At 67.2% G+C, this 188,988-nt stretch carries 170 protein-coding genes, 2 tRNA genes and 2 pseudogenes; 89 read left to right on the top strand and 85 right to left on the bottom strand.

Annotated features, from left to right (window positions below):
- Nucleotides 1–480 precede the first annotated feature (480 nt).
- Together rhtA and ACFZCE_RS19100 are read left to right on the top strand one after the other, a co-directional pair.
- Nucleotides 481–1,368: a threonine/homoserine exporter RhtA gene (gene rhtA / locus ACFZCE_RS19105; protein WP_390941849.1), complete on the top strand. Its 888-nt coding sequence runs from the start codon at nucleotides 481–483 to the stop codon at nucleotides 1,366–1,368.
- 139 nt (nucleotides 1,369–1,507) lie between these two features.
- Nucleotides 1,508–1,789, top strand: coding sequence for a hypothetical protein (locus ACFZCE_RS19100; RefSeq protein WP_390941847.1), 282 nt, complete (start codon nucleotides 1,508–1,510; stop codon nucleotides 1,787–1,789).
- Between the two features lie 32 nt (nucleotides 1,790–1,821).
- Here the strand turns inward: ACFZCE_RS19100 and ACFZCE_RS19095 are convergent, their stop codons facing one another.
- A complete protein-coding gene (locus tag ACFZCE_RS19095) occupies nucleotides 1,822–3,615 on the bottom strand; it encodes a M24 family metallopeptidase (RefSeq protein WP_390941845.1) in 1,794 nt (597 codons plus the stop codon).
- A 90-nt stretch (nucleotides 3,616–3,705) separates the two neighbouring features.
- Nucleotides 3,706–3,954 (bottom strand): hypothetical protein, encoded by a 249-nt coding sequence (locus tag ACFZCE_RS19090; protein WP_390941843.1) that lies wholly within the window; start codon nucleotides 3,952–3,954, stop codon nucleotides 3,706–3,708.
- A gap of 265 nt (nucleotides 3,955–4,219) precedes the next feature.
- On the opposite strand from ACFZCE_RS19090, the gene ACFZCE_RS19085 reads away from it, so the two are divergent.
- From ACFZCE_RS19085 to ACFZCE_RS19060, 6 genes are read left to right on the top strand one after another with little or no spacing between them, the layout of a single operon-like run.
- Nucleotides 4,220–7,132 (top strand): monovalent cation/H+ antiporter subunit A, encoded by a 2,913-nt coding sequence (locus tag ACFZCE_RS19085; protein WP_390941841.1) that lies wholly within the window; start codon nucleotides 4,220–4,222, stop codon nucleotides 7,130–7,132.
- Complete coding sequence (locus ACFZCE_RS19080; protein ID WP_390941839.1) at nucleotides 7,132–7,476, top strand: Na+/H+ antiporter subunit C; 345 nt, start codon at nucleotides 7,132–7,134, stop codon at nucleotides 7,474–7,476. Before ACFZCE_RS19085 ends, ACFZCE_RS19080 begins: the two co-directional genes overlap by 1 nt.
- The gene (locus ACFZCE_RS19075) at nucleotides 7,473–9,113 is read left to right on the top strand and encodes a monovalent cation/H+ antiporter subunit D (protein ID WP_390941837.1); all 1,641 of its coding nucleotides are present in this window, start codon (nucleotides 7,473–7,475) and stop codon (nucleotides 9,111–9,113) included. Before ACFZCE_RS19080 ends, ACFZCE_RS19075 begins: the two co-directional genes overlap by 4 nt.
- Nucleotides 9,113–9,595 (top strand): Na+/H+ antiporter subunit E, encoded by a 483-nt coding sequence (locus ACFZCE_RS19070; RefSeq protein WP_390941865.1) that lies wholly within the window; start codon nucleotides 9,113–9,115, stop codon nucleotides 9,593–9,595. Before ACFZCE_RS19075 ends, ACFZCE_RS19070 begins: the two co-directional genes overlap by 1 nt.
- Nucleotides 9,592–9,870 carry a K+/H+ antiporter subunit F gene (locus ACFZCE_RS19065; protein WP_390941835.1) on the top strand — a complete coding sequence of 93 codons (279 nt, stop codon included), beginning with the start codon at nucleotides 9,592–9,594 and terminating at the stop codon, nucleotides 9,868–9,870. Before ACFZCE_RS19070 ends, ACFZCE_RS19065 begins: the two co-directional genes overlap by 4 nt.
- Nucleotides 9,867–10,190 (top strand): Na+/H+ antiporter subunit G, encoded by a 324-nt coding sequence (locus ACFZCE_RS19060; protein ID WP_390941833.1) that lies wholly within the window; start codon nucleotides 9,867–9,869, stop codon nucleotides 10,188–10,190. Before ACFZCE_RS19065 ends, ACFZCE_RS19060 begins: the two co-directional genes overlap by 4 nt.
- Here the strand turns inward: ACFZCE_RS19060 and ACFZCE_RS19055 are convergent.
- Together ACFZCE_RS19055 and ACFZCE_RS19050 are read right to left on the bottom strand one after the other, a co-directional pair.
- Nucleotides 10,174–11,178: a glycine betaine ABC transporter substrate-binding protein gene (locus ACFZCE_RS19055; protein ID WP_390941831.1), complete on the bottom strand. Its 1,005-nt coding sequence runs from the start codon at nucleotides 11,176–11,178 to the stop codon at nucleotides 10,174–10,176. The two genes, ACFZCE_RS19060 and ACFZCE_RS19055, sit on opposite strands and share 17 nt — an antisense overlap.
- Nucleotides 11,179–11,264: 86 nt before the next feature.
- Nucleotides 11,265–11,732, bottom strand: coding sequence for a hypothetical protein (locus ACFZCE_RS19050; protein WP_390941863.1), 468 nt, complete (start codon nucleotides 11,730–11,732; stop codon nucleotides 11,265–11,267).
- 250 nt (nucleotides 11,733–11,982) lie between these two features.
- On the opposite strand from ACFZCE_RS19050, the gene ACFZCE_RS19045 reads away from it, so the two are divergent.
- Nucleotides 11,983–12,243, top strand: a complete 261-nt coding sequence (locus tag ACFZCE_RS19045) for a DUF2789 family protein (protein ID WP_390941829.1) — start codon at nucleotides 11,983–11,985, stop codon at nucleotides 12,241–12,243.
- On the opposite strand, the gene ACFZCE_RS19040 is transcribed toward ACFZCE_RS19045, so the two are convergent.
- The 5 genes from ACFZCE_RS19040 to iolC all read right to left on the bottom strand — a co-directional run bounded on the left by ACFZCE_RS19040 (nucleotide 12,229) and on the right by iolC (nucleotide 17,917).
- Nucleotides 12,229–12,426 (bottom strand): hypothetical protein, encoded by a 198-nt coding sequence (locus ACFZCE_RS19040; protein ID WP_390941827.1) that lies wholly within the window; start codon nucleotides 12,424–12,426, stop codon nucleotides 12,229–12,231. The two genes, ACFZCE_RS19045 and ACFZCE_RS19040, sit on opposite strands and share 15 nt — an antisense overlap.
- Before the next feature lie 174 nt (nucleotides 12,427–12,600).
- Nucleotides 12,601–13,005 carry a TraR/DksA C4-type zinc finger protein gene (locus tag ACFZCE_RS19035; RefSeq protein ID WP_390941825.1) on the bottom strand — a complete coding sequence of 135 codons (405 nt, stop codon included), beginning with the start codon at nucleotides 13,003–13,005 and terminating at the stop codon, nucleotides 12,601–12,603.
- Nucleotides 13,006–13,172: 167 nt separating this feature from the next.
- Nucleotides 13,173–15,110 (bottom strand): 3D-(3,5/4)-trihydroxycyclohexane-1,2-dione acylhydrolase (decyclizing), encoded by a 1,938-nt coding sequence (gene iolD / locus ACFZCE_RS19030; protein WP_390941823.1) that lies wholly within the window; start codon nucleotides 15,108–15,110, stop codon nucleotides 13,173–13,175.
- Nucleotides 15,111–15,126: 16 nt separating this feature from the next.
- Entirely contained in the window at nucleotides 15,127–15,957 is an 831-nt protein-coding gene (gene iolB, locus ACFZCE_RS19025; RefSeq protein WP_390941821.1) for a 5-deoxy-glucuronate isomerase, read from the bottom strand.
- Between the two features lie 16 nt (nucleotides 15,958–15,973).
- Entirely contained in the window at nucleotides 15,974–17,917 is a 1,944-nt protein-coding gene (iolC, locus tag ACFZCE_RS19020; protein WP_390941819.1) for a 5-dehydro-2-deoxygluconokinase, read from the bottom strand.
- Between the two features lie 213 nt (nucleotides 17,918–18,130).
- Here iolC and ACFZCE_RS19015 point away from each other — a divergent pair, with 213 nt between their 5' ends.
- The 8 genes from ACFZCE_RS19015 to ACFZCE_RS18980 all read left to right on the top strand — a co-directional run bounded on the left by ACFZCE_RS19015 (nucleotide 18,131) and on the right by ACFZCE_RS18980 (nucleotide 26,954).
- Complete coding sequence (locus ACFZCE_RS19015) at nucleotides 18,131–19,003, top strand: SIS domain-containing protein (protein ID WP_390941817.1); 873 nt, start codon at nucleotides 18,131–18,133, stop codon at nucleotides 19,001–19,003.
- Between the two features lie 99 nt (nucleotides 19,004–19,102).
- Nucleotides 19,103–19,945 carry an iron uptake transporter permease EfeU gene (gene efeU, locus ACFZCE_RS19010; protein ID WP_390941815.1) on the top strand — a complete coding sequence of 281 codons (843 nt, stop codon included), beginning with the start codon at nucleotides 19,103–19,105 and terminating at the stop codon, nucleotides 19,943–19,945.
- 8 nt (nucleotides 19,946–19,953) lie between these two features.
- Entirely contained in the window at nucleotides 19,954–21,144 is a 1,191-nt protein-coding gene (gene efeO / locus ACFZCE_RS19005) for an iron uptake system protein EfeO (RefSeq protein ID WP_390941812.1), read from the top strand.
- Between the two features lie 18 nt (nucleotides 21,145–21,162).
- A complete protein-coding gene (efeB, locus tag ACFZCE_RS19000) occupies nucleotides 21,163–22,479 on the top strand; it encodes an iron uptake transporter deferrochelatase/peroxidase subunit (protein WP_390941810.1) in 1,317 nt (438 codons plus the stop codon).
- A 29-nt stretch (nucleotides 22,480–22,508) separates the two neighbouring features.
- The gene (gene efeO, locus ACFZCE_RS18995; RefSeq protein WP_390941808.1) at nucleotides 22,509–23,333 is read left to right on the top strand and encodes an iron uptake system protein EfeO; all 825 of its coding nucleotides are present in this window, start codon (nucleotides 22,509–22,511) and stop codon (nucleotides 23,331–23,333) included.
- 110 nt (nucleotides 23,334–23,443) lie between these two features.
- Nucleotides 23,444–24,211 carry an SDR family oxidoreductase gene (locus tag ACFZCE_RS18990; protein WP_390941806.1) on the top strand — a complete coding sequence of 256 codons (768 nt, stop codon included), beginning with the start codon at nucleotides 23,444–23,446 and terminating at the stop codon, nucleotides 24,209–24,211.
- 198 nt (nucleotides 24,212–24,409) lie between these two features.
- On the top strand, nucleotides 24,410–25,771 hold the full coding sequence (locus ACFZCE_RS18985) for a D-galactonate transporter (RefSeq protein ID WP_390941805.1): 1,362 nt from the start codon (nucleotides 24,410–24,412) through the stop codon (nucleotides 25,769–25,771).
- 22 nt (nucleotides 25,772–25,793) lie between these two features.
- Nucleotides 25,794–26,954, top strand: coding sequence for an enolase C-terminal domain-like protein (locus ACFZCE_RS18980; protein WP_390941803.1), 1,161 nt, complete (start codon nucleotides 25,794–25,796; stop codon nucleotides 26,952–26,954).
- A gap of 48 nt (nucleotides 26,955–27,002) precedes the next feature.
- On the opposite strand, the gene ACFZCE_RS18975 is transcribed toward ACFZCE_RS18980, so the two are convergent.
- Nucleotides 27,003–27,557 (bottom strand): SPOR domain-containing protein, encoded by a 555-nt coding sequence (locus tag ACFZCE_RS18975; RefSeq protein WP_390941801.1) that lies wholly within the window; start codon nucleotides 27,555–27,557, stop codon nucleotides 27,003–27,005.
- A gap of 107 nt (nucleotides 27,558–27,664) precedes the next feature.
- Between ACFZCE_RS18975 and ACFZCE_RS18970 the strand changes: the two genes are divergently transcribed.
- Nucleotides 27,665–27,961, top strand: a complete 297-nt coding sequence (locus tag ACFZCE_RS18970; RefSeq protein WP_390941861.1) for a DUF6388 family protein — start codon at nucleotides 27,665–27,667, stop codon at nucleotides 27,959–27,961.
- Here the strand turns inward: ACFZCE_RS18970 and ACFZCE_RS18965 are convergent, their stop codons facing one another.
- Together ACFZCE_RS18965 and ACFZCE_RS18960 are read right to left on the bottom strand one after the other, a co-directional pair.
- Nucleotides 27,962–30,205 carry an EAL domain-containing protein gene (locus tag ACFZCE_RS18965; protein WP_390941799.1) on the bottom strand — a complete coding sequence of 748 codons (2,244 nt, stop codon included), beginning with the start codon at nucleotides 30,203–30,205 and terminating at the stop codon, nucleotides 27,962–27,964.
- Nucleotides 30,159–33,077 carry a chemotaxis protein CheB gene (locus ACFZCE_RS18960; RefSeq protein WP_390941797.1) on the bottom strand — a complete coding sequence of 973 codons (2,919 nt, stop codon included), beginning with the start codon at nucleotides 33,075–33,077 and terminating at the stop codon, nucleotides 30,159–30,161. The genes ACFZCE_RS18965 and ACFZCE_RS18960 overlap by 47 nt, the downstream gene beginning before the upstream one ends.
- 154 nt (nucleotides 33,078–33,231) lie before the next feature.
- On the opposite strand from ACFZCE_RS18960, the gene ACFZCE_RS18955 reads away from it, so the two are divergent.
- Nucleotides 33,232–33,549, top strand: coding sequence for a hypothetical protein (locus tag ACFZCE_RS18955; RefSeq protein ID WP_390941795.1), 318 nt, complete (start codon nucleotides 33,232–33,234; stop codon nucleotides 33,547–33,549).
- A 61-nt stretch (nucleotides 33,550–33,610) separates the two neighbouring features.
- Here the strand turns inward: ACFZCE_RS18955 and ACFZCE_RS18950 are convergent.
- Nucleotides 33,611–33,687 (bottom strand) — tRNA-Val (locus tag ACFZCE_RS18950).
- Between the two features lie 173 nt (nucleotides 33,688–33,860).
- On the opposite strand from ACFZCE_RS18950, the gene ACFZCE_RS18945 reads away from it, so the two are divergent.
- The gene (locus ACFZCE_RS18945; protein WP_390941793.1) at nucleotides 33,861–35,144 is read left to right on the top strand and encodes an FAD-dependent oxidoreductase; all 1,284 of its coding nucleotides are present in this window, start codon (nucleotides 33,861–33,863) and stop codon (nucleotides 35,142–35,144) included.
- Here the strand turns inward: ACFZCE_RS18945 and ACFZCE_RS18940 are convergent, their stop codons facing one another.
- Complete coding sequence (locus ACFZCE_RS18940; protein WP_390941791.1) at nucleotides 35,145–35,807, bottom strand: peptidase C39 family protein; 663 nt, start codon at nucleotides 35,805–35,807, stop codon at nucleotides 35,145–35,147.
- Nucleotides 35,808–36,013: 206 nt separating this feature from the next.
- Between ACFZCE_RS18940 and ACFZCE_RS18935 the strand changes: the two genes are divergently transcribed.
- The 3 genes from ACFZCE_RS18935 to ACFZCE_RS18925 all read left to right on the top strand — a co-directional run bounded on the left by ACFZCE_RS18935 (nucleotide 36,014) and on the right by ACFZCE_RS18925 (nucleotide 39,663).
- On the top strand, nucleotides 36,014–36,202 hold the full coding sequence (locus ACFZCE_RS18935; RefSeq protein WP_390941789.1) for a hypothetical protein: 189 nt from the start codon (nucleotides 36,014–36,016) through the stop codon (nucleotides 36,200–36,202).
- A gap of 147 nt (nucleotides 36,203–36,349) precedes the next feature.
- Entirely contained in the window at nucleotides 36,350–37,546 is a 1,197-nt protein-coding gene (locus ACFZCE_RS18930) for an SLC13 family permease (RefSeq protein ID WP_390941859.1), read from the top strand.
- A 71-nt stretch (nucleotides 37,547–37,617) separates the two neighbouring features.
- Nucleotides 37,618–39,663: a prolyl oligopeptidase family serine peptidase gene (locus tag ACFZCE_RS18925; protein WP_390941787.1), complete on the top strand. Its 2,046-nt coding sequence runs from the start codon at nucleotides 37,618–37,620 to the stop codon at nucleotides 39,661–39,663.
- Here ACFZCE_RS18925 and ACFZCE_RS18920 read toward each other — a convergent pair.
- Nucleotides 39,660–40,793, bottom strand: coding sequence for an MFS transporter (locus tag ACFZCE_RS18920; RefSeq protein WP_390941785.1), 1,134 nt, complete (start codon nucleotides 40,791–40,793; stop codon nucleotides 39,660–39,662). The two genes, ACFZCE_RS18925 and ACFZCE_RS18920, sit on opposite strands and share 4 nt — an antisense overlap.
- Before the next feature lie 93 nt (nucleotides 40,794–40,886).
- On the opposite strand from ACFZCE_RS18920, the gene ACFZCE_RS18915 reads away from it, so the two are divergent.
- The 3 genes from ACFZCE_RS18915 (at nucleotide 40,887) to ACFZCE_RS18905 (ending at nucleotide 43,918) form a co-directional block, all read left to right on the top strand.
- Nucleotides 40,887–41,630, top strand: a complete 744-nt coding sequence (locus ACFZCE_RS18915; protein WP_390941783.1) for an IclR family transcriptional regulator C-terminal domain-containing protein — start codon at nucleotides 40,887–40,889, stop codon at nucleotides 41,628–41,630.
- Between the two features lie 86 nt (nucleotides 41,631–41,716).
- Nucleotides 41,717–43,309, top strand: coding sequence for an ABC transporter substrate-binding protein (locus ACFZCE_RS18910; protein ID WP_390941781.1), 1,593 nt, complete (start codon nucleotides 41,717–41,719; stop codon nucleotides 43,307–43,309).
- A gap of 33 nt (nucleotides 43,310–43,342) precedes the next feature.
- Entirely contained in the window at nucleotides 43,343–43,918 is a 576-nt protein-coding gene (locus ACFZCE_RS18905) for a plasmid pRiA4b ORF-3 family protein (RefSeq protein ID WP_390941779.1), read from the top strand.
- 338 nt (nucleotides 43,919–44,256) lie between these two features.
- Here ACFZCE_RS18905 and ACFZCE_RS18900 read toward each other — a convergent pair whose 3' ends face one another.
- The 8 genes from ACFZCE_RS18900 to ACFZCE_RS18865 all read right to left on the bottom strand — a co-directional run bounded on the left by ACFZCE_RS18900 (nucleotide 44,257) and on the right by ACFZCE_RS18865 (nucleotide 50,669).
- A complete protein-coding gene (locus ACFZCE_RS18900) occupies nucleotides 44,257–44,964 on the bottom strand; it encodes a GNAT family N-acetyltransferase (RefSeq protein ID WP_390941777.1) in 708 nt (235 codons plus the stop codon).
- Nucleotides 44,965–45,061: 97 nt separating this feature from the next.
- Nucleotides 45,062–45,664: a cupin domain-containing protein gene (locus tag ACFZCE_RS18895; protein ID WP_390941775.1), complete on the bottom strand. Its 603-nt coding sequence runs from the start codon at nucleotides 45,662–45,664 to the stop codon at nucleotides 45,062–45,064.
- Nucleotides 45,665–45,740: 76 nt separating this feature from the next.
- Nucleotides 45,741–46,448 carry a DUF1989 domain-containing protein gene (locus ACFZCE_RS18890; RefSeq protein WP_390941773.1) on the bottom strand — a complete coding sequence of 236 codons (708 nt, stop codon included), beginning with the start codon at nucleotides 46,446–46,448 and terminating at the stop codon, nucleotides 45,741–45,743.
- A gap of 17 nt (nucleotides 46,449–46,465) precedes the next feature.
- Nucleotides 46,466–47,698 (bottom strand): hydantoinase/carbamoylase family amidase, encoded by a 1,233-nt coding sequence (locus ACFZCE_RS18885; RefSeq protein ID WP_390941771.1) that lies wholly within the window; start codon nucleotides 47,696–47,698, stop codon nucleotides 46,466–46,468.
- Nucleotides 47,695–48,501: an ATP-binding cassette domain-containing protein gene (locus ACFZCE_RS18880; protein ID WP_390941769.1), complete on the bottom strand. Its 807-nt coding sequence runs from the start codon at nucleotides 48,499–48,501 to the stop codon at nucleotides 47,695–47,697. Before ACFZCE_RS18880 ends, ACFZCE_RS18885 begins: the two co-directional genes overlap by 4 nt.
- 4 nt (nucleotides 48,502–48,505) lie before the next feature.
- On the bottom strand, nucleotides 48,506–49,153 hold the full coding sequence (locus tag ACFZCE_RS18875; protein WP_390941767.1) for an ABC transporter permease subunit: 648 nt from the start codon (nucleotides 49,151–49,153) through the stop codon (nucleotides 48,506–48,508).
- Nucleotides 49,153–49,809, bottom strand: a complete 657-nt coding sequence (locus ACFZCE_RS18870) for an ABC transporter permease subunit (RefSeq protein ID WP_390941764.1) — start codon at nucleotides 49,807–49,809, stop codon at nucleotides 49,153–49,155. Before ACFZCE_RS18870 ends, ACFZCE_RS18875 begins: the two co-directional genes overlap by 1 nt.
- A gap of 11 nt (nucleotides 49,810–49,820) precedes the next feature.
- A complete protein-coding gene (locus ACFZCE_RS18865) occupies nucleotides 49,821–50,669 on the bottom strand; it encodes a transporter substrate-binding domain-containing protein (RefSeq protein WP_390941762.1) in 849 nt (282 codons plus the stop codon).
- 664 nt (nucleotides 50,670–51,333) lie between these two features.
- Between ACFZCE_RS18865 and yghU the strand changes: the two genes are divergently transcribed.
- Nucleotides 51,334–52,170, top strand: a complete 837-nt coding sequence (gene yghU / locus ACFZCE_RS18860) for a glutathione-dependent disulfide-bond oxidoreductase (RefSeq protein ID WP_390941760.1) — start codon at nucleotides 51,334–51,336, stop codon at nucleotides 52,168–52,170.
- A gap of 238 nt (nucleotides 52,171–52,408) precedes the next feature.
- On the opposite strand, the gene ACFZCE_RS18855 is transcribed toward yghU, so the two are convergent.
- The 5 genes from ACFZCE_RS18855 to ACFZCE_RS18835 form a co-directional block, all read right to left on the bottom strand.
- On the bottom strand, nucleotides 52,409–55,483 hold the full coding sequence (locus tag ACFZCE_RS18855; protein WP_390941758.1) for an error-prone DNA polymerase: 3,075 nt from the start codon (nucleotides 55,481–55,483) through the stop codon (nucleotides 52,409–52,411).
- Entirely contained in the window at nucleotides 55,480–56,883 is a 1,404-nt protein-coding gene (locus ACFZCE_RS18850; protein ID WP_390941756.1) for a Y-family DNA polymerase, read from the bottom strand. The genes ACFZCE_RS18855 and ACFZCE_RS18850 overlap by 4 nt, the downstream gene beginning before the upstream one ends.
- Before the next feature lie 7 nt (nucleotides 56,884–56,890).
- Complete coding sequence (imuA, locus tag ACFZCE_RS18845; protein ID WP_390941754.1) at nucleotides 56,891–57,514, bottom strand: translesion DNA synthesis-associated protein ImuA; 624 nt, start codon at nucleotides 57,512–57,514, stop codon at nucleotides 56,891–56,893.
- A gap of 205 nt (nucleotides 57,515–57,719) precedes the next feature.
- The gene (locus ACFZCE_RS18840) at nucleotides 57,720–58,964 is read right to left on the bottom strand and encodes a saccharopine dehydrogenase NADP-binding domain-containing protein (RefSeq protein WP_390941752.1); all 1,245 of its coding nucleotides are present in this window, start codon (nucleotides 58,962–58,964) and stop codon (nucleotides 57,720–57,722) included.
- Between the two features lie 28 nt (nucleotides 58,965–58,992).
- Nucleotides 58,993–60,090, bottom strand: coding sequence for a carboxynorspermidine decarboxylase (locus ACFZCE_RS18835; RefSeq protein ID WP_390941750.1), 1,098 nt, complete (start codon nucleotides 60,088–60,090; stop codon nucleotides 58,993–58,995).
- 144 nt (nucleotides 60,091–60,234) lie between these two features.
- Here ACFZCE_RS18835 and ACFZCE_RS18830 point away from each other — a divergent pair, with 144 nt between their 5' ends.
- Nucleotides 60,235–61,272: a substrate-binding domain-containing protein gene (locus ACFZCE_RS18830; RefSeq protein ID WP_390941748.1), complete on the top strand. Its 1,038-nt coding sequence runs from the start codon at nucleotides 60,235–60,237 to the stop codon at nucleotides 61,270–61,272.
- A gap of 358 nt (nucleotides 61,273–61,630) precedes the next feature.
- Complete coding sequence (locus ACFZCE_RS18825; protein WP_390941746.1) at nucleotides 61,631–62,614, top strand: helix-turn-helix domain-containing protein; 984 nt, start codon at nucleotides 61,631–61,633, stop codon at nucleotides 62,612–62,614.
- Here ACFZCE_RS18825 and ACFZCE_RS18820 read toward each other — a convergent pair whose 3' ends face one another.
- On the bottom strand, nucleotides 62,615–63,823 hold the full coding sequence (locus tag ACFZCE_RS18820; protein ID WP_390941744.1) for a sugar transporter: 1,209 nt from the start codon (nucleotides 63,821–63,823) through the stop codon (nucleotides 62,615–62,617).
- Nucleotides 63,824–64,051: 228 nt separating this feature from the next.
- On the opposite strand from ACFZCE_RS18820, the gene ACFZCE_RS18815 reads away from it, so the two are divergent.
- Nucleotides 64,052–64,972 (top strand): LysR substrate-binding domain-containing protein, encoded by a 921-nt coding sequence (locus ACFZCE_RS18815; protein WP_390941743.1) that lies wholly within the window; start codon nucleotides 64,052–64,054, stop codon nucleotides 64,970–64,972.
- 40 nt (nucleotides 64,973–65,012) lie between these two features.
- Here ACFZCE_RS18815 and ACFZCE_RS18810 read toward each other — a convergent pair.
- The 8 genes and pseudogenes from ACFZCE_RS18810 to ACFZCE_RS18775 all read right to left on the bottom strand — a co-directional run.
- Nucleotides 65,013–66,335: pseudogene (locus tag ACFZCE_RS18810) on the bottom strand (efflux transporter outer membrane subunit); the annotation flags it as partial.
- Nucleotides 66,332–67,387: an efflux RND transporter periplasmic adaptor subunit gene (locus tag ACFZCE_RS18805; protein ID WP_390941741.1), complete on the bottom strand. Its 1,056-nt coding sequence runs from the start codon at nucleotides 67,385–67,387 to the stop codon at nucleotides 66,332–66,334. The gene ACFZCE_RS18805 and the pseudogene ACFZCE_RS18810, both read right to left, overlap by 4 nt.
- A gap of 14 nt (nucleotides 67,388–67,401) precedes the next feature.
- Nucleotides 67,402–68,877 (bottom strand): MFS transporter, encoded by a 1,476-nt coding sequence (locus ACFZCE_RS18800; protein ID WP_390941739.1) that lies wholly within the window; start codon nucleotides 68,875–68,877, stop codon nucleotides 67,402–67,404.
- A gap of 176 nt (nucleotides 68,878–69,053) precedes the next feature.
- Entirely contained in the window at nucleotides 69,054–70,751 is a 1,698-nt protein-coding gene (locus ACFZCE_RS18795; protein ID WP_390941737.1) for a nitrilase-related carbon-nitrogen hydrolase, read from the bottom strand.
- Nucleotides 70,752–70,754: 3 nt separating this feature from the next.
- Entirely contained in the window at nucleotides 70,755–72,236 is a 1,482-nt protein-coding gene (locus tag ACFZCE_RS18790) for a cytosine permease (RefSeq protein WP_390941735.1), read from the bottom strand.
- Nucleotides 72,237–72,337: 101 nt separating this feature from the next.
- Complete coding sequence (locus ACFZCE_RS18785) at nucleotides 72,338–72,940, bottom strand: ANTAR domain-containing protein (RefSeq protein WP_390941733.1); 603 nt, start codon at nucleotides 72,938–72,940, stop codon at nucleotides 72,338–72,340.
- On the bottom strand, nucleotides 72,937–74,073 hold the full coding sequence (locus tag ACFZCE_RS18780; protein WP_390941731.1) for a transporter substrate-binding protein: 1,137 nt from the start codon (nucleotides 74,071–74,073) through the stop codon (nucleotides 72,937–72,939). The genes ACFZCE_RS18785 and ACFZCE_RS18780 overlap by 4 nt, the downstream gene beginning before the upstream one ends.
- 287 nt (nucleotides 74,074–74,360) lie before the next feature.
- Nucleotides 74,361–75,047: a dihydrofolate reductase family protein gene (locus ACFZCE_RS18775; RefSeq protein WP_390941729.1), complete on the bottom strand. Its 687-nt coding sequence runs from the start codon at nucleotides 75,045–75,047 to the stop codon at nucleotides 74,361–74,363.
- Between the two features lie 185 nt (nucleotides 75,048–75,232).
- Between ACFZCE_RS18775 and ACFZCE_RS18770 the strand changes: the two genes are divergently transcribed.
- The 4 genes from ACFZCE_RS18770 (at nucleotide 75,233) to ACFZCE_RS18755 (ending at nucleotide 77,470) form a co-directional block, all read left to right on the top strand.
- Nucleotides 75,233–76,018, top strand: coding sequence for a TSUP family transporter (locus tag ACFZCE_RS18770; RefSeq protein ID WP_390941727.1), 786 nt, complete (start codon nucleotides 75,233–75,235; stop codon nucleotides 76,016–76,018).
- Between the two features lie 66 nt (nucleotides 76,019–76,084).
- A complete protein-coding gene (locus tag ACFZCE_RS18765; RefSeq protein ID WP_390941725.1) occupies nucleotides 76,085–76,858 on the top strand; it encodes a methyltransferase domain-containing protein in 774 nt (257 codons plus the stop codon).
- A 95-nt stretch (nucleotides 76,859–76,953) separates the two neighbouring features.
- Nucleotides 76,954–77,205 (top strand): ribbon-helix-helix protein, CopG family, encoded by a 252-nt coding sequence (locus ACFZCE_RS18760; RefSeq protein WP_390941723.1) that lies wholly within the window; start codon nucleotides 76,954–76,956, stop codon nucleotides 77,203–77,205.
- Nucleotides 77,180–77,470 carry a type II toxin-antitoxin system RelE/ParE family toxin gene (locus ACFZCE_RS18755; protein ID WP_390941721.1) on the top strand — a complete coding sequence of 97 codons (291 nt, stop codon included), beginning with the start codon at nucleotides 77,180–77,182 and terminating at the stop codon, nucleotides 77,468–77,470. Before ACFZCE_RS18760 ends, ACFZCE_RS18755 begins: the two co-directional genes overlap by 26 nt.
- Nucleotides 77,471–77,477: 7 nt before the next feature.
- Here the strand turns inward: ACFZCE_RS18755 and ACFZCE_RS18750 are convergent, their stop codons facing one another.
- Nucleotides 77,478–78,629: an HlyD family efflux transporter periplasmic adaptor subunit gene (locus tag ACFZCE_RS18750; RefSeq protein WP_390941719.1), complete on the bottom strand. Its 1,152-nt coding sequence runs from the start codon at nucleotides 78,627–78,629 to the stop codon at nucleotides 77,478–77,480.
- A complete protein-coding gene (locus ACFZCE_RS18745) occupies nucleotides 78,626–80,272 on the bottom strand; it encodes an MFS transporter (protein WP_390941717.1) in 1,647 nt (548 codons plus the stop codon). Before ACFZCE_RS18745 ends, ACFZCE_RS18750 begins: the two co-directional genes overlap by 4 nt.
- A 165-nt stretch (nucleotides 80,273–80,437) precedes the next feature.
- On the opposite strand from ACFZCE_RS18745, the gene ACFZCE_RS18740 reads away from it, so the two are divergent.
- Nucleotides 80,438–81,676, top strand: a complete 1,239-nt coding sequence (locus ACFZCE_RS18740; RefSeq protein WP_390941715.1) for an N-acetylmuramoyl-L-alanine amidase — start codon at nucleotides 80,438–80,440, stop codon at nucleotides 81,674–81,676.
- 21 nt (nucleotides 81,677–81,697) lie between these two features.
- Here ACFZCE_RS18740 and ACFZCE_RS18735 read toward each other — a convergent pair whose 3' ends face one another.
- Nucleotides 81,698–82,621: a LysR substrate-binding domain-containing protein gene (locus ACFZCE_RS18735; RefSeq protein WP_390941713.1), complete on the bottom strand. Its 924-nt coding sequence runs from the start codon at nucleotides 82,619–82,621 to the stop codon at nucleotides 81,698–81,700.
- 112 nt (nucleotides 82,622–82,733) lie between these two features.
- Here ACFZCE_RS18735 and ACFZCE_RS18730 point away from each other — a divergent pair, with 112 nt between their 5' ends.
- From ACFZCE_RS18730 to ACFZCE_RS18715, 4 genes are all read left to right on the top strand, one after another.
- Nucleotides 82,734–84,686 (top strand): FUSC family protein, encoded by a 1,953-nt coding sequence (locus ACFZCE_RS18730; RefSeq protein WP_390941711.1) that lies wholly within the window; start codon nucleotides 82,734–82,736, stop codon nucleotides 84,684–84,686.
- A gap of 215 nt (nucleotides 84,687–84,901) precedes the next feature.
- The gene (locus ACFZCE_RS18725; protein ID WP_390941708.1) at nucleotides 84,902–85,480 is read left to right on the top strand and encodes a 2OG-Fe(II) oxygenase; all 579 of its coding nucleotides are present in this window, start codon (nucleotides 84,902–84,904) and stop codon (nucleotides 85,478–85,480) included.
- Between the two features lie 19 nt (nucleotides 85,481–85,499).
- A complete protein-coding gene (locus ACFZCE_RS18720; RefSeq protein WP_390941706.1) occupies nucleotides 85,500–86,057 on the top strand; it encodes a hypothetical protein in 558 nt (185 codons plus the stop codon).
- A 70-nt stretch (nucleotides 86,058–86,127) separates the two neighbouring features.
- On the top strand, nucleotides 86,128–87,183 hold the full coding sequence (locus ACFZCE_RS18715; protein WP_390941704.1) for a hypothetical protein: 1,056 nt from the start codon (nucleotides 86,128–86,130) through the stop codon (nucleotides 87,181–87,183).
- 1,044 nt (nucleotides 87,184–88,227) lie between these two features.
- On the opposite strand, the gene hisN is transcribed toward ACFZCE_RS18715, so the two are convergent.
- From hisN to ACFZCE_RS18690, 5 genes are all read right to left on the bottom strand, one after another.
- Complete coding sequence (hisN, locus tag ACFZCE_RS18710) at nucleotides 88,228–89,019, bottom strand: histidinol-phosphatase (RefSeq protein ID WP_390941702.1); 792 nt, start codon at nucleotides 89,017–89,019, stop codon at nucleotides 88,228–88,230.
- A gap of 66 nt (nucleotides 89,020–89,085) precedes the next feature.
- Nucleotides 89,086–89,955 (bottom strand): metal ABC transporter solute-binding protein, Zn/Mn family, encoded by an 870-nt coding sequence (locus ACFZCE_RS18705; RefSeq protein ID WP_390941700.1) that lies wholly within the window; start codon nucleotides 89,953–89,955, stop codon nucleotides 89,086–89,088.
- A 21-nt stretch (nucleotides 89,956–89,976) separates the two neighbouring features.
- Complete coding sequence (locus ACFZCE_RS18700; protein WP_390941698.1) at nucleotides 89,977–90,837, bottom strand: metal ABC transporter permease; 861 nt, start codon at nucleotides 90,835–90,837, stop codon at nucleotides 89,977–89,979.
- Entirely contained in the window at nucleotides 90,837–91,460 is a 624-nt protein-coding gene (locus tag ACFZCE_RS18695) for an ATP-binding cassette domain-containing protein (RefSeq protein WP_390941696.1), read from the bottom strand. Before ACFZCE_RS18695 ends, ACFZCE_RS18700 begins: the two co-directional genes overlap by 1 nt.
- An 87-nt stretch (nucleotides 91,461–91,547) precedes the next feature.
- On the bottom strand, nucleotides 91,548–92,438 hold the full coding sequence (locus tag ACFZCE_RS18690) for a LysR substrate-binding domain-containing protein (RefSeq protein WP_390941694.1): 891 nt from the start codon (nucleotides 92,436–92,438) through the stop codon (nucleotides 91,548–91,550).
- A 109-nt stretch (nucleotides 92,439–92,547) separates the two neighbouring features.
- On the opposite strand from ACFZCE_RS18690, the gene ACFZCE_RS18685 reads away from it, so the two are divergent.
- The 9 genes from ACFZCE_RS18685 to ACFZCE_RS18645 all read left to right on the top strand — a co-directional run bounded on the left by ACFZCE_RS18685 (nucleotide 92,548) and on the right by ACFZCE_RS18645 (nucleotide 100,734).
- The gene (locus ACFZCE_RS18685; RefSeq protein ID WP_390941692.1) at nucleotides 92,548–94,065 is read left to right on the top strand and encodes an MFS transporter; all 1,518 of its coding nucleotides are present in this window, start codon (nucleotides 92,548–92,550) and stop codon (nucleotides 94,063–94,065) included.
- A 322-nt stretch (nucleotides 94,066–94,387) separates the two neighbouring features.
- Nucleotides 94,388–95,149 carry an AfsA-related hotdog domain-containing protein gene (locus ACFZCE_RS18680; RefSeq protein ID WP_390941690.1) on the top strand — a complete coding sequence of 254 codons (762 nt, stop codon included), beginning with the start codon at nucleotides 94,388–94,390 and terminating at the stop codon, nucleotides 95,147–95,149.
- A gap of 16 nt (nucleotides 95,150–95,165) precedes the next feature.
- Complete coding sequence (locus ACFZCE_RS18675; protein ID WP_390941688.1) at nucleotides 95,166–95,468, top strand: hypothetical protein; 303 nt, start codon at nucleotides 95,166–95,168, stop codon at nucleotides 95,466–95,468.
- On the top strand, nucleotides 95,461–96,159 hold the full coding sequence (locus ACFZCE_RS18670; RefSeq protein WP_390941686.1) for an SDR family NAD(P)-dependent oxidoreductase: 699 nt from the start codon (nucleotides 95,461–95,463) through the stop codon (nucleotides 96,157–96,159). The genes ACFZCE_RS18675 and ACFZCE_RS18670 overlap by 8 nt, the downstream gene beginning before the upstream one ends.
- A 56-nt stretch (nucleotides 96,160–96,215) precedes the next feature.
- Nucleotides 96,216–96,455, top strand: coding sequence for a phosphopantetheine-binding protein (locus ACFZCE_RS18665; RefSeq protein ID WP_390941683.1), 240 nt, complete (start codon nucleotides 96,216–96,218; stop codon nucleotides 96,453–96,455).
- Between the two features lie 10 nt (nucleotides 96,456–96,465).
- Nucleotides 96,466–97,479 carry a 3-oxoacyl-[acyl-carrier-protein] synthase III C-terminal domain-containing protein gene (locus tag ACFZCE_RS18660; protein ID WP_390941681.1) on the top strand — a complete coding sequence of 338 codons (1,014 nt, stop codon included), beginning with the start codon at nucleotides 96,466–96,468 and terminating at the stop codon, nucleotides 97,477–97,479.
- 11 nt (nucleotides 97,480–97,490) lie between these two features.
- Nucleotides 97,491–98,156 carry an HAD-IA family hydrolase gene (locus ACFZCE_RS18655; RefSeq protein WP_390941679.1) on the top strand — a complete coding sequence of 222 codons (666 nt, stop codon included), beginning with the start codon at nucleotides 97,491–97,493 and terminating at the stop codon, nucleotides 98,154–98,156.
- A gap of 1 nt (nucleotide 98,157) precedes the next feature.
- On the top strand, nucleotides 98,158–99,351 hold the full coding sequence (locus tag ACFZCE_RS18650; RefSeq protein WP_390941677.1) for a cytochrome P450: 1,194 nt from the start codon (nucleotides 98,158–98,160) through the stop codon (nucleotides 99,349–99,351).
- A 27-nt stretch (nucleotides 99,352–99,378) separates the two neighbouring features.
- The gene (locus ACFZCE_RS18645; RefSeq protein ID WP_390941675.1) at nucleotides 99,379–100,734 is read left to right on the top strand and encodes an AMP-binding protein; all 1,356 of its coding nucleotides are present in this window, start codon (nucleotides 99,379–99,381) and stop codon (nucleotides 100,732–100,734) included.
- On the opposite strand, the gene ACFZCE_RS18640 is transcribed toward ACFZCE_RS18645, so the two are convergent.
- Nucleotides 100,729–101,631 carry a LysR substrate-binding domain-containing protein gene (locus ACFZCE_RS18640; protein ID WP_390941673.1) on the bottom strand — a complete coding sequence of 301 codons (903 nt, stop codon included), beginning with the start codon at nucleotides 101,629–101,631 and terminating at the stop codon, nucleotides 100,729–100,731. The two genes, ACFZCE_RS18645 and ACFZCE_RS18640, sit on opposite strands and share 6 nt — an antisense overlap.
- A gap of 212 nt (nucleotides 101,632–101,843) precedes the next feature.
- On the opposite strand from ACFZCE_RS18640, the gene ACFZCE_RS18635 reads away from it, so the two are divergent.
- The 4 genes from ACFZCE_RS18635 (at nucleotide 101,844) to ACFZCE_RS18620 (ending at nucleotide 105,823) form a co-directional block, all read left to right on the top strand.
- Nucleotides 101,844–103,469: an aldehyde dehydrogenase family protein gene (locus tag ACFZCE_RS18635; protein WP_390941671.1), complete on the top strand. Its 1,626-nt coding sequence runs from the start codon at nucleotides 101,844–101,846 to the stop codon at nucleotides 103,467–103,469.
- Nucleotides 103,470–103,579: 110 nt separating this feature from the next.
- Nucleotides 103,580–104,368, top strand: a complete 789-nt coding sequence (locus ACFZCE_RS18630) for an alpha/beta hydrolase (RefSeq protein WP_390941669.1) — start codon at nucleotides 103,580–103,582, stop codon at nucleotides 104,366–104,368.
- A gap of 53 nt (nucleotides 104,369–104,421) precedes the next feature.
- Complete coding sequence (locus tag ACFZCE_RS18625; RefSeq protein WP_390941667.1) at nucleotides 104,422–105,474, top strand: tetratricopeptide repeat protein; 1,053 nt, start codon at nucleotides 104,422–104,424, stop codon at nucleotides 105,472–105,474.
- Between the two features lie 58 nt (nucleotides 105,475–105,532).
- Entirely contained in the window at nucleotides 105,533–105,823 is a 291-nt protein-coding gene (locus ACFZCE_RS18620; RefSeq protein ID WP_390941665.1) for a nucleotidyltransferase domain-containing protein, read from the top strand.
- A gap of 79 nt (nucleotides 105,824–105,902) precedes the next feature.
- Here ACFZCE_RS18620 and ACFZCE_RS18615 read toward each other — a convergent pair whose 3' ends face one another.
- The 3 genes from ACFZCE_RS18615 to ACFZCE_RS18605 form a co-directional block, all read right to left on the bottom strand.
- Nucleotides 105,903–106,337 (bottom strand): hypothetical protein, encoded by a 435-nt coding sequence (locus ACFZCE_RS18615; RefSeq protein ID WP_390941664.1) that lies wholly within the window; start codon nucleotides 106,335–106,337, stop codon nucleotides 105,903–105,905.
- Between the two features lie 36 nt (nucleotides 106,338–106,373).
- Nucleotides 106,374–107,555, bottom strand: a complete 1,182-nt coding sequence (locus tag ACFZCE_RS18610; RefSeq protein ID WP_390941662.1) for an acetyl-CoA C-acetyltransferase — start codon at nucleotides 107,553–107,555, stop codon at nucleotides 106,374–106,376.
- 97 nt (nucleotides 107,556–107,652) lie between these two features.
- Complete coding sequence (locus ACFZCE_RS18605) at nucleotides 107,653–108,711, bottom strand: NAD-dependent epimerase/dehydratase family protein (protein WP_390941660.1); 1,059 nt, start codon at nucleotides 108,709–108,711, stop codon at nucleotides 107,653–107,655.
- A 91-nt stretch (nucleotides 108,712–108,802) separates the two neighbouring features.
- Between ACFZCE_RS18605 and ACFZCE_RS18600 the strand changes: the two genes are divergently transcribed.
- The 4 genes from ACFZCE_RS18600 (at nucleotide 108,803) to ACFZCE_RS18585 (ending at nucleotide 113,341) form a co-directional block, all read left to right on the top strand.
- On the top strand, nucleotides 108,803–109,732 hold the full coding sequence (locus ACFZCE_RS18600; RefSeq protein WP_390941658.1) for a LysR substrate-binding domain-containing protein: 930 nt from the start codon (nucleotides 108,803–108,805) through the stop codon (nucleotides 109,730–109,732).
- Nucleotides 109,733–109,823: 91 nt separating this feature from the next.
- On the top strand, nucleotides 109,824–111,140 hold the full coding sequence (locus ACFZCE_RS18595; protein ID WP_390941656.1) for an AAA family ATPase: 1,317 nt from the start codon (nucleotides 109,824–109,826) through the stop codon (nucleotides 111,138–111,140).
- 52 nt (nucleotides 111,141–111,192) lie between these two features.
- Nucleotides 111,193–111,597: a hypothetical protein gene (locus ACFZCE_RS18590; protein ID WP_390941654.1), complete on the top strand. Its 405-nt coding sequence runs from the start codon at nucleotides 111,193–111,195 to the stop codon at nucleotides 111,595–111,597.
- Between the two features lie 97 nt (nucleotides 111,598–111,694).
- A complete protein-coding gene (locus ACFZCE_RS18585) occupies nucleotides 111,695–113,341 on the top strand; it encodes an acetolactate synthase large subunit (protein ID WP_390941652.1) in 1,647 nt (548 codons plus the stop codon).
- Nucleotides 113,342–113,470: 129 nt separating this feature from the next.
- On the opposite strand, the gene rbsK is transcribed toward ACFZCE_RS18585, so the two are convergent.
- From rbsK to ACFZCE_RS18535, 10 genes are all read right to left on the bottom strand, one after another.
- Nucleotides 113,471–114,364: a ribokinase gene (gene rbsK, locus ACFZCE_RS18580; RefSeq protein ID WP_390941650.1), complete on the bottom strand. Its 894-nt coding sequence runs from the start codon at nucleotides 114,362–114,364 to the stop codon at nucleotides 113,471–113,473.
- A gap of 9 nt (nucleotides 114,365–114,373) precedes the next feature.
- On the bottom strand, nucleotides 114,374–115,321 hold the full coding sequence (locus ACFZCE_RS18575) for an ABC transporter permease (RefSeq protein ID WP_390941648.1): 948 nt from the start codon (nucleotides 115,319–115,321) through the stop codon (nucleotides 114,374–114,376).
- Entirely contained in the window at nucleotides 115,318–116,841 is a 1,524-nt protein-coding gene (locus ACFZCE_RS18570; RefSeq protein WP_390941646.1) for an ATP-binding cassette domain-containing protein, read from the bottom strand. The genes ACFZCE_RS18575 and ACFZCE_RS18570 overlap by 4 nt, the downstream gene beginning before the upstream one ends.
- A gap of 1 nt (nucleotide 116,842) precedes the next feature.
- Nucleotides 116,843–117,799 (bottom strand): substrate-binding domain-containing protein, encoded by a 957-nt coding sequence (locus ACFZCE_RS18565; RefSeq protein ID WP_390941644.1) that lies wholly within the window; start codon nucleotides 117,797–117,799, stop codon nucleotides 116,843–116,845.
- Nucleotides 117,800–117,925: 126 nt separating this feature from the next.
- Nucleotides 117,926–122,677 carry a dermonecrotic toxin domain-containing protein gene (locus tag ACFZCE_RS18560; protein ID WP_390941642.1) on the bottom strand — a complete coding sequence of 1,584 codons (4,752 nt, stop codon included), beginning with the start codon at nucleotides 122,675–122,677 and terminating at the stop codon, nucleotides 117,926–117,928.
- 82 nt (nucleotides 122,678–122,759) lie between these two features.
- Nucleotides 122,760–122,939, bottom strand: coding sequence for a hypothetical protein (locus ACFZCE_RS18555; RefSeq protein WP_390941640.1), 180 nt, complete (start codon nucleotides 122,937–122,939; stop codon nucleotides 122,760–122,762).
- Between the two features lie 101 nt (nucleotides 122,940–123,040).
- The gene (locus tag ACFZCE_RS18550; RefSeq protein ID WP_390941638.1) at nucleotides 123,041–124,219 is read right to left on the bottom strand and encodes a beta-propeller fold lactonase family protein; all 1,179 of its coding nucleotides are present in this window, start codon (nucleotides 124,217–124,219) and stop codon (nucleotides 123,041–123,043) included.
- A 74-nt stretch (nucleotides 124,220–124,293) separates the two neighbouring features.
- Nucleotides 124,294–124,569 carry a DUF5629 family protein gene (locus ACFZCE_RS18545; RefSeq protein WP_390941636.1) on the bottom strand — a complete coding sequence of 92 codons (276 nt, stop codon included), beginning with the start codon at nucleotides 124,567–124,569 and terminating at the stop codon, nucleotides 124,294–124,296.
- A gap of 13 nt (nucleotides 124,570–124,582) precedes the next feature.
- Nucleotides 124,583–125,557, bottom strand: a complete 975-nt coding sequence (cysB, locus tag ACFZCE_RS18540) for an HTH-type transcriptional regulator CysB (RefSeq protein ID WP_390941634.1) — start codon at nucleotides 125,555–125,557, stop codon at nucleotides 124,583–124,585.
- A 127-nt stretch (nucleotides 125,558–125,684) separates the two neighbouring features.
- Nucleotides 125,685–126,179, bottom strand: coding sequence for a universal stress protein (locus ACFZCE_RS18535; RefSeq protein WP_390941632.1), 495 nt, complete (start codon nucleotides 126,177–126,179; stop codon nucleotides 125,685–125,687).
- Between the two features lie 259 nt (nucleotides 126,180–126,438).
- Here ACFZCE_RS18535 and ACFZCE_RS18530 point away from each other — a divergent pair, with 259 nt between their 5' ends.
- Nucleotides 126,439–127,515, top strand: a complete 1,077-nt coding sequence (locus tag ACFZCE_RS18530) for a 3-deoxy-7-phosphoheptulonate synthase (RefSeq protein ID WP_390941630.1) — start codon at nucleotides 126,439–126,441, stop codon at nucleotides 127,513–127,515.
- Nucleotides 127,516–127,576: 61 nt separating this feature from the next.
- Here ACFZCE_RS18530 and ACFZCE_RS18525 read toward each other — a convergent pair whose 3' ends face one another.
- Complete coding sequence (locus ACFZCE_RS18525; RefSeq protein WP_390941628.1) at nucleotides 127,577–127,867, bottom strand: GNAT family N-acetyltransferase; 291 nt, start codon at nucleotides 127,865–127,867, stop codon at nucleotides 127,577–127,579.
- Nucleotides 127,868–128,305: 438 nt separating this feature from the next.
- Here ACFZCE_RS18525 and ACFZCE_RS18520 point away from each other — a divergent pair, with 438 nt between their 5' ends.
- Nucleotides 128,306–128,557 carry an Lpp/OprI family alanine-zipper lipoprotein gene (locus tag ACFZCE_RS18520; protein WP_390941626.1) on the top strand — a complete coding sequence of 84 codons (252 nt, stop codon included), beginning with the start codon at nucleotides 128,306–128,308 and terminating at the stop codon, nucleotides 128,555–128,557.
- 127 nt (nucleotides 128,558–128,684) lie between these two features.
- On the opposite strand, the gene ACFZCE_RS18515 is transcribed toward ACFZCE_RS18520, so the two are convergent.
- The 3 genes from ACFZCE_RS18515 to ACFZCE_RS18505 form a co-directional block, all read right to left on the bottom strand.
- A complete protein-coding gene (locus ACFZCE_RS18515) occupies nucleotides 128,685–129,641 on the bottom strand; it encodes a L,D-transpeptidase family protein (RefSeq protein ID WP_390941624.1) in 957 nt (318 codons plus the stop codon).
- An 87-nt stretch (nucleotides 129,642–129,728) separates the two neighbouring features.
- Nucleotides 129,729–130,019 (bottom strand): hypothetical protein, encoded by a 291-nt coding sequence (locus ACFZCE_RS18510; protein ID WP_390941622.1) that lies wholly within the window; start codon nucleotides 130,017–130,019, stop codon nucleotides 129,729–129,731.
- A gap of 56 nt (nucleotides 130,020–130,075) precedes the next feature.
- On the bottom strand, nucleotides 130,076–130,681 hold the full coding sequence (locus ACFZCE_RS18505; protein ID WP_390941620.1) for a GDSL-type esterase/lipase family protein: 606 nt from the start codon (nucleotides 130,679–130,681) through the stop codon (nucleotides 130,076–130,078).
- Between the two features lie 10 nt (nucleotides 130,682–130,691).
- Here ACFZCE_RS18505 and ACFZCE_RS18500 point away from each other — a divergent pair, with 10 nt between their 5' ends.
- Nucleotides 130,692–131,375: an ATP-binding cassette domain-containing protein gene (locus tag ACFZCE_RS18500; RefSeq protein WP_390941618.1), complete on the top strand. Its 684-nt coding sequence runs from the start codon at nucleotides 130,692–130,694 to the stop codon at nucleotides 131,373–131,375.
- A complete protein-coding gene (locus ACFZCE_RS18495) occupies nucleotides 131,375–133,879 on the top strand; it encodes an FtsX-like permease family protein (RefSeq protein ID WP_390941616.1) in 2,505 nt (834 codons plus the stop codon). Before ACFZCE_RS18500 ends, ACFZCE_RS18495 begins: the two co-directional genes overlap by 1 nt.
- A gap of 226 nt (nucleotides 133,880–134,105) precedes the next feature.
- On the opposite strand, the gene ACFZCE_RS18490 is transcribed toward ACFZCE_RS18495, so the two are convergent.
- Entirely contained in the window at nucleotides 134,106–134,885 is a 780-nt protein-coding gene (locus ACFZCE_RS18490) for a substrate-binding periplasmic protein (RefSeq protein ID WP_390941857.1), read from the bottom strand.
- Between the two features lie 182 nt (nucleotides 134,886–135,067).
- Here ACFZCE_RS18490 and ACFZCE_RS18485 point away from each other — a divergent pair, with 182 nt between their 5' ends.
- From ACFZCE_RS18485 to ACFZCE_RS18475, 3 genes are all read left to right on the top strand, one after another.
- Nucleotides 135,068–135,628 carry an exonuclease domain-containing protein gene (locus tag ACFZCE_RS18485; protein ID WP_390941614.1) on the top strand — a complete coding sequence of 187 codons (561 nt, stop codon included), beginning with the start codon at nucleotides 135,068–135,070 and terminating at the stop codon, nucleotides 135,626–135,628.
- A 63-nt stretch (nucleotides 135,629–135,691) separates the two neighbouring features.
- The gene (locus tag ACFZCE_RS18480) at nucleotides 135,692–135,973 is read left to right on the top strand and encodes a pyrimidine/purine nucleoside phosphorylase (RefSeq protein ID WP_390941612.1); all 282 of its coding nucleotides are present in this window, start codon (nucleotides 135,692–135,694) and stop codon (nucleotides 135,971–135,973) included.
- 134 nt (nucleotides 135,974–136,107) lie between these two features.
- The gene (locus tag ACFZCE_RS18475; RefSeq protein WP_390941610.1) at nucleotides 136,108–136,293 is read left to right on the top strand and encodes a PA1571 family protein; all 186 of its coding nucleotides are present in this window, start codon (nucleotides 136,108–136,110) and stop codon (nucleotides 136,291–136,293) included.
- 48 nt (nucleotides 136,294–136,341) lie between these two features.
- On the opposite strand, the gene ACFZCE_RS18470 is transcribed toward ACFZCE_RS18475, so the two are convergent.
- The 5 genes and pseudogenes from ACFZCE_RS18470 to ACFZCE_RS18450 form a co-directional block, all read right to left on the bottom strand.
- On the bottom strand, nucleotides 136,342–137,046 hold the full coding sequence (locus ACFZCE_RS18470; RefSeq protein WP_390941855.1) for a methyl-accepting chemotaxis protein: 705 nt from the start codon (nucleotides 137,044–137,046) through the stop codon (nucleotides 136,342–136,344).
- Between the two features lie 150 nt (nucleotides 137,047–137,196).
- Nucleotides 137,197–137,973: pseudogene (locus ACFZCE_RS18465) on the bottom strand (MCP four helix bundle domain-containing protein); the annotation flags it as partial.
- A gap of 170 nt (nucleotides 137,974–138,143) precedes the next feature.
- Complete coding sequence (locus tag ACFZCE_RS18460) at nucleotides 138,144–138,335, bottom strand: hypothetical protein (protein WP_390941608.1); 192 nt, start codon at nucleotides 138,333–138,335, stop codon at nucleotides 138,144–138,146.
- Nucleotides 138,336–138,428: 93 nt separating this feature from the next.
- Nucleotides 138,429–139,766: an ATP-binding protein gene (locus tag ACFZCE_RS18455; protein WP_390941853.1), complete on the bottom strand. Its 1,338-nt coding sequence runs from the start codon at nucleotides 139,764–139,766 to the stop codon at nucleotides 138,429–138,431.
- Nucleotides 139,767–139,768: 2 nt separating this feature from the next.
- On the bottom strand, nucleotides 139,769–140,440 hold the full coding sequence (locus ACFZCE_RS18450) for a response regulator (RefSeq protein ID WP_390941606.1): 672 nt from the start codon (nucleotides 140,438–140,440) through the stop codon (nucleotides 139,769–139,771).
- A gap of 164 nt (nucleotides 140,441–140,604) precedes the next feature.
- On the opposite strand from ACFZCE_RS18450, the gene ACFZCE_RS18445 reads away from it, so the two are divergent.
- The gene (locus ACFZCE_RS18445) at nucleotides 140,605–141,411 is read left to right on the top strand and encodes a redoxin family protein (protein ID WP_390941604.1); all 807 of its coding nucleotides are present in this window, start codon (nucleotides 140,605–140,607) and stop codon (nucleotides 141,409–141,411) included.
- On the opposite strand, the gene ACFZCE_RS18440 is transcribed toward ACFZCE_RS18445, so the two are convergent.
- The 4 genes from ACFZCE_RS18440 to ACFZCE_RS18425 are packed head-to-tail and all read right to left on the bottom strand — an operon-like array spanning nucleotide 141,400 to nucleotide 146,143.
- On the bottom strand, nucleotides 141,400–142,935 hold the full coding sequence (locus tag ACFZCE_RS18440; RefSeq protein ID WP_390941602.1) for a DHA2 family efflux MFS transporter permease subunit: 1,536 nt from the start codon (nucleotides 142,933–142,935) through the stop codon (nucleotides 141,400–141,402). The two genes, ACFZCE_RS18445 and ACFZCE_RS18440, sit on opposite strands and share 12 nt — an antisense overlap.
- A 48-nt stretch (nucleotides 142,936–142,983) precedes the next feature.
- The gene (locus ACFZCE_RS18435; RefSeq protein ID WP_390941600.1) at nucleotides 142,984–144,195 is read right to left on the bottom strand and encodes an HlyD family efflux transporter periplasmic adaptor subunit; all 1,212 of its coding nucleotides are present in this window, start codon (nucleotides 144,193–144,195) and stop codon (nucleotides 142,984–142,986) included.
- 11 nt (nucleotides 144,196–144,206) lie between these two features.
- Complete coding sequence (locus ACFZCE_RS18430) at nucleotides 144,207–145,667, bottom strand: efflux transporter outer membrane subunit (RefSeq protein WP_390941598.1); 1,461 nt, start codon at nucleotides 145,665–145,667, stop codon at nucleotides 144,207–144,209.
- The gene (locus tag ACFZCE_RS18425; protein ID WP_390941596.1) at nucleotides 145,664–146,143 is read right to left on the bottom strand and encodes a MarR family transcriptional regulator; all 480 of its coding nucleotides are present in this window, start codon (nucleotides 146,141–146,143) and stop codon (nucleotides 145,664–145,666) included. The genes ACFZCE_RS18430 and ACFZCE_RS18425 overlap by 4 nt, the downstream gene beginning before the upstream one ends.
- 252 nt (nucleotides 146,144–146,395) lie before the next feature.
- Between ACFZCE_RS18425 and vapB the strand changes: the two genes are divergently transcribed.
- Nucleotides 146,396–146,626: a type II toxin-antitoxin system VapB family antitoxin gene (vapB, locus tag ACFZCE_RS18420; RefSeq protein WP_390941594.1), complete on the top strand. Its 231-nt coding sequence runs from the start codon at nucleotides 146,396–146,398 to the stop codon at nucleotides 146,624–146,626.
- Nucleotides 146,626–147,024 (top strand): tRNA(fMet)-specific endonuclease VapC, encoded by a 399-nt coding sequence (gene vapC / locus ACFZCE_RS18415; RefSeq protein ID WP_390941592.1) that lies wholly within the window; start codon nucleotides 146,626–146,628, stop codon nucleotides 147,022–147,024. The genes vapB and vapC overlap by 1 nt, the downstream gene beginning before the upstream one ends.
- A gap of 65 nt (nucleotides 147,025–147,089) precedes the next feature.
- Here the strand turns inward: vapC and ACFZCE_RS18410 are convergent, their stop codons facing one another.
- Nucleotides 147,090–147,689, bottom strand: a complete 600-nt coding sequence (locus ACFZCE_RS18410) for a tRNA isopentenyl-2-thiomethyl-A-37 hydroxylase MiaE (RefSeq protein ID WP_390941590.1) — start codon at nucleotides 147,687–147,689, stop codon at nucleotides 147,090–147,092.
- Nucleotides 147,690–147,770: 81 nt separating this feature from the next.
- Between ACFZCE_RS18410 and ACFZCE_RS18405 the strand changes: the two genes are divergently transcribed.
- Complete coding sequence (locus ACFZCE_RS18405) at nucleotides 147,771–148,625, top strand: universal stress protein (protein ID WP_390941588.1); 855 nt, start codon at nucleotides 147,771–147,773, stop codon at nucleotides 148,623–148,625.
- 2 nt (nucleotides 148,626–148,627) lie between these two features.
- Here ACFZCE_RS18405 and ACFZCE_RS18400 read toward each other — a convergent pair whose 3' ends face one another.
- Nucleotides 148,628–149,533, bottom strand: coding sequence for an RHS repeat-associated core domain-containing protein (locus ACFZCE_RS18400; RefSeq protein ID WP_390941586.1), 906 nt, complete (start codon nucleotides 149,531–149,533; stop codon nucleotides 148,628–148,630).
- 242 nt (nucleotides 149,534–149,775) lie between these two features.
- On the opposite strand from ACFZCE_RS18400, the gene ACFZCE_RS18395 reads away from it, so the two are divergent.
- The 11 genes from ACFZCE_RS18395 (at nucleotide 149,776) to ACFZCE_RS18345 (ending at nucleotide 164,365) form a co-directional block, all read left to right on the top strand.
- On the top strand, nucleotides 149,776–150,735 hold the full coding sequence (locus ACFZCE_RS18395) for an AAA family ATPase (protein WP_390941584.1): 960 nt from the start codon (nucleotides 149,776–149,778) through the stop codon (nucleotides 150,733–150,735).
- 6 nt (nucleotides 150,736–150,741) lie between these two features.
- A complete protein-coding gene (locus tag ACFZCE_RS18390) occupies nucleotides 150,742–151,686 on the top strand; it encodes a DUF58 domain-containing protein (RefSeq protein WP_390941582.1) in 945 nt (314 codons plus the stop codon).
- On the top strand, nucleotides 151,683–152,186 hold the full coding sequence (locus ACFZCE_RS18385) for a DUF4381 family protein (protein WP_390941580.1): 504 nt from the start codon (nucleotides 151,683–151,685) through the stop codon (nucleotides 152,184–152,186). Before ACFZCE_RS18390 ends, ACFZCE_RS18385 begins: the two co-directional genes overlap by 4 nt.
- Entirely contained in the window at nucleotides 152,179–153,228 is a 1,050-nt protein-coding gene (locus tag ACFZCE_RS18380) for a VWA domain-containing protein (RefSeq protein WP_390941578.1), read from the top strand. The genes ACFZCE_RS18385 and ACFZCE_RS18380 overlap by 8 nt, the downstream gene beginning before the upstream one ends.
- Nucleotides 153,225–155,018, top strand: coding sequence for a VWA domain-containing protein (locus tag ACFZCE_RS18375; RefSeq protein WP_390941576.1), 1,794 nt, complete (start codon nucleotides 153,225–153,227; stop codon nucleotides 155,016–155,018). The genes ACFZCE_RS18380 and ACFZCE_RS18375 overlap by 4 nt, the downstream gene beginning before the upstream one ends.
- Entirely contained in the window at nucleotides 155,015–156,631 is a 1,617-nt protein-coding gene (locus ACFZCE_RS18370; protein ID WP_390941574.1) for a BatD family protein, read from the top strand. The genes ACFZCE_RS18375 and ACFZCE_RS18370 overlap by 4 nt, the downstream gene beginning before the upstream one ends.
- A 15-nt stretch (nucleotides 156,632–156,646) precedes the next feature.
- Nucleotides 156,647–157,888, top strand: coding sequence for an exonuclease SbcCD subunit D C-terminal domain-containing protein (locus ACFZCE_RS18365; protein ID WP_390941572.1), 1,242 nt, complete (start codon nucleotides 156,647–156,649; stop codon nucleotides 157,886–157,888).
- A complete protein-coding gene (locus ACFZCE_RS18360; protein WP_390941570.1) occupies nucleotides 157,885–161,550 on the top strand; it encodes an AAA family ATPase in 3,666 nt (1,221 codons plus the stop codon). Before ACFZCE_RS18365 ends, ACFZCE_RS18360 begins: the two co-directional genes overlap by 4 nt.
- Nucleotides 161,551–161,800: 250 nt before the next feature.
- Nucleotides 161,801–162,034 (top strand): DUF1654 domain-containing protein, encoded by a 234-nt coding sequence (locus ACFZCE_RS18355; RefSeq protein WP_390941568.1) that lies wholly within the window; start codon nucleotides 161,801–161,803, stop codon nucleotides 162,032–162,034.
- Complete coding sequence (locus ACFZCE_RS18350; protein ID WP_390941567.1) at nucleotides 162,027–162,731, top strand: endonuclease; 705 nt, start codon at nucleotides 162,027–162,029, stop codon at nucleotides 162,729–162,731. The genes ACFZCE_RS18355 and ACFZCE_RS18350 overlap by 8 nt, the downstream gene beginning before the upstream one ends.
- An 86-nt stretch (nucleotides 162,732–162,817) precedes the next feature.
- Nucleotides 162,818–164,365, top strand: a complete 1,548-nt coding sequence (locus ACFZCE_RS18345; RefSeq protein WP_390941565.1) for a diguanylate cyclase — start codon at nucleotides 162,818–162,820, stop codon at nucleotides 164,363–164,365.
- On the opposite strand, the gene ACFZCE_RS18340 is transcribed toward ACFZCE_RS18345, so the two are convergent.
- Entirely contained in the window at nucleotides 164,352–164,684 is a 333-nt protein-coding gene (locus ACFZCE_RS18340) for a YnfA family protein (protein WP_390941563.1), read from the bottom strand. The genes ACFZCE_RS18345 and ACFZCE_RS18340 overlap by 14 nt on opposite strands.
- A gap of 164 nt (nucleotides 164,685–164,848) precedes the next feature.
- Between ACFZCE_RS18340 and ACFZCE_RS18335 the strand changes: the two genes are divergently transcribed.
- Entirely contained in the window at nucleotides 164,849–165,001 is a 153-nt protein-coding gene (locus ACFZCE_RS18335; RefSeq protein WP_390941561.1) for a DUF3309 family protein, read from the top strand.
- Between the two features lie 64 nt (nucleotides 165,002–165,065).
- Here ACFZCE_RS18335 and ACFZCE_RS18330 read toward each other — a convergent pair whose 3' ends face one another.
- The 3 genes from ACFZCE_RS18330 to ACFZCE_RS18320 all read right to left on the bottom strand — a co-directional run bounded on the left by ACFZCE_RS18330 (nucleotide 165,066) and on the right by ACFZCE_RS18320 (nucleotide 168,146).
- Nucleotides 165,066–166,724, bottom strand: coding sequence for a cation/acetate symporter ActP (locus ACFZCE_RS18330; RefSeq protein WP_390941559.1), 1,659 nt, complete (start codon nucleotides 166,722–166,724; stop codon nucleotides 165,066–165,068).
- Nucleotides 166,721–167,032 (bottom strand): DUF485 domain-containing protein, encoded by a 312-nt coding sequence (locus ACFZCE_RS18325; protein WP_390941557.1) that lies wholly within the window; start codon nucleotides 167,030–167,032, stop codon nucleotides 166,721–166,723. Before ACFZCE_RS18325 ends, ACFZCE_RS18330 begins: the two co-directional genes overlap by 4 nt.
- A gap of 187 nt (nucleotides 167,033–167,219) precedes the next feature.
- On the bottom strand, nucleotides 167,220–168,146 hold the full coding sequence (locus tag ACFZCE_RS18320; protein ID WP_390941555.1) for a chemotaxis protein CheW: 927 nt from the start codon (nucleotides 168,144–168,146) through the stop codon (nucleotides 167,220–167,222).
- Between the two features lie 208 nt (nucleotides 168,147–168,354).
- On the opposite strand from ACFZCE_RS18320, the gene ACFZCE_RS18315 reads away from it, so the two are divergent.
- The 3 genes from ACFZCE_RS18315 (at nucleotide 168,355) to ACFZCE_RS18305 (ending at nucleotide 170,460) form a co-directional block, all read left to right on the top strand.
- A complete protein-coding gene (locus tag ACFZCE_RS18315; RefSeq protein WP_390941553.1) occupies nucleotides 168,355–168,822 on the top strand; it encodes a hypothetical protein in 468 nt (155 codons plus the stop codon).
- Between the two features lie 148 nt (nucleotides 168,823–168,970).
- The gene (locus tag ACFZCE_RS18310) at nucleotides 168,971–169,819 is read left to right on the top strand and encodes a histidine kinase (RefSeq protein WP_390941551.1); all 849 of its coding nucleotides are present in this window, start codon (nucleotides 168,971–168,973) and stop codon (nucleotides 169,817–169,819) included.
- Nucleotides 169,816–170,460, top strand: coding sequence for a response regulator (locus ACFZCE_RS18305; protein WP_390941549.1), 645 nt, complete (start codon nucleotides 169,816–169,818; stop codon nucleotides 170,458–170,460). Before ACFZCE_RS18310 ends, ACFZCE_RS18305 begins: the two co-directional genes overlap by 4 nt.
- Here the strand turns inward: ACFZCE_RS18305 and yegS are convergent.
- Nucleotides 170,444–171,343 carry a lipid kinase YegS gene (gene yegS, locus ACFZCE_RS18300; RefSeq protein ID WP_390941547.1) on the bottom strand — a complete coding sequence of 300 codons (900 nt, stop codon included), beginning with the start codon at nucleotides 171,341–171,343 and terminating at the stop codon, nucleotides 170,444–170,446. The two genes, ACFZCE_RS18305 and yegS, sit on opposite strands and share 17 nt — an antisense overlap.
- 309 nt (nucleotides 171,344–171,652) lie before the next feature.
- On the opposite strand from yegS, the gene ACFZCE_RS18295 reads away from it, so the two are divergent.
- A complete protein-coding gene (locus tag ACFZCE_RS18295; protein WP_390941545.1) occupies nucleotides 171,653–173,101 on the top strand; it encodes a mannose-1-phosphate guanylyltransferase/mannose-6-phosphate isomerase in 1,449 nt (482 codons plus the stop codon).
- 218 nt (nucleotides 173,102–173,319) lie between these two features.
- Here the strand turns inward: ACFZCE_RS18295 and glp are convergent, their stop codons facing one another.
- Nucleotides 173,320–174,507, bottom strand: coding sequence for a gephyrin-like molybdotransferase Glp (gene glp, locus ACFZCE_RS18290; protein ID WP_390941851.1), 1,188 nt, complete (start codon nucleotides 174,505–174,507; stop codon nucleotides 173,320–173,322).
- Between the two features lie 13 nt (nucleotides 174,508–174,520).
- On the bottom strand, nucleotides 174,521–175,060 hold the full coding sequence (gene moaB, locus ACFZCE_RS18285) for a molybdenum cofactor biosynthesis protein B (RefSeq protein WP_390941542.1): 540 nt from the start codon (nucleotides 175,058–175,060) through the stop codon (nucleotides 174,521–174,523).
- Nucleotides 175,061–175,136: 76 nt separating this feature from the next.
- Here moaB and mobA point away from each other — a divergent pair, with 76 nt between their 5' ends.
- The 5 genes from mobA (at nucleotide 175,137) to ACFZCE_RS18260 (ending at nucleotide 182,573) form a co-directional block, all read left to right on the top strand.
- Nucleotides 175,137–175,718 carry a molybdenum cofactor guanylyltransferase MobA gene (mobA, locus tag ACFZCE_RS18280; RefSeq protein WP_390941540.1) on the top strand — a complete coding sequence of 194 codons (582 nt, stop codon included), beginning with the start codon at nucleotides 175,137–175,139 and terminating at the stop codon, nucleotides 175,716–175,718.
- 68 nt (nucleotides 175,719–175,786) lie between these two features.
- Nucleotides 175,787–176,008, top strand: coding sequence for a YgdI/YgdR family lipoprotein (locus ACFZCE_RS18275; RefSeq protein WP_390941538.1), 222 nt, complete (start codon nucleotides 175,787–175,789; stop codon nucleotides 176,006–176,008).
- Between the two features lie 84 nt (nucleotides 176,009–176,092).
- Nucleotides 176,093–176,169 (top strand) — tRNA-Pro (locus ACFZCE_RS18270).
- 385 nt (nucleotides 176,170–176,554) lie between these two features.
- Nucleotides 176,555–179,602: a beta strand repeat-containing protein gene (locus ACFZCE_RS18265; RefSeq protein WP_390941536.1), complete on the top strand. Its 3,048-nt coding sequence runs from the start codon at nucleotides 176,555–176,557 to the stop codon at nucleotides 179,600–179,602.
- Nucleotides 179,603–179,831: 229 nt separating this feature from the next.
- On the top strand, nucleotides 179,832–182,573 hold the full coding sequence (locus tag ACFZCE_RS18260) for a methyltransferase domain-containing protein (protein ID WP_390941534.1): 2,742 nt from the start codon (nucleotides 179,832–179,834) through the stop codon (nucleotides 182,571–182,573).
- A gap of 275 nt (nucleotides 182,574–182,848) precedes the next feature.
- Here ACFZCE_RS18260 and ACFZCE_RS18255 read toward each other — a convergent pair whose 3' ends face one another.
- The 3 genes from ACFZCE_RS18255 to ACFZCE_RS18245 all read right to left on the bottom strand — a co-directional run bounded on the left by ACFZCE_RS18255 (nucleotide 182,849) and on the right by ACFZCE_RS18245 (nucleotide 187,564).
- Nucleotides 182,849–183,718, bottom strand: a complete 870-nt coding sequence (locus ACFZCE_RS18255; protein WP_390941532.1) for a phosphate/phosphite/phosphonate ABC transporter substrate-binding protein — start codon at nucleotides 183,716–183,718, stop codon at nucleotides 182,849–182,851.
- Nucleotides 183,706–186,033, bottom strand: coding sequence for an EAL domain-containing protein (locus tag ACFZCE_RS18250; RefSeq protein WP_390941530.1), 2,328 nt, complete (start codon nucleotides 186,031–186,033; stop codon nucleotides 183,706–183,708). Before ACFZCE_RS18250 ends, ACFZCE_RS18255 begins: the two co-directional genes overlap by 13 nt.
- Before the next feature lie 94 nt (nucleotides 186,034–186,127).
- Nucleotides 186,128–187,564, bottom strand: coding sequence for a cytosine permease (locus ACFZCE_RS18245; protein WP_390941528.1), 1,437 nt, complete (start codon nucleotides 187,562–187,564; stop codon nucleotides 186,128–186,130).
- Between the two features lie 299 nt (nucleotides 187,565–187,863).
- Between ACFZCE_RS18245 and ACFZCE_RS18240 the strand changes: the two genes are divergently transcribed.
- Nucleotides 187,864–188,772 carry a LysR substrate-binding domain-containing protein gene (locus tag ACFZCE_RS18240; protein ID WP_390941526.1) on the top strand — a complete coding sequence of 303 codons (909 nt, stop codon included), beginning with the start codon at nucleotides 187,864–187,866 and terminating at the stop codon, nucleotides 188,770–188,772.
- Nucleotides 188,773–188,988: the final 216 nt, after the last annotated feature.

Raw genomic sequence — 188,988 nt, 5'->3', positions numbered from 1 at the left:
GTCCAACTCACAAGCACCCACACGAATTGCTTGATTCAGTTGTTAAAGAGCGGTTGGTTGATTCTTTCGTCTCAACCGAGGCGCGCATTCTACGCCCTCCTCATTTCGTGTCAAGCGTTTATTTTCAGAAGTTTTTCGAAGAATCCGTTTAACTTCAAACACTTGACGCCCCAGCCTCTTATTAAGAGCGAACCTCTTGAAGCGGGAGGCGAATTCTACAGCGTTACAACCTGCTGTCAACCACCTTTTTCACCGTTTCAATCCGACTATCGGCGAACCGATACTGAAGCCACTTTCAGCGCTTTAAAACACTAACCCATTGTTTACCAAGGAGTTTCGCATTCCGTTGTCGCTGAAAGAGGTGCGCATTATAGGGAGATAAAAACCGCCGTCAACCCCTAATTGCAAAAACCGCCCTCGTTTACGGCCGTGCTGGATTTAGCCCATCATGGGCGCCTTTTTTCCTGCCTAAGCTGCCCCATGCCAAGCCCAATTCACTCTCCCCGCGCCCTCCTAGTACCCATCGCCTTGCTGATTTTCGCCATGGTCAGTATCCAATCCGGCGCGTCGTTGGCCAAAACCCTGTTCCCCGCCGTGGGCGCTCAAGGCGCGACCACACTGCGCCTGCTGCTGGCGGCCGTGATGATGCTGCTGGTGCTGCGGCCCTGGACCCTGCGCCTCAGCCGTACCGGCCTCAAACATGCGGTGCTGTATGGCGTGGCCTTGGGCGGCATGAACTTCCTCTTCTATATGGCTGTGCGCAGCGTGCCACTCGGCGTGGCCGTGGCGCTGGAGTTCACCGGGCCACTGGCGGTGGCGATCCTGGCGTCGCGCAAACGGCTGGATTTCGTCTGGATCGCGCTGGCGGTGCTCGGCCTGTGGCTGTTGATCCCACTCGGTGGCGCCGGCCACGGCGTGGACCCTACCGGCGCGGCTTATGCGCTGGGGGCCGGCGTGTGTTGGGCGTTGTACATTCTTTACGGGCAAAAAGCCGGCCAGGGCCACGGCGTGCAAATGGCCAGCCTCGGCGTGCTGTTCGCCGCCCTGGCGATTACCCCGTTTGGCGTGGCCCATGCGGGTAGCGCGCTGTTCTCCTGGGCACTGCTGCCCACGGCATTGGGCGTTGCGGTATTGTCCACCGCCCTCCCCTATAGCCTGGAGATGGTCGCCCTCACCCGCTTGCCGGCGCGCACGTTCGGCACCCTGATGAGCCTGGAGCCGGCCGTCGCGGCGTTGTCGGGGCTGGTGTTCCTGAACGAGCGGCTGGCAGCCGGGCAATGGCTGGCGATCGCCGCGATCATCATCGCATCGGTTGGCGCGACGTTGACCCAAGCCAACGATAGCCCCGCGGTCGTGGCCGCCGACTGACATTAGGCACAATCCCTGCACAACCGGCTGGCAATTCATTGATTTTTCAGCGATGGTACTGGGCACAACGGTGTTAGCTAGCCACTGGCCAGTAGCCGAACCCAGCCGGGCGCAGATCCGGCACGATGCAAGGACTTACATGAAAGCGCTTTGGTTTTTCGTTGCGACCACCTTACTCGCCGGCTGTGCGGCCCACACCCGCACCGAAATCAAACACGGCCGCAAAGGCTTGCACATCAGTTGCTCAGGGCTCAGCTCCTCGTGGGAGCAGTGTTACAGCAGCGCCGACGAAGCCTGCCCTGGCGGTTACAAAATTCTCGCGCGCTCCAGCCAGGATAGCGAAGGCGCCAACAGCGAATTCCTGTTCGGCATCAACCCAGCCGGCTTCACCAGCCGCAGCATGATCGTGATGTGCCGTTGACACCGGGCGCCTGCCACAGGCGCCCGCGTTCACTACAGCGCAGCCGTGCGTGCCTCCAGCCATTGCAGCGCCGCGCCCGCCAATAACGGGGCCAGCCGTGCGTGCACGGTGCGGTGGTAGTCGTTGAGCCAGCCGCGCTCCTCGGCGGTGAGCGCTTCTGGCAGCAGGCAGCGGGTGTCGATCGGGCACAAGGTGAGCGTCTCGAACTTCAGGAAGTCGCCAAACGGCGAACTGCCTGCCGCTTGCGCCAGTACCAGGTTTTCGATCCGCACGCCCCATTGGCCGGGGCGATAGGTGCCCGGCTCGATGGAGGTGATCATGCCCTCCCGCATCGCCGTGTGCGGTGCCGGGTTGGCCTGGTAGGTAATCACCTGCGGCCCCTCGTGGACGTTCATGAAATAGCCCACGCCATGCCCCGTGCCGTGACCGTAATTGACCGCGTCGGCCCAGATCGGCGCCCGAGCGATGGCGTCCAGCATCGGCGAGGCAATACCGTTGGGGAACTGCGCCCGAGACAAGGCGATCATGCCCTTGAGTACCCGCGTGCAATCCTCGCGTTGTTCGAGGCTGGGGGTACCGATCGGCACCATGCGGGTGATGTCGGTGGTGCCCCCCAGGTACTGCCCGCCCGAGTCGATCAACAGCAGCCCATCGCCTTCGATTCGCGCGCAGGCCCCCTCGAGGGCGCGGTAATGAGGCATCGCGCCGTTGGCATTGAAAGCGGCGATGGTGCCGAAACTCAAAGACACATAACCCTCGCGGCGAGCACGGGCCGCGGTCAGGTGTTCGTCCACGCTGATTTCGGTCAGCGCTTCACGGCCCTGGGCCTGTTCGAACCACGCAAAAAATTCGCACAGGGCCGCGCCGTCTTCTTCCATGGCGCGGCGGATATTGACCGCGTCCGCGGCGCTTTTGCGCGCCTTGAACAGTGTTGACGGGTTGACCGCCTCGATCTGCTTCACCCCTGGCGCCACGTGTTCGAGCAAGCCCAGGGTGACCTTGGCCGGGTCGATCAATACGCTGCTGGCGTCAGGCAGTGCGGCCAGCGCGGCGCCGATCGCCGCATAGGGCACCACCTCCACGCCTTCATCAGCCAAGGTGCTGGCCAGTGCCTGGGGCACTTTGCCTGGCGCGACGAACAGCCGTGCGCGTTGCGCCTCGATCAGCGCAAAAGCGAGAAACACCGGGTTGTACGGCACGTCGCTGCCGCGCAGGTTGAACAGCCAGCCGATGTCGTCGAGGGTGGCAATGAAGTGCGCGCTGGCGCCCTTCTCCCCCATGGCGGCGCGCACTCGCTCCAGCTTGGCCGAGGCGGATTCACTGGCGTAAGGCGCGGCATGGGCGTACACCGGCGCCGAGGGCAGGTCGGCCCGGCCATCCCACACGCGGGCCAGTACATCCTCCGAAGTGCGCAGGGCGATGCCGCGGCCGGCCAGTTGCTCACGCAACGCGCGCGCGGGCGCCAACCCCAGCACAGCGCCGTCGACGGCCACGGTGCCCTGTTCGCGCACCTGGCCACCCAGCCACTCGAATGGCCCGGGCTGCCCGGGTTGCAGTTTCATCAATTGCACGCCGGTACCGGCCAGCTCGGTTTCAGCCTGTTCCCAATAACGGCTGTCGGCCCACAGGCCAGCGAACTCGGCGGTGACCACCAGCGTCGCCATCGAGCCGGTAAACCCCGACAACCATTGGCGGCCTTGCCAGTGGGCAGGCAGGTATTCAGACAAATGCGGGTCGGCCGACGGTACCAGCAGGGCGTCGACACCCGCAGTGGCCAAGGCTTCGCGCACCCGCGCCAGGCGCTGGGGAATGGGGGTAGCAGTCATGAAGGCTCCAAACGGGACTGGCTGATCACCCCCCGATCATGGAGCAGCCACCGCCCCCGAGCAAGGACCGCGGCCATTGGGCACCGGCGCTTAGCTGTCGCGGCCTACCGTAATGCCTGCCGGGGCCTGGGCAACCTGGCCGGCGTTGCTGTCGTGGGCGCGCACCAGCACCGCGCGCTGGCGTACGTATTCATCGAAGGGCAGGCCTTGGCGGGCCAAGGCCTCCAATGACAGCTGGTAGTTTTCCTCGTTGCTGAATGGGCGCGTTTCAGGGTGCCCGGCGCAACCACCCAGGGTAGCGGCCAGCAACAATACGGTGATGAGCGTAGAACGTTTCATGGGTACCTCCTGTGCCCCTGGGGCCTGTTGATCGGGAATGAACACAGGCTACGGGGCGCGCGGCCCGGCGAGAAATCGACACCCTCGATAATGAACATTGGCCAAACCGGCAGTCGCGCGTGAGGGGTGATAGGCTTGGAAGCACGCCCCCCCTGGCAATGGACTGCTTTATGACAAAATTTGTTATAAAAAACCGCCGCTTTAAGCCGCCAGTACTCCCTGGCGCACCGTATGATCGTTCTCTTTTCGACTGTTCAGAACGCCCATGTCATTGATCGCCCTGCTATTGCTGCCCTTCATCGGCAGTTGCCTGGCCGCGGTGCTGCCGCACAACGCGCGCAACGCCGAGTCGCTGCTGGCCGGCGCCATTGCCTTGGCCGGCGTGGTGCAGGTGGCCTGGTGGTTCCCCCAGGTCGCCCGTGGCGAAGTGCTGGTCGAAACCTGGCAGTGGATGCCCTCGCTGGGCCTGGCCCTTACCCTGCGCATCGACGGTTTCGCCTGGCTGTTCGCCATGCTGGTGCTGGGGATGGGCGCGCTGGTATCGCTGTACGCGCGCTACTACATGTCGCCGCAGGACCCAGTGCCGCGGTTTTTCTCGTTTTTTCTGGCCTTCATGGGCGCCATGCTGGGCGTGGTGATGGCCGGCAACCTGCTGCAACTGGTGTTCTTCTGGGAGCTCACCAGCCTGTTCTCGTTTTTGTTGATCGGCTATTGGCACCACCGCAGCGACGCCCGCCGTGGCGCCTACACGGCACTGGTGGTCACCGGCAGCGGTGGTTTGTGCCTGCTGGCGGGGGTGTTGCTGCTGGGGCACATTACCGGCAGCTATGAGCTGGAGCACGTGCTGGCCAGCGGCGAACGCATTCGCCAGCACGCGTTGTATGCACCCATGCTGGTGCTGGTACTGCTCGGCGCGCTGAGCAAAAGCGCGCAATTTCCCTTCCACTTCTGGCTGCCACGGGCCATGGCGGCGCCGACGCCGGTGTCGGCGTACCTGCACTCGGCGACCATGGTCAAGGCCGGGGTGTTCCTGCTGGCGCGGTTGTGGCCGGCACTGGCCGGCAGCGACCTGTGGTTCTGGATCGTCGCCGGGGCCGGCGCCTGCACCCTGTTACTGGGCGCCTGGTGCGCGATCTTCCAGCACGACCTCAAGGGCCTGCTGGCCTATTCGACCATCAGCCACCTGGGCCTGATCACCCTGCTGCTAGGCCTGAACAGCGACCTGGCGGCAGTGGCGGCGGTGTTTCATATCCTCAACCACGCCACCTTCAAGGCATCGCTGTTCATGGCCGCGGGCATCATCGACCACGAGAGTGGCACCCGCGACATCCGCCGCCTCAGTGGCCTGGCGCGGATGCTGCCGTTCACCGCGACGCTGGCCATGGTCGCCAGCGCCGCCATGGCCGGTGTGCCGTTGATGAACGGTTTTCTCTCCAAAGAGATGTTCTTCGCCGAAACCGTATTCATCGATGCCACCCCTTGGGTCGAAACCGCGCTGCCGATCATCGCTACCCTCGCCGGCACCTTCAGCGTGGCCTATGCCTTGCGCTTCACCGTCGACGTCTTTTTCGGCCCGCCAGCCCACGACCTGCCCCACAGCCCCCACGAGCCGCCGCGCTGGATGCGCGTGCCGGTCGAGTTGCTGGTGCTGGCGTGCCTGGTGGTGGGGGTGTTCCCGGCCTGGTCGGTCGGGCCGATCCTCGCCGCCAGCGCCGCGCCGGTGGTGGGCGGGCAGTTGCCCGAGTACAGCCTGGCGATCTGGCATGGTTTCAATGCGCCGCTGGTGATGAGCCTGATCGCCATGGCCGCTGGCATTGCCCTCTACCTGGCGCTGCGCGGGCCGATGCGCCGCGGCCAGCTGCAGCGCCCGCCGCTGGCCGGGCGCTTCGATGGCCTGAGGGTATTCGAACAGGTGTTGCTGCGCTGCAACCGTGGCGCCCTGCACGCCTACCGGCGGCTGGCGCCGCGGGCATTGCAGGGCCAGTTGTTCATGCTGGTGGCCGCCGCGCTGGTGGCCGCGGCCTGGCCGCTGCTGCAGCACGGGCTGAGCTGGGGCAGCCGGCCGAAAATTGCCGGCTCCGGGATGTTCGTGGTGCTGTGGGTGATCGCCATCGCCTGCGCGCTGGGCGCGGCCTGGCAGGCCAAGTACCACCGGCTGGCGGCGCTGACCATGGTCGGGGTGTGCGGGCTGATGACCTGCATCACCTTTGTCTGGTTTTCCGCGCCTGACCTGGCCTTGACCCAACTGGTGGTGGAAGTGGTCACTACCATTCTGATCCTGCTCGGCCTGCGCTGGCTGCCGCGGCGCCTGGAACTGGGCGACGGCGAGCGGCCCCTGCGTGCCCGCGCCCGGCGCCTGCGCGACGCGGCCCTGGCCACCGCGGTGGGTGGCGGCATGGCGGCGCTGGCCTACGCCATGCTCACCCGCCCCACACCGAATGTGATTTCCGAGTTCTACCTCAGCCGCGCCCTGCCCGAGGGTGGTGGCAGTAATGTGGTCAACGTGATGCTGGTGGACTTTCGCGGGTTCGACACCCTGGGGGAAATCACCGTGCTGGCGGTGGTGTCGTTGACCGTGTTCGCCCTGCTGCGGCGCTTTCGCCCGGCGCGCGAGTCCATGCAATTGCCGCCACAGCAGCAGCGCGGCGAGGCCGACCTGGCGCTGGACCTGAGCCACGCCCGCACCGCAGCCGATACCGCACAGGGCGCCATGCTGGTGCCGGCGGTGCTGGTGCGGCTGGTGCTGCCGATCGCCCTGGTGGTGGCGGCGTCACTGTTCATGCGCGGCCATAACGAGCCCGGCGGGGGCTTTGTCGCCGGGCTGGTGGTGGCGGTGGCGTTCATTCTTCAGTACATGGTCGCCGGCACCCATTGGGTCGAGGCGCGCATGCCCCTGCGGCCATTGCGCTGGCTTGCTACCGGGCTGCTCTGCGCCACCGCCACCGGCCTGGGCGCGGTGGGCGTGGGCTACCCGTTCCTTACCACCCACACGGCGCACCTGCACTTGCCGCTGCTGGGTGACCTGCACATTGCCAGCGCGCTGTTCTTCGACATCGGCGTGTTCACCGTGGTGGTCGGCTCGACCCTGTTGATCCTCACCGCCTTGGCGCACCAGGCGGTGCGTGCGCACCGCCCTTCTACCCTGCCACGCGCCGTCGCCCCGGAGGGAGCCGCCTGATGGAAGAAATCATCGCCACCGCCATCGGCGCCCTGGCCGCCTCCGGTGTCTGGCTGATCCTGCGACCACGGACCTTCCAGGTGATCATGGGCCTGTGCCTGCTGTCGTACGCGGTCAACCTGTTCATTTTCAGCATGGGCAGCCTGTTCATCGGCAAAGAGCCGATCATCCGCGAAGGTACCCCGCAAACCCTGCTGCACTACACCGACCCGCTGCCGCAGGCACTGGTGCTCACGGCGATCGTGATCAGCTTCGCGATGACCGCGCTGTTCCTGGTGGTGCTGCTGGCCAGCCGCGGGCTGACCGGCACCGACCATGTCGATGGGCAGGAGAAGCAACCGTGAGTGAACACGCCCTGGTGCTGATCATCCTGCTGCCCCTGGTGACCGCCGGGCTGCTGCTGATACCCGCCGAGCGCTACCGCGCCGCCAAGGGCTGGCTGAACCTGGCGAGCTGCGTGGCCGGGTTGCTGCTCGCCGGCGCGTTGATGCTGCAAGCGGCCCAGGGGCACACCCAGGTATACCTGGCCGGCAACTGGGCGGCGCCGTTCGGCATCGTGCTGGTGCTCGACCGCCTCAGCGCGTTGATGGTCATGCTGGTGGCGGTGCTGGCCTGCGCCGCCCTGCTGTTCGCCATGGCGCGTTGGGACCGCGCCGGCGCGCACTTCCATGTGCTGTTCCAACTGCAACTGATGGGGTTGTACGGCGCGTTCCTGACCGGCGACCTGTTCAACCTGTTCGTGTTCTTCGAGGTGATGCTGGCGGCTTCCTACGGCCTGCTGCTGCACGGCTCGGGGCGCACCCGGGTGCTCTCGGGCCTGCATTACCTGGCGATCAACCTGGTGGCCTCGTCGCTGTTTCTGGTGGGCGCGGCGATGATCTACGGCGTCACCGGCACCCTGAACCTGGCCGATATCGCCCTGAAGGTCCCGGATGTCGCCGCCAGTGACCGGGGCCTGCTGCACGCAGGCGCGGCCATCCTGGCGATCGCCTTTTTGGCCAAGGCCGGCATGTGGCCGCTCAATGCCTGGCTGGTGCCCGCCTATTCCGCCGCCAGCGCGCCGGTGGCGGCGCTGTTCGCGGTGCTGACCAAGGTCGGCTTCTATACCGTACTGCGCCTATGGCTGCTGGTGTTCCCCGGAGACGCCGGCGTTTCGGCGCACTTTGGCCAGCAATGGCTGCTGGTGGGCGGCCTGGCCACGCTGGCCTGCGCTACCCTCGGGCTGTTCGCCGCGCGGCGCCTCGAGCGCATCGCCAGCCTGAACATTCTGGTGTCGGCCGGCACTCTGCTGGCCAGCCTGGGCCTGGGCAGCGAGGCGCTGGTGGCGGCGGCGCTGTTCTACCTGGTCAGCTCCACCCTGGCCCTGGGCGCGCTGTTCCTGCTCGCCGAGCTGGTCGAGCGTTCGCGCTCGGCCAACGAACTGCCCATGGAAGACGACGTCGACACCCTGCCCGGCACCCTGCAGGCCCTGCACCCGCCGCCGGGGGTCAACCTCGACGATGAGCAACAGGCGCTGGTGGGCCGGGTGATCCCCTGGACAATGGCCTTTCTCGGCATGGGGCTGATCTTCTCCGCGTTGTGGGTGATCGGCATGCCGCCGCTGTCGGGCTTTCTGGCCAAGCTCAACCTGATCAGCGCCGCGCTGGGCGCCCAGGGCAGCGTGCCAGCGCTGGCCAGTTGGGTGTATATCGGCCTGCTGGTGGTGGCCGGCATCGCCTCACTGGCCGGCTTGGCGCGGGTGGCGATTCTGCGCCTGTGGGCGCCGGTGGAACGCGCCTCGCCGGCCATTCGCCCGCTGGAGTGCGGCGCCCTGCTGGTGCTGTTCGGCCTGTGCCTGGCGCTGACCCTACGCGGCGAGGCCCTGCTGCGCTACACCAGCGCCACCGCCAGCGCCCTCGCCACGCCGGCGCAATACATCGGCGCGGTGATGGCGCGCCAGCCACTGCCCAACCCGCAGGCCAATGCCCAGGAGGCGCCATGATCACCCGCTGGTTCCCCGCCCCCTGGCTGTCACTGGCGCTGTGGGCGTTGTGGCTGCTGCTCAATGCCTCGCTGAGCCTGGGCCACCTGCTGCTTGGCGCCCTGCTGGCGTGGGCCGCGCCACGGCTGATGGCCCCGCTGCGCCCGGCCCACGCTCGGCTGGCGCGGCCGGGCAAGGCCCTTGGCCTGCTGCTGCGGTTGCCGTTCGAGGTGCTGCGCTCGAACCTGCAGGTGCTTGCTTCGGTGGCCCGCCGCCGCCCGCCGCGCAGTGCGTTTGTGCGCATCCCGCTGGCCCTGCGCGACCCCAACGCCCTCGCCGCTCTGGCCACTCTCTGCTCGCTGGTACCCGGCACCGTGTGGGCGCAACTGTCGGCCGACCGCAGCGAACTGCTGATGCACGTGCTTGAGCTGAACGACGAAGCGGCCTTCATCGCCAGCTTCAAGGCTACCTACGAACAGCCGCTGCTGGAGATGTTCCCATGAGCGACTTTCTCGCCACCGCCCTGCTGATCAGCCTGGGGCTGCTCGCCCTGGCCATGCTGCTGACCCTGGCCCGCCTGTTCAAGGGCCCCAGTGCCCAAGATCGGGTATTGGCCCTGGATTACCTCTACCTGCTGGGCATGCTGACCATGTTGCTGCTGGGCATCCGCTACCGCAGCAGCACCTATTTCGAGGCCGCGTTGCTGATCGCCCTGTTCGGCTTCGTGGCCTCGTTCGCGCTGGCGCGCTTCCTGTTGCGCGGGGAGGTGATCGAATGATCGCCGCCTGGGTGCAATGGCTGGTTGCCGCGCTGGTGCTGCTCAGCGGCTTTTTTGCCCTGGCCGGGGCCGTCGGTTTGCTGCGCTTCAAGGATTTTTTTCAGCGCATGCACGCGCCGGCCCTGGGCAGCACCCTGGGGACCTGGTGCGCGGCCGCGGCCAGCGTGGTGTTCTTCAGCGCCGAGGCGGGGGTGCCGCAATTGCAGGGCGGCTTGGTGCCGGTGCTGCTGGCGATCACCGCGCCGGTGACCACCCTGCTGCTGGCCCGCACCGCGTTGTTTCGCCAGCGCGGGCCAGCGCCGGTCAAAGCGCCGCGCTGACCTTCTGCGCCACCGGCGCCGGCAACCAGGCCTGCAGCCATTGCGGGTTGGCCTTCAGCAGCCGCTGCGCCACCGCGCGTGGGGCCTCATGGTTGTCACTCATCTGCGCCAGTGCCTCGTTCAGCGGCTGCAGCGGGATGTCGACCTTGGCGAAGAACGCGGCGATCTCCGGGTACTGCTGCTGGAACGGCGCAGACACGCCAATCGACAGCTTCGACGGCAGCGAACGGGTTGGCTGGGGGTTGGCCTCATTGGCATTGGTGAGGGTTTTCCAGGCCTCGGCGTTGAACGGCGGCTCCTGCAACTGCACCAGCTTGTATTTGCCGATCAGCGGCGTGGGCGACCAGTAATAGAACAGCACCGGCTGGCCGCGGCGGATCGCCGAGCTGATTTCGGCATCGAGGGCCGCGCCGGAGCCGGTGCGAAAGTTCGTGTAGGTATCGGCCAGCCCATAAGCCTTGAGCTTCTGCCCATTTACCACTTCGCTGGTCCAGCCGGCGGGGCTGTTGAGAAAGCGCCCTTTGCTGGGGTCTTCCGGGTCGCGGAACACCTGGGCGTACTGCTTGAGGTCTTCGACGCTGCGCAGGTTCGGAGCCTTGGCCGCCAGATTGCGCGCCGGGTCGCCCTTGATCACGTACTCCGGCACCCACCAGCCTTCGGTTGCGCCCTTGACCGTGTCGCCCAAGGCGGCGACCTTGCCCTGGGCTTGGGCGTCGTTCCACACCGGGCTGCGCCCGGCCCATTCCTCGGCAATTACCTGGATATCGTTGCGCGCCAGCGCGGCTTCGAGGGTCACAGTGGTGCCCGGTAGGGTCTCGGTGCTCTGGCCGTAGCCCTTTTCGACCACCAGGCGCAGCATTTCAGTGATCAGGCTGCCGCTTTCCCAATTCAGGTCGGCGAAACGAACCGGCGCGGCGTTGGCCGGCGCGGCGCCTATCAGCAGGCCAAGGGCGGCAAGCCCGGCCAGTAGGGCAGGTAATCCTTTCATGCAAAGCCTCGCGAGCAACCAAGGGGGGGGTGAATTGAACCTAGCTTGTGGCCACGCCGGCCGCCAGCGGTTCCCCCCCCGGGTTGTTATTCGCTGGGCTTGAACGCCAGTTCGCCCTTGCGCCATTTGGCCGCCTTGCCCACCGCGGCCTTCAGCGGCTTGGCCAGCCCACCTTGCAGGGCCTCATGGGCGGCGAACACCATCAGGATGCCCTGGCCGTCTTTGAACACCACGCCATTGCCCAGGTCGGTGGCGACATAGGCGTACTCGCCCAAGCCATGAATGGTGGCCTTGATATCACGGAAACGAACTTCGAACTTGCCACCTTCACGGCTGGGCAATACCGCGGCACGAAAATGGTCGCCAACTTTCAATTCAAGGCGGGGCTTGTCATCGACCACCAATGCCGTGGTGGTATCGAGTTCGGCCATATAAATGCCTTCGGCAGTTTGTTCGACCACATACACGTAACGGGATTGAAATAACTTGACTAACTTGGCGCGGACATCGCCCAGCACGAACAGCGCGTGCATCTCAAGATTGCTGACTGCCAATGACAGACCCTCGACGAATGAAAACCACCGGCCGCTGAACCCGGCCCGGCAACAAGCCCCCACTGGATGGCGCGCGGCGCCGGCAAGGGATAAACGGTATGGAGATGCCGCGGCCCACTCTTCAGGCAAGGCACGGCGCCTGCCCGGCGCACCCGGCAGGTGGAAGAAACTCTTGGGCACCGCTGGCTTCAAAGCTCAATGCCGGTTGGGACGACAACCGGGTACCCAGACCTGATACCAAGGAGCCACCATGGAAACTGAAACCCACGACTTGAGTACTTTATTCCAGCAATTGGGGCTGGACAATAGCGCTAAAAGTATCGATACGTTTATCGATGAGCACCAGTTGCCAGACGCGGTGAAGGTCTCGGAGGCCAGTTTCTGGAAAGACGCGCAGAAACAATTGCTCAAGGAGGCGATCGCCGCCGATGGGCCAGACGCCCTGTGGGTCGATGAACTCAACGTGCGCCTGCATGCCAATGCCAGCGCGGCGCACTCAGCCCAGCGTTAACCCCTGCCCCAGGCGAACCTGCCAGCCCCGCTGGCAGGCCTCGGCATCGGCGCGGTTGGTGAAGGTGCCTTGCGCGGCCTCGCCATCGACCAGCACACGCCAGCACATCAGTACGCCTTCGCGGCGCAAGTGAGCAGGGACAGCACTGCCGACCAACGCGGCAATATCCACTCGAGAACCCATGGACGACTCCAGACAATTGACACAACGGGGTCAAAAAACGGTGGCGTCCATGTATGCAGTTACAGCTGCCGAGCCAATGCCACTACAAGGCCAGTATTTCACGATTATTTCAGCGCTATCAAATTTTTTTGCAGGCGCCCACGCCGCGCCCGCCAGGCGGTCACCCGCCGCCGCTTACACCTGGCGCTGGTGGCGGTCGAGTTGCTCGTGGCGTTCCTGGGCTTCGATGCAGTATTTGGTGATCGGGCTGATCAGCAGGCGCTTCAGGCCGATGGCCTCGCCGCTGTCGTCGCACCAGCCAAACGACTCTTCATGGATGCGGCCCAGGGCCTGCTCGAGTTGCGGCAGCAGGCGCTGGTCGCGTTCGATGGCGTTGACCAGCCAGTGGCGCTCTTCTTCCACCGAGGCGACGTCGGCCGGGTCGGCCGGCGAGTCCAGGCTTTCGATTGCCGCACGGCTCTGCTCGATGCGCTCCTGGGTCTCGACCTTCATGGCCTGGATCAACGCCTGGAAATAGGCCAGTTGATCGGCATTCATGTAGTTGTCGGCCGGCATGGCCAGCAGCTGTTCCTTCGTCATGGGTATCTCGATTAAAACCTGCGTTCAGACCTGGCCGCCTGCCAACGGCAGCCGCCACGTCGCTCATGAGGGGCGGCAGTCTAAGGGCGCGTGAAGCACCCGGCAATAGATAAACGCAGGGATTTGACCATTGGCCCCCCGCCAGCGGCGGGCGGGGGGGCGCCACCTCAATAGGGGCGCGCGTTGCGCAGCGCCGCCTCGACCCGTTGCAGCGCCTGCTCGCCCTGCTCGCTGCCCGGTACCTGGGCCACGCCCACGCGCCAGAAGCTGCCGTAGCCGTGCACCATGGTCTTGGGCAATACCTTGATGTCGATCAAGGTCGGCAGGGTTTGCCGGGCGGCGTCGGCCAGCGCGGCTTCCAGCGCCGGCAGTGTGGTCACCCGGTAGGTCTTGCAGCCGTAGGCCGCCGCGCTCATGGCGAAGTCCACCGGCACCAGCGGCCCATCGAGGCGCCCGCTGGCCGCGTCGCGGTAGCGGAACTCGGTCCCGAAACTGCCCATGCCATGGCCCATCTGCAGGTTATTGATGCAGCCGAACGCCATGTTGTCGAACAGCACCACGTTGATCTTGCGCCGCTCCTGCACCGCGGTGGCCAGTTCGGAGTGGAGCATCATGTACGAGCCATCGCCCACCAGCGCGTACACCTCGCGCTGCGGCTCGGCAAGCTTGACCCCGAGCGCGGCGTTGATCTCGTAGCCCATGCAGGAGTAGCCGTACTCCAGGTGATAGCCGCCTTCCGCGCGGGTTTGCCACACCCGTTGCAGGTCGCCCGGCAGGCTGCCGGCGGCGGCGACGATCACCGCGTGCTCCGGCAGCTGCCGGTTGAGCACCCCCAGTACCGCGCTCTGGGTCAGGCACGAGCCGGTCAACTCGATGAACTCGCCGAGCACCTCCGGGCCGAGGGCGTCTTGCACCTCGGGGGCAAAGTCCGCGGCCTGGTACTGCACGGCGTAGACCCGCGCCACCTCGGCGGCGAGGTCGGCGCGCGCCTGGTTCACCTGCTCGCCCCATTGCCCGCGGTAGCCTTGGGCGGCCAGGCCGTCGGCCAACTGCGCCAGGCCCAGGCGGGCGTCGGCGAGCAACTGGGTGGCGTCGAGCTTGAGCGCGTCGCCAGGGTTCACGTTGAGGTTGACGAACTCCACCCCCTCGCCCTGGAACAGCCATTTCGAGCCGGTGGTGAAATCGCTGTAGCGGGTGCCCACGCCAATCACCAGGTCGGCCTGCTTGGCCAGGCGGTTGGCCGCCAGGCTGCCGGTTTCGCCAATGCCACCGAGGTTGAGCGGGTGGCTGGAGAGCAAGGTGCCCTTGCCGGCCTGGGTTTCCGCGAAGGGGATGCCGAAGCGTTCGGCCAGCGCCTGCAACTGCGCGCCAGCACCGCTGTACTTGGCGCCGCCGCCGCAGATGATCAACGGCTGGCGCTTGCCGGCGAAACGCGCCAGCGCCTCGGCCAGCGCCGCCTCGCTGGGCGGGCGCCGTTCCAGCCGGTGTACGCGGCGGGCGAGGAAGCTCTCGGGGTAATCATAGGCCTCGGCTTGTACATCCTGCGGCAGCGCCAGGCACACCGCGCCCGTTTCGGCCGGGTCGACCAGCACGCGCATGGCCTGCAGCGCGGCGCTCATCAACTGCTCCGGGCGCAGGATGCGGTCCCAGTACTTGCACAACGGGCGGAAGGCGTCGTTGGTCGACAGGCTCAGGTCATGGAACTGCTCGATCTGTTGCAACACTGGGTCAGGCTGGCGGCAGGCATACACATCTCCAGGCAACAGCAGCAGTGGGATACGGTTGGCGGTGGCGGTGGCCGCAGCGGTGAGCATGTTCGCCGCCCCCGGCCCCACCGAGGAGGTGCAGGCGTACACCGCGCGGCGCAGGCGCTGCTTGGCGAAGCCGATGGCGGCGTGGGCCATGCCCTGCTCGCTGCGGCCCTGGTGCACCAGTAGTTCGCCAGGGTTTTGCTCCAGCGCCTGGCCCAGCCCAAGCACGTTGCCGTGGCCGAAAATGGTGAACACACCTTCGACGAACTTGCTCTGCACGCCGTCAACGTCGATGTACTGGTTATCGAGAAAGCGCACCAGGGCCTGGGCCATGGTCAATCGGATGGTTTTCATCAGCCTCGTTCCCTGCTCATTTGGCCACGGTGGCGCTGGGCGCGTTGAGCATCCAGGCATGGGCCGGGTCGTTGTGGAACTGCCACACCCGCTTGGGCCCGGCCATCACGTTGAGGTAATACGACTGGTAGCCGTGGGGCACGCAGACCGGGTGATAGCCGCGCGGCACCACCACCAGGTCGTTGTTCTCCACCGCCATCGCTTGATCGATGTCGCGCTCGTCGGTGTACACCCGCTGGAACACGAAGCCCTGTGGCGGGTCGACCTGGTGGTAGTAGGTTTCCTCGAGAAAGCTCTCGTCCGGCAGGCGGTCGCGGTCGTGCTTGTGCGGCGGGTAGCTCGAGCTGTGCCCGGCCGGCGTGCGCACCTCGACCACCAGCAGCGAATGGGCCGGCGCGGTGTCCGGGAGGATGTCGCACACATAGCGGGTGTTGCTGCCCTGGCCGCGCACGCTGCGTTTCATGGCCCCGGGGCTGATCAGCCGCGGGCCCAGTTCGCCGCCGGCGGCCCCCGGCGCCCGGCACACCGCCAGGTGCAGCGCGCTGGTGGCGCTGACCCGTGCCTGGCTGCCGGCCGGCAGGTACACCGCGAAGGGCGAGGTGTCTTCGAACACCGACTGCCGCTCTCCCAGCCCTGGCCAGGCGAAGCCGCCGCTGCCCGGCGCCTCGCCGGCCACATCGGCATGGCCGCTGAGCAGCACCAGGCACAGTTCATGATCGCCAGCGGCCACCGGCAGCACCTGCCCAGCCTCCAGCCGATGGGCGCTGAAGCCCACGTAGTCGAGCGCGCCTTCAGCCAGCGCGACGGTTTGCCCAGGCGCGGCCTGGCCTTTGACCAATAGGTTCATGTTGAGTCTCCGTTGCTCAGCGCTCGCCACGGGCGCCGCGCCATGCCGTGATCAGGGCCTCGAAGCGCGCAGCTACCGCGCCGATCAGGCCTTCGTCGTCGATTTCACCAAACAGCCAGGCGCGGCTGGGCTCGCCAAAAATCGTGCGGCCCACCGCGAAGCCGCGGCAGGTTTTGCTGCCCGCCGCCTGGCGAAAGCCGTCGGCGAGCGCCTCAAAGGGCGCGTTCAGGCCCAACAGCACCACGCCCCGGCACCACGGGTCGCGGGCCTGGATGAGCTCATCGAGCGCCTGCCAGGCGCTGGCCTCCTGGGCCTCGATCTTCCACCAGTCGGGGTAGATGCCCAGGTTGTAGATGCGCTGAATCGCCCGGTACAGCGCGGCGCCGTGGGGCGAGGGGTGGTCCTTGGGCGGGATCACTTCAAGCAGCAGTTCATGGCCGCTGGCCCGCGCGGCATCGTACAGGGTGCGGATCTGCGCCTCCTGTTCCAGGCGCAGCAGGGGCTCGTCGTCGGGGTGAAACTGCACCAGGCACTTGATGATCTGCTCGCTCGGCCAGGTGATCAGGTTGCTCGCCACCGACGGCCCATGCTCGAACGCCAGCGGCCGCGAGTTCTGGGTTTCCACCGGCCGCGCCAGCCACCAGCCGCGGCCGCTGGCGCGGTTCAGGGCGTCCTGGCCGAAGCGCTGGTCGGCCAGCAGGCCAACATCCCCTTGCACCCCTTCGCCCGCGAGGTTCTGCTCTACCCGCTCCACGGCGGTAACGAACAGTTGCTTGAGGTGGTACAGGCTGCTTTCATCGCGCCCGGCCTGGCGGGCCACGTCGAGCAGTTGCCAGCGGTGGTCGAAGGCGAAGATGAACAGCGGCTTCCACGCCTTGCGCGGCACGCTGACCCGGTGCAGGCGCTGCAAGGTCTCGTCGAGGTCGGGGCGGGTGATCGGTTCGGCGGCGCCGAGCAGGTACTCCAGCTCGGCCGGGGTGGGCATCGCCGGCGCGCAGGCATGCCGCGACACCACCAACGCCCCGCAGGCATTGGCCAGCGCGCAGCAGCGAGCATCGCCTTCGCCGCGCAGCCAACCGCTGAGAAACCCCGACATGAACGCATCGCCCGCCCCCAGCACGTTGAGCACCTCGACCTGGGTGCCGCAATACAACGGCGCGCCGTCGAGGCTGCCCGGGATGGCCCCGTGCAGCACGGTGCAACCGCGCGCGCCGAGCTTGACCACCAGGGTGGCGGCGGTCAGCTCACGCACCCGGCGCAGGGCGCTGATGAGGTTTTCATCGCCGCCGGCGATCTGAAACTCTTCCTCGGTGCCAACGATCAGCTCGAAGCGCGGCAGGATGCGCTGCACATGGGCGCTGACCCGCTGGCTGGCGATAAAGCGGGTTTCACCGTCGGCCTTGCCGGTCAACCCCCACAGCACCGGCCGGTAGTCGATGTCGAGCACCCGTTGCACGCCATGGCGCTCGGCGTAGTCCAGGGCGCGGTTGCTGGCGGCGAACACACCGTCGGTGGAAAAATGCGTGCCGGTGATCAACAGCGCCTTGCTCTGGGCGATCAGCGCTTCGCTCACGTCGTCGGGGTGCAATGCCATGTCGGCGCAGTTTTCCCGGTAGAACACCAGGGGGAAGGTGTCGCGGTCCTTGATGCCCAGCAGCACCAAGGCGGTGAGGCGCTCGGGGTCGACCGCCACGCCGGAGGTGTCGCAGCCTTCACGCTGCAGTTGCTCGACCAGGAAGCGGCCCATGTGGTCATCGCCAACGCGGGTCAGCATGGCGGACTTCAACCCCAGCCGGGCGGTGCCGAAGGCGATGTTGGCGGAGGAACCACCGAGGTACTTGGCGAAACTGCTGACGTCTTCCAGGCGCGCGCCGACCTGCTGGGCATAGAGGTCGACCCCCATGCGCCCGAGGCAGATCAGATCCAGGCGGCGCCCACTGGCGAAACGAGACTGGCCCATGCTGGCTCCTATTATTGTTATCAAGCCTTGCGGCGTTTCAGGTGACTGCCTGAAGACTAGAACGCCAGATTCGCCAAATCAAATTTTATTCCATATTTTTTCTACACAGAATTTTATTTCTATTTTTGCCGCGATATACTCGCGCCACGTGGCCAAGCCCAGGGCCCTGAGGCCCCGCGCGCAGTGCCAAACCCGAGAACAAGGATTCGCTCCATGCTCAACCCTACCCCGGCCAGCGCCGACGAACTGCTGCAGCGCATCCAGGCCGACTACGACGCCCTGCCGCGCCAGCTCAAGCGCATCGCCACCTACCTGACCCAACAAAGCGAACGGATCATGGTCGAGCGCATCAGCGACATCGCCCGCGAGTGCGAGGTGCACCCCTCGGCCATCGTGCGCTTCTGCCAGCGCCTGGGCTTCAGCGGCTTCAGCCAGATGCAGGCGCTGTTCCGCGAGGCCTACACGCACAAGGCCACGCCGGTGCAAAACTACCAGCAGCGCATCCGTAACCTGATCGCCGAGCAGCACGGCGGCGCCAGCCCGGCGGTGCTCGCCCGCGACTGCATCGAGGCCACCCGCTCGGGCATCGAGCGGCTCGGCCTGGAGCTGGATGACGCCGCCTTCACCCAGGCCGTTGACCTGCTGGTCGAGGCCGAGAACATCTATGTGGTCGGCGTACGCCGCTCGTTCGCGGTCGCCGACTACCTGGTCTACAACCTGCAGCACACCACCAAGCGCATCCACCTGATCCACGGCCTGGGCGGGGGTTACCGCGAGCAGATGCGCAGCGTGCGCGCCAATGACCTGGTGATTGCGATCAGCTTCAGCCCCTATGGCAAGGAAACCCAGCAGTGCCTGCGCATCGCCCAGCACCAGCAGGCCCACAGCCTGGTGATCACCGACAGCCCGCTGTCGCCGGTGGCCAAGCGCGCCAGCGCGGTGCTGCTGGTCAATGAGGGCGCCTCGTTCGCCTTCCGTTCGCTGGCGGCCACGCTGTGCCTGTGCCAGGCGCTGTTCATCGCGGTGGCGTACCGGCTGGAACTGAAGGTCGACGAGATGCAGGAGCAGATGGGTTTCGACGACTGACCCAAGGCAAAAGATAATGAATTTCGACTGAGAACTATTCAGCAATGGTTCTCATTATGTTACAACTAGGCACTTTCATTATCGGATGGCCTGCGGTAAATGCTCGTTCCTTTACTCATCATGCTGCGCGAAGGGATTGAAGCCGCGCTTATCGTTGGCATCATCGCCAGCTACCTCAAGCAAACCGGCCGCGGCCAGTGGATGCCCGCGGTGTGGATCGGCGTGTTCCTCGCCGCCGCCGTGGCCTTGCTGGTCGGTGGCGGGCTGGAGCTGGTCGCCGCGGAGTTTCCGCAAAAGCAGCAAGAACTGTTCGAGGGCGTGATCGGCCTGGCCGCCGTGGTGATCCTCAGCTCGATGGTGATCTGGATGCGCAAGGTCGCCCGCTCGCTGAAAACCGAACTGCACGGCTCGCTCGAAAGCGCCCTGGGCGGCTCGCGCAACCAAACCCTCGCGCTGATTGCCATGGTGTTCTTCGCCGTGGCCCGCGAAGGGCTGGAAACCGTGTTCTTCCTGCTGGCGATCTTCCAGCAGAGCGAAGGCTACGGCGCCCCGCTCGGCGCACTGATCGGCCTGGTGATCGCGGTGGCCGTGGGCCTGGCGCTGTACAAAGGCAGCCTGAAGCTGAACCTGGCGCAGTTCTTCCGCTGGACCGGGCTGTTCATCCTCGTGGTGGCCGCCGGCATCCTCGGCAACTCGGTGCGCTCGCTGCACGAAGCCGGCATCTGGAATTCGCTGCAGGGCGTGGTGTTCGACGCCAGTGAAACCCTGCCGATGGACGGCCCGCTGGGCTCGGTACTGGCCGGCATGTTCGGCTACCAGGACGCCCCAACCGTCAGCGTGCTCGGCGCCTGGGCGATCTACATCACTACCGCGCTGGTGTTGTTCTTCATCCCAGGCCGGGCCAAGCCCGCGCCGTCTACCTCTACCGTTACCCAGCACTAAGGGACCGCATGCCCAACTCGACTCAACAGCCGCCACGCCTGCTGCGCGTGGCGGTGGCCGGCTCGGTGATCCTCATGGTCGCCGCCGGTGGCCTGTTCTACTACGCCTCGAAGGTCGCCGGCGACAAACGCAAGGCCAACGCCGGCAACGAGATCACCGTGACCATCCACCCGCGCAGCTGTGAGCCCAACGCGCTCACCGTGCCGGCCGGGCGCACCGCGTTCCGCATCGTCAACGCCTCCGACCGCGCCGTGGAATGGGAAATCCTCGACGGCGTGCTGGTGGTCGAAGAGCGCGAGAACATCACCCCCGGCCTGAGCCAGGTGATCAACGCCAACCTTGAGCCGGGCGACTACGCCATCACCTGCGGGCTGTTGTCCAACCCGCGCGGCACGCTGAAGGTGACCGCCACGGCGGAATCCGACGCCCGCGCCAAGGCCAAACCGTCGATGACCGCGTTCGTTGGGCCGTTGTCGGAGTACCGGGTGTACCTGAGCCTGCAAGGCAGCGCAGTGATCAAGAACGTCGACGCCCTGGCCGCAGCCATCGCCGCCGGCGATCTGGCCCAGGCCCGCGCCGCCTATGCCCCGGCCCGCGCCGCCTACCAGCGCATCGCCCCGGCCGCGCAGCGTTTCGCCGAGCTGAACAACGCCATCGAAGCCCGCGCCGACTACTACGAAAACCGCGAGCAAGACCCAGCCTTCGGCGGCTTCCACCGCCTGGAATACGGCCTGTTCGAGCAGAACAGCACCGAGGGCCTGGCGCCGGTCGCCGAGCGCCTGCAAGCCGATGTGGCCAGCCTGAAAACCCAGCTGCTGGCGCAGCCGATCCCGCCGGAGCAACTGGTGACGATCGTCTCGCGCAACCTCAACACCCTGGCCAGCACCCGCGCCGCCGGTGAAGAAGAGCGCTACAGCCACCTCGACCTGAACGGCTTTGCGGCCAACCTCGAGGGCGCGCGCAAGGTCATCGACCTGCTGCGCCCGCTGCTGGAAAAATCCGCCGCCGGCCTGCTGCCGAAGATCGACGGCGCGCAAAAAGCCTTTGCCGAACGCCTCGACGCCCTGCGCGAAGGCGATGGCTTCAAGCCTTATGACCAGGTTGGCGAAGACCAACGCAAAGGCATCGCCCAGGCCGCCAAGGCCCTGGCCGACCAACTCGACGGCATTGACCCGGCCCTTGGCCTGTCTGCCCTGTAATACCGTGGATGTAGACTGATGAGCGATAAAGACCAAGCCCACTCCCCCGACCGCCGCCGCCTGCTGATGGGCCTCGGCGCCGCCGGCGCGGCCCTGGCCGGCAGTGGCATGACCTGCCCCTTCATGGCCCAGGCCGCCACCCAGAGCGAAGAGCACAAGGTCACCGAGGCGCCGAAAAGCGACAAGACCGCCGACCAGCACGCCTACGAAGGCCTGCACCAGGCCGGCGTGGTCACCGCGCGCCCGGCCGCCGGGATGATGGTGGCCTTCGACGTGCTGGCCAACGACCACGAAGACCTCGAGCGGCTGTTCCGCACCCTCGACGAACGCATTCGCTTCCTGATGAAGGGCGGCCTGGTGCAAGACGTCGACCCCAAGCTGCCGCCGCTGGATTCTGGCATCCTCGGGCCGAACGTCACCCCAGACAACCTCACCGTGACCGTGTCAGTCGGCGCCTCGCTGTTCGACGAGCGCTACGGCCTGGCCGGGCAGAAGCCCAAGCACCTGATCCGCATGGTCGGCTTCCCCAACGACGCGCTGGAAGAAGACCGCTGCCACGGCGACCTGACCCTGCAGTTCTGCTCCAACACCCCCGACACCAACATTCACGCCCTGCGCGACATCGTCAAGAACCTGCCCGACCTGCTCTACGTGCGCTGGAAGCAGGAAGGCACGGTGCCGCCCCAGGCCCCGGCCAAGCCCGGCGAGCCGGAGCAGAGCGCGCGCAACTTCCTCGGGTTTCGCGACGGCTCGGCCAACCCCGACTCCAACGACGCCAAGGCCATGGACAGCATCGTCTGGGTGCAGCCGGGCAGCCAGGAACCGGCCTGGGCCGCCCACGGCAGCTACCAGGCGGTGCGGCTGATCCGCAACTTCGTCGAGCGCTGGGACCGCACCCCGCTGCAGGAGCAGGAAACGATCTTCGGCCGCATGAAGGCCACCGGCGCGCCGATGGACGGCAAGCACGAGTTCGATGTGCCCGACTACAGCAAAGACCCGGAAGGCAAAGTCACCGCGCTGGATTCGCACATCCGCCTGGCCAACCCGCGCACCCCGGACAGCCAGGCCAACCTGATCCTGCGGCGGCCGTTCAACTATTCCAACGGCGTGATGAAGAACGGCCAGCTCGACATGGGCCTGCTGTTCATCTGCTACCAGGCCGACCTGCTCAAGGGGTTCGTGACCGTACAAACCCGCCTCAACGGTGAACCGCTGGAGGAATACCTCAAGCCCACCGGGGGTGGCTACTTCTTCACCCTGCCTGGTGTCACCGGCAAGGACGATTTCATTGGCCGCTCGCTGCTGGCGGCGGCCGAGAAAACCAAGACTGCATAACATTCAAGGACTCAACTGGGGAACCACGCATGAAAAAGACGCCTTTGGCTCTGCTGTTCACCCTCGGCGCGCTGAGCGTACCGAGCTTTGCCGCCGACACCTCGTCGCTGGACCTGGTACAGCCGATCTCGGACTACAAGATCTATGTCACCGAAGAAGTCGACAAACTGGTCACCGAGACCAAGGCGTTCACCGACGCAGTGAAAAAAGGCGACTTGGCCACCGCCAAGAAGCTCTACCCCACCACCCGCGTGCACTATGAAGCCATCGAGCCGATCGCCGAGCTGTTCAGCGACCTCGACGCCTCGATCGACTCCCGCGAAGACGACCACGAGAAAGGCGTGAAGGCCGATGACTTCACCGGCTTCCACCGCATCGAATACGGCCTGTGGGCCGACAGCAAGAACATCAAGGCCTATGGCACCTTCGCCGATGGCTTGCAGGCCGACGTCGAGCGCCTGCAGAAGCAGATCGCCGAACTGACCTTCCCGCCGGAGAAAGTCGTCGGTGGCGCTGCCGCGCTGATGGAAGAAGTGGCCGCGACCAAAGTCTCGGGCGAAGAAGACCGCTACAGCCACACCGACCTGTATGACTTCCAGGGCAACGTTGACGGCGCGAAGAAAATCGTCGACCTGTTCAAGCCGCAGATCGAGAAGAAAGACAAAGCCTTCCAGGCCAAAGTTGACAAGAACTTCAAAACCGTGGACGACATCCTGGCCAAGTACAAGACCAAGGACGGCGGTTTCGAAACCTACGACAAAGTCTCTGAAGCCGACCGCAAGCGCCTGACCGGCCCGGTCAACACCCTGGCTGAAGACTTGTCCACCCTGCGTGGCAAACTGGGCCTGAACTGATCGGCCCCGATCCGGCTCATACCCATACCGGGTACCGCCGGATCGCGTGACCGCGGCGCCGCTCCCAGGCGCCGCGTTCCTCTGTGGTGCCCCTTTCCAGGAGCCCACCGATGCACACCCCCTCCCCGTTCGACCTCAGTGGCAAAGTTGCCTTCGTGTCCGGCGCCAGCCGCGGCATCGGCCAGGCCATCGCCCACCTGCTCGCCCAACAGGGTGCCCACGTGATCGTCTCGAGCCGCAAGCGCGAGGGCTGCCAGGCGGTGGCCGACGACATCGTCGCCGCGGGCTGGCAGGCCAGCGCCATCCCCTGCCACATCGGCGACCTGGCGCAGATCGAGGCCACCTTCGCCCAGGTCCGCGAGCAGTTCGGCACCCTCGACGTGCTGGTCAACAACGCCGCCACCAACCCGCAGTTCGGCCATGTGCTCGACGCCACCGCCGAGGCCTTCGAGAAAACCGTCGAGGTGAACATCCGCGGCTACTTCTTCATGTCGGTGGCCGCCGGCCGGCTGATGCGCGAGCACGGCGGCGGCAGCATCATCAACGTGGCGTCGATCAATGGCCGCTCCCCTGGGGCGTTCCAGGCGGTGTACTCGATCACCAAGGCCGCGGTGATCAACATGACCCAGGCCTTCGCCAAGGAATGCGCGCCCCTGGGCATCCGCTGCAACGCCCTGCTGCCAGGGCTGACCGACACCCGCTTCGCCAGCGCACTGACCCAGAACGAACAGGTGCTGGCGCAGATCCTGCCGCGCATCCCGATGAACCGCGTGGCCCAGCCAGATGAGATGGCCGGGGCGGTGCTGTACCTGGCCAGTGACGCGGCCAGCTATACCACCGGGGTGGCGTTGAATGTGGATGGGGGGTACCTGGCTTAGGTTCGAGGGCCCTTCGCCCGGCACAGCCGGAGTGCCGGGCGAAGGGCCACAAAGCCATTATCAACAGTTGAATGATTGCGCAATCAATGCAATAGTATCTCCACAGGCAGCCACCCAACGGTGCGCTGCCTAATTAAAAAGGCGAAATGATTGCGCAGTCATTTCATAACAAAAAGCCGCCCACAAGGAACCCCCACCATGGCCCAACCCGGCGCCGCAGCCGCCCCCACTCGAGTGCGCTACCTGATCCTGGCGATGATCTTCGCCGTCACCGTGTTCAACTATGTCGACCGCGCCACCCTGGCCATCGCCGCCCCGGCCATGCGCCATGACCTGGGCTTCGACGCCGTGCTGATGGGCATCGCCTTCTCCGCCTTTGGTTGGGCCTACACCAGCATGCAGATCCCTGGCGGGATCGTGCTCGACCGTTTCGGCTCGCGCCTGGTGCTGGGCGCCAGCCTGGTGCTGTGGTCCACGCTGACCTTCCTGCAGGGTTTCGTCGACCTGTTCAGCTCGGCGTTCCTGGTGTTGTTCGTACTGCGCTTTTTGATGGGCGTGGCCGAGGCCCCGGCGTTCCCGGCCAACAACCGCCTCACGGTGATGTGGTTCCCGCGCCAGGAACGCGGCCTGGCCACCGCGGTGTTCCAGGCGGCGCAGTACTTTGCCCTGGCGGTGTTCACCCCGCTGATGGTCTGGCTGCTCGGCGCCTTCGGCTGGCAGCACGTGTTCTTCTGGACCGGCGCCGCCGGCGTGGTGTTGGGCCTGGTGTGGTTCCGCCTGGTGCGCGAGCCGCGCAAGGACCACCGGGTCAACCAGGCCGAGATCGACCACATCGAAGCCGGCGGCGGCCTGCCGAACCTGGGCGATGCGCCCATTCCGTTCAGTTGGGGCCGGGTCAAGGCAATCGGCGCCAACCGGATGATGCTCGGGGTGTACCTGGGGCAGTTCTGCCTGACCTCCATCACCTGGTTCTTCCTCACCTGGTTCCCCACCTACCTGATCGAAGCCAAGGGCATGAGCATGCTCAAGGTCGGCCTGGTGGCGGCGATCCCGCCGGTGGCGGGCTGCCTTGGCGGGGTGATCGGCGGGCTGTGGTCAGACTGGCTGCTGCGCCGCGGCCACAGCCTGACCCTGGCGCGCAAGCTGCCGATCATCACCGGCCTGCTGCTGTCGAGCAGCATCGTGGTAGCCAACTACACCCAGTCGATCGTGGTGGTCACCGCGGTGATGTCGCTGGCGTTCTTCGCCAAGGGCGTGGGCAACCTGGGCTGGTGCATCGTCGGTGACGTGTCGCCCAAGCGCGCCATGGGCGTGAGCGGGGCGATGTTCAATTTCTGCGGCAACCTGGCGAGCATCGTCACCCCCATCGCCATCGGCGTGATGATCAACCAGCTTGGCTCGTTCGACGCGGCGCTGATGTACGTGGCCGCCATGGGCCTGCTCGGCGCCTTTGCCTACCTGTTCATCGTCGGCCCGCTCAAGCGCCTGGAGCTGGACGACGCCCCCTCCGCCACGCCGCGCGAGCAGCCCGCTGCTGCCGGCCACGAAGTTTCCCATTGATACCCGCTCAAGGAGCCTGACCATGAACGCCCCTCTCACCCCCGCCACCTCCGGCGACGAAGACCGCATCAGCTGGGTGCGCCTGGCCTCGGTGTACCTGCCTCTGGCCAACCCGATCAGCGACGCCAAGGTGCTCACCGGCCGGCAAAAGCCGATGACCGAGATCGCCATTCTGTTCGCCGAGATCGAAACCCGCGACGGCCACCGTGGCCTGGGCCTGAGCTACTCCAAGCGCGCCGGCGGCCCCGGGCAGTTCGCCCACGCCTGTGAAATCGCCCCGGCGCTGCTCGGCGAGAACCCCAGCGACATCGCCAAGCTGTGGACCAAACTGTGCTGGGCCGGCGCCTCGGTGGGCCGCAGCGGCCTGGCCACCCAGGCCATCGGCGCCTTCGACGTGGCCCTGTGGGACCTCAAAGCCAAGCGCGCCAACCTGTCACTGGCACGCCTGCTCGGCGCCCAGCGCGATTCGGTGCGCTGCTACAACACCTCCGGCGGCTTTTTGCACACACCGCTGGAGCAACTGCTGAAGAACACCGACCTGTCCCGGGAAAAAGGCATCGGCGGGATCAAGCTGAAGGTCGGCCAGCCGGACTGCGCGGTTGACCTGGAGCGCGTCAGCACCGTGCGCCGCCACCTGGGCGAGGCCTTCCCGCTGATGGTCGACGCCAACCAGCAATGGGACCGCCCCACCGCCCAGCGCATGTGCCGGCGCTTCGAAGAGCACAACCTGGTGTGGATCGAGGAACCGCTGGACTGCTACGACGCCGAAGGCCACGCGGCGCTGGCGGCGCAGTTCGACACGCCGATCGCCACCGGCGAGATGCTCACCAGCGTGGCCGAGCACCAGGAGTTCATCCGCCTGCGCGGGGCCGACTACCTGATGCCCGACGGCCCGCGGGTGGGCGGCATCACGCCGTTCCTGAAGGTGGCGGCGCTGGCCGAACAGGCCGGGATGATGCTCGCCCCGCACTTTGCCATGGAGCTGCACGTGCACCTGGCGGCGGCCTACCCCAGCGAGCCGTGGGTGGAGCACTTCGAATGGCTCGAGCCGCTGTTCAACGAACGCCTGGAAACCCGCGACGGGCGCATGCTGGTGCCGACCCGCCCAGGCCTGGGCTTGAGCCTGAGCGAGCGGGTGCCGGGCTGGACCGCCGCCGAGCAGACGTTCGGCCAGCGCGCCTGAGACCCCCTCGCCCGGCACCCTCGCTACGCCGGGCGAAGGGCCGCCGGATCAGCCCCCCGCAGGGTGCGGCACAACATCCGCCTCGATCCCCTGCGAGGCCATCAGCTCGGCCTTTTTCTGCTCGGCTTCGGCCTGGGTGGGGAATGGCCCCAGGTACACCTCGGTCTTGCCGTCGCGGCTGGCCACGTTGGCCATGAAGCCATGCTCGACCAGCCGCGCGGTCATGTCGGTGAGCGCGCCCATGGCGTTGGGGGCAATGCGCACCTCCCAGCCGTTGCCGTTGTCCACCGCCACGCTTTGCGCCTCGGGCGCGCCGCAGATAGTGCGCACCGCCGGGTTGTTGCCGTCGGTGTCGATGATCGCGTGGTAACCGTCTTCGGCCTTGATCGCGGCAAAGCTGCGGTAAGGGCCGTACTGGCCGTTGCCGCCTTTCTCGCGCACCTGCCCGCACACATTGCCGTGGGCCAGGGTGCGGGGGGTGGTGAAGCGGGCCGCGGCCGGGTTCTGCAGTTGCGCCGCCACCGCTTTGTGGGCTTCTTCAACATCGCTGCCACAGCCGGCCAATGCCAGGGCGGCGGCGGCGATCACCATCAACTTGCGCACGGGAACTCCTTGGGGGTATTCGCTTGAGCCGGCGATTCTAGCACCCTGCCCGCGCCGGTGGATGTGGCATCATGGCGCCCTGTTTGTTCGCCACCGAGCCCACCGCCATGATCGCCAAAGAACACCGCCACCAGGCCGCCCTGAACGCCTACCTCGCGCAACAGCCGCAACTGGCCGAGGAAATCGCCGCCCTCAGCGCCCACGAACAGCGCCAGCAAATTGAATGGGCCTTCGAAGACACCGCCAGCGAGCGCGGCCTGCAACCCTGGGAATACGCCCTCGAGCTGATCGCCGAAACCCCTGAGCAACTGCACGCCATGCGCCTGGAAACCCACCGCGAAGTGGCCGAAGCGCTGGGCATGGAGTGGGAAGAATACTGCCAGTTCAACGGCATCACCGAGTAGTTACAACACCCGAAACAGCAGCGGCGCCACCTGCTGCCAGCCCGGTACCGGCCGCCAGTTCGCGGCCCATTCCGGCACCGCCTCGGCCGGCATCGGCCGGGCGATGCAGAAGCCCTGGCCGAGCTCGCAGCCCAGCTCCAGCAGGCGCGCGCCAAGGCCGATGGAATCGACCCCCTCGGCGATCAGCTCACGCTTGAAGGCCTTGGCCAAGCCGCAGATGGCGATCAGGATCGACACGTCGTCGGGGTTTTCGAGCATGCCCTGCACGAAGGTCTGGTCGATCTTCAACTGGGTCACCGGCAGGCGCTTGAGGTAGGTCAGCGAGCTGTAGCCGGTGCCGAAGTCATCCAGCGCGAAACTCACCCCCAAGGCCTGGCAGGCGCTGATGGTCTCAGACACATAATCGAGGTCTTTCAGGGCGCTGGTTTCGAGGATCTCGATCATCAGCGTGCCCGGCGCGACCTGCGGCCAGGCTTCGAGGTGCAGGCGCAGGCGTTCGACGAAGTCCGGCTGTTGCAGCTGCCAGGCGCCGACGTTCACGCTCACCGGTAGGCAGAACCCGCGCGCCGCCCAGGCGCTGGCCTGGCTCAAGGCCTGGCGGATCACCCAGTCACCGATCTGCTGCGACAGCCGGCTGTTGTCGATCGACGGCAGGAACGCTTCGGGCTCGATCAAGCCCTCGAAGGGGTGCAGCCAGCGGATCAGCGCCTCCACGCCCAGTACCTCGCCGCTGCGCATGTTCACCTTGGGCTGGTAGTACAGCACGAATTCATTCTCCGCCAGCGCCTGCTGGATGCGCTCCAGGCGGGCGTTGTAGCGGCGCTGGTCGAGCTCGTGCTGGGGGTCGAAAAAGCAATAGCGGTTCTTCCCGGCGAGCTTGGCCTGGTACATCGCTTGGTCGGCCTGGCGCAGCAGTTGGTCGGGGCTGATGTCGTGGCCCTGGGGGTAGAAGGTCACCCCCAGGCTGGCGCTGAGGCTCACCTGCAGGCCATCGACCTGCAAGGGCTCGGCGGCGGCGGCCAGCACCCGGTCGAGCATCGGTGTGGTGTCGTGGCTTTGCTCGAGGTCGGTGATCAGGATCACGAACTCGTCGCCGCCCAGCCGCGACAGCGTGCAGCCGTCGCGCAGGGTGTGCTTCATGCGCTGGGCCACGGCGCTGAGCACGCGGTCGCCGGTGGCGTGGCCGTAGCCGTCGTTGACGTCCTTGAAGCCGTCGAGGTCGAGGTACACCACCGCCAACGTCAGCCCGTTGGCCTGGGCCGCGGCCAGTGCCTGCTGCATGCAATCGGCGAGCAGCACCCGGTTGGGCAGTTGGGTCAGCACGTCGTAGTGGGCGATGGTTTCCAAGCGGGTTTGGTGCTCGCGCAGCTCGGTCACGTCGGTGAACAGCGACACGTACTGCTGCACCCGGCCGTGGCTGTCGAGGATCGCGGTGATGGTCTGCCCGGCGACGAACAACTCGCCGTTGCGCCGGCGGTTCCACAGCTCGCCCTTCCAGAAGCCACCGTCGGTGAGGCTGCGCCACATGTCGCGGTAAAAGCTGCTGCTGGTCAGGCCCGAGGCGAGCATGCGCGGGTTGCGCCCGACGATTTCGCTGCGCGCGTAACCGGTGAGGGTGCAGAACGCCTGGTTGACGTCGAGAATGTCGGCGTGGGCGTCGGTGATCATGATGCCTTCATGGGCATGGGTGAACACGCTCGCCGCCAGGCTCAGCTTGGCCTCGGCGCGGCGCCGGGCGCTGATATCGGTGAGGGTCAGGCGCAGTAGCCGCGGGCCATCGGGCTGGCGCAGGCAATCGAGGTGCGCGGCCAGCGGCTCGCCGTCGCCGCGCAGCAGGCCGAGGTCGGCCTCGTGGGGCAGCAGGTCGCGGCAGGCACGGGTGAACAGGCCGGCCCAGCCGTCACGGTCGGCGGGCTGCACCCAGCGGTCGAAGCGCCGCCCCAGCAGTTGCTCGCGCGGCACCCGCAACAGTTGCTCGGCGCGCAGGTTGACGGCATCGATCATGCCGCTGTCGTTCAGGCTGAGGTAGCCCACCGGGGCGCGCTCGTAGAGGTCCAGGTAAAGGTCGCGGGAGCTTTCGAGCGTGCCTTGCAGGCGGCGCAGTTCGTCGTTTTGCATCTCCAGCTCAAGCTGGTAAACCTGCAATTCCCGCCACGGCCCGGGTTCCAGGTGGGCCGCCGTGGTGGCCAGGGCTTGTTCAGCGCGCTGGCGAAGGGTCGGTTCCGTGTTCGGGGGCTTCTTCATCATGGCCTCTTCGTGAGTGCCGGTTGATCTGCATGGCCAGCAGGATCAGGTGTGGCCGCGAATCGTCACCCTCCACCCGCCGGGCATCGAGGCGAATGTCCAGGCGCCCGGTTTCAGGGAAATTCAGCGTGACGGAAAAATCGGTGAAGCTGGTGTCTTTGCATACGATGGTGGCCAGGCGTGCCTTCAACGGTTCGAGGTTCCATTCACCGCCGCCTAGTTCGAACAGCGGCCGCGCCACGGTACGCCCCAGGGTGGTTCGAAACACATCGCAGTAGGATTGGCTGGCGGACACCACGACCAGGTTATGGTCGAGCACCAGCAACGGCTCACGAACGGTATTCACCACCGCCTCGGCAAGTGCCCGCGAGGCCTGTACGGAACGTTCGGTTTGCACCCGGCTGGTGATGTCGTGGAAGGTCAGCACCACGCCCTCGATGACGTTATCCAGCGTGCGGTAGGGCATGATGCGCGCCATGAACCATTGGCCATTGCCAGTGCTCACCTCACATTCAAAGGGGATCAGGGTATCCAGCACGGCTTGGGCGGGCACCATCAGGTCGGTATCGGCCAGGTGGGAGGTGATGTCACCCAGCGCGCGCCCGATGTCTGTGTTGATCAGCCGGTAGATGCTGACCGCTTCGCGGGTAAAGCGCCGGATACACAAATGCGTATCAAGAAATATAGCCCCGATATTGATGCTGTCGAGGAGGTTCTTCATGTCGTTCTGCATGTTGAACAGTTGCTCGACCTTCGCTTGCAGCTCGGCATTGACGGTGATCAGCTCTTCGTTCACCGATTGCAGCTCTTCGCGGGAGGTTTCCAGCTCTTCGTTGGTCGATTGCAGTTCTTCGTTGGCCGACTGCAACTCTTCGTTGGTCGAGCAGAATTCTTCGTTCGACATCTGCAGCTCGTCGATCGAGGCCTGGAGGTTCTCCCGGGTGTGGGCCAGGGCGCGCTCGAGTGCCGCGACCTGGCCAGCATCCACCGGCGCCGCCCCCGGGCTGGGCTGGGCCGCGTCCGCGGCGAGCAACGGTTCGAAGCACACCAGCATGATCGCCTCATCGTCGCCGCTGCCTGCCAGCGGCCGCACGCTCAGGCTCAGGCCACGAGGCGGCGGCCCGGGCAGTTGCACCTCGCGGCGGATCACCTCGGCGCCACTGCCGCTGGCGGCGGTGTGCAAGGCCGCGCGCAGGTCGGCCTGCAGGCCGTCGCGGGCCATGTCGATCACGTTGAGAGTGGCCTGCCCCGGTGCCGGGCGCAGGTAATCGCCGGTGTCGCCGTGCACGTAGAGGATGTTGCCGCGCAGGTCGGTGGCCACCGAGGTGGGCACGAAGTCCTGCAGCAGCATGCGCCGGGTGAGGTCTTCGAGGCTGGCGGTGCGGGCCATTTTCAACGGTGCCTCCGGGGCCCGATTGAGGCGCTCCGGCGCCCAGCCGCGGGCGCTTTCGGCAGTGGGCGCGGCGGGCCGGGCGGCCTTTACCGCGGCGTAGAGTTTCCAGCGGCGGTCTAGCGGGGTGAACAGCGCGCCGTGATGGCCGACGCTTTCGGACGGCGACAGGAACAACGCGCCCTGGGGCTTGAGCGCGTAGTGGAACACCGGGATCAGGCGCTGCTGCAAGCGTGGGCCGAGGTAGATCAGCAGGTTGCGGCAGCACAGCAGGTCTAGCCGGGTGAAGGGTGGGTCGGCCACCACGTTGTGCACGGCGAACACCACCAGCTTGCGCAATTGGCTGCGCACCCGGTAGCCCTGCTCTTCACGGGTGAACCAGGTTTTCAGCCGCCGCGGCGGGATCTGCGCCTCGGCGCTCAACGGGTACATCCCGGCACGGGCGGTGCGGATCGCCTCGGCGTCGAGGTCGGTGGCGTAGAGTTGGATGTCGAAGGCGCCTTGCAGCTCGCTGCGCAGCTCGAGCAGTACGATCGCCAGCGAATAGGCCTCTTCGCCACTGGCGCAGCCGGTGACCCAGGCACGGAATACATAGCCGCGGGGTTTGTCTTCGAGCAGTGGGCGCAGCACGTGGTTCTTTAGCGCCTCGAAGGCATCGGGGTCGCGGAAGAACCCGGTCACGTTGATCAACAGCTCGTTGAACAGCTCCGGCACCTCGGCCGGGTGGTCGCGCAGGTACTGCACGTATTCACCCTGCTCGACCATACGCTGCATCACCATGCGCCGCTCGATGCGGCGGGCGATGGTGCTTTTTTTGTAATAGTTGAAGTCGTGGCCGGTGGCGTCGTGGAGGATCTGCAGGATCGCGTCGAAGGTGTCGGCGCTGACCGGCGCCGCCTGGGTGGTGGCAGCCACCAGCGCCTCGGGCATCTCGTTCAGCCGGCAAATGGCGGTGGCATGGCCGGCCTCGATCACGCTGTGGGGCATGCTGCTGTACTCGGCTTCTTCCGGCGCCTGGGCCAGGGTAAAACCGCCGGCCTGGGCAATGGCCTGGCAGCCCAGGGTGCCGTCGGCGCCACTGCCCGAGAGCACCACGCCCATCGCGCTGGCCGCGCGTTCACTGGCCAGCGAGGCGAAGAACGCGTCGATCGGCGTGTGGCTGCCGGGCGCCAATTCCAACCGGTTGCCACGCAGCAGCAGGTCGTGCCCGGGCACTGTGACATACACCTGGTTAGGCGCCAGCGTGAGGCCGTGCTCCACCTCCAGCACCGGCATCGGCGTGCAACGGCCGAGGATTTCCGCGAGCAGGCTGGTGTGGCTAGGCGACAAATGCTGCACCACCACAAAGGCCAGGCCAGTGTGCGCCGGCAAAGCGCCGAGCAACTGTTCCAGGGCCTTCAACCCCCCGGCGGAGGCACCGATGCCGACCACCGGCACGGGGCTGGCGGGGGTGTTCGGGCGTGAGGGGGTGCTGGCAGTCACAGGGCAGGCCTTCCGTGTAGGTGAACGGCCCAGTATGCCTGCTCGCCGCCCAGGTAGATACCGCCCGGGCGGCGGCGCCGTTCGTCCAGCCCCGGCAACCTTGGCGGTGCCGGCGGCGCCTAATGTTCAAGCCCACAGCGAGAAGGTGAACAACATGTTCAAACCGATGATGCTGGCCGCGGCGATGTTGCTACCCGCCGTGCTACCCGCCTGGGCGGACACCGCCCCTGCCAGCCCCGAAGCCCCGGCCATGCCTGGGGACCCGGCCACTTCACCGGCGCTGCCCGGCAGCCCGCAGGCGCCCAGCGACCCGGCCAAAGGCCAGAGCGCACCGGGCGATGCCAGCGGCGCGCTTGACCTGCGCCCCTTGCAGGAGCAACAGCAACAGCAACAGCAACAACAGCAAGGCACGGGCAAGCCGGGCAGTGGCACCTCGGTGGAACCGGGCAAGGCGCCGCAGAAGCAGCCTTGAGGCCACTGCACACGCGCGCACAAAAAAGGGCGACCCTCTCGGGTCGCCCTTTTTCAGCGTTTGGTAGGCACAATTGGACTCGAACCAACGACCCCCACCATGTCAAGGTGGTGCTCTAACCAACTGAGCTATGTGCCTGCTGTGGGGGCGCATTTTACCCATGCGCCTTGGTGTGTCAACGTTTATTTTGCCTAACTGCCTGATCCCACGGCGGTTTATCCCGTTATCGGGCCGCTCACCAGCACTGGCGGCGTTTCAAAAATTCCGGTACGCTCTGCTCAATCGTCAATAATTTTAAACAGAGGTCCAGGATGGCGAACATTCCCTACCCACCGTCTTATTATGCGGCGTCCGCCAACCCCGCACCGCTGCGCGGTGAGTTGCAGGACGACATCCAGGCCGATGTGTGCATCGTCGGCGCCGGCTACACCGGGCTTTCCAGCGCGCTGTTCCTGCTCGAGCAAGGCTTCTCGGTGGCCATCGTCGAGGCCGCGCGGGTTGGTTTTGGCGCCTCGGGGCGCAATGGCGGGCAGATCGTCAACAGCTACAGCCGTGACATCGACGTGATCGAGCGCAGCGTCGGCCCGCGCGAGGCGCAATTGTTCGGCGCCATGGCCTTCGAAGGCGGGCGCATCATCCGCGAACGGGTGGCACGCTACAACATTGCCTGCGACTTGAAAGACGGCGGCGTATTCGCCGCCCTGAGCAAAAAACAGATGGGCCACCTCGAGGCGCAAAAGGCGCTGTGGGAACGCTATGGGCATACCCAGCTCGAGCTGCTCGACCAGCGCCGCATCGGCGAGGTGGTGGGCACCGAGCAATACGTCGGCGGCCTGCTCGACATGAGCGGCGGGCACATTCACCCACTCAACCTGGCCCTCGGCGAGGCGGCGGCGGTGGAGTCGCTGGGTGGGCGGATCTTCGAGCAAAGCCCGGCCACGCGCATCGAGCGCGGCGCCAACCCGGTGGTGCACACGCCCAAGGGCAAGGTGCGCGCCAAGTTCGTGATCGTCGCCGGCAACGCCTACCTGGGCAACCTGGTGCCGGAGCTGGCGGCCAAGTCGATGCCCTGCGGCACCCAGGTGATCACCACCGAGCCGCTGGACGCCGACCTGGCGCGCAGCCTGCTGCCGCAGGACTACTGCGTCGAAGACTGCAACTACCTGCTCGACTACTACCGGCTCACCGCCGACAACCGGCTGATCTTTGGCGGCGGCGTGGTGTACGGCGCGCGCGACCCGTCCAACATCGAAGCGATCATCCGCCCCAAGCTGCTCAAAGTGTTCCCGCAGTTGGCCAACGTGAAGATCGACTACGCCTGGACCGGCAATTTCCTGCTTACCTTGTCGCGCCTGCCGCAAGTGGGCCGCCTGGGCGACACGGTGTATTACTCCCAAGGCTGCAGTGGGCATGGGGTGACCTACACCCACCTGGCCGGGAAGATCATCGCCGAGGCCTTGCGCGGCCAGGCCGAACGCTTCGACGCCTTCGCCAGCCTGCCGCACTACCCCTTCCCCGGTGGCCGCGCCCTGGGCGCCCCGCTCACCGCCCTGGGCGCCTGGTACTACAGCCTGCGCGACAAGCTCGGGGTGTGATCAGGGCTGGCCGCCCAGCGCTCGCGTGGCCTGGGCGGCGGCCTGTTCCTGGCCAGCCTGGGCCAGCTTCGCGGCGGCCTCGCGCCAGCGCTGCGCATTTACCTGCGCCGGCAACTGCCGGGGCAACTGCACCAGCACCGCCCAATGGCCCTGGCGTGCCCAGGCGGCCGTGAAGTCGCTGACCTTCATCCGTAGCCGGCGTTGCTCGCCCACCCGCAGGATCATCTCGTTGTGGAAGCGATCGAAGCCCACCAGCAGGGCGAAGCGCGGGTCGCTCCAGACCATCGAGCCCATGTCCAGGTGCAACAGCACCGGGTAGCCGGCGGCCACCTGGAACATCAGCGCTTCAGGGCTAGGGTCCAGCGGGTACACCACCATGCCGTAGCTGCGCGCACCGGCGGCCATGGCGTCGGCCAGGTCCTGGGGGTGCTGGCCGAGCTTGAGGGCTGGTTCCACCAGGCCGGGGGTCACCGTCACGCCTTGCTGGCGCAACGCCGCGGCCAACGCCTCGGGCGCGCTCTGGTCATCGCGGCCGCGGTAGAACGGCACCCCGCCCAGCTCGACCTTGTCTGGCAGGCCGGCGATCGGCTTGGGCGGCACCAGCACCGGCGGCTTGGAACTGCAGCCCGCGCCCGCCAGGGCCAGCATCACACCGGCGGCCAAGCACAACTTCCGGCTTGAAACGTAAAACCTGTGCGCCATCACAACTCTCGCATCCAGCGCCGGGCGGGTGCCCGGCTCGCGGGTCGATGATAGGCAGGCGGCGCGCGCAGGTACAGCCCACCGCCCGCCACATCCATGAAACCTATGGCGGGCTATGCTGATCCTAAGATTAACGCCCGCGTGAATCGAGTATCAGGAGGCCTTGCATGAGCCTGACAATGATCATCACCTTAATGGTTGGGGCCTGGCTGCTGGCCGCGGCCTGCCTGCTGTGGGGCATGCTGCGCATCGCCCGCCGCCACCGCCCCGCCGCCGCGCCCAGCCCTCGCAGCATGGCCCCAGCCCCGGTAAAAAAGCCCCGGCGGCCTGCGCCGGCAGTCGCTAACGCGCACTGAATCACACCTTGCTGGCCATTCGCCCAGCCGTGAGGGAACTGCCGCAAGCCGCAAGCCTCTGACAGGCACAGGCACCTGTGTGCCACTGCCGAGGCCCTTACCTTGCCCACCCCCACCGCGCTGACCCTCGGCATTACCCTGGCGAGCATGCTTGCCCTGTTGCTGCGCCCCTGGCAGTTGCCAGATTTCATCTGGCCAGTGGCCGCCGCGGCGGCGCTGCTGCTGTTTGGCCTGTTGCCGTGGCCGGTGGCCGGGCACGCGGTCGCCGAGGGGCTGGATGTTTACCTGTTCCTGGTGGGCATGATGTTGCTGGCCGAGGTGGCCCGCCACGAGGGCCTGTTCAACTGGCTGGCCAGCCATGCGGTGCGCGGCGCGCGCGGCAGCGGCCAGCGGCTGTTCAACCTGTTGTACCTGGTGGCCGTGGGGGTGACCGTGTTGTTGTCCAACGACGCCACCGCCGTGGTGATGACCCCCGCCGTGTATGCCGCTGCCCGCCAAGCGCGGGTTGAGCCATTGCCCTACCTGTTCATCTGCGCGTTCGTGGCCAATGCCGCCAGCTTTGTGCTGCCGATTTCCAACCCCGCCAACCTGGTGGTCTTCGGCACGCAGATGCCGCCGCTGGGGCAGTGGCTGCAGCGCTTCGGCCTGGCCTCGCTGGCGGCCATCGTGCTCACCTACCTGGCGCTGCGCCTGAGCCAGCGCCGCCACTTGCGCCTGCCGGTGGCCGAGGTGCCCGCCCCGGCGCCGCTGTCGCGGGCCGGCAAGGCGGCGGCGCTGGGCTTGTTGCTGACCGCGCTGGGCTTGATCGGCGTGTCGTTGCTGGGCTGGGCACTGGGCATGCCCACACTGCTGGCCGGCCTCGGCACGTTGGCACTGGTCGCCGCGGCGCAACGGCGCTGGCCACTGGCCGAACTGCGTGGGGTGAGTTGGGGTGTATTGCCGCTGGTGGCGGGGTTGTTCGTGCTGGTCGAGGCCGTGCAACGCACCGGCCTGCTGGCGGCGCTGGCGCGGCAGTTGCACGCGCTGGCGCTCAGCCACCCAGCCTGGGCGCCCTGGCTGGCGGGGTTGGGCGCGGCGCTGGCAAGCAACCTAGCGAACAACCTGCCGGTGGGCCTGGCCGCTGGCACCCTGCCCAGCCTGGCGCCGCTGCCGCCGAGCAGCGTGGCGGCCTTGGCGGTGGGGGTAGACCTCGGCCCGAACCTGTCGATCACCGGCTCCCTCGCCACCCTGCTGTGGCTGGCGGCGCTGCGCCGCGAGGGGCTGCAACTGAGTGCCGGGCGCTTTCTGCTGCTGGGCGCCTGGGTGATGCCACCGGCGCTGCTGGCGGCACTGGCACTGCTGTAACTATCTATCGCCGGCTCAGCCGGCACGGCGCCTACCTTGCCAGCCTCCCCCACTGGCCAAGGAGCCGCCCCATGCCTGCATTACCCCCCGTTGCCCGTGTTGACGAAGGCCCAGACCCCTACGCCTGGCTGCGCACCGACAGCGATGCCGCCCGCGCCCACCTCGAAGCGGAAAACCAGCACTTTGCCGAGCACCTGGCCGGCCTCGAGCCGCTGATCAACCAACTGCAAGCGGAGCTGCAAGGCCGGGAAACCCACGAGGGCCGCCAAACCCTCGCCACCCCCCATGGCCCCTGGCTGTACTACCAACGCCTGGAGGGCGACGACCAGTACCCGCGGGAATACCGCGCGCCCTGGGCCGAAGGCCTGAGCCTGGAGCCAGACCTCGCCCAAGCGCAACTGCTGCTCGACCCCAACCCCCTCAACGACGGCGGCCCGGTGGATGTGCGCAGCACCGCGCCCAGCCCGGACCATCGCTACTTCGCCTACAGCCTCGACACCACCGGCAGCGAGCGCTACCGGCTGTTCATCAAAGACCTCGCCAGCGGCACCACCCATGCCGTCCCCGGCCCGGACGGCTTCGGCGCCATGGCCTGGGCCAATGACAACCAGACGCTGTGGTTCCTCAGCATCGCCGAGGGCACCTGGCGCCCCAGCGGCGTGCACCGCTACCGCTTGGGCGAGGATGCGGCCCACTCGGTGTACGAGGAAGCCGACGAAGGTTACGTTGTGGGCCGGATACAGCGCAGCGCCTCGGAACAGTTCGTGATCTTCACCGTGGCCAGCCCGGCGGCCACCGAATGCTGGGCGCTCGCCGCCAACACCCCGGCGTGCCCGGCGCATTGCCTGCAGCCACGCCAGGCCAACGTGGAGTACGAAGCCGACCACGGCGAGCTAGACGGTGCGCCCGCCTGGCTGATGCGCTCGAACGCCCAGGCGGAAAGCTTCGCGGTTTACCAGCAGCCGGCGCTGCCCGGCTGCTGGCCCAGCGGCGAGTGGGTGATTCGCGTACCGGAGCGCCCCGGGGTGGTGATCACCGAGCTGCACCTGCGGCAGAATGGCTACCTGCTCGGTGTACGCGACCAAGGCCTGGCGCAGTTGGAGGTGTACCAAAGCGCGCTGCCCGTACGGCGCATGCCCGCCAGCGATGCCAGTTACCGCTTGCTCAGCGGCGAGCCGCTGCCGGCCGCCAGCAACCCGCTGCGCTACACCTATGAAAGCTTCGCCGTTGCCCCGCAGACCTGGGAATTCAACCTGCTCAGCGGCGACACCGCACTGTTGCGCGACCGCGCGCCGGCCGGCGGCTTCGACCCGGCCAGCTACCTCACCGAGCGCCTGCAGGCGCAGGCCAGCGACGGCACCGCCATCCCGCTGAGCGTGGTGCGCGGGCGCGACGCCGCGCAACCGGCGCCGTTGCTGATGCTTGGCTATGGCGCGTACAACATCCCGCAAGACCCTGCCTTCAACAGCGCCTACCTGAGCCTGCTCGAGCGCGGCTTCAGCCTGGCCATCGCCCATGTGCGCGGCGGTGGGGCCCTGGGCAAGGCCTGGCATGCCGCCGGCAGCCTGGCGAACAAGGAAAACACCTTCGGCGACTTCATCGCCTGCGCCGAGCACCTGATCGCCCAGGGCTACACCACCCCGGCGCAGTTAGTGATCGAGGGCCGCAGCGCCGGCGGCACGCTGATCGGCACCGTGCTGAACCGGCGCCCGGAGCTGTTCGCCGGGGCCTTGGCCGATGTGCCGTTCGTCGACGTGCTGAACACGATGCTCGACCCTAGCCTGCCATTGACCATCCCGGACTACGGCGAATGGGGCAACCCCGAGGCACCTGAGGTGCACGCGCGCATCGCCGCCTATGCACCGTACGAAAACGTGCGCGCCCAGGCCTACCCGGCGTTGTGGGTGACCGCCGGCTGGAACGACAGCCGCGTGCCGTACTGGGAGCCGGCCAAATGGGTGGCCAAACTCAGGGCGCATAACACCGGCAGCGCCGCGCTGGTGTTCCACACCGACCTGGGCGGCGGCCACACTGAGCACGGCGGTTACTCGGCGCAACAGCGGCGCGAGGCCGAGCGGCTGGCGTTTATCCTGCAGGCCGCCGGCCTGGCCGGCTAACCCTGGGCCCCGGCGCGGCTGGCCCGGCCCAGCACCAGCCAGCACGCCGTGGCCAGCGCCAGCAGCGCGGCCACCCCGAACAGCACATGCCGCGGCAGCGGCAGGCTTTCGAGCAACGACGCGGCGCACTGGCCGCTGAAAATCGCCATCGACAAGTACGCCAGGTTGCGCCCGCGCAACGCGGCCGGGCTGAGCGCTACCACCAGGTGGTTGACCAGCGGCACCGACAGGCCAAAGCCCAACCCCAGCGCCACCGCCGCCAGCCACTGCAGGCCCGGCAGCACACCGAACAGCCCATGGGCCACGGCATACGCACAGAACGCCAGCACCAGCGTGCCCGGCTCGCCGAGCCGGCGCACCACCGCCGGCATGATGAACGCCCCGGCCACCGCCACCAGCGACACGCCAGCCAGAAACACCCCGGTCTGCGCCTCGCTGTAACCCTGCCCGGCAAGCAGGTAGGGCAGCAGGATGACCGCCGAGAAAAACACCAGCAGCGACAGCAGCGCGCTGGCCAGTACCCGCTTGATCTCCGGCGCCATCGGCCCGCCTTCGCCCGGCTCAGCAGGCAGCGCCGCCGGCACCGGCACCCACTTCCAGACCGCCAGCAGCAATACCCAGGCGCTGGCATAGAGCACGAACGGCCAGCGCCAACCCCAGCCGGCCAGCACCCCACCGGCGAACAGAAAGGCCACCCCGCCCAATTCGATCGCCATGCCCTGGCGGGCGATCATCGCCAACCGCGCCTGGCCTTCGTAGAACGCCGAGAGCAGGCCGGTGCCGGCGGCCATCACCAGCGCGGTGGTCGCCCCCAGCAACAGGCGGTCGGTGAACACCAGCCAGCCGCCGTGGGCCAAGGCCCCGCCCATGCCCAGGCCGCCGTAGCCCAATAGCCCCAGGCACAGCGCGCGGTGCAGGCCGAGGCGGCTGATCAGCCAGGCCGCGAGCGGGCCGAACAGCACCACGCCGAGGGCGGGCAGGGTCACCAGCCAGCCGGCCGCCGAGGGCACGCCGAGGGCCGCGGCGATGGGTAACAGCCCCGGCACGATCACGCAGCCGACCATGATGGTCAGGCAGGCAACCGCCAGCAGCACGAACGCGCCGGCGGTGGGCAAAGGGGGTTGGGTCATGGCTATATCCGCAGAGTGGAACACTTATCCCGCTATACGGAACAATCCTCAGCGGTTATGCTCGGGCTGTCAACCCATAGCCCCGAGCCCGCCATGGCCCTCGATGACACCGGAAAACACGTAATCGCCCGCGCCGCCGCGGTGCTCGGCGCGCTGCAGGCCCAGCCCGGCGGCATGAGCCTGGCACAGATCGCCCAGGCCACCGGCCTGCCACGCACCACCGTGCACCGTTTGGTCAGCGCGCTGGAGGCCCAGCAACTGGTGCTCAGCGGCCCTCGCGGGGTCACCTTGGGCCCGGCGCTGGTGCGCTTGGCGGCCTCGGCGCACACCGACGTGGTCGCCCTTGCCCGCCCCCACCTCGAGGCCCTCGGCCGGCGCACCCGGGAAACCGTCGACCTGTGCGTGTACCGCGGCACCCACTCGGTGCTGGTCGACCAGTTCGCCAGCGACCAGGAGCTGCGCGTGGTGTCGCCGGTCGGTACGGCCTTTGCCGTGCACTGCACCGCCCACGGCAAAGCGCTGCTGGCGGCGCTGGCCGACAGCGAGGTGGCCGAGCGCCTGCCCGATGAGCTGGAACGGCGCACCGCCACCACCCTCGGCAGCCTGCCGGCACTGCTGGCGGAGCTGGCCCAGGTGCGCCAGCACGGGGTGGCGGTGGACCGCGAAGAACACGCCGCCGGCGTGTGCGGGCTGGGGGTGCACCTGTACAGCGGGCTGGTCGAGCGCTATGCGATTGCCTTGGCGGTGCCGGCCCTGCGCTTCGAGGCCAACCGCGCGGCGTTGCAGGCGGCGCTGCTGCAATGCAAGGCGGAGATCGAAGCGCGGCTGGGGGTGTAGGCGCCGCGCGCCACCTGCGCCCGGCTGAAAACGCTGGTAGGCTGTGCCGTTTACGCAACAGCGCGCTGCCAAGGAGTGATGCCCCCATGCGTTTCACCGCCCCTGCCCTGCTCGCGGCCCTGCTGTTCAGCGGCGCCCAGGCCCAGGCCGCCAGCACGCTGGTGTACTGCTCCGAAGCCAGCCCGGCCGGCTTTGACCCAGCGCAGTACACCTCCGGCACCGAGTTCGACGCCTCGGCGGAAACCGTCTTCAACCGCCTGGTGCAGTTCCAGCGCGGCGGCACGGCGCTGGAACCGGGCCTGGCCAGCCGTTGGGAGGTGAGCGCCGACGGCAAGGCCTACACCTTCCACCTGCGCGAAGGGGTGAAGTTCCACACCACCCAATGGTTTACCCCCAGCCGCGACTTCAACGCCGACGACGTGCTGTTCACCTTCAACCGCATGCTCGATAAAAACCAGCCGTTCCGTAAGGCTTACCCGGCCGAGTTCCCCTACTTCACCGACATGGGCCTGGACCAGAACATCCGTTCAGTGAGTAAAACCGACGCGCACACCGTGGTGTTCAACCTCGACCACGCCGACGCCGCCTTCGCCGCCGACCTGGCGATGAGCTTCGCCTCGGTGCAGTCGGCCGAGTACGCCGCGCAGTTGCTCGCCGCCGGCAAGCCGCAGCAGCTCAACACGCTGCCGGTGGGCACCGGGCCCTTCGTGTTCAGCCGCTACCAGAAAGACGCGCTGATCCGCTTCGACGGCAACCGCGAGTACTTCAAGCCCGAGCAGGTCAAGCTCGACCACTTGATCTTCGCCATCACCCCGGACCCGGCCACCCGCCTGCAAAAGCTCAAGGCCGGGGAATGCCAGGTCAGCGGCTACGCGCGCCCGGTCGACCTCGCCGCCATGAAACAAGACCCAAACCTCAAAGTGCTTGAGCAACCCGGCTTCAACGTGGGTTTTCTGGCCTACAACACCCAGCACCCGCCGTTGGATGACCCCCGCGTGCGCCAGGCGCTAGACATGGCCATCGATAAAAAAGCCATCGTCGCCACGGTGTTCCAGGGTGCCGGCCAGGTGGCGCAGAACGTGATCCCACCGAACCAGTGGAGCTACGACAGCGCCATCCACGGCGCGCCGTACGACCCGGAAAAAGCCAAGGCGCTGCTGGCCGCGGCCGGGGTCAAGCCGGGCACGCAGGTCGCCCTGTGGGCGATGACCGTTCAACGCGCCTCCAACCCCAATGCCCGCCTCAGCGCGCAGATGATCCAGGCCGACTGGGCCAAGGTGGGCATCCAGGCGAACATCGTCAGTTATGAATGGGGCGAGTACATCAAGCGCGCCAAGGCCGGCGAGCACGACGTACTCACCTACGGCTGGACCGGCGACAACGGCGACCCGGACAACTGGCTGGGGGTGCTCTACAGTTGCGCCAGCATCGGCGGCAGCAACTACGCGCGCTGGTGCAACAAGCCTTATGATGAACTGATCGAAAAAGCCCGCCTCAGCGCCGACAAAGCCGAGCGCACCCGGCTGTACGAGCAGGCCCAGCAGATCATCCGCGAGCAGATGCCGGTGAGCCCCATGGCCCACTCGGTGGTCGCCCAGCCGATGCGCAAGAACGTTCAGGGCTTTGCCATCAACCCGTTCGGCGTGACCGGGTTCTATGGCGTGAGCCTGGCGCCGTAAGCGTCGTTTTTCTCAACCGGTTAAGGACTATTCATGGCTGCGGGCCCTTTGAGCTACACCCTTTTGATCCAGCTCGAACCGCTGGTGATCAACCCACCGATCTGGCGCCGCGTGGTGGTCAGCGGCAGCATCACCCTGCGCAGGTTGCACCACTTCATTCAGGCGGCGATGGGCTGGGAAAGCAGCCACTTGCACGAGTTCAGCAACGGCACCACGCGCTGGCTGCCGCCGGAAGCGGAAATGGACGGCGCCGACGTGGCCGACGACCGCAAGGCCACCCTCAAGGCCGTGGCCGAGGAAGGTGACCGGCTGCGCTACCTGTATGACTTCGGCGACGGCTGGCAGCACGTGATTGCCGTGGAACGGGTAGAACCCACCACGCAGAAGGGCAACTGGGGCGTGCTGCTCGGCGGCGCCCGCGCCTGCCCACCCGAAGACTGCGGCGGTGAAAGCGGCTACCTGCACCTCCTCGAGGTATTAAGCCAACCGCAGCACCCGGAGCACGCCGCGGTGAAGCGCTGGCTGTGCTTCGACTACGACCCCGAAGCCTTCGACCCACGGGCGGCGAACGCGGCGCTGCAGCGGGTGCAGAATAACTTCTGGGGGTGAGTTTGACGGCCCCTCGCCCGGCACAGCCGGAGTGCTGTTCACTTAAGCCATTTCAGGGCTTCATGGAGGGATCAATCTGTGAGCTCTGCGGATTTTGTGCATGAGCTTCAGGGCCTATCGCCCGGCACAGCCGGCCTCCCACGGGGTCTTTGTTGCGCCTAAAATCAATGGCTTACACAGATCTTGTGGGAGGCCGGCTGTGCCGGGCGAAGGGCCAGTCAGGTTATGCGCTCAGTAAAACCATTTGAAGAAATCAGGGCTGTTTAACCCCGATTAAGCGCTCTGATTGCTTAAGTAAACAGCATGACGGCACAGCCGGGCGAAGGGCCGCTCAAGCCCTACCCTTCACGCAACGCCACCAAGCCCTTCACCTGCCGCCCCTCGGCATCGAAGTTTTCCGGCGCCAGCCAGGCCTGGAACCCCGCCTTCAACCCCGGCCATTCTTCGGCGATCACCGAAAACCATGCGGTGTCGCGGCTGCGGCCCTTGTACACCAGCGCCCGGCGGAACACGCCCTCAAAGCTGAAGCCCAGCCGCGCCGCGGCCTTGCGTGACGGCGCGTTGTGGCTGTCGCACTTCCATTCGTAGCGGCGGTAGCCCAGGGTGTCGAACACATAGGCCATCAGCAGGTACTGCGCCTCGGTCGACAACGCCGATTGCTGCAGCAGCGGGGAGAAGGTCACGTTGCCCACCTCGATCACCCCGTGGGTAGGGTCGATGCGCATCAGCGACATCGTGCCCACCGGCTTGCCGCTGGCCAGGTCGATGATCGCGAAGTGCCGCGGGTCGGTGCTCTGCTCGGCGGTTTCAGCGTACTGGCGGTACTGCTCAAGGCTCTCGAAGGGGCCCACGAACAGGTAGGTCCAGTCGCGCCCGTCGGCCGCGGCGCTGTAGGCGGCGTAAAGGTCGGCCGCGTGGGCGGCGGCGTTCAGCGGTTCGAGGCGGCACGTGCGGCCGCTGAGGGTTACCCCACTCGGGGCTGGGCGTGGCGCCCAGCCTGGCAGGGGTTCACCGATGGGTTGGCCGAAAGCGTTGGTGCGGGGCATGGGCGATTCCTTGGGTCAGGGTGCCCCTACTCTACCGAAACGCTGGCCCCAGCCAAGGGCCATCCCGGGCCAGTTCCAGGGTGCCAATGGGGCCAGTTCAGAACGTGGCCGGGGTATTCACCCAAAGGATGCGCGCCACCTCGGTGCCGACGTTGCGGTAACCGTGGGGCACGTTGCTGGGAAAATGAAACGAATCGCCGGCGTTCAGCCGGTAGGTCGCGCCGCCGAGGGTGAGCTCCAGGGTGCCTTCGATCAGGTAGCCCATCTCTTCGCCCACGTGCTCGATCACCTCGCTGACCATCCCCGGGGCCACCAGGTGGATGTCGGCCTGCAGCAGGCCACCCTTCTGCGGGTGGGTGATGCGTTCCAGGTCGATGTAGCCAGCCTTGCCGCCCTTGGCGAAGCGGCTCACCTGGCGGGCGCCAGCGCGCAGTACCGGCTCGGCCGACACCCAGTCTTCGCTGGTGAGTTCCGAGACGTTGCTGCCCAGCGCCATGGCCAGGCGGTGCAGCATCGCCAGCGACGGCGAGGCGGCGTCGTTTTCCAGTTTGGAAATCAGGCTTTCGGAGCAGCCAGCGGTGTGCGCCACCTGCTTGAGGGTGAGCCCGGCCACCTTGCGCGCATGGCGCAGGCGCACGCCCAGGCTGGGCAAGCCGTCGGTGTGCTGGGCCTTGGCGGCCGGCTTGGGAGGGTTGGGCATAGGGGCCTCGAGGCAAAGGGCGAACACGGCAGGCATCCTAGGGCGCGGGATGCCGGCCGTCTACAGGTTCATGGGCTCAGCCATGCACCGAGAACTGCACCTCGACCGGGTTCAGGTCGTTGATCGGCACGATGTCTTGCGGGCAGGCCGACATCACCACCACCACGTCCATCTCGGCGCGGATCTCTACGTAGTCACCGGCCTTCGACACCGGCGGCAGCCACTCGATGCTGTAGTCGGGCTTGACCGGGATGTTCATCCACAGGTTGAACGGCTGCGGCACTTCGCGCGAACGCAGGCCGATCGCCGCCAGCGCCAGGCGCAGGTTGTCGGCGCAGCTGTCGTGGTAGCCGGCCACGCCAAGGTTGGTATAGCGGTGCAGGTCGCAGGCGGCGATCAGGGTGTCGTGCACGCCCGGCGAGGTATCGCTGAGCAGCGTGCCGATGGCCCGGCGGCGATTGCTGAACAGCGCATCGCCGGGCTTCGGGATGATCCGGTCGCAGTGGGCGCGGGCGTGTTCCATGGAGAGGAACTCGCTGAGGTCGGCGGCGTTGAACAGCCAGGTGTCACACACCTGGGTGCCGTGGGTGTTGGTGATGCGGATCATCTGCCCGGCCTTCACCCGCACGGCGCGGCCGCAGCGGGCTGGCACGGTGTAGCTGTGGCCCAGCTCGGGGGTGCCGTCGGCGCTGATCGGTTCGGCCAGGGTGGCGTTGTGGCCCAGGCTGTTGCCGTTGTCGGGCTGGCAGCAGGCGGGGTAATCGTGGGCGTGGGTGCTGTGCATGGGGTGGGTTCCTTGGTTCAGGGTTGGTCGGCCAGCGCGACCAGGGCATAGGCCAAGGCGCGGGCGCCGGCCTCCAGGTGCGCGGGCTCGGTGAATTCGGCCGGGTTGTGGCTGATGCCGCCGCGGCTGGGCACGAACAGCATCGCCGTGGGGCAATGCCCGGCCAGGTACATGGCGTCGTGAAAGGCACCGGAGCGCAGCGGCAGGTGGGCCAGGCCAGTGGCCTGGCAGGCCTGCTCGAGCACCTCGAGCAACGCCGGGGCAAAGGCGGTGGGCGCATGGCTGAACAACGGCTCGAGGCTTACGTTATCGGCCAGGCATGCCGGTAGCTGGGCGTCGAAGGCGGCCAGCACGGCCGGGTCGGCATGGCGAAAATCCACGCTGAAACTCACCTGCCCGGCAATCGTGTTGATCGCGTTGGGGTGCACGTTCCAGCGCCCGAAAGTCAGCCGCAGCTCGGCGCCGGCCAGGCCTTCGGCCAGGGCTTCGATGCGCTGCGCGCTGGCCATGGCCAGGCGCATGGCATCGCGGCGCATCGGCATCGGCGTGGTGCCGGCGTGGGCCGCGGCGCCGTGGCAGGTGAGCTGGTACCAGCGCACGCCCTGGATGCCACTGACCACCCCCAGCGGCACGCCGGCCTGCTCCAGCACCGGGCCCTGCTCGATGTGCAGCTCGACAAAGGCATGGGCGGGAATCGCCGCGCGCTGCGCCAGCGCGGCGAACCGCGCGGCGTGGGCGTCCAGTGCCTGGCCTACGCTGATGCCGGAACGGTCAAGGTGCTCGCGGTAGGTGGCCAGGCGCTCGGGCTGCACATAGGCGCTCGAGCCCATCGCGCCGGGGCTGAAGCGGCTGCCTTCCTCATTGGTCCAGACCACCAGCTCGATTGGCCGGCGGGTCTCGATGCCCGCCTCGTTGAGGGCGTGCAGGCACTCCAGGCCCGCCATCACCCCGTAGCAGCCGTCGAGGGTGCCGCCGCTGGGCTGGGTGTCGATGTGGCTGCCGGTCATCACCGGTGCCAGGGCTTCACGCCCGGGGCGGCGGATGAACAGGTTGGCGCAGGCGTCGGTGTACAGCTCGCAGCCCAGCGCCTGGGCCTGCTCGAGCAACCAGGCGCGGGCCTGGAAGTCTTCCTCGGAAAGCGCCTGGCGGTCCATGCCGCCGCCGGGCAAGGCGCCAAAGCGCGCCAGGCTGGTGAGCAGGCCGTGCAGGCGCTCAGCGTTGATCGCGTGCAGTGCGGTGGTGGCGTTCATTTTACCTCCTCGGTGCGCGGCACCAGGCTGCGGTTGAACCAGGGCGCCAAAAAGCTGCGCAGGCGGTCGGTGGCGGGGGCCTGGAACATCGGCCCGGGCGCGCCGGTCTCGACGATGCGCCCGGCCTCCATGAACACCACCTGGCTGGAAATCTGCGCGGCGAAGCTCATCTCATGGGTGACCATGACCATGGTCATGCCCTCCTCGGCTAACGAGCGCACCACCTGCAGCACCTCCTCCACCAGCTCGGGGTCGAGCGCCGAGGTGGGCTCGTCGAGCAGCATCAGCCGCGGCTTGAGCGCCAGCGCGCGGGCGATGCCCACCCGCTGCTGCTGGCCGCCGGACAGCCGCGCCGGGTAAGCCGCGGCCTTGGCCGCCATGCCCACCCGCGCCAGCGCCGCGTCGGCCTGGGCGGCGGCCTCGGCGCGGGCCAGGCGCTTGCCCAACAGCAGCGGCGCCATCACGTTCTCGCGCACGGTCATGTGTGGCCACAGGTTGAACTGCTGGAACACCATCGCCAGCGGCCGGCGCACCGCGTCGATCTGCGCCGGGCTGTCGCGGTCGGCCGGGGTGCGCCCGGGGCCGCTGTAGCCGAGCAATTGGCCGTCGATCCAGATTTCGCCCTGATCGTAGGTTTCGAGAAAATTCATGCAGCGCAGCGCGGTGGTCTTGCCCGAGCCCGAAGGGCCGATCAGCGAAACGATTTCGCCGGGGCGCACCGCCAGGTTGAAGCCTTCGAGCACCCGGTGGGTGCCGTAGGCCTTGCCCACGTTGCGCAGTTCCAGAAGGGGGAGCGTGCTCATCGCATCAGCCTCTGAGGTAACGGGTCGCGCGGCGCCCCAGTGCCTGGGCAATGGCGCCGACCGCGACGGTCAGCAGCCAGTAGCACAGCACCAGCAGCGCGTAGGGCACGACATAGGAGAAAGTGGTCGAGACGATGCGCCCGGCGGTGAGGGTCAATTCCGGCACGGTGACCAGCGAGGTCACCGCGCTTTCCTTGAGGGTCAGCATCACCTGGTTGCCCAACAACGGCAGGGCGAAGGCCAGCGCTTGCGGCGCCTGGATGTGCCAGAACGCCTGGCGCGCCGACAACCCATGCACCCGCGCGGCTTCGATCTGCCCCGCCGGCACGCTGGCCCAGGCGCTGCGAAACAGTTCGGCGAAGTACGCCGCGCTGTACACGCCCAAGGCGAGGATGCTCGCCGGCACGGCGTCCAACTGCAGGCCCAGCGCCGGCAGGCCGAAGTACACCAGCGCCAGTTGCGCCAGGAACGGCGTGCCGCGGATCACCCACACATACAGGTGGTACACCGCGGCCAGCCGCGGCACGCCCAGGCGCAGCGCGTGCAGGGCAAAGCCGAGCAGCAGGCCGAGCAGCGCCGCGGCCAGGCTCACGTAGAGGGTCACCCACATCGCCTCGGCGAAAGCGGGCAAGCATGCAATCAGGGTGTTCATCATCCGCGCTCCTGCCAACGCCGTTCGAGCAGCCGGCCCAGCACGCTGAGCAGGCTGGTCAGGGCCAGGTAAAACACCGCGCTGACCAGGTAAACCTCCAGCGGCCGGTAGGTTTGCGCCACCAGTTGCTGGCTCACGCGGGTCAGGTCAGTGATGGAAATCACCGACACCACCGCCGACACCTTGATCACGTCGATCAGCTCGCTGACCAACGCTGGCAAGGTCAGGCGCAGTACCTGAGGCAATTGAATGTGCAGCAGGGTGGGCCAGCGGCCGATGGAGAACACCGCCGCCGCCTCGAGCTGCCCCGGCGGGATCGCGGCAAAGCCGCTGCGCAGGATCTGCGACTGGTAGGCGCCGGTGTTCAGCGCCAGGGCCAGGGCGGCCGCCACCAGCGGCGGCACGTCCAGGCCCAGGGCCGAAGGCAGGTAGAACAGCAGCAGCAACTGCGCGAGCATCGGTGTGCCACGGAAGAAACTCACGTACACCCGGGCGAAGGCCACCGCGCCAGGCTGGCGGCTGTTGCCCAGGGCATACAGCAGCACGCCGACGGCAAAGCCCAGCAGCATGCCCGCCGCGCACAGCCACAGGGTGGTCAGGGCGCCGCTGAACAGGGCCGGCAGGTACAGCGCCAGGCGCGTGCTGAAGTCGTTCATCGCAAGGCTACTCAGATGCTCGGCACGGGCATGGCGTCGGTGGGCAAGGCCATGGTGAAGCCGAACCACTTCTGCTGCAGGCGGGCCAGGGTGCCGTCGGCACTGGCGCGGGCGATGCCGTCGCTGAACAGCTTGACCAGGCTGGCGCTGTCTTCGCCTTTACGCCCCACCCAGCCGAAGTAAGTGGTCGGCCCGACCATCTGCGGCAGGGTCGCGAACACCCCCGGGCGCGCCTTGATCAACGGCCCCAGGTTCGACAGCGACTGCGCCACGCCATCGAGGCGGCCGGTGGCGAGGTCGGCGTAGGCCTCATCGAAGCCCACGTATTCCTTGATCTGCTTGAGCCCCGGCTTGCCCTCGGCCTTGAGCTTGGCGTCGAACGCCTGCAGTACCGCCAACTGCCCGGAGCCGGCCTGGGAACCGACCACCTTGCCGCTCAAGTCATCGAGGCTGTTGATGCTGGCGTCGTTGCCGCGCTTGAGCAGCGCCACGGTGGATTCAGCAATCGGCACGGTAAAGGCGAACTGCTCGAAGCGCGCCTTGTTCACCGTGACCGAGGTGACCACGAAGTCGAATTTTTTCGAATCCAGCCCCGGCAGAATGCCCTGGAACGGCAGGTCGAGCTGCTGCAGCTTGACCCCCGGCAGGTCGGCATCGAGCACGTAGTGCATCAGGTCGGCGCCGTAGCCGACGATCTTGCCGTTCTCCACCGACTCGAACGGCGCAAAGCGCGCTTCGGTGGCGACCACGATCTGGTGGTCGGCCTTGATCCGCTGCAGCAGGTCGTCGGCCTGGGCCAGGGACGAGGCCAACAGCGCGGCCAGCGACAGTGAAAGGGCCTTGAGTGCGTGATGCTTCATCGGTGGAGCCTCCCCTTGAATGGCAAGATTTATATTCAAGTAACTTGAATGAGGTGATAAAAGCATGATGCGTGCCAAGGCGGGGAAGCCTTGAATTCAAGTAGCTTGAATAGATTTCAGGCGAGGAAAATGCACCAGAGGGGTGCGCGAGAGGTATTTTGGGGGCTGGAAGGGTGCGTGACGGGGGTGGTAGGGTGAAAAGCCCAGACTTCTCCCGGTGGTTTACCGAGTGCACGACCTGACTGGCCCATCGCCCGGCACAGCCGGCCTCCCACGGGTCATGTATTTACCTTAAAATCATAGGCTTACAAAAATTTGGTGGGAGGCCGTGGTCCGGCACTCCGGCTGTGCCGGGCGATGGGCCAGTCAGGCCACGCGCGCAGTAAATAACCTATAAAAATAAGGGCTTTTTTACCCTCGATTGAGTGCTTTGATTGCCTAAGTGAGCAGCATTACGGCTAGGCCGGGCGAATGGCCCTGTAACCTGTTCTTGGTCGAAAGAAACACACGGCAACCACTCGCCGCCATCCCTTGTTGCCAGCCCCCACCCCAGAGCGCTTTAATCCCTAGCCCAGCGCCGTGCCGCTGTTTGGCCCGGCGCACTGTCACCCCCGTTCGAGGTCACACCAAGACCCCTGCCCTTTTCCGTTTGCCCGAGGCTGCCATGACCGACACCTACACCCCGCCCGCCGTCTGGACCGAACCCTCCAAGGACGCCGGCCAGTTCTCCAGCACCAACCGCCCGGTGGCCGGCGCCACCCATGAGGCGCCGCTGCCGGTGGGTGAGCACCCGTTCCAGCTGTATTCGCTGGCCACCCCGAATGGGATCAAGGTCACGATCATGCTCGAGGAACTGCTCGAGCGCGGCCACCACGGCGCCGAGTACGACGCCTGGCTGATCCGCATCGGCAACGGCGACCAGTTCGGCTCGGGCTTCGTCGCCGCCAACCCGAACTCGAAGATCCCGGCCCTGATCGACCGCCGCGGCGCCGAGCCGGTACGGGTGTTCGAATCCGGGGCGATCCTTTTGTACCTGGCCGAGGCCTTCGGCGAGTTGCTGCCGAGCGACCCGCTGGCGCGCACCGAAGCGCTGAGCTGGCTGTTCTGGCAGATGGGCTCGGCGCCGTTCGTGGGGGGTGGCTTTGGCCACTTCTATGTGTACGCGCCGGAGAAGCTGGAGTACCCGATCAACCGCTACGCCATGGAAACCAAGCGCCAGCTCGACGTGCTCGACCAGCACCTGGCGCAGCGCCCCTACATGGCGGGCGCCGAGTACAGCATCGCCGACATCGCCATCTGGTCGTGGTACGGCAAGCTGGTACGCGGTGACCTGTACAACGCGGCGGCGTTTTTGTCGGTGCATGAGTACACCCACGTGCAACGCTGGGCCGACCTGATCGCCCAGCGCCCGGCAGTGGTGCGTGGCCAGCGGGTGAACCGTACCTGGGGGGATGAAGCGACCCAGGTGCCTGAGCGGCATTCGGCGGCTGACTTCAAGTAAAGCGCTCAGGCCTTCGCCCGGCACAGCCGGCCTCCCACTAGGTCTGTGTTGTCCTTGATTTCCGAGGCAATACAAATCTGGTGGGAGGCCGTGGTCCGGCACTCCGGCTGTGCCGGGCGATAGGCCCTGAAGCTCATGCACAAAATCAACAGGGCTCACAGATTGATCCCCTCCATGAAACCCTGAATGGCTTAAGTGAACAGCATTACGGCACAGCTGGGCGAAGGCCCCTCAACCCCTAGCGGAAATCCCGGCTGCGCACATCCAGCCCATCCAGCAAGCCACTCATGTCCAGCAGGTTGCGGGCGATCACATGGATCACCTCGCCCTTGCGCTCCAGCCGGCCCTGCACCTGCATCAACCTGGCCCCTACCAGCACCCGCCGCTGGCGCTGGGCAAGGTCGAGCCACACCACCACGTTGATCATGCCGAATTCGTCTTCCAGGGTTACGAACGTCACCCCACTGGCGGTGCCGGGGCGTTGCCGGCCGGTGACCAGCCCGCACACGTTCACCGGCTGGCCATGCTCGAGTAGGCCCAGTTCGCGCGAGGCGCGGCAGCGCCACTTGCCCAGCGCCCGGCGCAGTAGCGCCAGCGGGTGCGGGCCGAGGGTAGTGCCGACGCTGGCGTAATCGGCGTGTAGCTCTTCGCCCACCGTTGGCACCGGCAACACCACCGGCGCTTCAACCTGGCTGGGCAGGCCGGCGAACAGCGGCAGTTGCCGCTGCACGCTGGCGACTTCCCAGCGCGCGCGAAAGCGGTGCCCGGCCAGCCCGCGCAAGGCCCCGGCGTCGGCCAGCAGTTCGCGGGCGCGGGCGTCGAGGCCGCTGCGCTCGGCCAGCTCCGCCACATCGGCGAACGGCCCGGCCTGGCGCGCCGCTACGATTGCCTGGGCGGCCGCTTCGTTGAAGCCGCGGATCATCCGCAGGCCCAGGCGAATCGCCGGCTGTTCACCACCGCTGGCCTCGAGCGAGCAGTCCCAGGCGCTGTGGCGCACATCGACCGGGTGGGTTTGAATGCCATGGCGGCGGGCGTCCTGCAGCACCTGATCGGGGCTGTAGAAGCCCATCGGCCAGCTGTTGATCAGCGCGCAGGCGAAGATTGCCGGTTCATGGCATTTGAGCCAGGCGCTGGCGTAACACAGCAAGGCGAAGCTGGCCGCGTGGGACTCCGGGAAGCCATAGCTGCCAAAGCCTTTGATCTGCTCGAAGATGCGCGCGGCGAAGTCCTCGCTGTAACCGTTGCGCAGCATGCCCTCGCGCAGCCGCAGCTGGTGCGGCTCCAGCCCGCCGTGGCGCTTCCAGGCGGCCATGCTGCGGCGCAACTGGTCGGCCTCGCCGGGGCTGTAGTCGGCGGCGACGATCGCCAGTTGCATCACCTGTTCCTGAAACAACGGCACGCCCAGGGTGCGCTTGAACACGGCCTCCAACGCTTTGCTCGGGTAGCTCACCTCCTCCTCGCCATGGCGGCGGCGCAGGTACGGGTGGACCATGTCGCCCTGGATCGGCCCCGGCCGCACGATCGCCACCTGGATCACCAGATCGTAGAACTCCTTGGGCCGCAAGCGCGGCAGCATGGCCATCTGCGCCCGTGATTCGATCTGGAACACCCCCACCGTGTCGGCCTTGCCGAGCATCGCGTAGGTGGCCTGGCAATCGGCCGGGATGTCTACCAGGCCCATGCGCGGGCCGCCGCGCCATTGCTGGCGCAGGGCAAAGCAGCGGCGCAGGCAACTGAGCATACCCAGGGCGAGCACGTCGACCTTGAGCAGGCCGACCTTGTCGAGGTCGTCTTTGTCCCACTGGATCACCGTGCGCTCGGCCATCGCGGCGTTTTCCACCGGCACCAGGCTGTGCAGCGGCTGCTCGCTGATCACGAAGCCGCCCGGGTGCTGCGACAAATGCCGGGGGAAGCCCACCAGCTCGGCGGTGAGCACCAGCACCCGGTGCAACGCCGGGCTGGCCGGGTCGAAACCGGCCTCGCGCAGGCGTTCCGGGCTGGGCAGCTCATCGCCATAGCGGCTGGCACAACCGGCCAGGGCGGTGACCTCATCGGGCCCCAGGCCCAGCGCCTTGGCCACGTCGCGCAGGGCGCCGCGGCCCTGGTAGCTGCTGGCCACAGCAGTCAGCGCGGCGCGCTGGCGGCCGTAGCGCTGGAAGATGTACTGGATCACCTCTTCGCGGCGCTCGTGCTCGAAATCGACGTCGATGTCGGGCGGCTCATTGCGCTCGCGGCTGATGAAGCGCTCGAACAGCAGCGAGCTTTGGCTCGGGTCGATGGCGGTGATGCCCAGGGCGAAGCACACCGCCGAGTTGGCCGCCGAGCCCCGGCCCTGGCAGAGGATGTGGCGCTCGCGGGCAAAGCGGACGATGTCGTACACGGTCAGGAAGTACGGCTCGTAGCCCAGGTCGATGATCACCTCCAACTCGCGTTCGAGCTGCGCGGTGGGCACGTTGCCAGGGCTGCCCCAGATCCGCCGCGCGCCCTCGGCGGTGAGCTGGCGCAGCCAACTGGCCGGGCTGTGGCCCTCGGGCACCAATTCGCGGGGGTACTGGTAGCGCAACTCGGCCAGGCTGAAGCGGCAGCGCGCGGCGATGGCCAGTGCCTCGTCGAGCAGCTCGCGGCCATACAGCGGTAACAGTTGCTCGCGCGGGCGCAGGTGGCGCTCGCCGTTGGCGAACAGGCGCTGGCCAGCCTCGGCCACGGTGGTGTGGTGGCGGATCGCGGTGAGGGTGTCTTGCAGGGCGCGGCGGCCACGGGCATGCATGTGCACATCGCCGCTGGCCACGCAGCGGATGCCCAGCGCCGCGGCGGCCTGGCGCCAGCGCGCCAGCCAGAGGGCATCGTCGGCGCCGCGGTGCAGCTCCACCGCCAACCACAGGTTGGCGCCGAACACGCCCTTGAGCCAATGCCCATGGGCCAGGTTCGGCAGCGGGCCGGGCAGCCACAGCGCCAACAGCCCCTGGGCCTGGCTGAAGTCTTCGCGCAGCAGCCGGTACTGGCCCTTGCCGGCGCGGCGCCGGGCCAGGGTGATCATTTGGCACAGCGCCTGGTAGCCGGCCAGGCTCTCGGCCAGCAGCACGCAGCGCGGGCCCTGCTCGACCGCCATTTCGCTGCCGACGATCAGCGCCACCCCGGCGGCCTGGGCCGCTTCCCAGGCGCGAACGATGCCGGCCAGGGTGCATTCGTCGGTGATCGCCAGGGCCTGGTAGCCCAGCGCCGCGGCGCGACTGAACAGCTCGGCGGCGGTGGAGGCGCCGCGCTGGAAGCTGAACGCCGACAGGCAGTGCAGCTCGGCGTAGCCGGCGCTCACCCGAACCACCCTTGCAGCCACAGCGGCGCCGGCTCGGCAAGGTTACGGTAGGCCCAGGCCAGGCGGCCGTCGGGCAAGCGCACGCGGTAATAATCGCGGCGCACATCGCCACCGTCCCACCAGCCGCTTTCCACCCGCTCCGGGCCGGCCTGCGCCGCCCAGGGCCCGCTGAACGGCTGGGCCTGGGGCAGCAACCAGCCGGGCCGCGCGCCAGCCGGCTGGGCCTGCGCGCCGGGCACCAGGCACCAGGCCTGCTCGGGGCGGTGGTCGGCGGCATAGCCCAGCCCGCTCACCGCGTCATCGCCCAGCCGCGCGCGCAGGCGCTCGCGCAGTTGCTCCCAGGGTTGCTGCTGCTGTGGCCGGGCGGCGAACAATTCATGGTGGCCGGGCACGAACGGCGGCAACTGCTCGGCCAGCAGGCGCAGGCTGCGCACCGGCCGCGGCACCTGCACCGGTTCCAGCCGGCCACGGGCCAGCTCGAACAGCCGCTCGGCATCGCGCTCTGGCGCCAGCAGCCCGACCGGCACCTCGGTAGGCGGGCCCTCGGCGTGCTCCAACTGCAGCACGAAACGCTGCACGCCGCCGTCGCGGGCCAGCACGAAGGCGGCCAAATCCGCCAGCAGGCGGCGCACCGGGAACAACAGCGCCTGGGTGTTCTCGACGTCGTAGTTCAGCTCCAACCGCGCGGCGAAGCGCTCCGGTGGCTGGTAAAAGCCCAGGGCCAGTGGCGCCAGCCCGCGCAGGCGGTCGAGGTGCAGCAACAACTCCGCCGGAAAGCGCCGCGCCACCTGCTGGCGCGGCAGCGCCAACAGTTGCCCCAGCTTACGCAGGCCCATGCGCTGGCAGCTGGCGGCGTGCTCGCGGCTGAGCCCGGCGCGGTCGATCGGCAAGGCCTGCAGCAGCGGTTCGAGGGCGCCCGGCTCGGTCACCTCGATGCCGGCGTGCAGGTTGGCCAGCACCCGCGCTGCCACCGGGTTTGGCGCCAGGGTAATGCGCCGGCCGAAGCCCAGTGCGTTCAACTCTTCGTGCAAGCGCGCGGCAAAGCGCGGCCAGGGGCCGAACAGGCTCAGGCTCGAGCCCACCTCCAGCAGCAGCGCACGCGGGTAATGCAGGCTCACCTGGGCGCTGAAACCATAGCCCCAGGCGGCCAGCAACTGCTCGGCCTGGGCGATGCTGGCCGGGCAGTGCTCGGCGCTGTCGAAGCCCTCGGCCAGGGCCTGGGCGGTGCTCAGCGCCTGCCCCGGGCGCAGGCCCAGCGCCCGCGCCGGGGTGTTGACCGCCTTCAGCACGCGCCGCTGCGGCGGCCCACCGAGCAGCACCAACGGCCGCCCAGGGTCGGCGCAGCCGCGCAGCACGCCATCGAGCGCCAGTTGCGGGAACAGGATGCAGGCCCAGAGCATACGCGCCTCAGGCCGCCGGCCAGGCGATCGGCTGCGCCGGCGCGCGCCCGCCACGGCACTTGAGCACCCGCCATTGCGCCGGCTGGGCGTCTATCGCCAGGCGCAACGCGGCCGGCGAGGGGTTCAGCGCGGCCTGTTGATCGCGCAGGGCGAAGGCCAGGGTGTGGCCGGTTTCCGCCGCCACCTGCAGGCGCCGCAGCGCGCGGTCGTCGGCCTGGCCGGGCCAGCACAGCACCGCCCCGCAACTGCCCGAGCGCAGGCACTGCTCGGTGGCCCACAGCGCTTCCTTGGCGCTGGCGCGCACCCAGCTCAGGTGTTCGAGCACCACCCCTGCGGCCTGCCAAGCCTGGGGGTACGGCACCCACGGCGGCGCCACCAGCACCACCCGCTCGCCCTCGGCGGTCAACCGCGCCAGGCTCGGCCACAGCAGTTGCAGCTCGCCACAACCCGGGGCGGCCAGCAGCAGCTCGGTGAGGGCCGCCGGCGGCCAGCCGCCAGCGGGCAAGCAGGCGTCGAGCGCGGCATGCCCGGTCGGCTGCGCTGCCTCGGCCGAGGGGGCCTGCACCGCGCGCCCGCGCCAGACGCGGCGCTGGTCGAGCAGGCCGTTGAGGTTGACCCGCGCCAGGCTCATGGGCGGGCTCCGTAGAACATAGGCATAGGGATACTGGGCAATAGGGGCTTGGGCGGTATTCTGACCGAATAACTGTATGGATGACCAGTTATTTTGCCAGTCTCTGCCCAATGGTGGCGGCTGCGCGCGCTGTTCGGTACCCGGGTGCCCAACGAAAAACCCCGGCCAATGGGCCGGGGTTCAGGGTGCTACACAGCGGCGCGGCTCAAGCCTGGGCGTCCCAGGCGCGGTCGCCGTGCTCGTCCTTGATGCGGGTGGGCAGGCCCATCACATCCAGCGCCTTGAGGAACGGCTCAGCCGGCAGTTCTTCGACGTTGGCCATGCGTTGCACGTCCCACACGCCACGGGCCACCAACAGGGCCGCGGCCACCGGCGGTACACCGGCGGTGTAGGAAATACCCTGGCTGTCGGTCTCGGCGTAGGCTTCTTCGTGGTCGGCCACGTTGTAGATGAACACCTCGCGCGGCTGGCCAGCCTTGGTGCCCTTGACCAGGTCGCCGATGCAGGTTTTGCCGGTGTAGCCCGGGGCCAGCGAAGCGGGGTCGGGCAGCACGGCCTTGACCACCTTGAGCGGCACCACTTCAAGGCCTTCGGCGGTCTTGACCGGTTTTTCGCTGAGCAGGCCAAGGTTCTTCAGCACGGTGAAGACGTTGATGTAGTGCTCACCGAAACTCATCCAGAAGCGCACGTTGGGCACGTCGAGGTTCTTCGACAGCGAGTGCACTTCGTCGTGGCCGGTGAGGTACAGGTTCTGCGCGCCCACCACCGGCAGGTCGTCGGTGCGCTTGACCTCGAACATGCGGTTGCTCGCCCACTGGTTGTTCTGCCAGCTCCACACTTGCCCGGTAAATTCGCGGAAGTTGATTTCCGGGTCGAAGTTGGTGGCGAAATATTTGCCGTGTGACCCGGCATTGACGTCGAGAATGTCGATCGACTCAATGCGGTCGAAATACTGTTGTTGCGCCAGCGCTGCATACGCGTTGACCACACCCGGGTCAAAGCCTACGCCCAGGATCGCGGTGACGTTCTTCTGTTGGCATTCCTCGAGGTGTTTCCACTCGTAGTTGCCGTACCAGGGCGGCGTTTCGCACACTTTGCCCGGTTCTTCGTGAATGGCGGTGTCCAGGTAGGCCACGCCGGTATCGATGCAGGCACGCAGCACCGACATGTTCAAAAACGCCGAGCCGACGTTGATCACGATCTGCGATTCGGTTTCGCGGATCAGGGCTTTGGTCGCCTCTACATCCAGTGCATTGAGCGCGAAGGCCTGGATGCTGGCGGGCTGCTTGAGGCTGCCCTTGGCCTTGACGCTGTCGATGATGGCCTGGCATTTGGAGATGTTGCGCGACGCGATGGCAATACGACCGAGTTCGTCGTTATGCTGCGCGCACTTGTGGGCCACCACCTTGGCGACACCTCCTGCACCAATGATAAGAACGTTCTTCTTCAATTTCTCTTGCTCTCCTTAATACGCCAGCTTACGACAGGCTGGACAGGTAATCGGCAAAACCGAACTCACGCTTGACCTCGACGCTACCGTCGAGTTGTTTCACTACGATGGCCGGCATCTTCAAGCCGTTGAACCAGTTCTTCTTGACCATGGTGTAACCGGCCGCGTCGACGAACGACAAACGGTCGCCGATCGCCAGTGGGCGGTCGAATTGGTATTCGCCGAAAATATCCCCGGCCAGGCACGACTTGCCGCACACCATGTAGGTGTGTTCACCGTCGTTGGGCGCCATCTTGGCATTGAGGCGGTAGATCAGCAGGTCGAGCATGTGCGCTTCGATCGAGCTGTCGACCACGGCCAGGTGCTTGCCGTTGAACAGGGTGTCGAGCACGGTCACTTCCAGCGAAGCGCTCTGGGTGATGGCCGCCTCGCCCGGCTCCAGGTACACCTGCACGCCGTAGGTCTCGGAGAACGCCTTGAGCCGCGCGCAGAACGCCTCGAGCGCATAGCCTTCGCCGGTGAAGTGAATACCGCCGCCCAGGCTGACCCATTGCACCTGGTGCAGCAGGTGGCCGAAGCGCTGCTCGATGTGCCCGAGCATCTTGTCGAACAGGGCGAAGTCGCCGTTCTCGCAGTTGTTATGGAACATGAAGCCGCTGATCTGCTCGATCACCGCTTCGATCTTGGCAGGGTCCCACTCGCCCAGGCGGCTGAACGGGCGCGCCGGGTCGGCCAGCAGGTAGTCCGAGCTGCTCACCTGCGGGTTGACCCGCAGGCCGCGGGTCTTGCCCTCGCTGGCCTCGGCGTAGCGCTGCAACTGGCCGATGGAGTTGAAGATGATCTTGTCGCAGTTCTCGAGCATCTCGGGGATTTCGTCATCGGCCCAGGCCACGCTGTAGGCGTGGGTTTCGCCGGCGAACTTCTGCCGGCCGAGCTTGAGCTCGTACAACGACGACGACGTGGTGCCGTCCATGTACTGTTCCATCAGGTCGAACACCGACCAGGTGGCAAAGCACTTGAGCGCCAGCAGCGCCTTGGCCCCGGAGTGTTCGCGCACGTAGGCGATCTTCTCCAGGTTGCCCAACAGCTTTTGTTTGTCGATGAGGTAGTACGGGGTTTTGATCATGGCGTGGCCTCCGGCCGGGCAGCCAAAAAAAGATGCGCATTGTGCCTTCACTTGGCCTCGATCGAAAGGGCAAGGGCGGGATTCTCTGATCAGGGGCGGGCTTTTTGATACCCTGCGCGCTCCCCCAGCCTAGCCACGCGTGCCATGCCGAAAAAGCCCCGTTCCCCCACCGCCGCCCACCACCCGGCCGGCGCCCCGACGTTGATCGATGTGGCCAAGGTCGCCGGAGTGTCGCCGATCACCGTGTCGCGCGCGTTACACCGCCCAGAGGTAGTCAGCGACAAGGCCCGCGAGAAGGTGCTGGCGGCGGTGGCGCAGACCGGCTACGTGCCTAACGCCCAGGCCGGCAGCCTGGCCAGCAATCGCAGCCGGCTGGTGGCGATCTTCCTGCCGACCATCGCCAACTCGATCTTCGCCGACACCGTGCAGGCGCTGATGGACCGCCTCACCGTGGCCGGTTACCAAACCTTGCTGGGCCTGACCGGCTACTCCGCCGAGCGCGAGGAAAAACTCCTCGAGGCGGTGCTCGGCCGGCGCCCCGACGGCATCGTGCTGACCGGCACCCTGCACACCGAAGCCAGCCGCCTGCGCCTGGCCCGGGCCGGGGTGCCGGTGGTCGAGGCCTGGGACCTCGCCGAGGCGCCGCTAGACATGCTCGTGGGGTTCTCCCACGAGGCGGTCGGCCAGGCGATTGCCGAGCACCTGCTGGCCAAGGGTTACCAACGCTTTGGCATCATCAGCGTGGCCGACCCGCGCGGCCTGCGCCGCTGCCAGGCGGTACAGGCGGCGTTGCGCGCCGGCGGCGGCGGTGAGGCGCCGCTGGAGGCGATCACCCCGCCGGCCACCCTTGAGGTCGGCCGTGAAGGCTTGCGCCGCCTGCTGGCCCGCGCGCAACCGCCGCGGGTGGTGGTGTGCAGCTCCGACACCATCGCCCAAGGCGTGCTCGCCGAAGCCGCCAGCCGCGGCTTGCGGGTGCCCCAGGACCTCGCCGTGATGGGCTTTGGCGACCTCTCCAGCGCCGCCCAGGTGCACCCGCCGCTGTCGACGGTACGGGTCGATGGCGGGCGTATCGGCGAGGAGGTAGCCAAGGCCTTGCTGGCCCGCTTCGACGGCCGCGACGCCGGCCTGCCGCCGGTGCGGATCGACACCGGCTTCAGCCTGATCGACCGCGCCAGTACCTGAGGGCCCATCGCCCGGCACAGCCGGCCTCCCACCAGATTTTTGTAAGTGCTTGATTTACGAGGCAACACAGAACCCGTGGGAGGCCGGCTGTGCCGGGCGATAGGCCCTGAAGCTCATGCACAAAATCAACAGAGCTCACAGATTGATCCCTTCCATAAAGCCGTGAAATGGCTTAAGTGAACAGCATCACGGCTCAGCCGGGCAACGGCCCCTACACCCCGAACGTCATCGCCATTGCCTTTTGCGCCATCGCCCCCTCGCCGCGCTGGCAGCCACCGCAGGCCACCCCTAGAATGCGCCGCATAACAACATCCGGTGAGCGCACAGATTGGTCGAACGCAGGCAATTCAGTGGTGGCATGAAGGGCAAGAACCTGCGCTACCTGAGCGAGCAGCAAAAAGCCGAGCCGCGCCACGCGCGCGCCGGGTTCATCCTGCTCACGCACTTCTCGCTGCCGGCCTTCACCCAGGCGCTCGACACCCTGGTCACCGCCAACCTGCTCGAAGCCGAGGCGTTTTCCACCACCACCTTCAGCCTCGGCGGCGAAGAAGTCGCCAGCGACCTGGGGCTGGTGATCCGCCCCGACGCCGACCTCGCCAGCCTCGACCTCAGCGCCTTCGACCTGCTGGTGGTGTGCGGCGGCCTGCGCACGCCGCTGCGGCCGCTGGCCGAGCTCAACCGCCTGCTGCAAGACGCCGCGCGCCACGGGCTGGCCCTGGCCGGGCTGTGGAACGGCGCGTGGTTTCTCGGCCAGGCCGGGCTGCTCGGCGGCTACCGCTGCGCGATCCACCCCGAGCACCGCGCCGCCCTCGCCGAAACCGCCAAGGCCAGCCAGGTGACCAGCGAAAGCTACGTGATCGACCGCGACCGGCTCACCGCCGCCAGCCCCAGCGGGGCGTTCTACCTCACCCTGGAATGGATCGGCACCTTGCGCGGCCGCGCGCTGGTGGAGGGCATCGAAGACATCCTCGCCTTCGAAGCCTCGCGCTACCGGCGGGTGAACCCCACGCTGAACGTGAAGATGACCGCGCCGCTGCGCGAGGTGGTCAACCTGATGGACGCCAACCTCGAAGAGCCGCTGGAGCTGGACCAACTCGCCGACTACGTGGGCCGCTCGCGGCGCCAGGTCGAGCGGCTGTTCAAGGAGCAACTGGGCACCACCCCGCAGCGCTATTACCTGGAGCTGCGCATCACCGAGGGCCGGCGCCTGCTGCAGCACTCGGAGCTGACCATCCTCGACGTGGCGATCGCCTGCGGGTTCGTCTCGGCCAGCCACTTCAGCAAACGCTACACCGCCTACTTCGGCTACCCGCCGTCGAAGGAAGCCCGCCTGGGGCTGTGATCAGCCCTCGGTTTTCGGCGCGGCCGGCAGGTACACGCCATGGCCGAAGCGCAAGGTCACGCCCACGCACAGGCCCAGCGCGAGGAACGCCAGCAGCGCGCCGACCACCCCCACCCCGGCCACGCCCATCTGGCTGATGACCACGCTGCCCAGCAGCGCCCCGCCACCGATCCCGATGTTGTAGATGCCCGACATCAGCGACATCGCCACGTCGGTGGCATCGCTCGCCAACGACAGCACCCGTGCCTGCATCACCAGGCCGAAGACCATGATCGAGGCGCCCCAGAACACGTACAACGTGCCCAGCGCCCAGGCCTCCCCAGCCAGCGGCAGCATCAGCGCCAGGCACAGCGCCAGGCTGCTGATGGCGGCGATCATCAGCCCGCGCGGGTAGCGGTCGCTGCAGCGGCTGAAGATCAACGAGCCGAACAGCCCGGCGCCGCCGAACACCAGCAGCAGCAAGGTGGTCATCTGCTCGCTCAAATGGGCCACGTTGGCCACGAACGGCTCGATGTAGCTGTAGGCGGTAAACTGCCCGGTGACCACCAGCGCCACCAGCACGTAGCTGACCACCAACGGAGGGCGGCGCAGCAGCTTGGGCAGGCTTTGCAGCGAGCCGGAGTTCTGGCTCGGCAGCAGCGGCAGCGAGCGGTACAGCCAGAACACCACCGCGCCGGCGAGCACGCCGATGCACAGGAAGGTCACCCGCCAGCCCAGCCACTGGCCGACGATGCGCCCCAGTGGAATGCCCAGCACCATCGCCAGCGACGTGCCGGTGGCCAGCAGCCCCAGCGCCTGCACCGAGCGCCCCGGCGGCGCCACGCGCACCGCCAGCGACGCGGTGATCGACCAGAACACCGCGTGGCTCAAGGCGATCAACAGGCGGCTGAGCAGCAGCACGGGGAAGTTCCAGGCCACGCTGGAGAGCCCATGGCCGGCCACGAACAGCGCGAACACCCCCAGCAGCAGGCGGCGCCGCTCGACGTTGCGGGTCAGCAGCATCAGCGGCAATGAGGTGAGCGTGACGATCCAGGCATACACGGTGATCATCAGCCCGGTTTGCGCCACGCTCATGTCGAAGCTGCCGGCGATGCCGCTGAGCAGGCCCACCGGCACGAATTCGGTGGTGTTGAAAATGAACGCGGCCAGGGCCAGGGCGATCACGCACAGCCAGCTGCCGGCAGGCGCTTGCGCGGGGGTAGTGCTCATCGGTCGTAGATCCTTACAAGGCAGAGTCTGCGCCGGCCACCCACCCAAGCACGGCAACGCCGCGCCGGGCCTTGGCGGGCTGGGCGCAACGTGAACAGGGCGGATTATTATCGGTATGCAAGCAGGGGGTACGGCATGTGCGGGCATTCTACGCCCGCGCACGGCCGCGTCACAATGGCGCCACCCCGGCCCTGGCGACGGGCGGTTTTTACGCTATGCTGCGCGCCCATGAACCTGCCCGACCTTAACCTGCTGGTAGCCCTGCACATTCTCCTTGAAGAAGGCTCGGTGGCGGCCGCCGCGCGGCGCATGCACCTCTCGGCGCCCGCCATGAGCCGTACCCTGGGGCGCATCCGCCAGGTATTCGATGACCCGATCCTGGTGCGCAGCGGCCGTGGCCTGGTGCCCACCCCACGCGCCCTGGCCCTGCGCGAACAGGCCCGCGGGCTGGTCGAGCAGGCCCACGGGCTGTTCACCGAGGGCCGCGAACTGCAACTGGCCACCCTGCGCCGGGGCTTTACCCTGCGCGCCAACGACGTGTTCATCGGCGCTTGGGGCGGCGCCTTGCTGCAGCAGTTCAACGCCCAAGCGCCGCAGGCGGTGCTACGTTTTTTGCCCGAGAGCGACCTGGACCACGCGCCGCTGGGCGATGGCAGCCTGGACCTGGCGATTGGCTCGCCGCGCAGCTTCGGCCCAGACATAAAAGTGCAGCACCTGGTGGACTGCGGCTTCAGCGGCGTGGCCCGGGCCGGCCACCCGTTGTTCGAGCACCCGATCAGCGCCGCCCGGCTGGCCGCCTTCGACCACGTCGCGGTGTCGCGCCGGGGCCTGGCCGAGGGCCCGCTGGATGCCGCCCTGGCCGCCGAGGGCCTGGCGCGCCAGGTGCGCTACGTGGTGCCGACCTTCCATGCCGCGCTGTTCGCGGTGGCCGGCTCCGACCTGGTACTGCCCAACATGCCGCTGGCCTTGCTCGCCACCCTCGCCCCGCTGGGGTTGGCGCTGCGGCCGTTCAACCTGCCGTTCGCGCTGCCGTCGGTGCCGCTGCAGCAGGCCTGGCACCCGCGCCTGCATCACGACCCGGCGCACCGCTGGTTGCGCCAGTTGGTTCGGCAGGTAGCGCAGGCCCCAAGCCTCCCCCCAACGCCCTGAACAGATCGACCCGCGCCAGCGCGCTGGCGGCCTGGCTCGCCACCTGCTCGCCCTGGCGTTGCAGGCGTGCCTGCTGCAGGGTTTGCACATCGAGCAGGTCGGCCTCGCCTTCGCGGTAGCGTGCCTGGGCCAGCGCCAGGGCGCGCTCGCTGGCCGCCACCGCCGCGGCCAGGCGCTGGTCGCGCTGCTGCTGGGCGGCGCAGGCCAGCAGCGCGTCGTCCACCTCGTGCCAGGCCTGCAGCACGGTTTGCCGGTACTGCCAGCCGGCCTCACGCGCCGCCGCCTCGCTCAGGGCCAGTTCACCCCGGCGGCGGCCGCCGTCGAACAACGGCAATTGCAACGCCGGGCCGGCGCTGAACTGCCGCGCCGCCCAACTGCCCAGGTGCTGCAGTTGCAGCGCTTGCAGGCCGGCTTGGCCGCCCAGGGTGATGCGCGGGTAGAAGTCTGCCGTGGCCATGCCGACGCGCGCAGTGGCGCTGTGCAGGCGGGCCTCGGCCTGGAGGATGTCTGGCCGGCGCCGCGCCAGTTCGCTGGGCAGCCCGGCCGGCAGCGCCTGGGCCGCCCGCGGCAGCTCGGCGGCGCCGGCCAAGCGCGCCTGCAACGCCGCCGGTGGCTGCCCCAGGGCCAGCGCCAGGGCGTTGGCCCATTGCCCCTGCTGCAGCTCGAGCAGCGGCAGCTGGGCCTGCAAGCCTTGCAGCAAGGCCTCGGCCTCGGCCACTTCCAGTTCGCTGGCGACGCCCTGGGCATGCCGCGCCCGCGCCAGCGCCTGGGTGCGCTCGGCCAACCCCAGGTTGCCCTGCAACACCCGTAGCGCCTGCTGGCTGGCACGCAGGCGGATGTAATCCCGGGCCACTTCGGCCTGCAGGCTCAGGGCCACGGCGCGGGTGTCCTGCACGCTGGCCTCGACGGCCGCCGCGGCGGCTTCGCGCTGGCGCCGCAGGCGGCCCCACAGGTCAAGCTCCCAGCTCACCTCGAGCCCCGCGTTCCACACGCTGTAGGCGCGCTCGCCTTCATAGCCGGAAATATCCTGCAGCCCGCGCTGCGAGCCGCGGGCGCGGCTGTAGCCGGCGGCCACGCCCCACTGTGGCCAGCCCTGGGCGCTGGCGAGGGTGCTGGCGGCGCGGCTTTGGCGTAAGCGCTCGGTGGCCATGCGCAGGTTCAGGTTACCCGCCAGCGCTTCGGCCATCAGTTGGCTGAGCAGGGCGTCGGCGAACAGCCCCGGCCAGGCCTCGGGCACTCGGCCGGCGGCCGCGGTGGCCGGCCATTGCTCGGGCAAGGCCGCGGCCGGAGGGGTGAAGTCCGGGCCTAGGGTGCACCCGGCCAAAGCGGCCAGGCAGCCAGTGATCACGACCAGGCGCTTCATCGGCTGCCCACCGTTGCGGTGACCGCGCGGGTATCGAGGGTGGCCTGCACGCTCATGCCCACCTTCAGCCGCCCGGCCAGTGGCTGGCCGGGGTCGAGCAGCACTTTCACCGGCAGGCGCTGCACCACCTTGGTGAAGTTGCCGGTGGCGTTGTCGGGCGCCACCGCGGCGAAGGTCACGCCGGTGGCCGGGGCCAGGCTGTGCACATGCCCGTTCAACGTGGTGCCTGGAAAGCTATCGACCTCGATGCGCACCGGTTGGCCGGGCTGCACGGCGGTGAGCTGGTTTTCCTGGAAGTTGGCTACCACATAGGCCTGGCCCAGCGGCACCACCGCCAGCAGCGGTTCACCGGGTTTAACGTACGCGCCCACGCGCAACGCGCGGCGGCCAACGGTGCCGGCGATGGGCGCGCGCAGTTCGGTGTAGGAGAGGTTCAAGCGCGCCTGCTCGAGGTTGGCCTGGGCCTGTTCCAGCCCGGCTTGGGCAGCCCGTTGCTCGGCCTGCAACAGCGCGGTTTGCTGTTCGCTGGCGCGCAGCGCGGCGCGGTGTTCGGCTTCCCGCGCCTGGGCCAGAGGCAATGCCGCGCGGGCTTGCTGCAGGCGCTGCAGGGTGCCGGCGCCGTCTGCGGCGAGATGTTGGTAACGGGCCAGGTCCTGCTCGGCCAGGGCCACCTGGGCTTGGTCAGCCTGGGCAGCGGCGCGGGCCTGGGCCACCAGGCTGGCCTGGCGCAGCAGCGCCGCCTCGGCGGTGGCTTGGCGGGCCTCGGCGGCGCCGAGCTGGGCCTGGGCACTGGCGGCCTGGGCGCGCCAATCGCGCGGGTCGAGGGTGGCCAGCAACTGCCCGGCTTGCACCGGCTGGTTGTCGGCCACCTGTACGCTCTCCACGGTGCCCGCCAGGCGGGCGGCGACCCAGGTGAAGTCGGCCTGTACATAGGCGTCGTCGGTGGTTTGCTCGGGCCCGGCCGGGCCCACCAGGTGCCACAGGCCAACGCCGAGCACAGCGGCCACCAGCAGCGCGGGTATTGCATAACGGTAAGGCGGTTTTAACAACATGGTTTCAGCTCACGTCAGGCCGCCGCGCGCGGGGGGTACACCCGCGTGGGCAGCAATGGGATCAAAACGATCAGCAGCAGGGCCAGCAGCCCCACCGCGCGGTAAAGGTCGGCGTAACTGAGCACCAGCGCCTGCTGGTGCAGCCGCGCCGCCAGGTTCGGCGCCTCGGCCAGCAGCGGCTGGTTACCCAGGCGGTCGACCAGGGCGGTGGAATGCACGTGCAGCCGATGCACGGCGAAGGTGTCCAGGGCGCTGCCCGCGGCCACCGCGGCAAAGCCCTTCACGGTGTTGAACCAGGCCGAGGCGAACGGCCCGTCGGCCGCTTGCAGGCCGTTGGTGGCCAACAGCAGCAGCGGCACCACGGCCATCGGTTGGGCGAAGATCAGCAACCATTGCACCGGGTAGAAGTCCTCGCGGTGCCAGGCAGCGGTGACCTGCGCGCCCTGCCAGCAGGCCAACGCCAGCAGGCCCAGGCCCAGCGCCAACACCCAGCGGCAATCGACCCAGCGGTTATTCATCAACGCCACCACCAGCGGCAGCGCCAGCCATTGCGGCAGTGCCACCCAGAGCAGCACCGGCGCCGTTTGCAGTGGCCGGTAGTGCTGCACCTGGCCCAGAAACCCGGCCGGAATCACGATCACCGCCAGCAGCACGAACAGCACCCCGCCGAGGGTCAGCAGGGCATGGCTGAGGTTGCGCAAGCGCAGCATCTGCAGCTTGAACAACGGCAGCGGGTGAAACCATTCATTGAGCAGGAACAGCCCCAGCAACAGGCTGCCGCCGCCGGCCAGGGCGCGGATCACCTCGCTGTGCCACCAGTGCAAACGCTCGCCCTGCTCCAGCGCCAATACCCACATCGCCAGGGCCGGCAGGCCGAGCAGCACACCGCGCCAGTCGAGCTGGCGCAGCCGCTCCAGGCGCGGCGGGTCTTGCGGCAGGCCCCAGGCAACCAACGCCATGGCCACCAGCGCAAACGGGATCGCCTGCCAGAACGCCCAGGGCCAGTGCCCGTACTCCACGCCCCAGGCCGCCAACGGCAGGCCGAAGCTGGGGCCGAACGTGGCGGTCAAGGCATACGCGCCCAGCCCGTAGAGCTTGATGCCCGGCGGCAAAAAGCGCAGGGCGACCGACATCAGCATCGGCGGCAGCGCGCCGCCGGCAAAGCCTTGCAGTACCCGCAACAGCAGCAGCGTGGGCAGGTTCGGCGCCCATGGGCACAGCGCGCCGAGGGCGATGAACGCCGCCAGCATGCACAGGGTGAAACGGCGAATGGTGAAGGTCGCCGCCAGCCACGGCGCGAAGGCCATGGCGCACACTGAAGCGGCGGCGTAACTGGCCAGCAGCCAGGTGCCATCGTCGTGGCTCAGGCCCAGCCCGCCGAGGATGTCGGGCAAGGCGAAGCGGGTGGCGTTTTCATTGAAACCGGCGACCAGCACGGCAAGCAGCACGCCGCACAGGCCGGTGAGGATACGCCCTGGCAAGCCGTTCATAGGAACGGCCTGCGGGCAGGGGGATACAGTTGCCTGGCCACGGGGCCGACTCCTTGGGCGATGAGCGATGCTCGCAGCCTAGGGGCCGGCGCCGGCCAGGACTATTGCCGATTGCGCAGCTTGCCCGTGCGTGGCGCGCACGGGTGGGGGTTAGCTTTCGCGCCGGGCTTGAGGCACTACCCTCGGGCAGCCAACAACGGCCGGTAATGCTGCGGCAAGCGCATGCGCACCAGGTCTTTGGCGCGCACGGTGCTGGTGGGGTAGTCACTGGCCAGGTTGGCCGTGCTGATCGGCGCCACCACCACGCCCTCGGCGGCGGTCAGCAGCACTTCCTGGCGCGGGAAGGCGAAGGTGTCGGGGCCGAACACCCCGCTGGGCAGGCCGCTGCCGCCGTTGGCCAAGGCCAGGTAAAGGTTGTTCTCGCCCGCCCGTACCCGGCCCAGGTGCCAGTGGTAGAGGTCCGCCCCGGTGGGGATCGCGCCGGGGTGGCGCACCTCGGTGCCTGGGTGGCCGCCGGCGGCGGGGCTGGCCAGCAGCGCCGGGCAGCCGATCAGGTCGCAACCCTGCAAGGCCAGCACGCGGCCGGCCTCAGGCACCAGGCAGTCGTCGCCGATCAGCACGCCGAGGCGGCCGAACGGCAGGTCGAAACACGCCCACTGCTCGCCGGCGCGGGCCCAGGCGCGGTCGGCCGGGCTCAGGTGCTGCTTGCGGTAAACCCCCACCCGGCCCTCGGGGCCGAGCAGCAGCGCGCTGTTGTAGCAGCCGTCGGCGGCCTGCTCGGCCAGCCCCACCAGCAGGTGCAGGCGCAGTTGCGCGGCCAGGCGCATCAGCGCCTGCACCGGCGCGCTTTCGAAGCTCAGCGCCTGGGCCGCGCCGGCGCCGGTCAGGGCCAGCTCCGGGCACACCAGCAGCTCGGCACCCTGCCCGTGCGCCTGGCGCGCCAGCGCTTCGATCGCGGCCAGGTTGGCGCCGCGGTCGGTACTGGCGGCCAGGCGCCCCACGGCGATCCGCGAATCCTTGCCAGCGGGCAGGGTTTGCAGGCCATACAGGCCGAAGAACGCCAGCGGGTTCCAGGCATAGCTGTGCATGGCCAGGGTTTTGTACTGCTCTGGCCGGCGCAGCGCCAGGCGCCGGGCCTGGGTGTCGCGGGCGCGGGCCAGGTCGAGCTCCGCCAGCAGCACGCCGTCGCCGCTGTCGAGCATCGCCTGGATGTTGCCGTCGGGGTCGATCACGCAACTGCCGCCGCTGAACTGCACGCCGCGCTCCAGCCCCCAGCGGTTGCTCTCGATCAGGTAGCAGCCGTTTTCATAGGCGCGGTTGATCCAGTACGGCGCCGGCGTGCGCTCGGCCAGCCAGTTGCTCAGGTGGCAGATCACCTCGGCCCCGGCCACCCCGGCCAGGCGCGCGGTTTCCAGAAAGTGGATGTCCATGCAGATCAGCACCGCGATGCGCCCGATCGGTGTGTCGAACACCGTGTGGGTATCCCCCGCCGCGGCCCAGCGCGGCTCGGAGATATACGGGTGGCTTTTGCGGTGGGTGCCGAGCACCCCGCCCGGGCCGATCAGCACGGCCGAGTTGTAGTACAGGCCATCGGCCGGGTCGACTTCCGGCATGCCGAGCACCACGTAGCAGTCATGCTCGCGGGCCAGCGCGGTAAAGCGCTCGGTGGTGGCGCCGGGCACGGGCTCGACGTAGGGCGCGACTTCTTCACGGCTGGCCCAGCAGTAGCCGGTGGTGGCCATTTCCGGGGTCACGATCAGCCGCGCGCCGGCCTGGGCCGCTTCGCGCACCAGCGCTTCGAGGCGCTGCAGGTTGCCCTGGTGGTCGAACTGGGCCGGTTCGAATTGAATGCTGGCGATCTTCAGGGTGGTCATGGTTCAGGCTCCAGAGGCAGGCAGTTCAGGGCGCGGGCCTTCGTAGCCGGCGGCCGGGCGCCAACTGGTCGGGGTGTCGCTGGGGAACTGTGAGAAGTAGTAGCGGCCACGGCTGGCCAGGCTGAACGCCACGTGCAGCAGCGGGCCCACCAGCATGGCGATGAACGAGGCGTAGTACATCGGGTAGAGGCCGAGGATGCCCGCCGCGCCGATCGCCACGGCGATCAACAGGCTGGCCACGCCGCACGGGTTCCAGCGGCGCAGGTGCTCGCGGCGGAACTCGACGAAGTCGCTCGGCGCCAGCTTGAACACCCGGCGGCAGATGAAGTAATCGGCCAGGATGATGAACACCCAGGTGTTGGTGAGGATGCCGGTGATGGCCAGGAAGGTGCCGGTGTACTGGAGGATGTTGCACAGGTAGAACAGCACGCCCAGCGCCCACACCGCGAGCATCCACCACTGCCGGCCGGGGCGGTAGTCGAAGGTCATGTCCATGGTGTTCGACAACGCGATCGAGCCCGAGTAGAGGTTCATCACGTTGATCCGCACTTGGGTGATCACGGTGAACAGCACGCCGACGGCGGCGATCACAGTAGGGAAAATGAACCCAGGGTCCATCGCCAGGGCGAAGGCATCGCCGCTGCCGATGCGCGGCATCAGGGTGTAGGCCAGCAACGCGCCGCAGAGCATCACCGCGACGATCGGCAGGAGCATGCCGAGCATGATGGTGGCGGTGCCACGGTGGCTGATGTCGGGCTTGGCGAAGCGGCCGTAGTCGGTGCCCAGCAGGCCCTGGAAAACGATCTGCCCGTTGGCCATGTTCATCACCACCCACAGCGCGCTGGCGTTACCCGCCTCACGCGGCAGCCAGCCCGCCGGGCCGACCACGTCGTAGTTCTGGTGCAGTTGGTACAGGCAAAACGCGAACAGCCCGATGAAAATCGGCACGCCCCAGGTTTGCAGGAACTGCATCGACGACATGCCCTTCCAGGCGAACCAGATGGTCACCGCGCCGATGCTGGCAAAAATCGCCACCCCGGCCAGCGACCCCACCTCGACCCCGGCGTAGTGGGCGATGGCGTGGGAAACAATGGTGCCCTCGAACAAGAAGTAAAAGATGAAGTTCACCGCGTAGATCAACGAGGTGAACGCCGAGCCCATGTAGCCAAAGCCCAGCCCGCGGGTCAGCAGGCTCAGCGACAGGCCCTCCTTGGCGGCGATTTTCATCACGCAGGCGCCGATCACGGTGGCCAGCACCACCATGTAGAGGATCGGCCAGAGCATGCCCGGCCAGCCCACCTGGTAGCTCATGTCAGCGCCGAGGCTGAACCAGAACATGGCGGTGGAGTTGCCCAGCAGCACCAGGATGATCGCCGGGATCGGCCAACGGTAGCGGCTGGGTACGCGGCCGACGGCGTAGTCTTCGACGGCCTCGGCTTCGGTGATGTCTTGTGGCCCTTGGAACCACTTTTTCAACAGGCTCATGGATGAGGTCTCCTTTTTCGGGGCATGCAAAGGCCCCTCACGGCGAAACTGCCGCGATACGAACGGTTCAGGTGTTGGGGTGGGGCTAACGGTTTAGCGGGTCAGGGTGGGCTGCGCGGGCTGGCGGCGTGTTCGATGATGGCGCGCGCGACCACCTCCATGGCGCAGCGCTGGGCCATGGCCTGGCGCTGGATGCGCTTGTGCGCCTCGCCCTCGCTGATGCCGTGGCGGGCGATCAGCAGCATCTTCGCCATGGCCACCCGGCCGACCGCCGACTGGCGCACTTCCAGCTTGCGGATCTGCGCCAGCAGCTCGACCCGCCGGCGCCAGGCGGCGCGCGCCATGATCAACTGGGTGAGCAGGCCGAAGGGTTTCAGAGGGCGCTCGATCACCGCCGCCGGCTGGGCGCTGAGCACCAGCTCGAGCATGCTCGGGCTTTCGTAGCCGACGATGGCGATCAGCGGCGGTGCCTGCTCATCGAGGCCCGCCACCAGGCTGGCGATGGCCGCGCGTTGGTCCAGTTCGATCGACAGCAATACCACGTCGGCCGCGCCGGGCAGCAGCGCCGGCACCGGCCAGGCCTGCTCGACCTCGCAGCCGATACGCCGTAACTGGCCGATCACCAGCCGCGCTTCGCTGTCCAGCGGGTGCAGCACCAGCACCCGCAGGCCCTTGAGTTCACCCAGCAGTGGCGCGGCGGTCATTGGCTGCCTCCCAACTGGTAGTCGAGCAGGTACGGGCACGGGCGCTGGGCCTGGGCGGCCTGCTCGACAATCACGAACCGGCCATCGGCATCGAGCCGCGCCACCCGTGGCCACAGCCAGCAGTGGTGGGTTTCGCCGTCCAGTTGGACCAGCCCCTGGGGCGCCTGCAAGCGCACCTGGGCCAGCGCCTCGCGCAGGGCGTTCGGCTCGCTGCCGCCGGCCACGGCCAGCGCCTGGGCGTACAGGTGCACCTGAAAGTACGCCGCCTCGGCCGCCGCAGTGATCGGCGCGGCGGCGCCATGGCGGGCCCGGTAGCGGGCGACAAAAGCTTGGCTGGCGGGGGTTTCTACCGTGTCGAACCAGGGCGCGGCGCACAGGTGCCCGGCGGCATGGGCCGGCGGCATCAGCGCCACCTCGGCCTCGTTGGTCGACAAGCTGATGATCGGCATCCGTTGCGGGCTCAGCCCGGCCTCGTGGTAGGCGCCATAGAGGGTGGGGATGTCGGCACCGACCACGGTGGAATAGATCGCGTCCGGCGCCAGCGCGGCGACCCGGGCCATCACCTGGCGGTACTGCTCGGCCGAGGCGCCGAACGGCAGGTAGATCTCATCGAGCACCTCGCCGCCGGCCTGCTCGAACAGCTCGCGCATCACCCGGTTCGACTCCACCGGGTACACATAGGGCACGCCAATGAACAGCACGCGCTTGCCGTGCTGGGCCATCACGTAGCGGGCCAGCGGCAAGGCGTTCTGGTTCGGCGTGGCGCCGGTGTACCAGCACAGCGGCGAGTATTCGAAGCCTTCGTAGAGGGTGGGATAGAACAGCGGCACGCGGCGGCTTTCGATCACCGGCAACACCGCCTTGCGGGTGCTCGACATGTGCGTGCCGAACAGCGCCTGCACCTTGTGTTCGTCACACAGTTGCAGGGCCGCCTGGCGGTAATGATCGGGGCTGGGGCCGATGTCTGGCAGCAGCGCCTCGAGCGGGCGGCCCAGTACCCCGCCGTGCTGGTTGATCTCGTCAATGGCCAGCAGCGCGGCCTGGGCCTGGGTGGTTTCGACCGCGCCGGTCATGCTGCGGCGCGAGAACAACAGGCCGATGGCGTGACCGGGTGCTTGGGTAACAGTGGGCATGGCTGGGCTCCGGATACCGCAGGGGCGCATGGGCAACCTGTGCAGTATATGGAAGGGCCGCGCCTGTGGGGCGGGGCCTGAGCCGGCAGCATTGGCGGCAAAAAAGGCGGGCGGTGTCGGCGGGGCCGCTTGCAACATTGGAAGCGGGGCCGGCGCGGGGGCGTTACACCTGCTTAGGCTAAAGCAAATGCCGGGCCAGCTTGCCAATGCCCGGCTTTACGGGCGCCGCGGCCCCTCTGGCGCGCCAGCCTGGTGCGCGCGGGCGGCGCCGCGCACCAACAGCGGGCTCAGCGCGGAGTGTAACGAAGCCACACAGCGCCGCCGCTTTGCACCTCGGCGCTGGCCAGCTTGAGGTAGGCCGGCGCTTGCCAGCGGCCCTCCTCCATCTCGAACGACGCCGGGTGCGCGCCGCGGCCATCGATCAACGGCAACAGCAGCACGCTCACCTCATCCACCAACCCGGCCTGCACGAAGCGGCCGCTCACGTGGGGGCCGCCTTCGACCACCAGGCGCTGGATGCCCAGTTCGCGGTGCAGGGTTTCCAGCACCTGAGCCAGGTCCAGCTCACGGGCGCCGGCGAACAGGTAGGAGATACCCAATTGCTGCAGGTGCGCCAGGTAGTCATCACTCACCTGCTCGGTCAGCACCTCGACGATGTGCGCGCCCAGGGCGGTGTTTTGCTTCCAGCCGACCTTGCCCTGGGGGTCGATACTCACCGCGTAGGCCTTGGCTTCGCGTACGGCCCAGTGGTTCTCCCGGGGGATCGGCGCGCGGGCCAGGCCGCTGGGGTAGCCCTCGTCGTGGGCGATTTCCTGCATGGTCACCCGGCCGCAGGCCCAGGCGTCGAAGCCGAACCCTTCGGCGAGGGTTTCGTACAGCTCGCCGGCGGCTTGCTTGAAGGGGCGCTCCCAGCCGTCGGTGAGCGCGTGGCCATCGAGCGACGACATCATGTGGCAGATTACATAGGGTTTCATCACGGGCCTCCAGGGTTATCAATGAGAGACCGGGGCCCCGCGCGAGGGGTTCAGCCGGGTTGTGCGCTTAGAGTGCCCAGGAATAACCTAATGCCGCATGGTTATCATCGGCTATAACAGAAGTTGCTATGCTGCGCGCCGCCGCCGTGCCAACACGGCGTTTCCTGGCAGTACGGAACACATCGATGGACACAGCATTACTGGGGTTTACCCTCGCGGGCCTGATCGTGGGCTTTATCGTGGGGATGACTGGCGTGGGCGGCGGGTCGCTGATGACGCCCATTCTCTTGTGGTTCGGCATCAACCCGGCCACGGCCGTGGGCACTGACCTGCTCTACGCGGCGATCACCAAATCCAGCGGTGTGTGGGTGCACAGCCGCCACCGCAACATCGACTGGGCCATCACCGGCTGGCTGAGCCTGGGCAGCGTGCCAGCGGCAGCGCTCACGCTGTGGGCGCTGCAGCACCTGCCCGGCGACGCCAAGCTGGTCAACAGCCTGATCAAGCAAGCGCTGGCGGTGGTGCTGTTGCTCACCGCGGTGGCGATCCTGCTCAAGCCGCGGCTGCAAGCCTTTGCCCAGCGCCACGCCGGCGACCGCTATTCCCTGGCGCCGGGCACCCTGAACAGCCTGACGGTGCTCACCGGGGTGGTGCTCGGGGTGATGGTCTCGCTCACGTCGATCGGCGCCGGGGTGCTCGGCACCGTGGGCCTGTTCCTGCTGTACCCGTTCCTGCCCACCCGGCGCCTGGTGGGCACCGAGATCGCCCACGCGGTGCCGCTCACCCTGGTCGCCGGGCTGGGCCACGCGAGCATGGGCAACATGGACTGGGCGCTGCTCGGCCACCTGCTGCTGGGCTCGCTGCCGGGCATCTGGGTGGGCAGCCATATGGCCGGGCGCGTGCCCGACGGCTTGCTGCGGCCCCTGCTGGCGCTGATGCTGGCGTTGATCGGCGTGAAGATGGTGTTCTAGCCTGGATGGCACCGGCACGCGGCACAGCGGTCAAACCCTGTAGCCACCTGCCGGAGCACCCCTGCCATGCCCCATGTTCATGACGCCGCCCAACGCGGTTTTTCCACCGAAGCCCGTACCTACAGCAGCGGCCGCCCGGATTACCCGGCGGCCCTCGAAGCCTGGCTGCGCGACAGCCTCGGCGTGGTGCCGGCGCTGCGCGTGCTTGACCTCGGCGCCGGCACCGGCAAGTTCACCCGCCTGCTCGCCGGCCTGGGCGCCGACGTCACCGCCGTGGAACCGGTGGCGGCGATGCGCGACGAACTCAGCCTGGGCCTGCCCAAGGTGCCGGTGATGGACGGCACCGCCCAGGCCATCCCAGTGCCGGGTGAAACCGTCGAGGTGGTCACCTGCGCCCAGGCCTTCCACTGGTTCGCCGAACCTGAAGCGCTGGCGGACATCCACCGCGTGCTGGTGCCCGGCGGGCGCCTGGGGCTGGTGTGGAACGTGCGCGACGAAAGCGTGGACTGGGTGGCCGCGCTCACGGCGATCCTCAGCCCCCACGAAGGCGATGCCCCGCGCTTTCATACCGGCGCCTGGCGCCAGCCGTTCGCGGCGGGCCCGTGGTTCGAAGAACCCACGGTGGCGCGCTTCGAACACGTGCACGAAGGCGCGCCGGAAGACGTGGTGCTGGGGCGCTGCCTGTCGGTGAGCTTCATCGCCGCCCTGCCCGAGGCGCAGAAGCAGGCGGTCACGGCGCAGATCCGCGAGCTGATCGCTACCCACCCGGCGCTGCGCGGGCAGGCGCGGGTGCGGTTTCCGTACACCACCGAGGCGTATTGCTACCGGCGCAGGGGGTGAGCACGGAAGGCTTTGCCGGTTGAACGCAACAGGCCAGCGCTTTATTCTCTTTCCAAATGTATACATCGTATACAGCGCTTTGAAGGAGCACTAGCATGGCGACCTCCGTTTTATCGTTCCGTGTGGAGGAAGATGTGATCAACCAACTCGACCACCTGGCCCGCGCCACCGAGCGCGACCGCCAGTACCACCTCAAGCGCGCCCTGGCCGCCTACCTGAGCACCGAGGCCTGGCACTTGCAGGCCATTGCCGAAGGGGTGGCCGACGCGGATGCCGGCCAGTTGTCTGACCTTGCCAGCGTTCAGGCGCAGTGGGCTGCCCGTGCCAAAGCAGCTCGCCCTGACTGACAAAGCCCTCAGCGATCTGGCCGCGGTTCATGAGTATTACGCGGGGCAAGTGGGCGATGCGCGGGCCTGCCAGGTGGTATTGGGGGTGCTGGAAACACTCGAGCGGTTGCTGAGTTTCCCCGGCATGGGCCGCCAGGCCCAGCACCCGGGGGTTCGCGAGTGGGTGTTCGCTGATGTGCCGTACCTGGCGGCCTACCGGGTGGTGGGGGAACAGGTGCAGGTACTGCGGGTGTTGCATCACCGCCACGCGCGCGGTGGGCACTGAGGGCCCGTTACTCCCTGTCCCCTTCCACCACAAAGCCGGTGTCTACGCTCACCACCACGCTCATCCCCGGGCGCAACCGCTGGGCGTCCGGCTGGTCCGGGTCGAGGTGGATGCGCACGGGAATGCGCTGGGCAATCTTGACGAAGTTGCCGGTGGCGTTATCCGACTGCAACAGTGCGAACTCGGAGCCGGTGGCCGGCGAAATACGCTGCACATGGCCGGTCAGCCGGGCATGGTCGAGGGCGTCGACGGTGAAGCTGGCCGGCTGGCCCACACGCAGGTGGGCCATTTGGGTTTCCTTCATGTTGGCGATCACCCAGAGGGTGTCGGGCACTAACGCCATCAGTTGCGCGCCGGAGTTCACCCAGGCGCCGAGCTTCACCCCAATCTGCCCCAACTGGCCATTGCGCGGCGCGGTGATGCGGGTGTTGGCCAGGTCGATGCGGGCCAATTGCACGGCCGCCTCGGCATTGGCCACCGCGGCCTCGAGCGAGCCACGGTTGACCTGCACCGTGCGCAAATCCTGGCGGGCGATGTCCAGCGCGGCCTTGGCTTCGGCCACCGCCGCCACGGCCTGGGCGTTGGCGGCGCGGGTCACGTCGAGTTCGCTGCGCGAGATCGAACCATCACCGACCAGCGCCTGGTTGCGCCGCAAGTCGGCCGCGGCCTTGTCGGCCTGGGCCTGGCTGTCGCCGATGGCCGCCTGGCGCTGGGCGATGGTGGCCTGGGCGCTGCGTTGCTGTTGCGCGTTATTGGCCAGCGCCGCCTGCTGGGTGGCCAGTTGCGCCACCGCCTGGGCCAATTGCTGCTGGTAGATGCGGTCATCCAGGCGCACCAGCAAGTCACCGGCCTGCACGAACTGGAAATCCTGCACCGGCACTTCGAACACATAGCCCGACAGTTGCGGGCTGATCACCGTGACCTGGCCCTTTACCTGGGCGTTTTCAGTGCTTTCGATTGCCGTGGCGAACGGCGGCAATTGCCAGGCGTAGAGCACGATGGCCACACCCACCAACGCGACGCTGGCAAACAGCAGCGCCGACAGCAGCCGGGTGCGCCGCGAACGCGGTTCGGTCGCCGCGGCCTGCGGCGGCGGTTGTTCGCCCTCGGGGGTGGCGGCGATGGCAGTGGTGGTGGTGCTTTGCGGCTGGTCGCTCATGAGGGTGAACCGGGGGCTGTGGCGGCGCGGGCGGCGCGACGGGTGGTACTGCGCAGCCACAGCACGCGTACTGAAATCCAGGCAATGGTCAGCACGGCGATAATGGCGATCAGCATGAAGGTGTCGTTGTAGGCCATCACGTTGGCCTCGCGGGTGGCGGCGTTGGCCAGGGCGCGCAGGCCCTGGTTGTTGCGCTCGGCAGTGCCGGGCAACGCGCTGGCGTAGCTGGCCGCGCCGCTTTGCACACGGGCGGCCACCAGCGGGTCGTAGAACGGCAGGCGGTCGGTGATCAAACTGGAGTGGTACTTCTCCCGCACGATCTGCCAGGTGCCCAACAGCGCCGCGCCGAGCAGGCTGCCGAGGTTCTGGGCGATCCCGAACAGCACCGAAAAACTCACCAGGTTGCGCGGGTTGGCGATCACGTTGCGGGTGCCCAGCACCATGGTCGGGCCAAGAAAGAACGTTGAGCCGAACGCCAGCAGGAACTGCGACAGGTACATCTGCTCCGGGCGGGTAAGGTTGCTGGAGAAGGTGTCCATCACCGCCCCGGTGCCCATCAACCCCAATGACAACAACAGCGGCATGAACAGGTGCTCGGGGTGGATGGTCAGCGCGCTGGTGGCCAGCCCCGCCACGCTGCCGATCAGCATCACCAGGTAGAGGCTGAACAACTGCTCGCTGCCCAGGTTCAGGTACTGCATGAAGCCCACCGCGCCGGTGGACTGCTCGGAGGTGACCATGCGGATCAACACCACCGCCAGCCCCAGGCGGATGATCGGCCCGCTGCCCAGCCAGCGGGTCATCAGCAACGGGTTGATGCGGTTGTGCTCGATGTACAACCCGGTGGCGATCAGCACGATCGCCCCGGCCAGGGCGTAGCCGATCCACGGCGCCTCCAGCCACCAGTCGATGCGCCCCAGCGACAGCACCGCCACCAGCAACCCCACCCCCGGCGCCAGCAAGGCGAAGGTGAGAAAGTCCAACGGCTCGAAGGTGCGAAAACGGTCGCCCGGCGGCAGCTTGAGCAGCAGCACGCAACCCAGCGCCACCAGGCACAGGCCCAGCTCGAACAAGTACAACCCGCGCCATTCGGCGATCTGCAGCAGGTCTTCGGAGAACAGCCGGGCCAGCGGCAGCGCCAGTTGCGCGGTGCCCAAGCCGAGCACCAGGGCCTTGAGCCGCCATTTCGCCGGGAACGCCTGGATCATGTAGTACAGGCCCAGCGAGCTCAGCGCCGCGCCGACCATGCCGTGGGCGGCGCGCACGGCCACGGCCGAGTTGAGGTCGTTGACGAACAGGTGGGCGAAGGTCACCAGCGCGTACAGCGCCAGGAACACCTCGGTAAAGGCGCGCAGGCCGAACTGCTGGCGAAATTTCACCAGCAGCAGGTTCATCGTCACGTTGGTCATCACGTAGGCGGCCGGCAGCCAGGCCATTTCCGCGCTGGTGGCGCCCAGCGCGCCTTGCAGGTAGATGAGGTTGGCCGACACCAGCGCGTTGCCCAGCCCGCCGGTGATGCCCACCAGCAGCCCGACCAGGAAGAACGCCAGGCGTTTACGCGGCGAATGCAGCGGCGTCGACGGCGAACCGGGAAGCGTCGGCCGTTCGTGGGGCTGCCAGGAATGGGGGGCGTAGCGGTCCATGTTCGCGCCGGCACCTGAAAAATGATGTCAATTTAGTCGCAAAATAAAACCAAAAGTTTTCTTCATTATCAGAGAACTGTAAAGGAAGGGTAAATTCATACCAAAATCAGCCCGTTACTCTATAACGTTGAGAACATTCATGAGCAAACCCCACAGGCCCCGACCATGCACAGACGTCAGATCCTGACCCTGCTCCTGGCAGGCATCACGCTTCCGCTTTCGCTCACCGCCAAGGCTGGGCAAACGGTGCTGGCCGCCCGCACCTGGCGCCAGAACGGCACCTCGCGGGTGGTGCTGGACCTCTCCGGCCCGGTCACCTACCAGGCCTTCGAACTCGACGCCCCACCGCGCTTGATCCTCGACCTGCACGGCACCCGGCTGACCAGCACGCTCAACGAAGCGACGCTGCGCCAGGGCCCGGTCAAGCAGGTGCGCAGCAGCCTGCGGCCAAACGGCGACACGCGCCTGGTGTTCGAATTCGACCAGCCGATCAAAACCAGCGCCTTCGCCCTGCCGCCAGGTTCGGGCAAGGGTAACCGCTTGGTGATCGACCTGCACAGCGGCGCCGCGCCAGCCCTGGCCAGCGCCAAGGCAACGCAACCGCCAGCGGCCCAGGCGCAACTGGCCAAGGCCGACCCCGCGCCCACCCCCGGCAAGGGCCACCGCGACGTGATCGTGGTGATCGACGCCGGCCACGGCGGCAAAGACCCGGGCGCCATCGGCGCCGGCGGCCAGCAGGAAAAACACGTGGCCCTGGCCATCGCCCAGATGCTTGCGCGCAAGGTCAACCAAACCAAGGGCTACAAGGCCCGGTTGGTGCGCAACGACGACTTCTTCGTGCCGCTGCGCAAACGGGTAGACGTGGCCCGCAAGTACAACGCCGACATGTTCGTCTCGGTGCACGCCGACGCCGCGCCCAACCGCACCGCCAAGGGCGCCTCGGTGTTTGCCCTCAGCGAGCACGGCGCCACCTCGACCCTGGCGCGCTGGATGGCCGACCAGGAGAACGCCTCCGACCTGATCGGCGCGCGGCAACTGCTGAACATCAGCGACAAAGACCCGATGCTGGCCAACGTGATCCTCGACATGTCGATGAACGCGACCATCTCCAGCAGCCTCAGCCTGGGCGGCAACGTGCTCGACAGCGTTGGCGGGGTGTCAGGGGTGCATGGGGTGAAGCGCGTGGAACAGGCCGGGTTCGCCGTACTGAAGTCGCCAGACATCCCGTCGATCCTGGTGGAGACCGGGTTCATCTCCAACAGCCGCGACTGCTCGCGGCTGATGGACACCCGCCACCGGCAGAAGGTGGCCCAGGCGATCTTTACCGGCATCAGCGGGTATTTTGCCAATAACCCGCCGATGGGCACGTACCTGGCGGCGGCCAGGTCGGGAGGGTTGGCTTAGGTTTTTCAAGGCCCAGGGCCCCTACCCCAACTCTTCCTCCTCGCGCAGCAGCGCCGGCGGCAACGCCTGGCGCAAATGCTCGAGCCAGGTGCGCGCCTTGGCGTCGACGAACAGCCGCGACGGCATCAGCGCATAGAGGTTCAGGCTTTGTAGCCGGTAGCCGGCCAGCACCTGCACCAGCCGGCCACTGCGCAGGCCGCTGATGGCGGTGTAGCTGGGCAGCACGCCGATGCCCAAGCCGGCGCCGATGGCCACGCCCATCGCCTCGATCGAGTTGACCCGCAGCGCCGGCTCGTCGAAATCCAGCGCATGCTCGCCGCCTGGGCCGGCCAAGTGCCAGCGCGCCTCGGGGTAGGCCAGGCTGTTCATCATCAGGCAGTCGTGGCCGGCCAGTTCATCGGGGTGCGCCGGTGCGCCGCGCCGGGCGAGGTAATTGGGCGCGGCACAGAGCACGCTGTGGATGGTGCCCAGGCGCTGCGCCACATAGGCCGAATCTGGCAGTTGCCGGGCCAGCACGATGGCCATGTCGTAGCCTTCTTCGATGAGGTCGGGGACCCGGTTCGACAGGCGCAGGTCAAAGCGCACCCGCGGGTGGGCCAGGCGGTAACTGGCGATCAGGTCGATCACGTAATGCATGCCGATGCCGACCATGGCGTGCACCTGCAGCTTGCCAGCGGCTTCGTCGACCGCCGCCACCGCTTCGGCCTCTGCCTCGGCCAATTGCCCGAGAATGGCCAGGCTGCGCCGCAGGTAGCGCTCGCCGGCTTCGGTCAGCGCCAGGCGGCGAGTGCTGCGCTGCAGCAGGCGGGTGCGCAGGTGAGCTTCGAGCGCCGCCACCGCGCGGCTGACGTTGGCGGTGGTCATGTCAAGCTGGCGCGCCGCGGCGCTGAAGCCACCGGCCTGGGCCACGGCGGCGAACACCCGCATGTTCTGAAAGAGGTTCATGGCTGCACATATTCAATTTTTAATTGATAGTGCATCAGTTTTCCCTGGCTGTCAGGCCCCCATGGGCGGCCAATACAATGGCGATACTTCAGTTTTTGTGAATGCTTCGCCCATGCTCAACCCTTTCGCCGGCCGCGGCCTGGACTTGATCTACATCGCCAAAGTGTGGCTGGCCGCCGTGCTCACCTATTTTTTCGCGCTGTGGCTGGAAGTGCCGCAACCGCAAACGGCGGTGATCAGTGTGTTCATCCTGATGCAGCCACAAAGCGGCCCGGTACTGGCCAAGAGCGTGTACCGCCTGCTCGGCAGCGCTGGCGGGCTGGGCATGGCGGTGTTGCTGATCGCCCTGTTCGGCCAGCAGGGTGAGTTGTTCATTGGCGCGTTGGCGCTGTGGGTGGGGCTGTGCTGCGCGTTGTCCGCCCACTACCGCGGCTTCACCGCTTACAGCTTCGTGCTCGCCGGCTACACCGCGGCCATCGTGGGCGCGCCGGCCTTGGGCAACCCCGCCGAGGTGTTCACTTCGGCGCTGTGGCGGGCGCTGGAAATCGGCCTGGCGATCCTTTGCTGCGGGGTGGTCAGCGCGGTACTGCTGCCCCAGCACAGCGGCCAGGCCCTGCAGCAGGCGCTGAACCGCCGGCTCGGCGAACTGGCCGGGGTGATCAGCGATGCCCTGGCCGGCGCCCACCCCGGCGGCGCCCAGCGGCAACTGGCCAGCGACGCCGTGCTGTGGGACAACCTGCGGCAACTGGCCGCCTACGAGGCCCCGCACTGGGGCGCCCGGCAAGGCTGGCTGCAACGGCTAAATGGCGAGCTGATGGCCCTGGCCACCACCTTCAATGCCTTCATGCACGCCCTCGCGGCCATGCCCTGCCGCGAGCGCGCGGCGCTCGAGCCCTACCTGCAGGCCCTGCGCACCACCCTTGAGGCACGCCGCGGCCAGCCGCTGGCCATGGCCGCCGCGCCGGCACTCGCCGAGCACTTCGCCGCCCAGCAGCAAGCATTGCCCGCCGGCCGCGGGCGGCCGGCGGCGATCGCCTGGCGTTTGCTCGATGACCTGCTCGGCCAACTGCAACGCTGCGCCCTGGCCCATGCCGCGCTGGAGCAGGCCGCGCCGCTGCCAGCCACAGCGCCCTTCGAAAGCCTGACCAGCCCCTGGTTGAGCCTTGCCGCGGGGGTGCGCGGTAGCGTGCTGGTCGCCGTGCTGGGCGGCTTCTGGTACCTCAGCGCCTGGCCCAGCGGCCCGGCCATGCTGCTCTCGGCGGCGGCCGCGGTCAGCCTCGCCTGCACCACCCCCAACCCACGCGGCACCGGCCAGCAAATGTGCCAAGGCGCGCTGCTCGGCTCGGTGCTGGCATTCATCGACTACGCCTACGTGTACCCGGCGCTCGATGGCTTCCCGCTGCTGGCGCTGGCCATCGCCCCGCCGATCCTCTACGGCGCCTGGCTGACCACCCGCCTGCCAACCCTGGGCATCGGCCTGGGCCTGCTGGTGACCTTCGCCTCGGTGGCAATCCCCGCCAACACCCCGCTGTACAACCTGCCGTGGCTGCTGGAAAACTGCCTGGCCACTCTGGTCAGCTTTGCCGCCGCCGCGGTGGCCGGCGCGGTGCTGCTGCCGAGCAACGCGCCGTGGTCCTGGCGGCGCCTGAACCAGGCCTTGCAGGCGCAACTGGCGTTCGCCGCCAGCGCGCCACTGGCGCACCTGCGCCAGCGCCTCGAAAGCCGCACCCGCGACCTGCTGCACCACGCCACCGCCCTGGCCGCCGGCGCTCCCGAAGTGCAAGGGCAACTGCTCGCCAGCGCCTTGCAGGCGCAGATGGCCGGGCTGGCGATCATCGAGGTACGCCAGGCACTGGCGGGGGATGAGGCGGCGCAGGCCGTGCAGCCGTTGCTGCTGGCCTGGGCGCAAGGCGCGCGGCCGCCGTTGGCGGCGGGGTTGGCGTTGTTGGAAGGGGGTGGGCCGGGTAGGCAGCGGGCGCGGGATTATCTGGGGTGGTTGCAGGTTGCGCAAAACGTGACGGATACACGGCGGCAAACGAATACCACCCCAGGCGCTAACTTATAATAAATAGGCACTCAGGAAACTTACCCCCCTAAGTTTTTATTGACTGAACCTTTACCCCGCAACACCCCTCCCGCCAATGACTCACGAATTTTTACATCTTCTGCGTTGCTGGATTTTCGGAAAAAACCTAGAGTCCCGATCACTGATCGAGAGCCACCCGGGCCTCTAGAAAAACCGGCATCTATTCCCTTTGGAATACGCAGCAGGGCACGCAAATGATTTTTTCTGAACACGACATTCAAGTTATCGACAATGCAATTGCGGTTGGCGAGCAAACCCAAATTCTCAAAAATCTAAAGTCTTCCCTGTGGAGATACGGGTGGCCACGGGACACATCGTTTTTCACCAAACCGTGCTGGCATTCATTTATTGCGGGTAGCGGCCGCGCGAGCCGCGCGTGTTGTGAATTAGAGCTTAGCAATGATCCGGCATGGGGGTTCCTCGCACCGTGGTGGCGGCACATCAAGCACGCCCACATACCACGGGCGACCCTGTTGGGTGTGTACGCTAACGGTCAAACTTTCGGCCAGGACTCCCCGATTCACCGGGATAACTGGCCGGGTGAACAGGGTTCTACGGTGCTTATCTTTTGTAATGAACATTGGGCGAGTGCGTGGGGCGGGGAGTTGGTATTTTATGATCAGGCCCGCCAACATATTATCAGGTCCATCCTGCCCAAGCCTGGCAGGGCGGTGATTTTCAATGGCCACATACCTCACAGTGCACGATCACCGGCGTCGGTGTGTGACGAATTGAGGATGACTATTGCTTTTAAAACGATCATTGCTGATTAGCCGACTGGAGCACCTTACCATGGCGACAGACGAACTTGATTATACCAAACATAAAAAATGGCAGCCAGTCGCTAAAAAATCTGGACTTTACTTCAAAATGGCAGCCTTCATGGCAGCGCTCGGAATGATAACTTATCTGCTCATGGAGTGGGGCCCCAAGGACCCTGTAACCAGGTTCAGCGGTCCAGAATTCCTTGAGGAGGGAGTGATCTCATCCAAGAAATTGTCATTAAAAGGCGCACCATCAATATATTATTACATCGTAAAACTCCCTAGTGACATCCCCGGATACAAGTCAATACGAGATGTCTACTTCCACCAAAACTCATGCCAGTCTGAGACGCTAGAAGTGGGTAGCCGGCTGTGGATAATGCGCCAAAAAATCGATGATAGAAAAGAGGTTAGGACTGCTAGAACAATGGGTGGGTGCGCCCTGCAGAACGACACTGTACTCAGTGAAGTATGGAGAAAAAATCGCCAGGACGCATTCTCAATAATAATTATATCATTAGCACTATCCAGCTATTTTTTAATAGCCGGAATGTTCAACCAAATTCACAGCAAACGCAAACATTAGCGTTTTCTCACACCTCGGGGTTGTCGCCCCAAATACAGCCGCATCTAAAATGTGCACCAAGGAGAAAAAAATGACAGGGAAAGTCGAAATTTTCGCCGCTCATATCGGCAAAGCCGGAGCAGCAACAGCACTTATCGATCAGTTTAATTCCAGCAGTGAAGGATTTACGCTAATCAACCAGTGCGCTCAGACCACCGCGGCGGTTGCGAGTGTTCTATCGATCACTGCAATCACGCCCGGACTGATGCCGTTTGTAAGCACGTCTGCACACATCCTGGCCGGCACCACTACCCTACTAAAAATTGTTGCTGACTCACAGACAACGAAAGGCTTTAAGTGGGGAGACGTAGCGAGCCTCTTCGGAAATGTAGTCGGTGTGGTAGCAAGTGTTACGCTTCTCGCGGGGACTACTGTGGGAGCTGTACCGCTTGCGGGCTTTGCGATCTTGGCCGGAGGCGCAGCCTTGATTAACTCTAACGTCGCTGAAAACCTCTACAACAATGTCCTTAAGCCGTTATGGGATAATAATTTCAAAGATCAACCCAACGCCACCTACGACAATCACTGGATCTCCCCAGACCTGAAAATCGTACCCCTCTCGCAAATCCAGAGCCACTATGAAAACAATATCGCCATGGTGGTTTGGGACCCGGCGACCGATGATATTTCCGTGGGCGCCGTGCCTTGGGACAAACGCGACAACCCAAACGGCCAGTCCTTGAGCGATCAGGAGGCTGTCGAGGTACCGCTGCCGTTCGAGCCTGCCGATTGCCCACCACCACCGCCCCCGCCGCCTCCACCGCCAGCACCCGAGCCAGAGGGTGGAGGGGGCGACGGCGCGGGTGGTAGCGTAGCCCCTGTCGGAGGGGGCGGTTTTGGCGATGGTGGTGTTGGCAGTGCAGGCGCGGGTGCCGGTGGGAGCGGTGGAAGCGGTGGGGGTGCTGGCGTCGGCGCGGGGGGCGGCGGAAGCAGCGGTGGTGGTGCCTCGCAAGGAATCAGCCTCGAATCAATAAACGACGTCCCGCAGCCCAACCCGCCCGAGCACAGAGAACCTTTCGATCCTGAACCTGACGATAATGATGATCGCAAGGATGACTACAACTGCTCTCAGGACAATTACAACTAGAGCGGGGCCGTCATCGGCTCCAGCCGTGCATCCTCAGCGCGAATCGATGCTGCGGCGTACAAAGAACGGGCGCGCCAGGGCGCCCGTTTTCGGTGGCGTAGATCGTCACTACCGCGAGCGGCGCCGGGCCCACACTGGCCAACATCGCAAAGCTCGAGCCAGGGCATGATCAACGACTCACTAAATCTTACATCTTCGCCATTGTCGTTTTTTCAGAAAAAACCTAGAGTCGATGCCTAACGCTCAGTCAATCTACTGAGCAATAGCCAAGCACCCTCATCATTATTCGCCTACCCGTGCACACTAAAAACAGCCCTGAACACCCTGCAGTATCGAATGCCCCGGCTCAAGAATTAACGGCCATTCACTGTTTCATGCTGGCAGCTGTCTTAATGCCACTGGCGGCGCTGGGTTATTGGCCGTTCGGATCAAGCGGCGCGAGCTCCAGCCCGATATTTGAGGGCGTAGCGGTTATTGAAGAGGGCGTAATTGAATTCAATGGCCAGTCCCCGAGAAAAGGGTCGGACTTCCTTCAATACACGGTTAAAGTCCCTAGCCCAAACTACCCGAAGTACATCACCCGTAGAACAATCTATGCGCGCCAGGCTATCTGCAACCAGGAACACTTGACGAAGGGTGTAAGGGTTCGGCTCACAACCTATAAACTTGATAATCTAAAATGGGTCCGGCGTGCTGTGACGGAGAAAGGCTGCGTGATACAGGATGAACAACTACTGCGCGACATGCGACGTGCCGACCGCAACTATAACAGGGCCTTCGGCATATCATGCTGGCTCATTTCCGCGTCTTTTTTAGTGGTGGGCACTATAAAGTGCATCCGGCGGCGGGGGCGCTAGCCGTTGTTGCTGGGTGGTGGTACTTCGCGCATGGCCTGAGCGGCCCTTCGCCCGGCACAGCCGGCCTCCCACGGGTTCTGTGTTGCCTCGTAAATCAGGTGCTTACACAAATTTGGTGGGAGGCCGTGGTCCGGCGCTCCGGCTGTGCCGGGCGAAGGGCCGGTCAGGCCATGCGTTCAGAAGGCGCTTACAGCGCCGGCCGCAGTTGCGTCAGCAGCCAGGCGTGCAGGGCCGGGTCGCCAGCGGCGACCACTGCGCCACCCTTCTGCGCGGTGCCGCCGTCCCAGGCGGTCATGCGCCCGCCGGCGCCTTCGATGATCGGGATCAATGCCTGCACGTCGTAGGGCTTGAGGTTGTCTTCGATGACCACATCGACCAGCCCCATCGCCAGCATGCAGTAGGCATAGCAGTCGCCGCCGTAGCGGGTCATCCGCGCTTGCCCGGCAAGGCGTTCGAACACCGCCTTGCGGCTGGGGATGTCGAACAGTTGCGGCGAGGTGCTCATCAGCACGGCGTCTTCGAAGCGCGCGCAGGCGCGGGTGCGCAGGCGCTGCTCGCCCAGCCAGGCGCCCTCGGGGGTACCGACGAAGCGTTCGCCGGTGAACGGCTGGCTCATCATCCCCAGCACCGGCGCCTGGCCGTCGTTCAGGGCGATCAGCGTGCCCCACAGCGGCAGGCCGGTGATGAACGCGCGGGTGCCGTCGATCGGGTCGAGCACCCAGGTCAGGGGCGAGGTGCCCGGCTCCTGGCCGTACTCTTCGCCAAAAATGCCGTGCTCGGGGTACTGGGCGTGGATCAGCTCGCGCATCGCCTGCTCGGCGCCCTGGTCGGCCAGGGTGACCGGGTCGAAGCCGTGCTCGAGCTTGTTTTCCACCGCGTGGCGGGTGCGAAAGTGCGGCAGCGCCGCGTCGGCGGCGGCCTGCGCCAGGGTTTCGGCGAAGGCGCGCAGTTCAGCGAGGGGCAGCGGGGTGGCAGGCATGGCGAGGTCTCCAACGGTGGTGCGCGCATGCTGCCTGAAACCCCGCTGGGGGGGAACCCTGGGCGGTCAGTTCTTCAGTGCCTTGCCCAGGGTTTCGATGTTGCTGCGGTAAAAGCCCAGGTAGGTGCTGGCCAGGCCTTCAGCGGCCAGGGCGTCGGAATACAACGTCCCGCCCACCCGCGCGCCGGACTCCGCGGCAATCTGCTTGAGCAGCCGCGAATCCGAGATGTTCTCCATGAACACCGCTTTGATGTGCTGCTCGCGGATCTGCCGCACCAGCCCGGCGACGTCGGCCGCGGTGGCTTCACGCTCGGTGGAGATACCCTGCGGGGCGATGAACTGGATGCCATAGGCCTGGCCCAGGTAGCCGAAGGCGTCGTGGGAGGTGACGATGCGCTTGTTGCCGGCCGGCAGGCTGTTGAAGGTGCTGGCGGCGACCTTCAGCAGCGCGTCGATCTTCGCCACGTAGGCGTCGTGGTTACGCTGGTAGTCGGCGGCGTGGGCCGGGTCGACGGCGTCCAGGCCCTTGAGGATGTTATCGGCATACACCCGGGCGTTGGCCAGGCTGTTCCAGGCGTGCGGGTCGGGGATGGTCTGGCCGTCTTCTTCCATGGTCCGCGCCTGTACGCCGTCGCTGGCCTTGATCACCTTGGCGTGGGTTTCGGTGCTGGTCACCAGGCGGTCGAGCCAGGGCTCGAAGTCCAGGCCGTTCTCGACGATCAGCGCCGCCTGCTGCACGTTGCGCCCGTCGCTGGGGGTGGTCTCGTAGGTGTGGGCGTCGGAGTCGGGGCCAACGATATTGGTCAGGGCGATGTGCTCACCGCCGATCTGCCGGGCCATGTCGGCCAGGATGCTGAAACTGGTGAGCACTTTGACGGGCTCGGCCTGGGCGGCCAGGGGCATGGCGAGGGCAAGCAACAACAGGGCACGGCGCATGGGGCGGTTCCTAAGCAAGGGTTACAGGGGAATGGGCTGGCGCGAGCGCTGCAACACGCCATGCACCGGCCCGACGATCACGGACAGCAAATAGAACGCCCCGGCGACCACCACGATGGCCGGCCCGCTGGGCAGCGAGGCGTAGTAAGACAGCAACAGGCCCAGCCACACCGCCAGCGCGCCGAGCACCGAGGCCAGCGCCAGGCGCCACGGCAGGCGGCGGCTCCAGAAGCGCGAGGCGGCGGCGGGCAGGGTCATCAGGCCGACCATCATCAGCGCGCCGATGGCCTGGAAGCCCACCACCAGGTTGAGCACCACCAGGCCGAGAAACAGCCCATAGGCCCACGGCCCAAGGCGGCTGACGCTGCGCAGGAACAGCGGGTCGAGGCAGTCGAGCAGCAGCGGCCGGTAAAGGATGGCCAGCAGCAGCAGGCTCAGCACCGCCACCCAGAGCATCGCCTGCAAGGTGGCGGCATCCACCGCCAGCGCCGAACCGAACAACAGCCCGAGCAGGTCGAGGCGCTTGCCGGCCAGGCCCAGCAGCATCACCCCGCTGGCCAGGGAAATCGGGTACAGCGCGGCCAGCGAGGCGTCCTCGCGCAGGCCGGTATTGCGGGTGATCCACGCCGCCAGCCCGGCCACGCCCAGGCCCGCGCCGAGGCCGCCGAGGGTCAGCGCCGGCAGCGACAACCCCGCCAGCCAGAACGCCACCGCCGCCCCCGGGAGGATGCCGTGGGCGATCGCGTCGCCGATCAGGCTCATGCGCCGCAGCATCAGGAACACCCCCAGCGGGCCCACGCTCAGGGCCAGCGCCATGCCGCCGAACAGCGCGCGGCGCATGAAGGCGAATTCAACGAACGGTTGCCACAACGCCGCTAGCATCAGGCCACCTCGCGCAGTTCAGCGCACTGGCGCGACAACGCCAGTTGGCGGCGCGCCAAGCGCTGCACCGCGGCCAGGTCATGGCAGACCATCAGCAGCGTGCGGCCCTCGCCCTGCCAGCGCTGCAACTGGCCCCACAACAACTGCTGGCCGGCCTCGTCGAGGTTCGCTTCAGGCTCATCGAGCAGCAGCAGTGGCGCGTCGGTCAGGCTCATCCGCGCCAGCAGCGCGCGCTGCAACTGCCCGCCCGACATCGCCTGCAGCGGCAGCTTGGCCAGGCCTTCGAGCTGCCAAGCCGCGAGCGCCGCGTTCAGCCGCTCGGCCTTGGCGAAACGCCCCAGGCGTTGGCCCCAAAAGCCCGCCGCCACCAACTCGCCGAGGCTGATCGGGAACTGCCGGTCGATCGCCTGCTGCTGCACCAGGTAGCCCACCCGCCCCGGCGCCACGCACACGCGCCCGGCCAGCGGCTTCTGCAGGCCGGCAAACACCTTGAGCAGGCTGGTTTTACCCACGCCGTTGGCGCCGGTCACGGCGGTGAAGCTGCCAGTGGGCAGGTGCAGGTCGAGGGGTGGGGTCAGCGGTTGCCGGGCTGGGCCCCATTGCAGGGCGTGGCAATGGATCATGGAAGGGCTATCGGGCAGTGGTTTTACACATTGTTACACTATAACGTGTCATTTGCCACATGAAGATCCGTTCATCCTGGCCCGCCCCTAACCCTTGAACATCCGCTGCGCGACAAAATCCACGAACACCCGGATCTTCGGCGAGAGGTGCCGGCTCGAGGGCCACAGCGCCCAGAACTGCCCGTGGTCGGGGGTGTAGGCGCCGAGCAGGCTTTCCAGCGCGCCGCTGCGCAGCGCCTCGCGCACAAGGAAATCCGGCATGTAGCCGATGCCGTGGCCGTCGAGGGTGGCCATCAGCATCGCCTCCATGTTGTTCACGGTGAGCACGCTGCGCAGCCGCAGCGAGGTGATGCGCGGGTCGGCGGTCATCGTCCAGTCCATGATCTTGCCGGTGGTCACAAAGCGGTAACGCAGGCAGTCGTGGGCTTCGAGGTCTTTGAGCTGCTGCGGGCGGCCCTTGCGCTCGAGGTAGCCGGGGGTGGCGCAGAGCAGGAAGCGAAACGGCCCCAGCTTGCGCGCCATCAGGGTGGAATCGGCCAGGCCACCGCTGCGGATCACCACGTCGAAGCCTTCGTCGATCAGGTTGACCAGGTGATCGTTGAAGTCCATTTCCACCTCGATCTCCGGGTAGGCCTGGCGGAACTCGCGCATCAGCGGCAGCAAAAAGCGGTAGCCAATGGTCGGCAGGCTCACCCGCAGCCGCCCGCGGGGCGCCTGCACGGCGTGGGAGAGCATGGCCTGGGCGTCTTCGAGGTCATCGAAGATGCGCCGGCAGCGCTCATAGAACAGCGCGCCCTCGGCGGTCAGGCTGACCTTGCGCGTGCTGCGCTGAAACAGCCGCACCTTCAACGACGCCTCCAGCCGGGCCACGTTCTTGCCCACCGCCGAGGCGGAAATCCCCATGGCCCGCGCCGCGCTGACGAAGCTCAAGGTTTCGGCGGTTTTCACGAACGCCAGCAGGCCGTTCAGGCTTTCCATTTGATTACGTCCTTTTTGTCCGTTATGAGTGGAACCAGAGCCCATTTATCCTGCATTGCGGCCCCTATAGATTTCGCTGACACAGTGCTCTAGCAGAGGCCTTCGCGCAATGGACCAGCCCACCGCCCACACCCCGCCCCGTTCACGCTACGCGGTACTGGCGGCTATTTGCCTGGCGGCGCTGGTGCTGCCGCTGAGCTTTACCGGCGGCGCGGTCGCCACCCCGGCGATCGGCCAGAGCTTCAACGCCGGCCCCACCGCCCTGGCCTGGGTCACCAACGCCTTCATGCTGAGCTTCGGCAGCCTGCTGATGGCGGCCGGCACCCTGGCCGACCGCTACGGGCGCAAGTGCCTGTTCAGCTGGGGCCTGGGGCTGTTCGTGTTTGCCAGTTTGCTGCTGGCGACCGTGCCGAGCATGCTCTGGCTCGATGGCCTGCGCGCGGTGCAGGGGGTGGCCGCCGCGGCCGCTCTGGCCAGCGGTTCGGCGGCCCTGGCGCAGGAGTTCGAAGGCGCGGCGCGAACCCGCGCGTTCAGCCTGCTGGGCACCACCTTCGGGCTCGGCCTGGCGTTCGGGCCGATGGCCTGCGGCCTGCTGGTGGAACAGTTCGGCTGGCGCTCGGTGTTCGCCTGTACCGCCCTGCTGGCGGCCGTGGCGCTGCTGGTGGCGCTGTGGCAAATGCGTGAAAGCCGCAACCCCGCGCCCGGGCGTTTCGACCTGGCCGGCGTGCTGGCGTTCTCCGCCACCCTGGTGCTGTTCACCACCGCGCTGATCATGGGCCCGCAACTGGGCTGGGGCAGCACACTGATCCTCTGGCTGTTTGGCGCGGCGCTGATGGGCCTGGCGTGCTTCATCGCGGTGGAACTGCGAGCGCCGCAGCCGATGCTGGCGCTGAACCTGCTGCGCTACCCGCGGTTTGTCGGGGTGCAGGTGCTGCCGCTGGGCACCTGTTACTGCTACGTGGTGCTGATCGTGCTGCTGCCGTTACGCTTGATCGGCCTGGAACAGGTCTCGCCGCTGCGCAGTGGGGTGATCCTGCTGGCGCTGTCGGCACCGATGCTGGTGGTGCCGCTGCTGGCGGCCTGGCTGACCCGCTGGGCCAGCGCCGGCACGCTGTGCGCGCTGGGCTTTCTGCTCGCGGCGGCGGGCCTGTATGCCCTGGCCCAAGTGCCGGCCGGTGCCACGCCGCTGTTGGTAGCCGCCCTGCTGGTGATCGGCGCCGGCACCGGGTTGCCGTGGGGCTTGATGGACGGCTTGGCGGTCAGCGTGGTGCCGCGCGAGCAGGCCGGCATGGCCGCCGGTGTGTTCAACACCACCCGGGTCGCTGGCGAAGGGGTGGCGCTGGCGATCACCTTTGCATTGCTCACCGCGCTGGTGGCCACGTACCTGCCCGGCGCCCTCAGCCAGGGCCACCCCAGGTTGGCGCAGCAACTGGTGATGGGCGACCTGAGCCAGGCCCAAGGGCTGGACCCCGCGCTGCTGCGGGCGGCTTACCTGCAAGGGTTCAATGCACTGCTGCTGGTGCTGATGGCCTTCACCCTGGCCAGCGCCGCGGCCGCCTACTTCTTTTTGAAGCACCCGGCACCGCCCGAGCACGAACAACAGCGGCTACCCGCCCATACGTCTTGAAGCACCGAAGATCACAGTGCGCGCACACCCTCAACTGAATGTTCAGGCAGTTTAGCGTAAATGTCCAAAATTCCGGGAAAGTACCTGCCTTATACTTCCCCCTGCACCAACCTCGGCCGTACTGATTCATCGACAGTTCAATAACAGCTAAACAATGATGCTGTTCAAGCGCCGCCTGATTTAAAAACAACGCCGCACTTCCACTGCGCGGCGGCGCTATGAACTCAGAGTTAAGCCGGTTTTTTTAAGTTCAACCCAGCCCGAAAACTTTTATTCACAGCGACCCGGCCTTGCCGTGGCCAACCGACTGAAGAGGTACTTCATGGAAGCGCTCGCCCCGCCATTCCCGGCTACGCCCTGCCCGTTCGCCGCGCCCGGCGCCGAACCACAGCCCACCGTTGTAGTGGTCGGCGACCGGATCAAACAGCAGTGCCCACAGGCGGCCTTTGTCAACCTTGCCGGCGCCCAGGCGCTGGCCGCCGCAGGCCCTGCCACGCTGCACATCGGCCAGGGCATCGATGATGCCGGGCTGGCCGGGCTGTACCAGCTGGCCAGCGAGCAGATCACCCTGGTACCCGCCCAGCCCCGCCAGCGCGCCGGCCGGCAGGCCACCCACCAGCACCATGCGCGGAACATCGTGATTTCCAAGCTGGTGGATAACGGCAACGGCAGTTATGCCAGTTGGCTGATGATCGACGAACGCCACGGGCAACTCAGCGACCACCTGACCGGCATGCACGTGCCCGGCATGCTGATTATCGAAGCCGCGCGGCAGTTGGCGATCGCCGCCGCCGAGCAGTGCTGGCTGGCGCCGGCCGCGCGGGGCAAGGTGAACTTCCTCAGCCATAACATCCAGGTCAACTTCGAGCAACTTCTGCTGCCCCTGGCCACGGAAATAATCTGCGTGCCCCTGGCCCTCAAACGCTCCGGCCCGGTGAACTTTCGCTACAGCACCAGCCTGCACTTTCGCCAACACGGCTCTACCTTGGCACGCGTTGAAATCGACACCTCGGTGGTCGACTCACGTTTCTTTCATTTGAAAGAAGACCAACTCCTGCACCGCTCTATCACCTTGTTGCACTGACTGAAAGGAACTTGCCATGCACGCCCAGCTTGTCGACATCATCTACACCGCGATCGGCTTCGAAAACCAGAGCCTGGCCGAGCCCATCAGCCTCGCCGCCGGTGAAGCCACCCCCTTGTATGGCCGCGACAGCGCGCTGGACTCCATGAGCCTGGTGTCGATCGTGGTCGAGGTCGAAGCCCTGCTCGAGCAGCAGCTCGGCCTGCGCCTGACGCTGGTCAGCGACAGCGCGATGTCCAGCGTGCGCAGCCCGTTCGCCAACGTCGGCAGCTTCGCCCGCTACATCGCCAAACGCAGCGCGGAGGTGGCCCATGGCTGAGCCGATCACGCTGATCACCGGCGCGCGCAAGGGCATCGGCCGTTACCTGAGCGAGCACTACCTGGGCCTGGGCCACCGAGTGATCGGCTGCAGCCGCCAGCCCAGCGACCTCGACCACCCGCGCTACGAGCACTTCACCCTCGATGTGGCCGACGAAGCCGCAGTGCTGGGGATGTTCGGCCAACTGCGCCAGCGCCACCAACGGCTGGACAACCTGATCAACAACGCCGGCATCGCCAGCATGAACCACAGCCTGCTCACGCCCTACGGCACCGCCGAGCAGATCACCCGCACCAATGTGCTGGGCACCTTTTTGCTCAGCCGTGAGGCGGCCAAGCTGATGAAACGCAGTGACCAGGGCCGCATCGTCAACTTCTCGACCGTGGCGCGGCCGCTCAAGCTCGAAGGCGAAGCCCTCTACGCGGCGTCGAAATCGGCGGTAGAAACCCTCACCGCGGTGATGGCCAAGGAGCTGGCCGGCTACGGCATCACCGTCAACGCGGTGGGGCCCACGCCAATCGCCACCGACCTCACCCGCACCCTGCCCACGGCCAAGCTCGACGCCCTGGTGGCGCAGCAGTCGATCAAGCGCCTGGGCCAGTTCGAAGACGTCAGCAACGTGCTGGACTTCTTCCTCGCGGCCAACAGCCAGTTCATCACCGGGCAGGTGCTGTACCTGGGCGGCGTGTAACAGCGCCCTGTAACACCCCTTTACCCCTACTTACTTTTCAAGCTGGAGCACGCGGCATGGACACACTCGCCCTGAAAAAAGAGCTGGCAGCGCTGTTGGAACTGCCTGAAGCGCAACTCGACAACGACCTGGCGCTGTTGGCGCTGGAGAACTGGGATTCCCTCACCAAAGTGTCGCTGCTGGGGGTGCTGAGCGACCAGTTCGGCTTCACCGTCAAACCCGAGGTGCTTGACGAGGCGCACACCCTCGGCGAACTGCTGGCCGCCCTGGCCGCTGAACGCCCGGCGTTGGCGTGAGGGCCTAGCGATGATCACTACCCTCCCAGGGCTTGGCATCCGCGCGATCACCGCGGCGCTGCCACCCGGGCAACTGACCGCTGAAGACTTCGCCCGGCTGTTCGGCGAACGCGAAGCCGCGCGTATCCGTAAAAGCACGGGCATCAATAGCGTGCGCATCGCCGAGCAGCTGAGCACCGTCGACCTGGCCTACGGCGCGGCTGCGCACCTGCTGGGCACCCTCGACCTTGACCCGCACAGCCTCGACGCGCTGGTGCTGGTCACCCAGACCCCCGCCGCGCTGATGCCGGCCAGCAGCGCGCTGCTGGCGGCACGGCTGGGGCTGCGCCACAGCACCGCGGTGTTCGACCTCAACATGGGCTGCTCGGGCTACGTGTACGGGCTGTTCCAGGCCAGCCTGCTGATCGCCGCCGGCTACCGCCGGGTGCTGCTGTGCACGGGCGATGTGATCAGCAAGCTGCTGAACCCAAACGACCACCAGGTGCGCATGCTGTTTGGCGATGCCGCCAGCGCCACCCTGGTCGAAGCCGGCCCGCATCGTTTCAGTTTCACCTTCAACACCGACGGCCAGGGCGCGGCGCACCTGCACACGCCGCTGCGCTACGGCCCGGCCAGCGGCGCCAGCGCCGAAGTGGGCCAACTGTTCATGGACGGCGCGCAGGTGATGAATTTCGCCCTCGACCAGGTGCCGCCGGCCTTGAAGGGGTTTCTCGCCGGCCTCGGGCTGGGCGCCGCGCAGGTGCCGTACTTTCTGCTGCACCAGGCCAACGCCTTCATGCTGCATTACCTGGGCCGCACCCTGGGCCTGGCGCCCAGCCGCATCCCGATGCACCTCGACGGCATCGGCAACAGCGGCCCGTCGAGCATCCCGGTGATGCTCTCGGCGATCCCCGACAACCCGCGCTTGTGCCAGAACGACCTGATCGCCTGCGGCTTCGGCGTCGGGCTGTCGGTGGCGCTGGCACACCTTTCGTTAGAAGGCACGCAACTGCTGCCCCCGGTCATCCTCAACCCCACCGCATAAGGACATTCACCATGGCAACTGAAGCAATCTGGTTCGATTTCGGCGGCGTGCTGTCTCCGTCGATCGCCGAGCTGTACCGCGTATACGAAGGCAAGACCGGCATCAACCGCGCACAGATGGAAGCGGCCATGCACGAAGTGGCGCGGCCACTGGGCGTGCAGTTCCAGGCGCCGATCGAGTTGGCGCTGATGACCCAGGCCAAGTGGGGCCGGGCCATGGCCCAGGCACTGCGCACGCTGTACCCCGGCATCGACCTGAGCCGCTGCGACTTCGATAACCACGGCGAACAGTGGTTTGCCGGCCATGAGGTCAACCCGCACATGTTCGAGTTGTTCCACGAGGTAAAGGCCGCGGGCCTGAAGGCGGCCATCCTCACCAACAACACCGTGGAATGGGAAAGCGCCTGGCGGCGCATGGTCGGCCTGGATCACGTGACCGACTGCATCATCGATTCGTGCAAGGTCAAGGTGCGCAAGCCTGAGCCGGAGATCTTCGCCCTGGCGGCCGAGGCGCTGGGGGTGAGCGCCGAAGGCTGCGTGCTGATCGACGACGTCGAAGAAAACTGCGAGGCCGCGCGCAAGGCCGGCTGGCAGGCGATTCATTTCGTCGACAGCCTGGTGGTGTGCGAGCAGGTGCGCGCGCTGTTGTACCCCGCCCGCAACGCCGGGGTGGCCTGAGATGACCCGCCACTTCCCAAGCGTGCTGAGCATCCCCAACCTCGACGCCGCGCCGTATTACCAAGTGCTCGACAGCGACGGCCCGCATCAGCAGATCCGCCTGCCCAGCGGCCATGTGGCCACCCACCTGACCGGCTACCACGACTGCCGCAGCTTCCTGGCAGACCCAAGCATCAGCCGCACGCTGTGCAATGTGGAGGGCGGGCCAACGTTCTTGCCGGGCAGCACCCAGCCCGAGCTGCTGCTGAACCTCGACAACCCGGCCCACGCCCGGGCCCGCGCCACGGTCACCCGCGCCTTCAGCAAGCGCGGCATCGAGAACCTGCGCCAGCACGTGCAGCACACCACCGAGCGCAACCTGCAACGCATGCGCCGCGGCGAGCTGCCGCCCGACCTGTTCGCCTCGGTGCTGCAAGACCTCACCGCCTCCACCGTGTGCCACATCCTCGGCATCCCGCTGGAAGACCGCGCGCTGTTTCGCCCCTGGAGCCAGATCATCCAGGCGGCGCCCCCGGATGACCTGCCCGGCATCGAGGTGGCGGTCAAGGCCAGCTTCGATTACCTGATGGACTTCGTCCGCGGCGTGCGCCCGGCCGAGGAAGACGGGTTTATCCGCCAGTACGTGGCGCAACGGCCAAGCCTGGACAACCCACTCAACGATGAAGAGTTCGTCGGCGTGCTGCTGGGCATCCTGCTCGGCGGCGACCACAACGCCCTCAGCGTGATGACCAAGGCGATCTACACCCTGCTCTGCGCGCCGGCGCTGTGGGCCCACGCCCAACAACACCCGGAGCAACAGCCGGCGCTGCTCGAAGAGCTGATCCGGCTGATCCCGATCGGCAAGCTCTCGGCCTTCCCGCGGCTGACTACCCAGCCGGTGCTCACCCGCCGTGGGGAGATCCCCGCCGGCACCTGCGTGTACGCCAACGTGTTTCTCGCCAACCGCGACCCGGAGGTGTTCAGCCACCCGCTGACGATCAACCCGCTGCGCGAGGAAAAAGCCGGCCACTTGCAGTTTGGCCACGGCATTCACAGTTGCATGGGCCCGGCCCTGGCGCGGCTGGAAATGACCATCGTGCTGAAGGCGCTGACCGAGCAGTTGCCCGAGCTGCAACTGGACCGCGCGCCGGAGTCACTGGCATGGATCGACGGCACCGTGCTGCGCCGGCCGAACGAGCTGCCCGTGCGTTTTTAACCGCCCCACAGGCCCAGGAGGCCCGCGATGAACCTCAAACCGCTGCTTGCCCGCCTCGCCGGGTTTGCCGATACGCCGTTCCTCAACTCCGCCAGCGCTACCTTCAGCTACGGGCAACTGCACGCCGAGGTGCTGCGCCAGCTTGAGCACCTGCAGGCCCAGGGGCTGCCCGCCCAGGCCACGGTGCTGCTGCTCGGCGATTACTCCCTCAGCGCTATCGCGCTGTTTCTGGCGCTGTACCAGCGCGGCAACGTGATCGCCCTCGACAGCAGCGGCCATGCCCAAGAGGTGCAACACAAGGCCGCCGCCGCCCAGGCCGGGTACCTGATCGACGGCGCCAGCGGCACCGCCACGCGGCTGGCCGAAGCCGCCGCGCCGACCGCGCTGGTGGCCAGCCTGCAGGCCCGCGGCCATGCCGGGCTGGTGCTGTTCAGCAGTGGCAGCACCGGCCAGCCCAAGGCGATGCTGCGCGACCTCGACGCCCTGGTGGCCGGCTACCTGAACAAGCGCCCGCGCCGGCTGAACATCTTTTTGTTCCTGCTGTTCGACCACATAGGCGGCCTCAACACCCTGCTCAACCTGTTGGCGCTGGGCGGCACCGCCACCGTGGCGGCGGTGAAAACCCCCGACAGCGTAGCCGCGCTGATGGCCCGGCATCGGGTGGGCGTGCTGCCCACCTCGCCGACCTTCCTCAACCTGATGCTGATCAACAACGCCTTCAACCGCTACGACCTCAGCGCCTTGCGGATGATCACCTACGGCACCGAACCGATGCCCCACAGCCTGCTGGCGGCGTTGCGCGGGCAACTGCCGAAGGTGAAGTTCCTGCAAACCTTCGGCACCAGCGAAACCGGCATCGCCAGCACCACGTCGGCGGCCGCCGGCAGTTTGTTCATGCGCTTCGAGGCCGGTGATACCGAATACCGGGTGGTCGACGGCGAGTTGTGGCTGCGCAGCGCCACCCAGGTGCTGGGTTACCTCAACCACAGCATGGAGAGCTTCACCGCCGATGGCTGGTTCAAGACCGGCGACCTGGTGGAGGTAAACGCCGCCGGCGAGGTGAAAATTCTCGGCCGCAGCAAGGAGGTGATCAACGTTGGCGGGGAGAAGGTCTACCCCGCCGAGGTCGAGTCGGTGCTGATGCAGCACCCCGGCGTGCGCGACTGCAAGGCCTATGGCGAGCGCAACGGGCTGACCGGCCAGTTCGTCGCCGCGGAAGTGGTGCTGGGCCTTGCCGCCGGCGAGGATGCCCAGGCGCTGCTCAGGGGTATCCGCCAGTTTTGCCGAGGGCGGCTGGACGCCTACAAGGTGCCGGTGCGGCTGAAGGTGGTCGAGGCGATTGGCTATTCGGCGCGCTATAAAAAGCTGTTGATCGCCTCATAAGCCCCTGGCGGGGCCCGCCTCGCTGAGAAAATCAATGAAGGCGCGGGTTTTCGGTGGCATCAGGCGGGTGTGCGACCACACCACCGAGAACTCGCCGGGCAGGCTCAGCCCGGGCATCACCAGGGCCAGCCCCTGGTTGTCGAGGTATTCCTGGATCACGAAATCCGGCAGGTAGGCCACCCCCATGGCGTTGCGGCAGGCGGCCATCACCGCCTCCACGCTGTTCATCACCATGGCGGTGTCGAGCTCCACCGTCACCTGCCCGCCTTCACCGGCCAGCACCCAGGGCTGGAACTTGCCATTGGACGGCAAGCGGTACTGGATCGCCCGGTAGGCGCACAGCGCTTCCAGGCTCTGCGCCTCGCCGTGGCGGGCGATGTACTCCGGCGCCGCGCACAGCACGAAGCGAAAGCCCCACACCCGCCGCGCCGCCAGGCTGGAATCCGGCAAGGCGCCGCTGCGGATCACCGCATCAAAGCCCTCGTCGATCACATCGACCATGCGGTCGCTGAAGTCCAGGTCCAGTTCGATTTCCGGGTAGCGCCGGCAGAACTCGCGCAGGCTCGCGCAAATCAACCGGTAACCCACCGCCGGCAGGCTGACCCGCAACGCGCCACGCGGGCGGCGCTTGGCGTTGGCCAGCTCGGCTTCGGCGTCTTGCAATTGCTGCAACAGGGTGCGGCAGCGCCCGTAGAAGTCCAGCCCCTCGCTGGTCAGGCTGATCTGCCGGGTGCTGCGGTGAAACAAACGCACGCCCAAGCGCGACTCGAGCCGGCTGATGCTCTTGCCCACTGCGGAGGACGAAATACCCAGCACCCGCCCTGCCACCGTGAAACTGCGCGCCTCCGCCGCGCGCACGAACGGGATCAGCCCGCTCAAGCTGTCTTTCGAAACCATTAACTGTGCGTCCCTCATCTGGCGTTGCAACCCGTAGCACAGTAGATGGCTCAGGTATGGCGGCAGTGTGCCAGAGAGTTTCGGTTTGTGCGCACTTGCGCCCCGTGGGGCCGGCCGCGGCGGGCGAAGGCCCCTCAGGCTGAAGCGTTTCATTAGCCCACCCCCGTGGCGCCTGCTAGGCTTGGGCATTGCCATCCAAGGAGGTTGCCCCGATGCCTGAAGCCCACACCCTGCCGCGCCTGTTTCCGACCCCTGCCGAGATCCCCGAGGCGTACCGCCTGGGCGCGCCCCAGGAGCAGCGCGAGTACCTGGTGAACGGGCGTTTCGAGCACTGGGCCGGCCCCTTGGCCGAGGTGCGCAGCCCCATCTACCTGCACACCGAGCAAGGTGACCAGCAGGTGGTCCTGGGCGCCACCCCACGGCTGGATGCCACCGCCGCGCTGGCCGCCCTCGACGCCGCCGTGCATGCCTACGACAAAGGCCGCGGCGCCTGGCCGACGATGCGGGTGGCCGAGCGGATCGGCTACGTCGAAGGTTTTCTGGCGCGCATGCGCGAACAACGCGAAGCCGTGGTCACCCTGCTGATGTGGGAAATCGGCAAGAACCTCAAAGACTCGCAAAAGGAATTCGACCGCACCTGCGACTACATCGTCGACACCATCAACGCCCTCAAGGACCTCGACCGCCGCTCCAGCCGCTTCGAGCTCGAACAAGGCACGCTGGGGCAGATCCGCCGGGTGCCGATGGGCGTGGCGCTGTGCATGGGGCCCTACAACTACCCGCTGAACGAAACCTTCACCACCTTGATCCCGGCGCTGATCATGGGTAACACCGTGGTGTTCAAGCCGGCCAAGTTCGGCGTGCTGTTGATCCGCCCGTTGCTCGAAGCCTTCCGCGACAGCTTCCCGGCCGGGGTGATCAACGTGATCTACGGCAGCGGCCGGGAAACCGTGACCGCGCTGATGCAGAGCGGGCACATCGACATCTTCGCCTTCATTGGCACCCACAAGGGCGCCAGCGACCTGAAAAAACTCCACCCCAAGCCGCACCGGCTGCGCTCGGCGCTGGGCCTGGACGCGAAAAATCCCGGCATCGTGCTGGCCGACGCCGACCTCGGCAACGCGGTCAACGAGGCCATCACCGGCGCGCTGTCGTTCAACGGCCAGCGCTGCACGGCGCTGAAAATCCTCTTTGTTGAGCGCAGTATCGCCGCGGCCTTCACCGAGCGCTTTTGCGCGGAACTGGCCAAGCTCAAGCCGGGCATGCCCTGGGAAGACGGCGTGCAACTGACGCCACTGCCCGAGGCCGGCAAGGCCGAGTTTCTCTCCGGGCTGGTCAGCGATGCCCTGGCCAAGGGCGCGCGCATCGCCAACCCCGGTGGCGGGGAGACCCGCGAGTCGTTCTTCTACCCCGCGGTGCTGTACCCGGTGAACCGCGAGATGCGCGTGTACCACGAGGAGCAGTTCGGCCCGGTGGTGCCGATCGTGCCGTTCGATGACCTCGACGATGTGATCGACTACGTGCTCAGCTCCAACTACGGCCAGCAGCTGTCGCTGTTCGGCAAAGACCCTGAGCTGATGGGCCGGCTGATCGACACCTTCGCCAACCAGGTCGGCCGGATCAACCTCAACGCCCAGTGCCAGCGTGGCCCAGACCAGTACCCCTTCAACGGCCGCAAGGATTCCGCCGAGGGTACGCTGTCGGTGCACGATGCGCTGCGCACCTTCTCGATCCGCACCCTGGTGGCGACCAAGTTCAATGCCGGCAACCAGCAGTTGGTCAGCGACATCATCCACGACCGCCGCTCGAGCTTCCTGACCACGGACTACATCTTCTGAAGCGCGCCCTGCTCGCCCTGCTGCTGGCGCTGCCGGGCGCGGCCGCCAGCGCCGCGGCCCTCGAACAACTCAAGGTCGGCCCCGGCACCCTGGGCTATTACGCCAACGCCGTGGCCGCGCCGGAGCGCGCGGTGGTGGCGCTGCACGGCCACCCGCGCGACGCCCAGCGAACCTTCGCCGCCACCGAGGCCAGCGTGGCCGCCGGCACGCTGGTGCTGGCGCCGCTGTTCCAGGTGGCCGCCGAGCACGCCGGGGGTTGCCACAGCCCGGGCGAGCCGGCGCCGCAGGCCAGCGACCTGCTCTGGCGCTGCGGCAGCTGGCTGGCCGGCGCGCCGGCCGACAACGCCGCCGCGGTGAGCGCCTTTGCTGCGATCGACGCGCTGCTGGCCGAGCTCAAGCAGCGTTGGCCAAGCGTGAAGGTGGTCACCGTGGCCGGGTTCTCCGCCGGCGCCCAGTGGGTGCAGCACTACGCCGCCTTCGCCCAGCCGCCGGCCGGGTTGCGCCTGCGCTTCGTGGTGGCATCGCCCGGCAGTTGGCTCTACGCCGACCCTTGGCGGCCGGCGGCGCAGGCCGATTGCGTTGGGCAAAACCGCTGGAAGTACGGCCTGGAGCAACTGCCGGCCTGGCTGCCCGGTAGCGCCGCCGAAGCCGCCGCGCGCTACCGCCAGGCGAACATCACCTACCTGGTGGGCGCCGACGACCACGGCGATGCCCCCGCCGCCCACGGGCGGATTCTCGACCGTAGCTGCGCGGCGCAGGCCCAGGGCTCATCGCGGCTGGAGCGGGCGCAAGGGTTTACTTCGCACCTCGGCCAGCCGCTGCACGTGGTGCCCGGCTGCGCCCACGATGTGCGCTGCGTATTCCCTTCCGCCGAAGGCCGCGCCGCCCTCGGCGGTTGATGCCTTGGCGGCCCTTGCGTAAGCTGGGTAGCCTTGCCCGCGATGGACGCCCCATGCCCCACAAAGCCCTACGCGCGGTGCTGCTCGGCCTGGCGGTGATCGTCATCGTGGCCACCAGCGCCTGGTGGCTGCGCCCGGCCCCGCCGCCGCCGGCCCAGGCCCTGGGCAAGCACAGTTATTCCCAGGCGCTGGAGCAGGCCCATGCCGGCGCCCCTGGCGCGGCGCGGGTGCTTTACCAGCAACTGCAACGCACCGACCTGCCCGCCGAGCGCCGTGCCCGGCTGTACGCCGAACTGCCCAACTACCCTAGCCCGCGCGCGCTGGCCTTCGCCAAGGCCGACCTCGCCACCGGCAACCTGCTGGTGCGCCACGCCGCCCTCGACGCCCTCGCCGCGCTGGTGCCGCCGGCCCAGCGCGGCGCCCTGCTCGGCCCGCTGCTCGATGACCCGCTGCAGGGCATCCGCTACCACGCCGCGCAACAGCTGATGGACCTCCCCCCCGACGACCTCGGCGTGTACTTCGGCCCGCTGCAAGCGGTGCTCGACGACTACCTCGGCAGCCTCGAACGCGCCCCCGGCGACGCCCAGGCGCAGGCCCAGCTGGCGCGCCTGTACCGCCACGACGGTGACTACCAAAAGGCCCTTGAGGCCATCGAGCGGGTGCTCAGGCTGACTCCCGGAGACCTCGACTCGGTCGTCAGCCTGGCGGAAATCCTCGACGCCCAGGGGCTACCCGACCAAGCCCGCAAAACCCTCGCCGACGCCCTCAAGCAGCAGCCGGATTCGGCCTTCCTGCAACACGAGCTGGGCCTCTGGTTGCTGCACCATGGCCAGGACGAATACGCCCTGCTGGCGCTCACCCGCGCGGTGGAGCTGGCCCCGGAGCAAAGCCAGTATCGCTACGACCTGGCCACCGCCCTGCACAGCCTCGAGCAACTGCAGCCGGCCCAGCAACAGCTCGACGAACTGCTGCGCCGCGACCCGGCCAACCGCCGCGCGCGCTTGCTGCTGATCGACTACTGGAAGCAAAGCGGGCAATTGCAGAACGTGCAGGTGCTGCTGGCCGAGCTGGAGCAGCAGAACCCGGATGATCCGGCGTTGATGTAGGCGTGGCCCGGAAGCGCCTGCTAGGATTGCGGCGTATTCTTCACAGTCTGGACGCGCGATGAGACCCTCAATTGCCCTTGATCACCACCGCCTTGCCATCCGCCAAGTGGTAGAAGCGAACCACGCGCGCAATGCGCGGGTTTTTGGCTCAGTGCTCAGAGGAGAAGACACCGAAGGCAGCGACCTGGACATCCTGATCGACCCGACGGCTGAAACCACCCTCTTCGACATCGGTGCCATCCGCCATGAGCTGGCGCAGCTACTAGGGGTGGAAGTGGACGTGCTGACACCCAATGCTCTCCCGGAAAGTTTCAGGCAGAGCGTTCTGAGCGAAGCGCTGCCCATATGAGCCGAGATCAACAGGCATTAGCCAGTTACCTATAACTATGTGAGCGGGCAACGAGGCCCCTTCTTCCGGCACAACCACCTCAAGGCTGCCCCACCCGCCGCCGATACGCTTCGATCAACGCTTCCGGGTTGGGCAACCCACCCAACTGGTAGACCACTGCCTGCAACCCTGCCCGCAGAGGGATCGGCCGGTTGAGCGGTTCGTTGTAGAGGGTGTCGAGCCCCTGCTGCAATTGCTCCACCCCCACCGGCTTGAGGTAACGCTCTTGCCCGGCGCGGTAGGCACCGATGGTGCTGGTGTTGCAGGTACGGCGGGCGTCGTCGGCGTCTTGCAGGTTGCAGCCGAACACCGCGATGGTGGCGCCCAGCTCGGCGCCGTCGATGGCGCCTTCAAGGTAGCTGTGCCGGGCCGGGGCGTCCCAGCCGCGCCAGGCGTTGCCATCGGCGAGGGGCGCGGCGCTGGCGGCGCCGGCGAGGGTCAGGCAGAGGGCAAGCAGGCTGGCTTTCACAGGCACCGGTCGAGCTCCTTGCAAGGTCAGGGGCCTAAAGGTTTACAGCCTTTCCAGCGCCAGCGCCACCCCTTGGCCGCCACCGATGCACAGCGTGGCCAGGCCTTTGGCGGCGCCACGGCGTGCCATTTCGTGGATCAGGCTGACCAGCACCCGGCAGCCAGACGCACCGATCGGGTGGCCCAGGGCAATCGCGCCGCCGTTCACGTTGACCCGCTCCAGGTCCCAGCCCAGCTCGGCGGCCACCGCCAGGCTCTGCGCGGCGAAGGCTTCGTTGGCCTCGATCAGGTCGAGGTCCTGCAGGGCCCACCCGGCTTTTTCCAGGCAGCGGCGGGTGGCCGGCGCCGGGCCGATGCCCATGTAGGCCGGGTCTACCCCGGCGCTGGCATAGGCCGCTACCCGTGCCAGCACCGGCAGGCCCAGGGCCTGGGCGCGGGCTTCGCTCATCAACAGCACCGCGGCGGCGCCGTCGTTGAGGCTTGAGGCGTTGCCGGCGGTCACGCTGCCGTCTTTCTTGAAGGCCGGCTTGAGCTTGGCCAGGGCCGCGGCATCGGTGCCGGGGCGCGGTTGTTCATCGGTGGCGAACAGCAAGGACTCGCCCTTGCGCTGGGGAATGCTGATCGGGGTGATCTCGGCGCTGAAGCGCCCGGCCTCGATGGCCGCCAGGGCCTTTTGCTGGGAGGCCGCGGCAAAGGCGTCCTGCTGCTCGCGGCTGATGCCGTAGCGCTCGGCGAGGTTCTCCGCGGTGATGCCCATGTGGTAGTCGTTGAAGGCGTCCCAGAGGCCGTCGCGGATCATCGTGTCGACCATCTGCGCATGGCCCATGCGCAGGCCGGTGCGGGCGCCGGGCAGCACGTAGGGGGCCAGGCTCATGTTCTCCTGGCCGCCGGCGATGATCACCTCGGCGTCGCCCAGGGCGATCGCCTGCACGCCCAACTGCACGGCCTTGAGGCCCGAGCCGCAGACCTTGTTCAAGGTCATCGCCGGCACCTCGGCCGGCAGCCCGGCGGTGATCGCCGCCTGCCGCGCCGGGTTTTGCCCAGCGCCGGCGGTGAGCACCTGGCCGAGGATCACTTCGTCCACCTCGGCCGGCGCCACGCCGCTGCTGGCGAGCAACTGGCGGATCACCGCCGCGCCCAGTTCATGGGCCGGCAGTTGCGCCAGGCTGCCCTGGAAACTGCCAATGGCGGTACGGGTGGCGGCTACGATAACGACGGGCTGCATGGGCTTCTCCTGAACATTGTTGTGAAGCGATGATCAGCGCCGGCCACTCATTTGTACAATTTCCTTTTCAAATGCATTGATCAACGCCTCAAAACAATCAGGGGATCAACCGCTCGGCGCGCAGCCGCGCAAAGGCGCGGAAAAACGCCTCGTCCGTGGCCTGGTACGCGGTAAAGCCTAGCCCACGGCTTTTGCTCATGTCGGTGACCACCTCCAGCGGCCGGCCGAGGTCGGCGTCAGTGTGCCACGGCGACACCAACCGCTCGATGGATGCCTCGGCCAAGCCGTGCTCGCCCGCCAGTGCGCGCCAGGCCTCGGCGCTGCCGGCCAGTTGCTGCTCCAGCGGCGCCGGCGTGGCCGGGTAGTCCGCCGCCTGCACGCCAAACCACTCGGCAATGCGGCCCCACATCCAGCGCCAGCGGAACACATCACCGTTGACGATGTTGAACGCCTGGTTGGCCGCCCCCGGGGCAGTGGCGGCCCACAGCAGTTGCTGCGCCAGTTGATGGGCGTCGGTCATGTCGGTGAGGCTGTCCCATTGTACGCGCGAGCCGGGGAATACCATCGGCTTGCCCTGGGCCTTGCACAGGCTGGCGTACACCGCCAGGGTGGTGGCCATGTTCATCGCATTGCCAGGCGCCACGCCGATCACCGTGTGCGGGCGGTGCACGCTCCAACTGAAGCCGTCGCGCGCGGCGGCGGCGAACACTTCGTCTTCTTGGGCGTAATAGAAGTTGGCCACGTCCAGCCGGCCCTGGCTTTCGCGGAACGGCGTTTGCGGCAGGCTGCCCTGGCCGTAGGCCTCGAACGGGCCCAGGTAATGCTTCAGCCCGGTGACCAGGCCAACATGGCGCACGCCGCGGCCACTCAAGGCCTGCAGCACGTTGCGCACCATTGCCGCGTTCACCTCGATGTTCTGCGCCTCGGTGGCCTGGCGCGCCCAGGTGGTGAAGAACACCCAGCCAGGCTTAAGCCCTGCCAACGCCGCCTGCACCGCGGCCGGGTCGGTGAGGTCGGCCTGAACAAAACGCACGCCTTCGCGCTGGTGGCTGCGGCGGGCCAGGCCGATCACCTCATGGCCGGCGGCCAGCAGTTCGTCCACCAATGCCGCGCCGGTGATGCCGCTGGCACCGACCACCAATACCTGTTCAGCCATGGCTGAGCTCCAATTCGTCAAAATGAGCCCAACAGCCTAGACTGTTGCCTGAATTCGAAAAATCAGCCGCTCAGCAAATCACTATTGCCCAATGGACAACTCCCCCTCTCTGATCGCCCTGCGCCTCTTCGCCCGCGTGGCCGCCCTCGGCAGCTTCACCCAGGCCGCGCTGGAAGCCGGCTTGCCAGCGTCGTCGGTGTCTCGGCACATCGCCGCGCTGGAAAAACACCTGGCGCAGCGCTTGCTCTACCGGCACACCCGCGCCGTGCGCCTGACCGACGCCGGCGAGCGTTACTACGCGCACATCCGCGATGCGCTGGAACAGATCGACCTGGCCGGCGAAACCCTGAACGGCCCGGCCAGCGAACCGCGCGGCACCTTGCGGCTGAACGCGCCGGTGGCGCTGGGGCGCTTGCACCTGGTGCCGCTATTGGGGGCGTTCCGCCAGCGCTACCCGCAGATCCAGGTCGACCTCACCCTGAGCGACGCCTACATCGACCCGGTGCAAGCCGACCTCACCCTGCGCGTGAGCCGCCTGGAAGACGCCAGCTACGTGGCCCGGCCAGTCGGCCAGCAGCGCTGGGTGCTGTGCGCCTCCCCCGCCTACCTGGCCCGCCACGGCCGCCCGCAACAGCCCAGCGACCTGCCGCGGCACAGCTGCCTGCTGTACAAGGGGCCCCACGGCATCCGCCGCTGGCACTTCCGCCGCCCCGGCCAAGGCCGCTTCGAACCGGTGGTGGAGCATGGCGCGTTCGTCAGCAACAACGGCGAGGCGCTGGTCGACGCCGCGCGCCTGGGCCAGGGCCTGGTGCTGTTCCCCACTTGGCTGCTGTACCACGCCCTGCGCGCCGGCGAGCTGGTGCCGCTGCTGGAGGATTGGGAAGGCAGCGAAGCCACCGCCAGCGTACCCATCCACCTGATCTACCCCCATGGCCGCTACCTGCCGCCGAAGGTCACGTTGTTTCTGGAGCATGTGCTGGCGTGCTGGGGGCAGCCGCCGTATTGGGATCAGTGGCGGTAGGCGACGTTGAGCTTGAATTGCAATAGCATAGGTGCCCTGAACCTTTTCAACACTAGCGGCCCTAGCCAACGCGGCCGCTAGCGAGGCCTCCATGCTCCAATCGATTGATCTGAAAAACTTCAAGAGCTATGCCAGTGCGCGCCTGCCATTGGCGGCACTGACCTTTCTGATCGGTGCCAACGCTTCCGGAAAAAGCAACGTCCTCGAAGCAATCCGCCTGCTCAACTGGCTGGCCAAGGGTAGCCGGCTGGACGACATTACCCGCTCGATTCAAAGCGGCGATGCAGTGGTCAGGGGCCAAGCCAACGACTTGTTCCGTGCCCCACATAACAGCTTCAGCCTTGGCAGCCACTTTGCCGACGCACAAGACGGCTGGAGTGATTTTGAAATCTCGATTGGCTTGACCGCAGACCAACTGGCGATTACCGGTGAACACATCACTCAGCCAGGCCAAGGCGTCCCGCTGTACCAGATCACAGGGCCTGGCAGCGGCCACTCCGATGAAGTCAGCGTGGCCTACAACAACTTCAAGCGGGGCAAAAACAAACCGCTAATTCCCTGCTCCAACCGCCAGGCGGTTTTCTACCAACTCGAAACCCCAGGGCGCTTCGAGGCCAGCCACACCGAGGCCCAGCGGCTGATTCCGCACATCACCAAGGCGCTGAGGGAGGCCCTGCGCAACGTGGTGTTTCTCGACCCACGCCCGGCGCTGATGCGCGATTATGCCTATGTACGTGATGACCAGATCAAGGAAGACGGCAGCAATCTTTCCGCCGTGCTGTTCACCCTCGCTCAACAGGCCGACGAAAAGGCCAGGCTACTGGCCTTCATCAAATCGCTCCCCGAGCAGGACATCTCTGACATTCAGTTCATCAAGACCGACCGAAACGACGTGATGGTCCGGCTGATCGAAACCTTCGGCGCCCAAAGCCGCAGCGTCGACGCCCCCCTGTTGTCGGACGGAACCCTCAGGGTACTGGCGATCGGCGCCACACTGCTCAGCGCGCCGGCAGGCGCGTTGGTGGTCATCGAGGAAATCGATAACGGTGTTCACCCCAGCCGGGCTGCGACCCTGGTGGACCAGTTGCGGGCCATTGCCTCCGAGCGCGGTTTGCGAGTGCTGTTGACCTCTCACAACCCTGCTCTGCTCGATGCGCTACCGGATGAAGCGCTGGCCGATGTGGTGGCCTGCTACCGCGACCCCACCGAAGGGGACAGCCGCTTGGTACGCCTGGGCGACCTGGAGCGCTACCCGGACCTCGTTGCGCAAGGCCCGCTGGGCCAATTGATGACCAAGCGCATACTCGACCGTTTCCTCAAAAACACCAGCACGGCCGAGCAACGGCAGGCCCAGGCAATGGACTGGCTGAACCAATTGCAGGCCAGTGTGAAGGAAGCCGAGCAGTGACTCCGTTTGCTTACTGGATACTTCGGTTTTCATAGAAATCCTCAACGTACCGATGAAAGCACGCCAACATGGGCAAATTGTCGAAGAATTGAGGCAGCGCCTGGCGCGGCGAGAGTCATTGTTCCTGCCCATGACCACGATTCTCGAGACCGGTAACCACATCGGCCAGAATGGCGATGGGCGAGCTCGGCGCGCCTGCGCCACGCGATTTGTGGATCAGGTGAGCCAGGCCATGAACGGCACTTCTCCGTTCAAACCCATCAGCTTCCTTACACCCGAGGAAATGGCCAAGTGGCTGCATGCATTCCCGGCACCTGCCAACGGAGGTAGCGGCCTCGGAGACCTGTCGATCATTCATGACTGGGAACGCTTATGTGCCCAGAACAAAGGCCGGCGGGTTTATATCTGGTCTCTCGATGTTCACCTGAGTGGCTACGATCAAGCGCCAGCGCTTTAACGGCACTTGGGTATCGCCTTGCGGCACAAAACGCCGAAAAACCGGTCTACCCTGATGGTTTTAACGCCCCCCTCACCGCATAAGAGAGCCCACCCCCATGGCCAAAGCCGCTGACATCGTCGTGCAATGCCTGGAAAACGAAGGCGTGGAATACGTGTTCGGCATTCCGGGCGAGGAAAACCTCGACCTGCTCGAGTCGCTGCGCAAGTCGCGGCAGATCAAGCTGATCCTCACCCGCCATGAGCAATCCGCCGGGTTCATGGCCGCCACCTACGGGCGCCTGACCGGCAAGACCGGGGTGTGCTTGTCGACCCTCGGCCCGGGCGCGACCAACCTGGTCACCGCCGGTGCCTACGCCTACCTGGGCGGCATGCCGATGATGATGATCACCGGGCAGAAGCCGATCAAAAAGTCCAAGCAGGGGCGGTTTCAGATCCTCGATGTGTGCGGGATGATGCAGCCGCTGACCAAGTACACCCATCAGTTGGCTTCGGCTGACAACATCCCCTCGCGCATCCGTGAGGCGGTGCGCCTGGCCGAGGAAGAAAAACCCGGCGCGGTGCACCTGGAGCTGCCTGAAGACGTTGCCGCCGAGCAAACCGACAGCACGCCGATCCCGCCGAGCTTGAGCCGCCGCCCGGTGGCCGAGGAAAAAGCCATTCGCGCCGCGGTGGGCAAGCTTGAACAAGCGCGCAGCCCGATCCTGGTGATCGGCGCCGGCGCCAACCGCAAAATGACCGCCCGGGTGTTGCTGCAGTTGATCGAACACACCGGCATCCCGTTCATCACCACGCAGATGGGCAAGGGTGTGGTCGATGAGCGCCACCCACGGTTTCTCGGCAACGCCGCGTTGTCCGCGGGCGATTTCGTGCACCGCGCGCTGGAGGCGGCCGACCTGATCGTCAACATCGGCCACGACGTGATCGAAAAGCCGCCGTTCTTTATGGCCCGCGGCGGCACCGAGGTAATCCACATCAACTTCCGCTCCGCCGAGGTCGACCCGGTGTATTTCCCCCAGGTGGAGGTGGTGGGCGACATCGCCAACGCCGTGTGGCAGATCGGCGAAGCGCTGAAGCCGCAGCCGCACTGGAATTTCGAGCGCATTCTGAAGATTCGCGAAGCCAACGAACTGCAGACCGGCGAAGGCGCTGACGACGCGCGCTTCCCGATGTACCCGCAGCGGGTGGTGGCCGACATCCGCCGGGTGTTGCCGTCTGATGGCATCGTCGCGCTGGACAACGGCATCTACAAGATCTGGTTCGCGCGCAACTACAAGGCGCACATGCCCAACACCGTGCTGCTCGACAACGCCCTGGCGACCATGGGCGCCGGCCTGCCGTCGGCCATGGCGGCGCGGCTGGTGCACCCGAACACGCCGATCATCGCGGTGTGCGGCGACGGCGGCTTCATGATGAACAGCCAGGAGCTTGAGACCGCCGTGCGGCTGAAGCTGCACATCGTGGTGATCGTGCTGCGCGACGACGGCTACGGGATGATCCGCTGGAAGCAGGCGCAGATGGGCTTCGAGGATTTCGGCCTGGATTACGGCAACCCGGACTTCGTCAAGTACGCCCAGGCCTACGGCGCCCAAGGCCACCGGGTGGCCACCGCCGAAGGCCTGCTACCACTGCTCGAAAGCTGCCTGGCCGAGCCGGGCGTGCATGTGGTCGATTGCCCGGTGGACTATTCGGAGAATGACCACCTGCTGCATGTGGCGATTCGCGAAAGGGCGGCTGCTTTGTAAAGGGCTGCCGGCCCATCGCCCGGCACAGCTGGCCTCCCACCAGGCTTATGTAACTACTTGATTTAGTTGAAAACATTGAACCCGTGGGAGGCCGGCTGTGCCGGGCGAAGGGCCCTCCCTGGCTGCCCCTCAACCCATCTCCGCGCGGTACGGCAGCGACGGCTGCGCGCCGTCGCGGGTAATCGCCAGCGCCGCGGCCTTTTGCCCATAGGCAATGGCCGCCGGCACATCACCGCCGCGCTCCAGCTCGGCGGCAAATGCGCCAATGAACGCATCCCCCGCCGCCGTGGTGTCCCGTGCCTGTACCGCCTGGGCCGGGTAATGCCGCGCGCCGGCGGCATTGACCTGCAGCACGCCCTGGGCGCCCAGGGTCACCAGCACCTGCCGCGGCCCACGGGCGAGCAAGGCGCTGGCGGCGGCTTCGGCCGAGGCGCGGTCGCTGACCGGCACGCCCGCCAGCAGCGCGGCTTCGGTTTCATTGGGGATCAGGTAATCCACCCAGGCATACCAGGCCGCCGGCAGCGCGCTGGCCGGCGCCGGGTTGAGGATCACGGTTTTGCCCAAGGCGTGGGCGCGCTGCAGCGCATGGCCGACCACCGCCTGGGGCACTTCCAGTTGGCACACCAGCACCGTGCAACGGGCCAGCAGCCCCTCGGCGGCGTCGATGTGCGCGGGGGTTAGCGCGCCATTGCCGCCGGCGACGATGACGATGCTGTTCTGGCTGGCGTGGTCCACCTGGATCATCGCGAGGCCACTGGGCAGCCCTTCGGCCACGCCCACGGCCTGGCAATCGATGCCGTCGGCTTGCAGGCCCTGGCGCAGTTGCTCGCCATAGCCGTCGCTGCCCACCCGGCCGACCATCGCCACCTCGGCGCCAGCCCGCGCGGCGGCCACCGCCTGGTTGGCGCCCTTGCCGCCAGGCAGCGTGGCAAAGCCCTCGCCGTGCACGGTTTCACCTGGCCCGGGCAGGCGCGCGGTGCGCACCACCAGGTCCATGTTCAAGCTGCCGATCACCAGAATCATGCCTGCTCCTCACGCGCCGCGCTGGCGCGCACGATAGCTGCGGTAGGTGTCGAGCACCACCGCGATAACGATCACCGCGCCGGTGATGATCCGCTTGGTCGGCTCGTTGGCGCCGATTTGCGCCAACCCCGCGGCCAGCGCGGAGATGATCAACACGCCAAAGAAGGTGCTCACCACCGAGCCACGCCCGCCCATCAGGCTGGTGCCACCGATCACCACCGCGGCGATCACCTGCAGCTCCAGGCCGGTGCCGGCGTTAGGGTCCGCCGCTTCCAGGCGGGAAATCTGGAACAACGCCGCCACCCCGGCCAGCAGGCCCATCAGGGTAAACACCAGCACCTTGCTTGGGCGCGGGTCGATGCCGGCCAGGCGCACGGCTTCTTCATTGGTGCCGATGCCGATCAGGTAACGGCCGAACACGCTGCGGGTCAGCACCAACTGGGCCACCACGATCACCGCCAGGGCAATCAAAAAGGCCGGTGAAATACCCCACAGCAGCGGGTCGGACAACCAGCCGTAGGCATCGCCGATGTACGCGGTGCGCGAGTCGGTGAGTTGGTACGCCGCGCCGCGGGCCATCTCCAGCACGCCCAGTGAAACGATGAACGACGGAATGCGCCAGGCCACGGTGACCGCGCCAGTGACGCTACCGGCCAGCGCCGCGCAGGCCAGCCCGAGCAGCGCCGCCGGCAGCGGGCCCCAGCCCCAGCCGAGTATCGCCAGGCTGATGGCCGAGGCGGCCAGGGCCAGCACCGAGCCCACCGACAGGTCGATGCCGCCGATGATCAGCACGAAGGTCATGCCCACCGCCAGCACCATCAGGTCGGGGATCTGGTTGGCAATGGTGCTGAAGGTGCTGTAGCTCCAGAAGTGGCTGCTCAGCGCCGAGAACAGCGCGATCAACACCAGCAGCGCGCCGGCCAGCCCGAGGTAGGTGCCCAGGCGGCGCGTGCTCATGAGGCGCTCCGGGCGTGGTAGCCCGCCAGGGCCGCTTCGAGCAGGGCGTCCTGGCTCCAGTGGTCGCGGCTGAAGGTGCCGGTCAGCTCGCCGTTGCTCATCACGCCGATGCGGTCGCAGATCAGCATCAGCTCGCGCAAGTCGCTGGACACCACCAGCAGCGCCTTGCCCTGCCCGGCCAGCTTGGCCAGCAAGGCGTAGATGTCGAACTTGGCGCCCACATCGATGCCACGGGTGGGCTCGTCGAACAACAGCACCTGGCAGCCTTGCTCGAGCCAGCGGCCGATCACCACCTTCTGCTGGTTGCCGCCGGATAGCTCCGCCACCACCTGTTGCGGGCCCGCGCTGCGGATGCGCATCGCGGCGATTTGCCGTTGCGCCAGGCCCTGCTCGCGGCGGCGGCTCATCCAGCCGCTACGGGCCAGGCGGGCATAGTTGCCGAGGGCCAGGTTGGCGGCCAGGCTTTGCGTCAGCAGCAGGCCCTCGCCCTTGCGGTCTTCGCTGACCATGGCCAGGCCCTGGCGCACCGCGTCGCGCGGCGAGCGCAGGCGCAAGGGGCGTGGCGGCGTGCCCAGCAACACCTGGCCGGCGCTGGCCCGGTCGGCGCCGAAAATCAGCCGCAACAGCTCGGTACGCCCAGCGCCCACCAGCCCGCTGAGGCCGAAAATTTCACCGGCGCGCACCTCCAGGCTGACCCCACGGACCTTCTGCCCACGGCTCAGCCCACGCACGCTCAGCAGCGGCGGCCCGAGGGTACGCGGGCCCATATCGAGGTGCTCGGCGAGCTCGCGGCCGGCCATCAGGGTGACCAGGCGCGCCTCGCTGGCCTCGGCCATCGGCAGCACACTGACCAGCTTGCCGTCGCGCAGCACCGCCACCCGCTGGGCGAGCTGCGCCAGCTCTTCGAGGCGGTGCGAGATGTACACCAGCGCCACCCCTTCGGCGCGCAGCCGGCGCACCTGCGCGAACAGCCGCGCCACCTCATGGCCGGTGAGCATGGCGGTGGGCTCATCGAGAATCAGCACCCGGCAATCGCCGATCAGGTTGCGGGCGATCTCCACCAACTGCTGGTGGCCGATGCCGAGCTGCGCCACTGGGGTGTCTGGGTCGAGCTGTTCCAGGCCGACCCGGGCCATGGCTTCACGGGCCTGGGCGCGCAGGCGCGGGCGGTCGACCCAGCCCCAACGCTGCGGCAGGCGTTCGATGAAAAGGTTTTCGGCGATGCTCAGGGTGGGCAGCAGGTTCAGCTCTTGCAGCACCATGCGCACCCCGGCGGCCTCGGCGGCGCGGCGGCTGCCCGGCAGCCAGGGCTGGCCATCGAAGCGCAGGCTGCCGCTGGACGGCGCCTCGAGCCCGGCGATGATCCGCGACAGGGTGCTTTTGCCGGCGCCGTTTTCGCCGGTCAGGGCTAACAGCTCGCCGGGGTACAGCGCCAGGTCGACATCCGCCAGCACCGGCTGCGCGTAGGTTTTGCCCACGCCGTGCAGGGTGAGCACGGCGCCAGGGGCAGCGCTGGCCATGTCAGGGTTTGCCGGTCACCAGGTCCACGGGCGTGGTGATCACGCCGTTCTGGGCGCCGGTGTCCTGCCCTTTGATCAGCTTGAGCGCCGCCTCGATACCGTACACCGCCTGGCGGTCGGCGTACTGGTCAGCGGTGGCGAGCACGCGGCCGTCTTTGAGCATCGGCGCAATGGCCTTGATGTTGTCGTAGCCCACTACCTTCACCTGGCCGGCCTTGCCCGCCGCGCGCACCGCCGACACGGCACCGAGGGCCATGTTGTCGTTGCCGGCCAGCAGCGCCTTGAGGTTGGGGTATTCACTGAGCATGGCGGCGGCCACCTGTTGCCCGGGGGCCATCTCCCAGTTGCCGCTTTGCACCGACACCACCTTCGCCTTGGCTTTCTCCATTGCTTCCTTGAAGCCGGCGCTGCGCTGCTGGGCGTTGGTGGTGGTCGGCACCCCTTCGATGATCCCCACCTCATCGCCCGGCTTGAGTTGCTCGCCGAGGTAATCCCCCACCTTGAACGCGCCGGCTTGGTTGTCTGGGCCCACGAACGGCACTTGCAGGCCTTTGCTCTGCAGCACCGCCGGGTCTAGCCGGTTGTCGATGTTGACCACCTTGATGCCGGCGTCGCTGGCTTTTTTCAGCACCGGTACCAGGGCTTTGGAGTCGGCCGGGGCGATCACCAGGGCATCGGCCTTGGTGGCGATCATCTGCTCGACGATGGCAATTTGCGCGGCGGTGTCGGTTTCGTTCTTGATGCCGTTGGACACCAGCTCGAACTCGCTGCTGTGCTGGGCCTGGTAGGTTTTCGCGCCGTTTTCCATGGTCAGGAAAAACTCATTGGCGAGCGACTTCATCACCAGCGCGACCTTGGGTTTGGCGGCGTCCGCCAGGGCGGCACCCGGCAGCCCGAGGGCGCAGGCGGCAGACAACAAACAGGCGGCGAGCAGGCGGCCAGCGGCAGGGTGGTTCATCCAGGGCATCTCCGTGCGTTGTTCTTATCGATCCCAAAACGGGCGCCAAATGGCGCCCGGGTGTGCGATGGAATATGGAAGTGCCCTGGGGGTTTGTCAAATGGCCAGGCCGCCGGCGGCGCCGCGTTAACCGCCGGGCGCGGCCTGGCGGCCGAGGCAGAGGATCAGCCAGGCCAGGGAGTCGGCGTTGCTGAGGATCACCTCGCGGCGTTTGGCCGGGTCGGCATAGAACAGGTCGCGGGCCTCGGCGACGCTTTGCGCGCCGGTAAGCGCCAGCACCCGCGCCGGGGTTTCATCGGGCACGTTGTCGACCGACCATTCGTACCAGTGGCCGTAGTCATAGTGCTTGAACAGGTGTTCGCGCGGGGTGTTGTAGCTCAGCGCGCCGCGCAGGGCCTGCAGGCGCCGGTCGAGCCCGGCCGGGCGTGGGCTGAACAGAAAGTCTTCGAACGGCGAGTTGCTCTCGAGGTACACCACGTCGACCGCGTCGCCGTTCAGGTGCGCCAGTTCATGGGTGAGCACCGCGGCGCGGTGGTGGCGGCCCACGCTGAAGCCGCTGTGCCGGGCGGCAGCGTTCACCTCGCTGATGAAGGGGCTGTCGGCGAAGAACTCCTCGGTGAGGTACAACCGCCGCAGCGGGTCGCCCGGCACCACGAACGAGGTCACCGGCTCTGCTTGCGCCTTGTTCACCCCCGCCACCCAGCGCTCGGAGTCCTCGGCGCCCAGCGACGCGCTGCTGGCATCCTGGTACAGCGCGTCGATGCGGCCGCGCAGGGCGGCGACCAGCTCTGGCCCCTGGGCATCGGGGCCGAAGGTACCCACCAGCGCGGCTTCGGCGTGGGCCGGCAGTGGGCCGGCCGCTGGCAAGCTTTGCAGGGCGCCCTCCATGTACTGCCGCGCCAGGGCCAGGCCCTCGCGGATGGCCTGGCCCTGGCTGGGGTTGGCGGCGTTGATCTGCGCAAAGCCCTGGTAGCGAACATCGAACTGCGCCTCGAACACGCCCAACTCAGCCGGCCGTACCGCCCCCGGCTCGCCCGCCTCTGCGGCCTCCATGCCGCCGCGCAGGCCGCCGAGGTCAAGGTGCCAGCGGCCGTGCTCACCCTGGCGCAGCCAAGGGCCACTGCGCCCGCCGGCATCGACGATGCGCCAGCGGCCTTGCACAGCCTTGACGATGAACACTTTGCCTTCGACGCTGGCATAGTAACGATCATGTTCGCGGTAAAGGCCCAGGGCTTGCTCTTTGCTCAGGCCCGCCAACACCACATCCGCCACTTCGAACGCGCTCAGCCGCCGGGCCATGGCGGGAGGCAGCGCGCCGTACTCCCAGATGCTCGCGGGGTTGGGCTTCAGCGCCGGTGTGGATTCATGGGCCGTGCGCACTGGCATCAACCCGGCCATCGCCGCGGTAAGCTCCGACAGCGCCTGGCCCCAGTGCTGGTCGCGCAGCGCGGCCAGGGCATCGGCGGCCAGGCGCTCGCTCTGCCAGGCGCCGATCACCAGGGCGAACGGCATCGGCAAGAACATTGAGCCCTGCTCCAGGCCCAGCGTGAGCAGGTAGCGCAGGTCACGCCAGCGGGCCTCCTCGGTGGTGGAGCTTTGCGCGGCGGCCATGGCCTTGAGCAGCCTGAGGTTGTCGTCGTAGAGCTGGCCCAGAGTGTTGCCGGTGACCGGCAAAAAGCCAATGCGCACCGGCGTGGTGGTGGCGGCTTCCAAGGCCGGGAACAGCTCCTCCTGGATGCGCCAATGCACGTGGGGATGTTCGAAACCGTCGTTCTCGTAGATTGCCCGCCGCTCCGGCGCCAGCCGCTGCAACACCAGCGCCTGCAGCCCTGGCTCATGGTGAATGGCGGTGGCCAGCGCGGCAAAATCGGCAAACCGGCGAAACGCCAGCTCAGTGGTATAGAGGCAGAACAACAGCACCGGCCCGGGCTGGCGCGGGTGCCCGATCAGGTAGATGCCCGGGGCGTCGTCTGGCGTATCGCCGGCGCGGGGTGTCAGGGCCAGCCGCGCGAACACCACATCACCCAGGCCGGCGTCTTCGCGCGCCACGCTGTCTGGCAGCCGGGCCACCCGCTCGACCCAATCGAAGGCTTGCGGGTCCAGGCTGCCGCCCATTTTCTGGGCCCAGGCGGCCACCAGCATTTGCCGGGCCATCTGCTGGTAGAAGCGCGCGCGGCGCGTGTGCCGCAGGGCGCCGGCCCCGCCCAGTTCCTGTTCGAGCAGATGCTGGTAGCGCGCGCCGCAGTCCAGCTCGCGGGCCAGGTTGCGCACGAACACCGGCGTCAAAGCCTCGGGCAGCGGCGCGCCGTCGCGGTGTTGCAGGCTCAGGGTTTCACCGAAACGGCTGCTGTGTTGCAACGCCCACACGCTCAGGCTGGCCTGCTGGGCCGTCACCGCGGCGGGAATCGCCGAGGGCAGGCTACCCAAGGCGACCGGGGCCGGCACATAGCTGCGGCTGAGCACGATGATGGCGTCGGGGTCGAGGTCGATGCCGCTGAGCAGCAGCGCACTGTGCACCTGCTGGCGGGCGAAGGCTTCCAGCGTGGGCAAGCCTTCGAGGTAGTCCTGAGTGGGCCCGGCCGCCTGGCCGCAATCGGTGAGAAAATCAAGAAACGCCTGGCGATCCGGCACCTCGGCGGCCAGCCACCATTGCGGCAACAGCTCGGCCGCCTGCTCGCTGCGCCAGGCTTCGCTCAGGCGCGAGATGCCTTCACCAAGCGGGTCAAGCGTAGCGACCAAGTCCAGCAAGGCGGCGAGCAGGGCCCCAGCGTAGCGCTCATGGCCGGCGCGTGCCAGTACGGCACCCCATTCATGCTGGCGAAAGGCGTAAAGGCTGTGGTTGAGCGGCTGCAACAGGCCACCCTCAAGCCGCCAGGGCAGCACACTGTACCCCTGGCCTTCAGGGTTTGCGGCAAAATGCTTGAGCTGCTGCTGGTTGATGGCGGACAAGTCGGCAAACCATGGCGCGGAAAAATCCCGGCTGTTCAGGGCGTGCTCCAGGCTTTGGCACAGCGCGGCCAAGTGCTCGAACTGGCGCAAACCGCCCGCGGCCGACCAGAACAATACCGGCCCCAGCGGTTCGGTGCTGGGCGCTTCGGCCGGCGCCGGGCAGAGCACCACTAGCGAGCGCAGGCGCAGCGTGGGATGGTTGGGGTCGCCCTGTATATCCAGCCCGTATGCGTGCACCGAGGCTTCAGCCTGCAAAGCGGTGCCCAGCAGCGCCAGGGTCGGTTCGGGCACAACGCTGTGGCGCCGGGCCAGCGCCAGCTCGATGCGCAGTAGGTTTTCCAGGGTATCGTTCATCATCGCTGGCGTGGCCAGCCAGCGTAGGTTAACAGGCTGCCCGTGCTCGAAGATGTGCTTGAGCGTGGCCTGGTAACGCTCAAAAAACTGCCCGGCCACATCATCGAGCACTCCGTCGAGCACCGCCAGGCTCAGGCCTGGCGCCAGCGCGGCGGCTTCTTCGGCTAAGCGTGCCTGCGCCGGGAACGGGCCCGGGGTCACCCCGCTGGCGCGCTCGAGCAACAGCTCCGTCAGGGGGCGAGGTGGCCCCGCCTGGGCGTCGGGCTGCGCCACGGTAATCGCCTGGGCGTGCACCGCTGTACCGTATAGCCCGAGCCAGGGCCTGAGCAAACGCTCGCCCAGCAGCGCCGCGCCAGGCTGCGCCACGGCCAGGCCGAGGCGCCAGGCACGCAGCAAAATCAGCCGCTCGACCATTTCGAACGGTGTGGCCGGCACCTGGCTGGCGCTGAAGGGCGCAGGCTGCTCATGGGTGAACATCCCGGTCCAGCGGTTGGAAGGGTCGACGGCGGCGAGCAAAGGGTCGACCTGGGCGCGGATGTCCAGGGCGGTATCGAAGCGGGCAATGTCTTGCGCTTGTACCGGCTCGGGCAACGGCGTGAGCGCTGCCCGGGCATTGCCCGCCTGCACCTGGAGAATATGCCCCACCGCCACCGCCTGGCCGTCCTCGGCCACCGGCAACCATGACAACTGCCGCGCCGGGTCGGCCAACCATAGGCGCAAACCGGCTTGGGTGAGGCCCGCGGCCACCTGGTTGTTCTCCACCAGCTCAGCGCGGGCGTCACCCGCGGAGGTAAACCATTGCACTCCACCACCTGGCAAATACAGCCAGCAGCCGGGCCAATCCCCTTCCCACATCAGCCCGCCAGCCACCCCGTAGTTATCGCCTTGCGCGGCATAGGCCAGCGTACACGCTCTGACCGCGCCGCCCGTGAGCATCGCCACCAGCCCAGCGTGGGCCGTCGGTGGCTCCAGTCCGGGGCGATGGCGGGCCTCCAGCAGGGCTTGGTACAAGCCATCGGTGTAGGCCTGGCTGACCCACTGCAAGCGGGAGAACACCCCTTCGAGGGTGGTCCACCAATGGATCAACGCTTGCAGCCGTGCCTCGAGGGTATTGGCCGCGGCCGGGCCGGCCAGGCTCGGCAGCCCGGCAAGCAGCCCGGCGGTGTAGTTCAGCCGCGCGACCCGAGCGCGCTGGTAGGCACGCCCCTGGGCCTCGAACGGCGAGCGGTCGATCAGCGTGGCCTCGATCACCTGCACGCCGGCGCGGGCACGCAGTTCATCGACCGCGGCCGCTCTCGATTCAAAACGCTCAACACCGCGCACAGGGGTAGCGAGGTAAAGCTGGGGCTGCTCCGGATGGCTGATCAACAGCGCCCCGGCCAGGCTTGGCGCAGTCAGGTGGCCGGGGCCATAGGCCAAGGTATCGAGGCGATAGCCGAAGGTGCTGTAGTCAGCCTGGGTCGCCTGCCGTAGCAGCGCCTGCTCTTCAGCGGAGAAGCGCGCGGTGATGCTTTCATCGAAAGCCGCCTGCAACGCGGTGGGATCAAAAAAGGGTAGGTCGGGAGTGCTCGGCATGGGAGGTTCCTTGTGTGAAAGGAACGCACCCTAGCCAGGCCAGCGAGCGCGGCGGTACTACATAACCGCCGCCTGGCGCGGCTCACTGCTGGGCTTTGTGGTCCAGCGCGGCATAGAAGTTGGCGCTTTTTTGCAGGTATTGCTGGGTGTAGCTTTGGGTCGGGGCATTCGCCGAAGTGGCTGCGCTGGCAGCGTGGGCCGGCAGGGCAACGGTGGCGGATACGGCAGAGGCGGCGATGATCGAGAACAGGTTGAAATTCATGATGGCTGGCTCCGTGGGAGTTCAAGTGGCTGTGGAATCAAACTTACGCCCCACGGCCAGCCAGCAGAAATTCATTGCGCCATTAGAAGCTATCGATGCGGTTAATGGTCATTCAGGGTGAGGAACCTGAGCGCCGAGGGCGCGTCTTGTTTGAAGCTTTGCACCGTGCGCCCGAGCAGGCCGGTTTTCGGGTCACGCTGGATCACCACAATGGCGTTGCTTTTCTGATCAGCCACCAGCAAGAAGCGCCCACTGGGGTCGATGATGAACTCCCGTGGGTGATCACCGTCGACCGAGCGCCGTTGCAGCGCCTTGAGCGAGCCGTCTTCGGGGTTTACCGCGTACACCACCATTTGGTTGACCGTGCCGCGGTTGCTCACGTACAGGAACTTGCCGTCGTCGGAGAAGTGCAGCGCCCCCGCCGCCCCGGCCACCGGCCCACTGCCCTCAGCGAGGTTAAGCAGTTGCTTGCGCACCAGGTTGCCGGCACGGTAGTCGAACACCGCCAGCTGGGCGCTCATCTCGAGGGTCAGGTAGGCCTGCTTGCCGCTTTTGTTGAACAGCAAATGGCGCGGGCCACTGCCGGGCGGCAACACCACCGAGCGTGGCGCCGCCGGGTTCAGCGGGTAGTGCTCGTTCGACGGGGTGAACTGGTAGATGAACACCCGGTCGGCGCCTAGGTCGCTGGCGTACACATAGTGGCTGCGGTTCGGCGACGACACCACCGAGTGCACGTGGCTGCTGGCCTGGCGCTCGGCATCGACGTGGCTGGCGCTGTGCTTGAACTGCTGCTCGACCTTGCCCAGGTTGCCGGCGTCATCCACCGCCAGCACCACCAGGCTGGCGTTGCCCTCCGGGTGCACGGCGTAGTTCGAGACGAACACGAAGTCACCGTCGGTACTCAGGCTGACGTGGGTGGGCTCATCGCCGTCGGTGGGCTGCTCGCTGATGAAACTCAGCGTGCCGTCTGCGCCGATGGCGTAGCTGCTGACCTTGCCCACGGTGTCTTTTTGCCCGGGGCCGTTTTCGTTGGCCACGAACAGCCGCGTTTGCCGGTGGTTGACCGCCAGCCACGAGGGGTTCTCGGCCTGCACCACCTGCAGCGGCTTGGCCTCGATCTGCCCGGTAGAGGCGTTGAAACGGTAGCGGTAGATCCCTTCGCTGCTGCCAGCGGTGTAGGTACCGACCAGCAGGTCATAGCCGCTGCCGGCCGCGTAAGAGGGGGCGGCGGCCAACCCTAGGCCCGCCGTCAGCATCGTAGACATGAGCGCTCGCAACATGATGCACATCCTTGATAGAGCCGATGATGCGCGTCGGAAGCAAAACCCCAGGCAGGTAAAAAGGAAGCTGCGGCCTAGGCCAGTTCGTCTTCTTCTTCGGCGCCGCTGACAGCGTCCATGCAGATTAGCCGGTGGGATCCACTCTCGCCATCAAGCAACCATTGCCCGAGATCCGCCTCGTAACGCGCGTGACGAATCGAATCTGGGACAAAGTGCCAGCGTTTGAGTTCACGGCCATCCATGCACTCGATGCTCAGCCCGTGCTGTTCATCGAGGCTGAAGTCGAACGCATGCAGGCCGTCTATCAGCAGCATGTCGGCCCGTTGCAGGGCCTGGTAGAGATCGGTCATCAACGGTGCCTGGTCAGTGGGACGGCAGCTCGACGCCTTCGAACAGCGCCTCGAGCTCTTGCTTGTTGTGGCAGGCGATCGCCTTGGCCATCACTTCGCGGGTCAGGTGCGGGGCGAAGCGCTCGATGAAGTCGCACATGAAGCCGCGCAAGAAAGTACCGCGGCGGAAGCCGATCTTGGTGATGCTGGCTTCGAACAGGTGGTCGGCGTCGATCACCACCAGGTCGCTGTCGAGCTTTGGGTCTACCGCCATGTGCGCGACGATGCCCACGCCCAGGCCCAGGCGCACATAGGTTTTGATCACGTCGGCGTCGGCGGCGGTGAACACCACCTTGGGCGCCAGGCCCTTTTGCTGGAAGGCTTCGTCGAGCTTGGAGCGGCCGGTGAAGCCGAACACGTAGGTGACGATCGGGTGCTCGGCCAGCGCTTCGAGGGTGAGCTTGCCGACCTTGGTCAGCGGGTGGCCCTGGGGCACCACCACGGTTCGGTTCCAGCGGTAGCACGGCATCATGATCAGGTCGCCGAACAGCTCCAGCGCCTCGGTGGCGATGGCGAAGTCGACGGTGCCGTCGGCGGCCATTTCGCCGATCTGCATCGGCGAGCCCTGGTGCATGTGCAGGGCCACTTCCGGGTACTGTTTGATGAACGCGCTGATCACCGGCGGCAGCGCATAGCGCGCCTGGGTGTGGGTGGTGGCGATCGACAGCGTGCCTTTTTTCTCGTTGGAGAATTCCTGGGCGATCTGCTTGATGCTCTCGACCTTGCGCAGGATTTCCCCGGCGGTGTTGATGATCCGCTCGCCAGCCGGGGTCACGCGGGTCAGGTGCTTGCCGCTGCGGGCGAACACCTCAACGCCGAGTTCGTCCTCGAGCAGGCGGATCTGCTTGCTGATGCCGGGCTGCGAGGTGTAGAGGCTCTGCGCGGTGGCTGACACGTTCAGGTCGTGATGGGCGACTTCCCAGATGTAGCGCAGTTGTTGAAGCTTCATGTAGATCCCTCAGGACAGGAAGGCGCCCTGGCCACCCACGGCCTTGGCGAGGCCAGGTGCGGCCCGAAAAGTTTTATAACTATATTTGATAGTCCGAGGAAGAATCTAGAACTGTTTTGCAATTATTTCAATGTGCTAACTCAACCTGCGGGCGCGGCACCAGGTAGACCGGCGCATGGGCCAGTTGCAGCACCCGGCTGGCGGTGCTGCCCAGCGCCGGGGCCTGGTCGCCGCTGGCGCAGCGGCTGCCCATCACCACCAGGTCGACCGCCAGGCGCCGCGCCTGGTCGAGAATCACCTGCGCGGCCTCGCCTTGCAGCACCCGCACGGCGCGGATCAGGGCCAGGTCGTGGCCGCTGTCGGCGAGGTCTTCGCGCAGGTCTTGCACCAGCCGCTGCTCGAGGGTGGCGAGCACGTCGCGCACCTGGCGCTGGCGCAGGTTGTGCAGGGTGCCTTCGTCGAGGCAGTTGCGCAGCAGTGATTCACCGAACGGGCCCATCGGCTCGACCGCGTGCACCACGTGCAATTCGGCCTTGAAGCTACGCGCCAGCGCCAGCGCGTGCTGCAGCACGTATGGCGCGTAAACCCCCAAATCCGTGGCATACAGCATCGACCGGATCATCTGCCCTCCCCAGCCACCCACACCGCGGTGGCAACTCACTGAGCTTAGCAGGTGGTGGGCGCGCCGCCGGGCCTGGGCGGCGCAAGCAGACCGAACGCCCGCGAACAAGTTGCATCGGCCCGACCAAACTGCGTGGCAAATGCCTGCCAGCCGGCTGCCGGGCATTGCCGCTGGAGGGGCTAACGCGATAAGGTTCGGCTCTTGCCCGGCCCGCTGAGGTCGGCACTGCCCGTGACCGCCCGAACCGAAGAGTACCCTGATGGCCGACCTACCGATCAACGACCTCAACGTTGCCTCCAACGAAACCCTGATCACCCCGGAGCAACTGAAGCAGGACATCCCCCTGACCGAAGCGGCCCTGCGCACCGTGACCCGTGGTCGCGAAACGGTTCGCAACATCCTCGACGGCACCGACCCTCGCCTGTTCGTGGTCATCGGCCCCTGCTCGATCCACGACGTGAAGGCCGCCCACGAGTATGCCGAGCGCCTGAAGGTGCTGGCTGAAAAAGTGCAAGACACCCTTTACCTGGTGATGCGCGTGTACTTCGAAAAACCGCGCACCACCGTGGGCTGGAAAGGCCTGATCAACGACCCGTACCTCGACGACTCGTTCAAGATCCAGGACGGCCTGCACATCGGCCGCCAGTTGCTGCTCGACCTCGCGGAAAAAGGCCTGCCCACCGCCACCGAGGCACTGGACCCGATCTCCCCGCAGTACCTGCAAGACCTGATCAGCTGGTCGGCGATCGGCGCGCGCACCACCGAATCGCAAACCCACCGCGAAATGGCCTCGGGGCTGTCGTCGGCGGTAGGCTTCAAGAACGGTACCGACGGCGGCCTGGCGGTGGCGATCAACGCGCTGCAGTCGGTGTCCAGCCCGCACCGTTTCCTCGGCATCAACCAGCAGGGCGGCGTGTCGATCGTCACCACCAAGGGCAACGCCTACGGCCACGTGGTACTGCGCGGCGGCAACGGCAAGCCCAACTATGACTCGGTCAGCGTGGCGCTGTGCGAACAAGACCTGGCCAAGGCCAAGGTGCGCGCCAACATCATGATCGACTGCAGCCACGCCAACTCCAACAAAGACCCTGCCCTGCAGCCGCTGGTGATGGAGAACGTCGCCAACCAGATCCTCGAGGGCAATAACTCGATCATCGGCCTGATGGTCGAGAGCCACCTGAACTGGGGCGCCCAGAGCATCCCGAAAAACCTCTGCGACCTGCAATACGGGGTGTCGATCACCGACGCCTGCATCGACTGGGACACCACCGAGCGCACCCTGCTGGCGATGCATGAGAAGCTCAAGCCGGTACTGCCGGGGCGCAAGCGCTTCTGAAGGCTACCGCCATAAAAAAGCCGGGGCATACCCCGGCTTTTTTGTGCCCGCTGTTTATAGCCTATAGCGGCTTGGCCATCTGCCCGCGCTGCGGGTGGCGCTCCATGTAGCGCTCGACATAAGAGCACGAAGGGATGACCGTGTAGCCCATGCGGTCGGCGTACTCCAGCGCGGTAGCCGCCAGCGCTGCGGCGATGCCACGGCCGCGCAGGGCATTGGGCACGAAGGTGCGGTAGATATCCAGCGTTTGCTTACCCAGGTCCATGTAGGTCAGGTAGGCACGATGGCCGTCCACGAGGGTCTCGAACTGGTGACCGTTCTCGTCGTGATGGATAGCAAACGCCTCGCTCATTGCAACTCCTCGCGGGTCTTGTAGTAAGACCCCTACCATACCGCCGTTTCGACAGGGTGGGAACCGCCGCCCCTCCCCTGGAGCCTTTGACCGTGGTACTCGCCCCTGCGTTCAGGGAGCAGCCGGAACTGCCGGGCAACACGCGAATGTTAAGACGCCACATGACCATTCAAGTCACTTTTAGTTTCAGGAAGTTGCAGCCGAACCCCGCAACTTGCCCCTCACACCCCGTAACGCCGGGCACCTTGGCAGGGTACTGGGAAAAATCTGAACAGTGCCTGAACCGCGGCGTACACCAACCTGCGCCGTGCAAATTTTTACGGCTTCTTGCATTGCGTCAGTTTACTTACTACAAGTAATGGGTACTATGTACGCCGGCCATCGTCTCCCTTCCGAGAGATGGCTACTTAAACTAGAAAGTCCTTGAAGGGGAACACGATGAACAAATTCTTGACCGTTTCTGCTCTGGGTCTGGCCGCCGTTCTGGCTACCGGCTGCAGCAGCGCTTCCAAAGAAACCGAAGCTCGCCTGACTGCCACCGAAGACGCTTCCGCTCGCGCCCAGGCTCGTGCCGACGAAGCCTACCGCAAAGCTGACGAAGCTCTGGCTGCTGCCCAGAAAGCCCAGCAAACCGCTGACGAAGCCAACGAGCGCGCCCTGCGCATGCTCGAAAAAGCTTCGCGCAAGTAAGCCTTCGGCTTACTGGCAAAAAAGCCGGGCCACTTTCGTGGCCCGGCTTTTTTATTGCCCATACCCTTTAAGGCTTACCTGGGCGCAGCAGGGCCGGCACTCCGGCTAGCGCGCGCCCAGGCGCCTACTACTGCCCACCCTGGCTGCTCACCATCGTTCCATCCGGCACGCCAATTTCCACCGGCAAGCCATCCTCGCCGCTGATCACCCCACGCACCGTGTCCCAATTCACCGCCACATGCCCGGACAAATCCTTGCGGTTGATCAACGCGTTGATCACCGCCGCGTGCTTGTCTTCGTTGGACGGGTCGCCCTGCGCGTCGAGCGGGGTGTGCGCCTCGAGGTACAGCTTGCCGCCACTGATGCCGAACTTGTACGGCTGGTCGATGATCCGCACCGGCGTGCCCACCGGCACCACGCCGGAGAGCTCGAGCACGTCGTCGTTGTACATGCGGAAACAGCCGTGGCTGGTACGGGTGCCGATGCCGAACTTCATGTTCGAGCCGTGGATCAGGTAACCCGGCAGGCTCAGCACGAACTTGAACGGGCCAAGTGGGTTGTCGGGCCCGGCCGGGACCACCTTGGGCAGGATTTCGCCGTCCGCGGCGTGCTCGGCGCGCACCGACGCCGGCGGCGTCCAGGTGGGGTTGGGCACCTTGGCGGTGACCTTGCCGTTAGCCACCGGCGAGCCCCAGCCTTCACGGCCGATGCCCAGCGGGTAGGTGCGCACGGTGTTGCCGCCCTTGGGGTAATAGTAGAGGCGGTACTCGGCGAGGTTGATCACGATGCCCTCGCGCGGGCCCGGTGGCAGGATGAACCGTGTCGGCAGCACGATCTCGGTGCCGGCCTTGGGCAGCCAGGCGTCCACGCCCGGGTTGGCGGCGACCATCTCGAGGTAGCCCAGGTCGTACTTCACGCCGAGGTCGGCGAAGGTGTCTTCGTAGCGGGCCTTGATGGTCTGCACCTGGCCGACGATGTCTTCACCAGGCGGTGGCAGGGGCAACTCCAACGCTGAGGCCGAGCCCGCCACGAACAGGGCGACCAAAGGCAGGCAACGGCTAACGGCGGGCAAACGCGGCAACATCCGAACATCCTTCGCGAGGGTAACTGGAAAACGAATAGACGATTGTACACTCGCCCGCGGGCACAAAACGAGTGAAGAACCCGCCGGTTACTGGGTTTCCAGGCCCGGCCAGACGGGCCGCGTGCCCTTGCGCTGGGCCAGCAGGATGGCCCGGCACAGCGGGCACAGGCGGGTATCGCGGAAAATCCCCTTCTCGACCCGGTACCACTGCGGCTGCGCCGGCAGCAGGCCGCCGCACAGCGTGCGGTCGACCGACCCGGCCAGTTCCAGCTGGCGGGCGGCCAGGTGCACGCGCACCTCCTGGCAGGCGAACAGGTCCAACTGCTCATCAGGCTCGATCAATTGGTATTGGTGCAGGGACCAGGCGGGTCGTGGCATCGGGGGCTCCAGGCGGGGGGCGCAACCTTAGCCGAAAGCCCGCCGGGAGAAAAGCCTCAAAGCAGCGGTTGCAGGGCCGGCCAGACGTTCTCGAGCAAACGCCCCTGAGCGCCCTGGTTCGGGTGGATGCCATCGGCCTGCATCAGCTCGGGCACCCCGCCCACGCCCTCGAGCATGAACGGCACCCAGGGCACCTGTTTGCTCTGCGCCAGGTTGGCGTACACCTGGGCGAAAGCCTGGGTATAGCGGGCACCGTAGTTGGGTGGCAGGCGCATGCCCAGCAACAGCACCTTGGCGCCGGCGGCGCGGGAGGCGTCGATCATCTGTGCAAGGTTTTGTTGCAATTGCGCGGGAGGCTGCCCACGCAGGCCATCGTTGCCACCCAGCTCGAGCACCACCAGTGCCGGCTTATGCTGCGCAAGCAGCGCCGGCAGCCGCGCCTGGGCATTGGCGCTGGTGTCGCCGGTGATCGACGCGTTGACCACCGCATCCTTACCGCCCTGCCCGGCCAGGCGCTGTTGCAACAGGGCAACCCAGCCCTTGGAGGTATCCAGCCCGAAACCGGCGCTGATACTATCCCCCAGGATCAGCACCGTTCCGGCCGCCGCCCCTTGCGCCAGCGCCATCAGCCACAGCGCGGCCACCACCTTCCATACACGCATCGGATTCTCCATGAGCGCAAGCATTCTCACCGCGCGGAACCTTAGCAAAGCGGTACCCGGCACGGAAGGCGAACTGACCATTCTTCATCCATTGGACCTCGACCTCGCCCAGGGCGACAGCCTGGCGATCGTCGGTGCCTCGGGTTCCGGCAAGTCGACCCTGCTCGGCCTGCTGGCCGGCCTCGACCTGCCCAGCGCCGGCGAGGTCACCCTGGCCGGGCATGCCCTGGGCAGCTTGGGCGAGGACCAGCGCGCGCGGGTGCGCGCCGAGCACGTGGGCTTCGTGTTCCAGTCGTTCCAGTTGCTCGACAGCCTCAACGCGCTGGAGAACGTGATGCTGCCGATGGAGCTCGAAGGCCGCGCCGACGCCCGCCAGCACGCCCGCGCGCTGCTTGAGCGGGTCGGCCTGGGCCAGCGCCTGGGGCATTGGCCGCGGCAACTCTCCGGGGGCGAGCAGCAACGGGTGGCGATCGCCCGGGCGTTTGCCGCCGAGCCGTCGGTGCTGTTCGCCGACGAGCCCACCGGCAACCTCGACAGCCACACCGGCGAGCGTATCAGCGACCTGTTGTTCGAGCTCAACCGCGAGCGCGGCACCACCCTGGTGCTGGTCACCCACGACGACCGCCTGGCGCGGCGCTGCCGCCGCTACATCCGCCTCGACGCCGGCCGCCTGGTGCCGCCCCAGGAGCCCTGATGAACCGCCTGCCCCTGCGCCGCCTGGGCGCCCTGGCGCTGCGCCAGGTTCTGCGCGACCGCCGTGCCGGCGAACTGCGCGTGCTGTTCTTCGCCCTGTTGATCGCCGTGGCCTGCAGCACCGCGATCGGCTACTTCGGCGCCCGCCTGAACGCCGCGATGGCCTTGCGCGCCAGTGAATTCCTGGCCGCCGACCTGGTGTTGCAAGGCACCGCCGAGCCACAGCCGCAACAGCTCCAGGCTGGCCTGGCGCTGGGCCTGGCCCACGCGCGCACTGCGGAGTTCACCAGCGTGGTGGGCACCGACGCCGGCATTCAGCTCTCCAGCGTCAAGGCGGTAGCCGCGCCTTACCCGCTGCGCGGCGAACTCAAAAGCAGTGCCCAGCCCTACGGCGCCGAACGCGCCGGCGGCCTGCCCGGCGCCGGTGAAGCCTGGGCCGAGCCACGGTTGCTGGTAGCGCTGAACATCCAGGTGGGCGACAGCGTCGAGGTGGGCAGCAAAACCCTGCGGGTCACCCGCGTGCTCACCTACGAGCCCGACCGCGCCGGCAACTTCTATAGCCTGACCCCCCGGCTGATCATCAACGGCGCCGACCTGGCCGCCACCGGCATCCTGCAGCCGGGCAGCCGGGTGAGCTTTCGCGACCTCTGGCGCGGCACACCGGAGGCCTTGGCGCAGTACCGCGCCCAAGTCACCCCGGGGCTGGCACCCAACCAGCGTTTGCTCGACAGCCGTGACGGCAACCGCCAGGTCGGCGGTGCGCTGGGCAAGGCCGAGGGCTACCTGAACCTTGCCAGCCTGGTGGCGGTGATGCTCGCCGGGGTGGCAGTAGCGCTGTCGGCCAACCGCTACGCCGCGCGGCGCTTCGATGCCAGCGCGCTGCTGCGCTGCCTGGGGCTGGCGCGGCGCGAAACGTTAGTGCTGTTCGCCCTGCAACTGGCCCTGCTCGGCGTGCTCGCCAGCCTGGCCGGGGCCGTGCTCGGCTGGGCCGGGCAATGGGCGCTGTTCGCGCTGTTGCACGGGCTGCTGCCGGCGGTGATCCCCCACGGCGGCCTGGCCCCGGCGCTGGCGGGCATCGCCACCGGGCTGGCAGCGCTGGCCGGCTTTGCCCTGCCGCCGTTGATGGCGCTGGGCCGGGTGCCGCCGCTGCGGGTGCTGCGCCGTGACCTGCTGCCGGTACCGGCCAGCAGTTGGGCGGTGTACGGCACCGCGCTGCTGGCGCTGGGGTTGATCATGTGGCGGCTGAGCCTCGACTGGCGCCTGACCGTGGCGCTGCTGGCCGGTGGCGTGCTGGCGGCGCTGGTGCTCGGCGCGGCGCTGGTGGCGTTGCTGCGCAGCCTGCGCCAAGGCCTGGCGCGGGCCCCACTGGCCTGGCGCCTGGGCCTCGGGCAACTGCTGCGCCACCCGGGCGCGGCGGCTGGGCAGGCGCTGGCGTTCGGGCTGATCCTGTTCGCCATGGCGCTGGTGGTGCTGCTGCGCAGCGAGCTGCTCGACACCTGGCAACAACAACTGCCCAAGGATGCCCCCAACTATTTTGCGCTGAACATCCTGCCGGCCGAACGCGACGCCTTCGCGGCTCACCTGCAGGCTGACGGCGCCCGCGCCGCGCCGCTGTACCCGGTGGTGCCCGGGCGCCTCACGGCGATCAACGGCCAGCCCGCCGGCGACCACGTGGCCGCCGAATCGCGCGGCGAGCGCGCGCTGCAACGCGACCTGAGCCTGACCTGGGCGGCCAGCCTGCCCGCCGGCAACCGCGTCGAGGCCGGGCACTGGTGGCAAGCCCGGGCCGAAGGCACCTTGCCTGGGGTGTCGGTCGAGGCCGAACTGGCCCAGAGCCTGGGCCTGAAGCTCGGCGACCGGCTGACCTTCAACGTCGGCGGGGTGGTGCGCGATGCCGAGGTCAGCAGCCTGCGCCACATCGACTGGGACAACTTCCAGCCGAACTTCTTCATGATCTTCGAGCCAGGCACCCTGCAAGACCTGCCTGCCACCTACCTCACCAGCTTCTACCTGGCGCCGGGCAACGATGCGCGCATCGTCGCGCTGTCGCGGGCGTTCCCGGCCACCACGGTGCTGCAGGTCGAGGCGGTGCTGGCGCAACTGCGCAGCATCCTCGCGCAGGTCACCCTGGCGGTGCAGTTCGTGTTGCTGTTCGTGCTCGCCGCCGGGCTGGCAGTGTTGTTTTCCGGGCTGCAAGCGACCCTCGACGAACGCATTCGCCAGGGCGCGCTGCTGCGGGCGCTAGGCGCCTCGCGGCCCCTGTTGCAGCGCGCGCGGCGCATCGAGTTCGCCCTGCTGGGGGCGGCCAGCGGGCTGCTGGCGGCGCTGGCCACCGAAGCCGCGAGCTGGGCGTTGTACCGCTTCGCCTTGCGCCTGGAGTGGGCGCCGCACCTGTGGCTGCTGTGCCTGCCGCTGGTGGGCGCGCTGCTGGTCGGGCTGGCCGGGTTGTTCGGTACGCGGCGGGCGTTGGCGGTCAGCCCGTTGGTGGTGTTGCGCGAGGGGTGAGCCGGTTTCTCCCGATGGTTTTACCGAGCGCATGACCTGACTGGCCCATCGCCCGGCACAGCCGGCCTCCCACAAGGTCTATGTTGTCCTTGATTTCCGGGACAATACACATCTGGTGGGAGGCCGGCTGTGCCGGGCGATAGGCCCTGAAGCTCATGCACAAAATCAGCAGCCCCCACAGATTGATCCCCTCCATGAAGCCCTGAAATGGCTTAAGTGAACAGCATTACGGGTGCTTCAACACCGAAATCCGGTACGGGTTGAAAATCCGCCCCAATTCGCCATTCTCCCCCAGCAACTTGAGGTACCCGGCAAACTGCTCAGCGGTGATCGGCGCGTCGGGCCGCAGCAATGCGTAGTGGTGGTACACCTGGTCAACCCGGTCAGACACCAGGTAATCACCGGCGACCTCCGGGTTGCGCCGCAGGTAGTCGTACAGGTACGAGCGGGTCACCAGGGCGATGTCGGTGCGCCCGCGCAGCACCATCTGCAGGTTGCTGTCGTGGGAATAGGTCAGCGTGGCGTTCCAGTCGCTGGCCAGCACCTCGGGGTCGGCGTTGAAGTTGGCGAAGGCATAGTGGTAGCCGCTGAACAACGCCAGGCGCTTGCCGGCCAGGTTGGCGAAGTAGCTTTGATCACGCCCCGGCTCGCGGTGGGCGACAAACACCTCGGCGTCTTCCAGGCCCATGTCGACATTCACGTGGGGCACGTCTTTCCAACCCCAGTCGGGGTTTTCGAAGATCGCCATGTCGGTGCGCGCCTGCTTCAGGTCCTGGAAGCGCCGCGGGATCGAAGTGGGCACCAACACGAAGTGGTAGCGGCTTTGCACCTTGTTCAGCGCCTCGGCCAGTTCCGGCAGCAAGCCGGTGTCTTCGCCGCGTTCCGGGCGGATGGTATAGGGTGGAAAATGCGCGGCGCCGATGCGCACTTCCTGTTGCGCCTGCGCGCTGGCGGTGGTGGCCGCCAGCAATGTACCCAACAAGAGGGCCCACAGAGGCTTGAATATCACGGATGGAACACTCTTGAACGGAGGGTGGGCTGTGTGAAGGTCACACTAGGGCTTTTTGAATAGCCAGACAATATCACAGTGCAATCAGCGTTCGCCGCTCATCGTTTGCTCCCGGAACCTTTGCCGGTTGGCTAGGCTCTAGGGTCTGTAGTCAACCGTGCGCAAGGACCAAGCCCCCGATGAAGCCACACTGGCTGGTAATCGACCTGGAAGCCACCACCGACGAAGGCGGCTGGCCCGTGGCAGAAATGGAAATCATCGAAATCGGCGCCTGCATGGTCGATGACCAAGGCCGCGAGCTCGACCACTTCCAGCGCTTCGTCAAGCCTGAACGGCGCCCGCTGCTCACGCCGTTCTGCCGCGAGCTCACCCACATTCGCCAGGCCGACATCGACGGCGCCAGCCTGCTTGGCCAGGTCTGGCCGCAGTTCGAACGGTGGCTGGCGCCGTTTCGCCAAGGCCTGCTGGGCTGGGCCAGTTGGGGCGACTACGACCGCCAGCAACTGCTGCTGGCCTGGGACCAATACCAACTGGCCACGGGGCTGGCCGGGGTACCCCACGTCAACCTCAAGCAGCGCTTCGCCAAGGCCCGCCACCTGCAACGCCCCACCGGCCTGAACAGCGCCCTGCAACTGGCCGGGTTGCAGTTCAACGGTACCCAGCACCGCGCCCTGATCGACGCCCGCAACACCGCCCGGCTGCTGCCCTTGGCGCTGCCCCAGGCGTACAAAAGCGGATGACGGCGTTTCGCCGCTTGGGCATACTGGGCGCCTTTTTTGCCTATCCAGCGCGAGGAACGCCCGATGTTTAAAGTGAACGAATACTTCGACGGCACCGTTAAATCGATCGCCTTCACCACCGAAGCGGGCCCTGCGACCATCGGCGTGATGGCCCCGGGCGAATACGAATTCGGCACCGCGCAAAAAGAAATCATGCACGTGATCAGCGGCGAACTCGTGGTCAAGCTGCCAGACAGCACCAGTTGGGAAAGCTTCCCCGCCGGCAGCCAGTTCAATGTGCCAGCCAATAGCAAGTTCCAGCTCAAGGTCGCCGGCGAAACCGCCTACCTCTGCGAATACCGTTGAGCTAGCCGCCTGGCGGCGGCGGCTGAACCTTCTCCTCAGCGCGCGGGTCAATTCAAGCAACCTCTTATTGACCGTCATTGCCCAGTCATACGGCGCTTTTAGCATTGCCGCAACCACTGATGAGGAGACAGGCCATGAGCTTGCACAGCCACACCGAGCAAACGCTGGAAATCAAACGCAACCACGCCCAGGACCCGGTGGGCGGCGCGATCATCGACGCCGATGGCCGCGAAGTACCGATCACCGAACAAATGGTGCGCAAGGCTTGCCAGGAACTGGAAAAAGCCGTGGTGGTCCCCGCGTTCAGCCGTAACCACTGATCGCGCCGTGCCGTGGGCGGCCAGGCCACGGCTCCCCTCCCCTGGCGGTTACATCCGGAACCGCAGCACCACTTCATTCAAGCCCACCGCCAATTGCGACAGCTCACCGCTGGCCGCGGCGGTCTGGTTCGCGCCTGCCGCGGTTTGCGTCGACATATCGCGAATGCTGGTGAGGTTGCGGTCCACCTCGCGGGCCACCTGGGCCTGCTGTTCGGTGGCCGAGGCAATGCTGATGTTACGCTCGTTGATCTGGGCGATGGCCGCGGTGATTTCCTCCAGTGCCACGCCGGCGGCTTGCGCCACCTCCAGGCTTTGCTCGGCGCGCTGGCTGCTGCTGGCCATGGCGTTCACCGCCTTGCCGGCGCCGGCCTGAATCGAGGCGATCATCTGTTCGATTTCACCGGTCGACTGCTGGGTACGGTGGGCCAGCGCGCGCACTTCGTCGGCCACCACCGCAAAGCCGCGGCCGGCCTCGCCAGCACGGGCCGCTTCGATGGCGGCGTTGAGCGCCAGCAGGTTGGTTTGCTCGGCGATGCCGCGGATCACATCAAGCACGCCGCTGATGCCACGCACCTGCACTGCCAGGCCGTCGATCTCTTCGGCGGTAGCGCCCACCGCGCCGTGCAGCTCGTTGATCACCTGCACGGTCTGCTCCACCCGCTGCTTGCCCTGGCTCACCGATTCGCTCGAGGCGCTGGCGGCGCGGGACGCCTGGGCGGCGTTGCTGGCGACTTCGTCGACCGCGGCGGTCATCTGGTTGATTGCCGTGGCGGCCTGGGTGATCTCATCGTTCTGCCGGGCAATACCGCGCAGCGCCTCTTCGGTCACCGCGGTCATCTCCTCGGAGGTGGACGCCAACTGGGTGGACGAATCGCCCAGCGCGCTCAAGGTTTGCCGCAGGTTTTCACGCATCCGCGCCAGCGCCGCCAACAAGCGGCCAGGCTCGTCGTGGCCGTCGGCGGCCACCTGTTGGGTGAAGTCGTTGGCGGCGATCCGTTCGGCCACGCCCAGCGCGCGGTTGATCGGCGCCACCAGGCTGCGGGTGAACAACGCCGCCAAGGCCAGCGTGGCCAGCAGCGCCACGGCGATGGCAATGATGGTGATGTTGCGCGCCCAGGTGTAGGTGCTGGCGGCCAGGGCGTCTTCGTTCTCAGCCTTTTGGTCGATGCGGGTGCTGAGCGTGTCGATCAACTGGCGCACCGCTTCAGCGGCCTGGGTCATCTCACCGCTGGCGGCGGTGAAGGCATTGATGCGGTCTTCCTGGTGCTGCTTGACCGCATCCAGGTATTGGGCGTGCACTTGCAGGTAACGGCTGATGGCATCGCGCAACTGCCGATACAGGGCTTGGCCATCGGGGTTGATCAGCAGTGGCTCAAGCTTGGCGGCGTCGGCCTCGAGGGCCGCGCGGCCCTGGGCGACGCGCTGGTTGGCCATGGCCACGGTGGCGTCGTCTTTGGCACTGCGCAGGCTGGTGTTGTACAGGCGGATGGCGAGCAGGTCGCGGGTGAGGTCATCGATGGTCTGGATGCTCGGGAGCACGTTGGTCCGCAGGCGCGTTTGCGAGGCTTTCATGTCGGTCACCTGGCCCAGGGAAAACAGGCCGAAGGCGGTGATCAACAGGGCGAAAAAACCAAAACACAGTAATGCTCGGGGGGCGATATTCAGGCGGCGCAACAGCATGGCCAAGACCTCATTCCATGGACGATACCTGTAAATATCGGGCTGAAACGAGACAGCTTTACCCTGGGCCGACCAACTGCGATGCGGCAAATTGCCACATAATCAGTGAAGAGGGCTATTACAGAGGCCTCAGGGGAACGCTCACGCTCCCCAAGCCTGAACTACCACTATCAATAACGCTGATAGCGCGAACCAAACTCGCTGCGGTTTTCCGCGACCTGCACGGTTTTGCTGGCCGGGCGGGCACTGTGGGCGACATTAACCGCCTGGGCCTTGACCTCCGCGCCATGGGGCACGGCAAAGGCGCCCTGGGCAGCGAACACGGCGCCGACGAAGGCGATGGCAACGGTGAAGTGTTTCATGGCAGGCACTCCCCTAAAGGGTGGTTGAAGGATGTGGGTGAACTGTACCCATCGCCTGCCTTGGGCAAAAACTGAGCGCGCTTATAGTCGTTATCAGTGGCGTTGATCGGCGCCCAAACCAGCACCCTGCAACGGCAAGCGCAGCACCACCCGCAAGCCATCGGCCTGGCTGTCGAAATGCAACTGCCCGCCGCAGCGCTGCACGATCGCCTGCACGATCGCCAGGCCCAGGCCGCAGCCGGCGCTGCCGCTGGAGCGCCAGAAGCGCTCGGTGAGGTGCTCGAGGTTCTCGGCGGCGATGCCCGGGCCGTGGTCGCGCACCTGGAACAACGCCTGCCCGCCCTGGGTGCGCAGCGCCAGGCTGACCGGGGCCCCGGCCGGGCTGTGGCGCAGGGCGTTGTCGAGCAGGTTGCGCAGTGCCGCCACCGCCAGCACCGACGGCAGCGCCAGCGGCTGGCTGGCCAGTGGCTCGGCCAGTACCAGGGCGATGCGCTCGCGGTCGCCGGCGCAGGCATCGCCGATCGCCATGCGCGCCACCTGTTCGGTGCTCATCTGCACGCCATCATCGAACGACAAGCTGCCCTCGACCCGCGCCAGCAGCAGCAGTTGCTCAAGGGTGCGGTGCAGCCGGTCGGTGGCCTGCTCGGCGTGTTCCAAGGCCTGCTCCTGAGCACCGGCGGTGGTCATCCGCGCCACCTGCAGGTGGGTTTTGATCGCCGTGAGCGGGCTGCGCAACTCGTGGGCGGCATCGCCGGTCAGGCGCCGCTCCCGCTCCAGGGTGCGGCCGATGCGCAGGAACAGTTGGTTCTGGCTGTCGAGCAGCGGCTGCAGCTCACGCGGCAGGCGTTCCACCGCCAACGGTTCGAGGGAGTCCGGGCTGCGCCGCAGCAGCGCGTCACGAATGCGGTTGAGCGACGCCAGCCCGCGGCCCAGGCCCAGCCAGAGCATGCCCAGGCTGCCAAACAGGGCAACGATCACCGGCGCCGAGGCCGCCAGCAGGATCGAACTGTTCAGCGCCTCGCGCTCCTGGCGGCGGTCGGCGGTGGTAATGCGCACATCGCCGCGGTCCAGCGTATAGGTGCGCCAGGCTTCGCCGTCGAGGGTCTGGTCATGGAAGCCGCTGTGGTCGACCAGGTCATCCTCGGCGCCGGTGTGGCTGCGGGCGATCACCTCGCCGCGCAGCGAGCTGATCTTGCAGGCCATGCCCTCGGGGATTGTCAGTTGGCTGGCCGGGTAGCGCGCGGTGCCTTCCTGGGGCGCCGGCAGTTGGTCGAGCAGGCCGGCGACCATCCGCGCCGAGGCCACCAGGCGTTGGTCGAGGGAGAACATCATCTGGTTGCGCAGGTCACGGAACATCCACGCCGAGGCCAGCACCCAGATCAGGATGAAGCCACCGCCCAGCACCAGCGACAGGCGCAACCGCAGGCTCATGCTCATGCGGCTTTACCCGCCGGGCCCAGCCGGTAGCCCAGGCCGCGCACGGTTTCGACGATGCCGTTGCCGAGCTTGCGGCGCAGGTGGTGGATGTGCACGTTCAGCGCGTTGCTTTCGACGTCGTCGTCGAAGCCGTACACGCAATCCTTGAGCTGGTCGGTCGACAACACCCGCCCCGGCGCCTGCAACAGCGCGTGGAGAATGGCCTGCTCGCGCCGCGACAGGTCGACCCCCTCCCCCTCCAGCCAGGCCTGGCGGGTGCTCGGGTCGTAGCACAGCGGGCCATGGTCGATGCGGTTGAGCACCCGCCCGGCGCTGCGGCGGATCAACGTATGCAGGCGCGCGGCCAGTTCGCGCAGGTCGAAGGGTTTGAGCAGGTAGTCGTCGGCGCCCGCCTCCAGCCCCGCCACCCGGTCGGTGACCGAGTCGCGCGCGGTGAGCACCAGCACCGGCAGGGTGTTGCCGGCCTGGCGCTGGCGGCGCAGCAGTTTCAAGCCGTCTTCGTCGGGCAAGCCGAGGTCGAGCACCATCACGTCGAAATGCCCGGCGCGCAACAGCGCCTCGGCGGCCGAGGCGGTGCCCACGCGGTCGACCACCGCGCCCTGCGCGCCCAGGCCGGCGACGATCCCGCTGGCGATCAGGTCGTGGTCTTCACAGAGCAGTACATGCATGGTGGGCGTCTCGCGGGGCTTGGCAGGAGCGCGATGCTCGCGGGTGGTGATTAAGGCTGCATTATGCGCCAGTTGGGCGGCCTGTGAAGCGGCGCGCCGGCCCATTAATGGATGCTTAACCGGCCGCGCCGATGATGGTGCCACCTCTGTAGAAGGAGCCACCCATGCTCAGCCTGGCCCTCGGGCCCTTTACCCTGTCGCTCACCCACCTGGCCCTGCTTGCCAGCCTCGCGCTGGCGCTGGGCGTGGCGCACTGGCTCGACCGCGCGGCGTACAACCCGGTGTGGCGGCTGGCATTGCTGGCGTTGCTCGGCGCGCGGGTGGCGTTCGTGCTGGCCTACTGGCCGCTGTACCGCGGCGCCGGGCTGCAGATGCTCGACATCCGCGACGGCGGCTTTCTGCCTTGGGCCGGGGTGGCGCTGGCACTGGCCGGGGCCGCCTGGCTGGCCTGGCAGCGCCCGCCACGGCGCCGCGGCGTGCTGGCCGGGGTGGCCAGTGGCGTGGCGCTGTGGGTAGCGGCCAGCAGTGGGATCAACGCCTGGGCCGAGGGCAGCCCGTTGCCGAACACGGTTGTACAACGCGCCGACGGCAGCCGGGTGAGCCTCGAGCAGTTCCAGGGCAAGCCCCTGGTGGTCAACCTCTGGGCCACCTGGTGCCCGCCCTGCCGGCGCGAAATGCCCGTGCTGGCCGCCGCCCGCCAGCAATACCCGCACGTACATTTCCTGTTCATCAACCAGGGCGAAAGCGTGGGCGCGGTGGCCAACTTCGTCGCCACCAGCGGCCTGCCGCTCAGCCAGATGCTGTTCGACCCGCCGGGGGCATTCGCCCGCGAGGTGGGCGCCATGGCCCTGCCCACCACGCTGTTCTACAGCGCCAGCGGGCAGTTGCTCGGCACCCACCTGGGCGAGCTGAGCGAGGCGAGCCTCGCCCATGGCATGAAGGTGCTCGCGCAGCCGCCGTCAGTGCCCTGAAGACGGCTGCCCAGCGGCCGCCTTGCCGGTGAACGGCGGCTTGGCGAGAAACACCAGCAGGATCAACGCGGCGAAAATCCAGCCGAGCATGGTGAAGTAATCCACCGTGCTGAACATGAACGCCTGCTGCTCCACCACCTGCTCCAGCCGGGCATAGGCCGAAGGCCCGGCGCCGCCCATTTGCTGCAGCACGTGCTGGGTATTGGGGTCGTACACGCTCACGTTCTCGCTGAGGTAGGCATGGTGCATGATCGCCCGGCGGTCCCAGATCCAAGTGGTCAACGATGCCGCGAAGCTGCCGCCCAGGGTCCGCAGGAAGGTCGCCAGCCCAGAGCCGTCGGCGATCAGCCGCGGTGGCAGGTTAGACAGCAAAATGCTCAACGTGGGCATGAAGAACAACGCGATGCCGATGCCCATGAAGCCCTGCACCAAGGCGATGTGAAGGAAATCCACCTCGTTGGTGAACTGCGCGCGCATGAAGCACGACAACCCGATCGCGGTGAACGACAGCCCGGCCAGAATGCGCAAATCGAAGTTGTGCGCATAACGCCCCACGAACGGCGAGAGGATCACCGGCAGCACGCCAATCGGCGCCACCGCCAGGCCCGCCCAGGTGGCGGTGTAGCCCATCTGGGTTTGCAGCCACTGCGGCAGCAGCAGGTTGATGCCGAAGAACCCGGCGTAGCCGAACACCAGCACCAGCGTGCCCACCGCGAAGTTGCGATTGGCGAACAGCCTCAGGTTGACCACCGGGTGTTCGTCGGTCAGCTCCCAGATCACGAACACCGCCAGGCCGATGGCCGAGATGATCGTACCGATGATGATGAACTGCGACTCGAACCAATCGAGGTCGTTGCCTTTGTCGAGCACCACCTGCAAGGCCCCGACCCCGACCATCAGGCTCAGCAGGCCAACGTAATCCATCGGTTGGCGGCTGGTTTGCACCGGGCGCTTGGCCAGTTGCTGGCGCACGGTGGCGGCGGCGAACAGGCCGATCGGGATGTTGATGAAGAAGATCCACGGCCAGCTGTAGCTGTCGGTGATCCAGCCGCCGAGAATCGGCCCAGCGATCGGCGCCACCACCGTGACCATCGCCAACAGCGCCAGGGCCATGCCGCGCTTGGCCGGCGGGTACACGGCAATCAGCAGGGTTTGCGCCATCGGGTACAGCGGCCCGGCCACCGCGCCCTGCAGCACGCGAAAGCCCACCAGCTCCGGCATCGAGGTGGAAATCCCACACAGGAACGACGCCACCACGAACAGCAGCGTGGCCCAGATGAACAGCTTCACCTCGCCGATGCGCCGGCTCAGCCAGCCGGTCAGCGGCAAGGCGATGGCGTTGGCCACGGCGAACGAGGTGATCACCCAGGTGCCCTGGTCCGAACTCACCCCCAGGTTGCCGGAAATAGTCGGCAGCGCCACGTTGGCGATGGTGGTGTCGAGCACTTGCATGAAGGTCGCCAGCGACAGCCCGATGGTGCTGAGCACCAGGCTGGGCGGGGTGAATTGCCCGTTATTACTCATCACGAAATCCTGGTCGGGCCCCGCGCGTGGGCGGGGCCGGGGCTACGGTCAGCGCTGGGCGGTCTTGGCGCTGGCGCTGTTGTCGTGGATCAGCCGGTTGATCATGTCGTCGGCTTCGCCCAGTTGTTTGTCGTACACGTCGGTGGTGAACGAGGCCTGCTGCGGCGCGGTTTGGGCCAGCATCGCGCCGGTCTGGTCGTGCAGGTCTACGTCGGCCAGGGTCGACAGGCCGATGCGCAGCGGGTGCTGCTTGAGCTGCTCGCCGTCGAGCTTGATGCGCACCGGCACGCGCTGGACGATCTTGATCCAGTTACCGGTGGCGTTCTGCGCCGGCAGCAGGGAGAACGCGCTGCCGGTACCGGCGCCCAGGCTCTCGACGGTGCCGCGGTATTCCACGTCGCTGCCGTAGAGGTCGGCGGTCAGCGTCACCGGCTGGCCGATGCGCATGTGGCGCAGCTGGGTTTCCTTGAAGTTGGCATCCACCCACACCTGGTCGAGGGGGATCACCGCCATGGTGGTGGCGCCCGGCTGCAGGCGCTGGCCCAATTGCACGGTGCGCTTGGCCACGTAACCGGTGACCGGCGCCACGATGGTCGCCCGCGCCTGGGCCAGGTAGGCATCGCGCACCTGGGCGGCGGCGGCCTGAACGTCCGGGTGCGAGGCGATCACGGTGTCGTCGACCAGGGCACGGGAGGTGGCCAGGGTTTGCTCGGCGTTGGCCATGGTGCTTTGCGCGCTGATCAGGTCGTCACGGGCGTGGGCCAGTTCCTCCTGGGAAATCGCCCCGGCGGCGGCGAGGTTCTTGCGCCGGTTGTAGTTGTCCTGGGCCCGTTGCAGGTCGGATTTGCGCGCCAGCACCTGGGCCTTTTGCGCATCGACGTTGCTGAAGTAACCGCGCACCTGGCGCACGGTCTTGGCCAGGTTGGCCTGGGCGTTCTGCAGGGCGATGCGGGCATCGGCCGGGTCGAGGGTGATCAGCGTTTGCCCGGCATGCACCAGGTCACCGTCGTCGGCGCCGATGCTGGTCACGGTGCCGCCGGTCAACGGGGTGATCGCCACCACGTTGCCGTTCACGTAGGCGTCGTCGGTGCTCTCGTACCACTGGCCGTAGAGGTCATGCCACACCCACACGCCGATGCCGGCGAGCACGATGATCACCAGCAACAGCAGCAGGAACAGCCTGCGCTTGCCCTTGTTGGCTTTGGGGGTTTCTTGTGGAGCGTCGGGCTTGCCGCCCGCGGTGGTTTCGGCAGTTGCCATGGTCATCTACCTTAGAGGTTGTCTGGGGCGCTGGCGGCGGCGAGGCGTTCGGCCTGGAAGCCGCCCCCCAGGGCCTGCATCAATTGGATCGAAGTGTCGATACGCTGGGCGTTGAGGGTGGCCAGCTGCTGCTGGGCTTGCAGCAGTTGCTGCTCCACCGTGAGTACGTCTACATAACTGCCGATGCCGCTGGCATAGCGCTGGCTGGCGGTGTCGAACGAGCGCTGCGACACCTCGGCAGCGTGGGCCTGGGCGGCGATCCGCTGGTTCAGGCCGTCGAGCTGGTTGATCGCATCGCTCACATCGCCCAGCGCCTGGTTCAGCGCTTTGTTGTACTGGGCCACGGCCAGGTCGTAGTCGGCGTCGCGGGCATCGAGCCCGGCGCGCAGGCGGCCGCCGTCGAAAATCGGCAGCGACACCGCCGGGCCGACGTTCCAGAACTTGCTGGCGCTGCCGAACAGCGCATCGCCGAGCAGCGACTGGGTACCGGCGGCGGCGCTGAGGTTCAGGTTCGGGTAAAAGCGGGTTTTCGCCGCGGCGATGTCTTTGCTGGCCGCCTCGACCCGCCATTTGGCGGCGATCAGGTCAGGGCGGCGGCCCAGCAGGTCGGCCGGCAGCGCCGACGGCAGTTGCACCGCCGCCGGCTGCAGCACCTTCGGCCGGGCGATCTCGCCGGCGCGGTCCGGGCCTTTACCGAGCAGCACCGCCAGGGCAATGCGCGCGCTGCGCAGTTGCTGCTGGGCGTTCACCGCCTGGGCCTGGGAGGTGGCCTGCAGGGCCTGGGTTTGCTGCAACTGGTACTGGCTGTCGATGCCCGAGGCCAAACGCTGCTGGCCCAGCTTGAGCATCTGCCCGGTACGCTGCAGGTCATCCTGGGCGAGGTCGTCGACCACATAGGCCTCGGCCAGGTTGCTGTAGGCCCGGGCCACGTCGGCGGCCAGGGTCAGGCGCGCCGCCTGGCGGTCGACCTCGGCGGCGCGGGCCTGGCCCAGGGCGGCTTCCCAGGCGGCGCGCTGGCCACCCCAAAGGTCGAAGGTGTAGCTGAAGGTCAGCTCGGCCGAGCGCAACGTGCCATAGGCGTCGCCCTGGCCCAGTGGGTCCTGGTAGCGGGAGATGCGCGAGCGGGTCACCCCGGCGTCGGCGTTCACCTGCGGCATGCGCTCGGCATTCGCCGCGGCGGCGGCCGCGACCGCCTGGTGCGCGCGGGCGCTGGCCACCTGCATATCGGGGTTGTCGCGCAGCGCTTCACGCACCAGGCCATCGAGTTGCGGGTCGCCCAGGGCTACCCACCAGTCTTCCCGAGGCCAGGCCGCCGGGCTGAGGGTCACCCCTTGCAGGGTTTGCCCGGCCTTCAGGCTGGCCGGGTCAGTGCTGTGGCCGCTGGTGTGCAAGCCTTCGAAGCTGGCGCAACCACCCAGCGCGACGGCCATGTACAGCGGGGCAAAACGGAGTAACGCGGCAGGCAAGTTCATTTCTCGTTTACACCTGGGTACCAGCAGACCATTGGGTCGCCGGCATGGGTCAGTATTTTTCGAAGAATGCGTTCCAGTTCATCCAGCTCGGCGCCTTCCAGCACGCCGACCAGCTCGTTCATGGCCTTGGCGCCCACTTCCGGGAAGCGGTCGGCCAACTGCTGCCCGGCCTCGCTCAGCTCGATCTTCACCTGGCGGCGGTCGGCGGCGCTGCGCTGGCGCTCGATCAGGCCCTTTTGCTCCAGGCGGTCGAGCATGCGCGTCATCGACCCGCTGTCGAGGGCGATGTGGCGGCACAACTCGGCCGGTGAATGCACGTCCCAGCGGGCGACGATGATCAGCACCTTGAACTGCGCGGCGGTCACGCCAAACTCTTCGAGGTGCTTGTCGAGCACGCGGTCCTTGAGGATCGCGCTACGGCCGATCAGCATGCCGATCTGGGTGTCGTAAAAGGTTTCGCGGGTAAAGTGAGGCATTGGTTAGCTTGGCAATGGCTGCTTAGGCAGGGAGTGTTACAAGATATTACTGCTTAGGCAGTGAATGTCAAGGCAGAGGTAAGGGGCAAGCGGCAAGTTGCAAGAAATGCGAAAGCCCGAGAGTGGTTACACCCTGGGGCTTGCGGAGGCTTTGAGCTTGCTAGTCAGCACTGGTCGCCAGAACCATATCCCATTGACATATCCCACAATCCACCTAACCTAACGCCATCCCCTTCAAAGAGGCATTGGATCATGGAGCAGGGCTCTGTATTTATGAGCAATCGCAGCCAAGCGGTACGTTTACCCAAGGCTGCCGCACTACCCGATGACGTAAAACGGGTGGATGTGATCACCCTCGGGCGCTCCAGGCTGATCAGCCCGGCTGGCGAAAGTTGGGACAGCTGGTTCGACGGAGAAGGTGTCAGCGAAGACTTCATGGCTGAGCGAGAGCAGCCAGCGGAGCAGGTACGTGAGGCGTTCTGATGATCAGGTACATGCTTGATACAAACATCTGCATTTTCACGATCAAAAACCGGCCTGAACAGGTTCGGCAGGCATTCAAACGCCACTCCGGGCAAATGTGCATCAGCTCGATTACGCTGATGGAGCTTCTTTATGGCGCGGAGAAGTCGGCGGCGCCGGGCAGAAACCTTGCAGAAGTCGAAGGCTTCGCCGCCCGGCTCGAAGTGCTGAATTACTGCCAGGACGGCGCGGCGCATACGGCCCAGCTACGCGCGGAGCTCGTCAGAGCGGGCACACCGATTGGCCCTTTCGACCAGATGATAGCGGGCCATGCACGATCGCGGGGCATGGTCCTGGTCACGAATAACCGCCGGGAATTCGACCGGGTTCCAGGGCTGAGAGTAGAGGACTGGGTTTGAATAGCCACCTGGCACAGGCGCGATAAGGTCGCTCTCAACTTGCCACTTACCGCTTCCCCCTCCCGCTAGGCGGGCACCCCACTGTGAAACCTGAACTCGGTATCCGCCGTTTCGATCAATTCCGCCTCGGCCACCCGCACCTTTTCCACCGTGCGGGCGATGTCGGCGGCGTCGCCGTACTGGTGGGCGAGCTTCAGGTAACCCTGGTAATGCCGGGCCTCGCTCTTGAGCAGGCCGTGGTAGAACGTGCCGAGGTCTTCGTCCAGGTGCGGCACCAGCGCTTCGAAGCGCTCGCAACTGCGCGCCTCGATGAACGCGCCGACCACCAGCGTGTCGACCAGCTTGACCGGCTCGTGGGCGCGCACCAGCTTGCGCAGGCCCGAGGCGTAGCGCCCGGCCGACAACGGCACCAGCTCGACCTTGCGGCGCTTGATCAAGCGCAGCACCTGCTCGTGGTGCACCAATTCCTCGCGGGCCAGGCGCGACATCATGTTGACCAGGTCGAGGTGGCCGTTGTACTTGGCGATCAGGCTCATGGCGGTGGCCGCGGCCTTGAATTCGCAGTTTTTGTGGTCGATCAGCATCGTCGCCTGGTCGGCCAGGGCGGCTTGCACCCAGGCCTGCGGCGTGCGGCAACCGAGAAACGCATGAATCTCTGAGAGCATGGCCATCTCTGGCTGGAAAAAACCGCGGATTATACCGGCGCAGCGGCTACGCTGATAGGGTTTGCAACCGAGGGCACGGCCATGTACGACATCGGGCGTTTGTTGGTGGTACTGGGCGGCGAGCAGGCCCACAGCCTGGCGCTGCACCGGGCGCGGCTGATCGCCAAGGTCACCTGCGCGCACATGCACCTGCTGCTCTGCGACCGCAGCCAGGACCGCACCGCGCTGCTCACCGGGCTCAAGGCCCAATTGGCCGACGAAGGCCACAGCGTCAGCGCCGAGCAAGCCTGGGAAGGCAGCCTGCACCAGACCATCATCGCCGTGCAGCAAGCCGAAGGCTGCGACCTGGTGATCAAGCAGCACCTGCCCGATGGCCCGCTGAAACTGCTCGCCCCCGAAGACTGGAAGCTGCTGCGCTACTGCCCCAGCGCGGTGTTGATGGTCAAGCACGAACGCCGCTGGGCCGAGGGCGTGGTGCTGGCGGCGGTAGACATCGGCAACCCCGACAGCACCCACCGCGAGCTGCAGGAACAGATCATCGACCAAGCCTTCCAGATCGCCGAACTGGCCAAGGGCGCGCTGCACGTGGTCAGCGCCCACCCTGCCCCGGCACTGGCGCCGAACGTGGCGTTTCAAACCCCTGGGGAAGTGCCCGAACTGTACCGCGAGCGCTACGCCAGCCTGCAGGAACACTTCGACATCCACGACGCCGCCCTGCACATCGCTCACGGCCCGGCCGATGCGTTGATCCCCCTGGTCGCCAGCCAGTTGCAGGCGGTGGTCACGGTGATCGGCACCGTCGCCCGCCACGGGATCGCCGGGGCGCTGATCGGCAACACCGCCGAGGCGGTGCTCGATAGCCTTGAAAGCGACGTGCTGGTGCTCAAGACCGAGGCTATCAGTGGGCACCTGGTGGAGTTGTTGCGCGGGGCTTGAGCCTACGCGTTTAGCGACTGCCGCCCTTGTCGCGGGGGGATTCTCTCCCAAAGGTCGCGCCGCCTCAGCCCCGGCCGCAGTGATTCAAGTTGCTCATCGAAGCCCAAGCCTGCTATGCCTGGCGACCGCGCACGCAGGTGCGATACCGCCTGCTGCATCGCTACGTAATTGGCGGGCAAAGGCCCTTGCAGGTTGCGCCTAGAGTGCAGAGTCCTGAGCCCGACTCCGTCAAGGCCAGTGAAAAACTGTGCTGCCGCCACCTCCTCGGGCGCTACGGCCCAAGCGCGTGAAGCGTACATCTGGCCTAAGGGTGAGTACATCTCGCTCTGGCCAACGTCGAAGGGTTCCAAATAGTTGTGCCCGTGGCGCACCGCAAGGTTGGTCCAGGCTTGGTCACGCGCGATGGCCCGGCCGATAACCACACTGCGTTCCCGGGCCAGTCTTGAGCTGAGGCCGCGTGAGGTAGCGCTCAAGTTCATCACAGCGGCGTCATCCAGATGGCCCTTGATCAGAGAGAACACGTCGTCCCCGATGTTCACCAGCGTCGGCTTGGCCTTGGCGGCCTGGCCGAAAATAGCCTGAGCCTTCAAAAAAGCGGCAGATAACTTTACATGGCCGCTGGGGTCGGCATGGTTCACCGGGTCGCCCTGGCAAAACGCATAGGCATTGCCTCCCCCTCGCCCGAACGGGCTGAGGCTATCCGGCCGGTTAAAGCGCCCCAGGCGAGGAAGATAAAGCCGGTAGCCATGCCCCAGCAGGTAACCGCCGCAAGGTTCCAGGTAGCCCCCTTGAAACCCGGGCCGAAGCAGGGTGAAACCGTGGCCCCAGGGTGTGCCGGGGCTGGCCGCAGCCTCGCCACCCGCCAACGCCACATGCGGGGTCTGTAACGCGTCAGTCGCCAGCAGCATGTCTGAGCACTCCTCAGGAGGTTATGGGGTTACCCTCTCAAGCGGGCCGCGGAAAGTCACCCTGGTAAAACTGCTAGCACTTAAATAGCCACTATCCAGCAAAACACGCGCCCCACCCAGGGCAGCCAGGCCAAGCGCGATTGCGCCCCCACGCCCACCACGACACCCACCCCCCTTATGCATTACCATAATGGCCCCCCGCCCCTACCCGGCGGCCCGGCGCCTTTCAGGAACTCAGCCCTATGGAACACCGTGAAGCGCTCAATGCGCTGCGCACCTTCTTGGCCACCCAGATCCACGGCCAGGACAAGCTCATCGATCGCTTGCTGATCGTGCTGCTGGCCGACGGCCATATGCTCGTCGAAGGGGCGCCGGGGCTGGCGAAAACCCGGGCCATCAAAGAACTCGCCGAGGGCATCGAAGCGCAGTTCCACCGCATTCAGTTCACCCCTGACCTACTGCCGGCCGACATCACCGGCACCGAGATCTACCGCCCGGAAACCGGCAGCTTCGTGTTCCAGCAGGGGCCGATCTTCCACAACCTGGTGCTGGCCGACGAAATCAACCGCGCCCCGGCCAAGGTGCAGTCGGCGTTGCTCGAGGCCATGGCCGAGCGCCAGGTCAGCGTGGGCCGCAGCACCTACGACCTGTCGCCGCTGTTCCTGGTGATGGCCACGCAAAACCCGATCGAGCAGGAAGGCACCTACCCGCTGCCCGAGGCGCAGCTCGACCGCTTCCTGATGCACGTGAAGATCGGCTTCCCCGAAGCCCATGTAGAGCGGCGCATCCTCCAGCAGGCCCGCGGCGAAGCCCTGGGCGGCGAGGTCAAACCGACCCGGCGGGTGACCCAGCAGGCAATCTTTGCCGCGCGCAAGGAGATCCTCGGCCTGTACATGGCCGATGCGGTGGAGGAATACCTGGTGCAACTGGTAATGGCCACCCGCACCCCGGCGCGCTACGACGCCGAGTTGGCCGAGTGGCTGGCCTATGGCGCCAGCCCGCGCGGCTCGATCGCCCTGGACCGCTGCGCGCGGGCCCATGCGTGGCTGGCCGGGCGTGATTTCGTCAGCCCCGAAGACATCCAGGCGATGATCTTCGACGTGCTGCGCCACCGGGTGATCCTCTCCTTCGAGGCCGAGGCCGCCGGGGTTGACCAGGACCGGGTGATCCAGCGCATCCTCGACGTCGTCGCGGTTGCCTGAGGCCCTATGCCCACCTCGCTACAGCACCCACCGGGGATCGGCGTCAGCCTCGCCGAACTGATCGAGATGCGCCACCGCGTGCGCGAGGTGCAGCTGTTCTCCAAGCCCGGCCAGCGCAGCCCGCTGGTGGGCCTGCACCACTCGCGGCTGCGCGGGCGCGGGGTGGACTTCGACCAGGTGCGGGTGTACCAGGCCGGCGACGACGTGCGCAACATCGACTGGCGGGTGACCGCGCGCACCCAAGAGCCCCATACCAAGCTGTTCCATGAAGAGCGCGAGCGCCCGGTGTTCCTGCTGGTGGAGCAAAGCCGGCAGTTGTTCTTCGGCAGCGGGCTGTGCTTCAAGGCGGCGCTGGCCGCCCAGGTGGCGGCGCTGGTGGGCTGGGCGACGCTGGAGCACAACGACCGGGTCGGCGGGCTGGTATACGGCGACCGCGAGCATTACGAGATCAAGCCCCGGCGCAGCAAGCAAAGCCTGCTGCAGTTGCTCAACCGGCTGGTCACGGTGAACCAGTCGCTCAGCACCCAGGCCGCCCCCGAGCCCGGCACCCTCGGCGCTGCCCTGCGCCGGGCGCGCGAAGTGCTGCGCCCGGGCAGCCTGGCGGTGGTGCTGTGCGACGAGCGCGCCCTGGAGCGCACCGCCGAGCAGCAACTGAGCCTGCTGGCACGGCATTGCGACCTGCTGCTGCTGCCGATCAGCGACCCCCTCGACCATGCCCTGCCGGCCGCCGGGGTGTTGCGCTTCGGCCAGGGCGCGCGGCAACTGGAAGTCGACACCGGCCGCGCCGAGGTGCGCCAGGCCTATGCCGCCCAGGCGCAACAGCGCCAACAGCGCTGGGCACGGCTGGCCGGGCAATTCGGCATCCTGATGATGCCGCTGTCGACCGCGCGCGACCCGATCGACCAACTGCGCGACTACCTCAACCCACAACGCCCGAGCCCGGCGCCATGAGCAGCATCCTGCAATTGCAGCCGTTGATTCCGCCGGCGCCGGTCAGCGCCTGGCCGCCGGCGCCGGGCTGGTGGCTGCTGGCCGCCAGCGTGCTGGCGGCCGCCGCGCTGCTGTGGCGGCTGCGCCAATGGCGCCCGGCCGCGCCGCTGGCGGTGCTGGAGCCCGAGCCGGAAGCCGGGCAAGACCCAGTGCGCACCGAGGCGCTGATCGAACTGGCAATGCTCGCCCGCCCTTACGGCGGCGCCCCGGCCGGGGCCTGGCTGCAGCAGCTCAACGCGCTGCTCAAGCGCTTGTGCCGCAGCCATTACCCCGGTGCCAACAGCCACACCCTCAATGGCCGCCAGTGGCTGGCGTTTCTCGACAACCGCTGCCCGGCCGCCGGCCTGACCCGCTGGATGGTGCTGGTGGAGGGGGTGTACAAGCCCGAGTGCAAGCTCGACGACAAAGCCATCGACGGCCTCAACCAGGCCGTGGCCGTGTGGATCCGCAAACATGTTTGAGCTCGCCTGGCCCTGGCTGTTCGCGCTGTTGCCGCTGCCCTGGGTGCTGCGCGCGCTGCTGCCGCCGGCCGGCAACGGCGAGCCGGTGCTGCAGGTGCCGTTCCTGGCCGAGCTGGAGCGCTCCAGCTCGCGCCGGGCCCGGCTGAACCTGCCGGCCTGGCGCCAGCAACTGCCGTTCGCGCTGCTCTGGCTGCTGCTGCTCAGCGCCGCCGCGCGCCCGCAGTGGCTGGGCGCGCCGTTGCCGATCCCGGCCAGCGGCCGCGACCTGCTGGTGGCGGTGGACGTATCAGGCTCGATGGACTACCCCGACATGCAGTGGCAGGGCGATAACGTCAGCCGCCTGACCTTGGTCAAGCACCTGCTCGGGGACTTTCTCGAAGCCCGCCAGGGTGACCGCCTGGGCTTGATCCTGTTTGGCTCGCAGGCCTACCTGCAGGCGCCGTTGACCTTCGACCGGCACACCGTGCGCACCTGGCTGGACGACGCGCGGATCGGCGTGGCCGGCAAGAACACCGCCATTGGCGACGCCATCGGCCTGGGCCTGAAGCGCCTGCGCGAGCGCCCGGCGCAAAGCCGGGTGATGATCCTGGTCACCGACGGCGCCAACAACGCCGGCCAGGTGCCGCCCGCCACCGCCGCGCGGCTGGCCGCCCAGGAACAGGTACGCGTCTACACCATCGGCATCGGCGCAGACCCCGGCAGCGACGGCCAACTCGGCCTGAACCCAAGCCTGGACCTCGACGAACCGGCCCTGCGCGACATCGCCCAGGCCACCGGCGGGCAGTACTTCCGCGCGCGCAACGGCGATGAGCTGCAAGCGATCGGCGCCACCCTCGATGAACTGGAACCGGTCAAGCAGCAACCCACCCGTGCGCGCCCGGTGCGCGAGCTGTACGCCTGGCCGCTGGCCTTGGCGTTGTTGCTCAGCACCCTGCTGCCGCTGCGCCAGCCGTTGGCCGACTGGTGGCAGCGCAACCTGCAACGGGCCTTGCCCCATGCCCCGCAGTGGCGTGAGCAACTGCGCCTGCGGAGGCGCCGATGAACGACGGTTGGCCGCATTGGTTCCGCCTGGGTTGGCTGCTGGCCGCGCCCCTGCTGCTGTGGCTGTTCGTGCGCCTGTGGCGCCGCGGCCAGCGCAGCGGGCGCTGGCAAACCCTGCTGCCGGCGGCCTTCCAGCCGGTGCTGCTGGCCGCCGGCAGTGGCCGTGGCCGTGGCCGCGGCGGGCGCCTGCCGTGGGTGCTGCTGGGCCTGGGCTGGGCGCTGGCCTGGCTGGCCCTGCTCGGCCCCGGCTGGCAGCGGGTGGATGAACTCGAACAGCGCCCGGCCGACCCGCTGGTGGTGCTGCTGCAACTCACCCCCGACATGCTCGCCGCCGACGTGCCACCCAACCGCCTCGGCCAGGCCCGGCGCAAGCTGCTCGACCTGCTGCGCGAGCGCGGCGCGGCGCAGACCGCGATCATCGTCTATGCCGGCAGCGCCCACGTGTTGCTGCCGCTGTCCAATGACCTGGCCACCGCCAGCAACCTGATCGACGCGCTCAAGCCCTCGCTGATGCCGGTGCCCGGCCAGCGCGCCGACCTCGCCGTGCAAAAGGCCCTCGACCTGCTCGCCCAGGCCGGCCAGGGCCAAGGCCGGTTGCTGCTGATGGGCAGCACCCTCAGCCGCCAGGAGCAAGACGGCATCGACCACCTGCTGGGCCGGCAAAGCCCGCCATTGCTGGTGCTCGGCCTGGGCAGCGGCGCCGGCGCGGCGGTCACCCTGGAAAACGGCGAGCTGCTCAAGGACGCCCAGGGCGCGATCCTGGTACCACGGCAAGACCCAGCCGCGCTGGAGCGCGCCGCTCAGGCGCACAACGGCCAGTTCCAGAACGCCCGGCTCGACGACCACGACCTGCGCAGCCTCGGCCTGTTCGACAGCCCCCGCGGCGCGCGCAGCACCAGCCAGGGCCAGCGCCTCGATGCCTGGGCCGACCAAGGTTATTGGCTGCTGCTGCCGCTGCTGTTGCTGGCCGCCCTCGGCGCCCGCCGGGGCTGGCTGCTGTGCCTGCTGCCGCTGCTGTTGCTCAGCCCACGGCCAGCGTTGGCGGGCGCCTGGGGCGACCTCTGGCTGCGCCCCGACCAACAAGGCCAGCGCCTGCTCGACAGCGGCCGCCCGGCCGAAGCCGCGCGGCATTTTGCCGACCACCGCTGGGAAGGCGTGGCACTGTTCGAAGCCGGCGACTACGAAGGCGCCGCCCAACGCTTCGCCCGCGGCGACAGCGCCGTGGACCACTACAACCGCGCCACCGCGCTGGCGCGCGCCGGGCAACTGGAAGCAGCGCTGGAGGCCTACGACCAAGCCCTCGACCGCCAGCCCGACCTCGCCCCGGCCCGGCAGAACCGCGCGCTGGTGCAGCAGTTGATTGCCCAGCGCGACGCCGCCGCCCAGGCCAAGGCCGCCGCCGAGGCCACAGCCCAAGCCGCCGCGCCCGCCACCACAAGCGCCAGCGGCGGCCAGCCCGGCGCCAGCGACAGTGCCAGCGCCAACAGCGGCGAAGGCACCCCCGCCCAGGCCGGCCATGACGGCCCCCCTGGCGCCAGCGGCCAGCCCGGCGATGACGGCCCCGGCCCGGCCAGCGGCCAAGGTAACGGCGGCAACGGCGCCAGCGACAGCCTGGCCAGCACGCCCAGCCAGGGCCCAGGCCCCGCCGCCAGCACCGACTCGCCCGGCAGCGCCGCCGAACAACAGCAATCGCTGGAGCAATGGTTGAGACAGATCCCCGACGATCCGTCAGAATTGCTGCGCCGCAAATTCTGGTACGAACAGCAACAGATGCAGGACACCCCGCAATGATCCGCACCCGCGCCCTCATCCTCTGCGCACTGCTCGCCTGGCTGGCCCCGCCCGCCGAGGCCGCGGCGTTGGTGGCGAGTGTCGATCGCACCCACCTGAACGAAGGCGAGTCGCTGCAGCTCACCCTCGAAACCAACGACGCCACCCAGTTCGGCAAGCCCGACCTGGCCCCGCTCGCCAGCGACTTCGAGGTGCGCGACACGCGCCAGCTCAACCACCTGGCGTCGCTGGCCGACGACAGCCGCAGCACCACGCGCTGGATCATCACCCTGCTGCCCCGGGCCCGCGGCACCCTGACCATCCCCGCGCTGACCCTCGGCGAGCTGCACAGCCAGCCGATCGTGCTGCAGGTGGCCAACGCGGGCAGCGAGGCGGCCGGCAGCCTGGCGCCGGTGTTCATCGATGCCAGCCTGGACAACGACACCCTGTACGTACAGGCCCAGGCCATCCTCACCCTGCACGTGTACCACTCGGTGGCCCTGTACGACGACAGCAGCGTGTCGGCCCTGCAGCTCGACGACGCCCGGGTAGAGCAGCTCGGCCCGCCACGCACCTACGAGAAGCTGATCAACGGCGTGCGCCACGGGGTGATCGAAACCCGCTACGCGATCTACCCGCAGCGCAGCGGCGCGATGCTGATCCCGGCGGTGACCTTCAGCGCCACCGCGGTGCAGATGGACGACAGCGGCAAGCCCCACCCTGGCGCGATGACCCAGGTGAGCTCGGCGCAGATCCCCTTCACCGTGCGCCCACGGCCAGCGCTGTACCCGGCCGACCAACCCTGGTTACCGGCGCGCAGCCTGAGCCTGGCCGACAGCTGGGCACCGGACGACGACCAGGCCCAGGTCGGCGACTCGCTCACCCGCACCGTCACGCTCAAGGCCGAAGGCCTCTCCAGCGGCCAACTGCCGCCGCTGCCCACGGCCGAGGTCAAAGGCCTGCGGCGCTACCCCGACCAGCCACAACTGGCCAACCAGGCCAGCGAGCGCGGGCTGATCGGCAGCCGCACCGAGCGCGAGGCGCTGGTGCCCACCCGCAGCGGCGCGGTGGAAGTCCCGGCGGTAGACGTGGTGTGGTGGAACACCTTTGAAGACCACCTCGAACACACCCGCCTGCCGGCGCGCACCCTGCAAGTGGCCGAGGCCCCGGCGCCGGCCCAGGCCCCGGCCGGCACCGGCGAGCAACCCCAGGCGCAGCCACGGCTGTGGCCTTGGCAACTGGCCACGGCGCTGTCGCTGGCGCTGGCGTTGCTCGGCTTTGGCCTGTGGTGGCGCGCCCGCACCCAACCGGCGGTGGCCAAGGCCACGCCGACCGGGCCCGACCCGCGCGCCCTGCTCGAAGACCTCAAGCGCGCCTGCCAGGCCGGCGAGCCCCAGGCCGCGCGCCAGGCCCTCGACGCCTGGGCCCGGCTGCAACCTGAAACCCTCGCCGACATGGCGGCGCGCTACGCGCCGCTGTCCGAGGCCCTGGACAAACTCAACGGTGCCCTCTACAGCGAAGCCGGCCGTTACTGGCAAGGCAATGAACTGTGGCGCGCGATCGGCACCATCCCCGCCAGCGAGCGGGCCCGCCTGCATGGCGGCGACAGCCTGCCGCCGCTCTACCCTCAATAAGTTTCCGGATAGCCCATGCGTTTGCTGCACACCTCCGACTGGCACCTGGGCCAGTCCTTGCACGGCCAGGACCGTGACTACGAACACACCTGCTTCCTCAAGTGGCTGCTGGGCCGCGTGGTCGAACTGCGCCCCGACGCCCTGCTGGTGGCAGGGGACATCTTCGACACGGTCAACCCGCCGCTGAAGGCCCAGGAACGCCTCTACGAATTCATCGTCAGCGCCCATGAGCAATTGCCCACGCTGACCATCGTGATGATCGCCGGCAACCACGACTCCGGCTCGCGCATCGAGCTGCCCGGGCCGCTGATGCGCAGCCTGCGCACCCATGCGCTGGGCCGCGTGCTGTGGCTCGATGACGGCGAGCTCGACACCGAGCGGCTGTTGATCCCGCTCACCGGCAAGCGCGGCAAGGTGCTGGGCTGGTGCCTGGCGCTGCCGTTCCTGCGCCCGGCGGAGGTGACCGGCGGCGCCCTGGGCGACGATTACCTGGGCGGCATTGCCCGCGTGCATGAACACCTGATCGCCGCCGCCAACGCCAAGCGCGGCCGCGGCCAGGCGCTGGTAGCCATCAGCCACGCACACATGGCCGGCGGCAGCGTCTCACTCGACTCCGAGCGCAGCCTGGTGATCGGCAGCGCCGAAGCGCTGCCGGCCAGCCTGTTCGACAACAGCATCGACTACGTTGCGCTGGGCCACCTGCACAAGCCCCAGCGGGTCAACGCAGACTTCCGCCTGCGCTACAGCGGCTCGCCGATCCCGCTGTCGTTCTCCGAGGTGGACTACCCGCATCAAATCCTCCAGGTAGACTTCGACAGCAAAGGCAAGCTGGTCGACGTTCACGCCCTGCGCGTGCCGCGCGCGGTCGACCTCAAGCGGGTTGGCCCGGCCAGCCTCGAACAGGTACTGGCCGCCCTCGAGGCCCTCGAGGCCCCTGGCCTGCTGGCCGAGGAAATCCACCTGCCGTGGCTCGAAGTGCGGGTGCTGCTCGAACAGCCGCAACCCGACCTGCGCCAGCAGATCGAAGCCGCCTTGCTCGGCAAGGCCGCGCGGCTGGTGCGCATCGTCGCCGACTACCAGGGCGGCATCCGCGCCCAGGAAGAAGCCGGCGTGCTGATCGAGCTGGAACAGATGACCCCGCAAGACCTCTTCGCCCGCGCCTGGCAAGACCAGTACGGCAACGAGGCCGACGCACAAACCCTGAATGATTTCGCCCTGCTGCTGCAGGAAGTGCAGCTGGAGGACGAAGACGCATGAAAATCCTGGCCATCCGTTTGAAGAACCTCGCCTCGCTGGCCGGCCCGGTGGAGTTGGACTTCACCGCCGAGCCGCTGGCCAGCGCCGGCCTGTTCGCCATCACCGGGCCTACCGGCGCCGGTAAAAGCACCCTGCTCGACGCCCTGTGCCTGGCCCTGTTCGGCGCTGTGCCACGGCTGGGCGACATCGCCAACAGCGCCAAGGTGCCCGACGGCGACGGCGAAATCGCCACCGCAGACCCGCGTACCCTGCTGCGCCGCGGCACCGGCGCCGGCTACGCCGAGGTCGATTTCGTCGGCATCGACCGGCGCCGCTATCGCGCCCGCTGGGAAGCCAACCGCGCCCGCGACCGCGCCGATGGCAAGCTGCAAAACAGCCGGCAAAGCCTCACCGACCTCGACGCCAACCAACTGTTGGCCAGCCAGAAGGGCGAGTACAAAAGCCTGCTCGAAGCGCGCCTGGGGCTGAACTTCGCCCAGTTCACCCGCGCCGTGCTGCTGGCGCAAAGCGACTTCAGCGCCTTCCTCAAGGCCGACGACAACGAGCGCAGCGAGCTGCTCGAAAAACTCACCGACACCGCGCTGTACACCCGCCTGGGCCGGCGCGCCTTCGACAAAGCCAAGGCCGCGCGCCAGGCCCTCGAAGCCCTGCACACCGAAGCCCGCGGCGTGGCGCCGCTGGACGAACCGGCGCGGCTGGCGCTAAACGCCGAACTGGCCAGCGCCAGCGAGGCGCTGAAGGCGGCCCAGGCCCAGCAGCGCCTGGCCGAACAAGTGCAACAGTGGTACCTCGAGGCCGACCGCCTGGCCGAGCTGGAGCAACAGGCCGGCGAGCAGGCCAGCACCGCCCAGGCCCAGCTGGAGAGCCTGGCCGGCGAACGCCAGGACCTCGCCTGGCTCGAACAACTGGCGCCGCAGCGCCACCTGTTCGCCCGCCAGCAGGCGGCCCAGGCCGAAGCCGCCGCGCTCAGCGGGCAGCACAGCGAACACCAGCACGCCCTGGCCGCGCGCAACGAGGCGCTGGCCGGGCTGCAGCAGGCCCAGGCCAGCGGCCAGGCGCAACTGGCCGCCGCCGAACAGGCGCAGCACGCCGCCGCCCCGGCGTTGCGCCAGGCCTTCGATGAAACCCACGCGCTGGCCACCCTCGACCACGACCGCGCGCCGCTGGCCGAGGCGGTAGCGCAAGCCAGCCAGGCCCTGGCCGGCAGCGCCGAGCAACTGGCCGGCGTGCGCGAGCAACAAGCCCAGGCCGAACGGCAACTGGCGGCGATTGCCGAGCAACTGGCCGGCAGCGCCGCGCTGGCAGCGCTGGCCGGCAGTTGGGAGGTGCAGCGCGACCGCCTGCAGCGCACCCTGCAGCTTGCCTCGCGGCTGGCCCAGGGCGAACAGGAACTGCCCGCCCTGCGCCAGGGCGCCGAGCACAGCGCGGAACAGGCCAGCCTGGCCCGCCAAGCCCTCGACGAGCTGCACCGCGCCGCCGACGGCCGCCCCGAAGAACTCGGCGAACGCCTGCAATTGCTCACCCAACTGCTGGCCGACAACCGCGCGCAGTTGCGCGAAACCGAAGCGCTGGAGCGCGCCTGGCAGAAGGTCGCCGAGACCGACCAGCGCCTGGCCAGCCTCGGCGAGCAGCAACAGCGCCTCGGCGAGCAGCGCGAAGCCCGCACCCGCGAAGGCCTGGCGGTGCGCACACAGCACGAAGCCGCCAACGCCGCGCTGAACCTCACCCTGCAACTGCTCGAACGCCAGCGCCTGGCGCGCGACAACAGCGTCGAAGCGCTGCGCCAGCAACTGCGCGACGGCGAACCCTGCGCGGTGTGCGGCAGCCTCGAACACCCTTGGCACCAGCCCGACGCGCTGGTGGCGGCGATGGCCGGGCAAGACGTGCTCGAAGAGCAACAGGCGCGCCAGGCCGTGGAGGGCTTCTCCAACCGCCTGGCCGAACTGCGCGCCGAGGTGGGCGCGCTGATCGAGCAGATCAAGCAACTGCGCGAACAGGAAGAGCCCCTCCACCAGCAACGCGCCGCCAGCCAGGCGGAGCTTGAGCAGGTGCCGCTGTACGCGCGCCTGGCGCAACTGCCGCCCGCCGAACAAGGCCAACGCCTGGTGCAACGCCGCGAGCGCCTGGCGCAGCAGATCGCCGGCGACGAACAGCAACAACAACAGCTGATGCAGGCCCAGCAACAGGCCGGGCGCTTGCAGCAGCAACTGCAAGCCGCCGAGCAGGCGGCCCAGGGCGCGCAACGCCTGCTCGACGACCAGCACAAGCAACTGGAGCAAGACCGCCTGCGCCTTGACGAAGAACTCGCCAGCTTCGCCCAATCCCTGCCGGAGGCCGAGCAGCAGGCGCTGCGCGCGCAGCCGGCCGAGGCCTTCATGGCCCTTGACCAGCGCGTCAGCGAGCGCCTTGAGCACCTGCGCCGCCAGCACGACGAACAACAGGAGCACAACGAACGCCGCGAACGCCTGCAACTGCTGGCCAGCCAGCACGAAGCCCGCGAGCAGGCCGCCGCCGCCCAGCAGGCGCAACTCAGCGCGCTCGACGGCAAGCGCGAAGCCTGCGCCGCGCGCCTGGCCGAGCAGTTGGCCGGGCACGCCAGCGCCCAAGCCTGGCAACAGGCGCTGGAGCAGGCCGTGGGCGCTGCCCGCCAGGCCCTGGCCGAGGCCGGCGAGCAGTACCAGGCGGCGCACACCGACGTGGTGCGCCTGGGCAGTGAGCTGCACGCCCTGCACGCGCGGCTGCAACAGGCCGAGGCCGAAGCTGGGCAGTTGGCCGAAGGCCTGGCGCAATGGCGCAGCGGCCACCCGGCGCTGGACGATGCCACCCTCGCCCGCCTGCTCGCCTGCGACGATGCCCAACTGCACAGCCTGCGTGAACGCCAGCAAGCCGCCCACACCGCCCTGGCCCAGGCCCAGGTGCTGCTGCAAGAGCGCAGCCAGCGCCGCCAGGCGCACCAGGCCCAGGGCGCAAACGCACCGGCGCGGGAGGCCTTGCAGGCACAACTGGCCGAGTTGCAGACCAGCCTCGAAACCCTCGAGCAGCAATGCGCCGCGCTGCGCGCGCGGCAACTCGACGACCAGCGCCGCCAGGCCGAACACCAGGCGCTGCTGGCGCGCACCGAACAGGCTCAGGAACAGGCCAACCGCTGGGGCCGGCTGGCGGCGCTGATCGGCTCGGCCGAAGGTGACCGCTTCCGCAAGATCGCCCAGGCCTACAACCTCGACCTGCTGGTGCAGCACGCCAACCTGCAACTGCGGCAACTGGTCAAGCGCTACCGCCTCAAACGCGGCGGCAGCCTGCTCGGGCTGCTGGTGGTCGACACCGAGATGGGCGACGAAACCCGCTCGGTGCACTCGCTCTCCGGCGGCGAAACCTTCCTGGTCTCACTGGCGCTGGCCTTGGGCTTGGCGTCGATGGCCTCGAGCACGCTGAAGATCGAGTCGCTGTTCATCGACGAGGGCTTCGGCAGCCTCGACCCGGAGTCGCTGCAACTGGCCATGGACGCCCTCGACAGCCTGCAGGCCCAGGGGCGCAAGGTGGCGGTGATCTCCCACGTGCAGGAAATGCACGAGCGCATCCCGGTGCAGATCCAGGTGCGCCGCCAAGGCAACGGCCTGAGCGTGGTCGAAGCTGTAGGCGCGGTGCCGGTGCCGTTGGCCTGACCGGCCCCTCGCCCGGCACAGCCGGCCTCCCACGGGTTGTGTGTTGCCTCGTCAATCAAGGACTTACACAAATCTGGTGGGAGGCCGGCTGTGCCGGGCGAAGGGCCCTCCGCCTTGAAATAAAAAACCCCACCAACCCGCAGCAAATCAACGATTTAACGGTCTGAGCGAAAGTTTTCCGCCAACCCGTTGCAAAATGGCCTACAGACAAATACTGTATTTCCATACAGCAACATAAGGACACGCCTTCGTGAACGACTCCCCCTCAGACCGCTACGCGCAGCTAGGCCAGCGCGTGCAGAAGATCATCAACTCCACCGCCGCGCAAACCCGCCGCAGCGCCCTGCTGTTCCGCCAGGACGACGAAAGCCCGGAAGACTGGCAGCGCATGCTCGATGAAATCAGCGAAAACGACAACGTTACCCTGGCCTGGCGCGACGACGGCGGCATCCAGTTGTTCTGGACGGTGCAGCGCGATGATTGAGCGTGTGTTGAAGGCCGCCCCGCTGGGCCTGTTGCTGGTTGCCCTGGCCGCCCAGGCCGAGGCGCCACGCACCTTCAGCGAGGCCAAGAAGGTCGCCTGGAAGCTTTACGCGCCGCAGTCCACCGAGTTCTACTGCGGCTGCAAGTACAGTGGCAAGCAGGTTGACCTGGCCAGTTGTGGCTACGTCCCGCGCAAGAACGCCACCCGCGCCAAACGGGTGGAGTGGGAGCACATCGTACCGGCCTGGCAGATCGGCCACCTGCGCCAGTGCTGGCAAAGCGGTGGGCGCAAGAACTGCACTGCCCGTGATCCGATCTACCAACGCGCCGAGGCCGACCTGTTCAACCTGGTGCCGAGCATCGGCGAGGTCAACGGCGACCGGAACAACTTCAGCTACGGCTGGCTGCCGGAAAAACACGGCCAGTACGGCGCCTGCATGACCCAAGTCGACTTCAAGGCCAAGAAGGTGATGCCGCGCCCGTCGATCCGTGGGATGATCGCGCGCACTTACTTTTATATGAGCAAGCGTTACAACTTGCGCCTGTCCAAGCAAGACGCCCAGCTCTACCAAGCCTGGAACAAAACCTACCCGGTCGAAAGCTGGGAGCGGGCACGTAACCAGCAGGTGGCCTGCGTGATGGGCCACGGCAACGAGTTCGTCGGGCCGGTCGACCTCAAGCGCTGCGGGCGAGGTTAAACGCCGTACTCGCCGGGAACGGATAGCCGTGGCGCGGGCTCTTAATGCAGACGGCCGCGCACCCGCCCGGCACCCCAGAGGCCGCCATGGACCACGCCCCCACCCCACGCTTCGCCAGCACGCCCCCAGCGGTGTTCCGCCTGGCGCTGGCGTTCATGCTGCTGGTGCTGCTGACCTTCAGCGCGGTCGAAGGTTGGCGGGCCTGGCGCGATTACCGGCATGCCTTCGAGCAGGCGCGGGATTCGGTCAGCAACCTGGCGCGGGCTACCGCCCAGCACGCCGAGGATGCGATCCGCCAGGTCGACGTGCTCACCGACGGCCTGGCCGAACGGGTAGAAGGCGACGGCCTGGAAAACCTCAACGTGCCGCGCATCCACGCCCTGATGGTGCAACAGGCGCGGATCATGCCGCAGTTGCACGGGTTGTTCATCTACGGGCCCGACGGCCAGTGGGTGGTGACCGACAAAAACAGCGCGCCGGAAAGCGCCAACAATGCCGACCGTGATTACTTCATCTACCACCGCAGCCACACCGACCGTAACGTGCGGGTGGGGCCGGTGGTCACCAGCCGCTCCACTGGCGAGCCGATCATTCCCATCTCACGGCGCCTGAACAACCCCGATGGCAGCTTTGCCGGGGTGCTGCTGGGGACCATCCGGGTGAGCTGGTTCGTTGACTACTACGGCGACTTCAAGATCGACGACCGTGGCGCGCTGGTGCTCGCCCTGCGCGACGGCACGATCCTGGTGCGGCGCCCCTACAGCCCGGCGGTGCTGGGCCAAAGCCTGGCCCAGAGCGAGATCTTCACCCGTTACCTGCCGCGCGCCAGCCAAGGGGTCGCCGAGGTCAAGGCGGTGGTCGACGGCACCTACCGGCTGTACGGCTACCGCGCCCTGGGCAGCTACCCGCTGGTGGTCGAGGCCGGGCTGTCACGCGAGTCGATCATCGCGCCGTGGCGCCATGACCTGCTGAAAACCGGCCTGGTGCTGCTGGTGCTCACCGCCGGGCTGGCCGGCTTCGGCGCCCTCGTGCTCGGCCAGTTGCGCCAGCGCGGGGTGATGGAGGCGCAACTGCGCCAAGCCCACCAACGGGTGCAGGCGATGGCCTTGACCGACAGCCTCACCGGCCTGGGCAACCGCCGCCAACTCGACACCGCCCTGCCCCAGGAAATCGACCGCGCCAAGCGCCAGGGCGGGCCCTTGGCGCTGGTGATCCTCGATGTGGACCACTTCAAGCGCTACAACGACAGCTACGGCCACGCCGCCGGCGACGAATGCCTGCGGCGGGTCGCCCAGGCCATCGCTGAACAGCTCAAGCGCCCGGCGGACCTCGCCGTGCGCTACGGCGGGGAAGAGTTCGTGGTGCTGTTGCCCGGCACCGACGCCCACGGCGCCGGGCAGGTGGCGCAGGCGATCTTGCGGGCCATCCAGGGCCTGGGCATCGAGCACCGCCAGCACAGCGAAGGCGTGGTCACCGCCAGCGCCGGGGTGGCGGTCAGCACCCCGGCCGGCGAGGCCACCAGCCCGGAAGGCATGATCAAGGCCGCCGACGCCTTTTTGTACATGGCCAAGCACCAGGGCCGTAACCGCTGGCAGGCCGCGGTGCCGCCCGTGCGCGCGCTCAATTCGCGCTGAAACGCGGCCCCCAGAGCACCACGCTGGCGCCCAGCACGCACAGCGCCGCGCCAAGCCAGTCGCTGCCGGCCGGGCGCACCTTCTCCACCAGCGCCAGCCACAACAGCGAGGTAACAATGTACAGCCCGCCATAGGCGGCATAGGCGCGGCCGGCGTAAGCGGCCTCTACCCGGGTCAGCAACAGCCCGAAGGCCACCAGGCTGAGCAGCCCCGGCAGCACCCACCAGGCGCTTTTGCCCAGCCGCAGCCACAGGTAAAAACTGTAGCAACCGGCGATTTCAAATACTGCCGCGAGAAAGAACCAAAGGTAGTTCAGCATGGTCTATGCGCCCGTTTTATCCGATAGCGCGCCAGCATACCGGGCACGAAAAAAAACCGCTCGGGGTTAAACCTTTTTCAAACTTTTTCAAAGGTTGGCCAGTCAGTTATTACAAGCACGAGTGAAAGGCGTGCGAACCAATAAGGTCATCCAAGGAACCTATCATGGTCACAATTCTGGTCATCATCCTGATTCTAATTCTGATCGGTGGCTTGCCGGTTTTCCCCCACTCCCGCAGCTGGGGTTACGGGCCATCGGGTATCGTCGGCGTGGTATTGGTGGTGCTGCTCGTGCTGCTGTTGCTGGGCAGGATATAACGCCTTCACCGTGAATAAAAAAACCCGCCAACTCGGCGGGTTTTTTAGTTGAAGCGCAACGCTGTCAGTGGTTCACCGCGCCACTGGCACCCAGCCCGGTTTGCGAACGCACAAACTGTGGGAAGAACAGCGCGCGTTCTTTATCCGCGGCGGTGGATTTATCGGTGACCGAGAAGAACCAGATCCCCACAAAGGCCACGATCATCGAGAACAACGCTGGGTATTCATAGGGGTAGATCGGTTTTTCGTGGCCCATGATCTGCACCCAGATGGTCGGGCCGAGGATCATCAGCACCACCGCGGTGACCAACCCCATCCAACCGCCGATCATCGCCCCGCGGGTGGTCAGGCGCTTCCAGTACATCGAAAGCAGCAGCACCGGGAAGTTACAGCTGGCGGCGATCGAGAACGCCAGGCCGACCATGAAGGCGATGTTCTGCTTCTCGAACAGGATGCCGAGCACGATGGCCACCACGCCCAAGGCGATGGTGGTGATCTTCGACACGCGGATTTCATCCTTCTCGTTGGCCTTGCCTTGCTTGATCACGCTGGCGTAGAGGTCATGGGACACCGCCGAGGCGCCGGCCAGGGTCAGCCCGGCCACCACCGCGAGGATGGTGGCGAACGCCACCGCCGAGATAAAGCCCAGGAACACACTGCCGCCCACTGCGTTGGCCAGGTGCACCGCGGCCATGTTGTTGCCGCCGATCAGCGCGCCGGCGGCGTCCTTGAAGGCCGGGTTGGTGCTCACCAACAGGATCGCGCCAAAGCCGATGATGAAGGTCAGGATGTAGAAATAACCGATGAAACCGGTGGCGTAGAGCACGCTCTTGCGGGCTTCCTTGGCGTCGCTGACGGTGAAGAAGCGCATCAGGATGTGCGGCAGGCCGGCAGTGCCGAACATCAGCGCCAGGCCCAGCGAGAACGCCGAGATTGGGTCTTTCACCAGCCCGCCGGGGCTCATGATCGCCTCGCCTTTGGGGTGCACCTTGATCGCCTCGGAGAACAGCATGTTGAAGTCGAAGTTGACCGACTTCATCACCATCAGCGCCATGAACGACGCGCCCGACAGCAACAGCACCGCCTTGATGATCTGCACCCAGGTGGTCGCCAGCATGCCGCCGAACAGCACGTACAGGCACATCAGGATGCCCACCAGCACCACCGCGATGCCGTAGTCGAGGCCAAACAGCAACTGGATCAGCTTGCCGGCGCCGACCATCTGCGCGATCAGGTAGAAGGCCACCACCACCAGCGAGCCACAGGCCGACAGGGTGCGGATTTCCTTCTGCTTGAGGCGGTACGAAGCCACGTCGGCGAAGGTGTACTTGCCCAGGTTGCGCAGGCGCTCGGCGATCAGGAACAGAATGATCGGCCAGCCCACCAGAAAGCCGATCGAGTAGATCAGCCCGTCGTAGCCAGAGGCGAACACCAGCGCCGAGATGCCCAGAAACGAGGCGGCCGACATGTAGTCGCCGGCGATCGCCAGGCCGTTCTGAAAGCCGGTGATGCGCCCACCGGCGGCGTAGTAGTCGGCGGCCGAGCGGTTACGCTTGGAGGCCCAGTAGGTGATGCCCAGGGTGAGCGCCACGAAGGCGACGAACATGATGATCGCCGGCACGTTGAGGGGTTGCTTCTGTACCGCCCCGGTGAGGGCGTCGGCGGCCAGGGCCAGGGGCGCTACGGCGGCCAGCGCGGCCGCGACTGCAAGGCGGCGGATCATGGCTTCACCTCGTTGAGGATGGCTTGGTTGAGCTGATCGAATTCGCCATTGGCGCGGCGCACGTAGATGGCCGTGAGCACGAAGGCGCTGAGGATCAAGCCGACCCCGATCGGAATGCCCCAGGTGATCGCCGAACCGGGGCTGAGCTTGGCCCCCAGCACGTGCGGGCCATAGGCGATGAGCAGGATGAAAGCCGAGTAGAGGGCGAGCATGATCGCCGACAGGATCCAGGCAAAGCGTTCGCGCTTGGCCACCAGTTCCTTGAAGCGAGGGTTTTCCTGGATGGCCAGGTAGATGCTGTCGTTCATTGTTTTTGTCTCCGCAGCACGGTTGGGGTGGAACATGCTCCACTTTAGGCGTGCGCGGGGGCAAAAAAAGACGACTTTAGTAGTAGGGGGAGCAGGCCCTCCCCGTTTGGGGAGGGAAGGGGGCAAGCGGCAAGTTAGAAGCTGGGAGCGTTCACAGCTTGCTGCTTGCTGCTTGCCACTTGCTGCTCTAGCCCTCCATCTCCAGGCGTTTGCGCACCACTTCCACCAGGCGGTCGGGCTGGAACTTGGAGAGGAAATCGTCGCACCCCACCTTGCGCACCATCGACTCGTTGAAACTGCCCGACAACGAGGTGTGCAGCACCACGTAGAGCTTGGCCAGGCGCGGGTCCTGGCGGATTTCGGTGGTCAGCCGGTAGCCGTCCATTTCCGGCATTTCGGCGTCGGTGAACACCATCAGCAGCTTCTTGTTGAGGTCTTCACCGGCATCGGCCCAGGCCTTGAGCATGCGCAGGCCCTTCAGGCCGTCGCTGGCCACGTGCATCTTCATGCCCAATTGCGACAGCGTGTCGCGCAGTTGCGCCAGGGCCACGGTGGAGTCGTCGACCAGCAGCACTTCGCGGCCACGGGCGCGCTGCAGCACGTTGTCTTCAAGCTTCTCGCGGGAGACCTTGGCGTTGTACGGCACGATCTCGGCCAGCACCTTCTCCACGTCGATCACCTCCACCAGGTTGTCGTCGACCTTGGTGATGGCGGTGAGGTAATGCTGGCGCCCGGCGCTGGAGGGGGGCGGCATGATCGCCTCCCAGTTGAGGTTGATGATGCGGTCTACCCCGCCCACCAGGAACGCCTGCACCGAGCGGTTGTACTCGGTGACGATGATGGTGCTGTTCGGCCCCGGCTGCAGCGGGCGCATGCCGATCGCCTGGGACAGGTCGATCACCGGCAGGGTTTGCCCGCGCAGGTTGACCACCCCACACACGAAGGCATGGCGCTGCGGCATCAGGGTCAGCTTGGGCAGTTGCAGCACCTCTTGCACCTTGAACACGTTGATCGCGAACAGTTGCCGGCCAGAGAGGCGGAACATCAGGATTTCCAGGCGGTTTTCACCGACCAGTTGCGTGCGCTGATCGACCGAATCGAGAATGCCTGCCATGGATGAATGCCTCGGGCGCTGAAAGGTAAAGGTACTGGAGTGGGCTATCGGCCAGGTGGGCTGGAACTTTAGGTCTGGCTACAGGGCCCTCGCCCCACACCCCAGTATCAGGGAAACCCTGAGGAACCCTCAGGGAATGCCGGATAGGTTTGGTGCCCGATTGCCATTATTGTGACGCTATTCTCAGATGCTTGAATGGAGTCAGCCCGTGCACGCCACCCCCGCCAACGCCTGCTTCACCGCGCCGGCCGCTGCTGGCGGCCTCGGGCTGCCCGTGCTGGGCTGGCTCACCCAGTTGCACGATTGCCTCGACCACCTGGCCCTGCTCAACGGCGACGACGAAGCCGCCAGCGCCCTGCGCTATGCCCTGGTACGCCTGCACGCCACCGCCCAGGCCAGCGGCCTGGCCGGGGTGGCGCAGTTCGCCGCGGCGGTGGCCCTGGCCCTGGCGGCGTCGCCCAGCCCCTGGCACCAGGACGGCAACAGCCGCGGTGTGCTGCGCCAGTGCCTCGACCTGATGGCCTGGCAAGTGGAGCTGGCAGACCCTACCACCGGCGAACTGAACCTCGACCAGCAAGAACAACAGCAACTGCTTACCGAACTGCGCGACACCCTGGCTGGCCGGCAGTTGAACCTGCCCCTGCCCGGCTGGGCGTTCGAACGGCGTGCGGTGTGATGCCGCAGGGTGGCATTGCGCCATTACCGAAAAGCGTCACACTTTGCAATAAAACGCCGACCAGTGGCGGCTGAAATCCGTTTTATGTGTACAAAGTGGTACCATGCGCCGCCCCTCCTCCCTCCTAGGGCGGCCTGTATCGCACACCATGCAGCACTCTGACCTTCAACCTGGCGCGTGGCCCCGCCGGCTTTTGCCGGGGCTGGCCGGCACCTGCGCATTGGCCAACCTGGCGGCTTGGTATTTCGCCGTGGGCAATGGCCCGGCGCTGCTGGCGCTGAACCTGCTTTGCGCCGCCGCGCTGGCCTGGCACGCCCTGCGCCCGGCAGCGCCGCAGGCCCTGGCCGCGCAGTTGCTGGCGGTGCGCGAGCATGAGCGCCAGCGCCTGGGCCGCGACCTGCACGACGAACTCGGCCAGTTGCTGGGCTTTTGCCGCCTGCGCCTGGAATGGCTCGGCAAGCGCCTGGGCACCGAGCTGCAGGCCCCCGCCCAGGAAATAAACGCAGCGTTGGCCGAAGCGCTGGAAAAAATGCGCGACATCAGCAGCCTGCTCAACCCTCGCCAACTGGCCAGCCTGGGCCTTGAAGCGAGCCTGCGCAGCCACTTGCTGCGGGCACTGGCCGGCACCTCGCTGCAGTGGAGCCTGCAATGCCGGCAGGGCCTGAACGGGCTCGATGAGGCCATGGCGGTGGCGGTATTTCGCATCGTTCAGGAGGCTGCCAGCAATACCTTGCGCCATGCCCAGGCGCGGCACCTGAGCGTGCAGCTCGAGCGCCAGGCGCAGGGCCTGGCGTTGGCCCTCAGCGACGACGGCCGCGGCTTTGACGGCGCCGCGGCGCTGGCCCAGGGCCGTGGCCTGGCCGGCATCCGGGAGCGCGCCCAGGCCCTGGGCGGCCACTTGCGGGTGGCCAGCGCGCCCGGCCAGGGCTGCCGCCTCAGCGTGCTGCTGCCCTGGCCCAAGCCGCGCGCCGCCCGCGCCGGGCGAGAGGCGCCATGAGCTGCCGGCTGCTGTTGGTCGATGACCACGTGCTGATCCGCGCCGGGCTGCGCGCGCTGTTGGCCGACATCCCCGGCTACAGCGTGGTGGCTGAAGGCGACGACGGCAGCCAACTGCTCGACCTCAGCCGCCGCCACCGCCCGGACATGGTCCTGCTCGACCTCTCGATGAAATCCCTCGGCGGCCTGGAGGCGCTGCGCGCGCTCAAGCGCCAGGCGCCGGCGCCGCGGGTGCTGATCGTGACCATGCACAGCGAACCGCGCCTGGTCATGCAAGCGCTGGAAGCCGGCGCCGACGGCTACCTGCTCAAAGACAGCAGCGCCGCCGAGCTGGAACACGCGCTGCAATCGCTGCGCACCGGCATCCGTTACCTCAGCCCGGCGGTGGCCGGCGCGGTGATCCAGCGCGCGTTGCAGCCCCAGGCCCGCCCCGCGGCCCAGGCGCTGACCGCGCGGCAGCTGGAAATCCTGCGGCTGATCGCCCGCGGCAAGGCCACCCGCGAGATCGCCCAGGGCCTGGGGCTGAGCATCAAGACCGTCGAAACCCACCGCGCCCAGCTGATGAAGCGCCTGCAGGTGTTCGACGTTGCCGGGCTGGCGCTGTACGCGGTGCGCGAAGGCATCATCAACCTGGATGACTGAGCAGCGCGCAGTTCTGCGGCAGGTGCACCTTCAGCGCCTTGGCGCGGGCGGCAAAGCGCAGGTTGGCGCTCTTCACCGGCTCGCCGTCGAGGTTGATGTCCAGCCCTTCGCCGGCGTGCACCTCGACCCACGGTAGCCGCGCCCGCACGAACAGGTTGTCCAGCACCAGGCCGCCGGCCAGCAGCGCCTTGAGCGCGCCGATCACCTCGCCCGGCGCCGGCAGGATGCACACATCGAGCAGGCCGTCGTCGGCCAACGCCTCAGGGCACAGCACGTGGCCGCCGCCGGCCTGGCGGCCGTTGCCGATGCCCAGCGCGAGCAACTCGCCCTCCCACTCGAACCCCGGCCCGGCCAGGCGCCCATGGGCGGCCTTGAGCTCGCTGAAGCGGCTGAGCCCGGTGAACAGGTAGGCCGCGCCGCCGAGCACTTTTTTCAGGTCTTCGGAGGTGTTGGCCGTGACCTGGCTGCCAAAGCCGCCGGTGGCCATGTTCAGGAACAAATGCTCGCCGGCCTCGCCGAGGTCGATGTCCCGCGCCGGGGCGTTGAGCAGCGCCAGCGCCGCGGCTGGCTCCAGCGGCACCCCGGCGGCGCGGGCGAAGTCATTGGCGGTGCCCAGCGGCAACAGCACCAGCGAGGCGTCTTCGGGCGCTTGCGCCAGGGCCTCGGCCACGTCCCTGAGGGTGCCGTCGCCACCCCCGGCGATGATCGTGCGGTAGCCGGCGGCCAGCCCTTCGGCCACCAGCCGCTGGGCATCGCCGGCCTCCCAGGTGACCCGCACCAGCAGCTCCCAGCCCTGCTCGCGCTGGGCCTGTACCGCCTGGCGCACCTCCTCGTTGAGGGCCTGTTTACCGTGCAGAATCAGCCATGCCTTACGTTCGATCATGATGTAGCCCCCATTAGCGATGAGGCATAGACCACAGCGCGGGCAAAAAGCGCCACAGTCATCAAAATGACAAAAAACCGACCTTTCGTCCGCGGGGCTTCCAAAAGGTCAATTTACTGACTAATATCGCTTTCACATCACTTCTTCACCGTTCCAGCCTCGGGTTCCCCCAGCGCCGGGCGGTAGCTTGCTCGCTGTTCTCGCCCTGCCCCCTTATTCGTATCCAGCCCCGTTTGGCTGCGCCTTGCGCGGGCCACGCCTGGCTATTACTTTCGTGCGCGCCCGCGCCTACCTGAGAGGTTTGCTCCCATGAGCGCTCTGATCCCCTGCATTATCGCCGGCGGTGCCGGTACCCGTTTGTGGCCGGTTTCCCGCGAGGGCATGCCCAAGCCGTTCATGCGCCTGCCCGACGGCGAAAGCCTGCTGCAAAAAACCTTCGAGCGCGCCGCTGGCCTGCCCGGGGTAGAGCGCATCCTCACGGTGACCAACCGCGACGTGTTCTTCCGCACCGTCGACGACTACCGCCAGTACAACCACCAGCAACTGGCGCTGGATTTCATCCTTGAGCCGAGCGGCCGCAACACCGCGCCGGCGATCGCCATGGCCGCCCTGCACGTGGCCCGCGAGTACGGCGGCGACGCCCAGTTGCTGGTGCTGCCGGCCGACCATCTGATCCGCGACCTCGACGCCCTCGCCTGGGCGGTGGAAAGCGCCCGCGCGCTGGCCAGCGAAGGCGCCCTGGTGACCTTCGGCCTGCTGCCCAGCCGAGCCGAAACCGGCTTTGGCTATATCGAGAAAGGCACCGCGCTGAGCCACGGCGCCTTTGAAGTGGCGCGCTTCGTCGAGAAACCCGACCTGGCCACCGCCGAGGACTACCTGGCCGGCGGCCAGCACCTGTGGAACGCCGGGATGTTCTGCCTGCGCGCCGATGCCATCCTCGACGAGCTGGCCGCGCATGCCCCGCAAGTGCTGGAAACCGCCCGCCTGTGCCTGGAGAACAGCCACAGCAAACGCGGCAACGGCGAATACCAACTGGAACTGAACGCCGAGCTGTTCGCCCAGGCGCCGGATATTTCCATCGACTACGCGGTGATGGAACACTCGGCCAAGGTGGCGGTGATCCCCTGCGAGCTGGGCTGGAGCGACATTGGCTCGTGGGAAGCGATCCGCGAACTGGCCGAGGCCGACGAGCACGGCAACCAGTGCCTGGGCGAGGCGGTGCTGCACGACACCTCGAACTGCTACATCGACTCACCGCGCCGGCTGGTGGGCTGCGTGGGGGTAAAAGACCTGATCATCGTCGACACCCCCGATGCCCTGCTGATCGCCGACACCCACCGCAGCCAGGAAGTGCGGCTGATCGCCAAGGAGCTCAAGCGCACCGGCCATGAAGCCTACCGCTTGCACCGTACCGTGACCCGCCCGTGGGGCACCTACACCGTGCTCGAGGAAGGCCAGCGCTTCAAGATCAAGCGCATCGTGGTCAAACCGGATCAGTCACTGTCGCTGCAGATGCACCATCACCGCAGCGAACACTGGATCGTGGTCTCGGGGATGGCCAAGGTGACCAATGGCGATGAGGAATTCCTGCTCGACACCAACGAGTCGACCTTCATCAAGCCCGGGCGCGTGCACCGCTTGGTCAACCCGGGGGTGATCGACCTGGTGATGATCGAGGTGCAGAGCGGCGAGTACCTCGGCGAAGACGACATCGTGCGCTTCACCGATGTGTATGGGCGGGTGCCGGCGGTGTCCTGAGCCGGCAGGCCCTCGCCCGGCACAGCCGTAATGCTGTTCACTTAAGCCATTTCACGGCTTTACGGAAGAGATCAATCTGTGAGCTCTGCTGAATTCGTGCATGAGCTTCAGGGCCCATCGCCCGGCACAGCCGGCCTCCCACCAGATTTGTGTTAGTGCTTGATTTACAAGGTAACACAGAGCCCGTGGGAGGCCGGCTGTGCCGGGCGAAGGGCCCTCTAGCCCAACACCTCACTCAACGGAATGAAGTACACGCCATCACCCTCTGCCAGCGTGGTGCCCTCGGGCACCTCGACCAGGCCTTGGGCCCAGGCGGCGCTGCGCAGCACCCCCGAACTCTGGTTCGGGTAGATCACCGCGCGCTCGCCCTCGAGGCGGGCGCGCAGGAATTCCCGGCGGTTGCCGGCCACCGGCCAGGCAAAGCCGGCGCGCACCTTGAAGCGCAGCGGCTGCACCTCGGCGCAGCCCAGGCGGCGCAGCAGGTACGGCCGCGCCAGCAACGCGAAGGTGACCAGGGTCGAGGCCGGGTTACCCGGCAGGCCCAGCACCGGCACCCCGGCGTAGTGGCCGAAGGTGAGCGGTTTGCCCGGTTTGATCGCCAGCTTCCACAGGCCCAGTTCGCCGCCTTCGCGCAGCGCCTGGCCGAGGTAGTCGGCCTCGCCCACCGACACCCCGCCGGTGCTGAGGATCAAGTCCGCCGCCTGGCAGCCTTGCAGGCGCGCGCGGGTCAGCGCCAAATCGTCGGGGAGGATGCCAGCGTCGAGCACCTCGCAGCCCAACCGTTGCAACCAACTGATCAACACCCGCCGGTTGCTGTTGTAGATCTGCCCCGGCGCCAGCGGCTGGCCCGGCTCGGCGAGTTCATCACCGGTGCTCAGCACCGCCACCCGCGGCTTGCGCCGCACGCTCAGCTCGGCATGCCCCAGGCTTGCCGCCAACCCCAGCTCGACCGGCCCCAGCCGCGTACCGGCCACCAGCACGGTGTCTCCGGCGCGGGTTTCCTGGCCTTGCGGGCGCACGTTCTGCCCAGGCTTGAGCGGCGCGGTAAAGCGCACCTGGCCGTCTTCCAACACCTCGGTGTTTTCTTGCATCTCCACGCAGTCGGCGCCTTCGGGCATCGGCGCGCCGGTGAAAATCCGCGCGCAGGTGCCGGCCCGCAGTGGCGCGGGCGCGGTGCCGGCGAAGATCCGCTGGCTCACCGCCAGCGGCTCGCCGTTCCAGCCCTCCAGGCGCAGGGCGTAGCCGTCCATGGCGCTGTTCGGCCAAGGCGGCAGGTCGCAGCCGGCCAGCAGGTCGGCGGCCAGTACGCGGCCATCGGCGTGTTCCAGCGCAACCACTTCGCAGGCACTGATCGGCGCACGCGCCGCCGCCTCGAGCAGGTGCTCGAGGGCCTGCTCCAGCGGCATCAGGCCGCGCGGCTCAGCCACGGCTTTCACACGGCGCGGCCTGTTTCAGGTGCGGCACGAAGTTGCAAGGGCGAAAGCGTGCGTCCAGTTGCTCGGCGAGGATGCCGTCCCAGGCGGTGCGGCAGGCGTTGGTCGAGCCCGGCAGGCAGCACACCAGGGTGCCGTTGGCCAGGCCCGCCAGGGCCCGCGACTGCACCGTGGAGCTGCCGATGTCGGCCACGGAAATCTGCCGGAACAGCTCGCCAAAACCGTCGATGCGTTTGTCGAGCAGGCAGCTTACTGCCTCGGGAGTGCTGTCGCGGCCGGTGAAGCCGGTGCCGCCGGTGATCAACACCACTTGCACTTGGTCTTCGGCGATCCACTGCGCCACCTGGGCGCGGATGCGGTAGAGGTCGTCCTTCAGCAGTACCCGCGCGGCGAGGCCGTGGCCGGCGGCCTTGAGGCGGTCGACGAACAGCTGGCCAGAGGTGTCGTTGTCGAAGGTACGGGTGTCGCTGACGGTCAGCACGGCGATGTTCAGCGGCACGAAAGGCGTGTCGGCCTTGGCTTTCATGGGGCAGGTCCGGTTGTTTGCGCGAAGGCCGGATGTTATACCACAGGCCACTTTCCACTGCCCGCCAGGCCGCCCGATGCCCACACCCGCCGCGCCCGTTTCCGCCCTGCTGCTCGCCGGTGGCCAAGGCCAGCGCATGGGCGGGCAAGACAAAGGCCTGCTGCCCTGGCAGGGCCTGCCGCTGATCGCCCACGTGCAGCGCCAGGTGCGGCCGCTGACCGACGACCTGATCATCTCCTGCAACCGCAACGCGGAGGCCTACCGCGGCTACGCCGACCGCTTGGTGGCGGACGCCGAGGCCGGCTTCCCCGGGCCGATGGCCGGGCTGCTGGCCGGCCTGGCCGCGGCCCGCCACTCCTGGCTGCTGGTGCTGCCGTGCGATGTACCGGGGCTGGACCCAGCCCTGCTCAATGGCTTGTTGGCCACCGCGTTCGCCGCCGATGGGGTGGCGATGGTGCGCCAGGGTGGCCAGTGGGAGCCGCTGCTGTGCGTGATCCCCACGCGCCTGCTCGGCGCCTTCGAACAGGCCTGGCGGGCCGGCGAGCGCAGCCCGCGCAAGGTGTTGCTGGCGGCCGGCGCCAGCGCCTTCGACTGCCCGGCCGAAGACCCCCGCCTGGCCAACCTCAACACCCCGGCCCTGCTGCGCTCGGCCCGCTAGGAACTTGCCGCTGGCACGGGCGTCCAAACCGTTGGTAAACCAAGAATTATTCCACCGGAGACTGCCCCATGTACAAACGGATCGTTCCCGCTTTCCTGCTCGCCGCAGGCTTGGCCACGCTGGCGGGTTGCTCCACGCCGAACGTGATCACCCTCAACGACGGCCGTGAAATCCAGACCACCGACACCCCCAAGTTCGATGACGACACCGGCTTTTACGAGTTCAAGCAGCTCGATGGCAAGGTCACCCGGGTGAATAAAGACCAGGTGCGCACAGTCAAGGAACTCTAAGCCCGCGGCCGGGCACCCGGGGAATTAAGCCCCTGCTATCAAGGGCTTGCATCCCCCCAAAAGCCCGGCTATGCTTTCTGTCATCGGAGTGTAGCGCAGCCAGGTAGCGCGTCTCGTTCGGGACGAGAAGGCCGCAGGTTCGAATCCTGTCTCTCCGACCACCTCCCCAAAAGCCCGCCGTCATGGCGGGCTTTTTCGTTTCCGCGTTTTCGCCCCTCCCCGCGCCGTGCCACGGCCTTGTCATCCTTGATACATAAACCAAAAAAATCCCTGGATCCAGCGCCTGACGCCTGCGCCAATGGCTTGGCGAAGCCCCCCTTCAAACAGCCGTTTCGCTTTGTATTTACAGGCTTTTTAGCCAAACGGCGAAAGGCTCTGAAATGCCCTTTTGGGGCCAGTAACTAAATGTTTCTAAAGGCCTAAAGTAGCGATTTGCCATGCCGATAGCCTCTCCGACCGAGGCATTGTGGTCGTGGACTCATTTGCTGCGGTCGGGAATGAGTAAAGGATGCCGAACACTTAAACTTTTCCTGGGAACGCTACCTTATGGCCTCCATCATCACATCGATGTCCACGGCGCAAATTGCCGTTTTGTCGACCAAGCAGATCGCTTCGCTGAAAACCAGCGACGTCGCCGCCCTGAGCACCGAGCAGGTAGGCGTACTGAGCACTACCCAGATTGGCGCGCTGACCACCACCGACGTGGTATCGCTGAGCACCGCGGCCATCGCTGCGTTCAACGCTTCGCAACTGAGCGCCCTGGACACCAAGGACGTGGCCGTACTGGCCGCTGCCCAGGTGGCGGCACTGAGCACCACCCAGGTGGCTGCGTTCTCCAGCGCGCAGATCGGCGCGCTGACCACCAAGCAGGTCGGTTCGATCGTTTCGAGCATGTCCACCGCCCAGGTCAGCCTGCTCTCGGCGGCCCAAGTCAAGGGCCTGACCACCACCCAACTGAGCACCCTGGGTACCGACACCGTGTCGGCGCTGAACACCAAGGCCATCGCCGCGCTGACCACCGTGCAGATCGGCGCGCTGAGCAGCGACGCCACCGCCGCGCTGGTCACTGCCCAGGTCAACGCCCTGACCACCGCCCAGGTGGGCGCCGTCGCGGTCAAGCTGAGCACTGACCAGATCGGCATTCTGGGCACCGCCCAGGTATCCGGCCTGACCACCAGCGTGCTGGGCGCGCTGAGCACCGACCAACTGCAAGCGATCAGCACCGCCGACATCGCCGTGTTGTCGACCGCCCAAGTGGCCAGCCTGTCGTCCGCCTCGCTGGGTAACCTGACCACCGCGCAGTTGCAGGCGATTTCGACCAAGGGCATCCCGGCCCTGACCAGCACCCAGGTCGCCGGCCTGAGCACTGACCAGGTCAACGCCTTCACCACCACCCAGGCCGCCGCGCTGAGCACCTCGCAGGTCAGCGCCCTGGTCAGCAAACTGACCAACGACCAGATCGGCGCCCTGACCACCGTGCAAGCGGCGGGCATGAGCACCACCGCCATCGCCTCGTTGACCACCGACCAGTTGGCCGCGATCTCTACCAAAGACATCGCCGCCCTGACCACCACCCAGTTGGGCGCCATCGCCACCGCCGACGTGGCCTCGCTGACCACCGCCCAGATCGGTGCGTTGACCACCAAGCAAGTGGGCGTGCTGGCCACCAGCATGTCGACCGACCAGATCGGCGCGCTGAGCACCCTCCAGGCCGGTAGCCTGTCGACCACCACCCTGGCCGCGCTGAGCACCGCGCAGTTGCAAGCGATCTCCACCCGCGACATCGCCGTGCTGACCACCCTGCAGGTCTCGGGCCTGTCGACCGGCCAACTGGGCGCGCTGAGCACCGACCAGCTGCAAGCCCTGTCGACCAAAGACGTGGCCGCGCTGAGCACCACCCAGGTGGGCGCGCTGAGCACCGACCAGGTCAATGCCCTGACCACCGCCCAGGCCGCCGCGCTGACCACCACCCAGGTGAGCACCCTGGCCGCCAAGCTGAGCACCACGCAGATCGGCGCGCTGTCGGCGATCCAAGCCGCGGGCATGAGCACCGATGCGGTCGCCGCGCTGAGCACCGCGCAGCTCACGGCCATCTCGACCAAAGACATCGCCGTGCTGACCACCGCCCAGTTGGGCGCCATCGCCACCGCTGACGTCGCTTCGCTGACCAGCGTGCAGGTTGCGGCGCTGACCACCAAGCAAGTGGGCGTGCTGGCCGCCAACATGTCGACCGACCAGATCGGCGCGTTGAGCACCGTGCAGGCCGGCAGCCTGTCGACCACCGTGCTCGGCTCGCTGAGCAACGACCAGCTGCAAGCGATCTCGACCAAAGACATCGCCGTGCTGAGCACTGCGCAGGTCGCCAGCCTGAGCACCGCGCAACTGGGCACCCTGACCACCACCCAGCTGCAAGCCATCTCCACCAAAGACGTAGCAGCGCTGACCACTGAGCAACTGACCTCACTCAGCACCGACAAGATCGCCGCGCTGATGACCGCGCAAGTGGCGGCGCTGACCAGCACCCAGGTCGGCTCGCTGGTGAGCAACCTCACCTCCGCCCAGGTTGCGACCCTGAGCACCGTGCAGGTGTCGGGCATCAGCAGCACCACCCTCGGCGCGCTGAGCACCGACCTGCTGGCCGCGCTGTCGACCCGCGACGTTGCCTCGCTGAGCACCACCCAGCTCAGCGGCCTGGGCACCGACAGCGTCACCGCGTTGACCACCGCCCAGGTAGCAGCACTGACCACCACCCAGGTGGGCAGCCTGACCGCGCTGTTCAGCACCGCGCAGATCGGCGCCCTGACCAGCACCCAGGTGTCTGGCCTGTTGGTCGCCAACCTGAGCACCGAACAAGTGGCGGCGGTCTCCACCGCTGACATCGCGTTCCTGTCGACCGCCCAGGTCACCGCCCTGAGCACCGACCAGGTGGGCAGCTTCAGCACCGGCCAGGTCGCCGCGATGAAGTACCAGCAGATCAGCGCGCTGGGCTCGGGCTTCAGCAGCACCCAGATCGGCGCCCTGACCACCGCGCAAGCGGCTGGCCTGACCTCCACCATGCTCTCGGGCTTCAGCACCGAACAGCTGGGCGCCCTGTCGACCCGCGAAATCGCAGCCCTGTCGACCGCTCAGGTCGCCAGCCTGTCGACCACCGTGTTGAACAACCTGAGCACCGATCAGGTGCAGTCGATCGAAGCGGTAGACATCGCTGCCCTGAGCACCACCCAGGCCGCTGGCCTGGCGTCGGCCCAGGTCACCAACCTGACCACCAGCCAGATCGCGGCGATGAAGTACAGCCAGATCAGCGCCCTGGCCACCAACCTGTCGACCGCCCAGGTCGGCCTGTTGTCGGCCGCGCAGGTCTCGGGTATCGCCACCTCGACGCTGGCGGCAATGAGCACCGATCAGATCGCAGCGATCACCACCAAGGACGTGGCCGCCCTGACCACGGCCCAGGTGAGCTCGCTGACCACCGCTCAGATCCCGGCGATGACCACCAGCCAGATCAACGCCCTGACGGCCGCCCAGGTGAATGCCCTGACCAGCGACCAGATCGGCGCGCTGACCACCGACCAGGTGCCGTACCTGAACTTCTAAGCGCACCGCGCGCGCCCCGGTCACGCCCCGCGTGGCCAGGGCCAACGCGGCCGCGGCGAAGGCTGTACCTCGCGGGGTGGGCAGGTCACTGCCTACCCCGTTTTTCAGCCCGCGGTTCTGGACGAACCGGCAACCACCCCACTAGGATGAAACCGCCAGAGGGGGTTTTTCCCTTTATTTCAATGCCCCGCATCGCTTGATGCGCCCTTTATTTCGAAAGCGTAAACCCATGAGCCAGCCACAAGACCGCCTCTCCGCGCTACTCGAACAAATCACCGGCGGGCATGCCGCCGAGGCCCTGCCCGAACTCGACCTGCTGCTCAGCCAGCAGCCGGCCAGCCCCGCGCTGCTCGGCCTGCGCGCCGAAGCGCTGCGCCTGAGCGGGCGCTTCGTCGAGGCGGTAGACGCCTTCAAGCTGGCCGCCGAACACGGCGCCGGCGTGCGCAACTGGTTGGCCGGCGGCGTGTTGCTGGCGGCCATGCGGCGTACCGACGAAGCCCTGCAGTTCCTGCTCAAGGCCCACGAACAGGCGCCCGACAGCGACGAAGTGCTCGACGCACTGGTGACCACCTACTTCAACGCCAACCGCCAGGCCGAGGGTATCCCCTACGCGCGCCTGCAACTGGCGGCCAGCCAGGAGCCGCGGCGGCTGACCCACGCCGCCCTGCTGTTGCAGAGCAACGACCTCTACGAAGAATCGAACCAGGCGTTCCGCGCGATCATCGCGCTGGCCCCGCAAGACCCGGCCGTGCACGGCGCCGCGCTGGTGCCGGCGCGCTTTACCTGCGAGTGGGAATGGGTCGAGGCGCTGCAGGCGAAGATGGGCGCCTGGTACGACCAGGGCGAGTTCGCCGCGCCGCAGGAATACCCGCTCACCCACCTCACCTGGTGCACCGACGAAGCGCGCAACCTAGGCGTAACCGAAGCCTACGTGAAGCGCATGGTGCCGGCGGTCGAGCCGCTGCCGGCGCAGCTGCCCACGGCGCTGGCCGGGCGGCGCCTGCGGGTTGGCTATGTGTCGTGCGACTTCCGCAACCACGCCACCATGCACCTGATGGCCGGGTTGTTCGAGGCCCACGACCGCGAGCGCTTCGAGGTGTTCGCCTACGACTACAGCAGCTTCGACCTCTCCGAGTACCGCCAGCGCTTCACCCGCGCCTGCGAACACGTGGTGCCGATCCACTCGATGAGCGACCAGCAGGCCGCCGAGCGCATCGCCGCCGACGGCCTCGACATCCTCTTCGACCTCAAGCTGTACACCGGCGGCGGCCGCCCGGGCATCCTCGCCTACCGCCCGGCACCGCTGCAGGTGGCCTACCTGGGCTACCCCGGCAGCGCCGGCAACCGCGACATCGACTACATCGTTTCGGACCGCTTCGTCACCCCCGACAGCAGCACGCCGTTCTACCCCGAGGCGTTCTGCCGGCTGCCGCACACCTACCAGTGCAACGACCGCAAGCGCAGCGCCGCCGCCCAGCCGGCGCACCGTGCCGCCCACGGGCTGCCCGAGGGCAAGGTGGTGTTCGGCGCGTTCAACCAGTCGTACAAGATCGACCGCACCAGCTTCAGCGTATGGATGCAGGTGCTCAAGGAAGTGCCCGACAGCGTGCTGTGGCTGCTCGGCCAATGCGACGAAGCGATCACCCACCTGACCGAACAGGCGCGCGCCGCCGGGGTAGAACCCCAGCGCTTGATCTTCGCCCCGTTCGCCGCGCCGCAAGACCACCTGGCCCGCCTGCAACTGGCCGACGCGGTGCTCGACACCCTAGTGTGCAACGGCCACACCACCACCTCCGACGCGCTTTGGGCGAGCGTGCCGGTGATCACCGCGCGCGGCCAGCACTTCTGCTCACGGGTCAGCGAAAGCCTGCTCACCGCCATGGAGCTGCCTGAACTGGTGGGCGCCAACGCCGAGGCCATGGTGCGCATCGCCAAGCGCGTTGGGCTGGACGCCGAGCACCGCGGCGCGCTGCGCGCCAAGGTGGCGGCCAACCGCTTGACCACGCCGCTGTTCGACACCCTGCGCTTTACCCGCAACTTCGAAACCGCCATCGAGATGATGGTCGAGCAGGCCCGCCGCGGCGTGAAGGGCGTGCACATCGACGTGCCCGATGGCGGCCCGGTGGCGCCAGCGGCCGCCGAACGGGCCGAGGCGTTCACCGCGCCGCTGCAGGAAACCTACCCGGCCTGCCCGCTGTGCCAGGGCAACAGCGAGGCGCTCGGCTTCGCCAACTGCACCGGGCATGAGCGCTGGCACGCGGCATTGCCGCCGCAACTGGCGTGGATGAAGTGCGCGGCCTGCGGGCATGTACACACCCACCACCACTGGACGCCGGCAGGCCTGGCCGAGGTGGCCCGCCAGGCCGCCCCGGACCGCCTGCAGGTGGCCGCCGGCGACCACGACGCCTACCGCGGCGCCTGGGCGCCGACCGTGGCCAAGGTGGTGGAACTGCTCGGTGGCTACGGCGCGGTGCTCGGCCGTGGCCACGCACCGAGCTGGCTCGACGCCCGCTGTGGCGACGGCACCCTGCTGATGGCCGCCAGCGACCACGGCTTCGCCGGCAGCGGCCTGGACCCACGCCCTGCCGCGGTGGCGCGCCTGCGCGAGCTAGGCTTCGCCGCCGAGCAGCAAGACTTCATGGCCCAGGCCTTCGACAGCGTGTTCGACGTGATCTCGATGATGGCCATGCTCGAACACCAGGCCTACCCCCAGGAAGCCCTGCGCAAGGCCGCGCGGGTGCTACGCCCGGGCGGGCTGCTGGTGGTGCAGGTGCCCGACCAGGGCAGTTCGAGCTGGAAGGTGCTCGACGCCGCCGGCACCAACCCCTACTGGCAAGAGCTGGAAAGCTACCACCACTTCAGCCGCCAGCGGCTGATCGCGCTGCTCACTGAGTGCGGCTTCGAGGTGGTCGGCCTGGCCATCCCCAGCCGCCACCGCGCCCATGTGGAGCTGTACGCGCGGCGGCGTTGAGGGAAGGGGCCGGCGCCGGCCTTCAAGGGCCCTTCGCCCGGCACAGCCGGCCTCCCACGGATTCTGTGTTGTCTCGTAAATCAAGTACTTACACAAATCTGGTGGGAGGCCGGCTGTGCCGGGCGATGGGCCGGTCAGGCCCTGCGCGCAGTAAACCACCTAGAAAAAATCAGGGCTTTTTAACCTCGATTTAGCGCTCTGGTCGCTTAGTGAACAGCATTACGGCTGTGCCGGGCGAAGGGCCCTACAGCCAGGCACACACACCCGCCCCTGGCTCAGGGCCTGCCCATGATCTTCAACAACGGCGCATAGTCCGCGTGGCTCACCGGCACCATCGCCGTCGCCTGCTGCGAGGCGAAAAACCCCGCCAGCCCTTGCGGGTCGCTGAGCATCGCGCTGCGTACCTTGGCCTTCAGCGCGGGGCACAGCCGGCCGCTGAATACGTAAGGGTCATAGAAAATCGGTTGCGAGCGCCACAATACGTTGAAGGTGTTGCGGTCGATGCGGCCGCTGTCGAGGTAGGCATCCACCCGTTCGCTGGCCACAAAGGCCGCATCGACCTTGTGCGCCAGCAACGCATCGAGGGACTTGTCGTGGGAGCCTGAGTACACCACCGAGCCGAAGAACTGCCCCAGCGGCTGGCTGACCCGCGCCGAGAATTCCGCGTTCGGCACCACGCTGCCGGAGGTGCTGGCCGGGTCGGTGAGGGCCACCCCCAGCCCCCGCAGCGCTTCGATATGGCTCGCCCCGCCCTTGAGGGTGAGCAACAGCGCCTGATAGTGGGGGCCGGGGGGCGTGAAGTAACCATGGCTCATGGTCAGGGTCGCGAACGGCTCGATGCGCGGGTCGCGTTGGTAGGCCAGCAGGTAGGCGGCCGGGCCCAGCCAGGCGATGTCGACCCCACCGGAAACGATGGCATCGACCACGCTTTCGTAGCTCGATGCCGGCACGATCTCGACTGGCATCCCCAGCGCCTGGGTCAAGCGCTCGACCAGCGGCCGTTGCTCGCGCACTAGCGTGTCCATGTTCTTTTGCGGTACCACGGCGATGCGCAGGCTGTGCTGGCCGCACGCTGGCGCGGCCACCGCAGCACCCGCACACAGCCACGCCAGCAGCCCCACGAGAAACAGTTTTACGGTAAGCATGCAGGGTCCACGGCATTGGCAAAGGGGGCGTATTGGCGCAGTTGTTCCGGCGCCAGCGGCCGGCTGAAGTGGTAGCCCTGGGCGATGTCACAGCCGGCCAGCTTCAGGCACACCACCTGCTCGCGGGTTTCCACCCCTTCGGCGACCACTTCCAGGCCCAGGCGCTTGGCCAGGATGATGGTCGACGACACGATCGGGCTGTCGTCCGGGCTGTTGGCCAACGGCGCGATCAGCTTGCGGTCGATCTTCAAGGTGGTCAGCGGCAACGACTGCAAATGGGCAAAGCCGGCGTAGCCCTGGCCGAAGTCGTCCAGGCTGATGCACAGGCCGGCGTCGCGCAGCCGCTGCAAGTGTTCGATGGCCTGGCCTTCCTGGTCGAGCAGCGAGGTTTCGGTGATTTCCAGCTCCAGCCGCTGCGGCGCCAGGCCAAAGCGCTCGAGTTCCGCCAGCAGGCGCTTGCTGAAGTCGCCCTGGCGCAGTTGGATGGCCGAGACGTTGACCGCCAGCGGCGCCGTGCGCCCCTCGCCTTGCCATTCGGCCATGGCCTCGCAGGCCAGGCGCAGCACCTCCCAACCCAGCGCCACGATGAACCCGCTGCGCTCGGCCAGGCCGATGAAGCGGTCGGGGTACAGCAGGCCGAACTCCGGGTGCTGCCAACGCACCAGTGCCTCGTAGCCCTGCACCTGAAGGGTGTCGAGGCGGATCTTCGGCTGGTAGTGCAGCACGAACTGGCGTTCGGCCAAGGCGCTGCCCAAGGCTTGTTCGAGGGTGAACTCTTCGATGTCGGCCACGTTCAGCGAGGGGTCGAAAAAGCGGTACTGGCCGCGCCCGGCGCGCTTGGCCGAATACATCGCGGCGTCGGCACTGCGGATCAGGTCGTCGATCTGCTGGCCGTCGCGCGGGCAGATGCTCACGCCCACGCTGGGGCTGGTGGTCAGCTCGTGGGCGTCGAGCGAGTACACCGCCGAGAGTTTTTCCACCAGCAGGCGCACCCAGGTGTCGATCTGCTCCTCGCTGCGCGCCCCGGCCAGCAACACCACGAACTCATCGCCACCAAAGCGCGCGGCCTCATCGCCCGGCTCGAGCATGCGCCGGATGCGCCCGGCCACCGCCTGCAGCAGCAGGTCGCCAATGCGGTGGCCGAGGGAATCGTTGATCGACTTGAAGCGGTCCATGTCGATGAACAGGATCGCCATCAGGCGCCGCTTGCCACGCTGGCGGGCCAGCACCTGGGCGGCCACCTCAACGAACTGGCGGCGGTTGTGCAGGCCACTGAGGTGGTCGGTGGAGGCCGCGTGGCTGCTGCGCCGGTGTTCTTCCTCGAGGCGGCCGATCAACTGCTGGTTGATCAACTGCGCCTGCTCGAGGGCGCTGAAGGCCTCTTGGCGCTTGCGCAGCACGCGCAGGGTCCAGACCAGGCTGGCGATGATCAGCAAGGTCATGCACAGGTTCAGCCACAGCTGGCGCTGCGCGCCCAGCCGCGCCGGGGCGAGGATTTCTTCGCTGCGCTGGCTCACCAGCACGCTGAAGCCGCGCGCCGCCACATGGCGGAACAAACTCTGGTAGGCCTCGCCGGCGGCGCTTTGCGCCAGTTGCCCGGCGTCCTCGGCGCCCTCCTCCAAGCCGGGTGCCAGGGCCGGGCCGGCCACCACCACGCCGCTGTTGTTCAGCCGCAGGCGCTCTTCGCCGTGTTGGTCGAGCAGCCGCAGCAGGCCGCTGCGGCCCAGGTCGATGTGTTCGAACAACCCCGCCAGGTAACCGATGTCCAGTTGCACCAGCAGAATGCTGCCCACCTGGCCGCTGGCGGGGTGGACCAGCGGCAGCATGAACGGCAGCCGCCAATTGGGCAGGGTGTTGCCGGCATCGGCCGGCAGCCGGCTGGGCAGCAGCGGGTAGGCGCCGTAGTGGGCCAGGTGGGCGCGCAATTCGCTGAGCCAGGCGGCGGGCAACTGCTGGGGTTCGTCGCTGTGGCTGGCGGCGAGCAGTTGGCCGTCGGGGCGGTACAGGCTCATGCGCTTGAATACAGGGTCTTCGGCGAGCAGCCGGACCAGGCCCAGGTGGCCCTGGCCGCGGTCTTCGAGGTCACCCTGGGTGACCCGGCCCACCGCTTGCGCGCGGTCGACCAGTTGGCGCAGGTTTTCCGCGGCGATGGTTGCCAGGTTCAGGTGCTCGGCGGCCTTGGCGGCCAGGGCTTCGTGGCGCGTGGCGGTGTCTTGGCGCAGGTACAGCCCCCAGAGAAACACCAAGGTGGCGGCACACAGCAGCATCAACATGAACTGCAGGAAGCTGGGCGAGGAAAAGAACCGGCGGATCACTGCGTATCATCCCAGCCGTGTGGAGGCTGGCACATTAGTATCTATGTGTGACAGGTTGATGACGCCGCCGGCTTGCCCGGCGGCGTGGCAGGCGTCAAGCCTGGGCATTGGCCCGGTACAGGCCCTGGCGGCGGCGGTAGGCGCTGTCGCGGCTGGCCAGCCAGAAGTACAGCGGCGAGGTGACCAGCAGGCCCACCAGCCAGGACAAATCCGCGCCGTCGATGTGCGCCGACACAGGCCCCACGTACAACGGGGTGTTCATGAACGGGATCTGCACCGCGATGCCCACCGCGTAGGCCAGCAACGCCTGCGGGTTGTAGCGGCCGTACTGGCCGCCGTCGGCGCGGAAGATCGAGGCGATGTCGTATTGGCCCTTGTGGATGGCATAGAAGTCGATCAGGTTGATCGCCGTCCACGGCACCAGCACCACCAGCAGCACCAGCACCATGTCGACGAAGTGCCCGATGAACCCGGCCGAGGCACCCACGGCGACCACGCAGCAGGCCCCCAGCACCAGCACCGAGAGCACCGCGCGGCTGCGCGCGGTGGGGATCCAGCGCCAGGCGAAGGTTTGCACCAGGGTGATCAGCGACAACACCGCGCCATACAGGTTGAGCGCGTTGTGGCTGATCACGCTGAGCAGGAACAGCACCAGCATCAACGGCCCGAGGGCGCCGGTGGCCTGCTTGACCGCGTCCATGGTGTCCATGCCCACCGGGGTGGCCAGCACTGCCACGGCGCCGAAGGCAAAGGCCAGGCTCGAGCCCAGCGCCGAGCCCAGGTAGGTGGCCCAGAAGGTGCTGGCCACCTTCACATCGGCCGGCAGGTAGCGGGAATAATCCGACACATAGGGCGCGAAGGCGATCTGCCAAAGCGCTGCCAGCGACACCGTGGCCAACCAGCCCGACAGGTTGAAACCGCCACGGCTGAAGAAGTCCGCGCTTTGCAGGTGGGTGAAGATATAGCCAAAGCCCAGCACGATGCCGGCGCCGAGCACCCAGGTGCCGATGCGGTTGAGCACGTGAATGAAGCGGTACCCGATGATGCCGATCACCCCCGAGCCCACCGCGCCGATCACGATGCCCACCGGCACCGGTACGCCGCCGGCCACGCCATGCAGGGATTTACCCGCCAGCACGATGTTCGAGGCGAAGAAGCCGATGTACATCACCCCGGCGATCACCACCACCAGCAGCGCGCCGAGCGAGCCGAATTGGGCGCGGCTCTGGATCATCTGCGGGATGCCCATCTGCGGGCCCTGGGCCGAGTGCAGCGCCATCAGCACGCCGCCGATCAGGTGGCCGACCAGGATCGCGACGATCCCCCACACCAGGTTCAGGCCGAACAACTGCACGCCAAGGGCGCCGGTGACGATCGGCAGCGGCGCGATGTTGCCGCCAAACCAGAGGGTGAAGAGGTCGCGCACCTTGCCGTGGCGCTCATCGGGCGGCACGTAGCCGATGGTGTGTTTTTCGATCAGCGGGGCATTCGCCTCGCGGGGCTGGGCAGGCGGCAGGGGGTGCTGAGCCATGAAACTCCCTCACTACTTTATAGGTTGTGGTTTTTGCTAGAGGCAGTTGGAACACAAACGTACAGCGCGCCCGGGGGCTTCGAGGCACCCGTGGCGGGCCCAGCGGCCGGCGGTCTGTGCGGCCTGGTCACGGTGGGCGTGGGAGGATAGTGCGGTACCCGGCGGATTAGGAAAATTATTAAAAATATGCTCCCGGGCCATAAAAAAGCTTGCTTGCCGCGGCCCAACCCAAGGGGCAACTGGTGTAGGGTGCCGCCACTGCCCTATTCACCCGCCAGCGCAGCGGCCCGGAGGTAAACATGGCGGCTTACACCCTTCGCCAACTCAAGTATTTCGTCACCACGGTGGAGGCCGGCAGCGTGGCCGAGGCCTCGCGCCAGCTGTACATCGCCCAGCCGTCGATCTCCACGGCGATCAAGGGCCTAGAAGAAAGCTTCAATGTGCAGTTGTTCATCCGCCACCACGCCCAGGGCGTGTCGCTGACCCCAGCCGGCGCGCGCTTCTACCAGAAGGCCCAAGGCCTGCTGCGCATGGCCCATGAGTTCGAACAGAACGCCCTGGCCGACAACGACGTGGTCACCGGGCAGATCGACATCGGCTGCTTCGAAACCGTGGCGCCGCTGTACCTGCCGCAGTTGATCGCCGGTTTCTGCAAACGCTACCCGGGGGTGAAGATCCGCATCCGCGACGGCGAGCAGCAGGAATTGGTGCAGGGCCTGACCGCCGGCACCTTCGACCTGGCGTTCCTGTACGAGCACGACCTCGACGGCACCATCGCCACCGAGCCGCTGATGCCGCCGCAAAAGCCCTACGTGCTGCTGCCCGAGCAACACCGCTTCGCCAGCCAGCGCCAGGTGTCGCTGCGCGACCTCGCCGCCGAGCCGATGATCCTGCTCGACGTGCAGCCCAGCCGTACCTATTTCGTCAGCCTGTTCCACGACCTTGGCCTGGCGCCGAACATCGTGTTCAGCTCACCCTCGATCGAGATGGTGCGCGGCATGGTCGGCCAGGGCTTTGGTTTTTCGCTGCTGGTCACACGGCCGCATTCGGAATGCACCTACGACGGCAAGAAGGTGGTGGCGATCGACATCGCCGAGTCCGTGGCCACCTCAGGGCTGGTGGCGGCGCGGCTCAAGCGCGGGCAACTGACCAAGCCGGCGCAGTTGTTCGTGGACTTTTGCCGGGAGTTTCTGGCGGGGGCAGGTTAACCGGCTGCCGGGCCCTTCGCCCGGCACAGCCGGAGTGCTGTTCACTTAAGCAATCACAGCGCTAAGTTGAGGGTGTAAGGCCCTAATTTCTTCAAGTGGTTTTACTTAGCGCATGGCCTGACTGGCCCTTCGCCCGGCACAGCCGGCCTCCCACCAGATTTGTGTAAGTACTTGATTTACGGGGCAACAAAGAACCCGTGGGAGGCCGGCTGTGCC

The sequence above is a fragment of the Pseudomonas sp. NPDC007930 genome (genome assembly GCF_042958985.1).
Lineage (GTDB): Bacteria > Pseudomonadota > Gammaproteobacteria > Pseudomonadales > Pseudomonadaceae > Aquipseudomonas.
Note: the sequence above shows the minus strand (reverse complement) of the source record. Positions and strands in the feature narration are given on the sequence as shown.

Bases quoted from the DNA above. Each gene is read 5' to 3' on its own strand.
- ACFZCE_RS18915 (WP_390941783.1), top strand. From the start codon at position 40,887: ATGGCCCTCGATGACACCGGAAAACACGTAATCGCCCGCGCCGCCGCG.
- ACFZCE_RS18255 (WP_390941532.1), bottom strand. From the start codon at position 183,718: ATGCTTACCGTAAAACTGTTTCTCGTGGGGCTGCTGGCGTGGCTGTGT.
- ACFZCE_RS18650 (WP_390941677.1), top strand. From the start codon at position 98,158: ATGACCCGCCACTTCCCAAGCGTGCTGAGCATCCCCAACCTCGACGCC.
- ACFZCE_RS18525 (WP_390941628.1), bottom strand. From the start codon at position 127,867: ATGAGCGAGGCGTTTGCTATCCATCACGACGAGAACGGTCACCAGTTC.
- ACFZCE_RS19060 (WP_390941833.1), top strand. From the start codon at position 9,867: ATGATCGCCGCCTGGGTGCAATGGCTGGTTGCCGCGCTGGTGCTGCTC.
- ACFZCE_RS18515 (WP_390941624.1), bottom strand. From the start codon at position 129,641: ATGTTGCCGCGTTTGCCCGCCGTTAGCCGTTGCCTGCCTTTGGTCGCC.
- ACFZCE_RS18770 (WP_390941727.1), top strand. From the start codon at position 75,233: ATGGACACAGCATTACTGGGGTTTACCCTCGCGGGCCTGATCGTGGGC.
- ACFZCE_RS18260 (WP_390941534.1), top strand. From the start codon at position 179,832: ATGAGCCAGCCACAAGACCGCCTCTCCGCGCTACTCGAACAAATCACC.
- ACFZCE_RS19085 (WP_390941841.1), top strand. From the start codon at position 4,220: ATGTCATTGATCGCCCTGCTATTGCTGCCCTTCATCGGCAGTTGCCTG.
- ACFZCE_RS18375 (WP_390941576.1), top strand. From the start codon at position 153,225: ATGAACGACGGTTGGCCGCATTGGTTCCGCCTGGGTTGGCTGCTGGCC.
- ACFZCE_RS18340 (WP_390941563.1), bottom strand. From the start codon at position 164,684: ATGCTGAACTACCTTTGGTTCTTTCTCGCGGCAGTATTTGAAATCGCC.
- ACFZCE_RS18795 (WP_390941737.1), bottom strand. From the start codon at position 70,751: ATGACCACCCTGAAGATCGCCAGCATTCAATTCGAACCGGCCCAGTTC.
- ACFZCE_RS18310 (WP_390941551.1), top strand. From the start codon at position 168,971: ATGCAGCACTCTGACCTTCAACCTGGCGCGTGGCCCCGCCGGCTTTTG.
- ACFZCE_RS18625 (WP_390941667.1), top strand. From the start codon at position 104,422: ATGCCCCACAAAGCCCTACGCGCGGTGCTGCTCGGCCTGGCGGTGATC.
- ACFZCE_RS18880 (WP_390941769.1), bottom strand. From the start codon at position 48,501: ATGAGCACGCTCCCCCTTCTGGAACTGCGCAACGTGGGCAAGGCCTAC.
- ACFZCE_RS18660 (WP_390941681.1), top strand. From the start codon at position 96,466: ATGATCACTACCCTCCCAGGGCTTGGCATCCGCGCGATCACCGCGGCG.
- ACFZCE_RS18715 (WP_390941704.1), top strand. From the start codon at position 86,128: ATGACAGGGAAAGTCGAAATTTTCGCCGCTCATATCGGCAAAGCCGGA.
- ACFZCE_RS18325 (WP_390941557.1), bottom strand. From the start codon at position 167,032: ATGAACGACAGCATCTACCTGGCCATCCAGGAAAACCCTCGCTTCAAG.
- ACFZCE_RS18730 (WP_390941711.1), top strand. From the start codon at position 82,734: ATGCTCAACCCTTTCGCCGGCCGCGGCCTGGACTTGATCTACATCGCC.
- ACFZCE_RS18970 (WP_390941861.1), top strand. From the start codon at position 27,665: ATGATCGCCAAAGAACACCGCCACCAGGCCGCCCTGAACGCCTACCTC.
- ACFZCE_RS19035 (WP_390941825.1), bottom strand. From the start codon at position 13,005: ATGACGAAGGAACAGCTGCTGGCCATGCCGGCCGACAACTACATGAAT.
- ACFZCE_RS18330 (WP_390941559.1), bottom strand. From the start codon at position 166,724: ATGATCCGCCGCCTTGCAGTCGCGGCCGCGCTGGCCGCCGTAGCGCCC.
- yghU (WP_390941760.1), top strand. From the start codon at position 51,334: ATGACCGACACCTACACCCCGCCCGCCGTCTGGACCGAACCCTCCAAG.
- ACFZCE_RS18385 (WP_390941580.1), top strand. From the start codon at position 151,683: ATGAGCAGCATCCTGCAATTGCAGCCGTTGATTCCGCCGGCGCCGGTC.
- ACFZCE_RS18720 (WP_390941706.1), top strand. From the start codon at position 85,500: ATGGCGACAGACGAACTTGATTATACCAAACATAAAAAATGGCAGCCA.
- ACFZCE_RS19055 (WP_390941831.1), bottom strand. From the start codon at position 11,178: ATGAAAGGATTACCTGCCCTACTGGCCGGGCTTGCCGCCCTTGGCCTG.
- iolD (WP_390941823.1), bottom strand. From the start codon at position 15,110: ATGAAAACCATCCGATTGACCATGGCCCAGGCCCTGGTGCGCTTTCTC.
- ACFZCE_RS18895 (WP_390941775.1), bottom strand. From the start codon at position 45,664: ATGCCCAACCCTCCCAAGCCGGCCGCCAAGGCCCAGCACACCGACGGC.
- ACFZCE_RS18935 (WP_390941789.1), top strand. From the start codon at position 36,014: ATGAGCCTGACAATGATCATCACCTTAATGGTTGGGGCCTGGCTGCTG.
- ACFZCE_RS18575 (WP_390941648.1), bottom strand. From the start codon at position 115,321: ATGAGCACGCGCCGCCTGGGCACCTACCTCGGGCTGGCCGGCGCGCTG.
- ACFZCE_RS18405 (WP_390941588.1), top strand. From the start codon at position 147,771: ATGTACGACATCGGGCGTTTGTTGGTGGTACTGGGCGGCGAGCAGGCC.
- ACFZCE_RS18870 (WP_390941764.1), bottom strand. From the start codon at position 49,809: ATGAACGACTTCAGCACGCGCCTGGCGCTGTACCTGCCGGCCCTGTTC.
- ACFZCE_RS18850 (WP_390941756.1), bottom strand. From the start codon at position 56,883: ATGCTCTGGGCCTGCATCCTGTTCCCGCAACTGGCGCTCGATGGCGTG.
- ACFZCE_RS18985 (WP_390941805.1), top strand. From the start codon at position 24,410: ATGGCCCAACCCGGCGCCGCAGCCGCCCCCACTCGAGTGCGCTACCTG.
- ACFZCE_RS18930 (WP_390941859.1), top strand. From the start codon at position 36,350: ATGCTTGCCCTGTTGCTGCGCCCCTGGCAGTTGCCAGATTTCATCTGG.
- ACFZCE_RS18610 (WP_390941662.1), bottom strand. From the start codon at position 107,555: ATGCAGCCCGTCGTTATCGTAGCCGCCACCCGTACCGCCATTGGCAGT.
- ACFZCE_RS18410 (WP_390941590.1), bottom strand. From the start codon at position 147,689: ATGCTCTCAGAGATTCATGCGTTTCTCGGTTGCCGCACGCCGCAGGCC.
- ACFZCE_RS18865 (WP_390941762.1), bottom strand. From the start codon at position 50,669: ATGAAGCATCACGCACTCAAGGCCCTTTCACTGTCGCTGGCCGCGCTG.
- ACFZCE_RS18530 (WP_390941630.1), top strand. From the start codon at position 126,439: ATGGCCGACCTACCGATCAACGACCTCAACGTTGCCTCCAACGAAACC.
- ACFZCE_RS18830 (WP_390941748.1), top strand. From the start codon at position 60,235: ATGCCGAAAAAGCCCCGTTCCCCCACCGCCGCCCACCACCCGGCCGGC.
- moaB (WP_390941542.1), bottom strand. From the start codon at position 175,060: ATGAAAGCCAAGGCCGACACGCCTTTCGTGCCGCTGAACATCGCCGTG.
- ACFZCE_RS18245 (WP_390941528.1), bottom strand. From the start codon at position 187,564: ATGGCTCAGCACCCCCTGCCGCCTGCCCAGCCCCGCGAGGCGAATGCC.
- ACFZCE_RS18835 (WP_390941750.1), bottom strand. From the start codon at position 60,090: ATGATCAAAACCCCGTACTACCTCATCGACAAACAAAAGCTGTTGGGC.
- ACFZCE_RS18550 (WP_390941638.1), bottom strand. From the start codon at position 124,219: ATGTTGCGAGCGCTCATGTCTACGATGCTGACGGCGGGCCTAGGGTTG.
- ACFZCE_RS18570 (WP_390941646.1), bottom strand. From the start codon at position 116,841: ATGGCCAGCGCTGCCCCTGGCGCCGTGCTCACCCTGCACGGCGTGGGC.
- ACFZCE_RS19015 (WP_390941817.1), top strand. From the start codon at position 18,131: ATGCTCAACCCTACCCCGGCCAGCGCCGACGAACTGCTGCAGCGCATC.
- ACFZCE_RS18680 (WP_390941690.1), top strand. From the start codon at position 94,388: ATGGAAGCGCTCGCCCCGCCATTCCCGGCTACGCCCTGCCCGTTCGCC.
- ACFZCE_RS18425 (WP_390941596.1), bottom strand. From the start codon at position 146,143: ATGCCTCACTTTACCCGCGAAACCTTTTACGACACCCAGATCGGCATG.
- ACFZCE_RS18455 (WP_390941853.1), bottom strand. From the start codon at position 139,766: ATGAGCCTGCGGTTGCGCCTGTCGCTGGTGCTGGGCGGTGGCTTCATC.
- ACFZCE_RS18745 (WP_390941717.1), bottom strand. From the start codon at position 80,272: ATGGACCGCTACGCCCCCCATTCCTGGCAGCCCCACGAACGGCCGACG.
- ACFZCE_RS18675 (WP_390941688.1), top strand. From the start codon at position 95,166: ATGCACGCCCAGCTTGTCGACATCATCTACACCGCGATCGGCTTCGAA.
- ACFZCE_RS18875 (WP_390941767.1), bottom strand. From the start codon at position 49,153: ATGAACACCCTGATTGCATGCTTGCCCGCTTTCGCCGAGGCGATGTGG.
- ACFZCE_RS18335 (WP_390941561.1), top strand. From the start codon at position 164,849: ATGGTCACAATTCTGGTCATCATCCTGATTCTAATTCTGATCGGTGGC.
- ACFZCE_RS18655 (WP_390941679.1), top strand. From the start codon at position 97,491: ATGGCAACTGAAGCAATCTGGTTCGATTTCGGCGGCGTGCTGTCTCCG.
- ACFZCE_RS18740 (WP_390941715.1), top strand. From the start codon at position 80,438: ATGCACAGACGTCAGATCCTGACCCTGCTCCTGGCAGGCATCACGCTT.
- ACFZCE_RS18705 (WP_390941700.1), bottom strand. From the start codon at position 89,955: ATGCGCCGTGCCCTGTTGTTGCTTGCCCTCGCCATGCCCCTGGCCGCC.
- efeO (WP_390941812.1), top strand. From the start codon at position 19,954: ATGCCCAACTCGACTCAACAGCCGCCACGCCTGCTGCGCGTGGCGGTG.
- ACFZCE_RS18305 (WP_390941549.1), top strand. From the start codon at position 169,816: ATGAGCTGCCGGCTGCTGTTGGTCGATGACCACGTGCTGATCCGCGCC.
- ACFZCE_RS18750 (WP_390941719.1), bottom strand. From the start codon at position 78,629: ATGAGCGACCAGCCGCAAAGCACCACCACCACTGCCATCGCCGCCACC.
- ACFZCE_RS18775 (WP_390941729.1), bottom strand. From the start codon at position 75,047: ATGAAACCCTATGTAATCTGCCACATGATGTCGTCGCTCGATGGCCAC.
- ACFZCE_RS18380 (WP_390941578.1), top strand. From the start codon at position 152,179: ATGTTTGAGCTCGCCTGGCCCTGGCTGTTCGCGCTGTTGCCGCTGCCC.
- ACFZCE_RS19065 (WP_390941835.1), top strand. From the start codon at position 9,592: ATGAGCGACTTTCTCGCCACCGCCCTGCTGATCAGCCTGGGGCTGCTC.
- ACFZCE_RS18470 (WP_390941855.1), bottom strand. From the start codon at position 137,046: ATGACCGCCGCGGTCGACGAAGTCGCCAGCAACGCCGCCCAGGCGTCC.
- ACFZCE_RS18555 (WP_390941640.1), bottom strand. From the start codon at position 122,939: ATGAATTTCAACCTGTTCTCGATCATCGCCGCCTCTGCCGTATCCGCC.
- ACFZCE_RS18595 (WP_390941656.1), top strand. From the start codon at position 109,824: ATGCTCCAATCGATTGATCTGAAAAACTTCAAGAGCTATGCCAGTGCG.
- ACFZCE_RS18565 (WP_390941644.1), bottom strand. From the start codon at position 117,799: ATGAACCACCCTGCCGCTGGCCGCCTGCTCGCCGCCTGTTTGTTGTCT.
- ACFZCE_RS18920 (WP_390941785.1), bottom strand. From the start codon at position 40,793: ATGACCCAACCCCCTTTGCCCACCGCCGGCGCGTTCGTGCTGCTGGCG.
- iolB (WP_390941821.1), bottom strand. From the start codon at position 15,957: ATGAACCTATTGGTCAAAGGCCAGGCCGCGCCTGGGCAAACCGTCGCG.
- yegS (WP_390941547.1), bottom strand. From the start codon at position 171,343: ATGATCGAACGTAAGGCATGGCTGATTCTGCACGGTAAACAGGCCCTC.
- ACFZCE_RS18955 (WP_390941795.1), top strand. From the start codon at position 33,232: ATGTTCAAACCGATGATGCTGGCCGCGGCGATGTTGCTACCCGCCGTG.
- imuA (WP_390941754.1), bottom strand. From the start codon at position 57,514: ATGAGCCTGGCGCGGGTCAACCTCAACGGCCTGCTCGACCAGCGCCGC.
- iolC (WP_390941819.1), bottom strand. From the start codon at position 17,917: ATGGGCCAGTCTCGTTTCGCCAGTGGGCGCCGCCTGGATCTGATCTGC.
- ACFZCE_RS18805 (WP_390941741.1), bottom strand. From the start codon at position 67,387: ATGTTGTTAAAACCGCCTTACCGTTATGCAATACCCGCGCTGCTGGTG.
- ACFZCE_RS19100 (WP_390941847.1), top strand. From the start codon at position 1,508: ATGAAAGCGCTTTGGTTTTTCGTTGCGACCACCTTACTCGCCGGCTGT.
- ACFZCE_RS18605 (WP_390941660.1), bottom strand. From the start codon at position 108,711: ATGGCTGAACAGGTATTGGTGGTCGGTGCCAGCGGCATCACCGGCGCG.
- ACFZCE_RS18390 (WP_390941582.1), top strand. From the start codon at position 150,742: ATGCCCACCTCGCTACAGCACCCACCGGGGATCGGCGTCAGCCTCGCC.
- ACFZCE_RS18445 (WP_390941604.1), top strand. From the start codon at position 140,605: ATGCTCAGCCTGGCCCTCGGGCCCTTTACCCTGTCGCTCACCCACCTG.
- ACFZCE_RS18725 (WP_390941708.1), top strand. From the start codon at position 84,902: ATGATTTTTTCTGAACACGACATTCAAGTTATCGACAATGCAATTGCG.
- hisN (WP_390941702.1), bottom strand. From the start codon at position 89,019: ATGCCTGCCACCCCGCTGCCCCTCGCTGAACTGCGCGCCTTCGCCGAA.
- ACFZCE_RS18500 (WP_390941618.1), top strand. From the start codon at position 130,692: ATGAGCGCAAGCATTCTCACCGCGCGGAACCTTAGCAAAGCGGTACCC.
- ACFZCE_RS18990 (WP_390941806.1), top strand. From the start codon at position 23,444: ATGCACACCCCCTCCCCGTTCGACCTCAGTGGCAAAGTTGCCTTCGTG.
- ACFZCE_RS18765 (WP_390941725.1), top strand. From the start codon at position 76,085: ATGCCCCATGTTCATGACGCCGCCCAACGCGGTTTTTCCACCGAAGCC.
- ACFZCE_RS18635 (WP_390941671.1), top strand. From the start codon at position 101,844: ATGCCTGAAGCCCACACCCTGCCGCGCCTGTTTCCGACCCCTGCCGAG.
- ACFZCE_RS18665 (WP_390941683.1), top strand. From the start codon at position 96,216: ATGGACACACTCGCCCTGAAAAAAGAGCTGGCAGCGCTGTTGGAACTG.
- ACFZCE_RS18370 (WP_390941574.1), top strand. From the start codon at position 155,015: ATGATCCGCACCCGCGCCCTCATCCTCTGCGCACTGCTCGCCTGGCTG.
- rbsK (WP_390941650.1), bottom strand. From the start codon at position 114,364: ATGATTCTGGTGATCGGCAGCTTGAACATGGACCTGGTGGTGCGCACC.
- ACFZCE_RS18560 (WP_390941642.1), bottom strand. From the start codon at position 122,677: ATGCCGAGCACTCCCGACCTACCCTTTTTTGATCCCACCGCGTTGCAG.
- ACFZCE_RS18965 (WP_390941799.1), bottom strand. From the start codon at position 30,205: ATGAAGAAGCCCCCGAACACGGAACCGACCCTTCGCCAGCGCGCTGAA.
- ACFZCE_RS18945 (WP_390941793.1), top strand. From the start codon at position 33,861: ATGGCGAACATTCCCTACCCACCGTCTTATTATGCGGCGTCCGCCAAC.
- ACFZCE_RS18925 (WP_390941787.1), top strand. From the start codon at position 37,618: ATGCCTGCATTACCCCCCGTTGCCCGTGTTGACGAAGGCCCAGACCCC.
- ACFZCE_RS18890 (WP_390941773.1), bottom strand. From the start codon at position 46,448: ATGCACAGCACCCACGCCCACGATTACCCCGCCTGCTGCCAGCCCGAC.
- ACFZCE_RS18695 (WP_390941696.1), bottom strand. From the start codon at position 91,460: ATGATCCATTGCCACGCCCTGCAATGGGGCCCAGCCCGGCAACCGCTG.
- ACFZCE_RS18365 (WP_390941572.1), top strand. From the start codon at position 156,647: ATGCGTTTGCTGCACACCTCCGACTGGCACCTGGGCCAGTCCTTGCAC.
- ACFZCE_RS18240 (WP_390941526.1), top strand. From the start codon at position 187,864: ATGGCGGCTTACACCCTTCGCCAACTCAAGTATTTCGTCACCACGGTG.
- ACFZCE_RS18295 (WP_390941545.1), top strand. From the start codon at position 171,653: ATGAGCGCTCTGATCCCCTGCATTATCGCCGGCGGTGCCGGTACCCGT.
- vapC (WP_390941592.1), top strand. From the start codon at position 146,626: ATGATCAGGTACATGCTTGATACAAACATCTGCATTTTCACGATCAAA.
- ACFZCE_RS18275 (WP_390941538.1), top strand. From the start codon at position 175,787: ATGTACAAACGGATCGTTCCCGCTTTCCTGCTCGCCGCAGGCTTGGCC.
- ACFZCE_RS18645 (WP_390941675.1), top strand. From the start codon at position 99,379: ATGAACCTCAAACCGCTGCTTGCCCGCCTCGCCGGGTTTGCCGATACG.
- ACFZCE_RS18590 (WP_390941654.1), top strand. From the start codon at position 111,193: ATGAAAGCACGCCAACATGGGCAAATTGTCGAAGAATTGAGGCAGCGC.
- ACFZCE_RS18980 (WP_390941803.1), top strand. From the start codon at position 25,794: ATGAACGCCCCTCTCACCCCCGCCACCTCCGGCGACGAAGACCGCATC.
- ACFZCE_RS19045 (WP_390941829.1), top strand. From the start codon at position 11,983: ATGGAAACTGAAACCCACGACTTGAGTACTTTATTCCAGCAATTGGGG.
- efeU (WP_390941815.1), top strand. From the start codon at position 19,103: ATGCTCGTTCCTTTACTCATCATGCTGCGCGAAGGGATTGAAGCCGCG.
- rhtA (WP_390941849.1), top strand. From the start codon at position 481: ATGCCAAGCCCAATTCACTCTCCCCGCGCCCTCCTAGTACCCATCGCC.
- ACFZCE_RS18825 (WP_390941746.1), top strand. From the start codon at position 61,631: ATGAAGGGCAAGAACCTGCGCTACCTGAGCGAGCAGCAAAAAGCCGAG.
- ACFZCE_RS18320 (WP_390941555.1), bottom strand. From the start codon at position 168,146: ATGGCAGGCATTCTCGATTCGGTCGATCAGCGCACGCAACTGGTCGGT.
- ACFZCE_RS18790 (WP_390941735.1), bottom strand. From the start codon at position 72,236: ATGAGCCTGTTGAAAAAGTGGTTCCAAGGGCCACAAGACATCACCGAA.
- ACFZCE_RS18510 (WP_390941622.1), bottom strand. From the start codon at position 130,019: ATGCCACGACCCGCCTGGTCCCTGCACCAATACCAATTGATCGAGCCT.
- ACFZCE_RS18585 (WP_390941652.1), top strand. From the start codon at position 111,695: ATGGCCAAAGCCGCTGACATCGTCGTGCAATGCCTGGAAAACGAAGGC.
- ACFZCE_RS18400 (WP_390941586.1), bottom strand. From the start codon at position 149,533: ATGCTGCTGGCGACTGACGCGTTACAGACCCCGCATGTGGCGTTGGCG.
- ACFZCE_RS18905 (WP_390941779.1), top strand. From the start codon at position 43,343: ATGGCTGCGGGCCCTTTGAGCTACACCCTTTTGATCCAGCTCGAACCG.
- ACFZCE_RS18735 (WP_390941713.1), bottom strand. From the start codon at position 82,621: ATGAACCTCTTTCAGAACATGCGGGTGTTCGCCGCCGTGGCCCAGGCC.
- ACFZCE_RS18760 (WP_390941723.1), top strand. From the start codon at position 76,954: ATGGCGACCTCCGTTTTATCGTTCCGTGTGGAGGAAGATGTGATCAAC.
- ACFZCE_RS18620 (WP_390941665.1), top strand. From the start codon at position 105,533: ATGAGACCCTCAATTGCCCTTGATCACCACCGCCTTGCCATCCGCCAA.
- ACFZCE_RS18535 (WP_390941632.1), bottom strand. From the start codon at position 126,179: ATGATCCGGTCGATGCTGTATGCCACGGATTTGGGGGTTTACGCGCCA.
- ACFZCE_RS18450 (WP_390941606.1), bottom strand. From the start codon at position 140,440: ATGCATGTACTGCTCTGTGAAGACCACGACCTGATCGCCAGCGGGATC.
- ACFZCE_RS18690 (WP_390941694.1), bottom strand. From the start codon at position 92,438: ATGGAAAGCCTGAACGGCCTGCTGGCGTTCGTGAAAACCGCCGAAACC.
- ACFZCE_RS18600 (WP_390941658.1), top strand. From the start codon at position 108,803: ATGGACAACTCCCCCTCTCTGATCGCCCTGCGCCTCTTCGCCCGCGTG.
- ACFZCE_RS18885 (WP_390941771.1), bottom strand. From the start codon at position 47,698: ATGAACGCCACCACCGCACTGCACGCGATCAACGCTGAGCGCCTGCAC.
- ACFZCE_RS18820 (WP_390941744.1), bottom strand. From the start codon at position 63,823: ATGAGCACTACCCCCGCGCAAGCGCCTGCCGGCAGCTGGCTGTGCGTG.
- ACFZCE_RS18780 (WP_390941731.1), bottom strand. From the start codon at position 74,073: ATGCCCACTGTTACCCAAGCACCCGGTCACGCCATCGGCCTGTTGTTC.
- ACFZCE_RS18265 (WP_390941536.1), top strand. From the start codon at position 176,555: ATGGCCTCCATCATCACATCGATGTCCACGGCGCAAATTGCCGTTTTG.
- ACFZCE_RS18700 (WP_390941698.1), bottom strand. From the start codon at position 90,837: ATGCTAGCGGCGTTGTGGCAACCGTTCGTTGAATTCGCCTTCATGCGC.
- ACFZCE_RS18785 (WP_390941733.1), bottom strand. From the start codon at position 72,940: ATGACCGCCGCGCCACTGCTGGGTGAACTCAAGGGCCTGCGGGTGCTG.
- ACFZCE_RS18640 (WP_390941673.1), bottom strand. From the start codon at position 101,631: ATGGTTTCGAAAGACAGCTTGAGCGGGCTGATCCCGTTCGTGCGCGCG.
- ACFZCE_RS19080 (WP_390941839.1), top strand. From the start codon at position 7,132: ATGGAAGAAATCATCGCCACCGCCATCGGCGCCCTGGCCGCCTCCGGT.
- ACFZCE_RS18545 (WP_390941636.1), bottom strand. From the start codon at position 124,569: ATGACCGATCTCTACCAGGCCCTGCAACGGGCCGACATGCTGCTGATA.
- ACFZCE_RS18480 (WP_390941612.1), top strand. From the start codon at position 135,692: ATGTTTAAAGTGAACGAATACTTCGACGGCACCGTTAAATCGATCGCC.
- ACFZCE_RS18360 (WP_390941570.1), top strand. From the start codon at position 157,885: ATGAAAATCCTGGCCATCCGTTTGAAGAACCTCGCCTCGCTGGCCGGC.
- ACFZCE_RS18435 (WP_390941600.1), bottom strand. From the start codon at position 144,195: ATGGCAACTGCCGAAACCACCGCGGGCGGCAAGCCCGACGCTCCACAA.
- ACFZCE_RS18670 (WP_390941686.1), top strand. From the start codon at position 95,461: ATGGCTGAGCCGATCACGCTGATCACCGGCGCGCGCAAGGGCATCGGC.
- ACFZCE_RS19095 (WP_390941845.1), bottom strand. From the start codon at position 3,615: ATGACTGCTACCCCCATTCCCCAGCGCCTGGCGCGGGTGCGCGAAGCC.
- ACFZCE_RS18910 (WP_390941781.1), top strand. From the start codon at position 41,717: ATGCGTTTCACCGCCCCTGCCCTGCTCGCGGCCCTGCTGTTCAGCGGC.
- ACFZCE_RS18800 (WP_390941739.1), bottom strand. From the start codon at position 68,877: ATGAACGGCTTGCCAGGGCGTATCCTCACCGGCCTGTGCGGCGTGCTG.
- ACFZCE_RS18485 (WP_390941614.1), top strand. From the start codon at position 135,068: ATGAAGCCACACTGGCTGGTAATCGACCTGGAAGCCACCACCGACGAA.
- ACFZCE_RS18520 (WP_390941626.1), top strand. From the start codon at position 128,306: ATGAACAAATTCTTGACCGTTTCTGCTCTGGGTCTGGCCGCCGTTCTG.
- efeB (WP_390941810.1), top strand. From the start codon at position 21,163: ATGAGCGATAAAGACCAAGCCCACTCCCCCGACCGCCGCCGCCTGCTG.
- vapB (WP_390941594.1), top strand. From the start codon at position 146,396: ATGGAGCAGGGCTCTGTATTTATGAGCAATCGCAGCCAAGCGGTACGT.
- ACFZCE_RS18685 (WP_390941692.1), top strand. From the start codon at position 92,548: ATGGACCAGCCCACCGCCCACACCCCGCCCCGTTCACGCTACGCGGTA.
- glp (WP_390941851.1), bottom strand. From the start codon at position 174,507: ATGCCGCTGGAGCAGGCCCTCGAGCACCTGCTCGAGGCGGCGGCGCGT.
- ACFZCE_RS18430 (WP_390941598.1), bottom strand. From the start codon at position 145,667: ATGAACTTGCCTGCCGCGTTACTCCGTTTTGCCCCGCTGTACATGGCC.
- ACFZCE_RS18815 (WP_390941743.1), top strand. From the start codon at position 64,052: ATGAACCTGCCCGACCTTAACCTGCTGGTAGCCCTGCACATTCTCCTT.
- ACFZCE_RS18505 (WP_390941620.1), bottom strand. From the start codon at position 130,681: ATGCGTGTATGGAAGGTGGTGGCCGCGCTGTGGCTGATGGCGCTGGCG.
- ACFZCE_RS18900 (WP_390941777.1), bottom strand. From the start codon at position 44,964: ATGCCCCGCACCAACGCTTTCGGCCAACCCATCGGTGAACCCCTGCCA.
- cysB (WP_390941634.1), bottom strand. From the start codon at position 125,557: ATGAAGCTTCAACAACTGCGCTACATCTGGGAAGTCGCCCATCACGAC.
- ACFZCE_RS18395 (WP_390941584.1), top strand. From the start codon at position 149,776: ATGGAACACCGTGAAGCGCTCAATGCGCTGCGCACCTTCTTGGCCACC.
- ACFZCE_RS18350 (WP_390941567.1), top strand. From the start codon at position 162,027: ATGATTGAGCGTGTGTTGAAGGCCGCCCCGCTGGGCCTGTTGCTGGTT.
- ACFZCE_RS19090 (WP_390941843.1), bottom strand. From the start codon at position 3,954: ATGAAACGTTCTACGCTCATCACCGTATTGTTGCTGGCCGCTACCCTG.
- ACFZCE_RS18495 (WP_390941616.1), top strand. From the start codon at position 131,375: ATGAACCGCCTGCCCCTGCGCCGCCTGGGCGCCCTGGCGCTGCGCCAG.
- ACFZCE_RS19040 (WP_390941827.1), bottom strand. From the start codon at position 12,426: ATGGGTTCTCGAGTGGATATTGCCGCGTTGGTCGGCAGTGCTGTCCCT.
- ACFZCE_RS18460 (WP_390941608.1), bottom strand. From the start codon at position 138,335: ATGAAACACTTCACCGTTGCCATCGCCTTCGTCGGCGCCGTGTTCGCT.
- efeO (WP_390941808.1), top strand. From the start codon at position 22,509: ATGAAAAAGACGCCTTTGGCTCTGCTGTTCACCCTCGGCGCGCTGAGC.
- ACFZCE_RS18345 (WP_390941565.1), top strand. From the start codon at position 162,818: ATGGACCACGCCCCCACCCCACGCTTCGCCAGCACGCCCCCAGCGGTG.
- mobA (WP_390941540.1), top strand. From the start codon at position 175,137: ATGCCCACACCCGCCGCGCCCGTTTCCGCCCTGCTGCTCGCCGGTGGC.
- ACFZCE_RS18475 (WP_390941610.1), top strand. From the start codon at position 136,108: ATGAGCTTGCACAGCCACACCGAGCAAACGCTGGAAATCAAACGCAAC.
- ACFZCE_RS18440 (WP_390941602.1), bottom strand. From the start codon at position 142,935: ATGAGTAATAACGGGCAATTCACCCCGCCCAGCCTGGTGCTCAGCACC.